This is a genomic window from Streptomyces sp. NPDC047081 (assembly GCF_040643775.1).
GTDB lineage: Bacteria > Actinomycetota > Actinomycetes > Streptomycetales > Streptomycetaceae > Streptomyces.
This window is the reverse complement of sequence record NZ_JBEYUY010000003.1, coordinates 169,978-394,610: the sequence shown is the minus strand read 5'-3', so window position 1 is coordinate 394,610 and position 224,633 is coordinate 169,978. Positions and strand designations below refer to the sequence as shown.

At 70.9% G+C, this 224,633-nt stretch carries 210 protein-coding genes, 1 tRNA gene and 8 pseudogenes (2 of these 219 only partly in view); 121 read left to right on the top strand and 98 right to left on the bottom strand.

Annotated elements, in window-relative coordinates:
• A protein-coding gene (locus ABZ848_RS07580; RefSeq protein WP_360826778.1) for a chitinase crosses the window boundary here: on the bottom strand, positions 1-921 show its 5' portion. 147 nt of this gene lie to the left of the window's left edge; the window shows 921 of its 1,068 coding nt (coding positions 1-921); it begins with the start codon at positions 919-921; the stop codon falls past the left edge of the window.
• Between the two features lie 279 nt (positions 922-1,200).
• On the opposite strand from ABZ848_RS07580, the gene ABZ848_RS07575 reads away from it, so the two are divergent.
• Positions 1,201-2,337, top strand: coding sequence for a substrate-binding domain-containing protein (locus ABZ848_RS07575; protein ID WP_360826775.1), 1,137 nt, complete (start codon positions 1,201-1,203; stop codon positions 2,335-2,337).
• 30 nt (positions 2,338-2,367) lie between these two features.
• On the opposite strand, the gene ABZ848_RS07570 is transcribed toward ABZ848_RS07575, so the two are convergent.
• On the bottom strand, positions 2,368-3,195 hold the full coding sequence (locus ABZ848_RS07570) for an SAM-dependent methyltransferase (protein WP_360826772.1): 828 nt from the start codon (positions 3,193-3,195) through the stop codon (positions 2,368-2,370).
• Positions 3,196-3,268: 73 nt separating this feature from the next.
• On the bottom strand, positions 3,269-4,588 hold the full coding sequence (locus ABZ848_RS07565) for a hypothetical protein (protein WP_360826770.1): 1,320 nt from the start codon (positions 4,586-4,588) through the stop codon (positions 3,269-3,271).
• A gap of 114 nt (positions 4,589-4,702) precedes the next feature.
• Between ABZ848_RS07565 and ABZ848_RS07560 the strand changes: the two genes are divergently transcribed.
• Positions 4,703-5,944, top strand: coding sequence for a molybdopterin-dependent oxidoreductase (locus tag ABZ848_RS07560; RefSeq protein WP_360826767.1), 1,242 nt, complete (start codon positions 4,703-4,705; stop codon positions 5,942-5,944).
• Between the two features lie 319 nt (positions 5,945-6,263).
• Here the strand turns inward: ABZ848_RS07560 and ABZ848_RS07555 are convergent, their stop codons facing one another.
• From ABZ848_RS07555 to ABZ848_RS07545, 3 genes are all read right to left on the bottom strand, one after another.
• On the bottom strand, positions 6,264-7,049 hold the full coding sequence (locus ABZ848_RS07555) for a class I SAM-dependent methyltransferase (RefSeq protein ID WP_360827210.1): 786 nt from the start codon (positions 7,047-7,049) through the stop codon (positions 6,264-6,266).
• A 383-nt stretch (positions 7,050-7,432) separates the two neighbouring features.
• Entirely contained in the window at positions 7,433-8,041 is a 609-nt protein-coding gene (locus ABZ848_RS07550; protein ID WP_360827207.1) for a DUF2064 domain-containing protein, read from the bottom strand.
• Positions 8,042-8,286: 245 nt separating this feature from the next.
• Positions 8,287-8,973 carry a glycosyltransferase family 2 protein gene (locus ABZ848_RS07545; RefSeq protein ID WP_360826764.1) on the bottom strand — a complete coding sequence of 229 codons (687 nt, stop codon included), beginning with the start codon at positions 8,971-8,973 and terminating at the stop codon, positions 8,287-8,289.
• A gap of 389 nt (positions 8,974-9,362) precedes the next feature.
• On the opposite strand from ABZ848_RS07545, the gene ABZ848_RS07540 reads away from it, so the two are divergent.
• From ABZ848_RS07540 to ABZ848_RS07520, 5 genes are all read left to right on the top strand, one after another.
• Entirely contained in the window at positions 9,363-10,085 is a 723-nt protein-coding gene (locus ABZ848_RS07540) for a response regulator transcription factor (protein WP_360826761.1), read from the top strand.
• Positions 10,086-10,087: 2 nt separating this feature from the next.
• A complete protein-coding gene (locus tag ABZ848_RS07535; protein WP_360826758.1) occupies positions 10,088-11,209 on the top strand; it encodes a HAMP domain-containing sensor histidine kinase in 1,122 nt (373 codons plus the stop codon).
• Between the two features lie 482 nt (positions 11,210-11,691).
• Positions 11,692-12,720, top strand: a complete 1,029-nt coding sequence (locus tag ABZ848_RS07530) for an aldehyde reductase (protein WP_360826755.1) — start codon at positions 11,692-11,694, stop codon at positions 12,718-12,720.
• Positions 12,721-12,733: 13 nt separating this feature from the next.
• On the top strand, positions 12,734-13,594 hold the full coding sequence (locus ABZ848_RS07525; RefSeq protein ID WP_360826752.1) for a helix-turn-helix transcriptional regulator: 861 nt from the start codon (positions 12,734-12,736) through the stop codon (positions 13,592-13,594).
• Positions 13,595-13,673: 79 nt separating this feature from the next.
• The gene (locus ABZ848_RS07520) at positions 13,674-14,669 is read left to right on the top strand and encodes an NAD-dependent epimerase/dehydratase family protein (protein WP_360826750.1); all 996 of its coding nucleotides are present in this window, start codon (positions 13,674-13,676) and stop codon (positions 14,667-14,669) included.
• 27 nt (positions 14,670-14,696) lie between these two features.
• Here ABZ848_RS07520 and ABZ848_RS07515 read toward each other — a convergent pair whose 3' ends face one another.
• Positions 14,697-15,239 carry a GNAT family protein gene (locus tag ABZ848_RS07515; protein ID WP_360826747.1) on the bottom strand — a complete coding sequence of 181 codons (543 nt, stop codon included), beginning with the start codon at positions 15,237-15,239 and terminating at the stop codon, positions 14,697-14,699.
• Between the two features lie 117 nt (positions 15,240-15,356).
• Entirely contained in the window at positions 15,357-15,854 is a 498-nt protein-coding gene (locus ABZ848_RS07510; RefSeq protein ID WP_360826744.1) for a MarR family winged helix-turn-helix transcriptional regulator, read from the bottom strand.
• 108 nt (positions 15,855-15,962) lie between these two features.
• On the opposite strand from ABZ848_RS07510, the gene ABZ848_RS07505 reads away from it, so the two are divergent.
• From ABZ848_RS07505 to ABZ848_RS07495, 3 genes are all read left to right on the top strand, one after another.
• A complete protein-coding gene (locus ABZ848_RS07505) occupies positions 15,963-17,372 on the top strand; it encodes an aminotransferase class I/II-fold pyridoxal phosphate-dependent enzyme (RefSeq protein ID WP_360826741.1) in 1,410 nt (469 codons plus the stop codon).
• 30 nt (positions 17,373-17,402) lie between these two features.
• Positions 17,403-18,353 (top strand): RNA polymerase sigma factor SigJ, encoded by a 951-nt coding sequence (gene sigJ / locus ABZ848_RS07500; RefSeq protein WP_360826738.1) that lies wholly within the window; start codon positions 17,403-17,405, stop codon positions 18,351-18,353.
• Positions 18,354-18,477: 124 nt separating this feature from the next.
• Positions 18,478-19,674 (top strand): FAD-dependent oxidoreductase, encoded by a 1,197-nt coding sequence (locus ABZ848_RS07495; protein WP_360826735.1) that lies wholly within the window; start codon positions 18,478-18,480, stop codon positions 19,672-19,674.
• 57 nt (positions 19,675-19,731) lie between these two features.
• Here ABZ848_RS07495 and ABZ848_RS07490 read toward each other — a convergent pair whose 3' ends face one another.
• From ABZ848_RS07490 to ABZ848_RS07480, 3 genes are all read right to left on the bottom strand, one after another.
• On the bottom strand, positions 19,732-21,084 hold the full coding sequence (locus ABZ848_RS07490) for a S53 family peptidase (protein WP_360826732.1): 1,353 nt from the start codon (positions 21,082-21,084) through the stop codon (positions 19,732-19,734).
• A gap of 137 nt (positions 21,085-21,221) precedes the next feature.
• Positions 21,222-22,403 (bottom strand): helix-turn-helix transcriptional regulator, encoded by a 1,182-nt coding sequence (locus ABZ848_RS07485; protein WP_360826729.1) that lies wholly within the window; start codon positions 22,401-22,403, stop codon positions 21,222-21,224.
• Between the two features lie 189 nt (positions 22,404-22,592).
• Positions 22,593-23,363, bottom strand: a complete 771-nt coding sequence (locus ABZ848_RS07480) for a polysaccharide deacetylase family protein (RefSeq protein ID WP_360826727.1) — start codon at positions 23,361-23,363, stop codon at positions 22,593-22,595.
• Positions 23,364-23,656: 293 nt separating this feature from the next.
• Between ABZ848_RS07480 and ABZ848_RS07475 the strand changes: the two genes are divergently transcribed.
• The 3 genes from ABZ848_RS07475 (at position 23,657) to ABZ848_RS07465 (ending at position 31,396) form a co-directional block, all read left to right on the top strand.
• Positions 23,657-24,514 (top strand): hypothetical protein, encoded by an 858-nt coding sequence (locus ABZ848_RS07475; RefSeq protein WP_360826724.1) that lies wholly within the window; start codon positions 23,657-23,659, stop codon positions 24,512-24,514.
• A gap of 77 nt (positions 24,515-24,591) precedes the next feature.
• On the top strand, positions 24,592-26,604 hold the full coding sequence (locus ABZ848_RS07470; RefSeq protein WP_360826721.1) for an SPFH domain-containing protein: 2,013 nt from the start codon (positions 24,592-24,594) through the stop codon (positions 26,602-26,604).
• 109 nt (positions 26,605-26,713) lie between these two features.
• A complete protein-coding gene (locus ABZ848_RS07465) occupies positions 26,714-31,396 on the top strand; it encodes a DNA repair ATPase (RefSeq protein ID WP_360826719.1) in 4,683 nt (1,560 codons plus the stop codon).
• Here the strand turns inward: ABZ848_RS07465 and ABZ848_RS07460 are convergent.
• Both ABZ848_RS07460 and ABZ848_RS07455 read right to left on the bottom strand, forming a co-directional pair.
• Positions 31,372-32,436, bottom strand: coding sequence for a helix-turn-helix domain-containing protein (locus ABZ848_RS07460; RefSeq protein WP_360827204.1), 1,065 nt, complete (start codon positions 32,434-32,436; stop codon positions 31,372-31,374). The genes ABZ848_RS07465 and ABZ848_RS07460 overlap by 25 nt on opposite strands.
• A gap of 100 nt (positions 32,437-32,536) precedes the next feature.
• On the bottom strand, positions 32,537-34,672 hold the full coding sequence (locus ABZ848_RS07455) for a serine/threonine-protein kinase (RefSeq protein ID WP_360826716.1): 2,136 nt from the start codon (positions 34,670-34,672) through the stop codon (positions 32,537-32,539).
• A 153-nt stretch (positions 34,673-34,825) separates the two neighbouring features.
• Here ABZ848_RS07455 and ABZ848_RS07450 point away from each other — a divergent pair, with 153 nt between their 5' ends.
• A complete protein-coding gene (locus ABZ848_RS07450) occupies positions 34,826-35,464 on the top strand; it encodes an RNA polymerase sigma factor (protein ID WP_360826713.1) in 639 nt (212 codons plus the stop codon).
• Positions 35,461-36,360, top strand: coding sequence for a CU044_5270 family protein (locus ABZ848_RS07445; RefSeq protein ID WP_360826710.1), 900 nt, complete (start codon positions 35,461-35,463; stop codon positions 36,358-36,360). Before ABZ848_RS07450 ends, ABZ848_RS07445 begins: the two co-directional genes overlap by 4 nt.
• 23 nt (positions 36,361-36,383) lie before the next feature.
• Here the strand turns inward: ABZ848_RS07445 and ABZ848_RS07440 are convergent, their stop codons facing one another.
• Positions 36,384-37,043: a response regulator transcription factor gene (locus tag ABZ848_RS07440; protein WP_360826707.1), complete on the bottom strand. Its 660-nt coding sequence runs from the start codon at positions 37,041-37,043 to the stop codon at positions 36,384-36,386.
• 1 nt (position 37,044) lies between these two features.
• Entirely contained in the window at positions 37,045-38,319 is a 1,275-nt protein-coding gene (locus tag ABZ848_RS07435) for a sensor domain-containing protein (protein WP_360826704.1), read from the bottom strand.
• A 171-nt stretch (positions 38,320-38,490) separates the two neighbouring features.
• Between ABZ848_RS07435 and ABZ848_RS07430 the strand changes: the two genes are divergently transcribed.
• From ABZ848_RS07430 to ABZ848_RS07400, 7 genes are all read left to right on the top strand, one after another.
• Positions 38,491-38,691, top strand: a complete 201-nt coding sequence (locus tag ABZ848_RS07430) for a hypothetical protein (RefSeq protein ID WP_360826701.1) — start codon at positions 38,491-38,493, stop codon at positions 38,689-38,691.
• Positions 38,688-39,407 (top strand): ABC transporter ATP-binding protein, encoded by a 720-nt coding sequence (locus tag ABZ848_RS07425; RefSeq protein WP_360826698.1) that lies wholly within the window; start codon positions 38,688-38,690, stop codon positions 39,405-39,407. The genes ABZ848_RS07430 and ABZ848_RS07425 overlap by 4 nt, the downstream gene beginning before the upstream one ends.
• Before the next feature lie 3 nt (positions 39,408-39,410).
• Positions 39,411-41,936 carry an FtsX-like permease family protein gene (locus ABZ848_RS07420; protein ID WP_360826695.1) on the top strand — a complete coding sequence of 842 codons (2,526 nt, stop codon included), beginning with the start codon at positions 39,411-39,413 and terminating at the stop codon, positions 41,934-41,936.
• Between the two features lie 188 nt (positions 41,937-42,124).
• Positions 42,125-42,856 (top strand): DUF4232 domain-containing protein, encoded by a 732-nt coding sequence (locus tag ABZ848_RS07415; protein ID WP_360826692.1) that lies wholly within the window; start codon positions 42,125-42,127, stop codon positions 42,854-42,856.
• A gap of 55 nt (positions 42,857-42,911) precedes the next feature.
• The gene (locus ABZ848_RS07410; RefSeq protein WP_360826689.1) at positions 42,912-43,814 is read left to right on the top strand and encodes an SGNH/GDSL hydrolase family protein; all 903 of its coding nucleotides are present in this window, start codon (positions 42,912-42,914) and stop codon (positions 43,812-43,814) included.
• Positions 43,815-44,013: 199 nt separating this feature from the next.
• Complete coding sequence (locus ABZ848_RS07405) at positions 44,014-44,760, top strand: hypothetical protein (protein WP_360826686.1); 747 nt, start codon at positions 44,014-44,016, stop codon at positions 44,758-44,760.
• Positions 44,761-44,902: 142 nt separating this feature from the next.
• Positions 44,903-45,598 carry a hypothetical protein gene (locus ABZ848_RS07400; protein WP_360826683.1) on the top strand — a complete coding sequence of 232 codons (696 nt, stop codon included), beginning with the start codon at positions 44,903-44,905 and terminating at the stop codon, positions 45,596-45,598.
• A gap of 37 nt (positions 45,599-45,635) precedes the next feature.
• Here ABZ848_RS07400 and ABZ848_RS07395 read toward each other — a convergent pair whose 3' ends face one another.
• Positions 45,636-45,953 (bottom strand): SCO5918 family protein, encoded by a 318-nt coding sequence (locus ABZ848_RS07395; protein ID WP_360826680.1) that lies wholly within the window; start codon positions 45,951-45,953, stop codon positions 45,636-45,638.
• A gap of 148 nt (positions 45,954-46,101) precedes the next feature.
• Positions 46,102-46,446, bottom strand: coding sequence for a hypothetical protein (locus tag ABZ848_RS07390; protein WP_360826677.1), 345 nt, complete (start codon positions 46,444-46,446; stop codon positions 46,102-46,104).
• 823 nt (positions 46,447-47,269) lie between these two features.
• On the opposite strand from ABZ848_RS07390, the gene ABZ848_RS07385 reads away from it, so the two are divergent.
• Positions 47,270-49,042 (top strand): cellulose binding domain-containing protein, encoded by a 1,773-nt coding sequence (locus ABZ848_RS07385; protein ID WP_360826674.1) that lies wholly within the window; start codon positions 47,270-47,272, stop codon positions 49,040-49,042.
• Between the two features lie 33 nt (positions 49,043-49,075).
• Here the strand turns inward: ABZ848_RS07385 and ABZ848_RS07380 are convergent, their stop codons facing one another.
• The 3 genes from ABZ848_RS07380 to eno form a co-directional block, all read right to left on the bottom strand.
• Positions 49,076-49,744 carry a hypothetical protein gene (locus ABZ848_RS07380; RefSeq protein WP_360826672.1) on the bottom strand — a complete coding sequence of 223 codons (669 nt, stop codon included), beginning with the start codon at positions 49,742-49,744 and terminating at the stop codon, positions 49,076-49,078.
• On the bottom strand, positions 49,741-50,082 hold the full coding sequence (locus ABZ848_RS07375; RefSeq protein ID WP_360826669.1) for a hypothetical protein: 342 nt from the start codon (positions 50,080-50,082) through the stop codon (positions 49,741-49,743). Before ABZ848_RS07375 ends, ABZ848_RS07380 begins: the two co-directional genes overlap by 4 nt.
• A 190-nt stretch (positions 50,083-50,272) precedes the next feature.
• Positions 50,273-51,556: a phosphopyruvate hydratase gene (gene eno / locus ABZ848_RS07370; protein WP_360826666.1), complete on the bottom strand. Its 1,284-nt coding sequence runs from the start codon at positions 51,554-51,556 to the stop codon at positions 50,273-50,275.
• A gap of 69 nt (positions 51,557-51,625) precedes the next feature.
• Between eno and ABZ848_RS07365 the strand changes: the two genes are divergently transcribed.
• Positions 51,626-52,492, top strand: a complete 867-nt coding sequence (locus ABZ848_RS07365) for a winged helix-turn-helix transcriptional regulator (protein ID WP_360826663.1) — start codon at positions 51,626-51,628, stop codon at positions 52,490-52,492.
• Between the two features lie 10 nt (positions 52,493-52,502).
• Here the strand turns inward: ABZ848_RS07365 and ABZ848_RS07360 are convergent, their stop codons facing one another.
• Entirely contained in the window at positions 52,503-53,162 is a 660-nt protein-coding gene (locus ABZ848_RS07360; RefSeq protein WP_360826660.1) for an MSMEG_1061 family FMN-dependent PPOX-type flavoprotein, read from the bottom strand.
• Positions 53,163-53,390: 228 nt separating this feature from the next.
• Here ABZ848_RS07360 and ABZ848_RS07355 point away from each other — a divergent pair, with 228 nt between their 5' ends.
• Complete coding sequence (locus tag ABZ848_RS07355; protein ID WP_360826657.1) at positions 53,391-54,182, top strand: hypothetical protein; 792 nt, start codon at positions 53,391-53,393, stop codon at positions 54,180-54,182.
• A gap of 30 nt (positions 54,183-54,212) precedes the next feature.
• Here the strand turns inward: ABZ848_RS07355 and ABZ848_RS07350 are convergent, their stop codons facing one another.
• From ABZ848_RS07350 to ABZ848_RS07335, 4 genes are all read right to left on the bottom strand, one after another.
• Positions 54,213-55,583, bottom strand: a complete 1,371-nt coding sequence (locus ABZ848_RS07350; RefSeq protein ID WP_360826655.1) for a HAMP domain-containing sensor histidine kinase — start codon at positions 55,581-55,583, stop codon at positions 54,213-54,215.
• On the bottom strand, positions 55,580-56,242 hold the full coding sequence (locus ABZ848_RS07345; protein WP_360826652.1) for a response regulator transcription factor: 663 nt from the start codon (positions 56,240-56,242) through the stop codon (positions 55,580-55,582). The genes ABZ848_RS07350 and ABZ848_RS07345 overlap by 4 nt, the downstream gene beginning before the upstream one ends.
• A 188-nt stretch (positions 56,243-56,430) precedes the next feature.
• The gene (locus tag ABZ848_RS07340; protein WP_360826649.1) at positions 56,431-57,162 is read right to left on the bottom strand and encodes a polysaccharide deacetylase family protein; all 732 of its coding nucleotides are present in this window, start codon (positions 57,160-57,162) and stop codon (positions 56,431-56,433) included.
• Positions 57,159-58,559, bottom strand: coding sequence for a glycosyltransferase (locus ABZ848_RS07335; protein ID WP_360826646.1), 1,401 nt, complete (start codon positions 58,557-58,559; stop codon positions 57,159-57,161). The genes ABZ848_RS07340 and ABZ848_RS07335 overlap by 4 nt, the downstream gene beginning before the upstream one ends.
• Positions 58,560-58,722: 163 nt before the next feature.
• Here ABZ848_RS07335 and ABZ848_RS07330 point away from each other — a divergent pair, with 163 nt between their 5' ends.
• Entirely contained in the window at positions 58,723-59,136 is a 414-nt protein-coding gene (locus ABZ848_RS07330) for a BlaI/MecI/CopY family transcriptional regulator (protein WP_360826643.1), read from the top strand.
• A 4-nt stretch (positions 59,137-59,140) separates the two neighbouring features.
• Positions 59,141-60,160: a M48 family metalloprotease gene (locus ABZ848_RS07325; RefSeq protein WP_360826640.1), complete on the top strand. Its 1,020-nt coding sequence runs from the start codon at positions 59,141-59,143 to the stop codon at positions 60,158-60,160.
• A gap of 5 nt (positions 60,161-60,165) precedes the next feature.
• Here ABZ848_RS07325 and ABZ848_RS07320 read toward each other — a convergent pair whose 3' ends face one another.
• The gene (locus ABZ848_RS07320; RefSeq protein WP_360827201.1) at positions 60,166-61,200 is read right to left on the bottom strand and encodes a sodium-dependent transporter; all 1,035 of its coding nucleotides are present in this window, start codon (positions 61,198-61,200) and stop codon (positions 60,166-60,168) included.
• Between the two features lie 91 nt (positions 61,201-61,291).
• Here ABZ848_RS07320 and ABZ848_RS07315 point away from each other — a divergent pair, with 91 nt between their 5' ends.
• On the top strand, positions 61,292-62,137 hold the full coding sequence (locus ABZ848_RS07315) for a hypothetical protein (protein WP_360826638.1): 846 nt from the start codon (positions 61,292-61,294) through the stop codon (positions 62,135-62,137).
• Positions 62,138-62,363: 226 nt separating this feature from the next.
• On the opposite strand, the gene ABZ848_RS07310 is transcribed toward ABZ848_RS07315, so the two are convergent.
• The 3 genes and pseudogenes from ABZ848_RS07310 to ABZ848_RS07300 form a co-directional block, all read right to left on the bottom strand.
• The gene (locus ABZ848_RS07310; protein ID WP_360827198.1) at positions 62,364-63,026 is read right to left on the bottom strand and encodes a GAF and ANTAR domain-containing protein; all 663 of its coding nucleotides are present in this window, start codon (positions 63,024-63,026) and stop codon (positions 62,364-62,366) included.
• 330 nt (positions 63,027-63,356) lie between these two features.
• Positions 63,357-63,725, bottom strand: a complete 369-nt coding sequence (locus ABZ848_RS07305) for a hypothetical protein (protein WP_360826635.1) — start codon at positions 63,723-63,725, stop codon at positions 63,357-63,359.
• Positions 63,619-64,002 (bottom strand): annotated as a pseudogene (locus tag ABZ848_RS07300) (hypothetical protein); the annotation flags it as partial. The pseudogene ABZ848_RS07300 and the gene ABZ848_RS07305, both read right to left, overlap by 107 nt.
• A gap of 141 nt (positions 64,003-64,143) precedes the next feature.
• Between ABZ848_RS07300 and ABZ848_RS07295 the strand changes: the two are divergent.
• Positions 64,144-64,707, top strand: a complete 564-nt coding sequence (locus ABZ848_RS07295; RefSeq protein ID WP_360826633.1) for a hypothetical protein — start codon at positions 64,144-64,146, stop codon at positions 64,705-64,707.
• On the opposite strand, the gene ABZ848_RS07290 is transcribed toward ABZ848_RS07295, so the two are convergent.
• From ABZ848_RS07290 to ABZ848_RS07270, 5 genes are read right to left on the bottom strand one after another with little or no spacing between them, the layout of a single operon-like run.
• Complete coding sequence (locus ABZ848_RS07290; RefSeq protein WP_360826630.1) at positions 64,661-65,479, bottom strand: class II glutamine amidotransferase; 819 nt, start codon at positions 65,477-65,479, stop codon at positions 64,661-64,663. The two genes, ABZ848_RS07295 and ABZ848_RS07290, sit on opposite strands and share 47 nt — an antisense overlap.
• A 21-nt stretch (positions 65,480-65,500) precedes the next feature.
• Entirely contained in the window at positions 65,501-66,307 is an 807-nt protein-coding gene (locus ABZ848_RS07285) for an ABC transporter permease subunit (RefSeq protein WP_360826627.1), read from the bottom strand.
• The gene (locus ABZ848_RS07280) at positions 66,304-66,951 is read right to left on the bottom strand and encodes an amino acid ABC transporter permease (protein WP_360826625.1); all 648 of its coding nucleotides are present in this window, start codon (positions 66,949-66,951) and stop codon (positions 66,304-66,306) included. Before ABZ848_RS07280 ends, ABZ848_RS07285 begins: the two co-directional genes overlap by 4 nt.
• Before the next feature lie 8 nt (positions 66,952-66,959).
• Positions 66,960-67,898 carry a glutamate ABC transporter substrate-binding protein gene (locus ABZ848_RS07275; protein ID WP_360826622.1) on the bottom strand — a complete coding sequence of 313 codons (939 nt, stop codon included), beginning with the start codon at positions 67,896-67,898 and terminating at the stop codon, positions 66,960-66,962.
• A gap of 57 nt (positions 67,899-67,955) precedes the next feature.
• A complete protein-coding gene (locus tag ABZ848_RS07270; protein ID WP_360826619.1) occupies positions 67,956-68,702 on the bottom strand; it encodes an amino acid ABC transporter ATP-binding protein in 747 nt (248 codons plus the stop codon).
• A gap of 82 nt (positions 68,703-68,784) precedes the next feature.
• On the opposite strand from ABZ848_RS07270, the gene ABZ848_RS07265 reads away from it, so the two are divergent.
• A complete protein-coding gene (locus ABZ848_RS07265; protein WP_360826617.1) occupies positions 68,785-69,795 on the top strand; it encodes a LysR family transcriptional regulator in 1,011 nt (336 codons plus the stop codon).
• Between the two features lie 414 nt (positions 69,796-70,209).
• Here the strand turns inward: ABZ848_RS07265 and ABZ848_RS07260 are convergent, their stop codons facing one another.
• Together ABZ848_RS07260 and ABZ848_RS07255 are read right to left on the bottom strand one after the other, a co-directional pair.
• Positions 70,210-70,623, bottom strand: coding sequence for a hypothetical protein (locus ABZ848_RS07260; protein ID WP_360826614.1), 414 nt, complete (start codon positions 70,621-70,623; stop codon positions 70,210-70,212).
• Between the two features lie 9 nt (positions 70,624-70,632).
• Positions 70,633-71,487, bottom strand: a complete 855-nt coding sequence (locus tag ABZ848_RS07255) for a helix-turn-helix transcriptional regulator (RefSeq protein WP_360826611.1) — start codon at positions 71,485-71,487, stop codon at positions 70,633-70,635.
• A 171-nt stretch (positions 71,488-71,658) separates the two neighbouring features.
• On the opposite strand from ABZ848_RS07255, the gene ABZ848_RS07250 reads away from it, so the two are divergent.
• Entirely contained in the window at positions 71,659-72,519 is an 861-nt protein-coding gene (locus tag ABZ848_RS07250) for an SDR family NAD(P)-dependent oxidoreductase (protein ID WP_360826608.1), read from the top strand.
• 283 nt (positions 72,520-72,802) lie between these two features.
• On the opposite strand, the gene ABZ848_RS07245 is transcribed toward ABZ848_RS07250, so the two are convergent.
• A complete protein-coding gene (locus ABZ848_RS07245) occupies positions 72,803-74,182 on the bottom strand; it encodes an ATP-binding protein (protein ID WP_360827195.1) in 1,380 nt (459 codons plus the stop codon).
• Between the two features lie 61 nt (positions 74,183-74,243).
• Positions 74,244-74,921 (bottom strand): response regulator transcription factor, encoded by a 678-nt coding sequence (locus tag ABZ848_RS07240; protein ID WP_360826606.1) that lies wholly within the window; start codon positions 74,919-74,921, stop codon positions 74,244-74,246.
• A gap of 136 nt (positions 74,922-75,057) precedes the next feature.
• Between ABZ848_RS07240 and ABZ848_RS07235 the strand changes: the two genes are divergently transcribed.
• Both ABZ848_RS07235 and ABZ848_RS07230 read left to right on the top strand, forming a co-directional pair.
• On the top strand, positions 75,058-75,732 hold the full coding sequence (locus tag ABZ848_RS07235; protein ID WP_360826603.1) for a PepSY domain-containing protein: 675 nt from the start codon (positions 75,058-75,060) through the stop codon (positions 75,730-75,732).
• 364 nt (positions 75,733-76,096) lie between these two features.
• Entirely contained in the window at positions 76,097-76,567 is a 471-nt protein-coding gene (locus tag ABZ848_RS07230) for a GtrA family protein (protein ID WP_360827192.1), read from the top strand.
• Between the two features lie 81 nt (positions 76,568-76,648).
• Here the strand turns inward: ABZ848_RS07230 and ABZ848_RS07225 are convergent, their stop codons facing one another.
• From ABZ848_RS07225 to ABZ848_RS07205, 5 genes and pseudogenes are all read right to left on the bottom strand, one after another.
• Entirely contained in the window at positions 76,649-76,753 is a 105-nt protein-coding gene (locus ABZ848_RS07225; RefSeq protein WP_360826600.1) for a helix-turn-helix domain-containing protein, read from the bottom strand.
• 267 nt (positions 76,754-77,020) lie between these two features.
• Positions 77,021-77,190, bottom strand: a pseudogene (locus ABZ848_RS07220) (RidA family protein); the annotation flags it as partial.
• Positions 77,191-77,234: 44 nt separating this feature from the next.
• A pseudogene (locus ABZ848_RS07215) lies at positions 77,235-77,347 on the bottom strand (DNA-binding protein); the annotation flags it as partial.
• 638 nt (positions 77,348-77,985) lie between these two features.
• Positions 77,986-78,657, bottom strand: coding sequence for a nucleotidyl transferase AbiEii/AbiGii toxin family protein (locus tag ABZ848_RS07210; RefSeq protein WP_360826597.1), 672 nt, complete (start codon positions 78,655-78,657; stop codon positions 77,986-77,988).
• Positions 78,654-79,001, bottom strand: coding sequence for a transcriptional regulator (locus ABZ848_RS07205; protein WP_360826594.1), 348 nt, complete (start codon positions 78,999-79,001; stop codon positions 78,654-78,656). Before ABZ848_RS07205 ends, ABZ848_RS07210 begins: the two co-directional genes overlap by 4 nt.
• 302 nt (positions 79,002-79,303) lie before the next feature.
• On the opposite strand from ABZ848_RS07205, the gene ABZ848_RS07200 reads away from it, so the two are divergent.
• Positions 79,304-81,670, top strand: coding sequence for an N-6 DNA methylase (locus ABZ848_RS07200; RefSeq protein WP_360826591.1), 2,367 nt, complete (start codon positions 79,304-79,306; stop codon positions 81,668-81,670).
• A gap of 372 nt (positions 81,671-82,042) precedes the next feature.
• Here the strand turns inward: ABZ848_RS07200 and ABZ848_RS07195 are convergent.
• A tRNA-Gly gene (locus ABZ848_RS07195) sits at positions 82,043-82,116 on the bottom strand.
• Positions 82,117-82,387: 271 nt separating this feature from the next.
• Between ABZ848_RS07195 and ABZ848_RS07190 the strand changes: the two genes are divergently transcribed.
• The 3 genes and pseudogenes from ABZ848_RS07190 to ABZ848_RS07180 all read left to right on the top strand — a co-directional run.
• A complete protein-coding gene (locus ABZ848_RS07190) occupies positions 82,388-82,546 on the top strand; it encodes a hypothetical protein (RefSeq protein WP_360827259.1) in 159 nt (52 codons plus the stop codon).
• Between the two features lie 106 nt (positions 82,547-82,652).
• The gene (gene dcd / locus ABZ848_RS07185; protein WP_360826588.1) at positions 82,653-83,228 is read left to right on the top strand and encodes a dCTP deaminase; all 576 of its coding nucleotides are present in this window, start codon (positions 82,653-82,655) and stop codon (positions 83,226-83,228) included.
• 5 nt (positions 83,229-83,233) lie between these two features.
• Positions 83,234-83,422, top strand: a pseudogene (locus ABZ848_RS07180) (phosphoribosyltransferase family protein); the annotation flags it as partial.
• Between the two features lie 441 nt (positions 83,423-83,863).
• Here ABZ848_RS07180 and ABZ848_RS07175 read toward each other — a convergent pair.
• Positions 83,864-84,250: a hypothetical protein gene (locus tag ABZ848_RS07175; RefSeq protein ID WP_360826585.1), complete on the bottom strand. Its 387-nt coding sequence runs from the start codon at positions 84,248-84,250 to the stop codon at positions 83,864-83,866.
• A 186-nt stretch (positions 84,251-84,436) separates the two neighbouring features.
• Here ABZ848_RS07175 and ABZ848_RS07170 point away from each other — a divergent pair, with 186 nt between their 5' ends.
• The 6 genes and pseudogenes from ABZ848_RS07170 to ABZ848_RS07145 form a co-directional block, all read left to right on the top strand.
• Positions 84,437-85,690, top strand: a complete 1,254-nt coding sequence (locus ABZ848_RS07170) for a helix-turn-helix transcriptional regulator (RefSeq protein ID WP_360826583.1) — start codon at positions 84,437-84,439, stop codon at positions 85,688-85,690.
• Positions 85,691-86,638: 948 nt separating this feature from the next.
• Positions 86,639-88,114 (top strand): replication initiator, encoded by a 1,476-nt coding sequence (locus ABZ848_RS07165; protein ID WP_360826580.1) that lies wholly within the window; start codon positions 86,639-86,641, stop codon positions 88,112-88,114.
• The gene (locus ABZ848_RS07160; protein WP_360826577.1) at positions 88,105-88,302 is read left to right on the top strand and encodes a helix-turn-helix domain-containing protein; all 198 of its coding nucleotides are present in this window, start codon (positions 88,105-88,107) and stop codon (positions 88,300-88,302) included. Before ABZ848_RS07165 ends, ABZ848_RS07160 begins: the two co-directional genes overlap by 10 nt.
• A 47-nt stretch (positions 88,303-88,349) precedes the next feature.
• Positions 88,350-89,567, top strand: a complete 1,218-nt coding sequence (locus ABZ848_RS07155; RefSeq protein WP_360826574.1) for a tyrosine-type recombinase/integrase — start codon at positions 88,350-88,352, stop codon at positions 89,565-89,567.
• A 91-nt stretch (positions 89,568-89,658) separates the two neighbouring features.
• Positions 89,659-89,988: pseudogene (locus ABZ848_RS07150) on the top strand (phosphoribosyltransferase family protein); the annotation flags it as partial.
• 39 nt (positions 89,989-90,027) lie between these two features.
• Positions 90,028-90,175 (top strand): annotated as a pseudogene (locus tag ABZ848_RS07145) (DUF899 family protein); the annotation flags it as partial.
• A gap of 126 nt (positions 90,176-90,301) precedes the next feature.
• Here ABZ848_RS07145 and ABZ848_RS07140 read toward each other — a convergent pair.
• The 5 genes from ABZ848_RS07140 to ABZ848_RS07120 all read right to left on the bottom strand — a co-directional run bounded on the left by ABZ848_RS07140 (position 90,302) and on the right by ABZ848_RS07120 (position 97,204).
• On the bottom strand, positions 90,302-91,297 hold the full coding sequence (locus ABZ848_RS07140) for a Yip1 family protein (protein ID WP_360826571.1): 996 nt from the start codon (positions 91,295-91,297) through the stop codon (positions 90,302-90,304).
• 52 nt (positions 91,298-91,349) lie between these two features.
• On the bottom strand, positions 91,350-92,831 hold the full coding sequence (locus ABZ848_RS07135; protein WP_360826568.1) for an FG-GAP and VCBS repeat-containing protein: 1,482 nt from the start codon (positions 92,829-92,831) through the stop codon (positions 91,350-91,352).
• 89 nt (positions 92,832-92,920) lie between these two features.
• Positions 92,921-94,354 (bottom strand): FG-GAP-like repeat-containing protein, encoded by a 1,434-nt coding sequence (locus tag ABZ848_RS07130; protein ID WP_360826565.1) that lies wholly within the window; start codon positions 94,352-94,354, stop codon positions 92,921-92,923.
• Between the two features lie 40 nt (positions 94,355-94,394).
• Positions 94,395-95,804 carry an FG-GAP and VCBS repeat-containing protein gene (locus ABZ848_RS07125; RefSeq protein ID WP_360826562.1) on the bottom strand — a complete coding sequence of 470 codons (1,410 nt, stop codon included), beginning with the start codon at positions 95,802-95,804 and terminating at the stop codon, positions 94,395-94,397.
• Positions 95,805-95,917: 113 nt separating this feature from the next.
• Complete coding sequence (locus ABZ848_RS07120) at positions 95,918-97,204, bottom strand: VCBS repeat-containing protein (protein ID WP_360827189.1); 1,287 nt, start codon at positions 97,202-97,204, stop codon at positions 95,918-95,920.
• Between the two features lie 117 nt (positions 97,205-97,321).
• On the opposite strand from ABZ848_RS07120, the gene ABZ848_RS07115 reads away from it, so the two are divergent.
• From ABZ848_RS07115 to ABZ848_RS07105, 3 genes and pseudogenes are all read left to right on the top strand, one after another.
• On the top strand, positions 97,322-97,747 hold the full coding sequence (locus ABZ848_RS07115) for a VOC family protein (protein ID WP_360826559.1): 426 nt from the start codon (positions 97,322-97,324) through the stop codon (positions 97,745-97,747).
• A 234-nt stretch (positions 97,748-97,981) separates the two neighbouring features.
• Complete coding sequence (locus ABZ848_RS07110; protein WP_360826556.1) at positions 97,982-98,308, top strand: antibiotic biosynthesis monooxygenase; 327 nt, start codon at positions 97,982-97,984, stop codon at positions 98,306-98,308.
• 230 nt (positions 98,309-98,538) lie between these two features.
• Positions 98,539-98,748: pseudogene (locus tag ABZ848_RS07105) on the top strand (transposase family protein); the annotation flags it as partial.
• A 92-nt stretch (positions 98,749-98,840) separates the two neighbouring features.
• Here the strand turns inward: ABZ848_RS07105 and ABZ848_RS07100 are convergent.
• Complete coding sequence (locus ABZ848_RS07100; RefSeq protein ID WP_360826553.1) at positions 98,841-99,803, bottom strand: zinc-dependent alcohol dehydrogenase family protein; 963 nt, start codon at positions 99,801-99,803, stop codon at positions 98,841-98,843.
• Between the two features lie 165 nt (positions 99,804-99,968).
• Between ABZ848_RS07100 and ABZ848_RS07095 the strand changes: the two genes are divergently transcribed.
• From ABZ848_RS07095 to ABZ848_RS07080, 4 genes and pseudogenes are all read left to right on the top strand, one after another.
• Positions 99,969-100,613, top strand: a complete 645-nt coding sequence (locus tag ABZ848_RS07095) for a helix-turn-helix domain-containing protein (RefSeq protein WP_360826550.1) — start codon at positions 99,969-99,971, stop codon at positions 100,611-100,613.
• 220 nt (positions 100,614-100,833) lie between these two features.
• Positions 100,834-101,181, top strand: coding sequence for a hypothetical protein (locus tag ABZ848_RS07090; protein WP_360827186.1), 348 nt, complete (start codon positions 100,834-100,836; stop codon positions 101,179-101,181).
• Positions 101,168-101,812 (top strand): annotated as a pseudogene (locus ABZ848_RS07085) (caspase family protein); the annotation flags it as partial. The gene ABZ848_RS07090 and the pseudogene ABZ848_RS07085, both read left to right, overlap by 14 nt.
• Positions 101,813-102,262: 450 nt before the next feature.
• Positions 102,263-102,754, top strand: a complete 492-nt coding sequence (locus ABZ848_RS07080) for a hypothetical protein (RefSeq protein WP_360827183.1) — start codon at positions 102,263-102,265, stop codon at positions 102,752-102,754.
• 259 nt (positions 102,755-103,013) lie between these two features.
• Here the strand turns inward: ABZ848_RS07080 and ABZ848_RS07075 are convergent, their stop codons facing one another.
• On the bottom strand, positions 103,014-103,793 hold the full coding sequence (locus ABZ848_RS07075) for a GntR family transcriptional regulator (protein WP_360826548.1): 780 nt from the start codon (positions 103,791-103,793) through the stop codon (positions 103,014-103,016).
• A complete protein-coding gene (locus ABZ848_RS07070; RefSeq protein ID WP_360826545.1) occupies positions 103,790-104,332 on the bottom strand; it encodes a UTRA domain-containing protein in 543 nt (180 codons plus the stop codon). Before ABZ848_RS07070 ends, ABZ848_RS07075 begins: the two co-directional genes overlap by 4 nt.
• Before the next feature lie 267 nt (positions 104,333-104,599).
• Between ABZ848_RS07070 and ABZ848_RS07065 the strand changes: the two genes are divergently transcribed.
• The 3 genes from ABZ848_RS07065 to ABZ848_RS07055 are packed head-to-tail and all read left to right on the top strand — an operon-like array spanning position 104,600 to position 105,359.
• The gene (locus ABZ848_RS07065) at positions 104,600-104,830 is read left to right on the top strand and encodes a hypothetical protein (protein ID WP_360826542.1); all 231 of its coding nucleotides are present in this window, start codon (positions 104,600-104,602) and stop codon (positions 104,828-104,830) included.
• Complete coding sequence (locus tag ABZ848_RS07060; protein ID WP_360826539.1) at positions 104,830-105,165, top strand: hypothetical protein; 336 nt, start codon at positions 104,830-104,832, stop codon at positions 105,163-105,165. Before ABZ848_RS07065 ends, ABZ848_RS07060 begins: the two co-directional genes overlap by 1 nt.
• Complete coding sequence (locus ABZ848_RS07055; RefSeq protein WP_360826536.1) at positions 105,162-105,359, top strand: hypothetical protein; 198 nt, start codon at positions 105,162-105,164, stop codon at positions 105,357-105,359. The genes ABZ848_RS07060 and ABZ848_RS07055 overlap by 4 nt, the downstream gene beginning before the upstream one ends.
• Before the next feature lie 36 nt (positions 105,360-105,395).
• On the opposite strand, the gene ABZ848_RS07050 is transcribed toward ABZ848_RS07055, so the two are convergent.
• On the bottom strand, positions 105,396-107,678 hold the full coding sequence (locus tag ABZ848_RS07050; protein ID WP_360826533.1) for a (Fe-S)-binding protein: 2,283 nt from the start codon (positions 107,676-107,678) through the stop codon (positions 105,396-105,398).
• Between the two features lie 192 nt (positions 107,679-107,870).
• Between ABZ848_RS07050 and ABZ848_RS07045 the strand changes: the two genes are divergently transcribed.
• The 5 genes from ABZ848_RS07045 (at position 107,871) to ABZ848_RS07025 (ending at position 113,163) form a co-directional block, all read left to right on the top strand.
• On the top strand, positions 107,871-108,890 hold the full coding sequence (locus tag ABZ848_RS07045) for an MraY family glycosyltransferase (protein WP_360826530.1): 1,020 nt from the start codon (positions 107,871-107,873) through the stop codon (positions 108,888-108,890).
• Positions 108,891-108,984: 94 nt separating this feature from the next.
• Positions 108,985-110,829 carry a molecular chaperone DnaK gene (dnaK, locus tag ABZ848_RS07040; protein WP_360826528.1) on the top strand — a complete coding sequence of 615 codons (1,845 nt, stop codon included), beginning with the start codon at positions 108,985-108,987 and terminating at the stop codon, positions 110,827-110,829.
• Positions 110,826-111,491: a nucleotide exchange factor GrpE gene (gene grpE, locus ABZ848_RS07035; RefSeq protein WP_360826525.1), complete on the top strand. Its 666-nt coding sequence runs from the start codon at positions 110,826-110,828 to the stop codon at positions 111,489-111,491. The genes dnaK and grpE overlap by 4 nt, the downstream gene beginning before the upstream one ends.
• Positions 111,492-111,527: 36 nt before the next feature.
• Positions 111,528-112,703, top strand: a complete 1,176-nt coding sequence (gene dnaJ, locus ABZ848_RS07030; RefSeq protein ID WP_360826522.1) for a molecular chaperone DnaJ — start codon at positions 111,528-111,530, stop codon at positions 112,701-112,703.
• A 7-nt stretch (positions 112,704-112,710) separates the two neighbouring features.
• Positions 112,711-113,163: a helix-turn-helix transcriptional regulator gene (locus ABZ848_RS07025; protein ID WP_360826520.1), complete on the top strand. Its 453-nt coding sequence runs from the start codon at positions 112,711-112,713 to the stop codon at positions 113,161-113,163.
• A 53-nt stretch (positions 113,164-113,216) separates the two neighbouring features.
• Here the strand turns inward: ABZ848_RS07025 and ABZ848_RS07020 are convergent, their stop codons facing one another.
• On the bottom strand, positions 113,217-114,932 hold the full coding sequence (locus ABZ848_RS07020) for a PA14 domain-containing protein (protein ID WP_360826517.1): 1,716 nt from the start codon (positions 114,930-114,932) through the stop codon (positions 113,217-113,219).
• Positions 114,933-115,240: 308 nt separating this feature from the next.
• On the opposite strand from ABZ848_RS07020, the gene ABZ848_RS07015 reads away from it, so the two are divergent.
• The gene (locus ABZ848_RS07015; protein ID WP_360826514.1) at positions 115,241-116,353 is read left to right on the top strand and encodes a substrate-binding domain-containing protein; all 1,113 of its coding nucleotides are present in this window, start codon (positions 115,241-115,243) and stop codon (positions 116,351-116,353) included.
• Between the two features lie 40 nt (positions 116,354-116,393).
• Here the strand turns inward: ABZ848_RS07015 and ABZ848_RS07010 are convergent, their stop codons facing one another.
• From ABZ848_RS07010 to ABZ848_RS07000, 3 genes are read right to left on the bottom strand one after another with little or no spacing between them, the layout of a single operon-like run.
• Positions 116,394-117,236 carry a transglutaminase family protein gene (locus ABZ848_RS07010; protein ID WP_360826512.1) on the bottom strand — a complete coding sequence of 281 codons (843 nt, stop codon included), beginning with the start codon at positions 117,234-117,236 and terminating at the stop codon, positions 116,394-116,396.
• Between the two features lie 2 nt (positions 117,237-117,238).
• Positions 117,239-118,171: an alpha-E domain-containing protein gene (locus tag ABZ848_RS07005; RefSeq protein ID WP_360826509.1), complete on the bottom strand. Its 933-nt coding sequence runs from the start codon at positions 118,169-118,171 to the stop codon at positions 117,239-117,241.
• Positions 118,168-119,712 (bottom strand): circularly permuted type 2 ATP-grasp protein, encoded by a 1,545-nt coding sequence (locus tag ABZ848_RS07000; protein WP_360826506.1) that lies wholly within the window; start codon positions 119,710-119,712, stop codon positions 118,168-118,170. Before ABZ848_RS07000 ends, ABZ848_RS07005 begins: the two co-directional genes overlap by 4 nt.
• A gap of 384 nt (positions 119,713-120,096) precedes the next feature.
• Between ABZ848_RS07000 and ABZ848_RS06995 the strand changes: the two genes are divergently transcribed.
• Positions 120,097-121,137: a LuxR C-terminal-related transcriptional regulator gene (locus ABZ848_RS06995; protein WP_360826504.1), complete on the top strand. Its 1,041-nt coding sequence runs from the start codon at positions 120,097-120,099 to the stop codon at positions 121,135-121,137.
• Here ABZ848_RS06995 and ABZ848_RS06990 read toward each other — a convergent pair.
• Both ABZ848_RS06990 and ABZ848_RS06985 read right to left on the bottom strand, forming a co-directional pair.
• Positions 121,100-122,086 (bottom strand): helix-turn-helix transcriptional regulator, encoded by a 987-nt coding sequence (locus tag ABZ848_RS06990; RefSeq protein WP_360826501.1) that lies wholly within the window; start codon positions 122,084-122,086, stop codon positions 121,100-121,102. The genes ABZ848_RS06995 and ABZ848_RS06990 overlap by 38 nt on opposite strands.
• A gap of 18 nt (positions 122,087-122,104) precedes the next feature.
• Positions 122,105-123,115 (bottom strand): helix-turn-helix transcriptional regulator, encoded by a 1,011-nt coding sequence (locus ABZ848_RS06985; RefSeq protein ID WP_360826498.1) that lies wholly within the window; start codon positions 123,113-123,115, stop codon positions 122,105-122,107.
• Between the two features lie 103 nt (positions 123,116-123,218).
• Between ABZ848_RS06985 and ABZ848_RS06980 the strand changes: the two genes are divergently transcribed.
• Both ABZ848_RS06980 and ABZ848_RS06975 read left to right on the top strand, forming a co-directional pair.
• Positions 123,219-123,416 (top strand): hypothetical protein, encoded by a 198-nt coding sequence (locus ABZ848_RS06980; protein WP_360826495.1) that lies wholly within the window; start codon positions 123,219-123,221, stop codon positions 123,414-123,416.
• A 4-nt stretch (positions 123,417-123,420) separates the two neighbouring features.
• Entirely contained in the window at positions 123,421-123,756 is a 336-nt protein-coding gene (locus ABZ848_RS06975) for a hypothetical protein (protein WP_360826492.1), read from the top strand.
• Positions 123,757-123,904: 148 nt separating this feature from the next.
• Here ABZ848_RS06975 and ABZ848_RS06970 read toward each other — a convergent pair whose 3' ends face one another.
• Entirely contained in the window at positions 123,905-124,318 is a 414-nt protein-coding gene (locus ABZ848_RS06970) for a TIGR03618 family F420-dependent PPOX class oxidoreductase (RefSeq protein ID WP_360826489.1), read from the bottom strand.
• A gap of 130 nt (positions 124,319-124,448) precedes the next feature.
• Here ABZ848_RS06970 and clpB point away from each other — a divergent pair, with 130 nt between their 5' ends.
• Together clpB and ABZ848_RS06960 are read left to right on the top strand one after the other, a co-directional pair.
• The gene (clpB, locus tag ABZ848_RS06965) at positions 124,449-127,046 is read left to right on the top strand and encodes an ATP-dependent chaperone ClpB (RefSeq protein WP_360826486.1); all 2,598 of its coding nucleotides are present in this window, start codon (positions 124,449-124,451) and stop codon (positions 127,044-127,046) included.
• 92 nt (positions 127,047-127,138) lie between these two features.
• A complete protein-coding gene (locus ABZ848_RS06960) occupies positions 127,139-127,669 on the top strand; it encodes a YbjN domain-containing protein (RefSeq protein WP_360826483.1) in 531 nt (176 codons plus the stop codon).
• A 13-nt stretch (positions 127,670-127,682) separates the two neighbouring features.
• Here the strand turns inward: ABZ848_RS06960 and ABZ848_RS06955 are convergent, their stop codons facing one another.
• Positions 127,683-128,786 (bottom strand): hypothetical protein, encoded by a 1,104-nt coding sequence (locus ABZ848_RS06955; protein ID WP_360827180.1) that lies wholly within the window; start codon positions 128,784-128,786, stop codon positions 127,683-127,685.
• Between the two features lie 371 nt (positions 128,787-129,157).
• Here ABZ848_RS06955 and ABZ848_RS06950 point away from each other — a divergent pair, with 371 nt between their 5' ends.
• From ABZ848_RS06950 to ABZ848_RS06935, 4 genes are all read left to right on the top strand, one after another.
• On the top strand, positions 129,158-129,583 hold the full coding sequence (locus ABZ848_RS06950) for a hypothetical protein (RefSeq protein ID WP_360826480.1): 426 nt from the start codon (positions 129,158-129,160) through the stop codon (positions 129,581-129,583).
• 60 nt (positions 129,584-129,643) lie between these two features.
• A complete protein-coding gene (cseB, locus tag ABZ848_RS06945) occupies positions 129,644-130,324 on the top strand; it encodes a two-component system response regulator CseB (RefSeq protein ID WP_360827177.1) in 681 nt (226 codons plus the stop codon).
• On the top strand, positions 130,321-131,547 hold the full coding sequence (locus ABZ848_RS06940; protein WP_360826478.1) for a HAMP domain-containing sensor histidine kinase: 1,227 nt from the start codon (positions 130,321-130,323) through the stop codon (positions 131,545-131,547). Before cseB ends, ABZ848_RS06940 begins: the two co-directional genes overlap by 4 nt.
• 114 nt (positions 131,548-131,661) lie before the next feature.
• Positions 131,662-132,603: a ribosome-inactivating family protein gene (locus ABZ848_RS06935; RefSeq protein WP_360826475.1), complete on the top strand. Its 942-nt coding sequence runs from the start codon at positions 131,662-131,664 to the stop codon at positions 132,601-132,603.
• A gap of 168 nt (positions 132,604-132,771) precedes the next feature.
• On the opposite strand, the gene ABZ848_RS06930 is transcribed toward ABZ848_RS06935, so the two are convergent.
• On the bottom strand, positions 132,772-133,962 hold the full coding sequence (locus ABZ848_RS06930) for a pyridoxal phosphate-dependent aminotransferase (RefSeq protein WP_360826472.1): 1,191 nt from the start codon (positions 133,960-133,962) through the stop codon (positions 132,772-132,774).
• A gap of 129 nt (positions 133,963-134,091) precedes the next feature.
• On the opposite strand from ABZ848_RS06930, the gene ABZ848_RS06925 reads away from it, so the two are divergent.
• The 3 genes from ABZ848_RS06925 (at position 134,092) to ABZ848_RS06915 (ending at position 137,069) form a co-directional block, all read left to right on the top strand.
• Positions 134,092-134,427: a hypothetical protein gene (locus ABZ848_RS06925; protein WP_360826469.1), complete on the top strand. Its 336-nt coding sequence runs from the start codon at positions 134,092-134,094 to the stop codon at positions 134,425-134,427.
• Positions 134,428-134,803: 376 nt separating this feature from the next.
• A complete protein-coding gene (locus tag ABZ848_RS06920) occupies positions 134,804-135,340 on the top strand; it encodes a DUF2617 family protein (protein ID WP_360826466.1) in 537 nt (178 codons plus the stop codon).
• A gap of 85 nt (positions 135,341-135,425) precedes the next feature.
• On the top strand, positions 135,426-137,069 hold the full coding sequence (locus ABZ848_RS06915) for a polyamine aminopropyltransferase (protein WP_360826463.1): 1,644 nt from the start codon (positions 135,426-135,428) through the stop codon (positions 137,067-137,069).
• 89 nt (positions 137,070-137,158) lie between these two features.
• On the opposite strand, the gene ABZ848_RS06910 is transcribed toward ABZ848_RS06915, so the two are convergent.
• Positions 137,159-137,722 (bottom strand): peptidoglycan-binding domain-containing protein, encoded by a 564-nt coding sequence (locus ABZ848_RS06910; RefSeq protein ID WP_360826460.1) that lies wholly within the window; start codon positions 137,720-137,722, stop codon positions 137,159-137,161.
• Positions 137,723-137,934: 212 nt separating this feature from the next.
• Between ABZ848_RS06910 and ABZ848_RS06905 the strand changes: the two genes are divergently transcribed.
• The 7 genes from ABZ848_RS06905 (at position 137,935) to ABZ848_RS06875 (ending at position 144,985) form a co-directional block, all read left to right on the top strand.
• Entirely contained in the window at positions 137,935-139,092 is a 1,158-nt protein-coding gene (locus tag ABZ848_RS06905) for a sensor histidine kinase (protein ID WP_360826457.1), read from the top strand.
• Entirely contained in the window at positions 139,089-139,793 is a 705-nt protein-coding gene (locus ABZ848_RS06900; RefSeq protein WP_360826454.1) for a response regulator transcription factor, read from the top strand. The genes ABZ848_RS06905 and ABZ848_RS06900 overlap by 4 nt, the downstream gene beginning before the upstream one ends.
• An 85-nt stretch (positions 139,794-139,878) precedes the next feature.
• Positions 139,879-140,802 (top strand): SRPBCC domain-containing protein, encoded by a 924-nt coding sequence (locus ABZ848_RS06895; RefSeq protein ID WP_360826451.1) that lies wholly within the window; start codon positions 139,879-139,881, stop codon positions 140,800-140,802.
• A gap of 127 nt (positions 140,803-140,929) precedes the next feature.
• Positions 140,930-141,718: an aldose 1-epimerase gene (locus ABZ848_RS06890; RefSeq protein WP_360826449.1), complete on the top strand. Its 789-nt coding sequence runs from the start codon at positions 140,930-140,932 to the stop codon at positions 141,716-141,718.
• A gap of 10 nt (positions 141,719-141,728) precedes the next feature.
• Positions 141,729-142,283: an orotate phosphoribosyltransferase gene (pyrE, locus tag ABZ848_RS06885; protein ID WP_360826446.1), complete on the top strand. Its 555-nt coding sequence runs from the start codon at positions 141,729-141,731 to the stop codon at positions 142,281-142,283.
• 150 nt (positions 142,284-142,433) lie between these two features.
• Positions 142,434-143,456 carry a class II fructose-bisphosphate aldolase gene (gene fbaA, locus ABZ848_RS06880; protein WP_360826443.1) on the top strand — a complete coding sequence of 341 codons (1,023 nt, stop codon included), beginning with the start codon at positions 142,434-142,436 and terminating at the stop codon, positions 143,454-143,456.
• A 62-nt stretch (positions 143,457-143,518) separates the two neighbouring features.
• Positions 143,519-144,985, top strand: coding sequence for an MFS transporter (locus ABZ848_RS06875; protein WP_360826440.1), 1,467 nt, complete (start codon positions 143,519-143,521; stop codon positions 144,983-144,985).
• A 313-nt stretch (positions 144,986-145,298) separates the two neighbouring features.
• On the opposite strand, the gene ABZ848_RS06870 is transcribed toward ABZ848_RS06875, so the two are convergent.
• Entirely contained in the window at positions 145,299-145,718 is a 420-nt protein-coding gene (locus tag ABZ848_RS06870) for a DUF3151 domain-containing protein (RefSeq protein WP_242777310.1), read from the bottom strand.
• A 184-nt stretch (positions 145,719-145,902) separates the two neighbouring features.
• Between ABZ848_RS06870 and ABZ848_RS06865 the strand changes: the two genes are divergently transcribed.
• A complete protein-coding gene (locus tag ABZ848_RS06865; protein ID WP_360826437.1) occupies positions 145,903-146,745 on the top strand; it encodes a tryptophan 2,3-dioxygenase family protein in 843 nt (280 codons plus the stop codon).
• Complete coding sequence (gene kynU / locus ABZ848_RS06860) at positions 146,738-147,943, top strand: kynureninase (protein ID WP_360826434.1); 1,206 nt, start codon at positions 146,738-146,740, stop codon at positions 147,941-147,943. The genes ABZ848_RS06865 and kynU overlap by 8 nt, the downstream gene beginning before the upstream one ends.
• Here the strand turns inward: kynU and ABZ848_RS06855 are convergent.
• A complete protein-coding gene (locus ABZ848_RS06855; protein ID WP_360826431.1) occupies positions 147,924-148,274 on the bottom strand; it encodes a hypothetical protein in 351 nt (116 codons plus the stop codon). The genes kynU and ABZ848_RS06855 overlap by 20 nt on opposite strands.
• A gap of 29 nt (positions 148,275-148,303) precedes the next feature.
• Positions 148,304-150,286: an FHA domain-containing protein gene (locus tag ABZ848_RS06850; RefSeq protein ID WP_360826428.1), complete on the bottom strand. Its 1,983-nt coding sequence runs from the start codon at positions 150,284-150,286 to the stop codon at positions 148,304-148,306.
• Positions 150,287-150,677: 391 nt separating this feature from the next.
• On the opposite strand from ABZ848_RS06850, the gene ABZ848_RS06845 reads away from it, so the two are divergent.
• The 7 genes from ABZ848_RS06845 to ABZ848_RS06815 all read left to right on the top strand — a co-directional run bounded on the left by ABZ848_RS06845 (position 150,678) and on the right by ABZ848_RS06815 (position 158,414).
• Entirely contained in the window at positions 150,678-151,637 is a 960-nt protein-coding gene (locus tag ABZ848_RS06845) for an alpha/beta hydrolase (RefSeq protein WP_360826425.1), read from the top strand.
• Between the two features lie 371 nt (positions 151,638-152,008).
• A complete protein-coding gene (locus ABZ848_RS06840; RefSeq protein WP_360827174.1) occupies positions 152,009-152,932 on the top strand; it encodes an alpha/beta hydrolase in 924 nt (307 codons plus the stop codon).
• 70 nt (positions 152,933-153,002) lie between these two features.
• A complete protein-coding gene (locus ABZ848_RS06835; RefSeq protein WP_360827171.1) occupies positions 153,003-154,202 on the top strand; it encodes an acyltransferase in 1,200 nt (399 codons plus the stop codon).
• Between the two features lie 34 nt (positions 154,203-154,236).
• Positions 154,237-155,619, top strand: coding sequence for a sensor histidine kinase (locus ABZ848_RS06830; RefSeq protein ID WP_360827168.1), 1,383 nt, complete (start codon positions 154,237-154,239; stop codon positions 155,617-155,619).
• Complete coding sequence (locus ABZ848_RS06825; protein ID WP_360826423.1) at positions 155,619-156,293, top strand: response regulator transcription factor; 675 nt, start codon at positions 155,619-155,621, stop codon at positions 156,291-156,293. The genes ABZ848_RS06830 and ABZ848_RS06825 overlap by 1 nt, the downstream gene beginning before the upstream one ends.
• 94 nt (positions 156,294-156,387) lie before the next feature.
• Entirely contained in the window at positions 156,388-157,752 is a 1,365-nt protein-coding gene (locus ABZ848_RS06820; RefSeq protein WP_360826420.1) for a histidine kinase, read from the top strand.
• Entirely contained in the window at positions 157,749-158,414 is a 666-nt protein-coding gene (locus ABZ848_RS06815) for a response regulator transcription factor (RefSeq protein WP_360826417.1), read from the top strand. Before ABZ848_RS06820 ends, ABZ848_RS06815 begins: the two co-directional genes overlap by 4 nt.
• A gap of 18 nt (positions 158,415-158,432) precedes the next feature.
• Here ABZ848_RS06815 and ABZ848_RS06810 read toward each other — a convergent pair whose 3' ends face one another.
• Positions 158,433-158,972 (bottom strand): YbhB/YbcL family Raf kinase inhibitor-like protein, encoded by a 540-nt coding sequence (locus tag ABZ848_RS06810; protein WP_360826414.1) that lies wholly within the window; start codon positions 158,970-158,972, stop codon positions 158,433-158,435.
• Between the two features lie 98 nt (positions 158,973-159,070).
• Here ABZ848_RS06810 and ABZ848_RS06805 point away from each other — a divergent pair, with 98 nt between their 5' ends.
• A complete protein-coding gene (locus tag ABZ848_RS06805) occupies positions 159,071-159,775 on the top strand; it encodes a GntR family transcriptional regulator (protein WP_360826411.1) in 705 nt (234 codons plus the stop codon).
• A 64-nt stretch (positions 159,776-159,839) separates the two neighbouring features.
• Here ABZ848_RS06805 and ABZ848_RS06800 read toward each other — a convergent pair whose 3' ends face one another.
• Entirely contained in the window at positions 159,840-160,676 is an 837-nt protein-coding gene (locus tag ABZ848_RS06800) for a helix-turn-helix domain-containing protein (protein ID WP_360826408.1), read from the bottom strand.
• 118 nt (positions 160,677-160,794) lie between these two features.
• On the opposite strand from ABZ848_RS06800, the gene ABZ848_RS06795 reads away from it, so the two are divergent.
• Positions 160,795-161,391 carry an NAD(P)H-dependent oxidoreductase gene (locus ABZ848_RS06795; protein WP_360827165.1) on the top strand — a complete coding sequence of 199 codons (597 nt, stop codon included), beginning with the start codon at positions 160,795-160,797 and terminating at the stop codon, positions 161,389-161,391.
• On the opposite strand, the gene ABZ848_RS06790 is transcribed toward ABZ848_RS06795, so the two are convergent.
• Positions 161,379-161,807, bottom strand: coding sequence for an ATP-binding protein (locus tag ABZ848_RS06790; protein WP_360826405.1), 429 nt, complete (start codon positions 161,805-161,807; stop codon positions 161,379-161,381). The two genes, ABZ848_RS06795 and ABZ848_RS06790, sit on opposite strands and share 13 nt — an antisense overlap.
• A gap of 198 nt (positions 161,808-162,005) precedes the next feature.
• Here ABZ848_RS06790 and ABZ848_RS06785 point away from each other — a divergent pair, with 198 nt between their 5' ends.
• The gene (locus ABZ848_RS06785) at positions 162,006-162,857 is read left to right on the top strand and encodes a helix-turn-helix transcriptional regulator (RefSeq protein ID WP_360826402.1); all 852 of its coding nucleotides are present in this window, start codon (positions 162,006-162,008) and stop codon (positions 162,855-162,857) included.
• The gene (locus ABZ848_RS06780) at positions 162,857-163,075 is read left to right on the top strand and encodes a DUF397 domain-containing protein (RefSeq protein ID WP_360826400.1); all 219 of its coding nucleotides are present in this window, start codon (positions 162,857-162,859) and stop codon (positions 163,073-163,075) included. The genes ABZ848_RS06785 and ABZ848_RS06780 overlap by 1 nt, the downstream gene beginning before the upstream one ends.
• Here the strand turns inward: ABZ848_RS06780 and ABZ848_RS06775 are convergent.
• Positions 163,031-163,318 carry a hypothetical protein gene (locus tag ABZ848_RS06775; protein ID WP_360826397.1) on the bottom strand — a complete coding sequence of 96 codons (288 nt, stop codon included), beginning with the start codon at positions 163,316-163,318 and terminating at the stop codon, positions 163,031-163,033. The genes ABZ848_RS06780 and ABZ848_RS06775 overlap by 45 nt on opposite strands.
• 103 nt (positions 163,319-163,421) lie before the next feature.
• On the opposite strand from ABZ848_RS06775, the gene ABZ848_RS06770 reads away from it, so the two are divergent.
• Both ABZ848_RS06770 and ABZ848_RS06765 read left to right on the top strand, forming a co-directional pair.
• Positions 163,422-164,120 (top strand): DinB family protein, encoded by a 699-nt coding sequence (locus ABZ848_RS06770; protein WP_360826394.1) that lies wholly within the window; start codon positions 163,422-163,424, stop codon positions 164,118-164,120.
• Positions 164,121-164,175: 55 nt separating this feature from the next.
• The gene (locus tag ABZ848_RS06765) at positions 164,176-165,381 is read left to right on the top strand and encodes a cytochrome P450 (RefSeq protein ID WP_360826391.1); all 1,206 of its coding nucleotides are present in this window, start codon (positions 164,176-164,178) and stop codon (positions 165,379-165,381) included.
• Between the two features lie 104 nt (positions 165,382-165,485).
• On the opposite strand, the gene ABZ848_RS06760 is transcribed toward ABZ848_RS06765, so the two are convergent.
• The 6 genes from ABZ848_RS06760 to ABZ848_RS06735 form a co-directional block, all read right to left on the bottom strand.
• The gene (locus ABZ848_RS06760; RefSeq protein ID WP_360826388.1) at positions 165,486-165,680 is read right to left on the bottom strand and encodes a hypothetical protein; all 195 of its coding nucleotides are present in this window, start codon (positions 165,678-165,680) and stop codon (positions 165,486-165,488) included.
• Positions 165,681-165,696: 16 nt separating this feature from the next.
• Positions 165,697-165,930, bottom strand: coding sequence for a hypothetical protein (locus ABZ848_RS06755; RefSeq protein ID WP_360826387.1), 234 nt, complete (start codon positions 165,928-165,930; stop codon positions 165,697-165,699).
• Between the two features lie 48 nt (positions 165,931-165,978).
• Complete coding sequence (locus ABZ848_RS06750) at positions 165,979-166,896, bottom strand: RNA polymerase sigma-70 factor (protein ID WP_360826384.1); 918 nt, start codon at positions 166,894-166,896, stop codon at positions 165,979-165,981.
• Between the two features lie 35 nt (positions 166,897-166,931).
• Entirely contained in the window at positions 166,932-167,315 is a 384-nt protein-coding gene (locus tag ABZ848_RS06745; RefSeq protein WP_360826381.1) for a DoxX family protein, read from the bottom strand.
• 98 nt (positions 167,316-167,413) lie between these two features.
• Positions 167,414-168,982 carry an ABC transporter permease gene (locus ABZ848_RS06740; RefSeq protein ID WP_360826378.1) on the bottom strand — a complete coding sequence of 523 codons (1,569 nt, stop codon included), beginning with the start codon at positions 168,980-168,982 and terminating at the stop codon, positions 167,414-167,416.
• A complete protein-coding gene (locus ABZ848_RS06735) occupies positions 168,982-169,875 on the bottom strand; it encodes an ABC transporter ATP-binding protein (RefSeq protein ID WP_360826375.1) in 894 nt (297 codons plus the stop codon). The genes ABZ848_RS06740 and ABZ848_RS06735 overlap by 1 nt, the downstream gene beginning before the upstream one ends.
• Positions 169,876-169,949: 74 nt before the next feature.
• Here ABZ848_RS06735 and ABZ848_RS06730 point away from each other — a divergent pair, with 74 nt between their 5' ends.
• The gene (locus ABZ848_RS06730) at positions 169,950-170,441 is read left to right on the top strand and encodes a MarR family transcriptional regulator (protein ID WP_360826372.1); all 492 of its coding nucleotides are present in this window, start codon (positions 169,950-169,952) and stop codon (positions 170,439-170,441) included.
• Here ABZ848_RS06730 and ABZ848_RS06725 read toward each other — a convergent pair whose 3' ends face one another.
• A complete protein-coding gene (locus ABZ848_RS06725; RefSeq protein WP_360826369.1) occupies positions 170,442-171,953 on the bottom strand; it encodes an APC family permease in 1,512 nt (503 codons plus the stop codon).
• 160 nt (positions 171,954-172,113) lie between these two features.
• Here ABZ848_RS06725 and ABZ848_RS06720 point away from each other — a divergent pair, with 160 nt between their 5' ends.
• Together ABZ848_RS06720 and eutC are read left to right on the top strand one after the other, a co-directional pair.
• Positions 172,114-173,496 (top strand): ethanolamine ammonia-lyase subunit EutB, encoded by a 1,383-nt coding sequence (locus ABZ848_RS06720; protein ID WP_360826366.1) that lies wholly within the window; start codon positions 172,114-172,116, stop codon positions 173,494-173,496.
• Positions 173,493-174,251 carry an ethanolamine ammonia-lyase subunit EutC gene (gene eutC, locus ABZ848_RS06715; RefSeq protein WP_360826363.1) on the top strand — a complete coding sequence of 253 codons (759 nt, stop codon included), beginning with the start codon at positions 173,493-173,495 and terminating at the stop codon, positions 174,249-174,251. The genes ABZ848_RS06720 and eutC overlap by 4 nt, the downstream gene beginning before the upstream one ends.
• Positions 174,252-174,274: 23 nt before the next feature.
• Here the strand turns inward: eutC and ABZ848_RS06710 are convergent, their stop codons facing one another.
• Positions 174,275-175,126, bottom strand: a complete 852-nt coding sequence (locus ABZ848_RS06710) for a diacylglycerol kinase family protein (RefSeq protein WP_360826361.1) — start codon at positions 175,124-175,126, stop codon at positions 174,275-174,277.
• A gap of 219 nt (positions 175,127-175,345) precedes the next feature.
• Between ABZ848_RS06710 and ABZ848_RS06705 the strand changes: the two genes are divergently transcribed.
• Together ABZ848_RS06705 and ABZ848_RS06700 are read left to right on the top strand one after the other, a co-directional pair.
• Positions 175,346-176,629, top strand: coding sequence for an adenylosuccinate synthase (locus ABZ848_RS06705; protein ID WP_360826359.1), 1,284 nt, complete (start codon positions 175,346-175,348; stop codon positions 176,627-176,629).
• A 149-nt stretch (positions 176,630-176,778) separates the two neighbouring features.
• Positions 176,779-178,599 carry a 5'-nucleotidase C-terminal domain-containing protein gene (locus ABZ848_RS06700; RefSeq protein WP_360826356.1) on the top strand — a complete coding sequence of 607 codons (1,821 nt, stop codon included), beginning with the start codon at positions 176,779-176,781 and terminating at the stop codon, positions 178,597-178,599.
• Here the strand turns inward: ABZ848_RS06700 and ABZ848_RS06695 are convergent.
• The 3 genes from ABZ848_RS06695 to ABZ848_RS06685 form a co-directional block, all read right to left on the bottom strand.
• Positions 178,596-179,939, bottom strand: a complete 1,344-nt coding sequence (locus ABZ848_RS06695; protein WP_360826353.1) for a HupE/UreJ family protein — start codon at positions 179,937-179,939, stop codon at positions 178,596-178,598. The two genes, ABZ848_RS06700 and ABZ848_RS06695, sit on opposite strands and share 4 nt — an antisense overlap.
• Complete coding sequence (locus ABZ848_RS06690; protein WP_360826351.1) at positions 179,936-181,234, bottom strand: DUF3500 domain-containing protein; 1,299 nt, start codon at positions 181,232-181,234, stop codon at positions 179,936-179,938. The genes ABZ848_RS06695 and ABZ848_RS06690 overlap by 4 nt, the downstream gene beginning before the upstream one ends.
• Positions 181,235-181,396: 162 nt before the next feature.
• Complete coding sequence (locus ABZ848_RS06685; RefSeq protein WP_360826348.1) at positions 181,397-182,251, bottom strand: NAD(P)H-binding protein; 855 nt, start codon at positions 182,249-182,251, stop codon at positions 181,397-181,399.
• Between the two features lie 155 nt (positions 182,252-182,406).
• Between ABZ848_RS06685 and ABZ848_RS06680 the strand changes: the two genes are divergently transcribed.
• Positions 182,407-182,697 carry a hypothetical protein gene (locus tag ABZ848_RS06680; protein ID WP_360826345.1) on the top strand — a complete coding sequence of 97 codons (291 nt, stop codon included), beginning with the start codon at positions 182,407-182,409 and terminating at the stop codon, positions 182,695-182,697.
• Between the two features lie 9 nt (positions 182,698-182,706).
• On the opposite strand, the gene ABZ848_RS06675 is transcribed toward ABZ848_RS06680, so the two are convergent.
• The 4 genes from ABZ848_RS06675 to ABZ848_RS06660 all read right to left on the bottom strand — a co-directional run bounded on the left by ABZ848_RS06675 (position 182,707) and on the right by ABZ848_RS06660 (position 188,177).
• Positions 182,707-183,357 (bottom strand): hypothetical protein, encoded by a 651-nt coding sequence (locus ABZ848_RS06675; protein ID WP_242777389.1) that lies wholly within the window; start codon positions 183,355-183,357, stop codon positions 182,707-182,709.
• A 93-nt stretch (positions 183,358-183,450) separates the two neighbouring features.
• The gene (locus ABZ848_RS06670; protein ID WP_360826342.1) at positions 183,451-185,985 is read right to left on the bottom strand and encodes a dolichyl-phosphate beta-glucosyltransferase; all 2,535 of its coding nucleotides are present in this window, start codon (positions 185,983-185,985) and stop codon (positions 183,451-183,453) included.
• Positions 185,982-186,683 (bottom strand): GntR family transcriptional regulator, encoded by a 702-nt coding sequence (locus ABZ848_RS06665; protein ID WP_360826339.1) that lies wholly within the window; start codon positions 186,681-186,683, stop codon positions 185,982-185,984. Before ABZ848_RS06665 ends, ABZ848_RS06670 begins: the two co-directional genes overlap by 4 nt.
• Positions 186,684-186,821: 138 nt before the next feature.
• Positions 186,822-188,177: an aspartate aminotransferase family protein gene (locus tag ABZ848_RS06660; RefSeq protein WP_360826336.1), complete on the bottom strand. Its 1,356-nt coding sequence runs from the start codon at positions 188,175-188,177 to the stop codon at positions 186,822-186,824.
• A 181-nt stretch (positions 188,178-188,358) separates the two neighbouring features.
• Here ABZ848_RS06660 and ABZ848_RS06655 point away from each other — a divergent pair, with 181 nt between their 5' ends.
• The 5 genes from ABZ848_RS06655 (at position 188,359) to ABZ848_RS06635 (ending at position 194,790) form a co-directional block, all read left to right on the top strand.
• On the top strand, positions 188,359-188,970 hold the full coding sequence (locus tag ABZ848_RS06655) for a DJ-1/PfpI family protein (protein ID WP_360826334.1): 612 nt from the start codon (positions 188,359-188,361) through the stop codon (positions 188,968-188,970).
• On the top strand, positions 188,967-189,455 hold the full coding sequence (locus tag ABZ848_RS06650; RefSeq protein WP_360826331.1) for a MarR family transcriptional regulator: 489 nt from the start codon (positions 188,967-188,969) through the stop codon (positions 189,453-189,455). Before ABZ848_RS06655 ends, ABZ848_RS06650 begins: the two co-directional genes overlap by 4 nt.
• An 86-nt stretch (positions 189,456-189,541) precedes the next feature.
• Positions 189,542-191,680 carry a serine/threonine-protein kinase gene (locus ABZ848_RS06645; RefSeq protein ID WP_360826328.1) on the top strand — a complete coding sequence of 713 codons (2,139 nt, stop codon included), beginning with the start codon at positions 189,542-189,544 and terminating at the stop codon, positions 191,678-191,680.
• 91 nt (positions 191,681-191,771) lie between these two features.
• Positions 191,772-193,316 (top strand): substrate-binding domain-containing protein, encoded by a 1,545-nt coding sequence (locus ABZ848_RS06640; RefSeq protein WP_360826325.1) that lies wholly within the window; start codon positions 191,772-191,774, stop codon positions 193,314-193,316.
• A 76-nt stretch (positions 193,317-193,392) separates the two neighbouring features.
• Positions 193,393-194,790, top strand: a complete 1,398-nt coding sequence (locus ABZ848_RS06635; RefSeq protein WP_360826322.1) for a M20/M25/M40 family metallo-hydrolase — start codon at positions 193,393-193,395, stop codon at positions 194,788-194,790.
• On the opposite strand, the gene ABZ848_RS06630 is transcribed toward ABZ848_RS06635, so the two are convergent.
• Complete coding sequence (locus tag ABZ848_RS06630; protein ID WP_360827162.1) at positions 194,738-195,871, bottom strand: histidine kinase; 1,134 nt, start codon at positions 195,869-195,871, stop codon at positions 194,738-194,740. The genes ABZ848_RS06635 and ABZ848_RS06630 overlap by 53 nt on opposite strands.
• 173 nt (positions 195,872-196,044) lie before the next feature.
• A complete protein-coding gene (locus ABZ848_RS06625) occupies positions 196,045-196,800 on the bottom strand; it encodes an SLATT domain-containing protein (protein WP_360826319.1) in 756 nt (251 codons plus the stop codon).
• Between the two features lie 246 nt (positions 196,801-197,046).
• Between ABZ848_RS06625 and ABZ848_RS06620 the strand changes: the two genes are divergently transcribed.
• The 7 genes from ABZ848_RS06620 (at position 197,047) to ABZ848_RS06590 (ending at position 201,879) form a co-directional block, all read left to right on the top strand.
• A complete protein-coding gene (locus tag ABZ848_RS06620; RefSeq protein WP_360827159.1) occupies positions 197,047-197,391 on the top strand; it encodes a YbaB/EbfC family nucleoid-associated protein in 345 nt (114 codons plus the stop codon).
• 55 nt (positions 197,392-197,446) lie between these two features.
• On the top strand, positions 197,447-198,046 hold the full coding sequence (gene recR / locus ABZ848_RS06615; protein WP_360826316.1) for a recombination mediator RecR: 600 nt from the start codon (positions 197,447-197,449) through the stop codon (positions 198,044-198,046).
• Positions 198,039-198,698 (top strand): DUF5063 domain-containing protein, encoded by a 660-nt coding sequence (locus ABZ848_RS06610; protein WP_360826313.1) that lies wholly within the window; start codon positions 198,039-198,041, stop codon positions 198,696-198,698. Before recR ends, ABZ848_RS06610 begins: the two co-directional genes overlap by 8 nt.
• A 119-nt stretch (positions 198,699-198,817) precedes the next feature.
• On the top strand, positions 198,818-199,639 hold the full coding sequence (locus ABZ848_RS06605; protein WP_360826310.1) for a helix-turn-helix transcriptional regulator: 822 nt from the start codon (positions 198,818-198,820) through the stop codon (positions 199,637-199,639).
• Positions 199,632-199,814: a DUF397 domain-containing protein gene (locus ABZ848_RS06600; RefSeq protein WP_360826307.1), complete on the top strand. Its 183-nt coding sequence runs from the start codon at positions 199,632-199,634 to the stop codon at positions 199,812-199,814. The genes ABZ848_RS06605 and ABZ848_RS06600 overlap by 8 nt, the downstream gene beginning before the upstream one ends.
• 293 nt (positions 199,815-200,107) lie before the next feature.
• The gene (locus tag ABZ848_RS06595; protein WP_360826304.1) at positions 200,108-201,184 is read left to right on the top strand and encodes a hypothetical protein; all 1,077 of its coding nucleotides are present in this window, start codon (positions 200,108-200,110) and stop codon (positions 201,182-201,184) included.
• A gap of 83 nt (positions 201,185-201,267) precedes the next feature.
• Positions 201,268-201,879, top strand: coding sequence for a Uma2 family endonuclease (locus ABZ848_RS06590; protein WP_360826301.1), 612 nt, complete (start codon positions 201,268-201,270; stop codon positions 201,877-201,879).
• 12 nt (positions 201,880-201,891) lie between these two features.
• Here ABZ848_RS06590 and ABZ848_RS06585 read toward each other — a convergent pair whose 3' ends face one another.
• Positions 201,892-202,626, bottom strand: a complete 735-nt coding sequence (locus tag ABZ848_RS06585; RefSeq protein WP_360826299.1) for a sulfite exporter TauE/SafE family protein — start codon at positions 202,624-202,626, stop codon at positions 201,892-201,894.
• A 47-nt stretch (positions 202,627-202,673) separates the two neighbouring features.
• Here ABZ848_RS06585 and ABZ848_RS06580 point away from each other — a divergent pair, with 47 nt between their 5' ends.
• Complete coding sequence (locus ABZ848_RS06580) at positions 202,674-204,746, top strand: NB-ARC domain-containing protein (protein WP_360826297.1); 2,073 nt, start codon at positions 202,674-202,676, stop codon at positions 204,744-204,746.
• Between the two features lie 135 nt (positions 204,747-204,881).
• Entirely contained in the window at positions 204,882-205,391 is a 510-nt protein-coding gene (locus tag ABZ848_RS06575; RefSeq protein WP_360826294.1) for an SgcJ/EcaC family oxidoreductase, read from the top strand.
• Here ABZ848_RS06575 and ABZ848_RS06570 read toward each other — a convergent pair.
• Both ABZ848_RS06570 and ABZ848_RS06565 read right to left on the bottom strand, forming a co-directional pair.
• Positions 205,357-206,709 (bottom strand): HAMP domain-containing sensor histidine kinase, encoded by a 1,353-nt coding sequence (locus tag ABZ848_RS06570; protein WP_360826291.1) that lies wholly within the window; start codon positions 206,707-206,709, stop codon positions 205,357-205,359. The genes ABZ848_RS06575 and ABZ848_RS06570 overlap by 35 nt on opposite strands.
• Positions 206,706-207,404, bottom strand: a complete 699-nt coding sequence (locus ABZ848_RS06565) for a response regulator transcription factor (RefSeq protein ID WP_360826288.1) — start codon at positions 207,402-207,404, stop codon at positions 206,706-206,708. The genes ABZ848_RS06570 and ABZ848_RS06565 overlap by 4 nt, the downstream gene beginning before the upstream one ends.
• 185 nt (positions 207,405-207,589) lie before the next feature.
• Here ABZ848_RS06565 and ABZ848_RS06560 point away from each other — a divergent pair, with 185 nt between their 5' ends.
• The 4 genes from ABZ848_RS06560 to ABZ848_RS06545 all read left to right on the top strand — a co-directional run bounded on the left by ABZ848_RS06560 (position 207,590) and on the right by ABZ848_RS06545 (position 212,189).
• Positions 207,590-208,867: an aspartate kinase gene (locus ABZ848_RS06560; protein ID WP_360826285.1), complete on the top strand. Its 1,278-nt coding sequence runs from the start codon at positions 207,590-207,592 to the stop codon at positions 208,865-208,867.
• On the top strand, positions 208,864-209,916 hold the full coding sequence (locus ABZ848_RS06555; RefSeq protein WP_360826280.1) for an aspartate-semialdehyde dehydrogenase: 1,053 nt from the start codon (positions 208,864-208,866) through the stop codon (positions 209,914-209,916). The genes ABZ848_RS06560 and ABZ848_RS06555 overlap by 4 nt, the downstream gene beginning before the upstream one ends.
• 516 nt (positions 209,917-210,432) lie before the next feature.
• On the top strand, positions 210,433-211,032 hold the full coding sequence (locus ABZ848_RS06550) for a SigE family RNA polymerase sigma factor (protein ID WP_360827156.1): 600 nt from the start codon (positions 210,433-210,435) through the stop codon (positions 211,030-211,032).
• A 113-nt stretch (positions 211,033-211,145) separates the two neighbouring features.
• Positions 211,146-212,189, top strand: coding sequence for a hypothetical protein (locus ABZ848_RS06545; RefSeq protein ID WP_360826278.1), 1,044 nt, complete (start codon positions 211,146-211,148; stop codon positions 212,187-212,189).
• A gap of 60 nt (positions 212,190-212,249) precedes the next feature.
• Here ABZ848_RS06545 and ABZ848_RS06540 read toward each other — a convergent pair whose 3' ends face one another.
• Positions 212,250-213,032, bottom strand: coding sequence for an SURF1 family protein (locus ABZ848_RS06540; RefSeq protein WP_360826275.1), 783 nt, complete (start codon positions 213,030-213,032; stop codon positions 212,250-212,252).
• A gap of 86 nt (positions 213,033-213,118) precedes the next feature.
• A complete protein-coding gene (locus ABZ848_RS06535; protein WP_360826272.1) occupies positions 213,119-213,493 on the bottom strand; it encodes a nuclear transport factor 2 family protein in 375 nt (124 codons plus the stop codon).
• A 143-nt stretch (positions 213,494-213,636) separates the two neighbouring features.
• Between ABZ848_RS06535 and ABZ848_RS06530 the strand changes: the two genes are divergently transcribed.
• Complete coding sequence (locus ABZ848_RS06530) at positions 213,637-215,463, top strand: prolyl oligopeptidase family serine peptidase (protein ID WP_360826269.1); 1,827 nt, start codon at positions 213,637-213,639, stop codon at positions 215,461-215,463.
• A 183-nt stretch (positions 215,464-215,646) separates the two neighbouring features.
• Here ABZ848_RS06530 and ABZ848_RS06525 read toward each other — a convergent pair whose 3' ends face one another.
• On the bottom strand, positions 215,647-217,581 hold the full coding sequence (locus tag ABZ848_RS06525) for an NAD(P)-binding protein (RefSeq protein WP_360827153.1): 1,935 nt from the start codon (positions 217,579-217,581) through the stop codon (positions 215,647-215,649).
• A gap of 265 nt (positions 217,582-217,846) precedes the next feature.
• Here ABZ848_RS06525 and ABZ848_RS06520 point away from each other — a divergent pair, with 265 nt between their 5' ends.
• Together ABZ848_RS06520 and ABZ848_RS06515 are read left to right on the top strand one after the other, a co-directional pair.
• Positions 217,847-218,956: a permease gene (locus tag ABZ848_RS06520; protein WP_360826266.1), complete on the top strand. Its 1,110-nt coding sequence runs from the start codon at positions 217,847-217,849 to the stop codon at positions 218,954-218,956.
• Positions 218,953-219,759 carry a TIGR03943 family protein gene (locus ABZ848_RS06515; RefSeq protein ID WP_360826263.1) on the top strand — a complete coding sequence of 269 codons (807 nt, stop codon included), beginning with the start codon at positions 218,953-218,955 and terminating at the stop codon, positions 219,757-219,759. The genes ABZ848_RS06520 and ABZ848_RS06515 overlap by 4 nt, the downstream gene beginning before the upstream one ends.
• Positions 219,760-219,789: 30 nt before the next feature.
• Here the strand turns inward: ABZ848_RS06515 and ABZ848_RS06510 are convergent, their stop codons facing one another.
• Together ABZ848_RS06510 and ABZ848_RS06505 are read right to left on the bottom strand one after the other, a co-directional pair.
• Entirely contained in the window at positions 219,790-220,563 is a 774-nt protein-coding gene (locus tag ABZ848_RS06510) for a peptidoglycan-binding domain-containing protein (RefSeq protein ID WP_360826260.1), read from the bottom strand.
• 70 nt (positions 220,564-220,633) lie between these two features.
• Complete coding sequence (locus ABZ848_RS06505; protein WP_360826257.1) at positions 220,634-221,581, bottom strand: helix-turn-helix domain-containing protein; 948 nt, start codon at positions 221,579-221,581, stop codon at positions 220,634-220,636.
• 291 nt (positions 221,582-221,872) lie between these two features.
• Here ABZ848_RS06505 and ABZ848_RS06500 point away from each other — a divergent pair, with 291 nt between their 5' ends.
• Positions 221,873-222,343: a hypothetical protein gene (locus ABZ848_RS06500; protein ID WP_360826254.1), complete on the top strand. Its 471-nt coding sequence runs from the start codon at positions 221,873-221,875 to the stop codon at positions 222,341-222,343.
• Positions 222,344-222,757: 414 nt separating this feature from the next.
• On the opposite strand, the gene ABZ848_RS06495 is transcribed toward ABZ848_RS06500, so the two are convergent.
• Complete coding sequence (locus tag ABZ848_RS06495; protein WP_360826251.1) at positions 222,758-223,651, bottom strand: phosphorothioated DNA-binding restriction endonuclease; 894 nt, start codon at positions 223,649-223,651, stop codon at positions 222,758-222,760.
• Positions 223,652-223,682: 31 nt separating this feature from the next.
• On the bottom strand, positions 223,683-224,633 hold the 3' portion of the coding sequence (locus tag ABZ848_RS06490) for a DUF4041 domain-containing protein (protein WP_360826248.1). The gene runs 474 nt beyond the window's last position; 951 of the gene's 1,425 nt are visible here — the last part of the coding sequence; its start codon lies beyond the right edge, outside the window; the stop codon is at positions 223,683-223,685.

The window sequence follows — 224,633 nt, the reverse complement described above, 5'->3', positions numbered from 1 at the left end:
CTCCGCCCAGCGCTCCACCTTCACCGCGTCCGCCGTCGTGAACGTCTCCTCGGGGCCGAAGTCGTCGATGCCGGGCATCTCGGTGACGCCGACCATGCGCCACAGCTGCGCCGGGCTCTTCTTCGGGTAGAGGGCGGCGAGTTGGGCGTACAGGCCGTCCGCCGCGGTCTTGGTGTCGGCGGCCATGTCGTGCGTGGCGCCGTCCCAGTAGTCGAAGGTCATGATGTTGACGACGTCCACGCGCGCGTGGTTGTCGACGGCGTTCTGCAGGAGGGCCACCCCGCTGGCGACCAGGCCGGTGGTGCTCGTGGGAAGCGTGTACGAGAACTGCACGTGCCGGCCGGTGCGTTCGGCCCAGCGCTGCACCTGCGCGATGGCCTTGTTGCGGCGGTCGATGGCGGCCGTGTTGCCGCTGGAGTCCGCCTCGATGTCGAGGTCGATACGGGAGATGCCGTACGTCGTCACCAGGCTCTCGTAGACCTTGGCGATGGCGTCGACGTCCGTGCAGCTGTCGGCGAGTTCGGTGCCGGTGGTGTCCGCGCCGTAGCCGCCGAAGGACGGGATGACGTCGCCGCCGCGGGCCTGGATCGCCGCGATGTCCGCGCCGAAGGCGGACTTGGCGATCGGGAGGGTGGTGTCGCCGTTCCAGTAGGCCGTGCAGGAACCGGGCTTGTCGGTCTGCAGGAAGGCCATGGTCAGGTACTTGTTGCCGGAGGCGGCGGCGAGTTGGGCCGGGCTCTCGCCGGTCCAGGCCTCGAAGTACGGGGCGGAGACATGGGCGGGGAGGGGACGGGTCTGGTGTACGGCCGTGTCCTCGGCGGCGAGGGCGCCGCCCCCGCCGAGGGCGACGAGCCCCGCGGACAGGCCGGTGACGGTGATACAGGACAGCAGTGCGCGAAGCAGCGGGCGAGGTCGTCTCATTGACGCTCCCAGGGAGGCGGAAGGGAGGGGGGTGGGGACGAGCAGCGCCCATCTTTGGACTAGACCATTCAACTGTCAAGGTTCTTTACAGTTCCCTGACCGATCGGGGGCGGGCCCCGGATGGGGAGATTCCGTGGGAAAGCAGGGGACGACAACCGAATGTCTTGACGTGGTCTCCACGACCCCGTTGGCTTCTCACCTCTTGGTGGCCCGCAGTAAGCAGGCCTTGGTGGCCGCGCAGTAAGCACGCCAGCACTTTCGCCCGGAAGGCACCCGCACGTGATCGCTCGAACCCCCCACAGATCCACCGCAGTTCGCATCTCCCTCCCCCTCGTCGCCAGCGCCTCGGCGCTGTTGCTCACCGCCTGCGGCGTGGTGGACGGCGTCACGGGGAGCAGTGGGGCCTCGGCACCGAACCGCCGCAACGACATCAAGGTGGGGCTGCTCCTGCCGGACAAGGACACGGCGCGCTTCGAGCGGTTCGACTACCCCCTGATCAAGGCCCGGGTCGCCTCCCTCACCAGCGACAAGGGCAAGGTCGTCTACGCCAACGCCGGGGCCAGCGCGGCCACCCAGAGCAAGCAGTTCGGGCAGCTGATCGACGACAAGGTGGACGTGATCCTCGTCGACGCGGTGGACGCCGAGGCCATCGCGGCGGACGTGAAGAAGGCCAAGGACGCCGGGATTCCGGTCATCGCCTACGACCGGCTCGCGCAGGGGCCGATCGACGCGTACATCTCGCACGACAACGAACTCGTCGGCGAGGTCCAGGGCCGCGCCATCGTGGACGCGCTCGGAGACAAGGCCGAGACCAGCAAGATCGTCATGATGAACGGCTCGCCCGCCGACCCGAACACCGCCCTCTTCAAGGAGGGCGCGCTCAGCGAGCTCAAGGGGCGGGTGGTCATCGCCAAGTCGTACGACACCCAGGAGTGGCTGCCGTCGGTCGCCAAGGCCAACATGCAGAAGGCGATCCAGTCGATCGGGCTGAACAACATCGCCGCCGTGTACTCCGCCAACGACGGTATGGCGGGAGCCGTCATCGACGCGCTTGAGCAGGCCGGCGCGACCAAGCTGCCGCCGGTGACCGGGCAGGACGCCAACCTCGACGCCGTACAGCGGATCGTGGCCGGCGAGCAGACCATGACGGTCTACAAGTCCTTCCTCCTGGAGGCGACCAACGCGGCGGACATGGCCGTGTACAAGGTGCAGGGCCGCGGCATCGCCTTCGACGCGCTGACCCAGGACACCGTCGACAGCCCCACCGAGAAGGACATCCCGGCGATGCTGGTGCCGGTGGTGGCGCTGACGAAGGAGAACATCGAGGACACCGTCGTCAAGGACGGCGTCTACACGGTGAAGGACATCTGCACGGCGAAGTACGCGGCCGACTGTGCCGCGATCGGACTGAAGTAGCCGTTCAGGAGTGCCGTTCAGGAGTCCCGTTCAGGAGTCCTTGCGCGCGACCCCGCCGTAGATGCCGATCGGCGGGGCGCCCGGTGCCGGCGGCTGCTCCGGGTGCCAGTCCGTCACCTTCACCAGTCCGGGTGGTACGAGGGTGAAGTCGCCGAAGAACCCGGTGACTTCGGCGTGGGTGCGGAGGTTCATCGTGGCCGTCGCCCGGTTGTAGACCTTGGCCGCGTCCTCGCGGCCGTCCTCGTGGACATCGCCCGTCGCATGGGACAGCACCAGGTACGAGCCGGGCGGGAGCGCCTCGCGCAGGGTGGCGACCACGCCGTACGGGTCGTCCGCGTCGGCGAGGAAGTGCACCACCGCCACCAGCAGCAGGGCCACCGGCTCGGCGAAGTCGATCACCTCGCGTATCTCGGGGTGCTCCAGTACCGCCCGCGGGTCGCGCAGGTCGGCCAGGACCACGGAGGTCGCCGTGTCCGCGTCGTCCAGCAGGGCCATGGAGTGGGTGCTGACGATCGGGTCGTTGTCGACGTACGCGACCCGGGTGGAGGGGGCGATGGCACGCGCGACCTGGTGGACGTTGGGCTCGGTCGGCAGGCCCGTGCCGATGTCGAGGATCTGCCGTACCCCGCCCTCCCCGACGACGTGCCGCACCGCGCGCTGCAGGAAGCGCCGGTTGGCGCGGACGCCGTCCCGCACCTCGGGGGCGACCGCGATGAACTGCTCGGCGGCCTCCCGGTCGACCTCGTAGTTGTCCTTGCCGCCGAGGAAGTAGTCGTACATCCGCGCCGGATGCGGCTTGCTCGTGTCGATCGCGAACGGCCGTACGTCGCTGCCGCCGCCCTGCCCAGGGGTCGTCATGGGCTCTTTCTAACACGCGTGGCTGAGAACGCTCATCGCGTCAACTCCCTTGCCGGGTACGCGAGTAGAGCTCTCACCAGCCCGTGTGCAGCAGGTGGTTGAGCAGCAGCGCGAGTACCGCCTGGGCCGCCAGCCACGCCCGCGGGCGGGTCAGGAAGGCACACGACGGCAGCAGCCACATCGCGAACGGCAGCCAGATCCGCTCCGTCTCCGCCTTGCTCATGCCGGACAGGTCGGCGGCCAGGAGGGCGAGCAGCGCGGCGGCGACGAGAACGGCGAGGCGGGTGCCGTCGTCCCGGCGGACGAGGGTCACGGCGGTGCGGCGCAGGCCCGCCGCGGTCGCGAGGCCCGTGATCAGCACCGTGCAGGCGAGGTTGGCCCACACCCAGTAGCCGTACGGGCGGATCCCGCCCGCGCCCTGGTCGTACCGCGTGACCAGCAGCCGGTACGCCTCCCACCAGTCGAAGCCGGCCACGGTGAACACCGTCGGCACGACGGCGAACCCCGCGACCAGCGGTACGAGGAGCAGTGGCCGCTCGCGGACGCGCCCCCGCCCCAGCAGCAGGACCGCCGCGCCGATGACGGCGAAGAGCGTGAGGCCGTACGAGAGATAGCAGGTGAGGCCGAAGAGCAGGCCCGAGCCCGCCGCCCACCAGAGCGAGCGTCCGGTGACGGCCAGCGCGAGCAGGGCCACCGCCCAGGCGGCGACCGCCGCGAAGTACGCGTCCGCCGAGGTGCCCAGCCACACCGCGGCCGGGGCGAGCACCAGGAACGGTGCCGCCCGCCGTGCGAGCCCCTCCCCGGCGAGGGCCCGCACGGCGACCAGCACCGCCACGCACGCCGTGGCGCCCACGACGACGCACCACATCCCGGCCCAGCCGCCGCCGCGCAGCCCGGCCCGGTCGAGCAGGACGAAGGTGAGGGTCGCCGCCGGGGGGTGGCCGGCGACATGGGCGGGCCAGTGGTCGGGGGAGCCCAGCAGGATGTGGTGGGTGAAGTCGCGCAGGGTGCCGGGGATGTCGTGGAAACGGTCGATGACCTGGAGGTATTCGTAGCGGGTGGCGAGCCGGTTCGCGATGCCGAGGTGCCAGCCGTCGACCAGCGCGAGGGAGACGATCCAGGCGGTCGCCGTCGCCCACGCCGTCGCCAGCAGCGCCCGCCAGGGCAGCCGCGCGGCCAGGACCGGGCCGTACGCCACCACGGCCGCCGCCGCCGGCAGCGCGGCGGGGGTGCCGGGGCCGACGTGCGGGCCCCAGGTGGCGAACAGGGGCGGCCATGCGACGAAGAGGGTGTGCTCGGTGTCCTGGATGTGGCGGCCGACCAGGGCGGCCGTGGTGACGAGGAGTACGGCGGCCAGGGCGGCGTACAGATCGCGGAGCAGGGCGCGGTTCACATGCGGCACGCTAGGCCGGACGGCGGGCCGCGGAGCCGCACCGGGGCCGGACGTCAGCGTTTCGTCATGGGTCGCGCACCCTCTCTTGGGGTGGTCCCGACCTACCGTCGGCCCATGGACGCCCCACACCTCCCCACCTCGCCGGGCTTCTGGCGCAGCCCCCTGCGCGGCCCCCGCTTCACCTCGGTCCTCGGCCTGGTCCTGCTCGCCGGCATCACCGTGCTGTTCGTGACCGGCCTGCTCTCGTACGCCGCCTACAACCCGGGCCTGTCGCCGGTGAACGACAAGACCCCGGACAAGGGCATCCTCGGCTTCTACCTCTTCGCCTGGCCGACCGACCCGCACTGGCTGTACCGGCTCACCCAGGGCGTCCACGTCACGCTGGGCATCACCCTGATCCCGGTCCTGCTGGCCAAGCTGTGGTCGGTGATCCCGCGCCTGTTCGCCCTGCCGCCGGCCCGCTCGCTCGCCCACGCGCTGGAGCGGATCTCCTTGCTGCTGCTGGTCGGGGGCGGTCTGTTCGAGTTCGTGACGGGCGTCCTCAACGTGCAGCTGGACTACGTCTTCCCGGGCTCCTTCTATCCGCTCCACTTCTACGGAGCGTGGGTGTTCTTCGCCGCGTTCCTGGCACACGCGGTGCTGAAGACACCGGCGGCGGTACGGAATGTGCGGCGCATGCGGGGCAGTGAACCGGCCGCCCCCGAGGGCGAGTTGGTGTCCCCGCGCCCGGCGCCCCCGACCGTCTCCCGCCGTGGCGCCCTGTGGTTCGTCGGCGGCGGATCGCTGCTCCTCTTCTCCACCACCGTCGGGCAGGACTTCGACGGGCTGCGCCGCACGGCCCTGCTCGCCCCGCACGGCGGCGCCGACCCCGGGAGCGGCCCGAACGGCTTCCAGATCAACAAGACCGCCGCGTACGCCGGTATCGACCCGGCCGAGACGGGCGCGGAGGCCTGGCGCCTGGTGGTGACGGGCCGCTCCGGCACGGTCCGCCTGAGCCGCGCGCAGCTCGCCCGACTCCCCCTGCACAGCTCGGCGTTGCCCATCGCGTGCGTGGAGGGCTGGTCGACGTCCGACCAGTGGTGGCGGGGCGTACGGCTGCGGGACCTGGCAGCGCTCGTCGGCCACGAGGAGGACCCGCCGGACCTGTTCGTGGAGTCCCTCCAACGGCACGGCGCCTTCCGCCGCGCGGCCCTGCGCGCCAACCAGGTCGCCGACCCGCGCTCCCTCCTCGCCCTCTACGTCAACGGCGAGGACCTGTCCCCCGACCACGGCCACCCGGCCCGCGTCATCGTCCCGGCCGCACCCGGCGTGCTGAACACCAAGTGGGTGGCCCGCCTGACCTTCGGAGACCTGTGATGCGACGACGCCCGCTGCTCCCCGTCGGCAGCCCGTTCCAACTCCTGCTCCTGACCTGCTCGTTCGCGCTCGCGGCATACGCGGGCGTACGACTACTCGCCGACGACTGGTTCGGCGTGGCCCTGTGGCTGGTGGGCGCGGCCCTGCTGCACGACCTCGTGTTCCTGCCGCTGTACGCGGTGGCGGACCGGGCGGTGGTACGAGGGCTGGAGGCGGCCGACCGCCGCGACTGGGCGATGTACGTGCGCGTACCGGCCGCCCTGTCCGGCCTGCTCCTGCTGGTGTGGTTCCCGCTGATCAGCGGGATGGTGGACCGGCGCTACCGGTCGGCGACGGCACTCTCGCCGGACGGCTTCCTGACGCGCTGGCTGCTGATGACGGCCGTACTGTTCGCGGCTTCGGCGCTGTTGCTGGCGCTGCGGGTGCTGCGGGTGCGCAGGGCGACGAAACGGCGGCCGCCGGCGGTCCACTGACCGGCCCGCGCCCAGCCGTGTGCGTGCCGCAGCAGGGCCGGGGTGCCGAGGCGGGCCCAGGGGAAGGGGGCGCCGACCGCCTCGAAGGCGTCGGTGAGGTGGACGTGGGCGCGCTCGTCGATGTCCACGGGGGCGGTCTCGGCGATCAACAGGCCGCCGGGGGTGAGGAGCTGACGTACCCGTGCGAGCAGCTCGCGCGGGTCGCCGCCGATGCCGATGTTCCCGTCCATGAGCAGCACGGTGCCCCACCGCCCCTCGCCGGGCAGCGCCTCGAACACGGACCGCCGCAGCGCCTGCCCGCCGAGGCGCACGGTGTGCTCGACGGCGGCGGCACTGACGTCGACGCCGAGCACGGTACGCCCCCGAGCGGCAAGCTCGACGACCAGCCGCCCCGGCCCACACCCGACGTCCAGCACGGCACCCTCGCACCGGTCCAGCACACCCCCATCGACCGGATCGGCCCGAGCACACCACCGCTCGACGTCCAAGGGGAGCAGCCAGCCGTCGGCACGCCGGAGAAAGAGAGGACCGGCCCCGGCGCGCAGGGCGGCGGCGTAGGGGTCGGCGGTGGCCCAGGCGGGGGTGGGGTGGGGAGTGGGGGTGGTTTGGGTGGGGGTGGCGCCGGGGGTGATGGTGGTCTGGGCGGGGGTGGCTCCGAGGATGGTGGCGATCTGGGCGGAGGAGGGGCCGGAGGCGGTGTTGGTCTGGGCGGGGGTGGGGCCGGTGGTGTCGGTCGTCCGGGAGGAGGGTGCCGCGAGGAGCGGGGCGTGCGCGGCCCTGCTGGGCGGTGCGGTGGCGGCCCCGTCGGTCGGGTGGGCGTGCTGCCGTGGCTGCGCTGTGGCGGTCCCGTCCGTGGCGCCGGAGGCGGCGGCGGTCCGGGAGGAGGGTGCCGCGACGAGGGGGGCGTGCGCGGCCTCGCCGGGCGGTGTGGCGGTGGCACCGTCGGTCGGGTGCGCGTGGTGGTGTGCCTGTGCTGCGGCTGTCCCGCCCACCGGCGTATCGATCGGCTGGACCCTCATCGACGCGCCGCCGCCCCGCACCGTGCCAGTCGGCGCGCGAACCGGCCGTGTGGGGCCAGGGTGGCCACCGCGTGGGCGTCTGCCGCGGTGTCCACGTCCCGGAGGCGGGGCAGGTCCTGTACCCGCAGGCCCGCGTCGACCAGCCGCCGCCGCTGTACGGCACCCGTCACCGGCGTCGACATCGGCACGCCCCGCAGCAGCGCGGGGTCGGGGTCGGCGAGGCCCAGCGCCCAGAAGCCGCCGTCCTCCGCCGGGCCGAAGTACGCGTCGCAGTCCGCGAAGTCGACGGTGAGCAGCTCGGGCGTGACCTGCGGGGTGTCCATGCCGATCAGCAGCGCGGGGCCTGTGCAGTGCGCGAAGGCGTCCGCGAGCCGTTCGTCGAGACCGCCCGGACACTGCCGTACGACCTCGAAACCGGGCGGCAGCCAGGGGCCGGGAGCGCCGTCGAGCACGAGGACCCGACGCGTGGCGGGCGTCGCCGCGACGGCCGCCAGGCTGTCGGCGAGGGCGGCTTCGGCGAGCGAGGCCGCCTCCGCGGGACTGAAGGGCGGGGTGAGCCGAGTCTTGACCCGGCCGGGGAGGGGTTCCTTGGCGATGACGAGCAGGGTGGGCGGTGCCGAGGCTCCCCACTGCGGCGCCCGCGATGTGCTGCCCGCTCGCTGGGGGGCGTTGGCCGTGCGGTCTCCCCGGGCGTGCGCGCTGGTCGTGCGGTCTTCCCGGGTGGGCGGGTTCGCCCCGTCGCCCTCCCGGCCGGGCGCGTTGGCCGTGTCGTCTCCCCGCGCGTGCGCGCTGGTCGTGCGGTCCTCCCCGGCAGGCAGGTTCGCCCCGCCGGGCTCTCCTCGACGCGCCGTCACCGTACGCCCCTCCCGTCAGCCAGCACCCGGCTCATGTCCCGTACCGCCTGCCACGTCCCGCGCCACGTGCCCGTCACCTTCGACGTGCCGGTGCGGGGGAGGTAGGGGACGTCCCGCTCGGTGATCCGCCAGCCCGCGTCCGCCGCGCGCACCACCATCTGCAGGGGGTAGCCACTGCGCCGGTCCGTGAGGCCCAGGGCGAGCAACGGCTCACGGCGGGCGGCACGCAGGGGGCCGAGGTCGTGCAGCCGCAGCCCCGTGCGGCGCCGCAGCAGCCGGGCGAGCGCGAGGTTCCCGGCCCGCGCATGCGCCGGCCAGGCGCTCCGGGTGCGCGGGCGCCTGCGGCCCAGCACCAAGTCGGCGTCCCCGGACCGGACTTCACGCACGAACGGCACCAGAAGCGCCGGGTCGAGCGAGGCGTCGCAGTCGCAGAAGCAGACGATCTCGGCGGTGGCCGCGAGCAGCCCGGCGTGGCAGGCCGCGCCGAAACCGCGCCGGGGTTCCTCGACGACGGTCGCGCCGAGCGAGCGGGCGAGCTGCGCCGAGCCGTCGGCCGAACCGTTGTCGACGACCAGGGCCCGCCAGCCGGCCGGGATCCGGGCCAGCACCCAGGGCAGGGCCGCGGCCTCGTTGAGACAGGGGAGGACGACATCCACGTCCGCGTCGGTGGTCACGACGTTCACCCTACGAACGTGAATCAGGCATAACGGACTTCTGCTCCTTACGAAACGCGGACGTCGGCGACCATACGGAGACCCTCACTTCCGCTCCCGGCGAATCGCGAACGTCGGGCTGTCGGCGGTCCTCGCGTCTGTTCCCTTCGAAACGCGGGCGTCGGGCCACCGAAGACCCTCGCGCCTGTCCCCTGCGCAACGCGACGCCGGGCCACCGGAGGCCCTCTCTTCCCTTCCCTTCCCTGCGAATCGCCGATGCCGCGCCACCCGAGATCGACCGCTGCCCCCGCCAAGCCACAGCCGCAGGCCCCACCTCCGTTTCTTACGAAACGCGGACGTCAAGTCGCCCCACCCCCTCGCGAGCCGCGTCCGGCCCGCCCCGGTGCGACGCTGGACGCATGCAGCAGTCGTACGAGTCCGAGCGGGCGGCGTCCGCCCGGGTCCTGGTCGTCGATGACGACCCCACCGTCGCGGAGGTCGTCGCCGGTTATCTGGACCGCGCCGGATACGCCGTCGACCGCGCCGCCGACGGCCCCGCCGCCCTGACCCGCGCCGCCGCGCACCGCCCCGACCTGGTGGTCCTCGACCTGATGCTGCCCGGCATGGACGGCCTGGAGGTCTGCCGCCGGATGCGCGAGAGCGGCCCCGTGCCGGTCATCATGCTCACCGCGCGCGGCGACGAGGACGACCGCATCCTCGGCCTGGAGGTCGGCGCCGACGACTACGTCACCAAGCCCTTCAGCCCGCGCGAGCTGGTCCTGCGGGTGGAGTCCGTGCTGCGCCGTTCCCGCCCGCCGGCCGCCAGGCCCGCCTCCTCGCCCCTCGTCGCGGCAGGCCTCAGCGTCGACCCCGCAGCCCGCCGCGCCACCAAGAACGGCACCGAACTCGCCCTCACCCTCCGCGAGTTCGACCTCCTCGCCTTCTTCCTGCGGCACCCGGGACGGGCGTACGGCCGCGAGGACCTGATGCGCGAGGTCTGGGGCTGGGACTTCGGCGACCTGTCCACCGTGACCGTGCACGTCCGCCGGCTGCGCGGCAAAGTCGAGGACGACCCGGCCCGCCCGCGCCTGATCCAGACGGTGTGGGGCGTCGGCTACCGCTTCGAACCGGGAGGGGAGTGAGGATGAGAGACACCCTGCTCATCGCCCTCTTCGCGTTCCTCGGCGCGGCGGCGGCCGGGCTGCTCGGCGCCGGCACGCTGTGGGTGCTGCGCCGCCGCTCGCTCACCACCTCGCTGACCGTGGTGGCCGCGGTCGCCGTGACCGCGATGCTCGCCGGCACCCTCGCGGTGGCGCAGGCGATGTTCCTGTCCGGCCACGACCTGAGCGTGGTGACGACCGTCGTGGCGATGGCGGCGGTGGTCTCCCTGGCCACCGCCCTGCTGCTGGGCCGCTGGGTGGTCGCCCGCAGCCGCGAACTCGCCCGCGCCGCACGGTCGTTCGGCGACGGCGGCGCCTTCACCGCACCCGACGGGCCGACCACCGCCGAACTCGACGCGCTCAGCCGCGAGTTGGCGGCGACCAGCGCCAAGCTCGCCGAATCCCGGGACCGGGAGCGCGCGTTGGAGACCTCCCGCCGTGAGCTGGTCGCCTGGATCTCGCACGACCTGCGCACCCCGCTGGCCGGCCTGCGGGCCATGTCGGAGGCCCTGGAGGACGGGGTGGCGACCGACCCCGACCGCTACCTCCGCCAGATCCGCACCGAGGTCGAACGCCTCAACTCCATGGTCGGCGACCTCTTCGAACTCTCCCGCATCCACGCCGGCACCCTCACGCTCACCCTCTCCCGCATGTCCCTCTACGACCTGATCGGCGACGCGATGGCCGGAGCGGACGCCCTCGCCCGCGAACACGGCGTACGGCTGGTCGGCGGCGAGGTGGAGCCGCTGCCGGTGGAGGTCGACGGCAAGGAGATGAGCCGCGTCCTCGGCAACCTCCTGGTCAACGCCATCCGCCGCACCCCCGCCGACGGCACGGTCGCGGTCGCCGCCGAACGCTCCGCGGACGGTGTCGTGGTGTCGGTGACGGACGGCTGCGGAGGCATCCCCGACGAGGACCTCCCGCGCGTCTTCGACACGGGCTGGCGCGGCACGGACGCGCGCACACCGCCGGCGGGGGCGGGCCTGGGGCTGGCGATCGTACGGGGAATCGTGGAGGCGCACCGGGGGCGCGCGAGCGTACGGAACATCCCCGGCGGCTGCCGCTTCGAGGTGACACTGCCCGCGGCGGGGACGCCGGGCGGCTAAGACCGTGCCCGTCCAGGACCGCGCCCGGCTATGACCGTGCGCGGTGCTAGGACCGTCGCACACGGACGCGCTGGCTGACGAACAGCGCCGCCCGGTCCAGTGCCTCGTCGGCCTCGTCGAGCAGGAGCACTTCGTTCGTGCCCACTTGGAGCAGCACCGGCGGCAGACCGGCCGGATCGGCATCCCGACGGGCTGACGCGCGCCCGCGCAAAACCGATTGCCCCTGAGCCGCACCTGAACCTCCACGAGCCCGGCAGCGCGCGGGCGTTGCTCGACGAGGCCGTGACCCGTGGGCTGTTCGCCTCAACAGGTCTTGCGGAAGTGGATGGTTGGCCGCTCTTCGACTCGGTGAGGCCCCGGTGAGGCCGGTGAGGCCACGGGCCCCGTCGGAGTCGCGCCAGGTGCCGCGCTGAGACTGTCCCTCCGAGTACTGGTACCGGCGGGATCTGGAACACCACGATCCGGCCGCCGACCATCGAGGCATGGCACACGTACTCGTCACCGGCGGAACCGGGTTCCTGGGTTCCCACACCATCGCGCGGCTCCTCGCCGCCGGGCACACCGTCACCACCACGGTGCGCTCCCTGGCCCGGCGGTCCGACGTCCAGCGGATGCTCGACGTGGCCGGAGCCCCGCACACGGACGCCGTCTCCTATGTGGAGGCGGATCTGACCGCCGACCGCGGCTGGGACCGGGCCGTGGCGGGGGCCGACTACCTCCTGCACATCGCCTCGCCGTTCCCCGGAGCCGGCCCGAAGCACGAGGACGAGGTGATCGTCCCGGCCCGTGACGGGACGATCAGGGTCCTGCGCGCGGCCCGGGACGCGGGCGTCCGCCGTACCGTCCTGACCTCCTCCTTCGCCGCGGTGGGCTACGGCCACGGCCCGACCGCCCGGACGTTCGACGAGGACGACTGGACGCGGACCGACGGGCCGGGCGTGTCCGCGTACGTCAAGTCCAAGGCGGTGGCCGAGCGGGCCGCCTGGGACTTCGCCGAGGGCGAGGGCGGCGGCATGGAGCTGACGGCGGTCAACCCCGTGGGCATCTTCGGGCCGGTCCTGGGACCGGACTACTCCGCGTCGATCCGTATCGTCCACGCGATGCTCACCGGCGGGATGCGGTCCGCGCCGCCGATCTGGACCAACACGGTGGACGTACGGGACGCGGCCGACCTGCATCTGCGGGCCATGACGGCACCGGAGGCGGCCGGGCAGCGGTACCTGGCGCTCGCGGGTGAGCCGATCTCCTTCCACGACATCGCCCTCGCCCTGCGTGAGCGGCTCGGCGAGGCCGCCGCCAAGGCCCCCACGGGCACCGCCCCGGCCTGGCTGGTGCGCCTCCTGGCCACGGTCAACCCGGCGCTGCGGGAGACGGTTCCGCAGCTGGGCGTGGTGCGCCGCGCCTTCAACGCGAAGGCCCGCAAGGAGCTTGACTGGTCCCCGCGTTCCAACGAGGACGCCGTCGTGGCCACCGCGGAGAGCCTGGTCCGCCTCGGCCTGCTGAGCGGCTAGCGTCGACGAGGGCATGGCGCAGGAGAAGAGGTCGTACGAGGACATGGCGCACGAGAACGCGGCGCACGAAACGGCCGACACCCTCGGCGGGTTCCTGCGGGCCCGGCGCGGGCAGCTCAGCCCGCGGCAGGCCGGGCTGCCCGCCGGTGAGCGGCGCCGGGTCCCCGGACTGCGGCGCGAGGAGGTCGCCCAGCTCGCCGGCATCAGCCCCGAGTACTACCTGCGCCTCGAACAGGGCCGCAACCTCAACCCCTCCGACCAGATCCTCGCCGCCCTGGCCGCCGCCCTCCAACTCGACGAGGACGCCGTCGCCTACCTGCACCGCCTCGCGCACCCCGCCCCGCCCGCCCGCAGACCGCGCAGCCGCTCCCGCACCAACCAGGGCGATCTCCAACCGCTGCTGGACAGCTGGCCGCAGACCCCCGCGTACGCCCAGGGCCCCAGCGGACGGGTCGTCGCCGCGAACCGGCTGGCCGTACTCCTGTGCCCGTTCTTCGCCGTCGGCCACAACCCGCTGCGGGCCGCCTTCCTCGAACCCGAGATGCGCAGCCTCTACCCGCAGTGGGACGACATGACCGCGAAGACCGTCTCCGGCCTGCGGGCCATGATCGACATCGACGACGCCGACCCGGAGCTGCTGGAGACGATCGGTGAACTCACCGTCGCCAGCGAGCGGTTCAGCACGCTGTGGGCCCGCCGCGAAGTGCGCCGCCGCGACACCGGCCTCACCCGGCTGAACCACCCGCTCGTCGGCGAACTGGACCTGCACTACGAGAAGATGCTCCGCCCGCAGGCCCGCCAGCTGATCGTCGTCTACTACGCCGACCAGGACTCCACCAGCGCCGAACGCCTGGCCCTCCTCAGCAGCCTCTGACGAGGGCCAGGCCTTACGGAGTCATGACGTACCCGGCGGGTCCCGCCGGCCGGCGCCGTCGCGGACCTAGCGTGGCGGTATGCGTGTGCTGGTCACCGGCGGTGCCGGGTTCATCGGGTCCCATGTCGTCGACGCGCTGCGGGCGCGCGGGCACGAGGCGGTGGTGTACGACGTCCGGGCGGATCCCGGCGCGGACGTGCGGGACGCCGACGCGGTCGCCCGGGCGCTCGTCGGCGTGGACGCCGTATGCCATCAGGCGGCGATGGTCGGGCTGGGCGACGGGGTCGCCGACGCGCCGGAGTACGTGTCGCGGAACGACCTCGGGACGGCCGTGCTGCTGGCGGGGATGGCCGCGGCGGGGGTGCGGCGGCTGGTCCTTGCCGGGTCGATGGTGGTGTACGGCGAGGGGTGGTACGAGTGTCCGCGGGACGGCGTGGTGCGGCCGGGGCCGCGGGAGGTCGCCGACCTGGACGCGGGGCGGTTCGAGCCCGGATGCCCTTTGTGCGGGCGGGAGTTGGCGCCGGGCCTGGTGGGCGAGGAGGCGGCCGTGGATCCGCGGAACGTGTACGCCACGACCAAGCTGACGCAGGAGCATCTGGCGGCGGCGTGGGCGCGGGCGACGGGCGGGGCGGCGGTGTCGCTGCGCTACCACAACGTGTACGGGCCGCGGATGCCGCGCGACACCCCCTACGCGGGGGTGGCCTCCTTCTTCCTCTCGGCCCTGGCCCGGGGCGAGGCCCCGCGGGTCTTCGAGGACGGCCGCCAGCGGCGGGACTTCGTACACGTACGAGACGTGGCGACGGCGAACGCGACCGCGCTGGAGGCCGGTTCGGCACCGGGCACGCTGACGGTCTACAACACCGGCAGCGGCGAGGTGCACACGGTCGGCGAGATGGCCCGGACACTGGCGTCGGCGTACGGCGGCCCCGACCCGGTGGTCACCGGGCAGTACCGCCTGGGCGACGTCCGCCACATCACGGCGGACTCGTCGCGGCTGCGGGCGGAGCTGGGGTGGAAGGCGGAGGTGGGGTTCGAGGAGGGGATGCGGGAGTTCGCGGCGACCGCCAGTCCTTGACCGCCGCCCTTGACCGCCCTCCCGCCGCTAGCCCTTCGCGGCCGGCTTCCAGTCCTCGGCCAGCAGGCCCAGGAGTACCTCGTCGAGGAACTCGCCCATCACCCAGGCCGAGGAGCGGAGGACGCCCTCGCGGAGGAAGCCGTTGCGTTCGGCGGAGCGGAGCATGGCGTGGTTGTCGGCCAGGGTTTCGATCTGGAGGCGGTGCAGGCTGCGTACGACGAAGCCGTAGTGGCACAGGGTCGCGACCACGTCCGTGCCGTAACCCTTGCCACGGGCGGCCGGCAGCAGGCCCAGGCCGATGTGGGCGCAGCGGTTGTGGGTGTCGATGCCCCAGAGTGTCGCCGTGCCGACCAGCGTGCCGCCCTCCAGCTCGACCACGGAGAAGGGGACGGACCCCTCCTTCGTGTCGTCCACCACGAGCCGCGGGTCCTTCGAGCCGGGCGTGATCGGCCGCCATGGCCCGCCCTCGGCGCGCGCGGCGTTGACCACGTCGTCATAGAGCTCGGCCCGCAGGACCGGGATGTCGTCCTCGTGCCGGGCCCGGAGCCCGATCTTCTCGCCCTTCAGCATGAAAGATTCCTATCCGACCGGGTCGGATCACGGCAAACGAATTGCAGACCGGCCCCGTTGCGGGTCAGCGGGCCTTGGTTGCCGTCCGCGCCGCCGTGCGGTTCATCGGGTCCGTGATCACCCACCCCCTCCCCGAAGCGCCCGGTCGATCTCTCCCAGGGCGGTCGTCAGGTGGGTGTAGGCCTTGGGTTCCAGGGGGCTGACGAAGTACTTCTCCACCACCTCCGCGTGGACCGCCGCCGCGCGCAGGAATGCCGTGCGGCCCTCCGGTGTCGGTTCCACCAGGGCCACCCGCCGGTCGTCCGGTGACGGGACGCGGCGGACCAGGCCCGCCTCCTCCATGCGGTCGACCAGGCGGGTCGTTCCGCTGCTGGTGAGGGTGAGGTCGTCGGCCAGGCGGCGTTGGGAGACCTCCTCGCCGGGGGCGCGGCACAGCCGTATCAAGACCTCCAGCATCGTGTGGCTGATTCCGCACTCGCGGCGCAGTGCGCTGTCGATCCGTTGTTCCAGGCGGGTCGCGGACTTGATCAGCAGGCCGAAGTCCCGGACCAGCCGGCTGTTGGCGGCGCGGGCGACGGACGCGTCGTCGGGGTGCTCGGGCGGGGTGGTGTTCATCGGCGCCGAGTTTACTGCCCGCTCACCTATTGCCACCTCAGCAACCCGCCCCAACAATTACTGACTAAGCAAATGCTGAGCAGTCAATGAAGTGAGGGAGAGTGAGTGATGGATCTGCAGCACTGGCTCGGTCGGGCCAACCGCGCCGTGCAGGACTGGGCCGACACCTTCGGGCCCTACCAGCCGCACCCGTCCCTGCACGTGGACGACCGTCGATTCGCCGCCGCCTTCGAGGAGTTCAGCGGGCGGCTCACGGACAACTACCCCTTCTTCCATCCCAGTTACGCGGGCCAGATGCTCAAGCCCCCGCATCCCGCCGCCGTGGTCGGCCACCTCACCGCCATGCTCATCAACCCCAACAACCACGCCCTCGACGGCGGCCCCGCCACCGCCGCGATGGAACGCGAGGCCGTCGCCCGCCTCGCCGCGATGTTCGGCTACGACACCCTCCCCCACAGCCCTTCGGGCGCGGGCGGTACCCCCAGTCGCTCCGACTACGCTCCGCTCGGCCACCTCACCACCAGCGGCACGATCGCCAACCTCGAAGCCCTCTTCGTCGCCCGCGAACTCCACCCCGGCCGGGGCATCGCCCACAGCGCCGACGCCCACTACACGCACGGGCGCATGTGCCATGTGCTGGGCGTGCCGAGCCATCCCGTCCGCACCGACGCGCGGGGCCGTATCGACCTCGACGCGCTGGAGGACGTACTGCGCACCGGCGACGTCGGCACCGTCGTCCTCACCACCGGCACTACCGGGCTCGGCGCCGTCGACCCCGTGCACGAGGTGCTGCCGATCGCCGAGCGGTACGGCGTCAGGATCCATGTCGACGCCGCTTACGGCGGCTTCTTCACGCTGCTCGCCGGAACGGAGGGGGTGGCGCCCGAGCCCTGGCGGGCCATCCCCCGCTGCGACTCCGTCGTCGTCGATCCGCACAAGCACGGGCTTCAGCCGTACGGCTGCGGTGCCGTCCTCTTCCGCGATCCCGAGGTCGGACGGTTCTACCTGCACGACTCGCCGTACACCTACTTCACCTCGGCCGAACTCCACCTCGGCGAGATCAGCCTGGAGTGCTCGCGTGCCGGTGCCTCGGCGGCGGCGCTGTGGCTCACCTTCCAGTTGCTGCCGCCCACCCGGGACGGGCTCGGTGCCGTGCTCGCGGCCGGGCGGCGGGCCGCTCTGCGCTGGGCGGAGCTGATCGACGCGTCCGAGGTCCTGGAGCTGTACCAGCGGCCCGAGTTGGACATCGTCACGTACTTCCCGGTCCTCGAACCGCCCGCGCTCACCGCGATCGACGCGGCATCGGCCCGCATCCTCGCCGACGGGATGGCCGCCCCCGACCCCGTCTTCCTCAGCACCTTCCGGGCGGGGCGGGAGGCTTTCGCGGCTCGTCATCCGAAGGTCGCGCAGGACGCGGACGGCGCCCGCGTCCTGCGCAGCGTCCTGATGAAGCCGGAGTCCGAGCACCACGTGGACCGTCTCCACGGCAGTGTCGAGGAGCTGGCCCGGGCCCTCTGAGCCCGCGCCGTGCCCGTTAGGATCGGCGGCATGGCCCTGACCATGAGCGACGTGGACCGGTTCGAGGCGTCCAGGCCCCGGCTGGAGGCCATCGCCTACCGTCTGCTCGGCTCGGCGAGCGAGGCCGAGGACGCCGTGCAGGAGACCTTCCTGCGCTGGCAGGCCGCCGACGTCGGGCGGATCGAGGTGCCCGAGGCCTGGCTGACCAAGGCCCTCACCAACCTCTGCCTCAACCAGCTCACCTCGGCCCGGGCCCGGCGCGAGACCTACGTCGGCCAGTGGCTTCCCGAGCCGCTGCTCGCCGGCGACCCGATGCTCGGCCCCGCCGACACCGCCGAGCAGCGCGAATCGGTGTCGTACGCCGTCATGGCGCTGCTGGAGCGGCTGACGCCCAACGAGCGGGCGGTGTACGTGCTGCGGGAGGCCTTCGCCTACTCGCACCGGGAGATCGCCGAGATCCTCGACATCACCGAGGCCGCCAGCCAGCAGGTCTTCCACCGGGCGGGCAAGCGCGTCGCGGAGGGCAAGGCCCGCACCGAGGTCGACGAGGCCACGGCGCGGCGGGTGATCGAGGAGTTCCTCGCCGCCGCGACCAGTGGCCGGACCGAGCCGCTGGTGCGGCTGCTCACCGAGGACGCCGTGGTGATCGGCGACGGCGGCGGGAAGGTCCCGGCCCGCGCCAGGGCGGTCGAGGGTTCCCTCGCGGTCGCGAAGTTCCTGCGGGGGCTGTTCAAGCCGGGCAAGGCCAAGCAGGACCTCACCGGCGGCTCGGTCGAGATGCACCTCGCGGACGCCAACGGCGGCCCCGCCCTGCTCGCCGTTGTCGACGGCCGGGTCTTCGGCGTGATGTGCCTGGAGATCACCGCAGAGGGCATCGCCTCGTTCCACAACCAGGTCAACCCCGACAAGCTCGAACGCGCGACGAGGCAGTGGGCGGCCGCGGGCGAGCACGGAGAACCCCTGGTCACGCTGTTCCAATGATGGTGTGACCTGGTTCACATCGCGTTCCTGTCAGGAAACGGCGGGCTGCCCGGTTCAAGGGGCGAACCGCAGAAAGAGCCCGCCGAAAGGGCCCGCTGAATCGCCCGATGACAGGAGCACGGACATGCAGCACCGCATCGTCGTCCTCGGCGCCGGATACGCCGGCGCCATCGCCGCAGGCCGTCTCGCCCGCCGGCTGCGCCGCGAGGACGTCGCCATCACCCTCGTCAACGCCGAGCCCGACTTCGTCGAACGCGTCCGCATGCACCAGCTCGCCACCGGCCAGCAGCTCAGGCCCCGCCCCTTCGCCGAGATGTTCGCGGGGACGGGCGTGGAGTTCAGGCTCGCGAGGGTCACCGCCGTGGACGCCGACCGCAGGAGCGTCACCGTCGTCGACGCGGACGGCACCGAGGACGTGGTGGAGTACGACACCCTCGTGTACGCCCTCGGCAGCGGCTGGCACGACCAGGGCGTCCCGGGCGCCGCCGAGCACGCGCACCAGATCGCGAGCCGTTCCGGAGCGCTCCGGCTGCGCGAGCGGCTGGCCGGGCTGGCGGCCGGGCAGAGCGTGGTCGTGGTCGGCGGCGGTCTCACCGGCCTGGAGGCCGCGACCGAGATCGCCGAGGCCCGCCCCGACCTCGACGTCGCCCTCGCCGCCCGCGGCGGACTCGGCGACTGGCTCTCGCCCAAGGGCCGCCGGCACCTGCGGAAGGTCTTCGGGAAGCTCGGGATCACCGTGCACGAGAACACCGCCGTCACCGCCGTGGAAGACGATCATGTCGTCACCGCCGACGGGGCCTCGATCCCCTCCGCGGCCACCGTGTGGACCACCGGATTCGCCGTCCACCCGATCGCCCGGGCCAGCAGCCTGGAGGTGACCGATAGCGGGCGGATCGTGGTCGACGCGACCATGCGGTCGGTCTCGCACCCGGACGTGTACGCCATCGGCGACGCGGCCCTGGCGACGGGCCCCGGCGACAAGCCGCTGCGGATGTCCTGCGCCTCGGGCACCCCGATGGCCTGGCAGGCCGCCGACTCCATCGCGGCCCGGCTGACCGGCGGGAAGCTTCCGAACGCGCCCCTGCGCTACTTCAACCAGTGCATCTCGCTGGGCCGCAGGGAAGGCCTGATCCAGTACGTCACCGCCGACGACCGCGCGGTCAACGCGGCCCTGACCGGCCGCTTCGCCGCCCGCTACAAGGAATTCATCTGCAAGAGCGCGGCCTGGGGCGTCGCCAACCCGATGCTCGGGATGCCGACCCGGCGCCGGGCCGTACGGCAGCAGGCGCCGGCGGAGGCGGCGGTCGGGACGGCGGCCTGACGCGCGAACGGGCGCCCTCGGCCTGAGGGCGCCCGCTCCGGATCAGGGATGTTGCCGTCAGCCCTGGGGCTTCTGCTTCGCGAGGGCGGGGACGAACTTCAGGGCGTCCAGGGTGCCGACGCCGGTGGCGAGGTCGTAACCCTTGACGGCCTTGTAGCCGGTCACGCCCTCGTAGCTGTTGTTCGTGCCGTCCTTGACGTCCACGATGCCGGTGCCCTTGGAGTGGTACGAGTACAGGTCGTACAGGGCCTTCTGGATGTTGCCCACGCGGTGGCCGCCCGCCTGGTCGGCGAGGGCGACGATGCCCGCGAAGAGCGGGGTGGCCTCGCTGGTGCCGCCGGTGACGTCCCAGCCGACGGCGGTCGGGTCGTAGCTGGAGTAGATCCAGGCGCCGCCGTTGACGGCCGCGGCCATCGAGATGTCGGGCGTGCCGCGGCGCGAACCGACCACGCTCTTCACGCCGTTCTGGAACGACGGGCGGGTGAAGACGTGGGACTGGCCGCCGCCTCCGGAGCCGTAGTCGTTGTAGACGCTGTCCGGCTTGACGCGGTTGCCCTTGTCGTCGAGGTGCAGCTGGGTGCCGCCGATGGAGGTGACCAGCGGGTCCGAGGACGGCCAGGAGTTGACGCGCTTGTCGTAGTACGTCTTCCCGTCCGCCTTCAGGTCGGTCGCGCCGCCGTCACCGGAGGCCGCCAGCACGGTCACATGCTTCTTGTCGGCGTCCTTGAAGGCGTACCGCAGGTTCTTGATGCTGGAGAAGTCGCCCTTGCCGAAGCCGGGGAAGGTGTTCTCCGTGGCGCCGAAGCTCTGGCTGATGACGTCGCCGACGTTGTGGTCGATCAGGTACTTCTCGGCGTCCATCATCTCCGGCAGACCGGTGGTGCCCTCGGTCTCCGACACCGCCGTCTCGACCACGACGATCTTCGCCGCCGGCGCCACCGCGTGCGCCATCTCGACGTCCAGGGTGGTCTCGCCGGCCCAGCCGGTCATGTCCTCGTTCTTGGGGTCGAAGGCGGGCACATGGCCCCACTTGACGACCTTCACCTTGGTGCTGGGCAGCCCGAACTGCTTGCTGTAGACGTCGAGGTCGTGCTGCACGGTCGGGGAGCCGTACGAGTCCACGATGACGATGGTGCGGCCCTTGCCCGTCACGCCCTTCTTGTACAGGGCGTTGAGGTCGTACGCGGTGCGGTACTGGAGCGGGTTGTAGCAGTTGATCTGCCACTTGGCCTGGCACTGCTCGCTGCTGAGCGGGCTGCTCACGCCATGGACCAGGGTGTGCCCGGCGACGGCCGGTACCGCCAGGGTGTGCGGTACGGCGGCGGGCGCGGCGTTCGCGAGTGCGGTCACCGCGAGGGCGGCGACGGCCGTGGCAGCCGCGACGCCCCGCCCGGTACGGGCTATGTGCATGGATCCCCCTGTGGTTCGGAGTGGTCCTGCGCATCCCATCGAACGGGTCATGTCCAGATCAAGGTCGTTGAATGGACGATGCCGAACCCTTTACTCCGGGATTGACCGCCCATCGACCGCGCGTCGGTGAGCCGGGCTCAGGTCTCCAACTTGAGCCACTCGCTGCCGCCCAGCGGGTAGTGGTAGTTGACACGCCCCTTGCTGGTGCAGGTGCGGAACGGCGTGCCGGCGTTGTCGACGTGGACCGTGCCGTGGCGGTCGCCGCTGGACCACTCCAGGCTGAGGTCCCAGCGGACGTCGCTCGCGTCGGTGTGGGCGACGACGTAGAAGACCTCGGGGTCGGACTCGCTGACCTTGTACGGGAAGTCGCGCTGACCGCCCTTCACGGTCACCGCGGGGCTGCCCTGGTCCAGGTCGACGTCGAACGACTTGGTCTCCACACCGCCGCCGCAGCCGGAGCCCATGTGGTAGTCGTTCCAGGCGAGCGGCGCGCCCTTGCTGACGATGCGTACGTGCAGTGCTTCGAGTACGACGGTGTCGGCGCCGGTGCCCTGGACGGTGAGCGCGACCTCCTGCTGGCCCGCGGAGACGGCCCCGTAGGCGGCGGCCCAGCGCGTGGCGTCGGGTTCGGTGGCGGGCGGACCGACCTGTGCGGGCTCGCTGTCGACCAGGAACTCCTGGCTGCAGGGGCTGTCGTAGACGTAGGGCCGGACGCCGACGGTGAGCGGTGCGGCGCCGCCCTTCCTGCTCGCGGACGAGCCGGCGGACTGCTGCACGGCACCGGCCGCCCCGGCCGTCGTCTCCGTCGAAATCCCGGCCTGCTGCTCCGACTTGCCGTCCCCACCGCTTCCGAACGGCGCGCCCAGCGCGAGCGCGGTGGCGCCCAGCACGGCGGCCACCGCCACGGAGGCGATGAGGACGGTACGGCGACGGGCTGGGCGGGGCGCGGGCGCGGTCGGGAGGTCGACGACCACCGGGATGTCGTCGGCGGCCGGGGCCTCGGTCTCCTCAACGGCCGGTGCGGGCACGGCGGTTGGTTCGTCGGCCTCCGCCCTGCGTCCGCGTGCCGCGTCCGCCAGGATCCAGCGGCGGTGCAGCTCCACCAACTCGTGCGGGGTCGCCCGGCAGACCCGGGCGAGGCGTTCGACGGGCGCGTACTCGACCGGCACGGCGGTGCCGTTGCAGTAGCGGTGCAGCGTCGACGTACTCATGTGCAGGCGTTTGGCGAGCGCGCCGTAGCTCAGCCCCGAGCGGTCCTTGAGGTCGCGCAACAGCTGCGCGAACGCCTCCGACTCCTCAGCCCCTGTTGCCCCAGACACCCGGTCCCCTCAACCTCTGCGTCCCACCCCACAAGCTCCGGTCATCCAACCACAAGGAGCTGATTGCAACGGCAATGCTTCGTCGTATCGCTGCCGGTGCGTATCCGGCGACCGGGGCCGCCTTGTACCTCGGCGCATCGGCCCTCGCCGGGGTGGGACGGCGTGGTGCTGAGGGTGTACGTGTTCGCCTCAGCGCACCGGGAAGCCGAACGAGTAACCCTGCTGCTTGAGCCACGGGAGGACCTCGCGCAGGGCCTCGACGGTCTGGGAGCGGTCGCCGCCCGCGTCGTGGAAGAGGATCGTCGGGCCGTTCGACACCTCCTGCTCGACCGTGGTGACGATGGCGTCCGTGCCGGGGCGTTCGAAGTCCTTTGTGTCCACGTTCCAGCCCAGCGGGCGCATACCGCGGGAGGCGGCCAGCTTGCGGCTGTAGGGGGTGAACGCGCCGCCGGGCGCCCGGTAGTACATGGGCCGTACGCCTCCGGACGCCTCGGTGATCATGCGCTCGGCGTCGAGTATCTCCTTGGACTGGTACGCCTCGGACTTCTTGTCCATGGTGGTGTCGTGCGAGACCGAGTGGTCGCACAGCCGGTGCCCGGCCGCGACCACCTGCTTCACCAGGTCCGGGTGGGCCTCGGCCTGTGTGCCGACCATGCAGAAGGTCGCCTTCACCCCGTACTGGCGCAGCACGTCGAGGACTTGGGGCGTCCAGGTCGGGTCGGGGCCGTCGTCGATGGTGATGTTGACGCCACGCGCGCCCTTGTCCGAGGCGTGCACGATGGTCACGTCGACCGGCTTGACGGCGGCCGGCGAGGCCGAAGCGGCGGACTTCGGCGAGGAGTTGCCCACGGCACCGGCCTGCGCGGACCACACCGAGGCGCCGGTGGCCAGCATGGTCACCCCGAGCGCCGCCCCGAGCACCTTGCCGTACCAGCCCCGCCCGCCGCCGTGCCGCGCCATGTCCGCCCCGCCTTCCCCTGGTTCACCACTGTTCCGTCGCTCACCGCGCGACCAACTGGCAGGACGAGGAAAGCGGGCCGGGGGATCCGTCCGTTACCGATCACGGACAATTCCGGGGGAGTTCGCGGACAACTCGGGGGCGTGAGGCGCGCGGTGTGAGCTGATCCGGGACATGAAAGGGCCGTCGAGACTTCCGGGATCATGCACTGCGCGGCCGTCGGCTCGGTGTCACCCTTGCGGCTGCGGCACACGGAGTGTGGCCGTTCGGGGGATCCGGGGGGCGGGCGAGCAGGGTGAAGGACTTTCTGGGGGCGGTCACGGCGTATCCGACCGTGGTCTTCACCTTCGCGCTCGTCGTGGTGGCCGCCTACTGGTTGCTGGTGCTCCTCGGGGGCGCCCACTTCCACGGGGCGCGCGGGGGACACCACGGCCCCGGGGGCGGGGGACACCATGGTTCCGGAGGCGGTGGGGTCCACCACGGCGCTGGAGCCGGCGGGGGAGGCAATGGTCATGTGGCCGGCGGGGGAGGCCACAGCCATGCGGCCGGCGGCGGGCACCACGGCCATGGGACGGGCGCGGGGCATCAGGGCCAGGGCCTGGGTCGCGGGGCTGGGGCGGCACAGCACGGCTCCGGCTCGGGGCGTGGCGGTCCGGTGCGCGGGCTCGGCGGGGGCCGGCACGGGCACCTCGCGGTGCGGCGGGTGCTGGGGCTGGGCGGGGTGCCCGTCACCGTGGCGGTGTCGCTCGTCGTCGCCTTCGCCTGGTTCGGCGCGCTGGTCGGCCGGGTCGTGCTCGGCAGTGGGGACCACGGGGCCCTGCTGCCGCTCGCCCTGGCCGGCGGCTGGGCCGGAGCCCGCCTGCTGGCCTGGCCGCTGCGGCGGCTGACGCCCGCCCCCGCACCACCGCCCTCACGCCGCGACTTCGTCGGCCTCGGCTGCGTGATCCGCACCGGGCGGGTCGGCCCCGACTTCGGCCAGGCCGAGGTGCACGCCGTCGACGGCTCCGCCGCGACGATCCAGGTACGCCAGAGCCACGACGACGTGGCCGGACCGGGCGGCGAACTGCGCGCCGGGGCGTCCGCACTCATCTACGACTACGACGCCGACGGCGAGTTCTTCTGGGTCATGCCCGCCCCGCCGGCGACGGGGTGATCCCACCGCGCCCGTAGTCCCGTACGTCCCGCTCACCACCTCACTCATCCACGGCAAGGTCTTCCAAGGGAACCGCCATGTCTGTCGTCACCATCGGAATCGGTGTGCTCGTCGCCGTCCTGCTGCTCATCGGCCTTGGCACGCTGCTGCTCTTCGGCCGGCTGTTCCGCAAGGTGGTCCAGGGCGAGGCCCTGATCGTCTCCCGGCCCAAGAGCGTCGACGTCACCTTCACCGGCGCCCTGGTCCTGCCCATGCTGCACCGCGCGGAGGTCATGGACATCTCGGTGAAGACCATCGAGATCGTCCGGACCGGCCGGGAGGGCATGATCTGCAAGGACAACATCCGCGCCGACATCCAGATCACCTTCTTCGTCCGGGTCAACAAGACCGTGGAGGACGTCGTCAAGGTGGCCCAGGCCATCGGCACCGAGCGGGCCAGCCACCAGGAGACCCTGCAGAACCTGTTCAGCGCGAAGTTCGCCGAGGCGCTGCGGACGGTCGGCAAGCAGCTCGACTTCGCCGATCTCTACACCAAGCGCGAGGAGTTCAGGGACCGGATCGTCGCGGCCATCGGCACCGACCTGAACGGCTATCACCTGGAGGACGCGGCGATCGACCACCTGGAGCAGACCCCGCTGGCGCAGCTCGACGCGTCCAACATCCTCGACGCCCAGGGCATCCGGAAGATCACCGAGCTGACCGCCCTGGAGCACATCCGCACCAACGACTTCCAGCGCAACGAGGAGATGGAGATCACCCGCCAGGACGTGGACGCGCGTGAGGCCGTACTGGAGCTGGAACGGCGGCGCGCGGAGGCGGAGATCCGGCAGCGCAAGGGCATCGAGACCCTGCGCGCCCAGGAGGAGGCGGCCACCGCGCAGGTCCAGGAGGAGGAGCGGCTCAAGGCGCACAGCGCGCTGCTGCGGACCGAGGAACTCCTCGGCGTGCAGCGGGAGAACCAGCAGCGGGAGATCGCGGTCGCCGAGAAGAACCGCGAGCGCGTCCTCGCGGTCGAGGGCGAACGCATCGAGAAGGACCGCCTCCTGGAGGTGGTCAACCGGGAGCGGGAGGTCGAACTCGCCCGCGCCGAGAAGGAGAAGCAGGTCGAGGTCGAGCGCCGGGGCGTGGCCGACGTCGTCCGCGAGCGGGTCGCCGTCGAGCGTACGGTCGCGGAGCAGGAGGAGGAGATCAAGCGGGTCCGGGTCGTCCAGGAGGCCGAGCGCACCCGGCAGACGGTCATCATCGCCGCCGAGGCGGAGGCGCAGGAGCAGCTGGTCAAGGACATCAAGGCGGCCGAGGCCGCCGAACAGGCCGCGCACCTGCGGGCGAAGGAACAGCTGGTGCTGGCCGAGGCCGGGCAGAAGAGCGCGGAGCTGGAGGCCGCCGCCAAGGTCCGCCGGGCGGAGGGCGAGCGCGCCATGGCCGGCGCGGCCGGCCTGGCCCAGGCCGAGGTGGCGGAACGCCAGGCCCTCGCCGAGGCGGCCGGCGTACGGGCCCGCCTTGAGGGCGAGGCGGCCGGCCTGAAGGAGAAGGCGGACGCCATCGAGAAGGTCGGCCTGGCGGAGGCCGCGGTGGCCGAGAGCAAGGCGAACGCGGAGGCGGCCGGCATCCGCGAACGCCTCCTCGGCGAGGCGACCGGCCTCAAGGAGAAGGCGGCGGCGATGGCGGCGCTGGACGAAGTGTCCAGGGCCCACGAGGAGTTCCGCCTCCGCCTGGCCGCCGACAAGGAGGTCAGGATGGCCGCGCTGGAGGTCCAGCGAACGGTCGCCGAGGCCCAGGCATCGGTACTGGCCGCGGGCCTGGAGAGCGCCGACATCGACATCGTCGGCGGAGACAGCGTCTTCCTGGAACGCCTGGTGGGCGCGGTGTCCTTCGGCAAGTCGATCGACGGCGCGGTACAGGGCTCGGACACGGTACAAGCGCTGGCAGCGGAGTGGCTGAGCGGCGAGAAGAGCTTCAGCGAGGACGCCACGGAGGTGCTCCGCGGCTTGGCGGCGGGGGGCCCGTGGAACCTGGCCCTGCTGATGAGGCTCCTGGCCGGCCAGACAAACGGCGACCCGATAGAGCTGGCCAACGGCACTGCGAAGTAAGGGCGAGCCTTAGCGCCCCTTTAGGGGCGCGGGGCTGTGTTGAATTTGCGGCTACCGCCGCGCGGGCGCGACCAGCCCCAACGGCGCCGCAGACAACCAAGGAGCAAACGTGGGCGTCGAGAACGGCACCTATCAAATCCTGCGAGCACGAGTCACAGACCGCGCAGCGGAACTCGGCCGACGAGCAGTAGAGCTCAACACCCGCCGACAGCGGACATTCGGCTCACGCCCACTGAAGCTCACCGGCTCGACAAAGCCCCGCACCCCCGCAGAAGGCATCGCCCGCGGAATAGTCGCGGTAACCCCCGACGTCCTCCTCCTGGGGACGTCGGCCCCCACCCCCCTCTCCCTGCACACCCTCGACGGCTCCCCCCTCGCCCCGAACGCATTCCCCGGCCTCCTCGACGACGACCGTTTCCACCGCGACCTGGCCGAACTCCTCCGCTACTTTCGAGAAGCCCGCCTGACCGATCTCCTCCGCACCCCCTCCAACAGACTCCTCGCGGTCTTCCGAACCGGCGAGAACGAAGGCGATCTACGCGTCCTGAGCTGGCAGTTGGCCCCGGACCGAGCCGAGTACCTCGGCAACCACGGCGAACGAGACCTCCCCCAGCCGTCCCCCACCGAGCTGCACTGGACGACCACCGGCCGCGAGCACCACACCGACGGCCGGATCCTGATCGACGCCGCCGAGGGCAAGGTCTCCGTCGCCACCACCGGCGGCACCCTCACCGTCCACGCCGAACCCGGCAACCGCCCCCTCTTCCAGGAACCGGTGGACGAGCCACTCCAGAGCCTCGCCGACGCCACGGTCGCGTACGCGTCCACCGGCCCCCTCCTGCTCCTCCGCATCCGCCCCTACAACGAGCCCACCGACCGCCTCCTGGTCGTCAACACCCGTACCGGATCGGCCCGCCGTCACGACTCCCTCGCCCGCGGTGCCCGCCTCCTCCCCGCCGAGCAGGGCCTGATCTTCCCCGGCGGCTACGAGCTCGCGGACGGCACCCACCGGGCCTTCCGCATCGACGGCGACGGCGGAACCGACACCGACGGCCTGCACTTCGACGCCGTGCTCCCCGCGCCCAACGGCGAGGACCTCCTCCACGTCCTGCGCCGCCCCGGCCGCGCCCAGGTCCTGCTGCTGCCCTGGAACACCGTCCGCCGTGAGGCCGGCGGCGCGCTGCACGCCGCCGCGCACACGCTGCTCCCCGACGGCACCCTCGTACTGCTGAAGCCCGACCGGGAGCCGGTGCGTACGCATGAACTCCAGTTGTGGCAGACGCCGTTCCAGTCCGCCGAGTACGCCGCCGCGCAGCCTGTCGGGGACGGACCGCTGGAGCGGATCGGGAACGCCGACCTGGTGCGCGGGATCGCCGAGTGTCTCGACGTCGTGCGTACGACGGCTGCCGCCGCGCCCGAGAACCAGGCCGCCGCCGCTCCGGAACTCGTCCTCGACGCCTGTGCCAAGGCGGCGGACCGCCACTACTGGCTCGCCGACACCGGTCTGCTGGAGCCGCTGGCCGAACTGCGGGAGGCCGCCGAGCAGTTGGCGGCCGAGCAGGGCAGGATCCGGCAGCTCGCCGCCCGCGCGGCCGAGGAGTCGGACCGGGCGCGCGAGGAGGCCGCCGGGCTCATACGCCGTTCGCGTGGTGAGCCGCCCGCCGACGCGGACGCCCACGCCGCGCTGCTCGCCGAGCTCCGCCGGGCCCAGGGCCGTACCCGCACCCTGCGCGAACTGCCCCAGGTCGACCCGGCCGCGCTGGACCGCGTCGAGGCGGACCTCGCCGACGAGCTCACGGCGGCCACCGAGCGCGCCTTCGCGTTCTTCGCCGGGCCCGACGCCTTCGCCGCTCCCCTCGCCGCCGCGCTGCGTGCCGCCGAGGACGCCGCCTCGGTCGCCACCGCCGCCGAGGCCGAGCGGCTCGCCGACGGCCTCACCGAGCAGGCGGACGCCCTGGCCACCGTGACCGACCTGGTCACCGGCACGGTCACGGCCGATCCGGGTGCGACGACGGCCGTGCTGCTGGCCATCGGTGAGGTCCTCGCGGCGGTCAACCGTGCCCGCGCGGTGCTCGCGGGCCGCCGCCGGGTCCTGCTGGACGCCGAGCACCGCGCCGCGCACGCCGCCGAGTCGGCGCTGCTCGCCCAGGCCACGACCGCCGCCCTGGCCGCCGCCGACTCCCCGGCCGCCTGCGACGACCAACTCGCCCGGCTGCTGCTGCGGTTGGACACGCTGGAGGCCCGGTTCGCCGAGGCCGAGGACCTCGCCGCCGACCTGGCACTGCGCCGCGAGGAGATCCAGCAGGCGTTCGCCGCCCGCCGCCAGACCCTGCTGGACGAGGCCGCCGCCCGCGCCGAGCGGATCGCCGCCTCCGCGGTACGGGCGCTGGAGGCGCTGCGCCGCAGGCTCGCCGGGCTCGGTTCGGCAGCCGACATCCACGCGGCGCAGGCCGCCGACCCGATGGCGTTGCGGGTGCGCGCCGCCGCCGGGGAGCTGCGCGGCCTCGACGACCCGGTGCGCGCGCAGGAGCTGGAGGACGGGCTGCTCGACGCCGTCCGCACCGCCCTGCGCGACTTGCGCGACCGCGCCGATCTGACCGAGGACGACGGGGCGGCCGTACGGCTGGGGCGGCACCGTTTCGCCGTCCGGCGCGAGCCCGTGGAGCTCACCCTGCAGCCGGACGGCGACGGGCTCGCCTTCGCCGTCACCGGCACCGGATACCGCAGGTCCGCTCATCTCCCCGAGCTGCTGACGGGACGCGAGTTCTGGACGCAGCCCCTGGTCAGCGAGTCACCCGCGCTCTACCGCGCCGAGTACCTGGCCGCGGCGCTGCTGCCCACGGCCACCGACGCGGAGCCGCTGCACGACCAGGTCCGCCGCGCCGCCGAGAGCGCCTACGACGAGGGCTACGAGCGCGGCGTCCACGACCACGACGCCACCGTCATCCTCGGCGCTCTGCTCCGGCTGCGGGCGTCGGCCGGGCTGCTGGAATACCCGGCCGAAGTACGCGCCACCGCCCAGCTGTTCTGGGCCCACGGCACGACCGACGCCCAGCGGGCCGGCTGGCACCGCCGAGCCCGCTCCCTGGCCCTGGCCCGCACCCGCTTCGGCCCCGCGGGTGTTGCGGCCGCCTGGTCGGAGCTGGCGGCCGAACTCACGGACGCGGTGGGAGAGTTCAGCGCCGGCCCGGCACCCGAGCCCCGCACCGGCGAGTACCTCGTCGCCGAACTCGCCGATCCGCGTGAGGGATTCGCCACCGGCACCGCCGTACGCACCCTCCTCGACGGCTTCCGCCACACCGACGCGGCCCCGGACCTCGCCGCCGACCTGGACGCCCTCGGCGCCGACCTGCCCGCGCGCCGACAGCTCGCCGCCGCCTGGCTGGGGTCGTACGCCGCGGCCCATGCGGAGAGCGAGGGCGTGCCCGAGGCAGTGGCCCAGCTGTGCGCTCCCAGCCTGCCGCGGTACGAGATCGCCGGAGCCGTCGCGGAGACCGTCGACGGGCTGCTCGGTGTCCACCCCCGCGTCCACGACGGCCGGTTGGTCGTCCGTGTCGACGAACTTTCGCACCGAGCAAGGGCGTTCCGGGAGGAGCGGGCTCCCGCCTTCCGTGCCTTCCAGCGGCGGCGCGCCGACGTCCTCGCCGCCGAGCGGGCCCGGCTGCGCCTCGACGACCACCGGCCCCGGCCGCTCGCCGGCTTCGTCCGCAACCAGCTCATCGACCAGGTCTATCTGCCCCTCGTCGGCGACAACCTGGCCAAACAGCTCGGCACCCTCGACCCCACCGGCCCCGCCGACCGCAGCGGCCTGCTGCTGCTCCTGTCGCCGCCCGGCTACGGCAAGACGACCCTCCTGGAGTACGTCGCCGACCGGCTCGGCCTGCTGATGGTCCGCGTCGACGGCCCCGCGCTCGGCACCGGCACCACATCCCTCGACCCCGACCGCGCCCCCGACGCGGCGGCCCGCCGCGAGGTCGAGAAGATCGTGTTCGCGTTGGAAGCGGGCAGCAATGTTCTCCTCTACCTGGACGACATCCAGCACGTCTCCGCCGAACTCCTCCAGAAGTTCATCCCGTTGTGCGACGCCCAGCGACGCGTCGAGGCCGTCAGCGACGGTGTCGCCCGCAGCTTCGACCTGCGCGGGCGCCGTTTCGCCGTCTGCCTCGCGGGAAACCCGTACACCGCGAACGGGCAGCGCTTCCAGATCCCCGACATGCTCGCCAACCGCGCCGACGTCTGGAACCTGGGCGAGGTGCTCGGCGGCCACGAGGAGCTGTTCGCGCTCTCCTTCCTGGAGAACGCCCTCGCCGCCAACCCCGTCCTGGCCCCGCTCGCCGGCACCGCCCCGGCCGACCTGCGCCTGCTGGTCTCCCTCGCCGACGGCGACCCGGGCGCCCAGGCCGACCAACTCGCCCACCCCGTGCGGGACTTGGGCCGGGTGCTGGCCGCCCTCACCCGACTGCGCGAGGTCCAGCGGACCGTCCTTGCCGTCAACCGCGCCTACATCGCCTCCGCCGCCCAGGAGGACACCGACCGCCTCGAACCGCCGTTCCTGCTCCAGGGCTCGTACCGGACCATGGCGCAGCTCGCCGCCCGGATCGACCCCGTGCAGAGCGACGCCGAGGTCGAGGCCCTGCTCGACGAGCACTACCTCGCCGAGGCACGCACGCTCGGCAGCGCGGCCGAGGCCAACCTGCTGAAGCTCGCCCGGATCCGCGGGCGCGCCACATCCGAACAGAACGCCCGCTGGAAGGAGTTGTGCGCCGGTTACCCGTCCACCGGCCGGTCCTGATCCGGCCACCCCAGCAGCCGCGCGCCGAACACCGCCGTCTCCAGGGTGTAGCGCTGGAGCGCGTCGTCCGGGTCCAGGCCCGTCAGCCGTACGACGTGCGCGAGGCGGTACGCCAACGCGCGCACGCTCAGCCCGAGTTGCCGGGCCGCCTCCGCCGCGACGTAACGCGAGTCGGCGTAGGCGGTCAGCGTCTCCAGCAGCGGACGGGCCCCGCCACGCGCCGTCCGCAGCGGGCCGAGGACCGCCCGTACCAGCTCCGCCAGAGCCTCCCGGTCCCGCAGCAGCACCGGGAGGACCAGCAGGTCGGCCGCATGCAACAACGGTCCGGGCAGGCCGAGTTGGGCCGCCTGCTCCAAGGCCGTCCGGGCTTCCTCGTAGGAGTGCACGACCCCGCCGGGGCCGCTGTGCGGGCGGCCCACGACGACCCGGCGGCCCTGGGTCAGCTCGGCGAACGCCTTGACCGCCGCGTGCTCGCCCGCGCCGGACGGCACGATGCACACCAGCCGCCCGTGCTTCACCGCGAGGAGGATCTCCTGCTCGCCGAACCGGCCGAGCAGCCGCCGCTCCAGCGCCCGTACCAGCGGATCCTCCAGGTCGTAGCCGTCGCCCTCGGCGATCGCGACGACATGCGCGCAGGCCAGGTTGATCCCGAAGCGCTCGGCGTGCTCGGCGAGCCGGCCCAGGTCGCTGCGGCTGCTGAGCAGGTCCGCGACGAACTCCCGCCGCCCGGCCTCCTCCTGGCGCAGCCGCTCCCGGTACGCCCGCCCGTGCCCGGCGGCGAGCGCGGACACCGCCGCCCGCAGCGCGGTCATCGACGCGGCGTCGACCGGTTGCCCCGCCCAGACGCGTCCGGTCACGGCGAGGCGCTCGTCGACGAGTTCGGCCAGCGGCCGTCCCTCCTCGGCGGCCCGGTCGCCGTACTCGCGCAGCGCCTCCAGCTCCTGGCGCCGCAGCCGCCGTCCGCTCCGCGCCACGTCCTCCAGCAGCCGCGCCCAGGCGTCGTCGTCGGACGCACCGTCCGTGCCCGGGACCGCTCCCACAGCAGTCAACTCGCGCTTCCTCCCCCGCACCCCACTACAGCGACGCGTCAGCGTACGCCGCGCAGCTGAGCGCCGGAACGGGGCCCCGGTACGCGGGCGGTCACTGCCCCTTCGGCCCGTCCGGGCTCCGGGAGAAGGCCGTGTCGCCGGCCATGGCCACGATCGCGTCCTTGACGAGCAGCACGCTCGGCGGGATGTCCTGCGCCTTGTCCCCGGGATCGGCCAGCGCGGGGGTGCGCCACACCTCCGCTCCGGTGCGGCTGTCCAGCGCCAGGAGACGGCCGAAGCGGTTGGCGAAGTAGACGCGCTTGTACGTCGTCGAGACCACCGGTGCGGACAGGTTCTCGATCTCCGTCGTCCGCTGCCACAACTCCCGGCCGCTGTCCGCCGAGACCGCGGTGACGGTTCCGTCGGACCGGACGAAGTAGACGACGCCGTTCACGAGGGTGGCCGCGCCGGTCAGCGGGCGGGCCAGCGCGATGCGTTTGACTTCGTTGGCCTCCAGGTCGACCAGCAGCAGGGCGTTGTACGGGCGTTCGTAGCTGCCGTCGTACACGTCCTTCGCGGTCTGGGGGGCGAGGAACAGGGGGTTCCCGTCGACGGCGCCGAGCGCCAGCGCCTTCTTGGGCAGGACCGCGACCTCGGTCATGGCGCCGGGGCCGACCTTCATGAGGTCGATCGGGGCCTCGCCGAGCTCGGTGCCCGTCGAGCACTGGGCGTAGGGGCGGCCGCCCAGTGCCGACGGGATGCAGAGTTCGTCCTGTGAGGACATCTGCCACAGTTCCTTGCCGGCAGGGTCGTACGCGACGAAGGACGAGGAGTCGGGGGAGAGGGTCAGCAGGCCGCCGTCGTACATGACCGCGTCCACGGTCGCGCTGATGTCGCGCTGCCAGCGCCGCTGTCCGGTGGCCGCGTCGAGGGCGACCACGCGTCTGCTCGTCTGGTCCGGTTCCTCGTAGACGTAGACCAGCCCGTCGCGCACGCCGATCGGCCGCGCCTCCTGGGGGCGGGTGCCGGCCCGCCACTCGACATGGCCCGAGGCCGCGTCGACCCGGGCGACCGTGGTGCCCGTGCCGCCGCAGAACAGGGCGGTTCCCGACGCGACGCATCCGGTGGTGTTGTAGTCGAGCGGGATGCCCTTCACGTCGTACCGCAGGGCCGTGCGCCACGGCTGCCAGCCGGCGGGCAGCGACGCGGTGCGTGCGGTGGCCGTGGGCTTGCTCTCGCTCTTGCCGGAGGTGGCGGGGGACGGGTTCGACTTGACGGCCGCCACCCCGACGCCGACGACCGTGACGGCGAGCACCGCGCCGATGCCGGTCAGGAGCAGCCTGGACCTGCGCCGCTTGCCTTCGGTCACCGAGGTGGTGGGCGCGGGGCGCGGCCGGGGTCTCGGGGACGTGCCTGTCTTCGCGGGGGCGACGGCGTCGGACTCCGGCAGCCGCTGGAGCAGGCGGTGCAGGGCCGCGGGGTCCGGGCGGGCGGCCGGGTCCTTGTCCAGGCAGCGCCTGATGACGTCCACGAGCTCTTCGGGTACGCCGTCGAGGTCCGGGGGCTCGTACATCACCTGATAGCCGGTCATGTACGGGGTGTCCGCGTCGAAGGGGCCCGTCCCGACGGCCGCGAACACCAGCAGCGAGCCCAACGCGAACACGTCCGAGGCCGGGGTGACGTCACGCGGCGAGGCCAGCTGCTCCGGCGACATGAAGGGCGGGGTGCCGATCATGTTCCCGGTCATGGTGAGCTGCTGGTGGTCGGAGGCGCGCGATATGCCGAAGTCGATGACGCGCGGCCCGTCCTCGGTCATCAGGACGTTGCCCGGCTTGAGGTCCCGGTGCACCAGGCCCGCCCGGTGGATGTCGCGCAGCGCCTCGGCGAGCCCCAGCCCCAGCGCGCGCAGCTGCCGCAGGCTCAACGGGCCGTCCTTAGCGACGACTTCGGCGAGGCTGAGCCCCGGCACGTAGAGGGTCGCCATCCACGGGCGTTCGGCGTCCGGGTCGGCGTCGAGGACCGGCGCGGTGAAGGCGCCGCTCACCTTGCGCGCGGCCGCGATCTCCTGCCGGAAGCGGGTGCGGAACTCCTCCTCCTGGGCATACGGGCCGTGCACGAGCTTGACCGCGACCTGCCGTCCCGAGGCGGAGACGCCCAGGTAGACGACTCCCATGCCGCCCGACCCGAGCCGGCCGAGCAGGGTGTACCCGCCTATGGACTCCGGGTCTCCGGTGCTCAGGGGCGTCATCGCGGATCGTCCTTCCCAGCGCCTGCCTGCCTAACGGGGATCAGGGTAGGTCGTCGACCTGGGGCCGCCGGGCGCGCCCCCGCGGTGCACACGAGACCCGCCAATGTGATCGGCGTCATAGAGACGAGGGGTGGTGGGCGGACAGGGTCAGTCGTGGAACTTTCCCTGCGTGAACGGATACGGGCCGGTGACCCGGAAGCCTTCGCCGAGCTGTTCGATGCGCACGCCCGGGCCGTGTACGGCCACGCCGCCCGGCTGACCGGGGACGGGGGAGCCGCGGAGGACGTGGTGTCCCTGACCTTCCTGGAGGCCTGGCGGCTGCGGGAGAAGCTGCGGCCCGAGGCCCCGGCGGCGCACTCCGGGACGGCCGAGGGCGAGAGCCTGCGGCCCTGGCTCTACGGCATCGCCACCAATGTCCTGCGCAACACCCGCCGGACCGCCCGCCGGCACAGCGCCGCACTCGCCCGGCTCCCCGAACGCCCCGCCGACCGCGACACCGTGCCCGACTTCGCGGACGCGCTCGTCGGCCGCCTGGAGGACGCCGAACGGCTCGCCGCCGCCCGCACCGCGCTCGGCCGGCTCCCCGGCGCCGAGCGGGAGGTGTTCGCCCTGTGCGTGTGGTCCGGCCTGAGTTACGAGGCCGCGGGCGAGGCGCTCGGCGTACCGGCCAGCACCGTGCGGTCCCGGCTCGCCCGGGCGAGACAGCGGCTGCGGCGCCTCGCGGAGGCGGAGTTGGCGGCCCGGGGTGGCCGCCGCGAGACGGTCCGGTCGACACAGGAGAGGAACCGATGAATCCCGAAGAGCGCGAAGAGCTTGCCCTGTTGCTGCCGAGCCCTGGCCAACCGGTCCTGACCGACGACCGTCATGACCTGCTGAAGGGGCATCTGATGCGCGAACTCACGGCCCCGCGCCGCCGGTTCACCGTGACCCCGCGCCGCCGGTTCGCCCTGCTCGCCGTACCCCTCGCCACCGCCGTCGTCGCGGCCGCGGTCGTCGTCGGCATCGGCCGCACCGGGACCCCCGCCACCGACCCGCAGGCGGTCGACCTCCTCAACCGCATCGCCGCGGTCGCCGCCACCAAGAAGGCCGTGGCCGTCCGCGACGACCAGTACCTCTACGTCCGCACCCAGGGCTTCATGAAGTTCTCCGACAAGGACGTGCGGACCCTGCGCGAGTCCAGCTGGACCGCCGTCGACGGCAAGCGCCCGGGACTGCGCCGGATCACCGTGCTGAACGGCCCGCCGTTCCGCCCGCGCGACCCGTTCTCCTCGTACTCCAAGGGCACGCACGACATGCGGCTGAACCCCGACCCGAACGTCACCACGTTCCGTGAGCTGGAGGCGCTGCCCACCGACCCGGACGCGCTGCTGCGGAAGATCTACGACGACACGAAGGACGACAGGGGCCAGGCGCTGGAGCGGATCGGCGACCTGCTCGCTGAGGCCGGTCTGCTGCCCGAACTGGACGCCGCGCTCTACCGGGCCGCGGCGAGGATCCCGGGCGTCTCGGTCGTCGCCAACGCCAAGGACTACGCGGGCCGTTCGGGCATCGGCCTGACCTTTGAGGGGCGGGATGGCCGCGAGGTGTGGGTCTTCGGCAAGAAGTCCCTCGCCTATCTGGGTTCCGGGAAGGAGGCCCTGCTCGACGTCGGCGTCGCGGACAAGGTGGGCGAAACACCGGACGACTGAACTGCCCGTACACACAAGGGTGTTCACGTCAGCCGGCGCAGGTCCTCCAGGTAGCGCAGGACCGCGGCCACCCGGCGGTCCACCTGGTCCGTCGGGGACAGGTCGAGCTTGGCGAAGATGCTGCGGATGTGCTTGTGGACGGCGCCCTCGGTGACGACGAGCCGTTCGGCGATCGCGGTGTTGCCGAGCCCCTCGGCCATCAGGGCGAGTACGTCCCGTTCGCGCGGGCTGAGCCGGTCGAGACGGGTGTCCTGGCGGGAGCGGGTGAACAACTGCGCCACGACCTCGGGGTCGATGGCGGTGCCGCCGGACGCCACCCGGTGCAGGGCGTCCAGGAACTCCTCCACCCGGCCGACCCGTTCCTTGAGCAGATAGCCGAGGCCGCCCACACCCCCGCCGAGCAGCTCGGTGGCGAAGCTCTGCTCGACGTACGCGGACAGGACGAGGACGGCCAGGTCGGGGCGTCGGCGCCGGGCCTCGACCGCGGCGACGATGCCCTCGTCGGTGTGGGTCGGCGGCATCCGTACGTCGAGGATGGCGACGTCCGGCCCGTGCGCGTCGATGGCGGCCAGCGCCTCCTCGGGGGTGCCCGCCGTGGCCACCACGTCGAGGGACTCGGCGCGCAGCAGCAGGGCGAGCCCCTCGCGCAGCAAGGGGTCGTCCTCGGCGATCACGATGCGCATGTCACGCTCCACAGGGCAGGTCCACCTTCAGGGTCGTGGGGCCGCCGGGCGGGCTGGCCAGGTCGAGGGTGCCGTCGAGCGCGGCGATCCGGCGCCGGATGCCGGTGAGTCCCGAGCCGCCGTCCGCGTCCGCTCCGCCGCGTCCGTCGTCCTCGACTTGGAGGAGGAGACGGCCGCCGCGGCTGCGGGCCGTGATGGTGGCCTGCCGTGCGCCGCTGTGCTTGGCGATGTTGGTGAGGGCCTCGGCGACGACGAAGTAGGCGGTCGCCTCGACGGACGCGGCGCAGCGTTCGGGTACGTCGACGTCGATCCGGCACGGCACCGCGGAGTTGGCGGCGAGACCGGAGAGCGCCCCGGCGAGTCCGCGGTCGGCGAGCACCGGCGGCAGGATGCTCCGGGCGACCGTGCGCAGCTCCGCGAGGGCCTGTTCGGCGGCGGACTGGGCGCGCTCCAGGAGCTCGTCGGCGCCGGCGGGATCGCGCGCGACCATGCGGCGGGCGGCGCCGAGCAGGACGGTGACGGAGACGATCCGGTTCTGCGTGCCGTCGTGCAACGAGCGCTCGATGCGCCGCAGTTCGGTGGCGTGGGCGTCGAGGGCGGCGGCGCGGGTCGCGGTGAGTTCGGCGATACGGAGGGACAGATCCGTCTCCGGTCCGGCCGCGAGGAGTTCGCGTCCCGGCCTCGCCTGCAGCCGGGCCATGCCGGGGCCGAGCCCGAGGACGATGAGGATCCAGCCGAGGCCGAGCAGGGCCACGGCGAGCGCGTCCGGCCAGGAGTGCGCGGTGCCGACCCCCACCGAGGTGGCGGTCGTGTTCGTGGGCGCGAACTTCCAGTACAGCGGGAAGGCGGTGTCGCGCACGGCCGAGATCGGCAGCAGGACGCCGAGGAGCCCGAGCAGGAATCCCAGGGTCGCGTGCCGGACCAGCCAGCGCAGTTCCCGCCGGGTGGTGGGGTCGACGAGGGCGGCCCGCAGCCGGGTCGGCGGGGGCTCGGGGGCGATGACCTCGGCCCCCCAGCGGCCGAGCCGGTGGCGTTCCCGGTCGGCCAGGGCGTGCAGCGCGCGCAGGAACGCCGGCGCCATGAGCAGTCCCACGCCGACCGCGCTGGCCACGGCGGTGACGGCGAGCCAGAGCAGCAGGAGCAGGGCGAGGAAGGCGGTGCCGAGCCCGGAGGCGAGCTCGGCCATCGCGGTGCCGGCGGCACGCAGGGTTCGTACGGCGGTGTCCTTCAGGCCGGCGCGGCGGTCGTCGGCCCCGGCCTTCTCCTGAACGGCCATGCCTGCCCTCCCTTCGTCGCGAAGGACCTTATGCCGCACGGCGGTTGGCCGTCAGCTCCGGGGCCCGGAAGTACAGCCTGCTGTACCTGGAACCGGGCGGGCTGCGGGATCGGCCGCGGGGGGTGCTGATCCATAGCGTCGGTGACGACAGCCGACCTCGGGAGGAACCCCATGCAGAACACCGAATCGCCCGCCCTCACCCGCGGGGAAGTGGCCCGCGCCCTGCTCTGGATCCTGGTGGTGCTCAGCGCCGTCGCCAACATGGCCGCCTCCTACGGCCAGGCGGACACCTGGGTGCATCTGGCGTGCGGCGCGGTCACCGTGCTCTGCGGCGGCACCCTCGTCGTGCGCAACCTGCGGGGCCGTCGATGAACCCCGCCATCGCCCTGGACCGGGTCGCCAAGGAGTACCCGGGCGGCGTGCGCGCCCTCGACGAGGTGTCGCTGACCGTGGAGCGCGGCACGTTCCTCGCGGTGATGGGCCCGTCCGGCTCCGGCAAGAGCACGCTGATGCACTGCGCCGCCGGGCTGGACTCCCCGACCTCGGGCAGCGTCCGTATCGACGGCCACGAGATCGCCGGCCTGAACGAGACCCGCCGCACCGAACTGCGCCGGGAACGCGTCGGGTTCGTGTTCCAGGCGTACAACCTGATCCCCTCGCTCAGCATCGAGGACAACATCACCCTGCCCCTGCGCCTTGCGGGCCGCACCCCGGACCACGACTGGCTGCGCACGCTGGTGGCACGCGTCGGCCTCGCCGACCGGCTCACCCACCGCCCGGCCGAGCTCTCCGGCGGACAGCAGCAACGGGCCGCCGTCGTACGGGCGTTGGCGGCCAGGCCGGCCGTCGTGTTCGCCGACGAGCCGACCGGCGCGCTCGACCTGCGCAGCGCCCACGAGGTCCTGGACCTGCTGCGGGACCTCGTGAACGACCTCGGGCAGACCGTCGTGATGGTCACCCACGACCCGGCCGCCGCGGCCCGCGCGCACCAGGTCCTGGTGATGGCCGACGGCCGGGTGGTCGAGGCGCTCAAGGCGCCCACCGCGCCCGAACTGGCCGACCGTCTCGTCGCGTTGGGAGAGGTGTGAGCCGTGCTGCGTATCGCGACCCAGATGGTCCGGCACCGGATCGCCGCGCTGATCGCCGTGGCCTGCGCGGTCCTCGGCGGAGCGGCCCTGATCACCGGCACCGGCGTACTCGCCGAGTCCGGCCTGCGCTCCCACCTGCCCGCCGGCCGCCTCGCGGGGGCGGACGTCGTGGTCGCCGCCGACCAGGAGTACCACCCGCCCGGCGACCTGCCGATCGCGCTCCCGGAACGCCGCACGGTCCCGGCCCGGCTGGCCGCCGAACTGTCCGACCTGCCCGGCGTCACCGCCGCGGTGGGCGACCTCTCCTTCCCCGCCGCGCTGGTCGACGCCCACGGACACGTCGTACCGTCCGCCGATCCCCGGACGGCCGGACACGGCTGGTCCTCGACGAAGCTGCTGGCCACCCCGCACATCGAGGGCCGCGCACCCACCGGCCCCACCGAGATCGCCGTGGACCGCGCCACCGCCACGGCGGCCGGCATCAAGGCCGGCGACCGGGTGCGCGTGGTCGCCGACGCCCGCCCCGCCACCGCCTACCGCGTCACCGCCGTCGTCGAAGCGCCGGACGCGGGCGTCTACTTCACCGATACGACGGCGGTACGGCTGTCCGGTCGCGAGGGCCGCGTCGACCTGGTCGGCCTGCGGGCCGCGCCGGGGGCCGAGGGACGGGTCGCCGCCGAAGTCCGTACGAAGGTGCAGGGGTCGGGTCTTCGGACGGTCACCGGGGCGGGCCGCGGGGACCTCGTGTCGCCCGGAGCGGGCGCGTCCCGGTCGCTGCTGATGCTGCTGGCCGGTTCCCTCGCCGGGGTCATCCTGCTGATCACCGGGTTCGTGACGGCGAGCGCGCTGGCCGTGTCGATCGCCGGGCAGCGCCGCGACCTGGCGCTGATGCGGGCCGTCGGGGCAACACCGAAGCAGATCAGGCGACTTGCCGCCGCGCAGTCGACCGTCGTCGCGGCCGTCGCCGTCGTACCCGGAGTGGGCCTCGGGTACCTGCTCGCCGGGCAGTTCCGGCGGCTGCTCGTGGACCGGGGCGTCGTACCGTCCGAACTGCCCCTGACCATGAGCCCGTTGCCCGCCCTCGCGACGGTCCTCCTCATGGCCCTGGCCGTGCAGGTCTCGGCCCGCGGCTCGGCCTGGCGGACCTCGCGGATGCCGGCCACCGAGGCGGTCGCCGAGTCCCGCAGCGAGCCGCGCGACCCCTCGCGGACCCGGACCCGTATCGGCCTGCTGGTCATCCTCGCCGCCACCGCCCTGTCGGTCCTGCCGCTCCTCTCCCGCACGGTCCTCGGCGCGACGGGCACCTCCCTCGCGGGCATCGTCGGGGCGATCGGCCTCGCGCTGTCCGGCCCCGCCCTGGTCCGGGCCGTCGGGAACGCGGCGGCCAGGCGCACCCGGTCCGGCGCGTCCGCCCCGACCTGGCTGGCGATGGCCAACGTCCGCGCCTACGCGCTGCGCAACGCCGGGATCGTCAGCACGCTGGCCATGGCCCTCGTGTTCGTCCTGACGTACACCCTCACCCAGACCACCGTGCTGGCCGCCACCGCCGACGACACCCGCACCGGCACCCTCGCCGGGCAGCGGCTGAGCGCACCGGGGTTGGGCGGACTGCCCGCCGGCACGCTCGCCGACGTCCGCCGGACGACCGGGGTACGGGCCGCGGCTCCGGTCGGCTCGACCACCGTGGTGTGGCCGTACCAGCAGTTCGGCGACACGGAGACCGACTCCGGCTCCGCGATGATCCTCACCCCGGACGCGGCCGACGTCCTCGACCTCGACGTACGGGACGGGAGCCTGGCCGGGCTCACCGGTGCCACCGTCGCGGTCAGCAGCGACGTCGCCCGCTCGCGGTCGGCCGAGGTGGGCCGGCGGGTGAACCTCGTCCTCGGCGACGGCGCGAAGGTGGAGGCCACGGTGGTCGCCGTCTACGGCCGCGGGCTCGGCTTCGGCACGGTGGTGCTCTCCCACGACCTCGCGGCCGGGCACACCACGACGGAGCTCGACCAGAGCATCCTGATCCGCACGGACGGCACGGCCGCCGCCCGGCAGGCCCTGACCGCCCTCGCCGCGGACCGCCCCGGTCTGGTGCTGGAGGACACGAACCCCACGTCCGCGGGCGGGCTCAAGGACGCCCCGCCGGAGGTGTGGATCAACCTGGCCACCATCGTCGTCCTGCTCGTCTATCTGCTGCTCAGCATCGCCAACAAGCTGGTCGCCGCCACCGCGCAGCGCCGGGTCGAACTCGCGGCCCTCAGGCTCAACGGCACGACACCCCGGCAGGTCCGCGCGATGATGCGCCGCGAGGCAGCGGTCACCGCCGCCACCGCGCTCGCCATGTCCGTACTGCTCTCCGCCCTGCCCCTCGCCCTCCTGGGCCAGGGCTTCCTCGGCCGCCCCTGGCCCGCGGGCCCCGCCTGGCTGCTGCCCGCCCTCGCGCTCACGGTCACCGTCACGGCCTTCGCCACCGTCGAGATCCCCACCCGGCAGGCGCTGCGCACCCCGCCCGCGGACGCCGTCCGGGCGCAGTGACGGCCGTTCCGCAAGCCCCCGCGTCCCATTCGGCCGTTCCAGGGTTCCGGTGTTTTCGCTGGTCAGAGGGTGTTCCAGCGTTCCAGTGTCCCCAACACCCCGCCGGGCGTGGCGGCTGGGACGGATCACCTCACAAGCTTCGGTCATCCACTCAGCACCGCCACCCGACACCGAAGGGGGACACCGACATGTCCAAGTTCCGCACCTCCCGCGCCCGTCTCGTCGCCGCCGCCGCGACCACCGTCCTCGCGGCCCTCTCCCTGACCGCGTGCAACGACGGAACGGGCACCAACGACGAGGGCGCGGCGGCGACCGTCTCCGCGAACCCGTCCGCCGCCGCGGCCACCCCGAGCGCCGGCACCACGGCCACCCCGAAGTCCACGGGCGGGTCCACCACCGGTTCCGCCGCGGGTACGAAGACCGGCGCGCAGACCCCCACGAAGGCACCCGCCACGAAGGCCCCGGCCACCAAGGCGCCCGCCTCCTCCGGCAAGACCGTCACCTGCGAGGGCTCCACCACCAAGACGGTCGCCGCCCCGCTGACCCGCCCGGTCAACCACCTGCTGCTCACGGTCACCAACACCGGCGACAAGACCTGCTTCCTCTACGGCTACCCGAGCGCCCAGTTCACCGACGCCCAGTCCGAGCCGCCGGTCATCGACGAGTCGCAGCCGCAGGCGGTCGTCACGCTGGAGCCGGGCCAGTCCGGATACGCCACCGTCAGCCTGTCCGCGGCCGACGGCAGCGGCGGTGACGGCCGCACCGTGAAGGGCCTGACGGTCTACTTCTACGGCCGCTCCATGAGCGGGACCGTCGGCGCCGCCGCCCACCCGGCGCTGCCCGCGAAGGGCGTCTACATCGACGACTCGGTCAAGGTCACCTACTGGCAGCAGTCGATGGACGACGCCATCAACTGGTGACCCCCGGCAGATGACCAACAGCATCAACGATCAAGATCAGGATCAGGAGAGACCTGTGGCAGCGGACAAGACCCGACGCAACGCCCTGATGGCCTGTGCGGCCCTGGTGGTCGGTGCCCTCACCCTCACGGCCTGCGGCGGCAGCGCCTCGGCGGACGGCACCGGTCGGGGGGCGAAGGCCGAACTGGCCCTGACGGCCGCCTCGACCACGGCGGCCGGTCCCGACTACGTCGCGCTGGGCAGCTCGTTCGCCGCCGGCCCGAGCATCCCGCCGGTGCAGTCCAGCGGTGGGGCGGCGGCCTGCATGAGGTCGGGCGACAACTACGCGAGCATCGTGGCCCGTGACCTCGGGGCGAACCTGACGGACGTCACCTGCAGCGGCGCCACGACCGCCAACATCCTCACCACCAAGCAGGGTTCGCAGCAGCCGCAGATCAACGCCGTGACCGGCGCGACCGACCTGGTGACGATCACCATCGGCGGCAACGACGTCGACTACCTCGGCAGCATGGTCACGTACTCCTGCCAGAACAGCGGCGGCACGAACTGCGGAAGCGTGGACCAGGGCGCGATCAACACCGCCCTCGGCACGGTGGGCCAGAAGATCGAGAACGTCGTGAACGCCGTCAAGGCCAGGGCCCCGCAGGCCCGCATCCTCCTGGTGAGCTACTCCACGCTCCTGCCCGACACCGGCGGCTGCACCGGCGTACCGCTCACCGCCGACCAGCGGATCTTCGAGCGCACCGTCGCCACCCGCCTCGCCCAGGCCTACATCGACACGGCGAACCGCACCGGCGCGACCCTGGTCCGCTTCGCCACCGCCAGCCACGGCCACGACGCCTGCTCGGCCGACCCGTGGGTGGAGAAGTACCAGCCCGCCACGGGACGCACCTCGTACCACCCGAACGAGGCGGGCATGAGGGCCGCGGCCTCGCTGGTGAAGTCGGCGCTGGACTGAAGCACGCGGGCCTGAGGGCACGAGCCGACGGGCGCGGACGACGGGGGGCGACCCCGGCGGCCGCGCCCGGTCGCGTCGTACGGGCTCGGTACTGTGACGGATCACAGCCGGCGGGGAGGTGGCCCATGGAGCGTGCGCGGTTGTCCCCGGCGGCCGCGGCCCTCGCAGGGCGTAGGTGTGCAGGAGCAGGTGGAGCGGCATGCCCTCCTCAGCGCGCCGGGCGGCGCGTTCGCGGAAGTACTCCAGCGCGTCGGAAGCCGTCGGGTCTTTCGCCGTGCCGGAGGACCGGATCGTCGGCGCGGTGACCGAGAGCTACCTCGACGAACAGTCCGCCCTCGCGGCGGAACGCCAGGAACAACGCCGGTCCCGGGCACGGGCGTTGCTGGAGGGGCGGACGCCGATGGAGGTGCCCGGGCTGGTGATGTACGTCGGCTTCGGGAACGGTCCGGCGACGACCGTGGCGACCCGGCGCCGGCTGCGCCGCGTCCAGGGGGTACTGGACCGGGCCTTCGCCACCGACGCACTTGCGCTGCTCGATGCGCACGGGGGCCATGTCCTCGCCCCCGGGCACGTCCAACTGCCGGATCAGCTAAGGGAGTTGCTGTGCGAGGCGACGGGCGACCCGGACCCGCGCCTGGCGGCAGTCGTGATTACGGCCGCCACCACCACGCGTGACCTCCCCGCCGCCGCCCGCCTCGCCGAGGAAGTCGTACGGATCGCCGCCACCTGCGGCCGGGAACCCGCCGTACACCGGCTCGACGATGTCCTGCTGGAGTACCACCTGGCGCGCCCCAGCGCGGCCGGCCCCCGGATCGCCGCCCTGCTCGCGCCGCTTGACGGGCGGCCCGAGCTGGAACGGACCCTGCGGACCCATCTCGCCCAGCGGCAGGACCGGCGGGGCGCCGGCCCGGGCGCGCCCGGTGACGGATCACAGGGGCCGGGCTGACGCGTCACAGCCATGTGTAGCGCTGGGCGTAGGCTCGAAGGCACCGAGGGTTCCTCGTGTGCCGGCCCGGGCGCCTGCGCCGTTCTCCATGAACGACGACGCCGGACCGGACCCCGTCCGGTCGCGGAGCAAGGTTCGTCCCATGACCGCGCACACGCCGGGCCGCCCGGCCTTCCGTCCCGGGCCTCCGGCCGCACGCCGGCCCCTTCCGCAGGACCCGAGCCCGCAGCCGTGCAGGCCGGGGGCGTCGCCGGAGAGGGGAGAGCTGGTCCGCCCGTTGACCCGGCGCCAGATCGACGACCGGATGGAGGAGCTCGGCGAGCTGTACACGCACACCTCGTCGAGCGAGCCGGGGCTCCTGGGCGCGTCGGACGCGGACCGGTGCACCGCCTTCCGGCAGCGGCTCGCGGGTCATGTACGGCGGCCGGGGTTCGAGCTGCTCGTGGCGGAGGCCGTCGGCTCCTCGGGCGCCAGGGCCCTCACGGCCTGCGCGTACGGCTTTCCCCTGCGCGGCGCGGGCCCCTGGTGGCAGGGGCTCCACGAGTGGCTCCCGGAGAACCTGTTCCGTGCCGCCGCCCTCGGCCGGCTCTTCGCGATCGCCGACATCATGGTCGAGCGCCGGGTGCGTACGCAGGACCAGAGCCGGGAGTGGAACCTCGCCGGGCGCCTGCAGCGGCGGCTGCTCGGCGACCACACGGACGCCCTCGGCGTCACCCTGGTGGACCGCGGGGACGCGGACGCGTACCAGGCGCTGCTGGCGTGGGGCTGGCGCTGCGTTCCGGCCGGGACCCGCGGGACGGCACTGCTCGCGTCCCGCCGCCTGCTGGTGCTTCGCTGAAGGCGGCGGGCGGGCGGGTCGGCGGACCCCTCGGGCGTCACGCGTCCTGTGGGTCGGTGCTCCCGAACAGTTCCGTGGCGGCCTGGAGGGGGCTGCGGGGACCCGGGGTGGAGGGTGCCGCGGTGGCGCTGTGGCAGGTGAAGCCCAGGCGGGCCATGGCCCGGGTGACCTCGCCGCCGGTGAAGTCGCGGCGGTCCTGCCGGGTGATGACAGCACCGACCTGCATCACGGGATAGCGGCGCCGGCCGATGGTCACGGAGTCACCGGTGACGGGCTCGGGCGTGACTCCGGCCATCGAGGCGAGCACTCCGTCCTTGGTCAGTTCGAACGGGTATCGGGCGATGACACAGCGCATGATGCCTCACAGGGAGAAGTGGCAGGAGAAGGTGAAAGGGAGCGGAGGGAAGAAAGGGAGCGGAGGGAAGAGGAGAGGCGGAGGGAAGAGGAGAGGGAGGACTGGCGACACGTTACGCGGCGCACCGCCCCGTCCCGCACCGCATCGCCTAGGCCCGCAGCAGCCGCCCGGCGAGCTCCCGGTACTCCCGCAGCGCGAACCGGAGTTCGGCGGACTGTGTCTCGGGGTCGAGGCCGGCCCAGCCCTCGCGGAGGGCCTTCCGGCGCTCGGCAAGGGCCTTCACGAGCTGGTCGGCGGCTTCGTCGAACGCCCCCTCGGCCTCCTCAAGGGCCTCGCGCGGACTGTCCGCGAAGGTGTTGACGGCATGGCCGAGGCGGCGCACGATCTCGTCCCGTCCGTCGGATGGGAGCAGCGGCTCCGGGCCCGTGGCATGGCGCCCGACGGTGCCCGAGGGCCGGTCCGCGGGCTGCTGGGCGCGTGTCTGGTCGTACATCGTCGTGTGTACCGCTTCCCTTGGGGGGTGGGTGCACCGCCCGAAGACGCCTTTCGCCTTCTCGACGGCCTGTCTGAGACTTCCGGAAACCCGATCGGTCCTGCCCTTGCCGACCCTGCGCCGTCCCGCCAGTCAACGTGCGGCGGCGAGACCTGTCAACGCGACGGCCACTGGACCGCGCCCTGGCACGGGCATCGACGGCATGGTGTGAGCGGCAGCGGAACTCGCCGCCGGGAAGTGAGTTGAGCCTGTGGTGGCGGCGGGCGTCGGAATGGATCCGCGAGGTCGGACGCGACGCCTACGTGGAGCGCCTGGCCGCTCTGCTGTCCGCCGCGTCGCCCCGGGACTGCGCGGTGGCGGGGCTGGGGTGCACACGGCGCCTCGACCGCGTCTGCCGTGAGCCGCTGCTCTGCCGTCAGGACCCTGCCGAGCCGCCGGGCGCCGAGGGTCCGGTGCGTGAGGGTCCGGTGCCGGGGGCCTGCGGCGGATTCCACGGCTTCTGGACCGACTTCGCGTTCCATGCGTGGTTCGGCGGCCCCGGCGACCGCCATCGCGCGGTGATCCGGCACGACATGGCCGCGCAGGCCGCTTCCTGGTGGTGGCGACCGACGGCCCCGACACCCCCGACCGAATCCTGCCCGCCGAGCCGCCCGCGAGGTCCGCATGACAGGCGAACTCCGCCCGCACGGCAACCCATCTCCCCGCCGCGGCGACATGGACGCGAGGCGCCCGTCGGGCGTACGGACATCAGAGGAGCCAGTACATGCGAGCAAGGTCGGGGACCTCATCCACACGCGGTCCGCGCAAGCGGATCCTTCGGCCGGTGCCGATCACGACGGCCGTGGTGACGATCGCGGCCGGCGGTGCCCTGGTCCCGGTGCTGGCCCACGGCAGCGAGGCCACGTGCCGGGTGACGTACACCGTCGGCAGGAAGTGGGACGGCGGCTTCCAGGGAAGCCTCGCCGTCACCAACAAGGGGAAGACCGCGAGGAATTGGGCCCTGACCTTCGCCTTTCCCTCGGGGCAGAAGGTCGTACGGGGATCGAGCGCCGACTGGTCGCAGAAGGGCGCGAAGGTCACGGTCCGCGGCGCCGGCGCCACCCGCACGCTCGCCAAGGGCAGGACGGCCCGTACCGCGTTCACGGCCTCCGGCACCGCCGCCCGGCCGTCCGCCTTCAAGCTCAACGGCGCCACCTGCGACAGCGTCAAGACGCCCGCCCCCACCACCTCCTCGCCCTCGGCCACCTCCAGGCCTCCGGCGAGTACGTCCCCCACCGCCTCGCCGACGCCCTCCGCGGGCACCACCAGCGCGACGCCCACCACGCCCGCCTCCGACAAGACGACCCTCGCCGCACGGCTCAGCGTCTCCGAGGTCACGCTCGCCTCGCCCCTGTCGTACCTCCAGTCCGGCTACAACCAGATGGCGGAGTGGACCCGGGTCGACACCGAGGCCGCCCCGGACGGGACGGTGAAGGTCGCGTGGCCCGCCGCCGACGGCATCCACGTCACCCCGCTGACCGCGTCCCTGACCCGCGCCGGCGAGGACACCGTGGTCAAGGGCGCCAAGGAGGTCGGCGGGCTCGTCGCGCACGACGACGGCTTCGCGCTGCTGACCCGGGTGCCCGACACCAACAAGTGGGACGAGACCGCGGCGGCCCTGGTCCGCTACAAGAACGGCTCGCTCGCCTTCGAGAAGAAGCTCACCGGCACCGCGAGCAACGACACCTCGCCGGTCCTGGACAGCCAGTTGAAGTGGAACGGCAGCAAGTACGGCGCCTACTTCGTGGTGCACGGCGCGGGCGGCTGGGCCGACGGCCACTTCGGCGACAAGCTGGCCTACGTCGACGGCTCCGGCGCCACGCAGGACGGCGGCTGGGACTGGGGCTGCAGCCACAACGAGGGCATCGCCCTGCACGCCGAGTCCTCCGGCGCGTTCACCTCCCTGTGCTTCGACGACTGGCGCTCCGGCCTGATGGTCAGCACCGGCATCGCCGCCCCCGACGACGCCCCGGTGGTCCAGCGCGAGGAGTGCTGGGCCGGCTACTGCGGCGGCACCTACCCCGGCAACGCCGGTGGCCTGGTCAAGTCCGCCGACGGCCGGTACGCCACCGCCTGGGCCTCCCGCGGCTCCACCGCCGCCGTCAAGAACCCCGACGACAGCAGCGGCCGCGGCTGGAAGGTGACCCCGAGGACGGACACCCACCAGGTCGCCGTCGCCTTCCTCAAGGACGGCTCGACCCCCGACGGCGCCCCGGTCCGGCTCACCGACGACCCGAAGACCGACCACGTCAACGTCCGCATCGCCCCCTACGGCAAGAACCTCCTGGTCTCCTGGGAGGACGTCACCGGCGCCGTCTGCAAGTCCGGCACCTGCACCGGCAAGTTCGGCGGCACGCACCTGCGCGTCATCGACTACGCCGGCAGGACCGTCGTACCCGACGAGGTCGTGGACGCCCGCATCGCCGGTGACATCGCCGTCCTCCCCGACGGAAGCCTCACCTGGGCCTTCGCGGCGGCCACCCCGGACTACAGCACGCCCATGACAGGCACGTCACCCACAGTCGGCAAACTCTCCATCGCCCACCTCACCGACTGACAGAGGGGGCCGGCGCACCCGGCACCGGCCCCATCAGGCGTCGGTCTTCGGCGAGGACACCAGGAGCGCGTGCCGGATCCTGTGGGCGAAGTCGTGCACGCGGTGCTGCTCGGTGGCGCCGGTGGGCGGGGTGTCGATGACGGTGTCGACCAGCCGCAGGGCCTGCTTGATGACCGCGCCCCGGTGGGCGTAGCCGTCGAGGAGGGCGTCGATGTTCGGCCGGCCGGCCACGGCGCGCACGGCAGTGCCTTCCCGGCTGAGCGTCAGCGAGCGTATGCGCCGGTACGTCTCCTCGGTGGTGCCGCCGTCCCGCCGCACGCGCGGGTCGCTGAACGGCACGCTCGTCACGTGCTCGAACAGCTCGACGTCACGCGGTGCGATGTGCCAGGAGAGCCCGTGCCCCGCGACATCGAGGTGCAGTAGCTTCCAGCCGGGTTCGTCGACGTCGGGCGCCGCGGTGAGAAGGGCGTCGCGGTGATGAAGGGCAGCGAGCCAGCCGAGCAGATGAGCGCGCTCCCGGTGCAGACCGGCCTGCCCGGCCTCGACGTCCGCGAGCCGGGCACGGAGTTCGGCGACGAGGAACGCGGCCTCGTCCTGCGCGGCCGTACCGGTCGAGGCGGCGCGGCCGGGCGGGCTCAGGCTGTAGACGACGGCGTACCCCGACAGGCACAGCATGCTGACGACGAGGAGGAAGAGACTCACGGCCTTGCTCCGTCGACGTCCGCGGCGGCGTCCTTCCGGCAGGGATGGGCGCGCACGCTGCCGTCCCGCTTCGGCTGGAAGGCCCGGCCGCAGTCCGGGCAGGGGAGCGGCCGGCCGCCGGGTTCGATCAGGGCCGCGATATCGGTGTCGAGGTCGAGCCAGACCAGCAGGGTGACGAGCGCGTCGGCCTCCAGCGACTGCCCGTTGGTGATCCGGGTGAACGTGGCCGGAGCGAGCCGCGTCTGCCGTGCGACCCCGCGCCAGGTCAGGCCGAGTTCCCGGCGCCGGGTGTCGAGGCGGCGGTGGAGCTGGGGGACGTCCAGCCGGTGGGTGCTCACGAGACGCGCCTCCCGGCCCGGACGCCGCCGGCGGCGACGAGGAAGTCGGTGTGCATGGACGTATGCCTCCTGGGGGTTTCGGCCCGGTCGGGGGGTTCGTCCAGTGAGAGTCCGGCGCGGCGCGAGCTATTACGCGAAACCGGAAAGATTTTTTCCGGCGCCGGCGTCGGCGGGGAGCGACCGCACGGCGTCAGCGGCGCAGCCCCAGCGCCTCGGCGCCCGCGTATCGCGCCTGGGTGCCCAACTCCTCCTCGATGCGGACGAGTTGGTTGTACTTGGCGGTGCGGTCGGCCCGTGACAGCGACCCCGTCTTGATCTGCCCGCACCCCGTCGCGACGGCGAGATCCGCGATCGTGGTGTCCTCGGTCTCGCCGGAGCGGTGGGACATCACGACCGTGTACCCGGCGCGGTGCGCGGTGCCCACCGTGGCCAGCGTCTCCGTCAGCGTCCCGATCTGATTCACCTTCACCAGGATCGAGTTGGCGATCCCGTCCCGGATCCCGGCCCGCAGCAGTGTCTCGTTGGTGCAGAACACGTCGTCGCCGGTGAGCTGGCAGCGGTCGCCCAGCCGCGCGGTCAGCTCGCGCCAGCCCGCGTGGTCGTCCTCGGCCATCGGGTCCTCGATGGAGGCGACGGGGTAACGGTCGACGAGCCCGGCGAGGTAGTCGGCGTGCTCGGCGGGGGTACGCCGGACCCCCTCGCCCGTGTAGTCGTACACCCCGTCGCGGAAGAACTCCGACGTCGCCGGGTCCATGACGAGCGTGATGTCGGTGCCGGGCTTGTACCCGGTCTGCTCGACGGCCCGTACGACGAACTCCAGCGCCTCGTCGGCCGTACGCAGGTCGGGTGCGAAGCCGCCCTCGTCGCCGACGTTCACGCTGTGGCCGGCGGCGAGCAGGTTCCGGCGCAGGGTGTGGAAGACCTCGGAGCCCATCCGGACCGCCTCGGCGAAGGTCGCCGCGCCGACCGGCGCGATCATGAACTCCTGGAAGTCCAGCGGATTGTCGGCGTGCGCACCGCCGTTGACGATGTTCATCATCGGCACCGGCAGGACCCGCGCGTCGACCCCGCCGACATAGCGGTACAGGGGCAGCCGGTGGGCCGCCGCGGCGGCCTTCGCGGTGGCCAGGGAGACGCCGAGCAGGGCGTTCGCGCCGAGGCGGGACTTGGTGTCCGTGCCGTCCAGCTCGATCATCGTGCGGTCGACGGTCGCCTGCTCCTCGGCGTCGAGCCCGGTCACGGCGTCCGCGATGCTCTCGTTCACGGCGTCCACGGCCCGCCGGACTCCCTTGCCGTGGAAGCGAGTCGGGTCGCCGTCCCGCAGCTCCACCGCCTCGCGCGCCCCGGTCGAGGCCCCGGACGGCACGGCCGCGCGCCCGAGCGACCCGTCCTTCAGTACGACGTCCACCTCGACGGTCGGATTCCCCCGGCTGTCGATGATCTCCCGTGCGACGACCCGGCTGATGGCGGTCACGGTGCAGCTCCCAACGTAAGTTCCATGAAGAAACAAAGTGAGTCCTGAAAGAGAACCTACTATGGGCGCATGAGGAGGCACAACGCCGATGAGACATGCGGCATCGCCCAGGCCGCGGTCGTCCTGGGCGACTGGTGGAACGTACTGGTGCTGCGCGAGGTCGCCCGCGGACACGTCCGCTTCGACGCGCTGGCCGCCGAGATCGGCCTGTCCCGCAACGTCCTGACCGAACGGCTCGGCCGGCTCGTCGCCCACGGGGTGCTGCGCCGCAGCCTGTACCAGCGGCGGCCGGTGCGTTACGAGTACCTGCTCACCGACGCCGGAACGGCGCTGCTGCCCCTGCTCGTGGCCATGCAGGACTGGGGGGATCGCTGGATGCTGGGCGACGGCACCCTCACCGCGACCGCCGAGGCGGACGGCGCCGAACACACGCGCGTGCACGCCCTGGTCGGCACCCGCCTGCCCGACGGCCTCGAACTGCCGGGCGCGCAGGGGAGGTACATGCCGGTCGTCGCACCGGACGCCCCCGCGACCGTGCTGTTCACCTACCCCGGCACGGGCGTCGAATGGGGCCCGATCCCCGGAGCGGCGGGCTGCACGCTGGAGCACCGACTCTTCTCGGAGGCCTGGCCCGAATTCCGCAGGGCGGGCGTGGAGTTGCGAGGCATCAGCACCCAACTCCCGTACGACCAGGAGGATTTCGCGCGAGCCGAGAACATCCCGTACTCACTCCTCTCCGACGCCGGCCATCAACTGGCCGCCGCTCTACGGCTGCCGACCTTCCGGGGCGCCGGACGGCTGCGGCACAAGCGCCTGATCCTGGTCGCCTACGCCGATCGGACCGTACGGCACGCGCTGTTCCCGGTCGACGACATCCCGCACGCGGTGGCGGAGAGCCTGCGACTGGGCACGGAGTGCGCGAGGCCCAAGGGGTAAGCCGCGCGTGTTACTCGTACCGGTACTTCAACGAGTCCGCCTCCGTCTGCTCGATGTCGGCGATCGTCAGCTCCGGCATCCGCAGCTGGGCCAGTGTCACCTCGGCCGAGGTCGGCTGGGCGTCCGCAGGCAGCCACTGCTCCGGCTTCCAGGCCCCGCTGCGCAGCAGCGACTTGGGGCAGTGCGGGTAGACCTCCTCGATCCCCACGACCAGTGCACTGGCCGGCGGCTTGCCCACGGCGGTCAGCTGGGACAGCAGCTCGGGGCGGGTGGAGACGCAGGCCCGGCCGTTCACGCGGAGCGTCGTGGTGCGGCCCGGGATGACGAACAGCAGCCCGGCGCGTCCGGTGGCGAGGACATTCCGCAGGGTGTCCAGCCGCTTGTTGCCGGTCGCGTCCGGTATCGCCACGGTCCGTGAGTCGAGGACGGCGACGAACCCGGCGGGGCCGCCGCGCGGGGACACGTCACAGTTGCCCTCGGCGTCCACGCTGGCGACCAGCACCAGCGAGGAGCAGCCGATCAACTTCCGGGTCTGCTCGGTGAGTTCGGTCATCTGCTTGCGTACGGCCGCGTCGTTGGGGAGCGCGTAGACCTGGCGCAGCGCCTGCTCGTCGGGCACGGCGTCGAGACGGAGCGAGTCGAAGGCACTACCGGCAAGGGTTGACGTCATGGCATCGACCCTATGGGACCCCCTTGCCCCAACCATTCGTTACGTGCCGGCTCAGGCCCCGTCATCGGCTGATAGCACTTGCTGTACGCCCTCGACCAGCCCTTCGGTCACCGCGTTCAGGTTGTGTTCAGGCTCGGCGGTGCCTCGGCCAACTCGGGTTCCAGAAGGGCCAAAACAATGGCAAAGGGGTCTGGGGCGACCGCCGGTGAGCGTGTCATCGTGCCCGGCATGACGACAGATCACCTCACGCACGACCAACCCACGCGGCACGCCCGACACGCGGCGAGCAAGGTGCCGGAGGTGACCGTCTACTTCTGGATCATCAAGGTGCTGACGACCGGGATGGGCGAGACGGCCTCCGACTTCCTGGCCCATCTGCTCGGCCCGATCCCCGCCGTCGGCCTCGGCGGCATCGCCCTGGTCGGCGCCCTGGCCGTGCAGTTCGCGGTCCGGCGGTACGTCGCCTGGATCTACTGGACGGCGATCGTCATGGTCAGCGTGTTCGGCACGATGGCCGCCGATGTCCTGCACGTCGGCCTCGGCGTTCCTTACACGCTCTCGACCCCCTTCTTCATGGCCGCCCTGGCCGCCGTCTTCGTCGTCTGGTACCGCAGCGAGGGCACCCTGTCGATCCACAGCATCCACACCCGGCGCCGCGAGACGTTCTACTGGGCGGCCGTGCTGGCCACGTTCGCGCTGGGCACCGCGGCCGGCGACCTCACCGCCACGATCGGCCTCGGCTACCTCGGCTCCGCCGTCGTCTACGCCGCCGCGATCGCCGTCCCGGCCGTCGCGCACCGCTGGGGCAGCCTGAACGCCGTGACCGCGTTCTGGGCGGCGTACGTCATCACCCGCCCGCTCGGCGCCTCCGTCGCCGACTGGATGGCCGTCGGACACAGCCGGGGCGGGCTCGACCTGGGCCTGGGGCCGGTCACGCTGTCCTGGACGGTGGCCATCCTCGGCTTCGTCGGCTATCTGGCCGCCTCCCGCAAGGACGTCCGGCACGACGTCATGGCCTGATACGCCGGTCGGGCTCGGCGCCGCACACCGTCAGCCGGCGGGCAGGCTGACCACGAACCGTGCCCCGCCCGTGTGCCCCGGGTCGTACGTGACCTCGCCGCCGGCGGAGCGGGCCAGGCGCCTGGCCAGGGCCAGCCCCAGCCCCGCTCCGCCGTGTCCGTCGCCGGGATCCGCACGCCGGCCCGGCTCGAAGAGCTGCCCGGTGAACGACGCCGGTACGCCGGGGCCGTCGTCGACGACCTCGACCCGTACGCCGTCGGGCGCACGCTCGGCACGGACCGTGACGCGCGTGCGGGCGTAGCGACAGGCGTTGGCGATCAGCGGACTGACGATGCGCTCCAGGAGGGCCGGTGGCACTCCGGCCACCAGGGGCGGGCCGTCGGCGGTGAGTGTCAAGTGGCCCTTCGCGCCGGGGGTTTCGGTGAGGTGGCGCAGTGTGGGGAGGACCTCGGCGGTGCCGGGAGCGGTGAGGGTGCCGTCGCGGGCGTCGTCGAGCAGGGTGTCGCAGATGGTGCGCATGGACTCGGCGGCGTCCGCGATGACCTGGTGGCTGGCGCGGGTCTGGTCGGCGGTGCGGGGACGGGTCTGCCACCAGTCGAGTTCGGCGATGATCCGGCTGAGCGGGGTGCGCAGCTCGTGCGAGAGTTCCCCGGTGAGCCGCCGTTCGTGGCGCAGAACGGTGCGGATGCGGTCCAGCAGGGCGTCCAACGACGTACCCAGGCGGGCCAGTTCGACCGGGTGCCGCATGCTGCCGAAGCGTTCTTCGGAGCCGACGGCGCTCCACTGCGTCGCCTGGTCGGTCATCGTGCGCACGGGCCGCAGCGCGCGGCCGACCGCCAGCCGGGTCAGGCCGTAGGTGCAGGCGAGCATGACGGCGTCCAGGGCGAGGGAGCCCAGGAGCAGGGTGCCGGCCGAACTCCGGTAGGGGGACAGGTCCAGCGCCGTGACCACGGTGGCCTCGCTCCTGCCTCCGGGCAGCGGGTGGGAGCACAGCAGGTAGGGGCCGTGCGCGCGGGTGGTGAGGCACCGGTGTCCGCCGTCGGCGGCGAGAGCGTCGGCGACGCGGGTCAGGGGCCCGGCGGCCGGCGGCGCTTCCAGCAGATGCCGGCCCGCGTAGATCCACACATTGGCGTCGAGGAGTTCGTCGTGGGACGTCTCCAGGACCCGTACGGTCGTGCCGCTGGTGTCGACGGTCGTCGCGACGGCGGCGGCGCGCGTGCGCAGCTCGTCGTCGGCCTGGTGCTGGAGGCGGCGCTGGACCACGGCGTTGAAGGCGACCGTGAGGACCAGCATGAGGAGCGTGGCCGTGATGAGGGCCACGAGGGAGAGCCGGCCGCGCAGCGTGCGGGGCCCCAGGCGCCGTAGGAGGGCGGGCCAGGGTGTGCGGCGGGCGTCGGTCATGAGAGGCGGTGGCCGATCCCGCGGCTCGTGCCGATCGTGCGGTCGCTGCCCGCCTCGCGCAGCTTGCGGCGCAGGCGGGTCAGGTACTGGTCGAGGGTGTTGTCGTGGACCTGGGCCCCCTCCGGCCAGCCCGCCCGGACCAGCTCGCGGCGGGGCACGATCCCTCCGGCGGCGGCCATGAGAGTGGCCAGGAGACGGAACTCGGTCGGCGTCAGATCGACCGGGGTGCCGCGCACGCTGACCGTGTGCCGTACGGCGTCCAGGACCAGGTCGCCCGCCGTGGCGACGGGTGGCGGAGCGGCTCGGTTGAGGGCGGCCCGCAGGCGGGCGGCGAGTTCGGCGAGGTGGAACGGCTTGGGCAGGTAGTCGTCGCCTCCGGCGGAGAACCCCGCCAGCCGGTCGGTGAGCCGGTGATGGGCGGTCAGGAAGATGACAGGGGAGAGGAACCCGTTCGCGCGCATCGCCTGGCACACGTCCCGTCCGTCGGCGTCGGGCAGCCCGATGTCGAGCACGGCGGCGGAGATGCCGGTGGTGGCGAGCCGCAGGGCGGTCGCGCCGTCCGGCGCGGGGACGGTGTCGAAGTCCTCGTCGCGCAGTCCGCGCACCAGCACGTCACGCAGGGCGTGATCGTCCTCGACGACCAGGATGGTCCGGCGCATGGTCCTCCCTCTGTCCGCGTGCCGCGGCCGTCGGCTCCTTCTCCCCGTGGACCGCGTCCGTCCGCGTCGTGCTCGTCCGCGAACCTCTTTCGGTGAGCTGCGACGACAGGTGACTACAATCCTGTAGACGGTCTACTCAAATGTAGACGACGGCGGAGTGGAGAACGTTCCACGACTCGACTGAAGCCTCAGGCCGGCCGGGGCCAGCCGTGGTCGCGCAACCGGCCGACCTCGTAGCCCCGTTGGTCGCACGTGTCGAGGATGCGGGGGAGCGCGCCCAGCGCCGAGCGCCAGGCGCCGGGGGCCGACGTGCAGTCGGAGTCGTGGAGCAGGATCGTGCCGCCGCCGTCCAGGCCGGACGTGACGGTGCGGTGGACGGACTCCGGAGTGGCGCGGGCGGTCCAGTCCTCGCCCCAGCTGGTCCACAGCACCGGAGTGAGCGAGAGGCGGCGGGCCGCGAGGTGGGCGGCGGTCGACATGACGCCGTACGGGGGCCGGAAGAGGGCGGGCTGCCGCCCGGTGAGGTCGGCGACCGTGTCGCGGGCCCGCGCGAGGTCGTCGTACGTGGCGCGCGGGCCGCGCAGCAGCAGCGGCCGGTGCAGCCAGCCGTGGATGCCGATCTCGTGGCCCGCCGCGGCGATCTCGCGGACCAGTCCGGGCGAGCGGTGCGCCTCGCGGCCCAACAGGAAGAAGGTCGCCCGGACCTGGCGCCGGGCGAGCAGCCGCAGGAAGTGCGGGGTGGACAGCGGGTCGGGGCCGTCGTCGAAGGTGAGGGCGATGTGGTCCGGGCGGCCCCGGCCCGCAAGGCGGGGCATGGCGCGGTTGCGCAGCGGACCGAAGGTCGAGACCACCGGCGCGGCATGGGCGGCGGCGGCCACCAGGACGGGCGCGGCGGTGCACAGCAGCCGGGCGGCGCTCACGAGTGGTGTCCTTCCGGACGGGAGTCGTGGCCGGGATGCGGCTCGTCGAGGTCCAGATGGCGGCCGATGGCGTGCAGCACACCGGGGCCGTCGTACGCGGTGGCGGCCCCCGTGCCCACGGCGCACGCCCACACGGCGCACGCCACGGCGGTCGTGGTGACGAGCCGGCGAGCCGAGGGGCGGCGCCGCGGCCTGGGCCTCGGGGGCCGCACGGGCGGCAGGCCCAGGACGCGTACGAGGTCTATCTCGGCGGCCGGTCCGTCGTCGGGGTCGGCGGCGAACAGGGCGAGCCCGGCCTCGCGTTGGCGCCGGCCGAGCGGGCCGTCGATCAGTTCGCTCAGTACGGTCTTGAGCCGGTCCGGGTCGCGGATCCAGACGGCGGCGCCGGCCTCCTCCAGGGCGGCGGCGTTGGTCAGCCCGTGGCCCGGTATGCACCGGTAGCTCGCGACGGGCAGCCCGGTGGCGAACGCCTCCAGGGAGCTGAGCCCGCCCGCGTTCTGGACCAGGACGTCGGCGGCGTGCATCAGGCCGGGCATGTCGTCGACCCAGCCGAGCGCGTGCTCGATGCCGTCCGCCCGCAGCTGCGCGGCCAGCGCCTCGTTGCGGCCGCAGACGACCACGGGGACGGCCACGCCGCAGTCGCGCAGCTCCAGGGCCACCTGCCGGACCGGTCCCACGCCCCAGGAGCCGGAGACCAGCAGCGCCAGCGGAGCGTCCCGCGGCAGCCCGAAGCGGGCCCGGGCCGCGGCGCGCTCCCGGGCACCGCCGGGGCGGAACCGCGGATCCGCCACCGGGCCGCACACCCGGACGTCCCGGGCCCCGGCTGCCCGCGCCTGGGCGGCGGGCACCGCGTGCGCGGCGAGGTGGACGTCGACGCCGTCGGCCACCCACAGCGGGTGCACGGAGAAGTCGGTGAGATACGTCAGGACGGGCACGCCCAGCCGCCCGCCGAGCCGCAGGCCGCCCAGGACCCGGCTGGCGCCCGGGTACGTGGAGACGACCGCGCCGGTGCCGGGGCGCAGCGCGTTCAGCAGGCGTTCCTCGGCCGCGCGCAGCAGCGCCCGCGCCAACGGCCCGCCGCCACCGGCGCGTTCGGTGCTGCGGTAGACCCGCTGGTAGGCCCAGGGCGCCTGGACCAGCATCCGGTGGTAGCCGTCCCGGACGAGCGGGCCGAGCCGGGCGGGCAGCAGGTCCAGCAGGTCGAGCCGGTCGACGGTGAGTCCGCGGGCCGTGAGCCGGCGGTCCAGCTCGGCGGCGGCGCCGTCGTGGCCGGCGCCGATGCTCGCCGAGACGATCGCGACACGCTCGGCCCGTGCCGTGGCGGGCGGCAGGGGCTCGGGGCGCAGGGCCGCGGTCGCCAGGGCGCGCAGATGCGCCGAACTTCCGAGGTAGGGCATGGGGTCGTTCCTCCGCGGGTGGAGTGGGCGGGCGAACTCTACAACATGTAGTAGTTCAACTCGTACAACATGTAGTAGTTCCGCTGGTGGCGCTCCCGTCCCGCGCTCTACAGGCCGTAGTAGCTCTCGGTAGGCTGGGGGCCGATCGGGAAGGCGGTGGACGGTGCGCGACCGGAAGAGCGACGCGGGCGGCGCGGCGAGCGGCAGAAGGGCACGCGGGGAGCTGGAGAGCGGTGTGCTCGGCGCCCTGTGGTCCGCGGACGAGCCGCTGACCGCGGGACAGGTCCTGGAGCGGCTGCCCGGGGACCTCGCCTACACGACGGTGCTGACGATCCTGTCGCGCCTGCACGACAAGGGCATGGTCGTACGGCATCCCGCGGGCCGCGGATACGCGTTCGCGCCGGTCCGGGACGAGGCGTCCGAGACCGCCGTACGGATGCACAGTCTGCTGGAGCGCGGCTCGGACCGGGAGGCCGTGCTCGCCCGGTTCGTGTCCGAACTGTCGCAGGAGGACGAGCAGTTGCTGCAGCGTCTGCTGGGCGACCAGGACGCCGGGCGCGGGGACGACGGGCAGTGAGCCGGTGAGGATCAGCGTCTACGTCCCGCTCCTGGTCACCGTGGTCCTCGCGGTGCTCGCGCCCCGGGCCGCCCGGCGGCCGGCACCGCGCCCCGCGGCCTGGTTCCTGGCGTGCGCGGCGCTGGTGACGGCGACCGGCTGGCTGGGCTCGCTGGCCCTGCTGGCGTTCACCGGGCTCGCGCAGATCCCCGAGGTCGCGGAGGAGGGCCACTGGTCGGTGACCGCGCTTCGCACCCAGGACCCGGTATCGCTGGCCGTCGCGGCGGTCAGTGCCCTGACCCTGGTGGCGGGACTCGTGGCGCTGGGCGTGGCGGCCGTACGGCAGGTCCGCCACCTGCTGTGGGCACGGCGGGAATGCGACCGGCTGCCCGAGGAGACCGAACTGGCGGTACTCGACGACGACGGCCCGCACGCCTTCGCGCTGCCCGGCGCGCCCGGCCGGATCGTGGTGTCCCGGGGCATGCTGCGCTGCCTCGGTGACGCGGAGCGCGAGGCCCTGCTGGCGCACGAGCGCGCCCATCTGCGCGGCCGCCACCACCTCTTCCAGGCCGTGTGGCGGCTGGCGGCGGCCGTCAACCCGCTGCTGCGGCCGCTGGCCGAGGCGGGCGGTTACGTCCTGGAGCGCTGGGCCGACGAGGAGGCCGCGGCCCGCGTCGGCAGTCGTACGGTCGTCGCCCGCGCCGTCGGCCGGGCCGCTCTCGCCTCGGCGGGCGCCTCCCGCCCGGCCGCCCTGGCGGCTACCGGCGGGGCGGTGCCCCAGCGGGTGCAGGCCCTGCTGGCCCCGCCGCCCCCGCGCCGCACCCTGCCCTTCGTGGCGGGCGCCCTCCTGCTCACGCTGTGCTGCGCCAGCCTGGCCAACGCCGTCTCGGACAGCGAGAACCTGGTCGACAGCGCCGAGCGCGCCCAGTGCGCCGCGGACGCCGGGACGACCGGCGCGGCGCCGCCGATGGGCCATGCCCCGCACGGCCCGGATCCTTGCTGCGAGCACCGTGGAGCCGACGGCCACGGAGGCCATCGCCGATAGCGTTGCTAGGACACCGCGGGGGACGCGGGCCGCGGTCCGGCGACGACCCGGCTGGCGGCCGTCTTCTGCAACAGCCCGTAGGCGAGCACCGGCAGCAGCAGGTGGGGCTTGTCGGGCAGCGAGGTCGTGATCAGCACCGCGCTCGCACTGCTGTTGTTCATGCCGCAGGCCAGGGTCAGCGACGACGCCACCGGCGCCTCCAGCCGCAGGACGCGGGAGGCCAGCCGGCCCAGTACGAACGACAGCAGGCACACCACGGCGGCCACGGCGAGCGCGGCGGCGAACAGCAGGGGCCGCGGCCTGGCGAGGAAGGAACCGAGAGCACCGCTCGCGTTGACGTAGGTCAGCACCAGCGAGCCGGCCATGGCCGAGGGCACCACGGCCCCCAGGAGGCGGCCGTGCCACGACGGCGGCAGCCCGAGCGCGCACAGGAGGCCCGCGGCGCAGGGCAGGACGACGGTGGCCAGGGTGAATCCGCTGTGGGCGGAGCCGCGCGTTCCGGCGAGCGCGTCCGCGTAGCCGCCGCTGAGCAGCGGCGCCAGAGCCGTCAGCAGAAACGGTGTGGTGAGGGGACTGAGGAGGGTGGAGGCGAGGACGAGTCCGACCATGGTCGGCTGGTCCCCCTCACCCTTGGCGGTCCACACGGTGGCACCGGCGGCCACGGGCATGGCCACGATCAGGATCGTCGCGGTGAGCAGCCCACTGCCACCGTCGGAGTCGGGGGTACGGCGCAGCAGGAAGGCGACGAAGGGTACGACGAGCAGCGGAATCGCCAGATGCAGGGCGAGCCCGGCCAGCATGGCCTTCGGATACCGCAGTACGCGGCCGAGGGCGCGGACGCGTACCTGGAGCCCGGCGGAGAAGAGCACCAGGGACAGCAGGAGCGAGGTGGTGCGTACGGTCAGGTGGACCGGACCCACCGGCATAGCGTGCGGGTGACGCAGCCACAGGCCGGTCCCTGGCAGGAACAGGGCGGCGGTGTAGGCGACGAGGACGGCGCGGCCGAGCCCGTGGCGCCGGTGGGAGAGGCGGATGCACATGAGGGCATCCTTCTCGGACGGCACGGGTGCGGGGGTGATCAGCACGCGCGGTCAGGATGCGTTCAGGTAACCGCTGGCACGTTCGTACGTCATGACCCACGAACTCTCGAAAACGCCGGAAGCCGAGCAGGACCGCGACAACCCCACCCGGCACGCACACCGCCTCCGCCTCCGCCTCAACAAGGTCCCCGAGGTCACCGTCTACTTCTGGATCATCAAGGTCCTGTGCACGACGGTCGGCGAGACCGCGGCCGACCTGCTCGACGAGAAGGCCGGCCTGGGCCTGACCGGCGTCTCGGTGCTGATGAGCGCGCTGCTCGCCGTGGCGCTGGTCGTCCAGTTCCGCACCGCCGCCTACCGCGCGGGCGTGTACTGGCTCGCCGTCGCCCTGATCAGCGTCGTCGGCACGCTCATCAGCGACAACCTGACCGACAACATGGGCGTGCCGCTGGAGACGACCACCACGGTGTTCGGGATCGTCCTCGCCGTCGTGTTCGTCGTCTGGTACCGGCGCGAGCGGACCCTGTCCATCCACAGCATCGACACCACGAGCCGTGAGGCCTACTACTGGCTCGCCGTCCTGTTCACCTTCGCCCTCGGCACCGCGGCCGGCGACCTGGTCTCCGAGCGCATGGACCTCGGCTACTGGCTGTCCGCGCTCCTGTTCGCCCTGGCCATCGCGGCCGTCGGCATCGCCCACTTCACACTCGGCCTGGACGCGGTGTGGAGCTTCTGGATCGCGTACATCCTCACCCGCCCGCTCGGCGCTTCCATCGGCGACTACCTCTCCCAGCCGACGGCAGACGGCGGCCTCGGCTTCGGCACGGTGATCACGAGCGGGCTGTTCCTGACGGTGATCCTCGGCCTGGTGGTGTATCTGACGGTGACGCGGAAGGACGTCGCGGAGGGCGGGAGCGGGGTGGGGGAGGAGGGCTGAGCGGGGCGGGAGGAGCGGCCGGGAAACCGTGGGGCGAGACCGCGTCGAGTCGGGGATGTGCCGGCAACCGGGGTCCGCGGTCACCCTGTCCCTCGTCGGACGTGTCGGGGCGTTCAGGGAGGGGACTTGGTGCGCAGGCTGGGTTCGGCGGCGTTCCCCTGGGGGCCGGCTCGGCTCAGGCCCCTCCGGTTCAGTCCGGAGCCGGGGGAGCCGGTCAACGTCCAGGTCAGGCCAGGTCGCCCTGTTCGCAGATGCGGCGGGCGACCTCGCGGAGTTTGATGTTGTTCTCCTGGGAGTAGCGGCGCAGCACGTCGAAGGCTTCTTCCTCGTTGACGTGGTGGCTGCCCATGAGGATGCCCATGGCCTCGCCGATGGTGTGGCGGGTGGCGACGGCCCGTTCCATCTGGGCGTGGGTGCGGGCGCTGGAGAAGGCGACGGCGGCGTGGGAGGCGAGCAGCCAGCCGGCGGTCTCGCTGTCGCGGGTGAAGGCGCCGGGCTTGCGGGAGTAGAGGTTCAGCGCGCCGAGGTCCTCGTCGTCGGTGAAGAGCAGGAAGCCCATCATGCTGCCGACCCCCAGTGCGTGGGCGCGGGGGGCGTAGGCGGGCCAGCGCTGGTGTTCGGTGGCGAGGTCGGCGATACGGAAGACGCGTTCGCCCTGCGAGGTGCGGGCGGCGTCGAAGCAGGGTCCTTCGCCCAGCTGCTGCTGCAGGTCGTCGCTGTAGGTGACGAAGGGGTCGGTGGGGGCGAGGGTTTCCACCTGCGTGCCGCGGAGGATGAGGATGCCGGCCGCGTCGCAGCCCTCGACCAGCTCGGTGGCCGACGCGGTGATCCGCTCCAGCGTCGAGGTCACCGAGTCCTGGGCGAGCAGGTCCCGTGCCATCGCCGCCATCTGCTCCGCGAACCGCGCCCAGTGCACAGCGCCCTCCGTCACCCATCGGACCTGCGACAAGCCTCCCACCCAGTTTTTCACGCACCCTTCCGCGCGCAAAGGGAGGCCGCTGGGCAAGTCAGGCCGTAGAGCTGCTCGCTCTCACGGGCACGCCGTGGGCACGGCTCCGAAGCGCGGCGGACCGCCCGCGCTGAGTGAGAAGCTCCTGGATCTGCCATGCGCGGTCGTAGGTGCTGGCCGTCGAGGTGTGCGACACGGTCATGGCGGCTGACGCGTACGTGCTGTCGTACCAGCTCCCGGCGGCCTGATCACATGAGCGGCGGCGCGGCGCTAGGCGGTTGAGTCGTCCTCGTCCTCGTCGTCGGGGCCCGGCGCGAACCAGTGGCCGATGCTGGTCCAGGTGAAGCCCTCCCGCCAGGCGGGCTTGTCGGCTGCCCAGTCGAGGAGTGCGTGCAGGACCTTCTCCTGCGACTCCGTCTGCGTCTGGTAGTGCTCCGTGGGAACGCCGTCGCGGTACTCCAGCTGGTACGTGTCCTCGTCGCGGAACCAGACCTGGACGTACCAGTTGCCTTCCCGGCTCTCGTCCTGCCGCTCAAGGATCAGGTGATCGCCCTGATCCAGGTCGGCGAGCATCGTTCCCATCGCCGGCTCCGAAGGGTCCTGCACCGCTTGGCCCCGGCCGTTGGTAGCAATCAGCATGGGCAGAGCATGGCGGAAGGGTCTGACACTCGGGTACGTGCCAGGCGCCGAGCGCGTCGTCCTCCGCGACCCAGCCGCGCATCGGACGGCCCGTCATGCCGAACACACGCGCCCCCGGCCGGGCGAGCGCGGCCTCGAATGCCTCGGTGAAGGCCGGGTGCATGAACGCCAGGCTCGCGTCGGCCTGGAAGGCGGCCAGCAGTGAGGGGGCGGGACGGCTGCGGGTCCACAGGGCGCCGACGAGGATGATGACCATGCGCGCGGCGCGGAGCGCCCGTTCGTCGTCGAGTTAGGGAAGCAGGCCGCGGAGCTGCTCCCCGAGCCGGCGGCTGAGTTCGTTGCGGCTCACCGCCGTGACCGGCATCTCGCACCGCCATCGGCCCTCAGTATCAGTGGCTCGTTCGGCGCGGTCCCGCCGATGGACGACGTCGGCGTGGTCGCATGGGCGGCGGAACTGGACTGCCAGGATGTCGCCACGCTCCTGCGCACCAGTGCCCCGCTCGGCGACCCGGTGAAGATGCGCTACCCGGCCAGCACCCGGTGGCGCTACGACCGGATGAGTCGCTTCCCGGCCGGCTTCCTGGTCACCGGCGACGCGCTGTGCTCGTTCAATCCGGTCTACGGCCAGGGCATGACCGTGGCCGCACTGGAGGCGACCATCCTCGGCCGCCTGCTGAAAGACGGCTCCGACGACATGGCGGCCCGGTTCTTCACCGAGTCGGCGGCTGTCGTCGACGTGCTGTGGACCACGGTCACGGCCAATGATCTGCGCTTCCCGGACGCCGTCGGCGACCGATCCGCACTCGACCCGGAACCGGTCGCCCACCTGGACCGCCTGCGCGCCGCCGCGGTCGCGGATCCGGTGCTGAGCACGGCGTTCCTCCGGGTCACCCACCTGATGGACTCACCGGGCAACGTTCACCCGCGCCGGGGGCTCACTGGTGCTCCGGAGTGTCTGCTCGGCAGTGCGTCCCCGGGGTGAGCATCGCTCGTGGCCCGCTCCGGCCCACCTGGTGGACGGAGACCCGCAGGCCGGCCCGGCGGACCTCCAGCACCTGGCGGTACGGCAGCACGCTCCACTCCCCGTCCGGCTGCGGGACCCCGCTGGAGGCGACGACCACGCGGTCGCCGTCCGCCCGGTATCGCAGCCGGAAGAAGTCGGGCCCACGGCGCCGGCTGACCTCGGACTCCGGATCCTCGTCGGCGTAGGCGTACAGGGCCTGTTCGGTGAGGAGCAGGCAGTTGAGGCTGGCGAAGGCGGTGCGTGCGCGGATGTCGTCGGCGGCCTGGGCCAGCGCGTCGACCGCATCGCCGTCCCGCAGGAGGGTCAGCACACGCAGGAAGTACCGCTCGGAGTCCGTGCTCCCGGCCCGGTCGGCGAGCAGGTCGGGGTCGATGAGGTCGTCGAGGGCGTCGTACGGCGTGAAGAAGCCGTTGTGCGCGAAGGCCAGGGTCCCGGCGGTGAAGGGGTGGGTGTTGCCGGGGACCACGGGCAACCCGGGGCTGGCGAGGCGCAGATGGAGCACGGCGGCGTCGGTGCGGGTGCCGATGAGGGCCTTGTCCCACAGCCCGCTCCGGGCGGCCGGCTCGGTGTCCTTGACGATGCGGGGGCCCGCGCCTTGTCCCGTCCAGGCGGCGATGCCCCAGCCGTCGCGGTGTTCATGGCCCAACTCGGTGAAGGGATCGGCGAGTTCACCGAGCGCCTCGGTCAGGGGCCGGGGGGTGCGGGTGACGACGCCGAGCAGGCGGCACATGCTTGGTCTTCCTTACGGGGTTCAGGAACGGCGGGCTTCCAGCCAGGACGCCGTGCGCGAGAGGGCCGCGTTGACGGCGATGAAGGCCGCGGCGGCGACCAGGTAGGTGGAGAGCACCGCGTGGTAGTACTCGCCCAGGACCTTGGCCTGGTGGAGGAGTTCGAGGTAGCTGACCACGTAGCCGAGTGTCGAGTCCTTCAGCAGCCGGACCAACTGGCTCACGAGAGCCGGTGCCAGGGCCCGCAGCACCTGCGGGACGACCACGTGGCGCATGGCCTGGCCGTGGGTCATGCCGAGGCTGTACGCGGCCTCGGTCTGGCCTCGGGGCAGGTTGAGGATCCCGGCCCGGAAGATCTCGGCGACGACGGCCGCGTTGCCGAGCACGATCGGGATCACCAGCTGCCAGAACACCGGGAAGGTCAGGCCGACGCCCGGAAGGCCGAAGAGGAAGACGTACAGGAGCAGCAACAGGGGTACGGAACGGAAGAGTTCGACGTACGTCCGGGCCAGTGCGCGTACGAGCTTCGAGCCGGACAGGCGCCCGAGGGCGAGGAGTCCGCCCAGCGGGAAGGCGAGTGCGGCGGCGACCGCCGTGGCCAGCAGGGTGTGGCCGAGGCTGCCCAGCAGGAAGCGGAGGACCGGCCACTGGGCGAACATCCACCACTGGTCGTGGTCGAGTTGGCCGTGGGACGCGAACTGCCGTACGGCCAGCGCCAGTAGGGCTGTCAGCACGAGCACCGAGACAGCCGTGGCGACGCGGATGCGGCGGCGGGCGCGCGGGCCCGGTGGGTCGAAGAGGAGGTGGATGTCGTCGTCGCGCGAGGTCATCGGGTCACCGCCAGTCTGCGTTCGATGCGCCCGGCGACCAGGCCGGAGGTGAGCGTGATGGCGACGTAGACGACCGTGGTGAGCGCGAAGGTGGTGAGCGGATCGTCGTAACGGAGTGTCACGAACTCGGCCTGGCCGGTGAGTTCGGCCACGCCGACGGCCGCCGCGAGAGACGTGCTGAGCGCGCAGCCGATGAAGATGGAGCCGAGCGGCTGCACCATGGGCCGGATCGCCTGCGGCAGGATCACACACCGCAGACAGGCGCCGAAGCCCAGCCCGAGCGCACGGGCCGCCTCGACCTGTCCGCGGGGCACGGCCCGCACGCCGGAGCGGACGACCTCGCACACGAACGCGGCCCAGTACAGGGCCATCGCGGTGGCGGCGGTGGCGAACAGCGGGTACAGCAGGCCGAGATCGGGCAGTCCGAACACGAACAGGACGAGCAGCACGAGCAGGGGGACGTTGCGGAACAGCGCCACGTACGCGGCCCCGAAGGCCCGCAGCGGTGCCACCGGGCTGATCCTGAGGACGGCCACCGCGATGCCGATGAGGACCGCGCCCGCGAAGACGAGCGCGGTCAGGGCGAGGGTGAGCAGCAACCCGTGGCCCAACTGGCCTGCTACGTCGGGGAGATGGGCACCCATGTCGTACGTCAGCTGCCCTCGACGGAGCCGATCACCGGCGGCTTCGGGGCGTCACCGGTCACCGCGGTGCCCAGCGTCGCTTTCCACAGTTTCGCCCACAGCCCGCTCGCCTCGATCTTCTTCAGCCAGGCGTCGACGAACTTCTTCATCTCCGGGTCCTGCTTCGGTACACCGATGCCGTACGGGTCCGTCGTGAACGGCTTGCCGACCACCTGCACGGAGGAGTCCCGGTACTGGACGCCCACCAGCAGCGCCTGGTCGTTGACGTAGGCGTCCGCGCGGCCCTGCTTGACGGCCGTCACACACTGGCTGTTGCCGTCGAAGAGCAGGACCTTCGCCTTGGGGGCGAACTCCTTGATGTTGACGGCGCCCGTGGAACCGCTCTGCGCGCAGACGTTCTTCCCGTTCAGGTCCGACACCGAGGTGATCGAGGTGTCGCCCTTCTTGGTGAGGATCGCGTTGCCGGAGGAGTAGTACGGCCCCGCGAAGTCGACCTTCTTCGCCCGTTCCGGGGTGATGGAGTAGGTGGCGAAGACGGTGTCGACGGTGCCGTTGCGCAGGAGTTGCTCCCGGGTGGCGACGCTGACCTGCACGAGCTTGGTCTTCGTGCTGCCCGTGATGTACTTCGCGAGCATCGCCGCGAGACCGGCGTCGAAGCCGGTGAGCTTGCCGGTGACCGGGTCCTTCAGGGAGAACAGGGCGGCGGTGTCGGTGCCGCCGACGATCAGCGTGCCGCGCTTCTTGATGGTGGCCATGAGGGAGCCGGAGGGTATGTCGCTCGCGGCGGCGACCGGGGCCGCGTCCAGCACCTGCTGGTAGGAGTCGCCGGCCGCCGGCGACGAGCCGTCGGCCGAGGGCAGCGCCGCCGAACCGCCGCCGCACGCGGTGAGGGTGAGGGCGAGTACGGCGGGGACGCAGGCGGCGGTGAGCGGACGGCGCGTTCTCATATGCGGGGGCCTTTCCACGGAGCTCTTCGGGAATTGCGGGAGAGGATCTCGGGTAATTCAGTGGGACAGAACTTTGGACAGGAATTCGGCCGCCCGTGCGGAACGCGGGGCGTCGAAGAATTCGTCGGGCGTGCCCGTCTCCTCGACGCGCCCGCCGTCGAGGAACACGACCCGGTCGGCCACGCGCCGCGCGAACCCCATCTCGTGGGTGACGACGAGCATGGTCATCCCGTCGTCGGCGAGCGAGGCCATCACGTCGAGGACCTCCCCGACCATCTCGGGGTCGAGCGCGGAGGTCGGCTCGTCGAAGAGCAGCACCTCGGGGTCCATCGCCAACGCCCGCGCGATGGCGACGCGTTGCTGCTGGCCGCCGGACAACTGCCCCGGATACGCGGCCGCCTTGTCGGCGAGCCCGACCCTGGCCAGCAGCTCACGGGCCCGGTCGGCGGCCTGGTCACGGCCGAGTCCGCGCACCCGCACCGGCGCCAGGCAGAGGTTGTCGATCACCCGGAGATGCGAGAACAGGTTGAACGACTGGAAGACCATGCCCACCCGGGCGCGCAGCCGGGCCAGCTCGCGGCCCTCCTCGGGCAACGGCTCCCCGCCGAGGGTGATCCGCCCGGAGTCGATCGTCTCCAGCCGGTTCACACAGCGGCACAGGGTCGACTTGCCGGACCCGGACGCCCCGATCAGGACGACGGTCTCGCCGCCGCGCACTTCGAGGTCGATGTCCCTGAGGACATGCTGCTGCCCGAAGTGCTTGTTCACTTTTTCCAGTCGTACGAGAACGCTGTCGGAAGGCACGGCACAAGGATGGTCGGACCGTCTCCCGGCGGTCCAATTCGAATGTCACCCGGAATTAATAAAGGCTCTTTATGCTTGCCGGATGTACGACCCCCGACAGTTGCAGGTCCTCACCGAGGTCGCGCGCACCGGCACCTACACGGCGGCCGCGGAGTCGCTCGGCTACACCCAGCCCGCGATCAGCTACCAGATGCGGATGCTGGAACGCGCTGTCGGCACCCCGCTGGTCACCCGCCGCGGCCGTGGCATCCAGCTGACCCCGGCCGGCCACGCCCTGGCCCGGCACGCGGACACCGTCCTAGCGGCCCTGCGCACGGCCGAGGAGGAGGTGTCCGCGCTGACCGCGCCGGGCGGCGGCCGGATCCGCCTCGCGGCGATGCAGAGCAGCTGCGTGACCCTGGTCCCCTGCGCCCTCGGCGCGCTTCGCCGCAGCCATCCGGAGCTGGAGGTCACGGTCACCCAGGCGGAGTGCCATGTCTCGAACCGGCTGTTGCTGAACGGGGAGGTGGAGCTGGCGGTGCTGTGCGACGTGGACGCGCCGCCCCTCGGCGAGGCGCCGGAAGCCACCGGCGCCGACTCCGATTCCTTGCCGGAACTCCGCCCCGAGCCCGAGTCGATGGGCCTCGACCCCCGGCTGCGTCGTATCCCCCTTCTCACGGACCGCCGGTGCGTCCTGCTCCCCGCCGACCACCCGGCCGCGGCCCAGGCCACCGTCTCGCTCGCCGAACTCGCCGAGGAGCGCTGGGTGTTGGAGTCGGGCCGGACCCGCTTCCTCGCGGCCTGCCGGGACGCCGGTTTCACCCCGCGGGTCGCCGCCACGGCCGACGACCAGCTCACCCTGCATCACCTGGTGGCCCACCGCATCGGCCTCGCGGTCCTCAACGAACTGGCCCTCTCCGCGCACACCGACCCCCGGGTGGTGGCCCGCCCTCTGGCCGGCTGGCCCGTCCGCCACGTCTTCGCCCTCCTGTGGCCGGACACCCTGACCGTCCCCGCCGCCTCCGCACTCCTCGAAGCCCTCGGCGAGACGGCCCTGCGTCAGGGCACATCGCGATCCCTCGATCCGCTGCCGGGGCCCGGCGACGAGCCGTGAGCCGCCACCGTGGCCGAGCGGAAGACCCGCCCGCAGCCGAGGACGACGGGCCGGCAGGCAAGTGAGATGCGCCGGTGCGCCGGCTTGAGAGTCGGGGCCGAGAGGGGCCCTTGACGATGCGTCCGGCCCGCGCTGAGGGCCTGTGGAGGGCACGGAGCCCGACAATCGGTCTGGGGGTTCATCTTGGACCGGGCGAGGAGAATCGAACTCGCGCCTCGCGAGGACTGGTTCGCACCGCTGTTGACCGTGGTTGTCCGCTCTTACGGGCACGCCGTGGGCACGGCTCCGAAGCGCGGCGGGCCGAGTGCCGGAGTGCACGGGCTCCGCTCTCGGCTCGGCCGGCTCGCATGTCCACTTCAGGGAACGCTGTGCGAGTGCAGAGCCGTCCGGTGAAGCGTCCCGCCTGCGCCTGGCTCACTTGCCGGCTTCAGGGCCGTACCACTGCAGTGCCTGGCCGGTGACGGCGGCGATGCACTCGAAGTCGCGGTCGCGGTGCAGCGGGGTGAGCCCCTGCAACTCCGCCGTGGCGGCCACCACCAAATCCCGCCAGGCGCGGTCGTAGGCACGGTCGTCGACCGGCGCGCAGGGCTCGGCATCCTTGTCCTCGAAGAAGTCGAAGTCGAAGGCACCCTCCTCCGCTGTCGCCCGTAGGCGGGTGAGAGCCAGAGCGCGCCGCCGGTTCTCCAGCACTTCACGCAGCGCGGTGTTGACGGATCGATCACGGTTCGACTCCGACGCCTGCGCGGAGTCGGCGAGGCGGGTGGTCATGCTGCTCAGCTGTTCCGTGAGGCGGTCGTACTCCGCCATCTCGGTCAGAGGTCGGGGCACGCGGGGACGTCAGGAACCAGCGAACGCATCGGAGCCGAGTACTTTCAGCAGAGCCAGCTTGTCGTAGCTCTCGGTGCCCGGCGTGGCCGTGAAGATGAGCAGTGACTGCCCCTGATCGGGGTCGAGCAGAGTCTGACAGTAAAGGTCGATCCGCCCGACCTCGGGATGGACGAAGCGTTTGGCGCTGCTCCACCGCAGCCCTACCTCCTGGCGGCTCCACAGCTCGGCGAATTCCTGGTTGTGCCGCAGGTCGGCCACGAGTGAGGCGGCCGGCGACCCCGGGCCCTGCGCAGCGGCACCGGCGCGCAGGATGGCGACGTAGACGCGGCTGTGCAGGTGGTGGTCGTCGGGCAGGTAGCGATCGCGGGCGGTGGGATCGGTGAACCACCGGTAGAGGGCACTGCGCGCCGGACCGGTGTGACGCGTCTCGTCGCCGAGCAGGGCCACGGCGGGTGGCGTCTGCCGCAGCGTCTCCCCGACCGGACCCACGATCTGGGCCGGGGTGTCCTGGAGCCGGTCCATGACGCGTAGCAGCCCCGGACTGATGTGCGCGTCGCGCAGTTGCCGTGGTTGCAGGCGGTGCCCGCACAGCAGGAACAGGTGGTCACGTTCGTCCGGGGTCAGCCGCAGCCCTCGGGCGATGGCTGCGGCCATCTGCTGGGACGGCTGGGATCCGCTGCCGCGTTCCAGACGGGCCAGATAGTCGGGCGACATGTCGCACAGGCCGGCGACCTCCTCGCGGCGCAGCCCGCTCGTGCGCCGGCGGGCGCCGCGGCTCAACCCGACATCCTCGGGCCGCATCGCCTCCCGGCGGCCGCGCAGGAAGGCGGCCAGGCCGTCGCGGTCCAGCGTTGTGTCCGCCATCGGGCTCCCACCTCACATGTCGTCCGCCTCGACCTCATCGTCCGGCAGAGGGGCGGTGGTTAGCCACACCCTGCCGTTCAGCGGCTGAGCAGGTCCTTCATCCGTCGGCACAGGGCGTCTCTACTGGATGACGTCAGGGATCGAGCACGCAACGCCTGGAGGAATCTTCTCGTGGCCACATGGACTGCTGACCAGTTGCCGAGCATGACCGGCAAGACGGTGGTGATCACCGGCGCAAGCGGGGGGATCGGACTGGTGACCGCCCGCGAACTCGCCCGGGTCGGCGCCCACATGGTGCTGGCCGTGCGCAACGTCGACAAAGCGCGCCGGGCAGTGGCTGACATGCGCGGTGATTTCGATTTCCGGCACCTCGATGTCGCCGACCTGGAATCGGTGCGAGCGTTCGCGCGGTCCTGGACCGGCGCCATCGATGTCCTGATCAACAATGCCGGGGTGATGGACATCCCGGCGGCGCGTACCGCGCAGGGCCTGGACGTGCAGACCGCGACGAACTACTTCGGGCCGTTCGTGCTCACCGACCTGCTCCTGCCCCGGCTGACCGACCGCGTGGTGACGGTGTCCAGCCAACTGCACCGGTTCGCCAAGCTGAAGCTCGACGACCTCGACTGGCGCGCCCGCAAGTACAACTCGTTGGCCGCCTACGAGTCGTCCAAGCTCGCCGTCGTCCTGTTCTCGCTGGAATTGCAGCGCCGCCTGACCGCCGCGGGCAGCCCCGTCCGCTCGGTCATCGCGCACCCTGGCGTCGCGCGGCAGACCGGACTGCTCACGCACTCGAAGCTCAACATCCTCACCCGGCTCCCGTTCCTGGTTCACGACGTGGAGCAGGGCGCGCTGCCGCTGCTGTACGCGGCCACGCAGGACGTCCCGGGCAACGCGTATGTCGGCCCGGACGGTTTGTTCAGCTTCACGGGCCACCCGTTGATCCGCAAGCCCAGCCGGGTCGGTCAGGACCCCGACGTCGCCAAGCGACTGTGGCAGGCAACCGCCGCTCTCACGGGAGCCGCCGCCTGAGCCAGGCGCCGACGTCCCATCAAGACCCCAAGACCCCAAGACCCCAAGACCCCAAGACCCTGAGCACGGGCCTGACGGCTGGTTCGAGAGGGCCAAGCGACTTGCCCGCCCCGTTGTGGCCCTGTGCGATCACTCCGACACCCGGAGAACCGATCAGTCCGGGCCGCATCCACGCCACCTGCGCAGGCCCGGAACGACGCCGTCGACTGCACAGAGCCTGCCGTGGATCCCTGTGTCTCCCACCTGCTTCGGACCCGTACCACCGGAACGCCGGGCGTCCGCTTCAGGGCCCGGACGGCGACAGCGGGAGACGGGCGACGATGCCGGCGCCGTGTGAGCGGGGTTCGACGCGGAGAGTGCCGTGGTGCTGACGGGCGATGTCGCGGGCGATGGCCAGCCCGAGGCCGGCTCCGCCGTGGTCCCGGCTGCGGGCGTCGTCCAGGCGGGTGAAGCGCTCGAAGATCCGCTCACGGTCGGCCTCGGGAACGCCGGGTCCGTCGTCGGACACCTCCAGTACGGCCACCCCGGCGTCCGGGTCGGCGTGCAGCACCAGTTCGACGCGGCGATCGGCATGCCGTTGGGCGTTGTCGAGGAGGTTGGTGAGGAGTCTGACCAGCCAGCCTCGGTTGCCCTCCACGATGAGGCCGGGTTGCAGCCTGGTGTCGACGGGGAGCCGGTCGCCGTGCCGCGCGGCAACGGTCGTACGGCAGAGTTCGGCCAGGTCCAGCGGGACGCGGCTGACCGGCTCGGCCGTGTCCAGGCGGGCGAGGAGCAGCAGGTCGGAGGCGAGGTCCTGGAGCCGGACGGTGTCCTCCAGGGCGTCACTGACCAGGTCGGGCCACAGGGCCGGATCCGGATGGGCCAGGGCGACCTCCAGCTGGGTGCGCAGGACGGTGATGGGGCTGCGCAGTTCGTGCGAGGCGTCGGCGATGAACCTGCGCTGGCGGACGTCGGCGTCCTCCAGGCGGTCGAGGGTGGCGTTCATGGTGCGGGCGAGGCGGGCGACCTCGTCCTGGGCGGCCGGTACCGGGACGCGGCGGTGCAGCGCGTGCCCGGTGATCTCGGCGACCTCGGCGCGGATGGCCTCCACCGGACGCAGGGCCCGGCCGGTCACCCACCAGGTGACCAGGGCGACCGTGGCCAGCAGCAGTGGTGTGCCGATGCCCAGCGCGGCCTTGGTGATCTCGTCGGCCGCGTCCGCGTCCCGCAGTGAGGTGCCCGCGTACACGGTGACCGTGCCACTGGGGGTACGGGCGGTGACGGCGACGATCCGCTGGCGGTGTCCTTCGCCGAACGGTTCGCCGGACCAGGTGGCGCGCAGCCTGCCCTTGCGGGGGCGCAGGTGGGCGACGGCCGGGCGGCCGACGAGGTTCTGGCTGGCGGCCACCACGCGCCCACTGCTGTCGACGACCTGGATGAAGTCGGCGCCGTGGGAGAGGGGCAGCAGGTCGGGCAGCTTGCCCTCGGCGGCCAGCTGACCGACGGTGTCCGCCTGCGCGGTGGCCGCGTCGTTGGCGTTGCGCTGGAGGTCGGTGTGCACCAGGGCGAACAGTGCGAAGGAGGCTGCGGTCAGTGCGAGGGCGACGACCGCGGTCGCCCCGAGTGTCGCCCGGGCCCGCACCGATCCCGGCCACGGGTGTCGTACGACCTTCGCGAGCCGCACGGCGGCGAGGCGCAGGCGCCGGATCGCTGCCGGTACCTCGCCCGCGCCGGGGACGAGTCGGCTAGCCACCGTCGGCCGCCAGCCGGTAGCCGGCGCCGCGGATGGTCTCCAGGGCGCAGCGCCCGAAGGCGGTGTCGATCTTGCGGCGCACGGCACTGATGTGGACCTCGACGACATTGGGGTCCGCCTCGAAGGCCGAGTCCCAGACGTGTTCGAGGATCTCCCGCTTGGACACCACCTCGCCGGCCCGCCGGGCCAGGTACTCCAGGATGGCGAACTCCCGTGCGGTGAGCCGGACTTCGCTGCCGCCGCGGACGCAGGTGTGGCGGCCCGGATCGATCACCAGGTCACCGAGCCGGAACTCCGCGGGAACCCTGTGGCCGGTGCGACGGTGCAGCGCGCGGAGCCGGGCGACCAGGACGACGTAGGAGAACGGCTTGGACAGGAAGTCGTCGGCACCGGTGTCCAGCGCCTCGGCCTCGTCGTACTCCCCGTCCTTGGCGGTGAGCATCAGGATCGGTGTGTCGCTCCCGGCCGAGCGCAGCCTGGCACAGACCCGGTAGCCGTTGAGGCCGGGCAGCATGATGTCGAGCACGATCACGTCGTAGCTGTGCTCCAGGGCGAGCCACAGTCCCTGGTTCCCGTCGTGGGCGACATCGACGGTGAACCCCTCGGCCCTGAGACCTCGCTGCAGGGCGACGGCCAGCCGCTTCTCGTCCTCGACCACCAGTACGCGCACGGCATACAGCCTCGCACGCCGGGCTGAAGGTGGCTGAAGACGTCTTCAGCCACCTTCAGCCCGGCTTCAGCAACGGCGTTCCAAGCTGCTGGCAGCCGCCGGCATCGGGCCGGTCGAGGCGATCAGGAGCCCGAGCATGTCCCAACCCGAACCCCCGCAGCCGCAGCCGCAGCCCGGGTCGACACCCGAGTCGACGCCGGACGCACCGGTCGCGCTGCCGAAGCCGGCCAGGCCGACCAGGACCTTCCGGGCGCGTCTCCCCCGGATGAGCCGGCGACGTGGGACGGTCCTCGGCGTCGTGGTTCTCCTGGCGGCCGCGGGCGCGGCCGGCGCCGTTGCCGTCGTCCACCAGGACCACGGGGGAAAGGGCGGCCACGGCCAGTTCGCGGCAGGGCCCGGGCAGGCGGGCCGTGGCGACGGCCGGCAGGGTGCATCCGGGCAGGCAGGAGGGGGTCGAGGCGGCCGGCACGACGGATCCGGGCTCGGTGGCAACAGCCCGCAGGGCACCGAGAACGGTCAGAACAGCCAGGGCACCCAGAACGATCAGAGTGGTCAGAGCACTTCGGGGACCCTCGCACCCGCGCCGCTGCCCGCGGTTTCGGCCGCGTCGGCGATCGAGGCGGCCGGCAAGGCGGTTCCCGGCAGCAAGACGGAGGCGCTGCGCGTGGTCGCGGAGCAGGGCGGCGGAAGCGCGTGGGAGGTCGAGGTGCTGGGCACCGACGGCGTCCGGCACCTGGTCACCGTCGACGGTGCCACCGGCACGGTGACCGGCAACACCGTCGCGCCGGCCACCTCGGACACGGCGAGCTGACGGTCCGTGTCCCCGGGCCGAGGGTGCGGCGCGGCCCACTCTCGGCCCGGCCCGGGGCGCACCGCCTCGGCGCCGCGACCGCGCAACGGCATGAGCCCCCCATCCCGCACGGGGGTTCGCAGCTGCCCCGTCCGGAAGGAAACACATGAAGCCGCCGCTCGCGGCGAAACCGCAGACGGTGCGCGAAACGGCGAAACCGCAGACGGTGCGCGAAACGGCGAAGCCGCAGACGGTGCGCGAAACACGGTGCGGCACACGGGTCACGCCACGTACGGGGCGGACGGCGACCGACCGGACCACCCGGACCGACGCACGGCGACCCCCGCTCGTTCCCGGTCCGACCACTGCCTTCGCCCGTTTCGTCCTGTGCGGCGGCGGTGTCGGGGTCGCCTCCAGTGCCGCTGTGTCGGTGTGCGCCGCCCTGATGTCCTGGATGGTGGCGAACGCGCTGATAACCGCCGCCTCCACCGTGCTCTGCACGGAGCTCCACGCACGTTTCACCTTCGGGGCCGGACGGCGCGCCGGATGGCGCCGGCACTGGCAGTCCGCGGGGTCGGCCGCTGCCGCCTACGCGGTGACCTGCGCCGCGACGGCCGTTCTGCACATGGTGCGGCCGTCGCCGGGGATCCTTTCCGAGCAGGTCGTCTACCTCGCCGCCGCCGGGATCGCCGGAACCGGACGTTTCCTGGTGCTGCGGCTGTTCGTCTTCGCCGATTCCGCCCATGACAGGACCCGGATCGCGGCGCCGGATCAAGGAAGTCGTACGGCCAGGCCCCACCAGGGACAAGCGCCGCGGCCTCCGGTGTCGCAGCCCAGCCCCAGGGCGCTGACCTAGGGCTTCAATGTCAACAAGGTCGTCAAAGGCACCCTGCGCCACCTCGGCGGCCGACCTGGGGGACGCCGTGATCATGACTTCTCAGGTCCGCAGCGTCGTCGACGGCAGTTGGCCGTAGCGGCGCCGGTAGTCGCGGGCGAAGCGGCCCAGGCTGCCGAAACCCCACTGGTAGGCGATCTGGGCCACGTTCGTTCCGCCGGGCCAGGGCGACGGCCGACAGCCGGCTTCGCGCCGCCACCTGCGTCACCGGCCCGCCCAGCCCGAACCGGACGGTACCGCCGGATGCGACCCCGGCCTCCTGACCGGCTTCATCCACGAGTCGGCGGGGCAGCCTGATCGTCTGCAGCCGGCACCCGGCCTCCCAGCTCAGGGTGAACGGGCGGTACGAATCGATCGTGATCCTTGTCCCACCCGCCGCTGTATGCGGCGGGCTGCCAAGACGGTGGCGGCCCTTCAGCCGTCCAGGATTTCCGGACGGACGAGCCGCTCGTCCGGAACCACCGCGACACCGAGGAGATCTCGATCAGGGCCTCCGGCTGCCAGAGGGCGGTTGTGCCGATGCCGGCCATCGCCGTGTAGACCGGGCCCGCGAGCTCGCGCCAGGCCTTCCCGATCTCCTGGCCGAGCCGGGTGAGCATTTCTCCGGCTCGAACAGCCCGATCAGGAACGGCCGCGACACGTTGAGCATGTCCGCTGCCTGCTGTGTGGTGAGCTCGGCGTCGGACGGGACGACGGAGACAGCGCGGCCGGCCCCAGGTGGGCCAGTATGCTGGCGAGCAGTCCCCCGGCCTCTCTGGGCACAGCGAGGAGCTCGCGACGCGATGGTGATTCGGGAGGCCGGTCGAGCCCGCGGCACTCCGAACATCCGGCCGCTTCGTGATGTGAACGGCAAGCTGATGGCTTTGGCCAGCGTCTCACCAGAGCCCCGCGCGCCAAGGGGCGTGCCAGGCTGCGCAGTTGAGGAGAGGGAATGGACAGCGGCCAATGCAGCGAGGGCCCTATCTCAAGGTTTCCCCGGGGCGTGGGGATCGACAAAAGACTGGACAAAAAGTAAACCCCAGGCCGATGACCTGGGGTTTCACATGGAGCGGGTGACGAGAATCGAACTCGCGCTCTCAGCTTGGGAAGCGACGGCGCTTGGACGGCCTCATACCCTTTGACCTGTGGTGATTCGATGTCCCGCTTCAGGCGCGGCGGTCTGATGTACCCGCTGCTGACCGTTGTTGTCCGCTCTAAAGGGCACGCTATGGGCACGGAATCGGCCAGCAGGTTGTTACCGCCTCTTCCGGTGTCGGCAGCAGCCACCACGCACGCACTGGATGCCAGGTTGGCCGCCGTGTGTGCGGTCGAGGTGCGACCGGGCTGTGAGCGGTCGGCTCTGAAACGTGTCTTCATGGCCGACGGCGCCCTTGCGGTCTTCAGTCCTCGTGTGGAGTTTCCAGCTCCTGGAGTCGTTCGCCGATGTCGTCGGCCCACGATTGCGCCCACCGACGCAGCTCGGTGATTGCGCGTTCGTCCAGCCCGTAGGCGGCGAACTCGGCGTCGTCGATCCAATCGGCCCCGCCCAGACGGGCTTGAAGCTCGCGTAGATCGAAAGAGTCGCGGGCGTGGCGACGGCCAAGTTGTTCCAGATCGATGTGGCTCCAGCGGTCCGCTGCGGCCTGCACGTCGACCAGATCTCTGGCGAGTCCCCGGTCGGCCAGTGCGCGAACCTTCGTGCCGACGACATCTTCGAGGGACAGCACCAGTCCGTGCTCGGTGCGCACAGGGGGCCGCCAAAGTGTCTCCTTGAGGACGTCGACCTCGCACTCCTCAAGGCTGGCGGGATCGGTGACGATGAGCCGTACTGACAGTGGATCTGTCTCCAGAGCCCTCACGCGCCATCCGCGCTCTTCCAGTCCGCTGCGCACGGAGATGGCGATGTCCTCCATGCGTTCCGGGTTCTCGGTCGCGACATCGAGATCCTGGCTGAGCCGGTTGACCAGCCCATGTGCTTGAACCGCGTAGCCACCGGTGAGCGCCAGAGGGTAGACACCACCCACGTCAAGGACGTCCGCAAGCAGTCGACGGTGCAGATCCGTGAGGTTCACGCAGCAGCCTGGGCTCCGTGAGCCAGCTCGTCGAAGGAGCTCTCCCACACTTCCCGGATATCACGGCTGACCAGTGTGCGCAATGTGGGCCACAGGCTGACCAGAAGGTCACGATTGAGGAACCGGATGAGATCGTCGCGCAGACCCTCGGCCAGGACTATCCGGTAGTAGCTCATCCGCAGCCGCGGCTGGTCGAGATCGAACGTGGTGAGCCCCGACCACGCCAGGTGGAGAGGCAGGGTCACCGTGCCGTGCTGGGGGCCGACGAGCTCGGAGAGTGCGCCAGGCGCACGGCGAGCAAACTTGGCGCGGCGAAGATCAGAGAGACCGGGCTGTGTTGCCATACGTTGATTATCCAGGAAGAGCCTGCGGTGGGCTCAGTGATCCGCAGACTGGCGCAGGTCCATCTCAGGTACCCCGTTAACAAGGAATGTCCCTCACCTCCTTTCGATCGGGTGGAAGAGATGAGCTATGGAAAAGAAAACAGCTGTTGAGAGCTTCGATGGCCCCTGGAGGTCGGCCTCGCATCCCGTGTATCTCGCCCACCCGTCAATGTGCGCACCGATGGTGCGCACATTGACCCTCTCGCTGTTGCCTCTCTACCGTTCCCTCATCGAGAGCAACCAGGGCGGTGTACGGGGGTTTCATGGACGGTACGGGTCTCAGCGAAGATCGCCTGTTGTCGAGGGCCGAACTCGCACAGCTGGCTGGGGTGATGCGGCCGGCGGTCACCAACTGGCAGCGTCGGTACGAGGATTATCCGGAGCCGGTCAGGACGGGGGAGACGGAACTATTCAGTCTGCGGGCGGTTCTCGGGTGGCTTGACTCCCGTCAGATCCCGTCGCGCGCGCGTGCGTCTGACGAGCCGCCCGGGATCACCTATGCCGACCGTATGCGTCGGAACCTCACGGCATCGGACGACGCCCGCCAGAGAGCGACCACGCTGAGCGGTGAGGTAGCTGACAGCGGTCTGTCGAGCGACGAAGAACAGCGTGCACGGCAACTTGCGCAACTGCTGGGACCGATGGCGGACGCCGTGCGCGGTGGCGGATCGATGACGGACTACCTTGCCTTGCTCCTCTCTCTGGTCTTTCTTCAGGTGAGCGGAGACCCGCCCTCGGTGTCGCTCCCGCGCACGGCGCGGGCTCGATCCAGGGCGGCCACAGCGGCTTTGTTGCAGGAGATCGGGGAGGCGGCCGACGAGGCACTTCGCCTGCGTGGTGTGCTGCCGGGCATGCGGGCAGCCATCGTCAGGTTGGAGCCTCGGGAGTACGCGGATGTCGTCGAGGTGATTCACCTGACCGACGGCTTGGGGATCGATGAGTTCCGGCAACTGGTGGATCAATTCGGCTCCCGAGCCGGGCTTCCCAGCGGAGAGTTCTTCACCCCCCGTGCTGTCGTGCGGCTGATGCGAGACGCCGTCATAGACGACGAGGACTCCGCGCAACGCGTCTACGACCCGTATGTGCGCGCAGGTGAGATGCTTGACGGGGTCGCTGAACGCCTCGGTGGCGTCGTGCCTCTGACCCTGCGCGGTGAGAGCCCGCAGCGCGGCACACTTCAGCTCGCCGGAATGAACCTTGCGCTGCACGGAGTGCCGGTCGAACTGGAGGCCGTAACCACGGCCCCGTGGAACGAGCGTGTCTGGCCGAAGGGCCGCCAGGCCGACCTGATCCTGACCAATCCGCCGTTCAACGCTCGTGGGGTTGGGTGGAGGCCGCGTGAGGGCATCGACTGGCCGTACGGACCGCCTCCCCCCGGCAACCCTGCCTTCGCCTGGCTCCAGCATGTCCTGGTGTCCCTCAAGGACGAGGGCCATGCAGGCGTCGTGATGCCGGTCAGCGCGGGCGCCTCCACAGACATCCGGGAGCGGGAGATTCGAGGCAGGCTGGTGGAGGACGGGGCTGTCGAATGCATCGTCGCGCTGCCGCCCCAGCTCTTCTCGGGGGCTCAGGTGTCCGTCTGCTTGTGGTTCTTGAGGCGTTCCACAGCGGTTTGCGAGGAGATCCTGTTCGTGGACGCCCGGGAGTTGGGCGACAAGGCGAGTCGCGGACCGCGGGTCCTGTCCGACGAACACGTCGGGGCGATGACGGAAACCGTTCAGGCGTGGCGGCGAGGAACCGGATTCCGCCTCGGGCGGCAGAGCGCTGGCCATCTTGCGGTCGCCGCTCCGCTGGAGGCCGTGCGGGCTGCGGGTTACTCGCTCAGCCCCGCCGACTATGTGGACAGATGGATGTCTGCGGCCTCACCGGCTGATGCGGCGACTGAGGCAGCAGCCACGAAGCGGACGCTTGATACGGCCAGGCGTCGAACGAAAGCCGTTGACGGTGCGGTCGATGCGCTCTCGTACAGCCCTTTGCCGTCAGCCGTCGTGCTCTCGTATGACGGGCTACCTCATGACTGGCGTCGGGTTCCGCTGGGCGATCTGGTCGAGATCATGGCCGGCCCGTCCTACTCACGGCTGCCGGCCGAGGTTCGCTCCGTGGCAGGCGATCTGCGTGTCGTGATGCCGAAGCATCTGCGTGAGGGACGTATCGACGATCGCGACATGGAGAAAGTGGGTGAGGATGTCGCCCGCGCACTGGCAAGGTTCCGTCTCCGCCCCGGAGACATCCTGTGCGTGCGTTCCGGCGCCCAGATGCCCCCTGCCTTGGTCGAGAAGGCGCAGGACGGCTGGCTGTTCAGCACCAACCTGCTGCGGCTGCGTGCCCTGGAATCGGACGGGGAGCTCCTTGTCCTCCCCGGCTACCTGCTCGCCTACTTGTCTCTGCCGCAGACGGTGCATTGGCTCAAGGAGTACGCCCGCGGCACCGCCGTCCCTTCCCTCAGCGCCGCCACACTGGCACTTCTGCCCGTACCGTTGCCGCCCCTTGCTCACCAGCGGCGAATCAGCAACACGCTGGATGCGGTAGGCGCACAGATCACCGCGCATCGCGAACTCATTCAGGCCGCGATGCACCATCGCAGCACACTCGCCGCCCATCTGCTGACTGGTGTCCTGGTCCCGGAATGATGCGCTCCTCCCGTTTCAGCCCCTTCGTGAAGGAAGATTTCTGTGAATGCTCCATCGTGCGAGCCGCGATCCAGAACGAGGTATCTGTGGCTGCTCGTGGCAGCGCTGTTCTCTCTCGTAGTGGCCCTCGTTGCTGGGATCCTCAAGGCCAGCACCGGAGCCGGATTCGCCGAGGCAGTCCTTTACGGCGGCACTGCTTTTGCCACGACGATGGGCCTCTGCTTGCTTGTCCTGTCCGCGGCCGGCCAACTCTGAACGAGCCGACCTGCCTGTGCGTGGCCGTCAGCCGTTGGAAAGAAGCACGAAGGGTGCGAGCCCACTGAGCGATCCGGACCACAAGGAAGGCCCAGGTCGACGACCTGGGCCTTGTCATGGAGCGGGTGACGAGAATCGAACTCGCGCTCTCAGCTTGGGAAGCTGATGTTCTACCATTAAACTACACCCGCGTAGACGCCGGTCGGGACCGGTGTCGGAACGCTCGTTACCTTACCTCATACCGGGCCCCCGGCGCTGAAGCCGTGGGGCCCGGATGCGTTTGTGGGGGCCGATGGGGCTGCGGGGGGCGGGAGTTGGGGCGTACGGTGGAGGGGTGGGAGAGGGTCCGGGTGAGGTCGGAGTGCCGCCTGGAGAGTCGTTCCTTTGATCCCGTAATGTGGCATTTGTCGTCCGCTGGAGAGCAGTCGGACGGGGCTCTTGGGGAAGGGACTCATGGACTTGATGGAGCGCACCGTCGTCCGTTGTGCCGATGGGCACGTGTTCAGCACCGCTTCGTTCCCGATGCAGCAGGCCGAGCGGCTCGGCCCCGGTCGGCTGGTGCGGTGTCCACGTTGTGCCCGGCTGCGCAGCGTCGTGCCGGTCAGCCTTGAGAAGCAGTAGCGGCGGCGCACGGCAACAGCAGCGGTCGTAAAAAACGGTCATACACGTCAAGGCGCGCGGAACAGGCGATTGTCCTGGCTCCGTGCGCCTTGCGTATCCTCGGGGCGTGCTTCTCTCAGACAAGGACATCCGGGCCGAGATCGACGCCGGGCGAGTGCGGATCGATCCCTTCGACGAAACCATGGTGCAGCCGTCGAGCGTCGACGTCCGGCTGGACCGGTACTTCCGGGTGTTCGAGAACCACCGGTACCCGCACATCGACCCCAGCGTCGAGCAGGTCGACCTCACGCGGCTCGTGGAGCCGGAGGGCGACGAGCCCTTCATCCTGCACCCCGGTGAGTTCGTGCTCGCGTCGACGTACGAGGTCATCACGCTCCCCGACGATCTGGCCTCGCGGCTCGAAGGGAAGTCCTCCCTCGGGCGGCTCGGGCTCGTCACGCACTCCACCGCCGGGTTCATCGACCCCGGCTTCAGCGGTCACGTGACCCTCGAACTCTCCAACCTCGCCACCCTCCCCATCAAGCTGTGGCCCGGCATGAAGATCGGGCAGCTGTGCATGTTCCGGCTCTCCTCGCCCGCCGAGTTCCCGTACGGCAGCGAGCGCTACGGCTCCCGGTACCAGGGGCAGCGCGGGCCCACCGCCTCCCGGTCCTTCCTCAACTTCCACCGGACGCAGGTGTGACGAGCGTGAGCGGCGTTCGCGAGAACCTCACCTACGAGGCGTTCGGCACGGCCGTGCGCGAGCTCGCGCAGACCATCGCCGACGACGGCTTCGAGCCGGACATCGTGCTCAGCATCGCCCGCGGCGGCGTCTTCGTGGCCGGCGGCCTTGCCTACGCCCTCGACTGCAAGAACATCCACCTGGTGAATGTCGAGTACATGGGCCTGGCTGCTTAGCGCATAGTCGGTGACCTTGGCAAACATCCAGGTGAATGCCTATGTGTGGCTATCTGATCTTGTGGTTGGTTGGCGTTGATCGTGACTGATCATGGTCCCTGTGCTGAGTAGGTGCTGACCTGATCGCAGGACATGGAAGCGGCCTCCGCCGGTGACGGAGGCCGCTTCCATGCGTGTTGCTCTGCTCAAGGGGCTACCACTGGATGGGGGCAAGAGTGGTGCCGCCGCTGCACACCGGGCAACGCACGCGCCGGGTGTAGCGGCACGCGGTGCAGCCCTCGAAGCCGCAGCAGGCTGGGCACCAGATGGTGCGGAACCCGGTGCAACAGCCACAGTAGGCCGCTACTGACTCCCCGGTCGCCGGGGGCGGTGGCTCGGTGACGGTGGCGTCGCGGTGCATGCGTACGGCTGTGGAGACAGTCACCCGGATGCCTCGGCTGGGACCTGCGGGCCGTCCTGGTCGTCGTCGCCTTCGTTCGCGTCGCCTTGATCGTCGATGACGTCGGGGTCGTCCCACGAAGGATCAAGCAGACGGGCGCCCCGGCTCTCCGCTACGCGGTGTACGTCGGTGAGAGCTTCGGTCAGTTGGACGGCCAGCAGATGGAGTTCCCCCGGGGTCCACTTGCGTGAGTCGAGGATCGTTCTGGCTTCCTTGACCAGGTCGGCGGCCAGGCCGAGTTGTACCGCTTCCATGTTGTCCGCGAGCCGTGAGAGGTAACCGCCTGAGCTGTCCCCGGAGAGGTAGCAGGGCTTGCCCTCCGGGCCTACCCACGGCAGTAACCGCGTTTCCTCGATGCGCTCGATCACGCCGGTACCTCTGCCCTGTGAGTCCGGCTCCCGATAGTTTTGGTCACGTCGTCAACCTCCATGGGGTTGATGGCCACGCCCCCGGGCCGGTCGCTCGGTCGCGGGGGTACTCGTCACGAAGACCCTGACGGCGGACGCCGGTTGAACCCATCCCACGGCCCTATAGAGCCGCCCTATATTTGAGGTATGGGAGAAACTCCCGGGAACCTGTGGTCCCATCCGCAGCTAGTAGCGGCGGTCACCAGCGAAGACTGGGGCGCCGCATTCCGCACGTACCGGAAACTCACCGGTCTGAGTCAGACGAAGCTCGGGGAACGCGTCGGCCTCGTCCAGCCCGACGTGTCCGACATCGAACGCGGCCAACGGCGCGTGACCTCCGTGGAGGTACGGCAACGCATCGTGGCGGGACTCGGCGTTCCGTCCGATCTCCAGTCCGCCAGCGTGTCACTGGGGACGGACGTGGCTCCGGTCTCCGGCCTGTCCCTCCCTGGCCTCGCGCCTGACGAAGACCTGTTGGCTCGTGTCACGGGTGTGGTCGATGCTTCACACCGTGTGGACGCCCCAACCCTGGACTGGCTTGATCGGCTTCTCGCCGAGCATCGTCGGGCCGAAGACCAGATCGGCTCACGGCCGCTCGTCGACGTGATGCGGCAGCAGCTCCGGACGGTCGTCGATCTGTACGCGGACGCACGGGGCGACCTCGCTGACCGTGTGGTCCGTCTCGCAGCGGAACATGCGCAGTTCCTCGCGTGGATGGCCCAGGACCAGGACGAGACTGCCACCGCACTGGCCTGGTACGACCGCTCCCACGAATGGGCGTTGGAAGCGGGAGATGCCAACATGGCCGCTACAACCCTCAACATGAAGGCACACATGGCGTGGTCCAAGGGCCGAGCCATCCGCTGTGTACGTCTTGCTGAGGCATCCCGTTGGTCGGCTCCGGGCACGTCCCTCGGCGTACAGGGAATGGCCACGCAGATGGCTGCCAGGGGACACGCGCTGAACGGAGAGGCCGACGAAGCCCGACGCCTGCTCGACGATGCACAGGGGCTCATGAGGCTGGCGTCCGAGCGCCCGGAGGACGAGCCGGTGTGGATGTACTTCTACGACGAGACGTGGTTCACCCTGCAACGCGGAATGGCGGCTCTGCACCTGCGTGACTGGCAAGCCGCCGTGGATGATCTCACGGTGGGGCTCGATGCCCTGCCGGACGAATACCGGCGTGACAAGACCTGGTTCCGCGCCTGTCTCGCGCACGCCCTCGCCGGGGCAGGTGAATCGGCTCAAGCCGCGTCTGTGGCGGTGGCGAGTGTCCCTGATGCCGCTGCGGTCGGGCGGCCCCACTCCTGGAACGAGCTGCACACCACGGCTGCCGTGCTCCTGCGTCGGGGCGCCAAGGAGGGGCCCCAACTGGTCGCCGCTCTAAGGGAGTTCGACTGACTCGGCGCGGTGCCGTGCCTCGTCAGATCTTGGTCCTTAGCTGGAGGAATGGCGCGCCATTGGCACGCCGCCGGCCGTAGAGGCTTTGGGCGGGAGCTGCCATGGGGCGAGTGAACAGGGGGCCTTACGCTCGCCAGCGGATCGGGCAGTCTCTTGGAGCCTGCCCGTGTTCAGCCCGATCGGCCCCCTGTTCTTCGAGGCTCGCCCCATGGTGGCTGCCTAAAGCCTCGTAGGCCGTCGGCCCCAGCCCAAGACGCTCGAACCTCGGCCCTTTGACCCCGGAAGGCTCGGCCGGTCCCTGAATGCCATGACGCCGGGATATCGGCGGCGGGATGCAGTCCTGTCCGGATCGGTGGCCGATGGCTCTGGAGGGAGCGAGCCACGGGCTTCAGTCCCGGGGAGGGCACGGCAGGGCGGGAATGTGTGGGGAGCTGGCTCATGATCGGGGGCGGGTTGTGGTCGCGGGCGCTTGGCGCCCGGACGGGACCGGCCGAAGGCCGCACGCCCGGCCGGAGCGCCAGAAGGCGCCCGGCGCGCCGCAGGCGCGCCCTGGAAGAAGTGAAGACAGTCTCTGCCACACCTGCCCCGCTGCTGCCCGCTGCCTCTCCCGCGCGGCTGTGGCACAGGGCGCAAACGTCCGAACAGATGCCGCTGGGGTACCGGGTTCGGCTGTCGGATTGCCCTCCCAAGATCGCTCAACTTCCCCGGCCTGCACGGTAATTCGGTGGCTTCGCCGTGATCGTTCTGAGATCATTGAGGCGGAGCGACGAGCCCACTTCAGCGAATTCACAGACATAGACGCAGACATATCTCAGGCATAGACGCAGACACTTACTTCAGTCATATCTCAGACACAGCCAAGACGAGATTCGAAAAGGACTCAGCCATGACTCGTAGCCGTACTGCCGCCCGCGCTCCTCCACCCGTTTTCCTGTATGGAGGTCTGCCATGTCTAACACCTCGTCAGAGGTGCATCTTTCGCCTGTATTCAAGAACCCTTCCCGCTCGGCCACGCTGGAACAGGAGAGGCGGCTTCGGCTGCTCTCGGATGCCGACTGGGACATTATCCGGCTCGCCAACGATCCGAAGTTTTCCCGCTGGCTGGAACAGATCAAGGCCATCGGCGGGTGTGCCAATCCGGTCTATCTGTCCGGCTCCACCATCACTCGCGACGCGGTCACGGGGGAGGTGATCTCCTCCTACTCGACCGCGACGGAGCCGGGTGAGCGGCTGGCGGTGCGCTGCCGCAACCGGCGGGCCTCGGTCTGTGAGCCCTGCTCCCGCCTGCATGCCGGGGATACCTTCCAACTGGTGCGTGCGGGCCTGTCCGGCGGCAAGAGTGTGCCCGAGGTGGTGCGCGAGCGTCCCCGGCTGTTCGTCACCCTTACCGCTCCCTCCTTCGGGCCCGTGCATCGCGCACTGGACGGGGAGCGCTGCCGTCCCCGCCGGGACGCTCCGCGCTGTGAGCACGGGCGTCCGCTCGGCTGCGGCCTGGTCCATGCCGACGATGACCACATGGTGGGGCTGCCGCTGTGCGCGGACTGCTACGACTACGTAGGCCATGTGCTGTGGCACGCGCACGCCGGGCTGTTGTGGGACCGGTTCGCGACCGCCGTACGTCGTCACCTCGCCTCCGTAGCAGGGATTCCGCGTTTGCGGCTCGGTGAGCACCTGGTGGTGTCCTTCGCCAAGGTTGCCGAGTTCCAGAAGCGGGCTGCCGTGCACTTCCATGCCGTCGTGCGCCTGGACGGACCGGACGGCCCCACCTCGCCCCCGCCCGCCTGGGCCACTGCGGGCCTGCTGTCGGACGCTGTCACGCACGCCGCCACGACTGGCTACGTCACGCCGCCCGACTCGGACGCCTACGGCACCGAACGGCTCGCCTGGGGCGCCCAGTTCGACGCCCGACCCATCCACTCCTTCAACAGCTCTGACGGCCTGTCAGATGGAGCGGTTGCGGGCTACGTGGCCAAGTACGTCAGCAAGGGTGCCGCCGAAACAGGCGCGGGACTGGACTACCGCGTCACCAGCCTGGACGACATTCGCGCGGCAGCCGTCAACGGCCACATACGGGCCCTGATGGGGACCTGCTGGCGCCTGGGCGGCCTGGCGGAGCTGGAATACCTCCGGCTGCATACCTGGGCGCACAGCCTCGGCTATCGGGGTCACATCCTCACCAAATCCCGCCGCTACTCCACCACGTACGGCGCGCTGCGGGAGGAGCGCGCCGACCACCGGCGGGGCGACACCAGGCCCGTGGACGACTCGGACACGGTCACGGAGTCGAACTTGCGCTACGTCGGTTCCGGCTACACCTCCGGTGCCGCCGACTTCGCCGCCGGAATTGCCGAGAGCCACGCGCAGAGTCTCCAACTGGCCAGGGAGGCGCGGGAGGACGCGAAGCAGTGGGGTGAGTGGCTGTGAGAGGCGGATCGAACCAGCTTCTGACGCCCAGTCAGGCAGCGGAGTTCCTGGCCGTGTCCCTGAACACGCTGTACAGCAACTGGCGCACCTGGGGCCTGACCGCGTACCGCGTCGGCAAGCATCTCCGGTTCAGAGAACGGGACTTGGAGACCTGGCTAAGGGGTCACGTTGAGAACAATCGCATGTAGAATCTTCGTGCTGAGTTACCGAGAAGGATCAAGGAGGGTGGACGGACATGGGCTCGATCATCAAACGGTGTGACTGTGTGATCACGGCGTGGGACAGGTGCCCGCACCCATGGGTGACTCGCTGGCGTGAGCCTGGCGGGCGCTCAGGGCGGCAGCGTGAGAAGACGTTCGAGTCGGGCGCGGCCGGTAAGAAGCTCGCGGAAAAGTGGGAACGGAAGGTTGAACGCGACAAGGACACGGGTTCGTACATCGACCCCTCGCAGTCCAAGCGGACCTTCGCTGACGTCTGGGAGGAGTGGCTGAATGCCGGTTCGGATGACGCGCAGTTAGCGTTGTCGTCTCGCGCGCAGTACGTGAGTATCTACAAGAACCATTACGCCGAGTTCTTCGGGCCGCGCCCGATTGGCTCGATCACCGCAAGCGATATCGCGAAGTGGGAAACGCTCCAGAAGGAGAAGGGGTACAAGCCGTACGGGATTCACACACGAAAGGTTGTCCTCGCCTCGCTCTTCAAGTACGCGTGGGTTGCGGAGATCATTCCTAGGAATCCGTGCAAGAAGGCGGAAGCGCGCAAACGCAAGACCTCGGCCTATCGGCCGATCGATCCGTCAGAGGTTCCGACGACTTCTGAGATCGAAGCCATCTTCGATGCGATCAGGCCGTATTACCGGTCGGCCGTGTGGAGCATGGCGGGGTGCGGATTGCGTGTGGGTGAGGCGCTCGCGATGTGTGAACAGAAGTGGGAGCAGAAGGCGGGGTTCGCCACGATCAATGCCCAGCTCTCCACCTTCGGCGCCAACGACGGTGCCGGGCGGGGAACGGCGATCCGGGAAGAGGTCAAGTGGTCTCGGACTGGTCGCCGGGTTCCGGTGCCCGAGATCACTGATGAGGCCTGGCGTACCCACATCGCGACGTATGGCACCTGGGGTGACGAAGGGTGGTTCTACGAGTCCGAGACGTTCGCCGAACGCTTCCCCTCGCGTACGACGTTCGCGGACAGGTGGAACAAGGCGATCGAGGTTGCTGGGCTGGAACACCGGAAGCTGACCCCGAAGTCGCTGCGGCACTACTTCGCCTCGGTGGCCATCGCTGCTGGCGTCCCGCTTCCGGAGCTGGCTGTGTGGATGGGGCACGCTAGTAGCAAGACCACGGAACAGGTGTACATCCATCTGCTTCCGGGTGCTGAGGAGCGGATCAAGGGTGCGGTCGCGCTGGCTGTCGCTCGCGATCTCTCCGAGTCGCTGAGCCGTATCCGTACTGCGTAAGCGGTGCTGACTCGGATGGACGTGCTGAGCTGGTGCTGAGTTGAGGCGCAATTGCCGGGCATATCACCTGGTGATTGCGCCTCTCAGCTTTAATGTCGAGTTCTACACGGGGGTGGGCACGACTCTCGAAATGCCCGTCATGCTCGCGCCCGTCCCCAATGTCATCGATTTCTCCGACAAGAAGATCCTCATCACCGACGACGTCGCGGACACGGGCAAGACCCTCAAGCTGGTACGGGACTTCTGCCTGGACACGGTCGCCGAGGTCCGCTCCGCCGTCATCTACGAGAAGTCGCAGTCGCTGGTGAAGTGCGAGTACGTGTGGAAGCGCACCGATGACTGGATCAACTTCCCGTGGAGCGTGCTGCCGCCCGTGAGCAGGTCGGGGGAAGCGGCCAAGGTCAACAAGGAAGCGCTCTGAGCCGTAACCGTCGACTGTCGACCATCGCGTCGGGAGACTGACGAGCTGCTCGTGCGCGAGAAGGCGCACACCCGGGAGGGTGACGCCATCGCCGCTGCCCGGCGGCGGTTTGCCGATGGTCGAGTTCGACGGGAGTGTCGAGGTCGTCGGCGCCGACGGGGTCGTGTCGTTCCTGGAGTTGCTGCGACCCCCGTGCAGACCCTCGGCCGGCACGGGCATCACCACTGACGACGAGCCCCAGAGCCCCAGAGACCCAGAGCCCCAGAGTTCCAGAGCCCTGAAGCCCTGCAGCCGCCCTGAAGCCCTGCAGCCTCTAGAACGTGCCCAGCTTCACGATCGACAGCAGAGCGATCAGCTGGATCGCCGACGCGCCCAGCGCCTTCGGCCACGGCAGGTCGTGGGACTTGGACACCATCAGGGTCAGCAGCGCGCCCGCCGCCACCCACGTCGCCCAGCCCAGCAGCTGGACGAAGGTCGCGTCGCCGCCGAAGAACATGGCGAAGACCAGGCGGGGGGCGTCCGTCAGGGACATGATCAGCATGGAGAGGCCGACCGTGGGCTGCCAGGCCCCGTCACCGCCCAGCTGCCGGGCCAGCGTGTGGGTGACCACGCCGAGGACGAAGGACGACAGCACCATCGCGACCGCCGTCGTCAGGACGATCGGGACCGCGTTCGACAGTGTGGCGTTTATCGCGTCCGAGCGGGCGCCGTCGAAGCCGAAGACGGCGAGCAGGCCGTAGAGGAAGGTGACGATGAGGGCGGGGCCCCACATCGTGTAGTCCCGCATCCGGAGGAAGGTCTGGGTGGGGGACAGCACGATGCCCCGGAGCAGGTCCTTCCAGTGCAGGCGCGGGCCGATCGGGCCGGCCGGCGCCTGCGCCGAGCCCGCGCGGTACGTACCGCCCTGGTTGTACGGGTCCTCGCCGACCGAGAACGCCTGCGTGTGACCGGGGTTGTTCGCCGCGTACGGGTCGGGGCCGCCCTGCGGGGCGTAGCCGCCGCCGTCGCCGAAGTACTCCGGTTCCCCGTAGGCGCCGCCGTTCCCGCCCTGCGGCCACTGGCCGCCGCCGTTCGGACCGCCGCCGTACTGCTGCGGCCCGGGCTGCGGCGCCGGCGGGTAGCCGTACGACGGGCCCTGCGGCGTCTGCTGTCCGTACGGGGGGTGTTGCGGTCGCGTTTGCGGAGCGCCGTTGTTCCGGCCGCCGCGTCCGATCCTGAATCCAGCCACGCCTTCGAACGTACCTGGTCCCGGAGAGTGACGTGCCGGGCCCGGCGTTTCGGACCCGGCTTTGCTGCCGACCTGTGACATCCCCTAGGGGGCCGGCAAAGGGACCCCTAGGGCGCCGGCCCCCTGAGGAATGTCAGTCGGCGAACAGGGCGCCGAACTGCGGGCTGCCCGTGGTGGAGACGCCGGAGGTGCTCGGCGAGACCGTGCGGGAGCCGGTCGTGACGATCTTCGTGCCGCTGGAGGGCAGGTACGTCACCGCGCCGTTGCCCGCGTTCTCGTACGAGCCCACCAGCAGGTCGGCCTTGCCGTCGCCGTTGACGTCGTCGAGCTTCACGTCCGCGCCGAACAGGTCGCTCTTCTCGTCGTCGCCGGGCACGCCCGCCGTGGACTGGGCGAGGCCCTGCGTGCCGGTGGAGGTGTTCAGGCCGGAGGCCGAGCCGTACAGGACGGTGACCATGCCCGTGTTGGTGACCGAGCCGATGTCCTCGTTCGGGGCGCCGACGACCAGGTCGGCGTACCCGTCGCCGTTGACGTCACCGAGGTCGAGGTCCCAGCCGAAGCCGTCGCCGGTCTCCGAGGTGCCGGGCACGTTCCCGGTGTTCTGCGTGACGGCGCTGGTGGCGCCGGGCCCGGACGCGGTGCCGTAGGTGATGTTCACCCGGCCGCCCTTCGAGGAGTCCGGGATGGTCGTGCCGTCGCCGGTCTTCGCGTCCCAGGAGGCGCCGCTGACGATGTCGCCGTAACCGTCGCCGTTGATGTCGCCGACACCGGTGACCAGGCCGGTCTTGAGCACCGACGCGGACGCCACGCTCAGGCCGCTCGCGGTGCCGGGGATGTAGTAGTTCGTGTTCCAGCCGTACGAGGTGTTCGTCTCGTACCCGTCGACGATCAGGTCGGTCCTCCCGTCGCCGTTCACGTCACCGGCGGTCAGGTGCATCGGGCCGTACGGGAAGTCGTTGCTGCCGGACTGGATCGGCGGCTTGACGGTGGTACGGCCGCCGGGGGTGCCGGAGGTGCTGAAGCCGCCCTTGTAGACGTAGACCGTGCTGGTGGAGTTGCCGACGGCCAGGTCCGCCTTGCCGTCCCCGTCGAAGTCGCCGGCGGCCAGGTTCTTGCCCCAGAAGTCGTGGGCGGAGGGGGCCGGGTCGGGGACGTCGACGCTCTTGCCGGTGAGGCCGCTCGCCGAGCCCCAGAGGATGGCGAGGGCGCCGCCGTTGGTGTCGGTGCCGACCTTCTCGTACGGGGAGGCGACCGCGAGGTCGTCGTAACCGTCGCCGTTGAAGTCGGCGTACGCGAGCTCGTAGCCGAACTTGTCGCCGGCCTCGGCGGTGCCGGGGACGCCGGTGGTGTTCTGGCTGATGGTGGAGCGCTTGGCCGAGGAGACGCCGGTGGCGGTGCCGTAGAGGGCGACGACCTGGCCGGCGTCCTTGTGGCCGCTGACGTACGCGGTGGCGGCCGAGAAGGCCACGTCACCGATCCCGTCGCCGTTGAAGTCGGCCTGCGGGACGTGCATGGAGTCCGCGGCCGTGGCCGTCGCGGCCGAGAAGGTGAGGAGACCGCCCGTCAGCGCGGCGGCGGTGGCCGTCGCGAGGGCGAGACGCAGGGGCTTATGCATGCGAAGTAGACCTTTGCCGATGCGCAGGGGTTGTACGTGAGTTCGAGGAATTCTCGGTGCGGGTGTGGCGGGTGGGGCAGCTGAGCCGCTCAGCCCGCCAGGTCGGCGCCGAAGGCCCCTGCCTGTGCCGTCGAGAGACCGAGCGCGGTCGGGCCGAAGCTCTTGGACGCCGTCGTGGAGTAGAGCGTGGAGGCCGCTCCCGGCAGGAACCAGGCCGCGCCCGCCGGGTCGTTCTCCTGCGCGCCGATCGCGGTGAGGTCGGCGCGGCCGTCGTGGTTCACGTCGGAGGCCAGCAGCGTGGAGCCGAAGCTGTCGCCGGCCTCGCTCGCGCCGGGGACGCCGGTGCTGTCCTGCGTCAGGAACACCGCGCCGGTCGTGGTGAGGCCCGACGCCGAGCCCCTCAGGAGGGTGATCGCGCCGACGGAGGAGAGGTAGTGGTCGTCGTCGCCGAAGGACTCACCGGGCGCGCCGACCGCGAGGTCCGCGTAGCCGTTCTTGTCGAAGTCGCCGATCGCCAGCGCCGCGCCGAAGTCGTCCCCGGCCTCCGAGGAGTCCGGCACGCCCGCCGTGTTCTGGGTGTACGACACCCGGCGGCTCGCGCTCGGGCCCGAACCGGTGCCGTAGATCACGTCGATCCGGCCGGCGGTGGAGGGGTTGCCGAGGACGATGTCGCCGTAACCGTCCTTGTCCAGGTCGCCGATGGCCGCCGTCGCCGCGGTGCGCAGGGTGCCCGCCTTGCTCAGGCCGCTCGCGGTGCCCTTGTAGTAGACGGCGGTGGCGAGGTCGTCGCCGTTCGGCTTCTGGCCGGTGACCACGAGGTCGGCCTTGGTGTCGCCGCTGACCCGGCCCGCGGTCAGGACGGGGCGGTCGATGCCGGGGGAGTACGTCGAAACGGCGCCCGTGGAGCCGGACTTGGTGAACGGGCCGCGGATCAGCCGGACCCGGTACGAGGACGGGTTCGCCGAGTCGCTCTGCGCGGAGATGGCGAGGTCGGGCCTGCCGTCGCCGGTGAAGTCGGCGGCCGCGATGCTCAGGCCGAAGTAACTCCCGTACAGCGTCTGGGGGTTCTTCACCGTCGTACCACCGGAAAGTCCCGAGGCGGAGCCCCATACGACGACCACCGTGCCCGCGTCCTCCGCGGAGCCCGTCTTCTCGTGCTGGGCGCCGACGATCAGGTCGCTGTAGCCGTCGCGGTTGAGGTCGGCGGCGGCGACCTGGTCGCCGAACTCGTCGTACGCCTCGGCCGAGCCCGGGATGCCCGCGGTGTTCTGGCTGATCACCTTGCGCTCGGCGGTGTCGAGGCCGCTCTTCGTGCCGTAGACGACCGCGACCTGACCGGCCCACTTCTTCCCGCTCACGGTGGCGGCCGGGGCGGCGATCGCCACGTCCCGGTAGCCGTCGCCGTTGAAGTCGCCGGACAGGCCGGAAGGCGCGGCGGAGGCGGTGGTGGCCAGGGTCAGGGGAGTGAGGCCCGCGATCGTCAGGGCGGCGAGGGCCGTGGTGGTGCGCAGGGGGTGCTTCACGTTCCTGGACTCCAAGGGGAGGTCTGCGTACGGGAGTTGGTCAGTCGGCGAGCACGGCGCCGAAGAAAGCGCGCGTGCCCAGGCCCAGTTGTTTGACGGTGAGCGTGCTCGAACCGGTGCCGGTGGGGCCGGAGGAGGTGCCGGGGAAGAAGTGCAGGCGGCCGATCTCCGGTGCGGCGGCGACGAGTTCGGCGCGGCCGTCGCGGTTGTGGTCGCGCAGCAGCACCGAGGCGCCGAACCAGCTGTCGCTCTCGTCCGCCGGCCGCTCGACGCCGGAGGTGGTGTAGTCGTACTGGCGGGAGTTCGTGCCGGTCAGGCCGGAGGCGCCGCCGCGCAGGACGGTGACGGCGCCCGCCCGCCAGGACTCGCTGCCGAGGGTCTCCAGCGGCACGCCCACAGCGAGGTCCGGGTAGCCGTCGCCGTTGGTGTCGCCGGCCGAGACGTCGTAACCGAAGTAGTCGCCGGACTCACGGACGCCGGGCACGCCGGCCGTGTCCTGGCTGAGCGACTTGACGGACGTGCTGAAACCGGTCGACGTGCCCTTGAGGACGTGGACCGCGCCGCCCTTGCCGGAGCGGGAGACGCCGACGGCCAGGTCGCCGTAGCCGTTCTTGTCGAAGTCGGCGATCACGGCGCTGGAACCGACGAGGTCGGAGGAGGCGGGCAGGCCGTACTTCTTCGGCGGCCTCACCGGGCCGCTGCCGCTGCCGCGGTAGAACCAGACGCGGTTGGTGCGGGTGGCCGCGTCGTGGCCGACGACCGCGAAGTCGGCGGTGGAGTCCTTGGTGACCTTGCCGGAGACGACCAGCTCGGGGGCGATGTCCTCGCCGTCGACCGGGTCGAGGTTGGTGGCGGTGCCGCGCGAGCCGGACTTGGTGAACGGACCGCGCATGTACCAGACGTAGTCGTCCCCGACCGCTACGACATCGAGCTTGCCGTCCGCGTTGAAGTCGCCGACCGCGATGTCCTTGGCGAACACGTCGTCGCCGCCCATGGTGTACGAACTGCCCGTGGTCAGACCGGACTTGGAGCCCCACAGGACGCTGAACATGCCGTGCCGGGAACCGGAGTCCTCACCCGGCGAGGTGACGACGGCATCCGCGTAACCGTCCTTGTTCAGGTCGGCCGTGGTGACCTTCGCGCCGAAGTGGTCGCCCGCCTCCGCCGAGCCCTCCACTCCCGGGCTGTTCTGCGTGTAGACCTTGCGTGTGGCGTGGTCCAGCCCCGACGCCGTGCCCCACACCACCACGACCGCACCCGCCTCCGCCCTGCCGCCCACCGCGGCGGTGCGGTCGCCGAGGACGAGGTCGCGGTAGCCGTCGCCGTTGAAGTCGTCCGCGTACTTGGCTGCCGCCGCGGAGGCCGGGGCGGCCAGGGCGAGCGGGGTCAGGGAGGCGGCGGCCAGAGCGGCGGCCAGCAGGCCGGCGCCCGTGCCGGTACGGATGGTCACGTGGGCTCCAAGGGTCGGGCGGGCCCCGGGAACACGGAGGCCGCGATGAGGAGACCCATGGCAAGACGCCTGGGTTGTACGGGAGTTCGGTCAATCTCCGAGGCTGCTGTGCCTCAACTGTCCGCCAGGAACGCCGAGCTGGAGAAGGTCACCGCCGGCTCGTCCGACACCAGGCCCTTCTTCGCGCCCGGGTACACGGCCACGGTGTCCTTCGTCTCGCCCACATACGTCCGCACCGCCAGGTCCGCCCGCCCGTCCCCGTCGAAGTCGCCCACCGACAGCACCCTCGTCGTGCCCCGGGCCTGCGGGTCGAGGATCACCACGGCCGACGTGGACAGTCCGGTCGTACGGCCTTGGAACAGCCGCAGCCGCGAGCCGCTGGAGACGAGTTCGCTCAGGCCGTCGCCGTCGAAGTCGGCCGCGTCGAGCATGGAACCGGCGGAGGCGAGGGTGGCGCGGGTGGGGGCCGGGAGGTCGTAGCGCAGGGACGTTTCGCCCATGCCGCCGACCGCCGCGTCCAGCGCGCCGCCCCTGCCGAAGCGGCCGAGGGCGACGTCGATGCCGGACGGGAGCGTGGTGCCGGTGCGGGTGGGGCCGTCCGGGCCGCCGAGGACGACGGACGCCTTGCTCGTGCCCTCCGCGGCCCGGACCACCAGGTCGTCGTATCCGTCGCGGTTGACATCGGCGGCCGGGCCGGTGGGCAGCTCGCCGGGCGAGGGGACGGGGTCGGAGGCCGCGCGAGGAGCGCCTTTACGGCTGAACGGGCCCCGCAGGTAGGTGAGTCGGCCTGCGGACGCGTGCAGGACGAGGTCGTTCGCGCCGTCGCCGTCGAAGTCCCCGCAGACGGGCTGGTCGGGCCAGTCGTCGCCGAAGCGGGCGCGGGCCGGGACGGTGAGGTGGACGGCGCGGGTGAGGCCGGTGGCGGAGCCGAAGAGGATCTGGAGGGGGACGGGCGGCTGTCCCTGGCCGTCGTAGGGCGGGTCGGTGGAGACCACGAGGTCGGTGAAGCCGTCCTTGTCGAGGTCGCAGCTCGCCTCCGCGTCGAAGACGGCGGGGAGTTGGCCCTTCGTGCGGGCCGCGTACCTGGCGGGGCTCAGCAACTGCCGTGCCCCGGGGGCGAGTCCGTGTGCGCTGCCGTAGACGACGCCGATGCCCGCGTCGTCGGTGTGGGCCTGCGCCTTCACCAGGTCGTCGAGGACGAGGTCGCGGTGGCCGTCGCCGTTGAAGTCGTCGGCGGCCTTGCTGCCTTTGCCGAGGGGGACGGGGAGTTTGGCGGGGGCGTCCGCGATCCGCACGGGGGTGTGCCCGGGGGCGGCGTCGGGGTGGGCGCCGGGGCCGCAGGCGGCGAGGAGCAGGGTGCCGCACAGGGCAGCCGTCGTAACCGTCCCGCTTCTTCGCAAGCGCACCGTTCACCTCGTCAGCACCTTCGACAACGACCGGCCCATGATGCCCGCGCCGACGGGCCGGCGGCACCCTTCGTTCGGGCCGTTGTCAGTGGGGCGAGGCACAGTGGAGGTATGGATCCGGACGGACGGAAGTTCCTGGGCCGGGGACGCGTGGCGACCCGGCTGCCCGCGCAGGACCTGGAGCGGGCGCGGCGGTTCTACTCGGAGGTGCTCGGGCTGGAGCCGGTGGACGAGCGGCCGGGCGGGCTGCTGTACCGGTGCGGGGGAGTGGACTTCGCGCTCTACCGGTCGACCGGGGCCTCGCCCGGCACGTTCACGCAGATGGGGTGGGAGGTGGAGGACCTGGAGTCGGTCGTGGCGGACCTGCGGCGGCGCGGGGTGACCTTCGAGGAGGTGGACGTGCCGGGCTTCCGTACGGAGGGCGGGATCGCCGAGATAGAGGGGAACTACCCGAGCAAGGGGTACAGCGGCGAGCGCGCGGCCTGGTTCCACGACAGCGAGGGGAACCTGCTGGGGATCGGCGAGCCGGTGTCCTGAGCGGGGCGCCGGGCACCGCGGTGCGGGAGGGCAGCGGCCGGCGGGCGCGTTCGAGGGCTTCGGGACGGGGGTGTGATCGCCGGCTCGTCGTGGCCGATGCGCGCGGCTCATGATGGCCGACGTGATCGTGCTTGTCACGACGGTTCGACTTCGGGGTTCCAGCCGCTCTCCCCGACACCCCTACTGCACGACCCCGGGCCGCTGCCGCGCGGGCGACTGGGTCAGGATGGGTTCATGAGCGTCGTAAAGATCAACGTGCTGACCGTGCCCGCCGAGCAGCGGGAGGTTCTCGAGAAGCGGTTCGCCTCGCGGGCCGGTGCCGTGGAGGGGGCCGACGGGTTCGAGTGGTTCGAGCTGCTGCGGCCGGTCGAGGGGACCGACCAGTACCTCGTCTACACCCGGTGGCGTGACGAGGAGTCCTTCCATGCGTGGATGGAGGGGCCGATGAAGTCCGCCCACCAGGGCGGCGTCGAGGGCGGGGAGCGGCCGAAGCCTGCGGCCAGCGGGTCGACCCTGTGGTCCTTCGAGGTGGTGCAGCATGCGGGGCCGAAGGGCGCGTAGCACTCAAGGCAGGTAGATCTGCGCCCAGCTCCATCTGACGTCCCTAGGCATGTGCGAAGCACACCTTTTCTGGCATATGGGGTACATTCCGTCCGCGCCTGGGGACACTGAGCCGTTTCCAACCTGGGTGATCGGCAGACGACTTGGCGTGGGAACGGTGTTGGGGAAGAGATGAAGCGCCTGGTAGATGGGTTGTCGGCTCAGATCACCCTGTTCGCCTGGAGCTTCACGTGCTTGTCCATCCATCGGGGACCGATCTGTCCAGCGCGACCCTGCGTTACCTGACCGGCCTACTCGCCGCTCGGCGTCGGGAGCGCGGGACACGGTGGCGCAGGCTGACCTGCGGCCGACAGGCCCTGCTTGTTCTGGCCCACCTGCGGTGCGGTCATACCTACACCCGGCTCGCGGCCGGGTTTGGCGTCGCCACCGTCTATCGATGGCGACGATCACCATCGTCGCCGCCGGGCGTCAGCCACGATCTGAGCGGGTCCCATTTCGTTGACGGGGGCGGCGAACGTCGTCCCGGCCCGGCTCAGGGCGCCAGCACAACCCTGCCGAACACCTTGCCCGCGTCCATCTCATGGTGGGCCAGCACCGCCCGATCCAGTGGCAACACTGCATGCACGACCGTGCGCAGGTCTCCGCGCGCGGCATCGGCGAAGTGGGACGACCGCACGGCCTGCCGGTCGGGGCCGGGCACGGTGTCAGAGCTGAAAGTGGCGAACGACAGCGACCTGCGGAAGGCGTCCATCAGCCGCATGCCGAAGTCCGCCGGCGGCTGCCCACCGACCACGCCGACAGCCACGTACCGCCCGTTGGAGTTCAGCTTGTCCAGGAAGAGGGGAAGCTGGGGACCCCCCACGACATCGATCACCACGTCGAAGCCCGCCGGTGCGTCTGAGCCGCCCTCACCGGAGCGGTCAAGGACATGAGTCGCGCCCAGGTCCCGCAGGCGGGCGCCACGCTCCACCGACGAGGTGGTGACCGCCACCGCGCTCGCGCCGTCCCTGGCTGCGAGCTGGACCGCCGTGATCCCGATGCTGCCCGCAGCACCGCGCACGAGCACCGTCTCGCCGGACGTGAAACGGGCCCGGTCCAGGGCGAAGTGGGCGACCACGCCGGAGCCGCCGAGGGTCACAGCGTCAGCGCCGGTCAGGCCGTCGGGCAGCGCAAGGACATCCTCGACCAATGCGACGGCCTGCTCGGCGTACCCACCGGACAGGCCGGTGAACGCCCACACCCGCCGCCCGATCCACGAGGCGTCCACGCCCGCTCCCACCGCGGTGACCTTTCCCGCGACCTCGCTGCCGAGGAGATGGCCCTCCCGGAAGCCGTAGGCGGCAAGCGTTCCCCGGCGGATCACGGCGTCCACGCCGCCCACCCCGATCGCCTCCGTGGCGATCTGCACCTGCCCCGGGGCAGGAACAGGCAAAGGCACATCGACGATCTCCAAGCCATCGGGGTCTCCGAACGTCCTGATCACGACGGCTTTCATCTCGGCTCCTCGGGTCGGGGGAAGGACGGATCGCAGCTGCTGCGGCCGCGGGCGTCGAGCCGGCCCCACGGCCGGGGCACCACCGGCGAAGCGTTGGGGCGAGGCGGCAGCACCGCCATCGGACCGTAACGGACGCCCCCGTCCGTTTGGCTAAAGTGAGAAACGATGACCAGTCGTTTGCCTCAGACCGTGCGCTCCGACGCGCGCGACAACCGGGCCCGCATCCTGGACGCCGCCCGCGCGGTGTTCGGCGAAGAGGGCCTGAGTGCGCCCATGCGCGAGATCGCCCGGCACGCAGGCGTCGGCCCCGCCACGCTGTACCGGCACTTCCCGGCCAAACAGGCACTGATCGCGGAGACCTTCGCCGAGCAGCGGCGAGCCTGCCACGCCGCCGTCCGCGAGGCCCTTTCGGACCCGGACCCGTGGCACGGATTCCGGAGCCTGATCGAGCGGATCTGTGAACTCCACGCGCACAGCCGGGGATTCGCCGACGCCTTCATGACGGCCTTCCCCGAGGCCATGGACTTCGCCGCCGACCGAGAGCAGACTCTGCGCGCGGTCGGAGAACTGGCCCGCCGCGCCCAGGCGAGCGGCCGGCTGCGCCCCGGCTTCGTCGTCGACGACCTGATCCTCATGCTCATGGCCCACCGGGGCCTCCAAGGCACGCCGCGTGCCGCCCGGGCCACGGCCTCACGCCGCTTCGCCGCCTACGTGATCGAGGCGTTCCGCGCCGCACCAGAGACGGCAGCGCCTGCGCCGCTGCCGCCAGCACCACGCCTGCAGCTCACAGACTCGCCCAGCACGCCGTAAATCCCGTCACCTGCAGGTCCGTCAACCGCGCAGCAAGACAGCCTTGCCGGGTCCCTGCCGCAGCCAGGTTGGAAAGGGCTCACTGCCCGGAGCTCAGTCCGGCGGCGCGGACCCGTCGGGAGACCTCAATCGGGACACCGGCCCTGATCCAAGCCCAAATGCCTTAGTCTGTAGGCCACTTGGCGTGAGATCGGGGACCGGCGTGAAGCTTCGGATCAGTATGGAAGGCGCATACGCAGAGAGCGAACTGCGGTCTTTTCGTACATGGCTCTCGGAGACACCTGAGATCCGCCGGCACGCCCAGCTTTCGTGGGTTGCACCGGTACCCAAGCCAGGTGAGATGGGTAGCGGAACCGTCGAGGCCCTACAACTGGTTACCGACAACCTCTGGCAGGTGGCCGCATTCGCGCTGGCCTATGCCACTTGGCGAAAAACCCGACGCCGAACCCCAACGGTGACCATCGAGCACGACGGGACCACGTTGGTTATCGAGGGGCACGATGAAGCATCGGTGGTTCGCATCACCCGAGCTCTGACACCCTCGCAGGAACGCCGTGATTCTGCCTGACCCCAACACGTCTCGAGCCGTCCTGATTGGCGTCAGCAGCTACACGAAAATGCCCAGCCTCCCAGCGGTCAGGAATAATGCAGAGGCGCTGAAGTATGCTCTCACCGGAGCGGCGTCATGGAATCTCCCCTTTGAAAATTGCACGGTAATCCATGACCCTACGACCCCTGAAGAGCTAGTCGACCCCATCCTTGAAGCCGCCGACGAGGCAACCGATACGCTCCTCTTTTACTACGCAGGGCACGGTATAAAAGGCCCAAACAGAGGAGAGTTGCGCCTCACGAGAACCACTTCCCGACCTGGAGCGCCACACACGGCGACGCATTATGACGACATTCGAGATATCCTCCTCGACTCCAGGGCTTCTCGCCGCATCGTCATTTTGGATTGCTGTTACGCGGCGAGTGCACTTGGGGCGATGGCGGATCCAGGAGAAGAAATTGCCGAAGATGCCCTAACCGCGGGAACATACCTCATTGCCGCGGCTGGTGAGACTGAGGCGGCGATGTCCAACGGGCCAGATGGGTTTACCGCTTTCACAGGGGAGCTGATAAATCTACTTAGGCGGGGAGTGTCCAGTCGAGAATCGATGCTTTTGGACCTGGATACAATATTTCTTGAGTTGGATCGATCTCTTCGGGCGAAGTCGCGACCTCGCCCGCGTAAACGAGTCAGGGACTCTGTGGGAAATCTTGCTCTGGCCTGGAATCGCAGTTGGTTGGAGCGGCAGCACGGACTGGAAAAAGTACACCAAAGAATCGCTTTGGGTCCACAGAACAACTTCCCTGATGTAAGCGATCTTGAGTTGACAACGGGCCTAACTCCAGTGCAGGCCCCATTCACTGAAGACCCGGCGGCGGCCGGCGAAGGCGAGGGTGGCCAGCCCACACCTCAGTCACGGCAAATTTCTCCTACGTCTCGACCAGGTGGGTGGCCCCCTGTAGCAAAGATACCGAATAGCGAAGACAAGGACGCGCAGCCCACGCCGCCATCACGTGCGCCACATTCCGGCGCCTGGCCTACAGCGCCCACCACCCCAAACAAGACGAGAGTCGTTGGGGCTTGGCCTGCGATACCTGAAGTGCGTTCCCAGAACTCGGAGGAAGATGGCACTGTGGGCGTACGGGAAGTGTGGCCAGAAATCCTCGAATCTGTAAAGAATCGCAGACGGTTCGCCTGGCTGCTTCTGAGTCAGAACGTACAGTCAGTCGGGTACAGCAAGAAAAAGATACGCCTCAATTTTCAGAATGCTGGGAGTCGTGACACCTATCTGAGCGCCGACATCGAGACGGTCCTGAAGGAGACTCTTGTCGAAGACTTCGGCATCTCGTGCGAGATTGAGGTGACTGCCGAAATGCCAACCGGTGACACAAGACTAGAAATTAAAGGGAGGCCGACCAGGGCGCAAATAGAAGAAATGACAGTGGGCGGCGAAGTCATCCATGAACAGTTCGGGAAGGGTGCGATCATCTCGATGGCGGGTGCTTGGCCGTCAACTGAAGCAATCATTGATTTTGACAGTGTCGGCAAGAAGCGACTCATGCTGCGATATGCGCCAATCGCTGGGGTCTGACCCGGCGCTGCTGGCTGGCTATAGCGTGGAGTTGAGACCCGAGTGATGAGACGTCGAACTCCGGGTCTACCCCGACTCGCCCCACGGCTTCACGAGGAACTGGCCGCGGTCGTCGAAGGATCCCTCCGCCAGTCGGAGGGGTGAGCGAGATCAGCCCGTCCGGGCTGGTCCCGTGGTCGGCGTCGCCGGCCGGGCGCTTAACGCACACGATGGCGTTCCGCGGCCTTCCGGCCACGGGGCGTTCACCGCTGCCGGAGGGTCACTCTGCCGCGAACTCGTACTGCAACTCGTAGAGGTGTCCGGCCTTCACCATGACCGTCGCTTCGACGGGGCGTTCACTGTCGTCGTAGACGACACGCAGCGTGCACAGGGCAGGGAGGCTACCGGGGAGGCGGAGGGCCTGGAACTGTGCCTGGGTGGGAACGCGGGCAGAGACCCGGTCCACGCTGCGGCGGGGTGGGTGGCCGAGCTCCGCCAGGAGAGCGGGGGTGCCGCCCTTGATTCTGCGGCGGTCCATTAGGGGTGTGTCCCGGGCGATGTCCAACGGGTAGTAGGAATACACCAGTTCGGCAGGTTCGTCGTCGATCAGGAGGAGTTGGCTGCGGAGCAGGGCCATCTCGTGTTCCCGGAGACCGAGGGCAGCGCGCACGTCCGCGGGCGGGCGGGCCTCGTGTACGTCCAGTAGCGTGACGTGAGCTTGCGTGCCGTGCTTGGCTGCCTCGGCGAGCCAGGGGTAGGTCTCGCCGGCGGCGGGCGAGTTCAAGGATCCTGCGGGGCGTATTGTGCGCTGCCGGTGTGCGCGGACCATCACCGCCGCGCCTGCCCGTCCGACCACCAGGCCTTCGTCCTTGAGGAGTTGGAGCGCCTTCTGGATAGTGGCGTTCGACGCCTCGAAGCGGGTCTTGAGCTGGGCGGTGGAGGGCAGATTGGCGCCCGGCGGGAGTTCGCCGCTCATGATGTCGTCGCGCAGATCGGCGGCGATCCGTTCGTGCAGGGAGCGGCGGTCGTGGGCGTCCGGTTCGGCCTTGGGCACGGTCATCCGATCCTGATCTCGTAGCGCAGCTGCTGCCGCAGAGCGGGCATCACCATACGGTCGACTTGGATCGGGCGGTCGTCGCGATTCAGTGTGAGCCGTGTGAGACGCAGCACCGGCTCGTCCGGCGCCGTCTGCAGAGCGTCGCGCTCCGCCTCGTCGGGCATGCCGGCCCGCACGTCCTCGCGGACGAGGGCACCGGCATGGCCCAGTCGGGCGAGCAGGGTGACGGCTCCACCGGGGATCTTGGCCGTTCCGGCGAGTGCTGTGCCTCGGGCGATGGCGGCGGGGTAGTAGGTGTCGGTCAGTTCGTTCGGCTCGCCGTCGAGAAGGATCAGGCGCTGCCGTACGACGACGGGCTCGCCCTCCGGAATCCCGAACAGTCGCGCCACCTCGGCAGGAGCGGGCACCTCTCCGGCATGGACGATGCGCTGGGTCCCACGTCGGCCTTGAGCTGCCGCGTCGGCACTCCAGGCGTCGCCCTGCCCTTGCTCGCGGGGAGACAGATACGGCATCGAGGTGCTGACCCAGCTGCTCGCGCTCACGATGTCCTCCTTGGAGCCATCACGATTCCCAACCTTGCCGCTTTACACGGTAAGCGACTTGGGTCCGGTCATCAGGCGGACAATCTTTCCGCTTTTCGCGAATAGTTGTAAGGTGTTTGGGTGTTGGGCAGCCCTGAACCAAGGGGGCGCCCGTCGTGCTTCGTTCCTGCGAACCCGATCGGAACCGATGACATGACCGACCTCATCCGCCGTCTCGCTGCCCGGATGGGCCTTCAGCTCAATTGCCGCAGGGCACATCAACGCCCGATGCATGCACCACGCCACGCGCCCACCGACCCAGCCCCGGCTCGGACCCTGCTGCCCGCCCACCGAAGCCCGTATGGGCTGGACACATTCCTGGACGGCACCGCCACTGTGGCCGTACGTCCCTACCTCGTCGTCCACGAACAGCGTCAGCGACGGCGTGAACTGGCCATGGCCACCCTCGGTTTGGACATGCCGGGGCCCTACTGGATCCACAGGGTGGAGGTCGCTTGATGGGAAGCGAATCCGATGCGCCGGAGCCGCAGACCGCCAAGGCGTTGCGCAGCGCACGTCTTCTGCCCTGGACGACCCCGGAGAGCAAGCCGTGCTACCTGATTACCGACGACCGCGGTGGCCCCGTATCCCGCCTGGCCGACGCCACCGAAGCCGTCCAGCTCGGCATGGGCGCCCAACTCCTCTCCCACGCTCGCCACTTACTTCCGAGCGCCCCTGAGGGTGAGCTGCGCTTCCTCGCTGAGCGTCTGACTGAGGCTCTCCACGACGCCCTCCGTATCGCCGAAAGCAGGGGGCAGAAGAAGCCCGACCAGGCTCGGAAGCCCTTTCCGTGAGCGACGCCATCGCCACCGGTCCGCCACCGTCGCCGGAGTGCGCGCTGGCCGCCCTGCCCGGATATCAGGATCTGCACGCTCAATGCCGTCAGGTCGGCGACGTACCACTGCCCTTCGCCATCGGCATCCTGCTGCAGCGTCGCTGTGGTTGTCGTTGCCATGCCGGGAACACCGACGCCCCCGCGTCCACGTAGGACACGGGGGCGTCGGTACAGCGGTCAGGGCCTGCTCTACTTCACCGGCTCCGGCTCCGGTGCGCTCTCCGTCTCCTCGTCGCCCGCCGGGTCGACCGGCGTCTTGACGGACTCCAGGAGCAGCTGGGCGACGTCCACGACCTGGATGGATTCCTTCGCCTTGCCGTCGTTCTTCTTGCCGTTGACCGAGTCCGTGAGCATGACCAGGCAGAACGGGCAGGCGGTGGACACGATGTCCGGGTTCACCGACAGCGCCTCATCGACGCGCTCGTTGTTGATGCGCTTGCCGATGCGCTCCTCCATCCACATGCGCGCACCGCCCGCGCCGCAGCAGAAGCCGCGCTCCTTGTGGCGGTGCATCTCCTCGTTCCGGAGGCCGGGGACGTTGGCGATGATCTCGCGCGGGGGCGTGTAGATCTTGTTGTGGCGGCCCAGGTAGCAGGGGTCGTGGTACGTGATGATGCCCTCGACCGGGGTGACCGGGACCAGCTTGCCCTCGTCCACCAGGTGCTGGAGCAGCTGGGTGTGGTGGATGACCTCGTAGTCGCCGCCGAGCTGCGGGTACTCGTTGCCGATCGTGTTCAGGCAGTGCGGGCAGGTCGCGACGATCTTCTTCGCCGACTTCGGCTTGGCGGACTCCGGGACCACCTTGCCGTCGTCGTCCAGCTCCTCGCCGAACGCCATGTTCAGTGCCATGACGTTCTCCATGCCGAGCTCCTGGAAGAGGGGCTCGTTGCCCAGCCTCCGCGCCGAGTCACCCGTGCACTTCTCGTCCCCGCCCATGATCGCGAACTTGACGCCCGCGATGTGGAGCAGCTCGGCGAAGGCCTTGGTCGTCTTCTTGGCGCGGTCCTCCAGGGAGCCGGCGCAGCCGACCCAGTAGAGGTACTCGACCTCGGTGAGGTCCTCGATGTCCTGGCCGACGACCGGGACCTCGAACTCGACCTCCTTGAGCCACTCCAGGCGCTGCTTCTTGGCCAGGCCCCAGGGGTTGCCCTTCTTCTCCAGGTTCTTGAGCATCGTGCCCGCCTCGGACGGGAACGCGGACTCGATCATCACCTGGTAGCGGCGCATGTCGACGATGTGGTCGATGTGCTCGATGTCCACCGGGCACTGCTCGACGCAGGCGCCGCAGGTGGTGCAGGACCACAGGACGTCCGGGTCGATGACGCCGTTCTCCTCGACGGTGCCGATCAGCGGCCGCTCGGCCTCCGCGAGAGCCGCGGCGGGCACCCCGGCCAGCTGCTCCTCGGACGCCTTCTCCTCACCCTCCATGGACTTGCCGCCACCCGCGAGCAGATACGGCGCCTTGGCGTGCGCGTGATCCCGCAGCGACATGATCAGCAGCTTGGGGGAGAGCGGCTTGCCGGTGTTCCAGGCCGGGCACTGCGACTGGCAGCGACCGCACTCGGTGCAGGTCGAGAAGTCGAGGAGGCCCTTCCAGGAGAACTGCTCCACCTGGGAGACGCCGAAGACGTCGTCGTCACCGGGATCGGTGAAGTCGATCGGCTTGCCGCCGGAGGTCATCGGCTGCAGCGCGCCCAGAGCCGTACCGCCGTCGGACTCGCGCTTGAACCAGATGTTCGGGAACGCGAGGAAGCGGTGCCAGGCCACACCCATGTTGGTGTTCAGCGAGACGACGATCATCCAGATGAACGAGACGCTGATCTTGATCATCGCGACCAGGTAGATCAGGTTCTGCAGCGCGGAGACGCTCAGCCCCTTGAAGGCGAGGACCAGGGGGTACGAGGCGAAGTACGAGGCGTCGTAACCGTCCACGTGGTGGATGGCGCCCTCCAGGCCGCGCAGCACGTAGATCGCGAGGCCGATGGTGAGGATGACGTACTCGACGAAATAGGCCTGACCCGACTTGGAGCCCGCGAAGCGGGACTTGCGGCCGGGGCGGGAGGGCAGGCTCAGCAGCCGGATCGCGATCAGCACGATGATGCCGATCGTGGTCATCACGCCGATGAACTCGGTGTACATCTCCAGCGGCAGCCACTCGCCGACGACCGGCAGCGTCCAGTCCGCCTGGAAGAGCTGGCCGAAGGCCTGGGCCAGGGTCGGCGGCAGGGTGAGGAAGCCGACGGCCACGAACCAGTGCGCGAAGCCGACGATGCCCCAGCGGTTCATCCGGGTGTGCCCGAGGAACTCCTTCACCAGCGTCACACTGCGCTGGTAGGGGTTGTCGGTGCGGGTGCCGGCGGGTACCGGCTGGCCCAGTTTGAAGTACCGGACGAACTGACCGATGGCGCGTGCGAGCAGCGCGACGCCGACCACGGTCAGAACCAGCGACACGATGATCGCGGCGAGTTGCATTGGGGGCTCCTCGGGCCTGCGAGGTTATTACTAAGCGGTAACTTATGCAGTCCGTCTGAGACTACCCTTATCTTCCATCGCACTGTAGCCAGGCGTGCAGTGATCTGGATCGCTGAGGGTTGCCTTAAGATCCGCGAAGATCCGAACGTGTTATTCGTACCAAATTGGTACATTCGCAACTAATTTAGATCCGTGCTCTACGGGATCGTCGCCGCCACCTCCGCCCTGCTCCTCGCCGCCGTACTCAGTGCCCTCGGTCGGGTGCCCGCTCTGCGTCTCGGGGTCGTCGACCGGCGGCGGCAGCGGCCACTGCCGGTGTTCGGGGGTGTCGCGATCGTGCTCGCCACCTGTCTCGTCACCCTCGTCGGGGACCGGGCCGGGGTCGCGCGGCTCGGTGACGGAGTCGGGCGGTTGCTCGTCGCGGGGGCCGGTGTCGCCTTGCTGGGGCTGGTTGCCGATGTGCGGCGGGTCAAGGTGCGGGTGCTTGTCGTCGGTACGGCGGTCGCGGCCGCGTGTGTCGTGCCGTACGAGGAGACGGGCGTCGTCGGTGGGGCGCTCGCCGTCGCGTGGGTCGTGTTCGTCGCCCTTGCCTTTCGCGCGCTCGATCACGCCGACGCGCTCGCCGGGACCGTCGGGGTCGTCACCGCCTTCGGGGTCGGTGCCTGTGCCGCCGCCGAGGTGATGGACGGGCTTGCCGTGCTGCTCAGCGTGCTGGCCGCCGCGCTCACCGGGTTTCTCATGCACAACTGGCATCCCGCGCGAGTGGGGCTCGGGGCCTGCGGGTCGCTCTTCACGGGGTTCGTGCTCGCCTCGGCCGCCGTGTTCACGCGGGCCGGGTACGGGATCGCCTCCAGTGCGGGCGTGCTGTTCTCGCTCACCGCCGTCGCCAGTGCCGACGTAATCCTCGTGGTGTTTGCTCGGCGGCTCGGCGGGCGAGCCCTCTTGCGCCGTGGGCCCGATCATCTCGCGCACCGGCTGCGGCGGTCGGGGCTCACGCCCGCCGGGGTGACCGTGCTGCTCGGGCTCGGGGCGTTTTCGGGGGTGCTCGTCGGGGTCCTCGTACATGTGGGGTGGATCGCGGAATCGGCGGTGCTGTGGGTCGGGGGCGGGGTTCTCGGGGTGGTGGGGGTGCTCCTCCGGATCCCTGGTTCTTCCCCTAGGGGACCTGGAACACCGCAGGTCACGGGCCAGTTGCGTGTAAGGAACGGATAAGAGTTGAGTCGCTGCGGCTCAGGTCTGTTGACCCATTCGCAGACGTCATGCACACTTGAGTCCGTTCCACTCAAGTCAGCTGGAGGAATCAACCATGGCACGTGCGGTCGGCATCGACCTGGGCACGACTAACTCCGTCGTCAGCGTTCTTGAAGGCGGCGAGCCCACCGTCATCACCAACGCCGAGGGTGCCCGGACCACGCCGTCCGTCGTCGCCTTCGCGAAGAACGGCGAAGTGCTCGTCGGCGAGGTGGCCAAGCGCCAGGCGGTCACGAACGTGGACCGGACCATCCGTTCCGTGAAGCGCCACATGGGCACCGACTGGAAGATGGAGCTCGACGGGAAGCCCTTCAACCCGCAGCAGATCTCCGCCTTCATCCTCCAGAAGCTCAAGCGGGACGCCGAGTCCTACCTGGGCGAGAAGGTGACCGACGCGGTCATCACCGTCCCGGCGTACTTCAACGACTCCGAGCGCCAGGCGACGAAGGAGGCCGGCGAGATCGCGGGCCTGAACGTCCTGCGCATCGTGAACGAGCCCACCGCGGCCGCGCTCGCGTACGGCCTCGACAAGGACGACCAGACGATCCTCGTCTTCGACCTCGGTGGCGGCACCTTCGACGTGTCCCTCCTGGAGATCGGCGACGGCGTCGTCGAGGTGAAGGCCACCAACGGCGACAACCACCTCGGTGGTGACGACTGGGACCAGCGCGTCGTCGACTACCTGGTGCAGCAGTTCAAGTCCGGCCACGGCGTGGACCTCGCCAAGGACAAGATGGCGCTGCAGCGTCTGCGCGAGGCCGCCGAGAAGGCGAAGATCGAGCTGTCCTCCTCGACGGAGACCTCGATCAACCTGCCCTACATCACCGCCTCCGCCGAGGGCCCGCTGCACCTGGACGAGAAGCTCACCCGGGCTCAGTTCCAGCAGCTGACCGCGGACCTCCTGGAGCGCTGCAAGACCCCGTTCTTCAACGTCATGAAGGACGCCGGCGTCAACATCAACGAGATCGACCACGTCGTCCTCGTCGGTGGCTCCACCCGTATGCCCGCCGTCGCCGAGCTCGTCAAGGAGCTGACCGGCGGCAAGGACGCCAACAAGGGCGTGAACCCGGACGAGGTCGTCGCCATCGGCGCGTCCCTCCAGGCCGGTGTCCTCAAGGGTGAGGTCAAGGACGTCCTGCTCCTCGACGTGACCCCGCTGTCCCTCGGTATCGAGACCAAGGGCGGCATCATGACCAAGCTCATCGAGCGCAACACCACGATCCCGACCAAGCGGTCCGAGATCTTCACCACGGCCGAGGACAACCAGCCGTCCGTGCAGATCCAGGTCTACCAGGGCGAGCGCGAGATCGCGGCGTACAACAAGAAGCTCGGGATGTTCGAGCTGACCGGTCTGCCCCCGGCGCCCCGCGGCGTCCCGCAGATCGAGGTGTCCTTCGACATCGACGCCAACGGCATCATGCACGTGACCGCCAAGGACCTGGGCACGGGCAAGGAGCAGAAGATGACCGTCACCGGCGGCTCCTCGCTGCCGAAGGACGAGGTCGACCGGATGCGCCAGGAGGCCGAGCAGTACGCGGACGAGGACCACCGCCGCCGCGAGGCCGCCGAGACCCGCAACCAGGGCGAGCAGCTCGTCTACCAGACGGAGAAGTTCCTCAAGGACAACGAGGACAAGGTCCCCGGCGAGATCAAGACCGAGGTCGAGGCCTCGATCGAGGAGCTGAAGACCGCGCTCAAGGGCGAGGACACCGCCGAGATCCGCACCGCCACCGAGAAGGTCGCGGCCGTCTCGCAGAAGCTCGGCCAGGCCATGTACGCCGACGCCCAGGCCGCACAGGCCGCGGGCGGCGCGTCCGCCGGCGACGAGGCCCCGAGGGCCGACGACGACGTGGTCGACGCCGAGATCGTGGACGACGAGCGCAAGGACGGTGCCGCGTGACGGAGGAGACCCCGGGCTTCGAGGAGAAGCCCGACGTCCCCTCAGGCGCGACCCCCGACGACGCCGAGCCGAAGGCCGCCTCCCCCTCCAGCGGAGAGGGGGCGGCCCCGGCCGGGGACGCATCAGCACAGATCGCCGGCCTGACGGCCCAGCTGGACCAGGTGCGCAAGGCGCTCGAAGAGCGCACCGCGGACCTCCAGCGGCTCCAGGCCGAGTTCCAGAACTACCGCCGCCGGGTGGAGCGGGACCGGATCACGGTCCGGGAGATCGCCATCGCGAACCTCCTGACCGAGCTCCTGCCCGTGCTCGACGACATCGGCCGCGCCCGGGACCACGGCGAACTCGTCGGCGGATTCAAGTCCGTCGGGGAGTCGCTGGAGACCGTCGCGGCGAAGATGGGTCTGCAGCAGTTCGGCAAGGAGGGCGAGCCCTTCGACCCGACGATCCACGAGGCCCTGATGCACAGCTACGCGCCGGACGTCACCGAGACGACCTGCGTGGCGATCCTGCAGCCCGGGTATCGCATCGGCGAGCGCACCATCCGCCCCGCGCGGGTGGCCGTCGCCGAGCCCCAGCCCGGGGCGCAGACGGTCAAGGCCGAAGGGGCCGAGGAGGCTCCGGCGGCCGGGGACGACAAGGACAACGGCCCTGAGGAGGGCTGAAGTCACCAGGACTGATCGGGAGGAGGGGCGTCGGGGATGAGCACCAAGGACTTCATCGAGAAGGACTACTACAAGGTCCTCGGCGTCCCCAAGGACGCCACCGAGGCCGAGATCAAGAAGGCGTACCGGAAGCTCGCCCGCGAGTTCCACCCGGACGCCAACAAGGGCAACGCCAAGGCCGAGGAGCGCTTCAAGGAGATCTCCGAGGCCAACGACGTGCTCGGCGACCCCAAGAAGCGCAAGGAGTACGACGAGGCGCGGGCCCTGTTCGGCAACGGCGGGTTCCGCCCGGGGCCGGGCGCGGGCGGCGGCAACTTCAACTTCGACCTGGGCGACCTCTTCGGAGGCGGCGCCCAGGGCGGGGGCTCCGGAGGCTTCGGCGGCGGACTCGGTGACGTCTTCGGGGGCCTGTTCAACCGCGGCAGCTCCGGTACGACCCGGGTGCAGCCCCGGCGCGGCCAGGACATCGACACCGAGGTCAGCCTCAGCTTCACCGAGGCGATCGAGGGGGCGACGGTCCCGCTGCGCATGTCCTCGCAGGCGCCCTGCAAGGCCTGCTCCGGCACCGGCGACGCGAACGGCAACCCGCGGGTCTGCCCGACGTGCGTCGGCACCGGCCAGGTGGCGCGGGGCTCGGGCGGCGGCTTCTCGCTCACGGACCCCTGCCCGGACTGCAAGGGCCGCGGTCTGATCGCGGAGAACCCCTGCGAGGTCTGCAAGGGCTCGGGACGCGCCAAGTCCTCCCGCACCATGCAGGTCCGCATCCCGGCCGGCGTCTCGGACGGGCAGCGCATCCGGCTGCGCGGCAAGGGCGCGCCGGGCGAGCGGGGCGGTCCGGCGGGCGACCTGTACGTCACCGTGCATGTCGACGCCCACCCGGTGTTCGGCCGCAAGGGCGACAACCTCACCGTCACCGTCCCCGTGACGTTCGCGGAGGCGGCCCTCGGCGGCGAGGTCAGGGTCCCCACCCTGGGCGGCCCGCCCGTCACCCTGAAGCTGCCGCCGGGCACGCCCAACGGCCGCACCATGCGCGCCCGGGGCAAGGGCGCGGTCCGCAAGGACGGCACCCGCGGGGACCTGCTGGTCACCGTCGAGGTGAGTGTCCCGAAGGACGTGACGGGGAAGGCTCGTGACGCGCTTGAGGCGTATCGCGAGGCGACCGCGGGCGAGGACCCGCGGGCGGAGCTGTTCCAGGCCGCGAAGGGAGCATGAACAAGCCATGGATGGGACCGGCCGTCGACGCAACCCGTACGAACTGACCGAGGAGACCCCGGTCTACGTCATCTCGGTGGCGGCCCAGCTCTCCGGCCTGCACCCGCAGACCCTCCGTCAGTACGACCGCCTCGGCCTGGTCTCCCCGGACCGCACGGCCGGGCGGGGCCGCCGCTACTCGGCCCGCGACATCGAACTGCTGCGCACCGTGCAGCAGTTGTCGCAGAACGAGGGCATCAACCTGGCCGGCATCAAGCGGATCATCGAGCTGGAGAACCAGGTCGCCGCGCTCCAGCAGCGCGTCGCCGAGCTCCAGGCGGCGGTCGACGGCGCGGCGGCGGCCATGCAGCAGCGCGAGGCGGCGGTGCACGCGTCGTACCGCCGCGACCTGGTCCCGTACCAGGAGGTCCAGCAGACCAGCGCGCTGGTGGTGTGGCGGCCGAAGAAGGCCAAGGACTAGGCGCAAACGCGAGAGGGGCCCGGAGGACGAACCTCCGGGCCCCTCTCGTGCGTTCAGGGCGCCAGGACCGCGTAGTCGCCGCCGGCCGCCGACTCGCTGCCGTCCGCGTACAGGGCGGTCACCCAGTAGAAGTGGGTGGTGCCGGTGGCGGCCGTGGTGTCCGTGTACGAGGTGGCCGTGGCGGTGTCCGCCAGCTTCTCGTACGTCTTGGTCGCCGGGTTCCAGCGGTAGACGCGGTAACCGGTGGCGTCGGCCACGGTGTTCCAGGACAGCGCCACGTCCGTGCCCGCGGGGCTCGCCGTCAGGTGGACCGGCGAGCTCTCCGGAGTGGCCACGCTCGGCGTCATGTCCAGTTCCGTGACGCTCACGGCCGGGACCCCGTCGTCGCTCCACTGGATGGCGGAGTTGCCCTCGTCGTCGACGGCGTCCATGAAGAAGCAGACCTCGTCGCCGTCGGGGAGCGTGGTGTAGTCGTACGAGGTCTCGGTGGGGGAGACGTAGTCCGACGCGCTGCCGTAGCAGACCTGTTGGCCGTCCTCGCCGTCGAGGAGCTCGCCCCAGTAGACCGTGTAGTACTTCAGGTCCGTGGCCGCGCTCTTGTCCCATGTCAGGTGGAAGCCGTACTCGGTCGGGGTCACGTCGAGGCCGGTGACGAGCTGCGGCGGATCGTTGTCCCAGATCTTGCCGCGCTGACTCGCGGACCGCGCCGACTCGTTGCCCGCCGCGTCGATGGCGGACACCCGGTAGTAGTAGACGACGCTCTCGGCGGCCGAGGTGTCCAGATACGTCAGCCCGCTCGTGCTGCCGATCGCGGAGTACGTGCCGTTCTCGCTCGCCGCCCGGAAGACGCGGTACGACACCGCGTCCGCGACCGCGTCCCAGCCGACCTCGAGCCCGCCCGTACCGCCGGTCGAAGTCACCTCGCCGGTCGCCTCGTTGATGACGGGCGCGGCCGGCGCGACCCGGTCGGGGGTGGTCACCGGCTGGTCCGCCGTACCGGCCGACTCGTTGCCCGCCCTGTCGTACGCGCGCACCTCGTAGTAGTACGTCTGCCCGGTCACCGGGAGCGTCGGGTCGCTGTACGTCGTCGAGGTGGTCGTGGCGATCGGCGTACTCCCGAAGGACGCGCCCTTCAGCCGACGGTAGACGCGATAGCCCTGGAGGTCCATCTCCTTGTTCTTCGACCAGGCGAGCTTCGCCTTGCCGGTCGAGGAGTCGTACGAGGCGGAAAAGCCCGTCGGGGCAAGGGGCTTGACCTTGTCGACGTCGGCGGAGGTGCGCGGGTTGTAGGTGACGGAGACGGCGGCGGAGCCGGTCCAGTTGACGTAGTCGACGCGGACCGTGTGCTTGCCGGCGGGGATCGTTACGTCGACGTTCTTCCGGACCGTCGACGAGACGTTCTTCCAGAGGTCGATCTTCCGGGTGCCGTCGACGTAGACGCGGATGCCGTCCAGGCCGGAGGCGGAGAGCGTGAAGGGGCCGCCGGAGCCGAAGTCGCGGGTGACGGTCCAGCGGACGCCGAAGTTGTCCTTCGGCAGGCCCGAAGCAGGCGCGCCCGTCTTCCAGTTCTGGTCGATCGCGCTGTCGCAGTCCGTCTTCTTCGGGGTGCCGGAGAAGGCGGTGTTCGCGAAGAACTGGCGCTTGAAGACGGGGGAGGCGCAGGAGGTCGCCGCCGAGGCGGGCGCGGCCGTCGCGGAGAGCAGGCCGGCGGCGGTGGCGAGCACGACGGCGGACGTGGCCGTGACCGTCGTACGTCTGGCTGGCTTCATTCGATCCTCTGGTCGGTTCTTGTACGGCTGTTGGAAGCCGTCGTGATCACGACTCGCGAGGAATCGGGTTGGTTGTACGGATCTTTGCCTGCCGATTGCCACCCGTTGTATGGAGGGTCCGTAAAGGGCGTTTGGAGGGGGTTGTGCCAAGCCTTCACATGACAAGCGGAGAGTGGCGTTGCGCACTCGTTAAGTAGTTCCGCTTGACGCCCGGGGCCGCCTCCGCGTTGGCTTTTCAGTCATCCGGGTCGCAATGCTGCGCCCGTGTCCCGAAGGCACCAGAAGTGAGCAGCCCAGTGAGCAGTCCCATGCGTCGTCGTACCGCCATCGCCGTGGCCGCGTCCGCCACGATGTCCCTCGCGCTCGCCGGCTGCGGCGTGCTCAACGTGTCGGGGAACAGCAGCTCGGCGAGCCCGACGAAGGGCGACGACGTCACCATCGGGCTGCTGCTGCCGGAGAAGGCCAACACGCGTTACGAGGACTTCGACTACCCGATCATCAAGGAACAGGTCGCGAGCCTCACCAAGAAGCAGGGCAAGGTCGACTACGCCAACGCCGACCAGGACGCCGACAAGCAGGCGCAGCAGATGCAGCAGATGATCGACGACAAGGTCGACATCATCCTGCTGGACGCGGTCGACTCGCATGCCATCGCGACCGAGGTGAAGAAGGCCAAGGACGCGGGCATCCCGGTCATCGCCTACGACCGGCTGGCCGAGGGCCCGATCGACGCGTACGTCTCCTTCGACAACGAGCTGGTCGGCGAGGTGCAGGGCCGCTCCCTCCTTGAGGCGCTCGGCTCGGACGTCGACACCTCCGACAAGATCGTCATGATGAACGGCTCGCCGACCGACCCGAACGCCAAGCAGTTCAAGGCGGGCGCGATGTCGGAGCTGAACGGCAAGGTGACGATCTCGGAATCCTTCGACACCAAGGACTGGAAGCCGGAGAACGCCCAGGCCAACATGACGGCGGCGATCAACAAGCTCGGCAAGGACAACATCGCCGCGGTCTACTCCGCCAACGACGGCATGGCCGGCGGCATCGTCAAGGCCCTGGAGGACGCGGGCGTCACCACCCTCCCGCCGATCACCGGCCAGGACGCGGAACTCGCCGCCGTGCAGCGGATCGTCGCGGGCGAGCAGTACATGAGCGTCTACAAGTCGTACCCGCAGGAGGCGGAGGCGGCCGCGCAGATGGCGGTGGCCAAGGTCCAGGGCCACGACATCCAGTTCGACGCCCTGACCCAGGACTCGGTGGACAGCCCGACGAACAAGGACATCCCGGCCCAGCTGGTCACGGTGACGGCCCTGACGAAGAAGAACATCAAGTCGACCGTCATCGCGGACGGCATCTACAAGCTCTCGGACATCTGCACGAGCGAGTACAAGACGAAGTGCGACGCGATCGGGCTCAAGTAGCCGAAGCCGCCCCGGCCCGACCGGCCGCCGTACGCCCGCGTCAGGCCACCCGCGTGAACACCACCGACACCTCCGGCGGTCCGCCCGCCACGCCTCGGTAGATGCCCTTGTGCGGGGTCACGTCGTCGTAGTCGCGGCCCCGGGCCACCACCACGTGGGACTCGTCGGCGCGGGTGCGGTTGGTGGGGTCGTAGCCGCACCAGTCGCCCGCCCAGTACTCGATCCATGCGTGGCTCTGGCCGGCCACCGGGCGGTGCAGGTCGGCCTCGCGCTCGGGGTGCAGATAGCCGGAGACATAGCGGGTGGGCAGGCCGACGGCGCGCAGCAGGGCGATCGTCAGGTGGGTGATGTCCTGGCAGACGCCCGCGCCCTGCTCCCAGGCCTCCGCCGGCGAGGTGTTCACACTGGTCGCGCCCGGCAGGTACGACACCCGGTCGGCGACCAGCGCGGACACCGCGAGCGCCGTGTCGTGCGGGTCGAGGCCGGCCGCGGCCTTCCGCGCCTTCTTGACCAGCTTCGCGGGGACGGTCGTACGGCCCGTGGGGCTCGCGAACTCCAGCAGGCGGGTGTTCGCGACGCGTTCGGCGACCTCGGCCCATTCCGGGGCCTGCGGGAGCGGGCCGGGCGGGGCGGTCTCGACCAGGCTGGACGCCGTGATGGTCAGATGGCCGTGCGGATCCATCAGGTCGAAGCCGGTGACCTGGGTGCCCCAGTAGTCCCAGTACGACCAGGTGGGCGTGGTGGGGTTGACGGTGACGCGGGCGTCCAGCGTCGTCTGCCCGGGGAGCGTCAGCGGGGTCATACGGACCTCGTTGTGCGAGGAGGCCGCGGGCTGGGCGTAGGCGACCTTGGTGATGTGCTTGATACGGAGGCGGCTGGTCATGCTCACGCTCCTTCCTGGGCCCACTCGACGGGCCCCTGGTACGGGAAGAACCGCTCCGCCACCGCGTCGGCGGACGCCATGCAGGCCTGCTGCAGGTCCCGCAGCAGGACGGGGAGTTGGTCTTCCAAGGCGTGCGTGTCCAGGTATTCGAGGCGGGTGCGCAGGCGGCCGATCGGCCGGCGGGCCGGGTCCTGGCGGGGGCGGCCGAGCGCGGTGAGGCACTCCTCGGCCGTGGTCAGCGCGTGCAGCGCGGAGCGCGGGAAGTCCCGGTCCAGGAGCAGGAACTCGGCCACCCTCGGGGTGTCGCCGAAGCCGCCGTACACGCGCGCGTACGCCTCGTCGGCGCCCGACGCGCTCAGCAGCGTCGTCCAGTCCGGCGCGTGCGCCGCGTCCAGCACCCGTACCGACAGCAGTCGTACGGTCATGTCGACCCGTTCCAGGCTCCGGCCGAGCACCACGAACCGCCAGCTGTCGTCCCGGCTCATCGTCGAGTCGGCCAGCCCGAAGAACAGCGCGGCCCGGCTCCGCACCAGCTCCAGGTAGGCGTACGGGCCCGTCCGGCGCGCCGCGAGCCGCTGGTCGGCGAGCGCGTGCCACGTCGAGTTGAGGCACTCCCACATCTCCGAGGAGACCGCCTCACGCGCACTCCTCGCGTTCAGCCGGGCCGCGCCCAGCGCGCCCTCGATCGAGCCCGTCGAACGGGCGTCGAAGGCCAGCTGGTCCAGCACCTGCTGCATGTCGCAGGGGCCGTCGCCCGCGTCCATGCCGAGGATCGCGTACAGCGACCGGCAGGCCGCGTCCTCGTCGCGCCAGGGGTCCTCCAGCATGCGGTGCAGATAGGCGTCGAGGATGCGCCCGGTGGCGTCGGCGCGCTCGACGTAACGCCCGGTCCAGGTCAGGGCCTCGGCTATCCGGGAGAGGATCACGTCGTTCACTGCTGCTGCGCCCCTTCCTGTACGACGGAACGGGTGCCGTCGGGTCCGAGCCGGCGCGGGGCGACGGCGGGCAGCGCGGTCTCCGGCTCGGGCGCGGGCTGCTCGGCCGGGCCCTCGGCGAGCACCCAGGTGTCCTTGGAGCCGCCACCCTGGCTGGAGTTGACGATCAGGTTGCCCTCCTGCAACGCCACGCGCGTCAGGCCGCCGGGGAGCACCCAGATGTCGTCGCCGTCGTTCACGGCGAAGGGTCTGAGGTCGATGTGGCGCGGTGCCATGCGCTCGCCGGCGAGGGTGGGGGAGGTGGACAGGGCGACCGGACGCTGGGCGATGAAGCCGCGCGGATCGGCGATCACTGCTTTGCGAGTGCGTTCGAGGGTCTTCGCGTCGGCCTTCGGGCCGATGACGATCCCCTGCCCGCCGGCGCCGTCGACCGGCTTGACGACGAGCTTGTCGATCTGGTCGAGGACTGCCTCCAACTGCCCCGGTTCATCGGGCCGGTAGGACTCGACGTTCGGCAGAATCGGTTCCTCGGAGAGGTAGTAGCGGATCAGGTCCGGGACATACGTGTAGAGCAGCTTGTCGTCGGCGATCCCGTTGCCCACGGCGTTCGCGAGTGTGACGTTGCCCGCCATGGCGGCGCCCATGATGCCGGGGCAGCCGATCACCGAGTCGGGGCGGAAGTGGAGCGGGTCGAGGAAGTCGTCGTCCAGGCGCCGGTATACGACATGGACGGGCACCTCGCCGCGCGTCGTACGCATCCAGACCCGGTTGTTCCGGCACACCAGGTCGTGCCCCTCGACCAGCTGCACGCCCATCAGCCGGGCGAGCAGGGCGTGTTCGAAGTAGGCGGCGTTGTTGGGCCCCGGGGTCAGTACGACGACCCGGGGATCGACGGTCCCGTCGGGCGCGGCGGCCCGCAGCGCGGCGAGCAGCCGCTGGGCGTACCCGTCGACCGGCAGGACGTGCTGTTCGGCGAAGAGCGAGGGGAAGATCCGGGTCATCGCGCGCCGGTTCTCGATGACGTACGAGACCCCGCTGGGCACCCGCACATTGTCCTCCAGCACCCGGAAGTCCCCGGCCTCGTCCCGTACCAGGTCGATGCCGGCGACGTGGATGCGTACCCCGCCCGGTGGCTCCACGCCGTGCGCGGCGCGGTGGAAATGGGGGGAGTTGAGCAGCAGCCGCCAGGGCACGACACCGTCCTCGAAGGCCCGGCAGTGCCCGTAGGCGTCGGCGAGATAGGCCTCAAGGGCCCGCACCCGCTGACTGACCCCCCGTTGTATGAGATCCCACTCCAGGGCGTCGAGGATCCTGGGCACGAGGTCCAGCGGCCAGGGCCGCTCCTCGCCCGCGAAGGCGTAGGTCACGCCCCGGTCGGTGAACGCCCGGGCCATCTGGTCGGCCCGGAACCTGAGTTCACTCGGCTCGATCGGCTGAAGTGCCGCCAGCACCGGCTCATAGGCGGTCCTGACCTCACCCGGCCGCTCGAACATCTCGTCCCACGCGTCGGCCAACGCGTATGCGTCAAATATGTCCGCCATGAGGGGACGTTAGAGGCGACGCGTAACGCGGTGATCACCACGGCATTTCCGGGACCTTGCGCGGAGCACGGGCTTCCGGGGCCCCGGCCGGGCAGGGGGGTGCCCGACCGGGGCGCTGCCGGGGAGCGGCACCCGGGGGGAAGCGGCCTCCACGATGCCTTCACAACCCTGCCCGCACCACCGTCAGCTTGTTGCAAGTCGACGGGTGGAGGCCTGGAAAAAGTCGGGCGAAACGGTGTTTTACGACGGTCTTGATGGAGGGAGCCGTGTTGCGGAGCCGGTTGTGTCCGCGCATAGTTGCGCTGCGGAAGCGCGAGCGAGAACCGCTGCGGACCGTGGGAGCACGCCTGCACAAGAGGCCGGAAACCGGGGGTGGGATGGGCGATGGCCGGGCACGGGACCCAGGAGCATCCACACGGTGCCGACCGACTGTGCGCGGCCGGGGACCGCGTGTACTCCCGGGCCGTACGCCGTGGCCGGGTCTCCCGCGTCGACGCCGACCAGGTGCCCTGTCTGCTTGAACTGGCCCTGCTGCACCCCGACCCCGACGACATGGACTGGCTGGTCCCGACCTCCCCGCAGGAGGTCATGACCCGGCTGCTGCGCGGGGTCTACGACGAGGTCAGCTCCAGCCAGCGACGGGTGGGCTCGGCGGTCGCGGCCTTCGAGTGGTACGCCGGCCTCGGCCCGTCGGCCCAGCAGGCGGGCGGCGCGGAGGGCACCGCGATCCGTGTCCTGGACGGGCTTTCGCGCATCCAGGCGGCGATGGACGAGGCGACGGACGCGTGCACGACGGAGGTCCTCACGGTCCAGCCGGGCGGCATCCGCCCCGAGCACGAACTGACCGAGGGCCTGCACCGGGCACTGGCCCTGCGCGGCCGGGGCGTCCGCATGCGCGACCTGTACACCCACGTGGCCCGCCACGGCCAGGGCCTGCTCAACTACCTTGAACTGATGGGCGGTTCGGTCGAGGCCCGCACGCTCGACGAGGTCATCGACCGCCTGATCCTCTTCGACCGCACGGTGGCCTTCATCCCGGCGAACGCGGACCGCACCCTGGCCCTCGAACTGCGCCACCCGGCCCTGGTGGAATACCTGGTCACGGTCTTCGAACGCCTCTGGCGCCTGGCGATCCCCCTCACGGCCCCGCTCCCCGACACGGGCATCGAGGGCATCTCCCACCGGGAACAGTCCATCGCGGCGCTGCTGGCAGAGGGCCACCAGGACGCGGTGATCGCGGAGCGCCTGGGCATAAGCGTCCGTACGTGCCGCGCCCACATCGCCCGGCTCTCCGAGACCCTGGGCGCGGCCAGCCGCACCCAACTCGGCGTCCGCATAGCCCAGGTGGGCCTGGACGCCCCCCGTCAGCCGGCCGACGCCACGTCGCTCACTCTTCCCGGTCAAGAATCCCCGACCGCGCGATGAGATAGCCGAGCTGGGCCCGGCTGTCACTGCCCAGCGTCGCCGCGAGCTTGGCGATGTGGACGCGGGCGGTACGGATGTTCATGCCGAGGCGGTCGGCGATGACGGCGTCGGTGTGGCCCTCTACGAGGAGGGCGGCGATGGCGTGTTGGCGGGGGGTGATGCCGTTGAGGGTGGGGCGCTGGACGGCTTGGGGGTGCATGGGGGTGGCGAGGCGCCAGAGGCGGTCGAAGGCGGTGGCGAGGTAGCCGACGACTGCGGGGTGGCGGATCTCGAGGGCGAGGGCGCCGTCTTCCCCGGCGGGGATGAAGGCCACGGTGCGGTCGACCAGGACGAGCCGGTCGGTGACCTCGTCGAGGGTGCGGGCTTCGGCGTCCCCCCTCAGTTCGTCGTAGCGCGCGTGGATGAGGGGGAGATGCCGCTGGGTGTGCTGGTAGATGGTGCGGATGCGGGCCCCGCGGTTGAGCAGGGCCTGGTCGCGTTCCATGGCCTCGGCCTGCGCCGCCACGCCGCGCTCGTCGCTGTAGTGCAGGTTGGGCTGGACACAGAGAAGTTCCCGCGCTTCGGCCATGACCTCGGTGATCGCGTGGTTGATCCGTCTCGTACCGCTCAGGAGCCTCAGTCCCGGGCTGAGCTCCGTCCCCGTCCGACGGCCGTCGATGCGCATCAGCGGCTCGAACGTTTCAGCGAGCAGGGCCTCACGACGCCGTTCCTCGGCGATGCGGTCTCCAGTGGTCCTCAGCAGCCGGTGCAGGGCGACTGCCGGCGCGAGCGGCTCCAGCCGGTCGAGGTCCACGAGGGTGGGATGCAACAGGCCGAAGTCCACCAGGCACGGAGCCGTTTCGGCTTCGGCGCTGCTCACATGGCCTTGGCGCAGCGCGCGTTCATAAAGCTGCGCACCCGCCGCGCAGAGGTCCTCCGCTCCGTGCTCCGGGTGGCTTGGCGAGGTCACCCACCCTCCCTTCCTGGCTCACTGCTGCTGGTTCAGGATCCCCGACTGCGCTATGAGAAAGCCGAGTTGGGCTCGGCTGCCGCTGCCGAGGGCAGTGGCCAGCTTGGCGATGTGGGCCCGGCAGGTACGGACGTTCATCCCCAGGCGACGGGCGATGGCCTCGTCGACGTGACCCTCGACCAGGAGCTTGGCAATGGAGTGCTGGATCTCGGTGATGCCGTCCGGCGCGGTCTCGTAGGGAGCGCCGGCATTCAGTGGCACGGCGCGGTTCCACATGAACTCGAAGACCTTGATCAGGTACCGGACGAGCCCGGGGTGACGTAGCTCCAGAGCCACCTGCTGGTCGTCCCGGGTCGGAATGAAGGCGACGGTCTCGTCGCAGATGATCAGCCGCTCCACCAGCTCGTCGATGGTGCGGTACTCCACCTTGCCGTCGACGAAGTGCTCCACGTAGGAGAGCTTCTCGGGGTTGTACCGGGCCGTGTGCTGGTACAGGGTCCTGATCCGCACACCGCGGTCGATGAGCGGCCGGTCGCGTTCCAGCCCCTGCAGGAAGGTGCGCTCGGAGAAGCGGTTGGTCGGCTGGACCGTGAGCATCTCGGTCTGGCACTGGGCCGTCGCCAGGTCGAGCGCCGCGTTGATCCGGTCGCTGCCTTCCAGTACGGAGATCGAGTGCGTCGTGGCCGTCGTCTGCGTGCTGAGCGCCATGAACGGCTCGAAAGCTTCGGACAGTTCGATTGACCAGCGCCTGCGCTCCGCTATCTCGTGCTCAATGGGATTGAGCCGTTGGGCGAGCGCCACTGCCGGAGGAACAGGACGCAGCCAGTCCGGATCGTCCGGATCGGGATGCAGAAGAGCCAGTTCGATCAGGCAGGGAGCCGGCTCCGCGTCCACGCGCGAGAGACGCCCCGTGCGCAGGGCGTTGGCGTAAAGTCGGCCACCTTCCTCGCACAGTTCGGTCACCGCATGGGGATGCGCCGCTTTAGTCCGATTCGCTACCAAATCTCCACCCCCCAGGGTCCTGAACATGCAGGAACATGATGCACCGATTGTGTGGCCATGACGTGCCTGAATGAGCCATCGTCTTATCCGACGGGGGAAAAGGGGACCTTCAAGTGAGGACGAAGCCGACATGAGCAAGAGATCGCTTCGCTCGATACTTGTCGCCGCCTTCTCCACCGTTGTTGTGGCCGTCGGAGTACTGGGCGGTCTCTCCGGTGCGAAGGGCGACATCCGGGCGGACAGCAGGTGGCCGGCGGTGGCTGAATCCACCACGCTTGCGAATGACACTGCCTCAACGGTCGGCACAGACGACAGCGCCGGGAGCTGACGACGTGACCATTCCACCCGACGACCGGTCCTTCCGCAGAGAGATGGCGACCGCCTACCGTTCCGGCTGGCACTTCATCGACCTGGTCACCGCGATCCCCCACGCCGGTGACTCGTTGATGGTGACCGTCTTCGGTGAGCCCGTCGTCGTGACGCGGGACCAGGACGAGGACGTACGGGCGTACCGGTGTCTGCGGCGGCCTCGGGGGGCGCCGCAGCCCGTGCGGTGTGCCATTCGGTACGGAATGATCTTTGTGAACCTGGACCAGCGAGACCACCGGCTGGTGGAACCGGAAGCCCCCAACGTACGGACCATCTCAGCCACCCCCCGCAGTGCCTGACGCGAATCCCCCGTCGTAACAGTTCGCTCAGGTACTTCCCCCCGCAGCGGCGTCACCGTGACCTGAACACGGTGACGCCGCTGCAGTTTTGGGGGACATTTCAGGGTATCCACCCAATCGTCGGCCACCCCGCAGTGGCCGAAAACCGTCACCCACGCCCCATGGCCCTCGTCAGCTCGATCTCGATCACGACGCGTGACGGGTTGGGCGAAGGGGTGCGCCCGTAGCGCTCGGCATAGCGCCGCTCGGCCTCCGCGACCTGGTCAGGACCGGTCCGTACGACCGCCCGCCCCTCCAGCGTCGCCCACCGCCGCCCGTCCACCTGGCACACGGCCACCCGCGCCCCCTCCGGCCCGGCCGCCAGCACATTGGCCACCTTCGTACTGGACTTGCTCGCGATCACCCGAGCCAGCCGGGCCTCCGGATCGTATGTGACCCCGACGGGCACCACGTGCGGGCCGCCGTCCGGGCGCGGGGTCGTCAGCGTGCACAGATGCCGCTCCCGCCAGAAGCTGAGGTACGCGGGGTCGGGAGCGCCGGGGTCCTGGGGGTACGCAGCCATGGGCAGGACGGTATCCCTTCGAACCCGGTATCCGTTCGCACCTTGAGTGGAATAGACTCAACTTTGTGTACGTTGCTCAAGTCACACCGTGACAGTGGACGAGGACTGACGCCAGGAGGAGAACGGAAACGTGGACGCCGAGCTGACCAACCGGAGCCGGGACGCGATCAGGGCGGCCGAGCAGCGGGCCGTGACCGGAGGGCACCCGGACCTCACCCCCGCCCACCTGCTGCTGGCCCTGCTCCAGGGTCAGGACAACGAGAACATCGTCGACCTGCTCGCCGCCGTGGACGCCGATCAGGCGGCCGTGCGCGCCGGGGCCGAGAAGGTGCTCGGGTCGCTGCCCAGCGTGGCCGGCTCCACCGTCGCGCCCCCGCAGCCGAGCCGTGAGCTGCTCGCGGTGATCGCGGACGCCGGTGAGCGCGCGAAGGACCTCGGCGACGACTACCTCTCCACCGAGCACCTGCTGATCGGCATCGCCGCGAAGGGCGGCGCGGCCGGTGACGTACTGTCCGGGCAGGGTGCGAGTGCGAAGAAGCTGCAGGAGGCCTTCCAGAAGGCGAGGGGAGGACGCCGGGTGACCACAGCCGACCCGGAGGGCCAGTACAAGGCCCTGGAGAAGTTCGGCACCGACTTCACGGCCGCCGCGCGGGACGGGAAGCTCGACCCCGTCATCGGGCGCGACCAGGAGATCCGGCGGGTCGTGCAGGTGCTGTCCCGGCGGACCAAGAACAACCCCGTCCTCATCGGTGAGCCGGGCGTCGGCAAGACCGCCGTCGTCGAGGGGCTCGCCCAGCGGATCGTCAAGGGTGACGTGCCCGAGTCCCTCAAGGACAAGCGGCTCGTCGCGCTCGACCTGGGCGCGATGGTCGCGGGCGCGAAGTACCGGGGCGAGTTCGAGGAGCGGTTGAAGACCGTCCTCGCCGAGATCAAGGACTCCGACGGCCAGATCATCACCTTCATCGACGAGCTGCACACGGTGGTGGGGGCCGGCGCCGGTGGGGATTCCGCCATGGACGCCGGGAACATGCTGAAGCCCATGCTCGCGCGTGGCGAGTTGCGCATGGTCGGCGCGACCACCCTTGACGAGTACCGCGAGCGGATCGAGAAGGACCCGGCGCTGGAGCGCCGCTTCCAGCAGGTGCTGGTCGCCGAGCCGACGGTCGAGGACACGATCGCGATCCTGCGCGGGCTCAAGGGGCGTTACGAGGCCCACCACAAGGTCCAGATCGCCGACAGCGCGCTGGTGGCGGCCGCGACCCTCTCCGACCGCTACATCACCTCCCGCTTCCTGCCCGACAAGGCCATCGACCTCGTCGACGAGGCGGCCTCCCGGCTCCGTATGGAGATCGACTCCTCGCCCGTCGAGATCGACGAACTCCAGCGCTCCGTCGACCGGTTGAAGATGGAGGAGCTGGCGCTGGAGAAGGAGACCGACCCGGCCTCCCGCGAGCGCCTGGAGAAGCTGCGCCGCGACCTCGCCGACCGCGAGGAGGAGCTGCGGGGCCTGACCGCCCGCTGGGAGAAGGAGAAGCAGTCCCTCAACCGGGTCGGTGAACTCAAGGAGAAGCTCGACGAGTTGCGCGGCACGGCCGAACGGGCCCAGCGCGACGGCGACTTCGACACCGCCAGCAAGCTGCTGTACGGCGAGATCCCCACGCTGGAACGGGACTTGGAAGCCGCCTCCGAGGCCGAGGAGGAGGTGTCCAGGGACACCATGGTCAAGGACGAGGTCGGCTCCGACGACATCGCGGACGTCGTCGCCGCCTGGACCGGCATCCCGGCCGGCCGCCTCCTGGAGGGCGAGACCCAGAAACTCCTGCGCATGGAGGAGGAGTTGGGCAAGCGGCTGATCGGCCAGTCGGAGGCCGTGCAGGCGGTCTCGGACGCGGTCCGCCGCACCCGCGCGGGCATCGCCGACCCCGACCGCCCCACCGGCTCCTTCCTCTTCCTCGGCCCGACCGGCGTCGGCAAGACCGAACTCGCCAAGGCCCTCGCCGACTTCCTCTTCGACGACGAGCGGGCGATGGTCCGCATCGACATGTCGGAGTACGGAGAGAAGCACAGCGTGGCCCGCCTGGTCGGCGCGCCTCCCGGCTACGTCGGCTACGAGGAGGGCGGCCAGCTGACGGAGGCGGTGCGCAGGCGCCCGTACAGCGTGGTACTTCTCGACGAGGTCGAGAAGGCGCACCCCGAGGTCTTCGACGTCCTGCTCCAGGTGCTGGACGACGGGCGGCTGACGGACGGTCAGGGACGTACGGTCGACTTCCGCAACACGATCCTCGTGCTGACGTCGAACCTCGGCAGTCAGTTCCTGGTCGACCCGCTCACCGGCGAGGAGGAGAAGAAGGAGCAGGTTCTGGAGGTCGTCCGGACGTCCTTCAAGCCGGAGTTCCTCAACCGCCTCGACGACCTGGTCGTGTTCTCCGCCCTGACGAAGGACGAGCTGAGCCGTATCGCGCGCCTCCAGATCGACCGGCTCGCGAAGCGTCTCGCCGAACGCCGCCTCACCCTGGAGGTCACCGACGAGGCCCTGGCCTGGCTCGCCGACGAGGGCAACGACCCCGCCTACGGCGCCCGCCCCCTGCGCCGCCTGGTCCAGACCGCCATCGGCGACCGCCTCGCGAAGGAGATCCTGGCCGGCGAGATCAAGGACGGCGACACGGTCCGGGTGGACACCTTCGGCGAGGGCCTGATCGTGGGGCCGGCGACGGGAAAGACCCTGTAAGGGGTAAGAGCCTGTAACGGACGGTGCCGGGCTTGCCTCCCCCCTCCCCGGATGGGGGAGGATGGCGGCATCCGTACGAAGGGAAAATCACGGTGAGCATCGACCCGTCCTCGATTCCGAACTTCGGGGGCCAGCCCGAGCCGCAGCCCGGCGGACCGGCGGGCCCCGTCGTCCCGGATCAGGACCTCGTGAAGCAGCTCCTGGACCAGATGGAGCTCAAGTACGTCGTCGACGACGAGGGTGACCTCGCGGCGCCGTGGGAGCAGTTCCGTACGTACTTCATGTTCCGCGGCGAGGACGACCAGCAGGTCTTCTCGGTGCGGACGTTCTACGACCGGCCCCACAAGATCGACGAGAAGCCGCAGCTCCTCGAGTCGATCGACGACTGGAACCGTCGGACCCTGTGGCCCAAGGTCTACAGCCACACCCACGACGACGGCACCGTCCGCCTGATCGGCGAGGCGCAGATGCTGATCGGCACCGGCGTCAGCCTGGAGCACTTCGTCTCCTCGACCGTCAGCTGGGTGCGGGCCGCCATCGAGTTCGACAAGTGGCTCGTCGAGCAGCTCGGTCTCGAGCAGGAGGTCAACGAGGCGGACAAGCCCGAGGACGACGAGGAGTAGGCCCCACGGCCACTCAGAGAGGCGTATGGGCGACTACGACCAGATACGCCCCGTAGGCGAACGAGAGCCCGGCGAGGGCCGCGACCACCACGGTCGCGTGCCCCGGCCGGGCTCTTGCCGTTCGCACCAGCGCGCGGGCGAGCGGCAGCAGCAGCGGGAAGGCGGGCAGCAGGAAGCGCGGCTTGGACTCGAAGAACCCGGAGCCGCCGAGCGCGACGAGCAGGAGTACGCCGCTGTAGACGACGAGCGGCAGCGGGGCGCGGTCGGCGAGGAGCAGGGCGTACAGGACCACGGCCGCCGCGACGATCACCATGGTCATGGGGAAGACGAAGCGGTCGCCGTGCAGGAGCAGGTGGCGGATGAAGTGCAGGGAGCCCCGGCCGAAGTCGAAGCGTGAGCCCCACAGGCGCTGCACCTCGAAATAGCCGCCGAGCAGGTCGCCCCTGCGGTGGCCCACCCACAGGACGTATCCGGCCCAGCCGGCCGGGGCGAGCGCGGCGCCCGTCCACAGCCTGTGGGTAACTTTCCCGCGCTGTCTCCAGGCCTCGTACGCCGCCGCCGCGAGGACCGCCGCGGCGACCGCGAAGCCGTTGGGCCGGGCCGCGCCCGCCAGTGCGGCCAGGGTGCCCGCCCACACCCAGCGCCCGGTGAGCACCGCGTACAGCGACCAGGCGGCGAAGGCGGTGAGGACCGGTTCCGTGTACGCCATCGACAGCACGACCGAGTGCGGGAGCAGGCCCCAGAGCAGGACCAGGGCGGTGCCGACGGCCCGGCCGTGCAGCCGGGCGCCGACCGCGTAGATCCCGCAGGCTGCCACCGCGGCCGCCGTCCACGACACGATCAGCCCCGAGGCGCCGGCGCTCAGCGGGCCCAGCACGGTCGCGGCGCGGACCAGGGCCGGGTAGAGCGGGAAGAACGCCAGGTCGGTGTAGACGACCGTGGGGTTGTGGTGCACGGTGCGGCCGTAGCCGTGGGCGGCGATGCCCAGGTACCACAGGGAGTCCCAGGACCGTCCGAGCAGCGCGAGCGGATGGCGGCCGGCCGTCCAGGAGACCGCGGCGAGCGCGGCGACACCGAGCAGCCGGGCCGCGAGGAACAGCCCGAGGGCGCTGCCCATCGCCGCCGCGACGGGCAGCCGGGCACGGTCCCGCGCGTCGGGGCCCGGCCCGGTGACGGAGGGGCGGAGGAGGGTACTGGCTTGGGTCACACCGGCACATTGCAGGTTGAAGCGGGCAAGTGCGAGCATTACGCGCCCGGGCGGGTACGGATTCACGGCGCCCGGCGTGGCGGCGTGACGGGCCGGACCCGCGGGGCTATGCCGACGCCCTCGGGCCTCGGCCTTGGGGCCTCGGGCCGGCTGTAGCGGAGATCACGAGCGGTATTAACCGAATGTTCATCCGACAACATGATCCTTCGGGGTGAATTGGCCCAAGCGTGACGGGAGGGGCTTCGTTGGTTCCGCGCCGGTCCGCGCCGCGAGCGTCGCTCATGGTGGGACTGCTGCTCTTCCTGGCCGGATGCGGTACGCCCGACTCCGGCCCCTGGGCCGAGGGGCCGGCCCCGACCGGGATTCCGTGGACCGGGTCGGTGTACTCCATGGACTGGAGGTCCGAGCCCCGGCAGCGGCCCGAGATGATGGACCTGACCGAGAACACCGTCCTGGACGACATGAAGTGGCACGACTGGGGCAGACCGCGCGCCACCGCGACCGGCTGGGTGGTCGACCTCGCCTGTCTCTCGGGATGCCCGCACGAGACGATGCCCGGTTACGCCGTCACCGTCGTCCTCAGCGGGCTGGTCAGGCGCGAGTACGCCGCCTACTACAGCGTCGCCGCCGTGTCCCCGCGGCACCGGCCGGCGCCGTACTGGGCGGAGGACGTGAGCCGGGTCCCGCTGCACGTCCCGAAAGCCTGACGACATGGCCCGCGCATGCCTGACGACACGGCCCGTGCCCGGCTCCCGGAGGTGACACCCATGCACGACATCCTGCTCGTCGAGGACGACGAGATGATCCGCGAGGCCACCCGGTTGACGCTGGAGGCGCACGGCTACCGCGTCCGCGCTGCGGCCGACGGCGTCAGCGGCCTCGACCTGTTCCGCGCCGCCCGGCCCGACGCGGCCGTCCTGGACATCATGCTGCCGGGCCTCAACGGGGTCAGCCTGGCCCGCCGTATTCGCGAGGAGTCGGGCGTGCCGGTGCTGCTGATCTCGGCCCGCAACGATCCCGTGGACGTGGTGATGGGCCTGGAGGCCGGCGCCGACGACTATGTGACCAAGCCCTTCGACGGCCCGGTGCTGGTGGCCCGCATCCGCTCGCTGCTGCGCCGCGCGGCCCCCGCCGAGCAGCTCCCCGAGACGGCACCCCTGCGCTTCGGCGACCTCTCCTACGACCCCGTGTCGCTGACCGTGCACCGGGGCGCGCGGCCGCTCACCCTCACCACGACCGAACTCAAGCTGCTCCAGCAGTTCGCCGCCTCGCCCGGCACCGTCCTCACCCGCGACCTGCTCCTGGAGCGGGTCTGGGACTACGCCTGGTCCGGGGACACCCGGGTCGTGGACGTCCATGTGCGGCGCCTGCGCGCCAAGATCGGCAAGGAACGGATCGAGACGGTACGCGGGTTCGGGTACAAGCTGGTGGGCCGGGCGGCCGGGTGAACGTCGGGATGAAGGTCGCCCTCGCCGTGGCCGCGGCGGCGGTGACGGTGGCGGCCGTGATCGGCGTCCTGGTGCACCGCATCACGGCGGCCGACCAACTCGCCACCGCCCGTTCGGACTTGGACCGGCAGCTGCTGAGCGCGGCCTACGACTACACGGCCGGCCGCACGTCCCCGGCCACCGTCGACCCGCCACACCTGCCCGCCCCGGTGGCGGACGCCGTACGCGGCGGCGTCCGCGTGACCTATCTGCGCGGCGGCGCGCACCCGGTGCTGTGGGCGGCCACCCGGGTGTCGGACCGGAACGTGCTCGCGCTGTCGCGGTCGTACGCCCCCGAGGCGCGGTCCCTCGCCAGGCTGGACCGGGCCCTGGTCACGGCAGGCGCGGCGGCGACCCTCGCGGTCTCCCTGGCCGGCCTCCTCCTCGGGGTGCGGGTGGGCCGCCGGGCCACGGCAGCCGCCCGTACGGCGGAGAGCATCGCGCACGGCGATCTCGACGCGCGGGTCCGCCCGGACGGCCGGGACGAGATCGCCCGTCTCGGCACCTCCGTGAACGCCATGGCCGACGCGCTCGGCGCCCGGCTGGAGGCCGAGCGGCGGGTGACCGCCGACATCGCGCACGAACTGCGCACCCCGGTCGCGGGCATGTCGGCCGCGGTCGGCCTGCTGCCGCCCGGCCCGGCGTCCGACCTGGTGACACGCTCCGTCGGCAAGTTGCGCGGGCTGGTCGAGGACGTGCTGGAAGTGGCCCGGATGGACGCGCAGGTCGCCGTGGTGGAACCGGAGCAGCGGCAGGTCGGCGCGATGGCCCGGCGGGCGGTGGCCGAACTGGAGAAGGCGGAGGTCCGGGTGGTCCGGGACACCGTCGTCACCACCGACCCGCGCCGCGTCGAACGCGTCCTCGCCAACCTCGCCTCCAACGGGCTGCGGCACGGTGCCCCGCCGGTGGTCCTGGAGGTGGACGGCCCGGTCGTCCGCGTCCGCGACCAGGGCCCGGGCTTCCCTCCCGACCTGTTCGCGGTCCTGCGTACCTCCGGCCCACAGCGTTTCCGTACGACGGCGCCGGGTACGGGAACCGGCCTGGGCCTGACCATCGCGGTGGGCCAAGCGCGGCTCCTGGGGGCCGAGTTGACGTTCCGCAACCATCCGGAGGGCGGGGCGGAGGCGGTGCTGCGGCTGCCACCGGGACGACCGGGTTCCGCAACAGGACCTACGGACCGTTGACGCATTCGCTTCCTACTTTTCCTCACGCGGTCCGGCACTCCGGCCGGACTGCGTGCACCGCGCTGTCACCGTGCCCGCCGCACTGTGACAGTGCCCAAGGAAGGGTGGATTCCCATGCGTGTCCTGTCCCGCCGTCTCCTCCTGACCGCCGCGGTCCCGACGCTGGTCGCAGGCGCCGTCCTCGTCTCCGGGGTGGCGCCCGCCCACACCGCCGGCCCGTCCGCCGCGGCGGTCCACCTCGGCGGCCACGACATCGAACTGTCCGCCAGTTCGAGCTACCCGCAGATCCACTGGGACGTGGACGGCGGCGGCTCCAGTTACAAGTCCATGCTCCAGAACCTGGCGGCCCTCCAGCTCAGCTACACCCACGGCCGGAAGATCAACGTGCCGGTGGGCAGCAGCAGCCGCACCGTGATCGTCACGGACAACACGGCCGTCAACAGCTTCGCCGACATCGTGGCGACCTCCGGGGGCCAGACGGTCCACCTCCTGGTGCGGCTGAGCGACCTCTACGTCACCGGCTGGTACTACGAGAGCAACGGCGAGCACTACTGGCCGCTCGCGTCCCAGAACGCTCCCCGGCGCACCGACGCCGACATCCACGTCAACTGGGAGGGCGCGGAGAACTACAACCGGCTCGCGACCCTCGGCAACATCGCCCTGGCGGACGTCCAGATCGGCCACCACGGCCTCTACCAGGCGATCCACGACCTGCGGAACCCCGAAGGCGCCGGCACCCAGGCCGTGGCCCGGGCCCTGCTGCGCATGATCTTCGCCGTGTCCGAGGGCTCGCGCTTCAACTGGATCTCCGGCGGCGTCTACAACGCCCTCAACAACGGCCAGGACTTCCGGATGACCCAGACGGGCGTGGAGCTGGTCCGCAACTGGGCGGGCATCAGCCACGTCCTCGTCGACCACGTGGCCCACGGCAACGCGTCCACGTCGAGCGTGTCCACCCAGAGCTTCGGCCACATCTCGACCGCCGCGGCAGCGGCAAAGCTCCTGCTCACGGCCCTCAACGACGGCCAGGACCCCAACCCCCGCGACGAACTCTGACCGCCCGGGACAACAGCGCACGCGGCACGGCCGGAAGGCCTGCCGCGTGCGAGGCCGCGACCTGCGCAGGCACCGAGGAACGCCGGCTCGCGCGGGAACGATGCAGGGGACACGGCACGGACGCCGAGGCGAGTGTCGTGCCGGACGCGGGCCCGATCGAGGCGGACGTCACGTGGCCAGCGACTTGAGCCGGGAGGCCGCCTCCTCCAGCACGGCCGTCTGCTTGCAGAACGCGAACCGTACGAACGGTGCCCCTGCCTCCCGGTGGTCGTAGAAGACCGCGTTCGGGATGGCGACGACGCCGGCGCGCTCCGGCAGGGCGCGGCAGAAGGCGAAGCCGTCGGTCTCGCCGAGGGGGCGGATGTCGGTGGTGATGAAGTAGGTGCCGGCGGGCTTGAAGACCTCGAAGCCGACTTCCGTGAGGCCCGCCGCCAGCAGGTCCCGCTTGGCCAGCATGTCCGCGCGGAAGGCGGCGAAGTAGCTCTCGGGGAGGGCGAGGGCCTCGGCGACCGCGTACTGGAAGGGCCCGGAGGCGACGTACGTCAGGAACTGCTTCGCCGAGCGGACGGCGGCGGTCAGCGCCGGCGTGGCGGTGACCCAGCCGACCTTCCAGCCGGTGAAGGAGAAGGTCTTGCCGGCCGAGCCGATCGTGACCGTGCGTTCGCGCATGCCCGGGAACGTGGCGAGGGGCAGGTGCTCGGCGTCGTCGAAGACCAGGTGCTCGTAGACCTCGTCGGTGACGACCAGCAGATCCCGCTCCACGGCCAGCTCGGCGATCGCGGTCAGCTCCTCGCGGGTGAGGACCGTGCCGGTGGGGTTGTGCGGGGTGTTGATGAGGAGGAGCCGGGTGCGGTCGGTGACGGCGGCGCGCAGCTCGTCCAGGTCCAGCCGGAAGCTTCCCTCGTGCGGGCGCAGGGTGACCGGCACGCGCTTGCCGCCCGCCATCGCGATGCAGGCCGCGTACGAGTCGTAGTACGGCTCGAAGGCGATCACCTCGTCGCCGGGTTCGAGGAGGGCGAGCAGGGACGCGGCGATGGCCTCGGTCGCGCCGGCCGTGACCAGGACCTCGGTGTCGGGGTCGTACGACAGCCCGTACCGGCGCTCCTGGTGCGCGGCGATCGCGGTGCGCAGCTCGGGGACGCCGGGGCCCGGCGGGTACTGGTTGCCGCGCCCGTCGCGCAGCGCCCGCACGGCGGCCTCCCGGACCTCCTCGGGCCCGTCCGTGTCGGGAAAGCCCTGGCCCAGGTTGATGGACCCGGTCTGCAGGGCGAGAGCCGACATCTCGGCGAAGATCGTCGTCCCGAACTCGGCGAGCCGACGATTGAGGAAGGGGCGCGTACTGGAGGTCATGCCGGCCATCCTGCGCCGAAGCTCTGGAGTTCCTCAACTCTGCTTTGGCTGCTGAGACGGCCGGGCATCCCCCGTTCACGCAAGACGCGAGGTGCCCACGGGGGGTCGCCTCGGGGGACTCGGAAGGAGGGTGACGCCATGGGACTGGTTCTCGGCATCATCCTGCTGGTCGCGTTTTTGGGGCTGCTGATGGCGGCCATCGTGGGGGCCGGGCGCCGGCAGCGGACGCAGGGGTACCGGCGCTCGTACAGCCGCAGTGGCGACAGCGGCAGCAGCAACAGCTGGTGGGCCGGTGACGGCGGGGGTTCGTCGTCCGGCGGGCACCACGGCGGGCACCACGGCGGGCACCACTCCGGCCACTCCTGCGGGGGCGGTCACTCGTGCGGGGGCGGCTCGTCCTGCGGGGGCGGCTCGTCCTGCGGAGGCGGGTCGTCCTGCGGTGGCGGCGGCGGATGCGGTGGAGGAGGCAGCTGACACGGGGTGGAAGCCTCCGGCGATGGGGGAGCCGTAACCCCGTCCGTCACTTCCGTGGAGCTCCCGCCGGGTCCACGCCCCGGCGGGAGCTCGTACGCTCCGGCGTACGCCATGGCCGCCCTGGCGCACACCCTGGTTGAACAGTTGAGCAGTGAAGCCCCCTGAGGGATGGAAACCCCACGAACTTGGGTAAAAACGCTGTGGCACTGCCACCGTTCATGATTCCCTCTAAATCACCGACGCGGCCCCTCGGGCGTCCTGCGGACGACACCTTCCTGACCTCCCGACTGGGCCGACCGGGCCGTTCCCCCGGTGTCGACCGGGGTGTTCCGGACCCCACACCTCCCTTTTCTTTGCGTGCCAGCGGAGCCGACCCATGCTCACGACCCTGAACACCTCGTACACCGACACGCGCGCGGCCGACCTCGCCTGGGCCCTGGGACGCGAGCCGCTTCCCGCACTGGCCACCCTCGACCTCGAACTGGACGGGGCCCAGCTCCAGTTGAGACTCCTCGGCGCCTCCCACCAGGTACTCCTGGAGGAGGAGCGGGGGAGTTGCTCGGAGACGGTCGCGTGCATCCCGGGCAGCAGCACCCCGCTGCCGCTCGGCGTGGCCAAGCGCATCGGCGACTGGGAGTACGAGTTCGCGGCCCGCGTCGAGGCCCTCTCACCCGGCTCCTTCGCGGGCCGGGCGCAGGAGTTGCTGGCCCTGGTCTCCGACCATCCGAACGGCCTGGCGGGCGTCTTCCCCGGCAGCCCGCACGCCTTCACCGCGCTGCTCGCCCAGCGCCACGAGGGCCAGGTGCACTGGCGCACCTGGCACGCCTATCCACAGGACGGGCAACTGGTGGCGACCCGGACGAGGGTGGGCGTGCGGGTGCCGGCGACGCAGCTCAGTCCCTCGGGAGTCTGATTCAAACCCGCCGCGGCCTGTTGACCCTCAGTTCCACACGTGTGGGTGACCAAGGGTTACGTCGCAGTGACGTAACGTCGCAGTCGTGATCGAGCCGCACGCCCCCGCCCCGCCCGGACCCCCACCCTCCTGGGCCGGTCCCGCGCGGCTTCCGGTGCGGCCGGCCACCGGGCGGTTCCTCGTCCTCGCGTGCGTCTTCGTCTGTGCGGCCTGCGGACTGGTGTACGAACTCGAACTCGTCGCCCTCGCCTCGTACTTGATCGGCGACTCGGTCACCCAGGCCTCGGTCGTGCTGTCGGTCATGGTGTTCGCGATGGGCATCGGCTCGCTCGCCGCCAAGCGGCTGCGCGGGCTCGCCGCGGCCGGCTTCGGCGCGATCGAGGCGATACTCGCCCTGGTCGGCGGCTGCAGCGCCATGGCCCTGTACGCCGTCTTCGCCTGGACCGGCGACTGGGGCGGCCTGTGGGCCAGCGGGCCGCGCTGGCTGCTGGTCGCCTTCTCGCTCACCATCGGCCTGCTGATCGGCGCCGAGGTGCCGCTGCTGATGGAGCTGATCCAGCGCATCCGGCGCCAGGACGCGGGCGGCGCGGTCGCCGACCTGTTCGCCGCGGACTACGTCGGCGCGCTCGTCGGTGGCCTCGCCTTCCCGTTCCTCCTGCTGCCCCTGCTGGGCCAGTTGACCGGCGCCCTGATCACCGGCACGGTCAACGCGATCGCCGGCGGCACCCTCGTCCTCGGCCTGTTCCGCCGCGACCTCACCCGCCGCGCCCGCTGGCTGCTGCTGATCGCCAACCTCACCGTCCTCGGCATCCTCGCCTCCGCGGCCGTACTGGTCGACGACTTCGAACGGGCCGCCCGGCACGCGGTCTACGGCCGGGACGTACGGGTGGCGCTGCAGACCGGCACCCAGGAGGTCGTCCTCACCGGCGGCACCGACGGCCGCCCCCTCGACCTCTTCCTCGACGGCCGGCTGAAGGTCAGCGGGCGCGACGAACTCCGGTACCACGAAGCCCTCGTCCACCCCGCGATGAACGGTCCGCACGCGCGCGTGCTGATCCTCGGCGGCGGTGACGGCCTCGCCGCCCGCGAGGTGCTGCGGCATCCGGGCGTACGGCGGGTGCGGGTGGTCGAACTCGACGCCGGCGTAGTCCGGCTGGCCCGCAGCGACCCGGCGCTGTCCCGCCTCAATGGCCATGTCTACGACGACCCGCGCGTGCGCGTGGCGACCGCGGACGCCTTCCGCTGGCTGCGCACGGCGCCCACATCCTCGTACGACGTGGTGATCTCGGACCTGCCCGACCCGGGCATCACGGCGAGCACCAAGCTCTACTCCGAGGAGTTCTACGGGCTTGCCCGCCGGGTGCTGGCGCCGGGTGGGCGGCTGGTGGTGCACGCGGGGCCGTTCGCGGACCGGCGGCGCGTGTTCTGGACGGTCGACGCGACGCTGCGGGCCGCCGGGCTGTACCCCGTGCCCTACCGGGTGGGCGGCCGCGACGCCGGTTTCGCGGCGGGCCCGGACCGTACGACGGAGGCGTCGCGGGCGCCGCGCGACTGGGGGTTCGTGCTGGCCGCGGCGGCCGGCGAACCGACGCTGGGCCTGGACCCGCGGGCACCCCACCCGCGCACCCTGACCGCCGCGACCCTCGCGGCGGATGCCCGGGCGGCGGCCCGCACCCGCCTCACGGGCCTGCCGCCGTCGACACTCGTCCATCCCAGGTACGCGAACTGACCAGTACGCGGACTGACACGGCGGCGGCCCGCCCCCTCCCCCGGACGGGACGGACCGCCGTACCTCCCCCGCTGCCCCCTCGCCGTGGCTCAGACGACGTTCAGCGTGCTGTACGAGGCGAGCTTCCAGCCGTGGCTGCTGTTGACCTTCAGGTAGTACTTGCCGCCGGTGCGCTTGAAGACGACCTGGTGCTTCCAGCCGTTGTAGGTGACGGTGGTGCTGGAGCTGTTCCAGAGCGCGGCCTCCCCCGCCACGTCGAGGGTCTTGGGACCGGCCTTGCCGTCGACCGTCAGATGGCTGCCCAGTTCGCTGTTGAGCTTCTTCTGCCAGGACTTGACCGCGGCGGTGGTGTTCGGCCCGTACTTGCCGTCGATGTCGGCGTAGTCGAAGTTCGTGCCGTCCTTCTCCTTGGCGCCGTCCGCCCACAGCAGCACCTGCACCAGCGCGGTCGCGTTGCTCTTCGCGTGGCTGGTGGAGGACAGGGTGCCCTCGTCCTTGAAGTCGTCCGACGCGTTGCCCGTCCCCGCGATGTAGCCCTGCGAGACGCCGGCCGCGGCCGGCTCGGCGAGCGTGACGGCCCCTGCGCCGAGCGCGGCGACGACGAGTGCGACGGCGATGGTCCTACGGCGCCGGGCCCCGGAGTTGCGTGACATGTGGTGTCCCCTCTCAACCGCGGGCCGGGGTCCCCCCGTTGGGCCCCGTGTTCCCCGCGGTTCGAAAAGCTACGGGTGACGCGGCCACCGGCGAATCCGGCACCGGTTTGATCCCGGCGTCAACTCCCGCGGTAACCGGCCGGTTCCTGCAACTTCCGCGGTACCGCGGGAGGTTGACGCCCCTGCTCGCACACGCGGGTTACGCTGCGGCGATGCGGATCCACCCCCTCGTCGTCGACGGCCTCATCACCGCGGCGCAGACGACCGTGGCCGTCCTGCTCGGCAGGGAGGCCATGGCTCAGGGATGGACCGCACTCGACGCGCCCGCCTGGATCCTCGTCGTGCTCGCCAACGTCCCGACTTTCTTCCGTAGCCGCGCCCCGGTCACCGTCTGCCTGTTCGTGCACGCCGTCGCCGTCGTGTACGTCAGCCGCGGCGACTGGCCGGTGGTCAACTCCTTCGGCCCGATGCTCGCGTTCTACACCGTCGCCTCCCTGCGCCCGACCCGCACCACCGCCGCCTGCGCCGTTCTGATGACCGCCGTGTGGATCTACGCCGGTCTGGTCACCGACGGCAGCTCCATGGCCTCGGTCCTCGCGCAGTCGGTCGCCTACCCGGTGGTCCTGTGGTGGTTCGGCCACACCGCCCGCCGCACCGCCGACCTCACCCGCCAACTCCGCGCCGAGCAGGCCGAACGCGCCCGCCGTGAGGTCGCCGAGGAGCGCGTCCGCATCGCCCGCGAGCTGCACGACGTCGTGGCCCACCACATGGCCGTCATCAATGTCCAGGCGGGCCTCGCCCGTTTCGTCTTCAGCTCCGACGCCCGCACCGCCCGCGAGGCCCTCGACACCATCGCGGGCAGCAGCGGTGAGGCTCTCGCCGAACTCCGGCGGATGCTCGGCCTGTTGCGCGCCGACGGCGTCCAGGGCGCGGCCGACGGCGCCCCCGCCCCCGGCCTCGACCAGCTCGCCGACATGGTCGAACGCGTCCGCGCGGGCGGCGTACCCGTCGACCTCCGCGTCACCGGCGAGGCCCGCCCGCTGCCGCCCGGTGTCCAGCTCTGCCTCTACCGCGTCGTCCAGGAGGCTCTCACCAACGTCCTCAAACACGCCCCCGGCGCGCACGCGACCGTCCAACTGGCCTACCGGGCGGGCGAGATGACGCTCTCCGTACAGGACGACGGGAAGGGGGTGAATCCGGCCAGAAAGCAGGAGCGCGGCGGGCACGGCTTGATCGGGATGCGCGAGCGGGCCAAGCTCTACGGCGGGACGATCGTCGTCGGCCCGCGCAGCGAGGGGGGTTTCGGCGTGCATCTGACCCTGCCGACGTCCGTACCGGCCGCACGCCGGGGAGACGCCGTAGCGGAATGACCGACACCGGCACCGGCAACGACCAACGGGCGATCAGGGTCCTCGTCGTCGACGACCAGTTCCTCGTACGCAGCGGACTGGTGGCCCTGCTGCGCGCCGCACCCGGCATGGAGGTGGCGGGCGAGGCGGCGGACGGCGAGGAGGCCGTACGGCTGGCCGCGAAGACCCGCCCGGACGTCATCCTCATGGACATCCGCATGCCCGGCGCGTCCGGCATCGAGGCCACGGAACGCATCCTCGCCGCGGCCACCGACCCCCCGCCCCGCATCCTCGTCCTGACCACCTTCGACCTCGACGAGTACGTGTACGGCGCCCTGCGCGCCGGTGCCTCCGGCTTCCTCCTCAAGGACGCGGGCCCCGAACGCCTCCTCGCGGCGGTGACGGCGGTGCACGGCGGTGACGCGCTGTTCGCGCCTGTGGTGACGCGGCGGCTGGTGGAGGCGTTCACGCGGGTCGCGGACGGCGAGTCCGCGGACCGGGAACCCCCGCCCGGCCTGGACGCCCTCACCACCCGCGAGGTGGAGGTCCTGAAACTCGTCGCCCGGGGGCTGACCAACGGGGAGGCGGCGGACCGGCTGTTCATCAGCGAGGCGACGGTGAAGACGCATCTGAACCGGACGATGACGAAGCTGGGGCTGGCGAGCCGGGCGCAGGTGGTGGTCGTGGCGTACGAGACGGGGCTGGTGGTGCCGGGCGGCTGACGCCCGCGCCGCGGGCCGCACGACGCGCGCCCACTTTCGGTCAACCGGGGTGCAGGAACCGGCCGCCTGGGTAGGCTCGGCCCACATGGAGCATGACGCGTTCGTTCCGGTTCCGTCCCAGCGGCTGAGGGAGGCCCTCGCCGACCCCGCGCAGGTCGCTCGCGCGGTCCCCGGGCTTCAGCAGGACGCCGGCGCGGAACCCGTCGCCGGGCGCCTGAAACTGCGCGTCGGCAGTCACTCCGTCACGTACCGGGGGAGCGTACGGCTGACCGCGCGCGAGGACGGTTCGTACGCGGCGGAGGGTGACGCCACGGAGACGCGCGGGACGGGTTCGGTCAAGCTCGCGCTGACCCTGCGCGTGGCGGACGCCGAGGGCGGCTCGACGCTGACCTTCGAGGGCAGCGCGACGGCGGACGGCCGCCTTGTGGAACTTCCGGCCGAGTCGGTGGCGTCCGCTGTGACACGGCTGTTGGACCGGTTCGCGGAGAAGCTGGGGGCGGGGGCCGGGGCGGCGGAGGCCGAGCAGGCCGAGGAAGTGTCCGAGCCCGAGCCTGTGGCGGCGCAGGAGTTCGAGGCCAAGGCGACCAGCGACTTCGAGACGACGCCGGATGCGGACGACGAGCCGCCGGTGCCGGCCGGCCCCGCCGCCGACGCGTCGGACGACGACCACGTCTCGGTCTTCGACACGGAGGTGCCGCCGCCGTCGCTCGATCCCACGGACGAGGACGAGGACGAGGCCGAGGAGGAGGCGCCGGCCGCCGCGGTGTCCGGGCCGGGCGACTACACCGAGCCCGCGGAGCCCCCGGCCGAGGCGGCGCATGCACGCCGGACGATGATCGGACGCAGCGCGGAGGAGGTCGACCACGCGCCGCCCCGGGGCCGTTACGCCCCGGTCCCCGCACCGCAGACGGTCGCCCAGGGCTCGACACTGCGCTGGGTCGCACCGGCCGCGGCCCTCGTACTGGCGTCGGCGATCGTGGCGGGCCGGGTACTGCGCCGCCGCCGCTAGCCTCCGGCGCGTGGGGGTGCGGCCTGTCTGGGGGCTGCCGCCCCCAGACCCCCGCTTCGGCCTGAACGGCCTCGTCCTCAAACGCCGGACGGGCTGGGTCTGTGTCACCCCCCAGTAAGGTCGTCCCGTGAGTAACGAAGACATCACGCTGACCGCGGGTGACGCGGAGGTGACCGTGCTGCCGGGGAACGGTGGGCGGGTCGGTGGGCTGCGCGTCGCGGGGGCCGAACTGCTGCGGCAGGGCGAGCGGTTCGGGTGTTTCCCGATGGTTCCCTGGTGCGGCCGCATCCGCGACGGAAGGTTCCGGGACGGCGGCGCCGTCCACCAGATGCCCCTCAACTCCCCGCCGCACGCCATCCACGGCACCGTCCGCGACGGCGCCTGGCGCACCGCCCGCGTCCGCGCCGACGAGGCGGTGATCACGTACGACCTGGTCGAGCCCTGGCCCTACCCCGGCCGTGTCACCCAGCAGTTCGCCCTCACCCCGGACTCGTTGACGCTGACGATGTCCGTGGAGACGTACGACTCCTCCTTCCCCGCCCAGATCGGCTGGCACCCGTGGTTCAACCGGAACCTGGGAGGCGAGGACGTCCGCGTCGACTTCACGCCGGGATGGCAGGAGGAGCGCGGGGACGACCATCTGCCCACCGGGCGCCGGATCGATCCGCGGCCCGGGCCCTGGGACGACTGCTTCGGGATGCCGGGTGGGGTGGATGTGACCCTGACCTGGCCGGGGCAGCTGGAGCTGAAGGTCGCCAGCCGTGAGGAATGGGTCGTGGTGTACGACGAGCAGGAGGCCGCCGTCTGCGTGGAGCCGCAGACCGGGCCCCCGGACGGTCTGAACAGCCTGCCCCGGCTGGTCACGCCGCTGGAGCCGCTCGAAGCGACGACGACCTGGACCTGGCGCCGCCTTTAAGCTGACTCGCATGAGTGACGTAGACGTACGCGGCGAGCTGCTGCAGCAGATCAAGGACAAGGCCGTGGTGCACGGCAAGGTGACCCTGTCGTCGGGTCTGGAGGCGGACTACTACGTCGACCTGCGCCGGATCACGTTGGACGGGGAGGCCGCGCCCCTGGTCGGGCAGGTGCTCCTCGACCTGACCGCCGACCTCGAATTCGACGCGGTGGGCGGGCTGACCATGGGCGCCGACCCGGTCGCCGCCGCGATCCTGCACGCGGCCGCCGCGCGCGGAAAGCGCGTCGACGCCTTCGTCGTGCGCAAGGAGGCCAAGGCGCACGGGCTGCAGCGGCGGGTGGAGGGCCCGGACATCGCCGGCCGGCGGGTGCTGGTCGTCGAGGACACGTCGACGACCGGCGGCTCTCCGCTGACCGCCGTCGAGGCGGTGCGTGAGGCCGGTGCCGAGGTGGTCGCCGTCGCGACAATCGTGGACCGCGCGACCGGCGCCGCGGAGAAGATCCAGGAGGGCGCGGGAGTGCCGTACCTCTTCGCCTACTCGAAGGACGACCTGGGGCTCGACTAGGAGTCCACCAGTCATCCACAACGTGGACAGGGCGGGCAAAGCATCCGGCCACGTCTGGAAAGATGGGCCCGACGATGACGTCATCCCCAAGGTCTAGGTCAGGGCCGTAGTACGCAGCACGCCAACCCGCACATACCAAGGAGCGGACAGATGCCCATCGCAACTCCCGAGGTCTACAACGAGATGCTGGACCGGGCGAAGGCAGGCAAGTTCGCCTACCCGGCGATCAACGTGACCTCGACCCAGACCCTGCACGCGGCCCTGCGCGGTTTCGCTGAGGCGGAGAGCGACGGCATCATCCAGATCTCCACGGGTGGCGCCGAGTTCCTGGGCGGCCAGTACAGCAAGGAGATGGTGACCGGCTCGGTGGCGCTCGCCGAGTTCGCGCACATCGTCGCCGAGAAGTACCCGGTCACGGTCGCCCTGCACACCGACCACTGCCCGAAGGACAAGCTCGACGGGTACGTACGTCCGCTGCTCGCGGTCTCCGAGGAGCGCGTGAAGGCCGGCGGCAACCCGCTCTTCCAGTCGCACATGTGGGACGGCTCGGCGGAGACGCTCGCCGACAACCTCTCCATCGCCCAGGAGCTCCTGGAGCGCGCCCGCGCCGCGAAGATCATCCTTGAGGTCGAGATCACCCCGACCGGCGGCGAGGAGGACGGCGTCTCGCACGAGATCAACGACTCGCTGTACACGACGGTCGACGACGCGATCCGTACGGCGGAGGCGCTGGGCCTGGGCGAGAAGGGCCGCTACCTGCTGGCCGCCTCCTTCGGTAACGTGCACGGCGTGTACAAGCCGGGCAACGTGGTGCTCCGTCCCGAGCTGCTGAAGGAGCTGAACGAGGGCGTGGGCGCCAAGTTCGGCAAGCAGTCCCCGTTCGACTTCGTCTTCCACGGCGGCTCCGGCTCCACGGAGGAGGAGATCCGCACCGCGCTGGAGAACGGCGTGGTGAAGATGAACATCGACACGGACACCCAGTACGCCTTCACGCGCCCGGTCGCGGACCACATGTTCCGCAACTACGACGGCGTCCTGAAGGTCGACGGCGAGGTCGGCTCCAAGAAGACCTACGACCCGCGCACCTGGGGCAAGCTGGCCGAGGCGAGCATGGCCGCGCGCGTGGTCGAGGCCACGCAGAACCTGCGCTCGGCGGGTACGCGGATCAAGTAGCGGTTCCTCGCGGTGAGCCCGGTGCCTGTCGACGGCGCCGGGCTCGCTGTATACCTGGGGTCATGCCCGACGTCCGGATCGCCTCACCGCAGGGCAAGTGGATCCTGCTCACCACCGTCCTCGGCTCCAGCATGGCGATGCTGGACTCGACCGTCGTCAACGTCGCCCTCCCGCGTATCGGCCGTGATCTGGACGCCCAGCTCGCCGCACTCCAGTGGACCGTCAACGCGTACATGCTGACGCTGGCCGGGCTGATCCTGCTCGGCGGTTCGCTCGGGGACCACTACGGGCGGCGCAAGGTCTTCGTGATCGGGGTGGTGTGGTTCGCCTCGGCGTCGCTGCTGTGCGGGTTGGCCCCCAACGCGGGCGTGCTCATCGCCGCGCGTGCGCTGCAGGGGGTCGGCGGCGCGCTCCTCACCCCTGGTTCCCTGGCCCTGATCCAGGCGTCCTTCCATCCCGACGACCGCGGACGGGCGGTCGGCCTGTGGTCCGGCTTCGGCGGCATCGGCGCGGCGGTGGGCCCGTTCCTGGGCGGCTGGCTGGTGGACGGTCCAGGCTGGCGCTGGGTGTTCCTCCTCAACGTCCCCCTGGCCCTCCTCTGCGCACCCATCGCCGTCCGCCATGTCCCGGAATCGGCGGACGGCCGCAGCCACGGCCGCTTCGACGTGCCGGGCGCGGTCCTCGGCGCGCTCACGCTGGCGTTCCTGACGTACGCCCTGATCGAGGCCCGCGAGGGCTCCCTGGTCGTCGTGGTCAGCGCGGTCGCCGGCGTGGCGGCGGGCATCGCCTTCGTGTACGTCGAGAAGCACAGCCCCGACCCGATGATGCCGCTGGACATCTTCGCGTCGCGCCAGTTCACGGCGGTGAACCTGGTGACCCTGTGCGTGTACGCGGCCTTCGGCGGGTTCTTCTTCCTGGCCGCGCTGGAGCTCCAGGTCGCGGTCGGCTGGTCGGCGCTGGCCGCGGGTACGGCGCTATTGCCGACGACCGCGATGATGCTCCTGTTCTCGGCCCGCTCGGGCGCCCTCGCGGACCGGATCGGCCCGCGCATCCCGCTGACGGTGGGGCCGCTGCTGTGCGCGGCCGGGATGCTGCTGATGCTGCGGGTGGGACCGGGCGCGTCCTATCCGGCCGACGTACTGCCCGCGCTCCTGGTCCTGGGCACCGGCATGGTCACCCTGGTCGCACCGCTGACCTCCACGGTGCTGGGCTCGGTGGACACGGCCCGGGCCGGCCTGGCGAGCGGCATCAATAACGCGGCGGCGCGGGCGGCGGGCCTGATCGCGGTGGCCGCGCTGCCCCTCCTGGCCGGCATGGGCCCGGAGGCCTACCGCTCGGCCGACGCCTTCGACGACGCCTTCCACAAGGCGATGCTCATCTGTGCCGGGGTCCTGGTGGTGGGCTCGGCGACGGCCTTCGCGACGGTACGCTCGCTGCCGCCGGACTGCCGCCGCCCGGAGTGCCGCACCCACGGCTCGATCACGGCGCCGCCGCTGGAGGGGGAACGGGCTGGGAAGAGGATCGGCTGAGGCGGGGGTCCTCCCACCCCACAGACCTCACACCCCGCCAAGGCTTCGCCCGCCCCGGGGCCCTGCACCCGCCCCGGGACCCTGCACCCGCCCCGGGGCCCTGCACCCGCCCCGGGGCCCTGCACCCGCCCCCCCCTGCGACCAGGCGTCCCTTCCGGCCGCCTTGTCGGCCGGACGGTCTGCGCCGGACGCCTTCCCCGCCGGAGGACCCACGGCGCCCGGACGGTCCGTGCCGGACGCCCTCGCCCCCCCCCCCGGACAGCCCGCGCCGGACGCCCTCGCCCCCGGCTATGCCCTACGCGCGCGCCCCGCGCTACCGCTTCAGCTCCGCGTAAGCCTCCTCGCTGCTGTCCTTCAGGAACTGCCAGCAACGCTCCGTCTCGTCCTTCTCGTCGATCGCGCCCGCCGCCCGCGCGAGGGCCGCCAGGCAGCGCAGGAAGCCGCGGTTGGCGCGGTGGCTCCAGGGGATCGGGCCGTGGCCCTTCCAGCCCGCCCGGCGCAGCGCGTCCAGCCCGCGGTGGTAACCGGTGCGGGCGTAGGCGTACGACTCCACCACGCGGCCCGCCTCGAACGCGTCGTCGGCCAGCATGGCCCAGGCCAGCGAGAACGTGGGGTACTTGGCCGCGACCTCGGCCGGGCTCCGGGACTCCTCGCCGAGCAGGCGGTACGCCTCCTCGTTCTCCGGCAGATGGGTCGGGTCCGGGCCGCCGAGCAGGTTCGTGTGAGTGGTCATGAATGCAGTCTGCCACCGCCCACCGACACCCTTCACCGCCCACCGGTACCCCGGCCGCCCCCCATGTGACGGGGTCGTGCTTGCCGTGGGCCGCCGGATTGCGGAGGATGCCGGTGGGGACCGGGGCCCCCGTGTCGGTAACGGCAGGGGCGGACCGCTACCCGGAGTACAGCAGGAGACAGCGATGTCGTCCCATGAGGCTCAGGAATCGCAGGAGCCCGAGACCCCGCATCTCGATTTCGCCGGCACCACGCCGTACGAGGACTACGTCAAGGCGGACGTGCTCACCCACCTCCAGCACACCCTCTCCGACGATCCCGGAGAGATGGTCTTCCTGGTCACCACCCAGGTCATGGAGCTGTGGTTCACCGTCATCGTGCACGAGTGGGAGACCGCCGCACGGGCGCTCCGCGAGGACCGCGTACCGGTCGCGATCGACGCCCTCAAGCGTTCCGTACGGGAACTGGAGGCGCTGAACGCCTCCTGGCGGCCGCTCGGCCAGCTCACCCCGGCCCAGTTCAACTCGTACCGCTCCGCCCTCGGCGAGGGCTCCGGCTTCCAGTCGGCGATGTACCGCCGCATGGAGTTCCTGCTCGGCGAGAAGTCCGCGTCGATGCTGGTCCCGCACCGCGGCGCCCCCCGAGTCCACGCCGAACTGGAGAAGGCCCTCGCCGAGCCGAGCCTGTACGACGAGGTGCTGCGCCTGATGGCCCGCCGCGGCTGCGCGATCCCGGACTCGGTCCTGCACCGCGACATCACCCGCCGCCACGAGCCGGACGAGGCCGTCGAGCAGGCCTGGACCGTGATCTACGCGGGCGACGAGAACGCCGAACTCGCCCGCCTGGGCGAGGCGTTGACCGACGTGGCCGAACTGGTGTGGCGCTGGCGCAACGACCACCTGGTCGCCACTCGCCGAGCCATGGGCGCCAAGCCCGGCACGGGCGGCTCGGCCGGCGTCGCCTGGCTGGAGAAGCGCGCGCAGAAGAACGTCTTCCCCGAGCTGTGGACGGCGAGGTCCCATGTCTGACCGTTCCGAACTCGCCGTACGCGCCGAGAAGTTGGACGCGTCCGACGAACTGGCCGCGAAGCGAGCCGAGTTCGTTCTCGACTCGACCGTCTACCTGGACGGCAACTCCCTCGGTGCCCTCCCCGCCGCCGTCCCGGACCGGGTCGCCGACGTCGTACGACGCCAGTGGGGCTCCCTCCGTATCCGCTCCTGGGACGAGAGCGGCTGGTGGACGGCGCCCGAGCGGATCGGCGACCGGATCGCCCCGCTCGTCGGCGCGGCGGCCGGCCGGATCGTCGTCGGCGACTCGACAAGTGTCAACGTCTTCAAGGCACTTGTGGGAGCGGTACGGCTCGCGGGGGAGGGCAGGGACGAGATCGTCGTGGACGCGACGACCTTCCCCACCGACGGCTACATCGCCGAGTCGGCGGCCCGGTTGACGGGATGCACCCTCCGCCCGGTTCTCCCGTCGGAGGTCCCGGGCGTCCTGAGCGAGCGCACGGCGGCCGTGCTGCTGAACCACGTCGACTACCGCACCGGCCGCCTGCACGACCTGCCCTCGCTCACGGCCGCGATCCACGCGTCCGGCGCGCTCGCCGTCTGGGACCTGTGCCACAGCGCGGGCGCGCTGCCGGTCGGCCTGGACGAGCACGGGGTCGACCTCGCGGTCGGCTGCACCTACAAGTACCTGAACGGCGGCCCGGGTTCACCGGCGTACCTCTACGTCCGCCACGAGCACCAGGCCCGCTTCGACTCCCCGCTGCCCGGCTGGAACTCCCACGCGGAGCCCTTCGGGATGCGGGCCGACTACGAACCGGCGGCGGGCGCGCTGCGCGGCCGGGTCGGCACGCCGGACATCCTGTCGATGCTGGCCCTGGAGGCGGCGCTGGAGGTCTGGGACGACGTACCGATCGAGGCCGTACGAGCCAAGTCCCTGGCGCTGACGGACTTCTTCCTGGAGTGCGTGGCGGAGTACGTCCCGCCGGGCCGGGTGGAGTCCCTGACCCCGGCCCGGCACGAGGAGCGGGGCAGCCAGGTCGCGCTGCGGTGCGACGACGCCGGGGCCGTGATGAAGCGGCTGATCGAGCAGGGCGTGGTCGGCGACTTCCGCCACCCCGACGTCCTGCGCTTCGGCTTCACCCCGCTGTACGTCGGATTCGCGGACGTGGAGCGGGCGGCGCGGGTGCTGGCGGAGACGCTCAGGTCAGCACGCGGCTGACCAGCCGGCCCACGGCCTGGACGGCGGCGGCCACGGCACTCACGCCGGTGGCCCCCGCCGTCAGCGAGGTCAACAGCCCGCTCACCACGGTCCGGTTCGGCCGGTCGCGGCGCAGCTGGGTGGCCAACTCGGCGGTGTCGTCCTGCAGTTGGCCGGGATCGGGGAGGGCGGCGGCGTATCGCGCGAGGAGCTGCTGCAACTCGTCGAGACGCCGCTGGAGTTCGACGGCGTCGGCGGACGCGGCGGCGCCCGAGGTCCAGGACACCTGGTTGTTGCTGCCGCCGACCACCTGGCCGCTGTTGTTGTTCGCCACGATGCGGTTGTCGCTCATGAGCTTCTCCTCCGTTGTCCCGGACCGGCTCAGCCCTGCGCCGGCGCACGGCCGCCGCCGCCCTGGCCCGGACCCGGGTTCACCCGGTTCCGCTGGCCTCCGACGACCTGGCCGCGGTTGTTGTCGGCCCAGATGCGGTTGTCGTTGTAGTTGTTGCTGATGTTCTGCTGGAACCGCAGGAAGTTCTCGGAGTCGATCCCCTTGGACTCCAGGAAGTCGCCGATCGTGTTCATCAGGTGCTGCTCGGTCGTGCGCATGATCCGGCTCGCGTCCTGGTCGACGAAGTGGTGCCCGAACTCCTCGCCGCACGCCAGCTCCCGGATGCTGTGCTCGGCGCCGTAGTCGAAGACGTACTTGCCCCGGATCGTGCGCCGTTGCCGCGCCCGGTACGAGGACGCGGCCAGGGACGCCGAGACCCGGCGCAGCACGCCCCGCGGCGCCCACAGCAGCGCGGACGGCACCCGGAACAGCGCCGACCCCAGAGCCCGCAACGCCGCGCCGACGGCCGTGCGGCGCGGCAAGTAGTCCACGCCGTAGTACCCGTTGCGCATCGGCACCAGCGCGTGTGCCGACCACTCCAGGTACAGCGTGCCCTCGACCTGCACGGCCCGCATGTACATCGTGAGCACCAACTGGCCGCTCCACGCGGGCACTTCGATGCTCACGTACGACCGTCTGGTGGCACTCAGCCCGTCCGGCATGCCGCGCATGAGGGGGACGGAGATCCGGGTGACCGGCGGGCTCAGGGGGTCCGGGAGCAGGTTGCGGTCGCGGGCCACGTTCTGGCCGTCGACGAACAGCCGTTCCTCGACGCGCAGATCGGCCAGGCCCATCCGCCGGGCGGCGGTGACGAGGACCTCGTAGAGCTCACCGTTGGTGAAACGCTGCGGAGTGCGGCGGCTGCGGCCGTCCGAGCGAGGCATGCCGCGGCGGATGTCGATGGGGGTGTCCCACTGTTCGAGGAGGTAGCCGCTGCCCGCGAACGGCGAGTAGTGGGAGCAGACGATCACATTCCCCGCCGGCCGCTCCGCCACCGCCGCCAGCCGCGCCCGCGCCCGCCCGCTCAACGCCTCCGGCGCCTGCCCCGGCTCGAACCGCCCGTGCTTCAACTTCCGCCGCAGCACCCGGTGTTCGGTCACCCAGAAGTCCAGCGCGAGAACCAGCCAGGCCACCCCCACCAACAGCCCGCCGAGCACGGCGTACTGCTGCCACCACCCGTCGAAGTCCCCTGCCCCGAGCGCGTCCTTGTGCCCGAGTGCCCCCAGCGCGACCGTCGCGAGCAGCGTCAACAGCACGCCCAGCAACGTCAGATCACGCGCCAGCCGCCGCCGACGAGCGGACAACGCCCAGCGCGTCACGACACCCAGATCCGCGCCGAAGACCGGCGCCAGCGCCCGATAGGGCTCGTCGACGACCTGTCGTACGACCAGATCCGCGAAGTGCGGGTCGAGTTGGGTCGCGGCGGCGAGATAGCGCGTCGTCGCCGACCGGGCGTCGTCCGAGACCGGTGGCGGCGGCGCGTGCCGCGGTGGCGGATCCGGCAGCGGCGGGTCGTCCGGATCGGCCGGATCCGTATGGCCCGAGCGCCGGTTGCGGAAGGAGTGCAGATGGGTCACGTCCGTGACGGTGTCGGCGCCCGCGGGGTCCTGCGGGGACCTGCGGGCGCCCTGCGCCTGCGGCTGATGGAACGTCAACTCCAGTGACCCGAACCGCAGTCGGTCCCCGTCCCGCAGCCGCACCGGTACCCCCGGCTCCAGCCGCCGCCCGTTGCGCAGCACCCCGTTGCTGGAGTGGAGGTCGTTCAGCCACACCCCGTCAGTGCCCAGCCGGAGCTCGGCGTGGCGCTTGCTGACGTCGGGCGAGCTCAGCCGGATGTCCCCGAACCGCCCCACGATGTGCGCGGCCCGCGTCAACGGCCAGCGCGTCCCCGCGAGATGCGCCGGCTGCTCGACGACGAGACAGGGCGAGCCACCCCTGCTCCCGGCCCCCGCCGGCGCCGTACTCCCTGCCATGGGGCATCGACCCCTTCCCCCGTGTCCCCCGTGTCCCCCGTGTCCCCCGTCCCTCCGTGTTCCGTGTCGCCGAAGCCCGGATTCCGGGGGATTGCGTCCATGCTCCTCACGCGCCCGCGTACACCGCAATTCGTCAAATTTGAGGGTGGTGGAAGGGTGCATTCCGCGCTATACGGCGACGGGGCCGGGCCGTCCCGTACGGGTGCGGCCCGGACACGGCCCGTAGACGCCCCGGAACATACGGTGCCCGGCGCCGCCCGCAGAACCGTTTGCCCCTCACCGAGCGTGACATCCCCGTGTCCGCGCACGTCACGGGCCTGGTACCGTCCCCGCCAACGGCCGATTACCCACCTGGTCCGCCAACATAGTTACGTCGCTGAGAGGTTGGAGCATGCCGGACGACGACGCCGCAGCAGCCCGGGCCGCCGCCGAGGAGGAGTCGGCGTTCTCGCACCCGGCGGTCGACCCCGACGCGACCGCCGCGTACGGCGACCACCCCGACCAGCTGATCGACTTCTACGCCCCGCGCGCCGAGGACCCCTCCGGCGCGCAGGTCCCGCTGGTCGTGGTCCTGCACGGCGGCGCGTGGCGGGCCCCGTACGACCGCCGCCACATCTCCCCGTTCGCGGACTTCCTGGCGCGGAGGGGGTTCGCGGTGGCGAGCGTGGAGTACCGGCGGGGGCCGGGGGACGAGGGGGTGGCGATTCCGGCGCAGGGTGCCGGCGCGGCGAACGGTGTCGGTGGTGACGTTGACACAAGCACCGGCACCGGCACCGGCACCGGTGCGGTCGCGGGACGCTGGCCGGACACCTTCGACGACGTCGCGGCGGCGATCGACGCGCTGCCCGCGCTCGTACGGGAAGCCCTGCCGCAGGCGGATCCGCGCCGCATGGTGATCACGGGGCACTCGGCCGGCGGCCACCTGGCCCTGTGGGCGGCGGCCCGACATGTACTGCCCGCGGACGCGCCATGGCGCACCGACCGCCCGGCCCCCTTGCGCGGCGTCGTCGCCCTCGCCCCGATCGCCGACTTCGAGGTGTCCGGCAAGCTGAACGTCTGCGGGGACGCGGCGCGGCAACTCCTCGGCGGAGAAGGGCACTTCGCGGAACGCCGCCCGTACGCCGACCCGGCGCTCCTGCTCCCCACGGGCATCGCGACGACGCTGGTCCAGGGTCGCGGAGACCTGGTCGTCCCCCAGGCGGTCGCCGAGTCGTACGCGGACGCGGCGGCGAAGGCGGGCGAGGTGGTGGGCCTGACGCTGCTGGAGGAGGTCGGCCACTTCCCCCTGATCGACCCGGCGGCGGACGCGTGCGCGGTGGTGGCGGAGGAGATCGCCCAACTGGCTTGGTGAGCCCTTTCATACCCGTAGTACCTGAGAGCTACATCCCAGAAGAGCTCCCAGGCGGGACGCGGACGACACCCCCAGCTCCGTAACTTCCCACCCAGACAGGCCCGATGCCCGGGCCAACGGGAGGGGAGACGACGGTGGGGCTGACGACGGGGGACTTGGAAACATACGGCTCCGAGCAGCCGTGCAGCGAACGCAGCTGCGGGCAGTCGTGCCGCTTGGGCGGCTCCCGACCCAAAGAAAGCGGCACCCCGCCAGCGCGGGCGAGCGACACCCCGGTACGCCAGCCCCAACGCCCCGCCTCCACCCAGCCGACAGCGACCGCCCCCACCCCCCGCCGCCCCCACCACTGGCGTCGAACAGCCCTCGCCGCCCTGATAACCGCCGCCGTAGTCCTCCCCCTCTCCGCAGCAACCCGCCCCACCATCCCCGCCCCACGCCCCGCAACCCTCCCCACCCCCCTCACCGCCTCCACCCTCGACACGGCCTACAAGGCCAACCAAGCAAACGCCGCCCAAGCCGCCACCATGGCCGCCACCCACGGCGACCACAAACGCGCCGCCGCAGACCACACCCTCGCCTCCCCCTCCCACCACCTCCTCCACTTCGACGCCCGAGGCGAAGGCCAGATCACGGAGGTCTTCGGCGACCTCGCACACGCCACCCGCGTCGCCGTCCTCGTCCCCGGCTCGGACACCTCCATCGACACGTACCCCCGCTTCCGCGCCACAGCGCTCTCCCTCCAGACGCGCCTGACCCGAACCGCCCCCAGGACCACCCACACAGCAGTAATCACCTGGCTCGGCTACAAGACCCCCGCCACGATCAGCCCCACCGTCCTCACCTCGGACCGAGCAGCCCAAGCCGCGCCCCACCTACGGGAGTTCATCGCCGCCCTGCACACCATCACCACCCCCCACGCCCGCATATCCCTCCTCTGCCACTCCTACGGCACAGTCGTCTGCGCCCAAGCCGCCCCCCACCTCGACGTCTCCGACATCGCCCTGGTCGGCAGCCCCGGCACCGGCGTGGACAAGGCCACCGACCTGCGCACCCGCGCCCGCGTGTGGGCGGCCCGCGGAGCCGACGACTGGATCGCCGAAGTCCCGCACGTCCGCACGAACTTCTTCGGCACAACCGTCGGTTTCGGCACCGACCCCGTGTCCCCGGCCTACGGCGCCCGCGTCTTCGCGGCAGGCCCCGGCGGCCACAGCGACTACTTCAAACCGGGCTCGGTCTCCCTGACCAACCTCGCCCGGATCGTGCTCGGCGAGACGAAGGAGGTCGGCCGTGCCTGAGCCGAGCAGCACGCACCGCACACGGGCCGGAGCAAGGCACGGAGGAGGACGCCACGGGACACGGCACGGCATACGCCACGGCATACGCCACGGCATCCGGCACGCCGCCGCCCGCATCGACGCCGCCACCCCCGCCGACCGCGACCGGGCCGTCGACGCCCTGCGCGCCTTCGCCATCCTCGGAGTGGTCCTGGGCCACTGGCTGGTCACGGCCCTCGTCGCGGACGGCGGCACCCTGCACACCACGAGCCCGCTCCAGCACATGCCCTGGCTGGCCCCGATCTCCTGGGCGTTCCAGCCCCTGGCCGTGTTCTTCCTGGTCGGCGGCCATGTGGCGACCCGCAGTTACGCCACGGCCCGCGCCAAGGGCACCCCGTACCGCACCTGGCTGACCACCCGGCTGTCCCGCCTCTTCAAACCGGTCGCCGCGGTCCTGACCCTGTGGACGATCGCGACGACCGCGCTGCTCCTGACGGGCACGGAGTTCGAAACGGTCCGCACGCTCGCCAAACTCGCCCTCTCCCCGCTCTGGTTCCTCGTGGTCTTCGCGGCCCTGACCGCGGCCACCCCGCTCCTCACCCGGCTCAACCCCCTGTGGCCGCTGGCCGTCGTCCTCCATGTGGACCTTCTCCGCTTCGGCCTCGGCGCCCCGCAGAGCCTCGGCTGGCTGAACCTCGCGGCCGGCTGGCTGGTGCCGTACACCCTGGGCGCGGCCTGGACCCGCGGTGAGCTGGAGCGCCGGCGTTCGGGCTGGATCCTGCTCACAGGGGGTACGGCGGCGACGGCCGGGCTGGTGGCCTGGGCGGGCTACCCGGCCTCGATGGTCGGCGTCCCGGGCGCCTCGGTCTCCAACCTCAACCCGCCCACCCTGGCCGCCGTCACCTTCGGCCTGGCCCAGTGCGGCCTCGCCCTGCTGCTGCGCGAGCGGCTGCGCCGTACGATGCGACGCCCGCTCGCCTGGGCGGCCGTGGCCTGCGTGAACCTGTCCGCGATGACGATCTTCCTCTGGCACCAGACGGCCATGATGGCGACCACGGCCACCGGCCTCCTCGCGGGGCATCTGCCCGGCCTGCACACCCGTCCCGACGGCCTCGTCTGGGTGGCGTACCGACTGGCCTGGCTGCCGGTGTTCGCCCTGGCGCTCACCGTCTGCTGGGCCGCCTTTCGGTCCTACGAGCACGGCCGCCCCGGCCGGCCGGGCCGCTCGCGCGTCGTCCGGGCGCACCGCCCGCCGGATCGGGCGACACCGGTGAGGGCGCGCCGTGTCTAGGGTGTTGCGTGTGACGCAGACGGGGATCCAGCGCATGGCCGCGAGCCGGACCGTGCGCGGGTTGCGGGTGGTGCGCGACGACCTGTGCACCCTCCGCGCGGATCCGCTGCCCCCGTCCAAGTGGTTGCGCTGGCTGCCGCACGGCGTGCTGTGCCTGACGGCGTTCGGCATCGTGCTGGGCGGCACGGCGCAGCTCCAGGACAACGGCCATCTGGGCATCAACGGCTTCCTGATCGCGCTCGCGCAGGGCGGCGCCGTGGTGCTCGCGATGTGGCGGCCGATCCCGGCGTGGTGGCTGTCGACGGGGGCCGCGGTCGTGGGTGCCGTCGCTGTGAACGGCAAGCTGGGCAGCGCCGAGGGGTCCGGGTTCACCTGGCCCTGGACGGTGGCCGGGATCGTCGCGCAGCTGGCTGTGCTGCTGCTGGTCGCGCTGCGGGTCCGCACCCGGGTGGCCGTCGAGGTGCTGGTGCTCACCGCACTGGTCACCTACCTCCTGGAGGGCGTGTGGGGCGCGACGCACTTCCAGCCCACCGGCGTGATCACCATCGCCCTGTCCACGATCGCCGTGGTGCTCGGCATAGCCGTCCGCGGCCGTCGCGAGGCACGCGCGGAGCTGGGCCGGCAGACATCGCTCACCGCCGAGGAGCGGGCCCGGCGCACCCTGCTGGAGGAGCGCAGCCGTATCGCGCGCGAACTGCACGACGTGGTCGCCCACCACATGTCCGTCATCTCCATCCAGGCCCAGGTCGCCCCGCACCTGGTGGAGAACCCGTCCCCGGAGCTCCGGGAGAACCTGGACGGCATCCGGGCGAACGCCCTGGAGGCGCTCACCGAACTGCGCAGAGTGCTCGGTGTGCTGCGCTCGGAGGGCCCCGACGCGGACGCGCCGGCGGACGCCGCGTTCGACCCGCACAGCCCGCAGCCCACCCTGGACCGGCTGGACATGCTCGTCGAGAACACCCGGGCGGCGGGGCTGACGGTCACCGTCCAGACCGTCGGCGACGCGCGCCCGCTGCCGCCCGGCCTGGAGCTGTCGGCGTACCGGATCGTGCAGGAGGCGCTGAGCAACGTCCTGCGGCACGCGCCGGGCGCGAGCGCCGAGGTCAGGGTCGAGTACCACCTCTACGGTCTGCGGGTGTCGGTCACCAACACCCGCCCCGACCGTCCCGCCCCCCGGTCGCCCGGCGCGGGACACGGCCTGCTCGGCATGCGGGAGCGCGCCTCGATGCTAGGCGGCGAGCTGGACTCCGGCCCGACCGAGGAGGGCGGCTACCGGGTCACGGCCTTCCTCCCGGTCCAGCCGCTCCCCGAGGGCCTGGAGTACTCCGGTGACTACGGGATCCGGTACATCTTCCCCGCGGACGCCACCGACTCCACCGACTCCACCGACCCTTCCGACCCCGAGGACGCCCCCTGATGACGAGCAGTCCCATCCGCGTACTCATCGCCGACGACCAGCAGATGGTCCGGCAGGGCTTCACCGTGCTGCTCAACACGCAGCCCGGAATCGAGGTGATCGGGCAGGCGGTGGACGGCCAGGAGGCGGTGGCCAAGGTCGCCGAACTCTCCCCGGACGTCGTCCTGATGGACATCCGCATGCCCGAGCTGAACGGCATCGAGGCCACCCGCCGCATCACCGGCGAACGCCCCGACATCAGAGTGCTGGTGCTCACCACCTTCGACCTCGACGAGTACGTGTACGAGGCGCTGCGGGCCGGTGCGTCCGGGTTCCTGCTGAAGGACGCGTCCGCGGAGAAGCTCGCCGAGGCGGTACGGGTGGTGGCGGCCGGCGACGCGCTGCTCGCGCCCGGCATCACCCGGCGGCTGATCGCCCAGTTCTCCCGGCTGGACGACAGACCCCGCGCGCCGCTGAAGGACCGTGTCGGCGACCTGACCGAGCGCGAGACGGAGGTCCTGGCGCTGATCGCCCAGGGCCTGTCGAACGCGGAGATCGCGGAGCGCCTGGTCGTCGCCGAGCAGACCGTGAAGACCCACGTGGGCCGCATCCTCGTAAAACTGGGCCTCCGGGACCGCACCCAGGCGGCGGTGTTCGCGTACGAGTCGGGGCTCGTGCGGCCCTCGGGATACTGACGTGTCCCGGTACCCGTAGTACCTGAGAGGGAGGCGGGAGGACCATCCTCACTGGTGACGACCGCTACCCCGGCCTCCGCCTACGGTTTTCAATGTGAACGAGACGACCCAGACGCAGTCGACGCCCTCCGATCCGCCGGGGGGCACGTTCGATCCGTACCAGCCGCGCAGCCCGGAGTTCCGGGCGGCCGCGGACGCCCTGCGTGGGCTGCGGCAGGACCTGTTCCACGACGTGTTCGCCTACCGTCCGCTGCCCCGCATGGGTGTCGACGGCCCGGTCACCCGCCGCCTGCCCGGCCGGCTGCAAGGGTACGCGGCCTGGACGCCGCACGCTCTGATCACCGCGGCCGCGCTGCTCGCGATGCTCATCGCCGCCAACAACAGCGTCCACGGCGCCGGACTGAACTTCTTCCTCGGCCTGCTCGCCCTCACCCCGATCCTGCTGACGCTGGTCCGGCCGGTGGCCGCGTTCTGGCTGTCGATGGTCGCGACCCCGATGGCCGCCTTCCTGACGAGCGAATGGTTCGGCGAGTGGCCGTGGCGGCCCGGTGCCTTCGCCTGCCAGCTGGCGGTGCTCACGATCGTGGCGATACGGACCAGGCCGCGCACGGCGGCGTGGATGTGGGTGCTGACGGGGGTGTACGGCCTCGCGGCGGAGAGCGTTGGCGGCCAAGTCTCCGGCTCGAACACCATGGAGCTGCTGTTCCTCTCCGCGATCGCCCTCCTCGCCGTGACCGTCTGGCACATCCGCCGCGAGGCCCGCCAGGAGGTGACCGCCCAGCAGACGGTGACCCAGCACGAGCGTTCCCGGCGCACGCTGCTGGAGGAGCGCACGACGATCGCCCGCGAGCTGCACGACGTGGTCGCCCACCACATGTCGGTCGTCGCGATCCAGGCCGAGGCCGCCCCCTACCGGGTGGAGAACCCGCCACCGGAGCTGGAGAAGGCGTTCGCGACGATTCGGGAGAACGCGGTGGCGGCGCTCACCGAGCTGCGCCGGGTCCTGGGCGTGGTCCGCGCCGAGGACTACGAGGCCCCGGACGCCCCGCAGCCCACCCTCGCCGACCTGGACGGCCTGCTCGCCAATGTGCGGGAGGCGGGCCTGAGCGTCGACAAGGCGATCACCGGGGCGATACGTGAACTCCCGCAGGGCGTGGAGCTGTCGGCGTACCGGATAGTCCAGGAGGCGCTGAGCAACACCTTGCGCCACGCCCCCGGCGCCGGCGCCCGCGTGGAGGTCTCCTACGTCCTCGGCGGCCTGGGCCTGCGCATAGTCAACGGTCCGACACCCAACCCCTCCCTGGTGAAGCCCTCGCCGGGAGCCGGCCACGGCATCACCGGGATGCGGGAGCGCGTCACCATGCTGAACGGCGAGATGACGGCGGGCCGCACGGACGAAGGAGGCTACGAGGTGGCGGTGTTCCTGCCGGTCGCCGCCGCGAGCGAGGGAGAAGCATGACGATCCGCGTCCTGATCGCGGACGACCAGATGATGGTGCGCGAGGGCTTCTCGGTCCTGCTGAACGCGATGCCGGACATCGAGGTCGTGGGCGAGGCGGTGAACGGCCGAGAGGCGGTGGCCCGAGTCCGCGAACTCTCCCCGGACGTGGTCCTGATGGACATCCGCATGCCGGAGCTGAACGGCATCGAGGCGACCCGGGAGATCGTAGCGACCGACACGACAGCCAAAGTCCTGGTCCTGACGACCTTCGACCTGGACGAATACGTCTACCAGGCCCTGCGCGCCGGAGCCTCCGGCTTCCTCCTGAAGGACGCCTCGGCGCACCAACTGGCGGACGGCGTAAGGGTGGTGGCATCGGGCGAGGCCCTCCTGGCTCCCTCGGTCACGAAACGCCTGATCACGGAGTTCTCGAAACTCTCCGACACCCCCCGCCCCATGCAGTCGGCGCACGCGGCCTACGGCGACCTGACCGACCGCGAGACGGAGGTCCTGGTCCTGATCGCCCAGGGCCTGTCGAACGCGGAGATAGCGGAACGCCTGGTGGTGGCGGAGTCGACGATCAAGACCCACGTCAGCCGCATCCTGGTCAAACTGGGCCTGCGCGACCGCACGCAGGCGGCGGTGTTCGCGTACGAGGCCCGGCTGGTGACCCCGGGCTGAGCCTGGACCTGCTGGTGGTCAGGCGGGGGTTTCGGCGGTGGCGGTCAGGACCGCGCGGCCGAGTATGTGGCCGGCCATGGTGAAGCCGAGGACGGCGGGGGTGGCGTCGGCCGCGACGCCGATGGAGGCGACGTCGAGGGCGTGCACCACGATGAAGTAGCGGTGCGGGCCGTGCCCGGCCGGCGGGGCGGCGCCGATGAAGCGGGCCGCGCGGGCGTCGCCCGGCAGCTGGAAGGCGCTCTCGGGCAGGCCTGAGCCGGTGTCGTCGCCGGCGCCCTCGGGCAGTTCGGTGACGGTGGCGGGGATGTCGGCGACCGCCCAGTGCCAGAAGCCGGAGCCGGTGGGGGCGTCGGGGTCGTAGACGGTGACGGCGTAGCTCTTGGTGCCGTCCGGGGCTCCGCTCCAGGACAGTTGCGGGGAGATGTCCTTTCCGCCGGGGACGCCGAAGATGCCGGAGAACTGCTCGGGCGAGAGGGCGGCACCGTCCGTGACGGTGGTGCTGGTGACGGCGAAGGAGGCCGCCTCGGGCAGGCGGGCGAAGGGGTCGTTGCCGTTCATCGTTGCGTTCCTTTCGGGTGGTGGTGCGGGGTCGTGGCGATGTAATCGATGATAGCAGTAATAATCGATTATCCGTGTCAACGTCTACGCTGAGGCGCATGACCCAGACGGCCAACACCTCGACCTCGGCGGGGAAGCAGATGCTCTCCGAGCAGGTCTACGCACACCTGCGGGACGCGATCATGCGCGGGGACTACGGCCCCGGTGACGCCCTCAAACCGCAGGACCTCGCCAAGGGGCAGGGCGTGAGCCTGGCCGTTGTGCGCGAGGCGCTCGTGCGGGTGGTCGGCGAGGGTCTCGCCGACCGGCTGCCCAACCGGGGCTTCGCCGTACCGGCCTTCTCCGACCGCCGCTGGCAGGAGATCGCGGAGGCCCGCCGGACCATCGAACCGGTCGTGCTGCGCATGTCCGTCGGGCGCGGCGACGTCGACTGGGAGGCTCGCGTCCGAGCCGCCCATCACCGTCTGGCCCGCACTCCGGCGTACGTTCCGGAGGAGGGCGAGTACTACAGCGGTGCGTGGTCCGAAGCCCACCGGCTGTTCCACCGCACCCTGCTGGAAGGCTGCGGCAATCCCGTCCTGCTGGAGACCTTCGACCGGATGTGGACCGCGAGCGAGCTGGCCCGCCGCTGGTCGGCGCACCGCGTCTCCGACCGGGACGGGGCCCGCGAGCACCGCCTGCTGGAGGAGACGGCGCTGGCCCGCGACGCCGACGCCGCGGCCGCGGTACTGGCCCGGCACCTCACCCTGACCGCGGCCGGACTGACCGACGGCACTTCCCAAGAACCGGTGGAGGAAGCCTGACGCGCTCGTCACCCCGGCCGAAGGCGGCCGCGGAACTCCCTCGGTGGCGCCGGCCGGGCGGGTGTCAGGAGATGGCGCGGAGCGGGTTGCGGGCCTGGTGGCGGAGTTCGGCGACGGACTCGGTCGTGTGTTCGTCGGCTGGGAGGAAGACGACCAGTTGCTGGGCGTCGGCGGGGAGTTCGAGCGTCTCGCGGTGCAGGCGGAGTTCGTGGCCGGAGGGGTGGTTGAGCCGGAGGAGTCCGCGCCGTGGGACCGTGTGCTGGTTCAGGCGGCGGGTGAAGTCGGGGCCGGCGGCGGGCGCGAGTTCCGCAGTGAACCACTCGGAGTTCTCGACGGACGGTGCGTGCCACAGGTCGAATGCCAGCTCGTCCGCGATGTCGCCCCAGTCGGCGAAGAACGTACGGGCGCCGGGGTGGGTGAAGACATAGCGGGTGAGGTTGGGCGGGTCGGTGTCGAGGAGTCCGCTGCCGCCGGTCACCGCCTCGAAGGTGCCGGTGTGGGCGAGGAGGTCGCCCAGCCGGTTGGTCACCATGGCGATGCCCGGTTCGAGGAGGCGCAGTGTCTCCAGTACGGACGGCCGCACTTGCCGGGACGCCGGGGCGGGCCGGGTGTGCGCGGTGCACACGCCGCCGGTGATCTTGGCGAGGTAGCGCAGGTGGTCGCGTTCCGAGGGGGCGAGGGCGAGGGCGTCGGCGAGCGCGTTCACCACGGCGATCGAGGGGTTGCGGTCACGGCCCTGTTCGATGCGGGTCAGGTATTCCACGCTGATGCCGGCCCGCGCCGCGAGGTCGGAGCGCCGCAGGCCCGGTGACCGGCGGCGGCCGCGGTCCGGCAGTCCCAGCGACTCCGGCTGGATGCTGTCGCGCCGGGCCCGGACGAAATCCCCCAACGGCGTTCCCATGAAACGAGGGTAGGCCTCCGCACACCGGGCGCGCAGAGCGCAGCGTGGCCCTGCGGGGGCCAGCCTGAGCCCGGTCTGGCTGCCACCCGGGCCGCGGCCCGACGCTAGGGCCATGGATATGGACAACGAGAAGCCCAGGCTGCTGGTCGTCGTGGGCAGTGTGCGGGAGGGACGGTTCGGTCCCGTGGTCGCCTCCTGGGTGGCCGAACAGGCCGACGCCCACGGTGGATTCGACGTGGAGGTGGTCGATCTGGCCGAGTTCGACATTCCCCTCGCGCTGCCCGCCGCCTCACCGAAGTACGCCGGCGACGACTATCCCCGTCCGGCCGGGATGGCGGCGCTGACGTCGGCGCTGGCGAACGCCGACGCGTTCGTGTTGGTCACGCCGGAGTACAACCACAGCTACCCGGCGTCCCTGAAGGCGGCCATCGACTGGCACTTCACCCAGTGGACGGCCAAGCCCGTCGCCTTCGTCAGTTACGGCGGCGCGGCGGGCGGACGGCACGCGGTGCTGCACCTGGAGAACGTACTGACCGAACTGCACGCGGTGACGGTTCGCGACGGCCTCGCCTTCCCCAACTACTTCACGGCGTGGCAGGACGGGCACCCCCTCGACGCGGAGGCTCCCGCCTACGCCAAGACACTGCTCGACCAGCTGTCCTGGTGGGCAAACGCCCTCCGCTCGGCACGCGAGGCCGTTCCCTACCCGGCCTGAGCCGCGCGCTGACTCACGTCGCACCACACGTACTTGCCCCGGTTGCCGAACCTGGACAGCGGCTGCCAGCCCCAGAGGTCGGAACAGGACCGGACGAGCGCGAGACCCCGGCCGTCCTCGGCGGTGAGGTCCGTCAAGTCGCGGGGTGGGTCGGGTGGTTCGGGGTCCGCGTCCCATGCGCCGACACGGAGTACGCCGGCCGACCAGCGGACGCGGAGGGCGGCGGGGCCCGTGGTGTGGCGTACGGCGTTGGAGACCAGCTCGGTGGCGAGGAGTTCGGCGGTGTCGACGAGGGTGATGAGGCCGTGCAGGGTCAGGATGAGGCGGAGGGTGCGGCGACAGACGGTGACGGCGCGGGGGTCGTTGGGGATGGAGAGGGTGTACTCCCAGGAGGCCGGCGGTTCGGTTTCGGGCATGCGTGAACTCCGTTCAGGTGGTGGGGAGTTGTGCGGTGGCGGTGCCGCGGCCGTCATGGCAGGGCGGAGCGGTGCACTTCCGCAGCGTGTGCGTTGCGTCACCGACGGTACGGCAGAAATTTCTTACGGTGCAACCTGTTGCCGTAATCTGGCACCCGAACGTGGCAGGCCTACAAGGGTGTTGGGACGGGAGAACGTATGCCGCCGAGGAGCAATCCCACCGCTCGGCAGGTGCGCCTGGGAGCCGAGTTGCGCAAACTGCGGGAGGCGGCAGGCTTGAAGGCGCGCGAGGTGGCGGCCTTCCTGGACTCGACTTCGGGGCAGATGAGCCAGATGGAGGCGGGCATCGCCGGCGTCAGCGCAGCACGGGTCCGTCGACTCGCGGCTCACTACGGCTGCGCGGACGAGGAGTTCGTCGACGCCCTGGCGGCCATGGCGGCCGAGCGCTCACATGGCTGGTGGGACGACTATCGAGGAGTCCTGCCCCAGGTGAACCTCGACGTGGCCGAGACGGAACATCACGCGGTGTCCCTGCGCGAGGTGGTGATCACGTATGTCCCTGGGCTTCTCCAGATCCCGGACTACGCCCGCGCCGTCTTCGCATTCATGCGCCCGGAGTTGCCGGAGAGCGAACTGGCGCCGCGCGTGGAGCATCGGATGAGGCGACGCACCATCTTCGAGGGCGACACCCCTACCCCCTACGAGACGGTCATCCATGAGATGGCGCTCCGTGTTCACGTGGCCGATCGCAGGACGTCCCGTTCTCAACTCCGCTTCATCCTGGACAAGATCGAGGAGGGCCGCGCGGACGTGCGGGTCATCCCGGTCGACCAGGAAGGTTTCGCGGGTGCCGGAGCCTCGCTGATGTACCTCGAAGGTCCGGGGCCCAAATTGGACACCGGCCTGCGCGACTCGCCGACCGGCGTCGAGTTCTGCGATGCGGAGCCGCAGTTGAAGCACCTGCGGAGACTGTTCCATAAGGTGGAGGACGCGTCGCTGGACCCTGTGGCGTCGCGGGACTTCATCCACCGACTGGCGAAGGAACTGTGATGAACTGGCGGAAGTCGACGTACTCCGGCGGCGGCGAGGGCGACACCTGCGTCGAGATCGCCCCCCTTCCCGCCCACATAGCCATCCGCGACTCCAAGTTCCCGACCCGCGCCACCCTCACCTTCCCCGCCCCCGCCTTCACCGCCCTCGTCGATCACCTCAAGGACCCGCTCTCAGCGAGCCTCGCCGGATCTGATCGCGTCCGCGGCCAGGCGTAGGTCCCTGAAGTCCTCCACCGCCAGGCGCGTGTAGCGGATCAGCTGGGTCAAGTCGCCCTCCGCGCACGTCAGGATGTCGTCGATCACCTGGTCGTCCGGGGTGATCTCGGCGTAGCAGTCGTGCCATGCGAACTCGAGGAGTTCCAGTAGGTCCAGCGCCGCCGCGGCGGTCTGTTCCCCGCCGAACGCCGCCTCCACGCTCGCCCTGCGTTCCGCTCGGCGAGCCGCCCTTCCCACTGCCATACCTCGTCCCCATTTCCCCTTGCCCGGAAATCGTTCGCACCCTCGTGCTCCCAGACGCTAACTTCCCTCAGCGCGTGCCAAGTCGTCGTGAGGGGAGCTCGGTATGGGGACGACCGGTCGGCTGGAGTTGCTGCTCGGGCAGTTCGATCACGCTCGGGAGATGGCTGAGGTGCGGCTCACGGGGCTCGGCGACGAGGAGTTCCTGTGGGAGCCCGTGCCCGGGTGCTGGTCGCTGCGGCGCCGGGCGGATGCCGTGACGCCGAGGGCGTTCGGGCCGGGGGAGTGGGTCATGGACCTCGGCGCCGCGGACATTCCGGCGAGCGAGTACGGCGAAGTGGCCCGGCAGGCAGCCAGTGGCATGAGCGTCGAGAAGATCGCCGAGGACTGGAGCGTGAGTGTCGGCCGGGTCGAGGAGGTGCTCGCGCACACCGGGGAGCCGGAGCCCGACGCGCCCCCGGTCACCACCATCGCGTGGCGGCTCGGGCACCTGCACTTCCAGTTCGCCGGCGGCTGGGAGTGGGCCTTCGGCGAGCGGCGCCGGGACCCGAAACTGATGGTCGACTTCACCCCCTCCGCGTCCCTCGCCGTCGAACGCTTCTGGGCGGACGTCGACCGCTGGCGCGAGAGCGTCGCCGACGTCACCGACGAGCAGCTCGACACCGTCGGTTTCTCCCAGTACCCGTACGGCTCCGACCCCGACGACCCCTTCGCCGACGTGCTCGCCGGCACCAACCTCGAGTTCATCCACCACATGGCCGAGATCGCCGTCCTGCGCGACCTGTGGCGTACCCGCGTCCGATGAGACGCGCGCAAGACACCCCTGGTCAGACGCCCGCTTCCCGGGCTAGCGTCCGTCCATGGCAGCCTTCGACCCCTGGGACCCGGCGTTCCTCGCCGACCCCTACCCCGCTTACGACGAACTCCGCGCCAAGGGCCGGGTGCACTACTTCGAGCCCACGAACCAGTGGCTCGTCCCCCGGCACGCGGACGTCTCGGCGCTGCTGCGGGAGCGGCGGCTCGGGCGGACGTATCAACACCGCTTCTCGCACGAGGACTTCGGGCGTACGGCACCCCCGGCCGAGCACGAGCCGTTCCACACGCTCAACGACCACGGGATGCTCGACCTCGAACCGCCGGACCACACCAGGATCCGGCGGCTGGTCTCGAAGGCGTTCACTCCGCGGACGGTCGAGCAGCTCAAGCCGTACGTCCAGAACCTCGCCCGGGAGCTCGCCGGCCGGCTGGTGGACGCCGGTGGCGGTGACCTGCTGACCGATGTCGCCGAGCCGCTGCCGGTCGCCGTGATCGCCGAGATGCTGGGCATTCCGGAGTCCGACAGGGCCCCGCTGCGGCCCTGGTCCGCCGACATCTGCGGGATGTACGAGCTCAATCCGCCGGAGGACGTGGCGGCGAGGGCCGTACGGGCCTCCGTCGAGTTCTCCGACTACCTGCGCGAACTCATCGCCGAGCGGCGCAAGAACCCCGGCGACGACCTCATCTCCGGGCTCATCGCCGCGCACGACGAGGGCGACCGGCTCACCGAGCAGGAGATGATCTCCACCTGCGTCCTGCTCCTCAACGCCGGCCACGAGGCGACCGTCAACGCCACGGTCAACGGCTGGTACGCCCTGTTCCGGAACCCGGAGCAGCTCGCCGCCCTGCGCGCGGACCACGCGCTCGTCCCCCGTGCCGTCGAGGAGCTCATGCGGTACGACACCCCGCTCCAGCTCTTCGAGCGCTGGGTGCTGGACGACATCGAGATCGACGGGACGACGATCCCGCGCGGCGCCGAGATCGCCATGCTCTTCGGCTCCGCCAACCACGACCCGGCCGCGTTCTCCACCCCCGAGCGCCTCGACCTCACCCGCCCGGACAACCCGCACATCTCCTTCAGCGCCGGCATCCACTACTGCATCGGCGCCCCCCTGGCCCGCATCGAACTGACCGCCTCCATGACAGCCCTCCTGGAAACGGCCCCCACCCTCGCCTTGACGGAGGAACCGAAGCGAAAGCCGAACTTCGTGATCCGGGGGCTGGAAGGGTTGCGGGTGCAGGTCCCATAGTGAGTGCCGTGGTGCGTTACGCGCACTATCAGTTGATGGCCGCCGTCGAGGCCGGGGGCGCCGCAGACGAACGACGACAGATCGCCGCACATCCAGCGAAGCGCTCAGGCGTCGCCGCCGGACTCGTTCCGGTGCCTGTCCCCGTCCTTCGACCACTTGCGTACGACCTCGCCCGCGGCCAGCGTCACGGCGGCCGCGCCGCGGACCGCGCGGGGACTGTCGCCGCGGGACGCCCACACCACGCACACGCACCCGCCGATGACGAGCACCAGGACGCCCAGCAGTATCAGGATGATCACGTTCCCCACCTCTGCTTCAGTTCTTTCGGTTCCGCACCCGGGTCAGCAGCATGAACACGAGGAGCGGTACGAACGCTCCCCCGAGGATCACGAACGGGAGCTCGGTCAGCAGGACCGTGTAGTCCATGCCCTCGCCCTCGAAGCCGCCGCCGAGGTGGCGTTGGGTGCGGGGCGTGGACAGCCACCACAGCGGGGCCGCCACGGCGCCCACGGCTGACAGCCCGCAGCCCCCGCACGTGACTCCGTCCACCTCGCGTCGCTCCATGCCCGCAAGGACGCGATCTTCCACGTCCCCGGTTCAGCCCGACCGCCCCATCTCCCGGTGCAACGCCCACGCGTCCGCCACCGGCCCCAGATGCCCCAGCTTGTCGGGGTTGATCACCGCGCGGACCGTCTGGACGCGGCCGTCGGCGATGTCGAGGGTCATCGTGCTGACCACCCTGCCGTCCCGGTCGCGGAAGATCGCGCCGGGCTGGCCGTTGAGCTCGTGCGGCTGCCAGGTGATGCCGATCCGGGCCATGCGGGGGAACGCGACGGACACCAGCCCGGCCACGCGGTCGGCGCCCACCAGGACCCTCGCCAGCTGCGGCGACTTCCCGCCCCCGTCGCCGGCCATCGTCACGTCCGCCGCGAGCAGCTCCTTCAGGTCGGCCACGTCCCCCTCGCGCAGCGCGTCGAAGAAGCGCGCCGCCAGCTTCTCCCGCTCCTCGCGGTCCGCCTCGAAACGGGGCCGCCCCTCCGCCATGTGCTTCCGCGCCCGTACGGCCAGCTGCCGGCACGCCGGCTCCGAGCGCCCCACGGCCGCCGCGACCTCGGGGAAGCCGAAGTCGAACACCTCCCGCAGCACGAACACCGCCCGCTCCAGCGGACTGAGCCGCTCCAGCAGCAACAGTGCCGCCAGCGAGACCGAGTCGGCCAGCTCGGCCGCCCGCGCCGGGTCCTCGTACGGGTCGTCCAGCAGCGGCTCGGGGAACCACTGGCCGACGTACCGCTCCCGCCGTACCCGCGCCGAGCGCAGTACGTCGATCGAGAGGCGGGTCACGGTCGTCGACAGGTAGGCCTTCGCCGAACGGGGTTCGGTCGGCACGGCCTCGTACCGCAGCCAGGTCTCCTGTACGACGTCCTCCGCCTCGGAGACGCTGCCGAGGATGCGGTAGGCGATCGAGAACAGCAGTGGTCGCAGTTCCTGGAACTCCTCGGTCCTGCCGCCGCCCATGCCGAATCCCCCTGGTCCACACGACACGTGCGCTGTCAGCCGGTGAAGGACTCCGGTCCGAAGCGGCCCCACGCGATGAACACCGCGAGTGCCAGATAGACCACGTTCACCGCGACGAGCGCGAACTCTCCCCTGCGTCCGTGGGTGATCATCGCACCGACCATCAGTACGATCCAGCACACCGCCGTCACCGGCACCAGCACCGGCGCGACGTCCAGCGCGGCGGTCAGCACCAGGCCCGCCGCGGCGAGGAGTTCGAGCACGCCCAGCGTCCTGACGAAGCGGGCGCCGACGTCCGCGGTCCAGCCGCCGCCGTGCAGCGCGGCCAGCTTCTCCACCGGCACGAACGTCTTGGTGACGCCGCCGGTCAGGGCCACCACGGCCAGCAGTCCGGCGGCGATCCACAGCGCGAGGTTCATCGTCCACTCCTTGATCGGGGCTTGTCTGCAACCCCGAGACGAGAGGGCCACCTCGCCTGTGACATCCACAGGCCACCTCGCCTGTGACAGCCACCGGGTCAGGTGGTCAGGTCCCTGCGCCGCAGCGCCGCCAGACCCGCCCCGGCCAGTGCGGCCGCCAGCGCGAGCAGGACCAGCACCGGCCCCCACTCCATCCCGCCGCCCGGCAGCTTCGGGAGGTGGCCGAAGGGGGAGAGGTCCAGGACGATCTGCGGGGCGTCCAGCGCCGGTCCCACCCAGCCGATCAGCAGGACCGCCACCGCGACTCCCCAGGCCGCCGGGGCGAGGCGGGGCGCGAGGCCGTACAGCAGGGCCGTCAGACCGCCGATCACCCAGATCGCCGGGAGCTGGACCAGACAGGCGCCGAGGATCGGGCCGACCTCCTTGCCGTAGCCGACCGCGAAGCCCAGACCGGCGAGGAGCATGATCAGGGCGGAGCCGGCGAAGGCGATGGTCAGGTGGCCGGCGGCCCAGCGCAGTCGGCCGACCGGGGCGGCGAGCAGGGGTTCCGCCCGCGCCGAGGTCTCCTCGCCGTGCAGCCGCAGTACCGACGCGACGACGTACAGGGCGGCGATCAGGCCGAGCATGCCGGTCATCGACGCGAGGAACGCGTCCGTCAACCCGCTCTGGCCGCCCATCCGTTCGAAGATCTCGCGCGCGTTCTCGTTGTCCCCGACGATGTCGGCCACGCCGTCGGTGAGGCCGCCGTAGACGACCCCGGCGAGGAAGAAGCCGACCGACCAGCCCAGCACTGCGCCGCGTTGGAGCCGCCAGGCCAGCGCGCCCGCGGTGCCGAGGCGGCCGGCGGCCGGTCCCGGCCGGGTCGGCAGGAAGCTCATGCCCACGTCCCGGCGGCCCGCCAACTCGTAGGCGACCAGGGCCTGTACGGCCACCGCCGCCGCGAACAGCAGCAGTACCCACCAGCGTTCGTCCGCGAACGGCCGCAGGTTCTCCAGCCAGCCGAGCGGCGAGAGCCAGGTCAGCACCGAAGAACCGTCGTCCGAAGCCGAGTCGCCCGCCGCGCGCAGCACGAAGGCCGCGCCGAGCACGGCCGCCGTCAGCCCGCGCGCCAGCCGAGCGCTCTCCGTCAGCTGGGCGACGATCGCCGCCATGGTCGCGAAGAGCATGCCGACCCCGGCGAGCCCGAGCCCGAAGGCGAGCGCACCGGCCGCGCCCTGTCCGGCCAGCCCGGCCACAACCAGCAGTGCCAGTACGGCGTTTGCCACCCCCGCGGCCAGCAAGGCGGCCGTCAGCGAGGCCCTGCGGCCCACCGCGCCGGACGCGATGAGCTCCTGCCGGCCGCTCTCCTCCTCGTCACGCGTGTGCCGTACGACGACCAGCAGGCTCGTCACGGCCGCGAGCGCCCCGGCGTAGACGCCGACGCGCCAGGCGGTGAGGGCGCCGAGGGAGTCGTCGAAGACCGGGCCGATCAGCGCGCGGAAGGAGGCGTTCGTGGCCACCTGGTGCAGCAGGTCGGCGCGCTCGGACTCGGTGCCGTACAGGCCCTTGAGGGTGTTCGGCATGGACAGGACCATCAGGGCGTTGACCGCCACCCACGCCGGGATCATCACCCGGTCGCGGCGCAGCGAGAAGCGCAGGAGCACGCCCGTGCCGGTGAGGGAGGTCATCACGCCGCCCCGTCTTCCTGGTAGTGGCGCAGGAACAGCTCCTCCAGCGTGGGCGGGGTCGAGGTCAGCGACCGCACGCCGGACTCGCTCAACTGCCGTAGCACCGCGTCGAGTTTGTCCGTGTCGACCTGCAACCGCACCCGCTTTCCCTGTACGTCGAGGTCGTGCACGCCGGGCAGGTGGGACAGCCCGTTGGGGGCGCCGGCGAGTTCGGCGGTCACGCTGGTCCGCGTCAGATGGCGCAGGTCGGCGAGCGAACCACTCTCCACGGTGCGGCCCTTGCGGATGATGCTCACGCGGTCGCAGAGCTCCTCGACCTCGCTGAGGATGTGGGAGGAGAGCAGGACCGTGCGGCCCCTGTCCCGTTCCTCCTCCACGCAGCGCTGGAAGACCTCCTCCATCAGCGGGTCCAGGCCGGAGGTCGGCTCGTCGAGGATCAGCAGGTCCACGTCCGAGGCGAAGGCGGCGACCAGGGCGACCTTCTGCCGGTTGCCCTTCGAGTACGTCCGGCCCTTCTTCGTCGGGTCCAGCTCGAAGCGGTCGATCAGTTCGGCGCGGCGGCCCGCGTCGAGCCCGCCGCGCAGCCGGCCGTACAGGTCGATGACCTCGCCGCCGGAGAGGTTGCGCCACAGGGTCACGTCCCCGGGGACGTACGCGATCCGGCGGTGCACCTCCACCGCGTCCTGCCACGGGTCGCGGCCCAGCACCTGCGCGGCGCCGGAGTCGGCGCGCAGCAGGCCGAGCAGGACGCGGATGGTGGTGGACTTCCCGGCGCCGTTCGGGCCGAGAAAGCCGTGCACCTCGCCGGCCTCGACGTCCAGGTCGAGGCCGTCCAGGGCGTGCGTGCGGCCGAAGGACTTGTGGAGCCCGGCGACCGTGATTGCCTTCGTCATGCTTCAGAACGTACGCTTCTTTCAGAAATTTGTGAAGTTAAGGAAGCGTATGAACCCCGGTTAGGGTGGTGACCATGACGGATGAGGTGGGGAGGGACCCGGAGGCGGTCTCGAAGTTCGTGGAGAGCTTCGCGGCCCAGCTCGTCGAGGCCGGGATGCAGCGCATGCCCGCCCGCGTCTTCGCCGCCCTCCTCTCCTCCGACGAGGGCACGATGACCTCCGCCGAACTGGGCGAGCAGCTGCGGATCAGCCCCGCGGCCGTCTCCGGGGCGGTGCGCTATCTGACCATGACGCACATGGTCTCGCGCGAGCGGGAGCCGGGTTCGCGCCGGGAGCGCTACCGGGTGCACGGCGACCAGTGGTACGAGGCCCTCACCAACCGCGAGGCCCTCATCAAGAGGTGGGAAGGGGCCCTGCGGGAGGGCGTCAGCAGCCTCGGCGCCGACACCCCCGCGGGACGCCGCATGGCCGAGACGCTCGCTTTCTTCGAGTTCGTCGAGAGCGAGATCGCGGCCATGATGGAGCGGTGGCGGACGCACCGCCAACAGCTGTTCGGCGAAGGCTAGTTACCGCTCCTTGGTCTCCTCCAGGACCGTCCGGCCGAGCAGTTCGTACCGCTCGGGGGAGCGGCGCTTCAGGTACTGCGCGTAGCCGACGCCCGTCGCCCCGACCAGGGCCACCAGCCAGGGGGTTGCCTTCAGGAGCGGTGAGTCGGACTCGGAGCCCGCCGCCACGCTCATGTTGGAGACCAGGAGCAGTACCACCGCGAGCATCGCGATGCCGCCGGCGAGCGGGGCGACGAAGGTCTTGAACCAGTGCCGGCTCTCGGGGTGGTTGGTGCGGAAGTAGGCCAGCACCGCGAAGGAGCAGATCGCCTGCACGATCAGGATGGCCATCGTGCCGAGGATGGCGAGCAGGACGTACAGGGCGTTGGCCGGGTCCTTGCTGGTGGCCCAGAACGCGAGGATCAGTACGGCGCTGATCACCGTCTGCACCAGGCCCGCGATGTGCGGGGAGCCGTGCCGGGCGTGGGTGCGGCCGATGGTGTTCTTGAGCCTGGGCAGGACGCCCTCGCGGCCCAGGGCGTACATGTAGCGGCTGGCGCAGTTGTGGAAGGCCATGCCGCAGGCGAGCGAGCCGGTGATCATCAGCCACTGCATGAGGTCGACCGCCCAGTGGCCGACGTAGCGCTCGGTGGGGTTGAAGAAGAGGGCGAGCGGGTTCGCGGACGAGGCGACCTTGACGGCCTCCGTCTCGCCGTTGCCGATGATGGCCATCCAGGAGACGAAGACGTAGAAGACGCCGACGCCGAGGACGGAGATCATCGTCGCCTTGGGGATGATCTTCTTCGGGTCGCGGGACTCCTCGCCGTACATCGCGGTCGACTCGAAGCCGACCCAGGACCAGAAGGCGAAGAAGAGGCCGAGTCCGGCGGACGTGCCCTTGAAGGCGTTGACCGGGTTGACCGGGGCGAAGGTGAAGCCGTGCGGGCCGCCGCCGTGCAGGGCGACCGAGATCGCCATCGCGGCGAGGACCGTGACCTCGGTGCCGAGCAGCACCACGAGCAGCTTCTCGGCGACGCTGACGCCGAACCAGGTGCCGGTCGCGTTGACGGCGAGCATCACGATCGCGCAGGCCCACCACGGGACGTCAAGTCCCGTCTGGTCCTTGAGGGTTCCGGTGGCGAAGACCGAGAAGATGCCGATCAGCGCCGGCTCGAAGACGACGTACGCGAAGGTCGCAAGGAGGCCCGAGGCGAGGCCGACGGTGCGGCCGAGGCCGTAGGAGATGAAGCCGTAGAAGGCGCCGGTGGAGGTGATGTGCTTCGCCATCGACGTGAAGCCGACGGAAAAGATTGCCAGTACGACCATTGCGACGAGGTAACTCGCCGGGGCGCCGATGCCGTTGCCGGACGACACCATGAAGGGCACGTTGCCGGTCATGGCGGTGATCGGCGCGGCGGTGGCGACGGCCATGAAGACCACGCCGAGCAGGCCCACCGCGTTGGGCTTCAGCCGGTGGACCACGTCCGATCCCGCTGTCTTCGCCGCCGGGGCGACTCCTTCGTCCACTGCCATCGGGGTGGCCCCTCTCTTGCTGTCCGCTGCTTGCACTGGACCGGAACTCTCTAGCCCGTTTGAGTCGAGCAAGGGCCTCGGGACGTTAAATGTTTGTCAACCAGACCTTTAGAACTCCGTCGCAATCTGTCGGCAACACGCCGCTCGTACGGTCGCCGCCATGAGCTACCTGTCCACCCTCGGCGGCGAACGCTTCCGCTTCGACTCGCTCGCCCGCCTCCTCGCCGCCGCGAGCCCGGAGCGCTCCGGCGACCGGCTCGCCGGCCTCGCCGCCGCGAGCGCCCAGGAGCGGGTGGCGGCCCGCTGGGCCCTCGCGGAGGTGCCGCTCGCGGCCTTCCTGACCGAGCCGGTGATCCCGTACGAGACCGACGACGTGACCCGGCTGATCCTCGACACGCACGACGCGGACGCGTTCGCGCCGGTGGCCGGGATGACGGTGGGGGAGTTCCGGGAGTGGCTGCTGGCGGCCGGGAGCGAGGCGCTGGCGGCGGTGGCCCCCGGCCTCACCCCGGAGATGGTCGCCGCCGTCTCCAAGCTGATGGGGAACGCCGATCTCGTCGCCGTCGCGCGGAAGGTGCGGGTGGTGACGGCCTTCCGCTCGACGATCGGGCTGCCGGGCCGGCTGGCCACCCGGCTCCAGCCCAACCACCCCACCGACGACCCGGCGGGCGTGGCCGCGGCCCTTCTCGACGGCCTGCTGCTCGGCTCCGGCGACGCGGTGATCGGCATCAACCCGGCCACGGACAGCCCGAAGGCCGTACGGGACCTGCTCGACCTCCTCGACGGCGTGATCAGCGGCTACTCCATCCCCACCCAGTCCTGCGTGCTGTGCCACGTCACGACGAGCGTGGACCTGATGGAGCGGGGCGCGCCGGTCGACCTCGTCTTCCAGTCCATCGCCGGAACCCAGGCCGCGAACGCCTCCTTCGGCGTGACGCTGGGGCTGCTCGACGAGGCGTACGAGGCCGCGCGGGCGCTGGGCCGGGGCACGGTCGGCGACAACGTCATGTACTTCGAGACCGGCCAGGGCAGCGCGCTCTCGGCGGACGCGCACCACGGGGTGGACCAGCAGACGGTGGAGGCGCGGGCATACGCGGTGGCCCGGCGCTACGACCCCCTCCTGGTGAACACCGTCGTCGGCTTCATCGGCCCGGAGTACCTGTACGACGGCCGGCAGATCCTCCGGGCCGCGCTGGAGGACCACTTCTGCGGCAAGCTCCTCGGCCTCCCGATGGGCCTGGACATCTGCTACACGAACCACGCGGACGCCGATGACGACGACGTGGCGACGATGCTCACGATGCTCGCCGTCGCGGGCGCGTCCTTCGTGATCTGCACGCCGGGCGGCGACGACATCATGCTGAACTACCAATCGGCCTCGTACCACGACGCGTTGTACCTGCGTGAGGTCCTGGGGCTGCGCCCGGCGCCGGAGTTCGAGGCGTGGCTGGAGTCGGTGGGGCTGCTGGACGAGCGGGGAGCGATCAAGGACGCGTCCGGGGCGCATCCCCTGACGGCGATCGGAAGGGAACTGGCGGCATGAGCGAAGTCACCCTGCCCGGCGGTGAGTTGTGGCCGGTGCTGCGCGCCCGCACCCAGGCCCGGATCGGCCTCGGCCGCGCGGGCTCCGCGCTCCCCACCCGCCACCGCCTGGCCCTCCAGGCCGCGCACGCGGCGGCGCGGGACGCGGTGCACTCGCCGTTCGAGCCGGACACGGTGGCGGCGGGGCTGGCGGGTCTGGCCACGGTACGGGTCCGCAGTGCGGCGGGCGATCGCCTGACCTACCTCCAGCGACCGGACCTGGGCCGCCGCCTCCACCCCACGGACCGCGCCCATCTCCCCGTCGGCGACTGGGACGTGGTGTTCGTCGTCGCCGACGGGCTGTCCAGCCGGGCGGTGCACGAGCATGCGGCGGCGATGGTGCGGGAGACGACGGCCCGCCTTCCCGGCTGGCGCATCGCCCCCGTCGTCCTGGCCGAACAGGCCCGCGTGGCCCTCGGCGACGACATCGCGCAGGCGATGGGCGCGGCGATGGTGGTGGTCCTGGTCGGCGAACGCCCCGGCATGTCGGCGGCGGACTCCCTGGGCGCGTACCTCACGTACCGACCGACCCCGGGTGTGACGACGGACGCCGACCGCAACTGCCTGTCCAACATCCGACCCCCGCTGGGACTGACGTACGAGACGGCGGCCGGGAAGCTGGCGGGGCTGATGGGGAGGGGCCGGGAGCTGGGGGTCACCGGGGTGGAGCTGAAGGACGAAAGCGATCACGGAGATGAGCTCGACCGACTGCGCTGAGTGGCGGCCGGTCCGGCCGGGAGCTAGGAAGCCCCCGGCACCGTAAGCCCCCAAGCCCCCTCCCAGACCGTCCACGTCCGTCTCCGTACCGGACCCCACACCCCCGCGTCCGCCCGGTAGCGGAAATCCGCTCCCGAGACGCTCACCGTGCGGCCCAGGGCCCGTACCGGTGAGGCCTCCGCGCCCACCGACAGGGGGCGGATCTCGATCTCCGCCATGCCCGCCGCGGCCGGTGTCACCGACACCGCCTCCACCGGCTGGTCCAGGTCCACCAGGGTCACGCCGTCCACTTCGACGCGGAGGCGGGCGGGGCGAGGTGCGGGGGCCGGGGCCTCGCGGGGCGGGACCAGGGTTCGTACCAGGGACTGGGCCGTGCGGAGCCAGGGGCGGGTGGGTTCGGCGGGGGCCGGGGGAGGGGAGCCGGGGGGCAGTGAGGGGATGCGCAGGGCGCCCAGGACGACCCCGTCGCTCTCGTCCACGAGCAGGTCCAGGCGGCGTACCGAGCCGTCCAGGACCGCCCGCGCCGCCGCCACCGCCCCCGTCGGCACGCCCAGGGAGCGGGCCACCGACAGGGCGCCCCCGACCGGCACCACCGACAGCGCACATCCGGCCAGCTCCCGCTGCCGGTGCAGAAGGGACACCGCGCGGGCCAGCGCGCAGTCGTCGCCGATGACCACCGGCCGCCGCGAGCCGCGCCGGGACAGGGCCCGGGCGAACTCCTCCGCATCCTCGGGCAGGCACACCTTCGCCTGCGCACCCGCGCTGAGCACGTCTTTTGCGATACGTACCGCCTCGCCGTCCGTCCGGCGGGCCACCGGATCGATGACCACAAGCAACTGGTCGGAGTGCGCCTCGGAAGTCGCGGAAGTCGCCACCTCGGTCCTGCCTCGCTTCCTCGGGTAGCATCTTTGTGCAAGAGCCCCTTGCGCTATTGCGCCAGGGGCTTCGTCTATTCCGGGGCATCCGGGTCCGACGGGTTCACGGCCGACGACGGCCGTCGGTGGCCGAAGCAGGTCGCCGGTGTACGAGGCACAGGGCCGTGCCGCGTACGCCCCTGACCTTGGACATGCCCCGCCCGGAAGGGGTGTACGCGCGTGCCCGCACTTGTGCTGCTCGGTGCTCAGTGGGGTGACGAAGGCAAGGGAAAGGCGACGGACCTGCTAGGCGGGTCGGTCGACTATGTAGTGCGCTATCAGGGCGGCAACAACGCCGGCCACACGGTCGTCGTCGGCGACCAGAAGTACGCGCTGCACCTGCTCCCTTCCGGAATCCTCTCCCCGGGGTGCACCCCGGTCATCGGCAACGGTGTCGTCGTCGACCCGTCGGTCCTGTTCTCCGAGCTGAACGGGCTGAACGAGCGTGGCGTCGACACGTCCAAGCTCCTGATCAGCGGTAACGCTCACATCATCACGCCGTACAACGTGACGGTGGACAAGGTGACGGAACGCTTCCTCGGGAAGCGGAAGATCGGGACGACGGGCCGCGGGATCGGTCCGACGTACGCCGACAAGATCAACCGGGTCGGCATCCGGATCCAGGACCTCTACGACGAGTCGATCCTGACCCAGAAGGTCGAGGCGGCGCTGGACGGCAAGAACCAGCTCCTCACCAAGGTCTTCAACCGCCGCGCCATCGAGGTGGAGAAGGTCGTCGAGGAACTGCTCGGCTACGCCGACCGCCTCAAGCCGTACGTCGCCGACACGGTCCTCGTCCTCAACCAGGCGCTGGAGCAGGACAAGGTCGTCCTCTTCGAGGGCGGCCAGGGCACGCTGCTGGACATCGACCACGGCACGTACCCCTTCGTCACCTCGTCGAACCCGACCGCGGGCGGCGCCTGCACCGGTTCCGGCGTGGGCCCGACGAAGATCAGCCGGGTCATCGGCATCCTCAAGGCGTACACGACCCGCGTCGGCTCGGGCCCCTTCCCGACCGAGCTGTTCGACGAGGACGGCGAGGCGCTGCGCCGCATCGGCGGCGAGCGGGGCGTGACCACCGGCCGGGACCGCCGCTGCGGCTGGTTCGACGCGGTGATCGCCCGGTACGCCACCCGCGTGAACGGCCTGACCGACTTCTTCCTCACCAAGCTCGACGTCCTGACGGGCTGGGAGGAGATCCCGGTCTGCGTCGCGTACGAGATCGACGGCCGCAGGGTGGAGGAGCTGCCGTACTCGCAGACCGACTTCCACCACGCGAAGCCCGTCTACGAGTACCTGCCGGGCTGGAGCGAGGACATCACGCAGGCGAAGACCTTCGCCGACCTCCCGAAGAACGCCCAGAACTACGTCAAGGCCCTGGAGGAGATGTCCGGCGCCCCGATCTCCGCGATCGGCGTCGGCCCGGGCCGGGACGAGACGATCGAGGTCAACTCTTTCCTCTAAGTCCCTTATATCCCGCAGCTGTTGGGCCGGTCATGGACATCCTTGACCGGCCCATGGCTTGTTCCTGGTTCCGCATGTAATAGAGGGACGCAACTATCTACGCGGGTAGCCCCGTAACTCTCCTCCCTCTTCCGTTCCAGGAGCCTCGCATGCCCGTCAGTCCCATGAACCGTCGGCAGTTCGTGAAGAAGTCGGCCGTCACCGGTGCCGCCGTCGCCGCCGCGGGAGCGGTCGGCACCGGAACCGCCCAGGCCGCCGACCTCGGCAAGCCCGAAAAGACCCCCAAGACCTGGTCGTTCTCCATCCTGGGCACCACCGACCTGCACAGCCACGTCTTCAACTGGGACTACTACAGCAACAAGGCGTACTCGGACAGCAAGGGCAACACCTACGGCATCGCCCGCATCGCCACCCTCGTCAAGCAGCTGCGCGAGCAGAAGGGCGAGGAGCGGGTGCTGCTCGTCGACGCGGGCGACATCATCCAGGGCACCTCGCTGGCGTACTACTACGCGAACGTCGACCCGATCACCGGCAAGGACGGCAAGCGCGGCCCCAAGCACCCCATGGCGATCGCCATGAACGAGATGCGGTACGACGCCGCCGCGCTCGGCAACCACGAGTTCAACTACGGCATCGAGGTGCTGCGCAAGTTCGAGGAGCAGTGCCGCTTCCCGCTGCTCGGCGCGAACGCGCTGGACGCGAAGACCCTGCGGCCCGCCTTCCAGCCGTACACCGTCAAGCGCATCCGGGTCCCCGGGGCGCCGGACATCAAGGTCGGCATCCTCGGGCTCACCAACCCGGGCATCGCGCTGTGGGACAAGGACAACGTCTCCGGCAAGATGACCTTCACCGGGCTGGTGGAGCAGGCGAAGAAGTACGTCCCCCGGCTGCGCGCGCTGGGCTGTGACGTCGTCTTCCTCACCGACCACTCCGGCCTGGACGGCTCGACCTCGTGGGGCGACGAACTCCCGTACGTGGAGAACGCGTCGAACCTGGTCGCCGAGCAGGTGCCGGGCATCGACGCGATCCTCGTCGGCCACACCCACGTCGACGTCCCCACCTACACGGTGAAGAACGAGGAGACCGGCGAGGACGTCCTCCTCTCCGAGCCGTACTGCTACGGCTACCGCCTCTCCGTCTTCGACTTCGAGCTCGAACTGCACCACGGCTGCTGGAAGGTGACGAGCAAGACCGCGACCACGCTCAACAGCAACACGGTCGCCGAGGACGCGCGCATCACCGAACTCCTCACCGCGGACCACGAGTTGGTGGTCAAGTACGTCAACACGGCGATCGGCACGTGTACCGAGGACATGTCGACGGCGGAGGCCTGCTGGAAGGACGTACCCGCCATCGACTTCATCCACGAGGTGCAGATGGAGGCGGTGAAGTCCGGCCTGTCCACGGCGGACGCGGCGCTCCCGCTGATCTCCGTCGCCGCCTGCTTCAGCCGCACCGCCGACATCCCGAAGGGCGACGTCACCATCCGCGACGTCGCCGGGCTCTACATCTACGAGAACACGCTGTACGGCAAGAAGCTCACGGGCGCCCAGCTCAAGGACTACCTGGAGTACGCGGCGAAGTACTACCACCAGGTGCCGGCGGGGACGGCCGTGGACACCGCCACGCTGACCAACGCCAACAGCTTCTGGGACTACATGTACGACACGGCGGCGGGCGTCTCGTACGAGATCGACATCGCGGCGGCGGAGGGTTCGCGCATCAAGAACCTCACCTACAACGGCGCCGCCGTCGCCGACGACCAGGTCTTCGTCGTCGCCGTCAACAACTACCGTGCCAACGGCGGCAGCGGCTACCCGCACATCGCCGCCGCCGACACGGCGTACAGCTCCACCAACCAGGTCCGCGACCTGATGATCGCCTACGCGACGGCCAAGGGCACGATCGACCCGACGACCTTCGCGGCGACCAACTGGAAGCTGACGCAGGACGGCACGCCGGTGTTCTAGCCGGTGGGCACGAGGCGGCGGCGGCCGGCCAGGGTCCAGGCCGTCGCCGCCAGTGCGGTCAGCGTCAGCGCGGCCAGCATCAGGGTCGTGTGTGAGCCCGCGCTGTCGGCCGCCGTGGCGACGGGGTTGGGCAGGCCCAGCCGGGCGGCCAGCCAGCCGGTCGCCGCCGTCGCCGTGAGCAGGGCGCCGGTCAGGCGGAGCCAGGGCTGCACACTCAGGCGGGCCAGGACCAGCAGCGTGGGCAGGGCGAGGCAGACCAGCAGGAGCTGGACCAGTTCGATGCCCAGGTTGAAGCCGAGGAGGCTGGTCACCAACTGGCCCGTGGACAGGTGCATTTCGGCCAGTACGAATGAGAACGCCATCCCGTGACCCAGGCCGAAGACCCCGGCCACGATCGCCTCCCGGCCCGGGAAGAGCGGGCGGATCGCGTGCACGGCACCCACGAGGATGCTCGCCGCGATGAACGCCTCCACCGGCCACGCGGGGATGTCCAGCCGGCCCAGCGCGGTGGCGGCCAGGGCGATGGAGTGGCCGGCCGTGAAGGCGAGGGTGATACGGCCGATGCGGGCCAGGGCGGAGCGGGGGCCGACCAGGCCGTTCCAGCGGCCCGCGGTGGCCGCCAGGGGCGCCGGCAGCAGCAGGATCAGCAGGAAGAGGAGGTGGTCGGTGCCGGTGAGGATGTGGTTGCCGCCCAGCTTCACCATGGCGACGAAGCCGTGCCAGGCGCTGCCGGCGCCGAGGTCCACCTTCAGGGCGGGGACGGTCATGTGCCGGGTGTCGAGGGCGATCGTGCCGACCTGCGTGGTGCCCTTGCCGTCGACGCGGCCGGCCGCCCAGTCCTGACGTACCGTCACCAAAGCGACGTGCGTGACGACTTGGTGCACGATCACGTCGTAGTCGAAGGTGAAGCGGCGTACGTCGGCCCCGGCCGGCGGGGTGAGCACCGCCTTCGCGACCAGCTCGCGGTACGGGCCGGTGGAGGTCTGCTGGGTGCGGCTCAGGCTCAGCGCGCCGATCTCGACCTGCCAGGCCTTGCCGCCGGTGGTGGTCGGGTGGATGTGCTTCAGCAGATAGGCGCGAACGGCCCTGGCTTTCGCGGGGAGCTGGGCCGTGGTGGTGTCGGTGAGGTCGATGCCGCTGGCGCGCGCGAACTCGTCGACCGGCAGTTCCAGGCGCGCGGCGACCGAGGTGCGGTACACGTCCAGCTGCACCACCGAGTGCGGCATCGGATGCGCGGCGGCCGGCGACGCCCCGAGCAGGAGCGCCGCCGGTACCACGATCGCGATCCCGGCCACCAGGCGTAGCAGCGCTGTGGTCAGCCAGTTTCGCGGTCCGGTCATGAGAAGGAGAACTCGTTGCCGTAGTCGCGGGTGTGGTCCCGGTACACGGTGTGGTAGTGGACCTGGTCCTGGAAGACCACGCCGTTCTGGCAGACGAACTCGATCCAGACGCTGGGGCCGTCGATCCGGACGTAGTCGCCCTGGGTGGTCAGGTCCGTGCTGCCGGAGTACGAGACGTAGGTCTCGTCGAGCTCCTTGGCGTACGTCTTCATGAGCTGCGCCGCGGTGGCGTCGTCCACGTCGGCGACCCACGGGTGGATGGCCGCCAGGACCAGCTTCTTCTGCTTCGGGGAGAGCTCGCTGACCTTGATGCCCTCCTTGGTCTCCGGGAAGTCGCCGTCCTTGCCCGGGCCGAGCAGCACGTCGCCGAAGGACTCGGACAGCTTGGCCTCGGCCAGCTGCTCGGTGCTCAGGCTGCCGGTCAGCTTCAGCAGGCCGTCGCGGAACTTCGCCAGCGGGGAGTACGTCGTACCGTCGTCCGCGGTCCAGCTGGTCGGCTCGACGCCGGTGAAGAACGGGCTCGCGCCCTCGACCTTGCCGTCCTTGTAGGTGATGTTCACGGCGAGGTGGTGGCCGCCGAAGTGCAGCTGCCAGGTGCCGGTCTTCGACGGGGTGCCGAGGAAGGCCAGGTAGTAGTAGCCGCTGCCGTACGAGAAGCCGCCCCCGCCGCCGGTGCCGCCCGAGGGCGGGGCGCCCGTCGGGGCGTCGGTCGGGGTGGCGGTGTCGGTGGAGGTGGCGGTTGCGGTCGCGCTCGGGTCCGCCGAGGCGGAGTCGGAAGCCGAGGCGGATGCGGAGGGCGCGTCCGTCGGAGCGGCCGACGCGGAGCTGGTGCTCTCCGCCGAGGCGAGGACGTCGTCGGCCTTGAGGGTCTGCAGGACGTGCTCGTAGCCGGTGTCCTTGCCGGAGCCCAGGGCGATCTTCAACACGTGCTCGGCGGCGGCCAGTTGGTCGTCGGTGAGCGAGCCGAACTCGATGCCGGGGCGGCAGGTCCCGGCGCACGGGAGGTTCGACCAGGCGGTCGCGTTGGCCTGGGAGAAGTCGACCAGCGTCGAGGACTGCTGGTCGGAGTCGAGGGTGTTCAGGAACGCGTTGGCGGCGCTGACCACGGCCGCGACGCCCTTGGCGTTCTTGTCGACCGGACGCTGGGCGCCGGCCGCCTTGTGCGTCCCGCCCGTGCTCGTAGAAGCATTTGCTACGGCGAATCCACCACCGACGAGCACCAGGGCCGTGGCGGCTCCGGCTATGGTCCGCCGGGTCCGCCTGGATCGGACCTGGCGGGTTCTCTCTTTACTCACGAATCGCTCCCTATGGGCGAATTCCGGGCGCACTGAAGGCACTTGAGCCCTGTCTGCGCGATTGATGAGGACATTACCAACGTTTTTGTTGACAGCTCAATGCGCGGCGAGGACTTATGTTTGGCGAATTCGCTTATGGAATTGACAGGTGATTGCTATGGCTCATTTAAGGAAGGCGTGCGCGTGCATTCGGGCCCACTGCGCGAACGTCCGCGGCGGCCGTCCGAGCAGCTTCTCCGCCGTCGGGAGCACCTCGGCGCCCCGGTCGCTCCCGAGCGTGCGCTGCATGATCGCGTCGACGACCTCGGCCGGGAACCCGTACCGCTCCATGCCCGCCCGGGCGGCCCCCGGGGGGAGCGGGACGGCCCGCAGGTCGCGGTGGAGCACGCCGGCGAGGACGGCGAGTTCCTCGACCGGGGTGAGGGACTGGGGGCCGCTGAGTTCGTGGGTCGCGCCCGCGTGGTCGTCGGTGGTCAGGGCCAGGGCCGCGATCTCCGCCAGGTCGGCCGGGTCGATGCTCGCCGCGGGGCGGTCCGCGAAGGGGATCCGCACCTCGTCGCCCGCGCTCAACTGCCCTGCCCACTGAAGGGCGTTGGACATGAAGCGGCCGGGGCGCAGCAGCGTCCAGGACCAGTCGCGGTTCGTCACGGCCGCCTCCGCCGCCGCGTGCCAGCGGGCGATCACGTCGGCGCCGGTGCCGCCGTCGAGGACCGAGAGCTTGGCGACCCGCCGTACCCCCGCCCGCGCCGCCGCGTCCGCGAGGGCGATGTCGTGCGTCGGGCCGGGAGCCGTGCCCACCCCCTGGGCCGACATCAGGAAGGCACCCTCGGCCCCGGCGAAGGCCGCGTCCAGGCTCGCCGGGTCGTCCGCGTCGCCGTACACCGCCTCGGCGCCCTCGGGCAGCCGCGCCTCGGACGGGCGCCGCGTCATGGCCCGTACCGGATGCCCGGCCGCCACCAGTCGCCGGACCAGTTCGCCGCCCACGTGTCCCGTCGCGCCGGTCACCAGGATCGTCATCGCCGTCTCCCTTCGAGTGGGTTCCAGCGTGCGCCCGGGGGTCTCACGGGTCGTCGTGCGAGGGGAGACTTCCGCCGTCCTCCGGGGGGAGTACGGGATATGTCAGGCATACGATGTAGATGCCGCGTATCGGTCTACGGAGGAAGGTGAGTGCCATGCGCGTGCTGCTGAAGGCTTCGCTGAACACGGAGAAGGCCAACGAGGTCATACGGTCCGGCAAGATGCCCCAGCTGATGCAGGAGGCCCTGGAGAACATCAAGCCCGAGGCCGCCTACTTCACCCTCGACCACGGTGTCCGCACCGCCTACCTGGTCTTCGACCTCAAGGACAGCTCCCAGATGCCCCCGATCGGCGAGCCCTTCTTCATGGACCTGGACGCCGAGATCGACATGACGCCGGTCATGAACCCCGAGGACCTGCAGAAGGGCCTCTCGCAGCTGCGGTGACACCCGCGCTCAGCTGAAGACGATCATCGACCCCTGCGCCAGACTCCGCGTCGCGGCAGCGTGCAGACCCAGCCAGACATGGCGCTCCCGGGCGAAGGGGCTGGGGTCGTACGGCGCCGGAACGGCCGGTTCCTCCAACTCGGTGGGCGACACGGGCGGCTGCGGCGCGGCCGGCGGGTTGGCCGGGTCGATGCCGATCGAGGGCGCCACGTACTCGAGCTCACGGAGCAGAGCCTGCGCGGAGCCCAGCGGCCCGCCGCCCGCCAGGAGTTCCTCGTTGGAGAGGGGCTGCGGGAAGTCCACCGGGACGTACGCGCCCGCGTGGTCGTAGTGCCAGACCAGGTGGGACTGCTGGGCCGTCGTCTCGAACATCTCCAGCAACTGCTCGTAGTCGCCACCCAGTTCGCCGATCGGCGTCACCGGCAGCCCGCACACCTGGAGGAGGTAGACCCGGCGCAGGAAGTGCAGCGCGTCGTAGTCGAAGCCGGCCACCGGGGCGACCTCGCCGGACAGGCCCGGCATGTACTGGTAGACCGGCACCGGCGGCAGACCGGCGGCGGTGAGCACGTTGTTGTACTGCGCGAGTTCCTCGGCGAACGGATTGTCGGGGGTGTGGCACAACACGTCGACGAGCGGTACCAGCCACAGGTCACAGGCCAAAGAGGGCTCCTCGTACGGGGACGTACACAGCAAGTCGGTCAGGGAATGTGAAGGGTAGTCGGTACGGCCCGGGCTCGACCCCGATCGGTCCGGTCAGCTGCCCTTGTGCAGGTCCCATACCCACACGCCGTCCACCCACTTCCCGTCACGGCCCACCAGTTCGGTCACGGCCTTGCGCAGCGCGTCGTCGTGCGACTGCGGCGCCACGACCAGCGCGCCCGCCTTCCAGAAGGCGAAGTCCCGCTTCGCCTGCGCCCGCCAGTTCTTGCCGATCGTGGGGACCAGACCGGTGTAGCGGACGTCACGCAGCATGTTGGACGTGTAGCGGGGCGAGGCGCCGTAGATGCCGATGCGGTCGGGCCCGTACGGACCGTTGAAGTAGCCGCCGGGCAGCTTGAAGCCGAGGCCGGCCTGCTGCTGCCAGTGCAGGGCCTCCGCGTTGCCGGGATCGGGCAGCGGGACGGTGACGAGCGATTCGCCTTCGCGGACGTACGACTTCCAGGTCCCGTCGGTGAAGAAGGCGGGTGTCGCGGGCCGCTCGACCGTCCTGAGCGGGGCCGGGATCAGCGGGATCAGCGCGAGACATAGGCCGAGCAGACCGACGTACTGCGTGCCCAGCCGTGTCTTCATCGCCATCAGCCGTTGCAGCGCGAGGGCGAGCAGCATGCCCAGCGCGGGCGCGCAGACCATCGCGACCCGGCCCTCGATGACCGACTCGAAGAGCGGCAGCTTGGCGAGCAGCGCCCAGGGCCCCGGGTAGACGTCATCGGTCATCGGGACACGGATCTTCGGCCCGAGCGACAGCACCGCCGCGCCCACCGCGGTGAACGCCAGCGCCTTGACCAGGCGGTCCTCCCACAGCCGTACGACGATCGCGAAGGCGACGAGGACCAGCGGCCAGCCGTAGAAGGCGTTCTGCTCGGTGGGGTTGAGGGACAGCGAGTCGGCCCGGATCTCGTTCCCGGCGATCAGGGAGCGCTCGGCGAAGGAGAGCAGCGCGAGGGGGCTGTTGCCCGCGTTGTCGCCGTGCAGCACGCTCTTGTAGCTCTGCGGCCCGGCGAACTGCCAGGCCAGCGCGCCGGCGACGAGGGGCAGACAGACGGCGGCGGCGATCGCGAGGCCCGCGAGGAGGGGCCGCCAGGCCGCCTTCGCCGCATCTCGTCGTACGACACCGTAGGCGCTCGCGAACAGCACCATCCCGAGCATCGCGAGCAGCAGCGGCTCCTCGCCGAGGAAGACCTGGTACGCGGCCATCAGGCCCAGCACGATCCCGTTGCGGACGACGCGCTCGCCCTCGCACAGGCGCAGGGCGCGGTCGATGATCAGCGGGATCATGAACAGGACCACGAAGTTGGGGTGCGCGTTGGCGTGGCTGACCATCGGCGGCGCGAAGGTGGCCAGGGCGGCGCCGACGAAGGCCGCGATGCGCTGGGCGACGACGCGCTTCACGATCAGCCAGTACCAGGCGAGGCCGGTGACGGCCATGCCGAGCGTCATGGCGATGCTGAGCGAGACCGCCGGGCCGGCGAGCAGCGTGAGCGGGGCGAAGGGGACGGACAGGCCGAGCATGACCGTGTTGGCCATGAGGTTCACGCCGTCGGGGAAGCCCTGGAGGTCGGAGAAGAGGGGGTTGTGGAGGTGGACCAGGTTGTGGGCGGTGACGTCGAAGAACCACTCCCACTGGTTCTGGTCCTGGAGGGAGTCGGGGAGGTAGCGGTGGGCCGGGTCGAAGAGGCGGCCCGAGTACAGGGCCATCGCCATCAGCAGGAAGAGGAGCGTGGCGAAGAGGTCGGCGGGGCGCAGGGAGCGGACGCGGAGCCGGGTGAGTTCGGCGAGGACGCGGACGTAGTCGAGGTTGCGGACCTTGGAGCCGGGCTGGTGGGACCAGTGGACGGGGACCTCGGCGATGCGCAGGCCTGCGCGGTGGAAGTGGCGCAGGACCTCTACGTCTATGCCCCAGCCGTTGAGGCGGGAGGCGGCGAAGGCCTCGCGGGCGTGGTCGCCGTCGAAGAGTTTGAAGCCGCACTGGGTGTCGTGGATGCCGGGGACTGCGATGCGGCGGATGAGTAAGTTGCCTGCGCGGCTTAGGAGTTCGCGTATTCGGTGTTGGCGGTTGCCGATGGTTGCGCCGGGGATTGTGCGGGAGGCGATTGCCGAGATGGGTTGTTCGTCGGGTGCGGGTTCGTGGGGGCTGGGCGCGCAGTTCCCCGCGCCCCTTAGGGGCGCTGCCGTACCCTCGCTCAGTGCCTTGTCGAGGGTGTCCAGTTCCTCTATCGGAGTCGCCAGGTCGGCGTCGGTTATGAGTATGCGGTGGCCCCGGGTGGCGGCTACGCCCAGGCGTAGGGCGTGGCCCTTGCCGCGGTTGCGGTTGGCCGATATGAGGCGGATGCGGGGGTCCTCGCGGGCGGTGACCAGGGCGCCTGTGCCGTCGGTGGAGCCGTCGTCGGTGACGATGATCTCCCACTCGCCGAAGCGGTCGTCGCTTTCTTCGAGGTACGTGGTGATGGCGTCCAGGGTCGGGCCGAGGCGGTGTTCCTCGTTGTAGGCGGGGATCACGACCGACAGGTCGAGTGGTCCGGCGCTGTCGGGCGCCGCGCCTGGCAGGGGCGCGTCGTCGAGGGTGCTCATTCGTCCGCCAGGCGCTCGATGAGGGCCAGCGAGTGGGCGTTGTAACCGGCGATGATCGACCGTGCCGTCGTGGTGTCGCGGCGCGACAGGGCGTCGACCAGTTCGGTGTGGGCGGACCACAGGGCGCCGCGCAGATCGGTGAGCCGGCGCAGGTGCTGCACCGCGCAGACCCAGGACTGCACGCGCAGCCGGTGCAGGAAGTCGGCCAGGTAGGGGTTGCCGAAGAGGGCGCCGAGCTCGTGCCAGAAGCGCAGGTCGTAGCCGATCAGCACGGTGAGGTCGCCGGCCAGCGAGGCACGCTGCGCCTCCTCGCCGCGCCGCCGCACTCCGGCGAGGGCGGCGACCGCACGGGGCTCGTCGTGCGGCGGGAAGCGGCCGTCGTCGTCCTCCAGGGCCTGGAACATCCCGTCGGTGACCAGGCTGCGGGCCTCGACGATGCCGCGGTAGTCGGCGACGGAGTACTCGTGGACGTGGAAGCCCCGGTGCTGGTCGGCGTCCAGCAGGCCCTGCGCGGACAGGTCGACCAGCGCCTCGCGCACCGGAGTGGCGGAGACGCCGTACTGCTCGGCGATCTCCTTGACCGTGAACTCCTGCCCCGGCTGCAGCCGTCCCGCCAGCACCTCGTCGCGAAGCGCGTCGGCGATCTGCTGCCGCAGGGTGCTGCGGGTGACGGAGCCGTTGCCACTGCTGCCGGGCATCGTCGGGGGCTCTCCTCGAAGCGGTCGGGTGGCGTGCACGTCCTTACCTACGAGCACGCCACCTTACGCGTTCGGGTTCCGCGCGTTTATCCACGTAGCTGTGGGGGGCCGGTGCGGCACCTGAGCGGCGGCAACCGGTTACTCCACGTACTCGTCGGCGACGGAGAGAGCCGAGTCCAGGGCGGCGAGGCCCTCCTTCAGCTCGGCCTCGGTCGCGTTGCACGGCGGTACGACATGGGTGCGGTTCATGTTGATGAAGGGCCAGATGCCGTGCTTCCTGGCGGCGGCGCCGAAGGCGGCCATGGGCGCGTTCGCCTCACCGGCGGCGTTGTACGGGACGAGGGGCTCGCGGGTCTCGCGGTTCTTCACGAGGTCCAGCGCCCAGAACATGCCGACGCCACGGACGTCACCGACGCTGGGGTGCCGTTCGGCGAGCTCGCGCAGCGCGGGCCCGACGACGCTCGTACCGAGGCTCTTGGCGTTCTCGACGACGCCTTCCTCCGCCATGACGTTGATGGTCGCGACGGCGGCGGCGCAGGCGAGGGGGTGCCCGGAGTAGGTGAGGCCGCCGGGGTAGGGCCGCTTGCCGAAGGTCTCGGCGATGGCGCCGGAGATGGCGACGCCGCCGAGCGGGACGTAGCCGCTGTTGACGCCCTTTGCGAAGGTGATGAGGTCCGGGGTGACGCCGAAGAGATCGGCGGCGAACCACTCGCCGGTACGCCCGAAGCCGGCCATGACCTCGTCGAGGATGAAGACGATCCCGTACTTGTCGCAGATCTCACGGACGCCGGCGAGGTAGCCGGGCGGCGGCACCATGATGCCGGCGGTGCCGGGGATGGTCTCGAGGATGATCGCGGCGACGGTGCCGGGTCCCTCGAAGGCGATGGTCGTCTCCAGGTGCTCCAGCGCGCGGGCGCACTCCTGCTCCTCGGTCTCGGCGTAGAACCGGGAGCGGTAGAGGAAGGGCGCCCAGAAGTGCACGACACCGGCGGCGGCGGAGTCGGAGGCCCAGCGGCGGGGGTCGCCGGTGATGTTGATGGCCTGCTGGGTACCGCCGTGGTAGGACCGGTAGGCGGACAGCACCTTGGCCCGCCCGGTGTGCAGCCGGGCCATGCGCACCGCGTGCTCCACGGCATCGGCGCCACCGTTGGTGAAGAAGATCTTGTCCAGATCACCGGGCGTCCGCTCGGCGATCAGCCGGGCGGCCTCCGAGCGGGACTCGACGGCGAAGGCGGGGGCGAAGGTGGAGAGGGTTGCGGCCTGCTCCTGTATCGCGGCGACGACCTTCGGGTGCTGGTAACCGATGTTGGTGTAGACGAGCCCGCTGGTGAAGTCGAGGTACCGCTTCCCGTCGTAGTCCCAGAAGTACGACCCCTCCGCACCGGCGACGGCGAGCGGGTCGATGAGCTCCTGCGCGGACCAGGAGTGGAACACATGAGCACGGTCCGCGGCCTTGACGGCGGCGCCGACCTCGGGGTTTGGCTGAGGGGTCATGCGGGTGAGCGTAAATGTCCGCGATACGGAAGCGATATCGGCGTCATGTCTGCGGTCGGGGGGTTTCCGCGACAGGTTGTCGCGTGGGTAGTCGCGTGGGAGTGGGCGCTCATCGCTCATTGACAGCAAGCTGTCGAAATGACAGGCTGCTGTCAATAGGGTCTCGACCCGAGGAGGAGTCATGAGCAGCCGCAAGCCAGTGCACCTCGCCGTCTACGACACCCTCGCCGACTGGGAGACCGGGTATGCGACCGCGTATCTCGCGCGGGCCGGGTATGAGGTCCGGGCCGTGGGGGCGGGGCTCGGGGAGGTTCGGTCCATCGGTGGGCTGCGGGTTCGGCCCGAGCTGGTGCTCGGTGAGGTCTCGCCCGAGGGCAGCTCGCTGCTGATCCTCCCGGGCGCCGACCTCTGGGACAGCGGCGACGACCTCGCGCCCTTCGCGCGCAAGGCGCGGGAGTTTCTCGATGCCGGGACGCCTGTCGCCGCCATCTGTGGGGCCACCGCCGGGCTCGCGCGGGAAGGGCTGCTCGATGAGCGGAGGCACACCAGCGCCGTTTCCTTCTATCTCGCCGCGACCGGGTACAAGGGCGGCGAGCTGTACGTCGACGCCGATGCCGTGACGGACAAGGGGCTGGTCACCGCCGGGCCCACCGAGCCCGTTGCCTTCGCCCGGGAGGTGTTCCGGTTGCTCGGGGTGTACGAGGGGGACGTGCTCGATGCCTGGTACCGGGTGTTCCATGACTCCGACGCGGAGGCGTACGCCGTGCTGCAGCAGAGCGGCTCGTCGCAGTGAGCCGGCAGCGGCAGGAGCTGCTCAGCCGCAGCGCGCTCGGGGTTTTCCGGCTCAACGGTCAATTCCTCGCCGTCGCCGAGGAGTTGGCCAAGCCCGCCGGGCTCACCGCGGCGTGGTGGCAGGTGCTCGGCGCGGTTCTCGGGGAGCCGTTGTCCGTGTCCGGGATCGCGCGGGTCATGGGGATCACCCGGCAGAGCGTGCAGCGGATCGCCGACCTGCTCGTCGCGCGCGGGCTCGCCGAGTACCGGGACAACCCCGCCCACCGCCGCGCCAAGCTCCTCGCGCCGACGGACGAGGGCCGGGCCGCCGTGCGGCGCATCCACCCCGGCCACGCCTCCTTCGCCGACCGCCTCGCCGAAGCCTTCGGGGAGGACGAGCTCGCCGTCGCCGTACAGCACCTCGAACGGCTGTCGAAGGTGCTGGATCAGGTCGGACCGCCCGACGCCGAACCCCTCCCCGAACCCCGCCCTGTTACGGAACCGTAGACACCGGTCTCCTCTCCTCCCCCTGCGCCCGCACTATCGTTGGGCTGTTGCACAGGGGCGTATCGGGGGATTTCGGGGGGCCTGCCATGGAGAAGCTCGGGGCCGGCGATCCGCAGCGGATCGGCGCGTACCGGCTGCTGGCGCGGCTCGGGGCCGGCGGCATGGGGTACGTGTATCTCGCCCGGTCGGAGCGCGGCCGTACCGTCGCCGTGAAGCTGGTCCGGCAGGAGCTGGCCGCGCAGGAGGAGTTCCGGGCCCGGTTCCGGCACGAGGTGCAGGCCGCGCGGCAGGTCGGCGGGCACTGGACGGCCCCCGTCCTCGACGCCGACACCGAGGCCGACGTGCCGTGGGTCGCCACCGGGTACGTCGCCGGGCCGACCCTGCAGCAGGTCGTCGGGCACGACCACGGGGCGCTGCCCGAGCGATCCGTGCGCATCCTCGCGGCCGGGCTCGCGCACGCGCTCAAGGACATTCACGCGGCCGGGATCATCCACCGGGATCTGAAGCCGTCCAATGTGCTGGTGACGATCGACGGGCCGCGGGTCATCGACTTCGGGATCGCGCGGGCGCTGGAGACCGTGACGGACGGCGGGCTCACGCGGACCGGAGCACTCGTCGGGTCGCCGGGGTTCATGGCGCCCGAGCAGGTGCGCGGGGACCGGATCACGCCCGCGTGCGACGTCTTCTGCCTGGCCTCGGTACTTGCGTACGCCGCCACCGGCGCGCTTCCGTTCGGTACCGCCAACAGCGGTGTGCACGCGCTGATGTTCCGGATCGCCCAGGAGGAACCCGACCTGGAGGGGGTACCGGAGGGCATCGCCGACCTCGTACGGGACTGCCTGAAGAAGGACCCGGCGGCCCGGCCGACGCTGGACCAGGTACTGGAACGGACCGGCGCCGAGGACACGGTCCTGGGCGGCCGCTCCCGCGACCCGTGGCTGCCGAGCGCACTGGTCGCCCAACTCGGTCGGCATGCGGTGCAGTTGCTGGACACGGAGAACCCGGAGCGGACCGGCGAGGTGCCCCTGGGGAAGCCGACGGAGGACGAGGCTTCGCCCGAGCACGGGGTCGCGGCGAGTTCACCCGCGGGTCCGCCTCCGCCGGGACAGCCGGGCAGCGGAGCACCGCTGAACCATTTGCCGACGATGGCTGCGGGGGCCGCGGGGGCTGGCGGAATTGCGGGGGCACACGGAGCTGGGGGAGCTGGAGCTGGCGGAGTTGAGGGTGCCCCCGGAGTTGCGGGAACCCCCGGAGGCCCCGGCGCCGTAGCTCCGCAGACGTCGACGCACCCGCCCTCGCACGATCAGACACCCCCCTCCGGCCACCCCCAGGCCTCCCCGCCCACCCACGCGCAGACCCCTCCCCCCACCCACCCCGCCTACGGCTACCCGCAGCAGCACCCCCAACAGCAGCAACCCGCCTACGGCTACCCCCAACAGCCGGGCGCTCCCCAGCAACCCGGGGCGTACGGAAGTCCCCAGCCACCCGGCGCCTACGGAAACCCGCCACAGCCCGGCGCCGCCTACGGCTACCCGCAACAGCCCGGCCAGTACGGTGCCCTCGGCTCCACCCCGCCCTACGGCCCCACCTACCCCGGCCCCACCCCACCCTTCGGCCGGCCCCCGCTCACCCCGCAGGAACCCCCGTCCAGAAGCGGCCGTTCCACCGCCGTCCTCGTCCTCATCGCCCTGGTCGTCGCCCTCGGCGCCGGCGGCTCGGTGTACGCGCTCATGAACGGCGGCAGCGACGGCGACTCCGACGCCAAGAACGGCGGCAGCCCCACCCCGACGGCCGGCGCACCCCAGAGCACCGGACCGGCGAGCCAACAGCCGTCCCCGACCAGCGCCTCCCCCTCCGCCTCCACCCCCACCGACGGCGCCGTCCCCACCGGCTACCTCGGCACCTGGACCGCCACCATCACCAACAAGGACGGCGAGAACACCCGTCAACTCACCATCCAGCAGGGCAAGGTGGGCGACACCGTGCTGTCGATGGTCGCCGACGGGCCCACCAGCAGCGGCAGTTACCACTGTGTCTTCCAGGCCGACCTGACCCAGGACCCGGGTGCCGACGGCCCGTTGGAGATCGGCCCGTCCACCGTCACCTCCGGCGACGCGGGGTACTGCAAACCGGGCGACCCCACCGAGATCAGCCTGCTGCCCGACGGCAGCCTCCAGCGGGTGAACACCAGCAACGGCGAGAAGCTGGAGTACACCCGACAGTAACCCCAAGTACCCCCGCCCATAAGGCTGCTGGCCTCGCACAGCCGTACGGTGACCCCCTCGTTCCGCTCCGGGGAGTTGCGGGGGCACCCACATGGAGTTTCTGAGCCCTGAGAACATCGTCGCCGTCGGCACGGCGGTGCTCGGCATCGTCGCGTCCGGAATCATGGTCTGGTACGAGCGCCGGGTGCCGCGCCGCAAACGGATCGGCTACCGCGTCCAGATGGACAACCCGATAGGCGACGACGTCCGGATGGGCAGAGCCAACGTACGACTCGGCCTGTTCGACGAGGCCCCGGAGATGTCCGACGCCACCCTGGTCCTGCTCCGCATCGAGAACGACGGCTCCCAGGGCATCGACCGCGACGACTACACCAGCCCCGAAGTCCACGGCCTGACCGTGCTGTTCACCGACCGCACCATCCGCGGCGTCTCGGTCACCCAGCCCTCCGACACCGACCACCTGATGGACCACTTCACCCCGTCCCGGGGCTTCGGCTACGACGGCAACACCCTGCGCATCCCGCGCGTCCCGCTCAACCACGGCGACCACTTCAAGCTGCTGGTCCTGCTGTCCGGCGGCGATGTCGGCAGTCCGATACGGCTGATCGGCGGCATCCGCGAGGGCGAGGTGCACCCCAACCGCAGCGCGACACCGGACGAGAAGCCGCCGCTGTTCAGCCGTGCCGCCCGGCTCATCACGATCATGCTGACGGTCAGCGTCCTGACCCTCGCCGGCATCATCGTGGCCGGTGACAACCCGGCCTGGATCGGCTGCGAGAGCGGCACGCTGGAGATCACCGGCTCGACGGCGTTCAAGCCGGTCGTGAAGGAGCTGGCGGAGGGGTACGAGCGCAAGTGCCGCGGCGCGGACATCAACGTGGACCCGCGCGGCAGCGCGGCCGGGGTCAACGAACTCTCCGCGCTGGGCACCGAGTCGAAGCGCAGCACCCGCAACATGATCGCCTTCTCCGACGGCCCCGCGATCGGCGGCGCCGGAAAGCTGGTCGGCCGGCGCATCGCCCTCTCCGTCTTCACCCTGGTCGTCAACGACGGCATCCAGCTGCCCGCGAAGGGGCTCACGCTCGACCAGGTGCGCCGCGTCTACCGGGGCGAGGTGACCCGCTGGAAGCAGATCGACCCCGCCCTGCCGGACATCCCCGTGGTCCTGGTCAGCCGCAACGCCGACTCCGGGACCCGGCAGACCTTCCAGCGCGAGGTCCTCGGCACCTGGGAGCGCGTACCGAGCACCTCGCTGGACTGCGTCCACAAGGACGACGCGTCCGCGCCCGTCACGCGCTGCGAACTCGACTCCACCGAGGGCGTGTTGGACACGGTGGCCGAACTGCCCGGCGCCATCGGCTACAGCGAGTTCACCCTCGCCCACGACAAGAAGGGCGTACGCCCGGTCTCCCTCGACGGCGACGCACCCTCCGTCGAGGACCTCGAGTACGGCAGGAGCGAGTACCCGTACCGGGCCGTCGAGTACGCCTACACCTACGGCGCCCCGCAGGACAGCTCCCTCGCCGCGTCCTTCCTCTCCTACGTCGACGAGACCACCAGCGAGAACGTCATCCGCAACCACGGCCACCTGCCGTGCTCGGCGATGGCGGCCTCGGGGCTGTGCGCGGGGGACTGACGGGTCCTCTTGTTCCTCCGTGGCGTGTGCATGACGATGTGAGGGAGCCTGGGCATCGGCAGCCACGGGAGGACTCATGCGTCCCACCAGGAGAACGGTCCTGACGGCAGCGGCGGGCGCGGCCGCACTGGCGACGGGAGGTACGGAGGCGGCAGCGGCCGCCCCGCAGGGCAGCAGCCACCCACCGGCCACCGCTCAGCACCCGTCCCGCGAACTCCGCGCCCTGCTACGGGAGTTGGACCCCGCCCGCATCGAGTCGACGGTCCGCAAACTGGTCTCCTTCGGCACCCGCCACACCCTCTCCGCCCAGGACGACCCGGCCCGCGGCATCGGCGCCGCCCGCGACTGGCTTCTCACCGAACTCCGCTCCTACGCCGCCGACTCCGGCGGCCGTATGACGGTCGAACTCCAGTCGTACGTCCAGGAACCGGCCTCCCGCATCCCCACCGCCACGAGGATCACCAACGTCGTGGCGACCCTGCGCGGTTCGGTCACACCCGAGCGCGTGTACGTCGTCTCCGGGCACTACGACTCCCGGGTCACCGACGTCATGGACGCCACGTCCGACGCACCGGGCGCGGACGACGACGCGTCCGGGGTGGCCGTCGTACTGGAGCTGGCCCGGGTGATGGCGAAGCGCCGGCCGGCCGCGACGATCGTGTTCGCGGCGGTGGCGGGGGAGGAGCAGGGGCTGTACGGATCGACGTACCTGGCCCAGCAGTTGAAGGCGGCCGGCACGGACGTCCAGGGCATGTTCACGAACGACATCGTCGGCAGCCCGACAGCGGACGACGGTACGGAGGACCCGTACACCATCCGTCTGTTCGCGGAGGGCGTGCCCTCGTCCGAGACCGCGGCGCAGGCGGCGATCCGCAAGTCGGTGGGCGGTGAGAACGACTCCGCGACTCGCCAACTGGCCCGCTTTGTAAGGGATGTTGCCGACAACGACGCGACCGGCATGAGCGTCCGCGTGATCTACCGCCGTGACCGCTACCTCCGCGGCGGCGACCACATCCCCTTCCTCGAACGCGCCTACCCGGCCGCCCGCTTCACCGAACCGGCCGAGGACTTCGCCCACCAGCACCAGAACGTCCGCGTCGAGGACGGCAAGCAGTACGGCGACCTGCCGGAGTTCTGCGACTTCGGCTTCGTGACGCGTGTCGCGAAGGTCAACGGGGCCGCGCTGTGGACGCTCGCGCAAGCACCCGGCACCCCCAAGGGCGCGAAGATCCTGACCGCCGCGCTCACCAACTCCACGACCCTGGTGTGGACTCGGGGAAGCGAACCCGACCTCGCGGGCTACGAGATCGTGTGGCGCGAGACGACGGCACCGGAGTGGACGCACGTGATCCCGGCCGGCGACGTGACGACGTACGAGGTGGACCTTTCCAAGGACAACGTCTTCTTCGGCGTACGGGCGGTCAACCGGGCGGGCCTGCGGAGCCCGGTGGCGTTCCCGGACCCGCAGTCGTAGTTCCGGTCGGCAGCACCGCGATCACCTCGAAGCGACCGCCGGGCACCCGCGCCCAGGTCAACTCCCCTTCGGCGGCCCGGAACCGGTCCGCGAGCCCGTTCAGGCCGGTGCCGTCGGAGGGGCCGAGGGGACTGTCGGCACCGTCGTTGGTGATCCGCAGCCGGAGACGCCCGTCGCTGACGCGATGGTCGACCTCGACGGCGCCGGCGTGGCTGTGCCGCAGGACGTTGGTGGTGGCCTCGCGCACGACCAGGCCCAGCAGGGTGCGCGCCGACTCGCTCAACTCGACTTCTCTCAGGCCCGGTTCGAGGTGCGTACGGACGTCGATGCCGGCCGCGGCCAGGACCCGGGCGGAGTTCGCCAACTCCTCGTCCAGACTCGTACGGCGGATTCCCCGCACGACAGCCCGGGTGTCCCGCAGCGCGTCCGAGCACAGCTGCCGTATCTCCTGCATCTCCGCGGCGGCACCCGCCGGGTCGGTCTCGGTCCGCCGGGACGCCAACTCGGCTTTCATGGCGATGACTTGAAGATGGTGCCCCTGGATGTCGTGCAGATCGGAGGCGAACCGCAACCGCTCGTCCTTGACGGCGATCTCCGCCTCCAGCAGCCGTGCCCGATCCAGCCGCCCCGCGATCCGCCAGGCCCACAGGGGCCCGAGCACGGTCCACACGGTGAACGCGACGAGCCCGGCGGGGAAGAACACGGCGTACGCGGTCTCGCCGTCCCCGGTCCCGAGGCTGACGGCCCCACCGGGCACGAGCGCGAGGAACACAGCGCCGACGATGAGCGTGTTGCGGGGTCGGGGCGAGAGGCAGGTGGCGCCGATGGCGACGGTCACGGCAGGCCCGACGGCCCACAGCCCGTAGTTGTGCCGGACCAGCGGAAAGACGGCGAGGACGAGGGAGGAGACGACGGCGAGCGAGAGCCAGACGGCCGAGGGCCGCCTTTGCCGCTCAGCGAGCCCCCCACCCAACAGCACGACACTCGCGACGGCCTGCAAACAGACGGCGGGCACGACGGGCACCCGAGCCCACAGCGGCACATCACCGTCGAGGACCCAGCCGCCGTAAACCACCACCATCACGCAGACGACGGTGCCCGGCACAGCCCACCAGGTGTACCGCCGAAAACTCCCCAGCCCTCTTTCCCCCACGCCGGCATTGTCGCGCCCCCTTAGGGGCGCGGGACAGTATCAATTTGCGGCTCCGCCGCGGGGCGCGACCAGCCACAACGCACCCGCACCCGCCCGACGACCTACCGCGGCTCCGGCGGCCGCTGCCGAGGCATGTTCGGCCGCGCATTGTTCGTGCCCGGCGGCAACGGAAACCTCCCCTGCCCGCCCCCACCCTCCTGCTGCCGCCCATTCCCGGCCGCCCCCGACTGAATCCCCATCGGCGCGGACCCGGTCCGGAACTCGACCATCCAGTCCGCAGTCTCCGTACGCACCAACTCGGTCACGTCCTCGGAGAACCGCCGCAACACCCCGAGACACCGCTCGGCAGCCTCCCCGGCCGTCCCTTCCGTCGGTCCCAAAACCTCCCGCACGCTCTCGGACGCCCAGTCGAACTGCAGCACCTGCAACCGCCGCTGCACCGCCTGCGCCGTGGCCACATCCCTTATCCACCCGGACGTGACCCCGAAGAACCGGTCCACGGCCACGCACGCGACCGCGAGCAGCAGCGCCAGATACCCCCACGCGGCGACCCCGCCGACCGCCCCGGTCAGATCGAGCAGCGGCAGCGCGGCGCCGACCGCCGCCCCCGCCGCCGCGCCGCCGCGCAGCGCCCGCGCGCCCCGCCGCTTCCACACCCGGTCCGCGAGATACCAGGCCGCCGTCTCCAGCGCCCCGCTCTCCACCCAGCGGTACAGCTCGTGCAGCCGCTGGGCCGGCTCGCCCCAGTCCCCGAGCGGAAACGTACGCCCGAGCAGATCGCCCGGCCGCGGCCCGGCCGCACCGTCGCCCCGCCCGTCCTGAGGCGGACCCTCGGGCTGCATCTCCGGCTGACCCACCCGGCACTCCCTACTGATCACGGCCGCTCACGTTGCGTGACATCGCATGCCGACGCGGACCCCTTCCTACCGCCCAATGGGTGGCGCGGGGGTGCCTTTCGCCTCTTTTCCGCCCGCAAGAGGGGCTTGATCAGGTATGGGAGTCACGGCTATCTCACTCGAAAGAGTGGCGGGGCGATGGCTGCGCGGAGCACGTAGGCTCGTGCACAACGGATGAGCACGAGACGACGAAACCAGGAGCTGATCGTGATTCCCGGTGGTGGCCAGCCCAATATGCAGCAGCTGCTCCAGCAGGCCCAGAAGATGCAGCAGGACTTGCAGAAGGCGCAGGAGGAACTGGCACGGACCGAGGTCGACGGGCAGGCCGGCGGCGGCCTGGTGAAGGCGACCGTGACCGGTTCCGGAGAGCTGCGGGCCCTGAAGATCGACCCGAAGGCGGTCGACCCCGACGACACCGAGACCCTCGCCGACCTGATCGTCGCGGCGGTCCAGGCGGCCAACGAGAACGCCCAGAACCTCCAGCAGCAGAAGCTCGGCCCGCTGGCCCAGGGCCTGGGCGGCGGCAGCGGCATCCCCGGCCTGCCTTTCTAAGAGGCCCCGGGGCCAACTACCGTACGTACTGCAAGCCTCCAGAAAGGGCAGTCCGTTGTACGAAGGCGTGGTGCAGGACCTCATCGACGAACTGGGGCGGCTGCCCGGCGTCGGTCCCAAGAGCGCCCAGCGCATCGCCTTCCACATCCTGCAGGCGGAACCGACGGACGTACGGCGGCTCGCGCAGGCCCTGATGGAGGTCAAGGCGAAGGTCCGCTTCTGCGCGACGTGCGGGAACGTCGCGCAGGAGGAGCTGTGCAACATCTGCCGCGACGCGCGCCGCGACCCCACCGTCATCTGCGTGGTGGAGGAGCCCAAGGACGTGGTCGCCATCGAACGGACCCGAGAGTTCCGCGGCCGCTACCACGTGCTCGGCGGAGCGATCAGCCCCATCGAGGGGGTCGGTCCCGACGACCTGCGTATACGAGAACTTCTCGCGCGGTTGGCCGACGGTACGGTCACGGAGCTGATCCTGGCCACGGACCCGAATCTGGAGGGCGAGGCGACCGCCACCTACCTCGCCCGCATGATCAAGCCCATGGGCCTCAAGGTCACCCGCCTGGCCAGCGGCCTCCCGGTGGGTGGCGACCTGGAATACGCGGACGAGGTGACCCTCGGTCGCGCCTTCGAGGGGAGACGACTCCTAGATGTCTGACGCCACGCTGCACGCCACGACCCAGGACCCGGACGACTTCGCGGTCCAGATCGCGGACCAGGTAGAGAGCTTCCTGGTGGCCGTCGGGGAGGTCGCCAAGGGCGACGAGCCCGACTCGGCGGTGCCCTTCCTCCTCCTGGAGGTCTCCCAGCTCCTGCTGGCCGGCGGCCGCCTGGGCGCGCACGAGGACATCGTCCCCGACGAGCGCTACGAGCCCGACACGGGCCCGGACGCGGACGTCGACGAACTCCGCGAGAACCTGGCCCGCCTCCTGGACCCGGTGGACGTCTACTCGGAGGTCTTCGACCCGTACGAGCCCCGCAAGGCCCCGGTCCCGGCCCGCCTCTCCGACGACCTCTCCGACATCATCACCGACCTCCGCCACGGCATGGCCCACTACCGCGCGGGCCGCACCACGGAGGCCCTGTGGTGGTGGCAGTTCTCCTACTTCTCCAACTGGGGCCCCACCGCCTCCGCGGCCCTCCGAGCCCTCCAGTCGGTCCTCATCCACGTCCGCCTCAACCAGCCCCTGGAAGAACTGGACGGCCTGGACACGGACCAGCCCGGCATGGGCGACGAGACACTGGAGTTCGAGGCGGGGCGGGTCATGCAGGAGGAGATCGCGGGGCCGCTGGGGTTGCAGCAGGGGTAGTGGCTCGGGGCAGGCGAGGTCACTCCGTCGGTCATGGTCACGCGACAAGCCCCGCGAGGCTACTCTCGGTAGTGACCCGGGTGACGTGCACCCGGGTCCACCGGTCGGAGGTGCGTGTCGTGGCGGCCCAGTCCAACAGCTCCAACTCCCAGCCGCCCATTGCCTGGCGCTACGCCGGCGACCAGCTGAAGCGCTGGCGCATGAAGGCGGACGTGACTCGCGAGCAACTCGCCTCCGCCGCCAACTACTCCCCGGACACCATCATGTCGATGGAGCGCGGGGTGCGCAGGCCGACTTCCCGCGTGCTGGACATCGCGGACGAACTCTGCGACGCGAAGGGCATGTTGAGCGGCGCGAAGGAATTCGTGAACCGCGAGCGATTCCCGGCGCGGGCACAGGACTTCATGGAGCGGGAGAGGGAGGCGACCAGCATTTGGTGGTACGAAGTCGCCCTCATCCCTGGCCTGTTGCAGACGAAGGGGTACGCGCGGGCGCTCATCGACAACCGAATCCCACCGCTGGATGAGGAGACGGTCGAGGAGCGGATCGCTGCTCGCATGGAACGGCAAGCCATCCTCACCCAGCAGAAACCGACGGTGGGTCTGAGCTTCGTCCTCTACGAGGCCGCATTGCGCGTCCCGCAGGTGGATGCGGAGCAACTGCGCCGACTGCTTGAGGCGTCCCGGATGCGGAACGTGGTCGTACAGGTGCTGCCCTTCGAACGGGCCATTCCCGCTGCCCTTGAGGGGCCCATGGTGCTCCTGGAGACTCGCGACCTTGAGCGATTCGCCTTCGCGGAAGGGGCGTTGGCCAGCGAGATGTCCGCTGATCCGGGGGTTGTCAGCCGGGTGACCGAGCGGCTTAGCATGCTTCGGACGCAGGCTCTCAGCCCGGACGAGTCGGCCCGATTCATCGAGCGGATGGTGGACAGTCGTGAGTGACCAGCTGACGTGGTTCAAGTCGAGCTACAGCGACAGCGAGGGCGGCGCCTGCATCGAAGTCGCGTTCGCCTCCGCCATCCATGTTCGTGACTCCAAGCTCCCCGCCAGCCCCGAAATCCACCTCACCCCCTCCGCCTGGTCGGCCTTCGTTTCCGCAGTTCAGCCCGGGGCTTGAGCCTCGGGCTTCGAGCTCTTCCAAACCGGGTTTTCTGGGTTCTGGGTTGGTTGAAATCCAACCCAACCAACCATGTCTGAACGTGAGTTGAGGGCGCGTAACCCGAAAGGGTGACGTTGAGTGATCGGCTTGCTTCGGAGCGCGAGATCGCTCTAGGTTCGCGGCAAACAAGCAAATAGTTCGGCCCCGGTCGGTGCGCCAACACCGGCTCCGGGGCCTGACCCAACGATCGAGGACCTTCGACCGTGGCTTACACCCAGCCTATCCCTGCCCTGCCGTCCCCGTCCCACCCCATGGCCAAAACGGGTTACGGCAAACGCCTCGCCGGTGACGAAGACCCGCACGCCGACCCGGACTTCGCACACCTGAGCAACCTCCGTGACCGCGAGATCGCCGTCTTCATCGATCACCTCGACGACGGCCACGCGATGGGCCACAAGGTGCTCGCCGCCGAGCACCCCCGTTACGGCCAGCAGGCGTTCCGCAGCTCGCTGACCCGTATCACCGAGGCCGGCCACCTGCGCTGGATCAAGGAGCACATCACCGTCGAGGACAACTCGATGCGCTGGGTGACGCGGACGTACTGGTCGCGTACGCCCAGGTCGCCGGAGTGGTGGGCGGAGTTCGCGCGGGAACGGCATGGCCGGGACGTGACGCAGGCCTATCAGCCGGGTCTGGCCCGGACCGAGGAACCGGCGCCGGAGCCGACACCGGAAGCTGTGCCGGGTGACGAACCCGCCGGAGAGCCGGTCGACGAGGGGCCCAGCGCCGCCTACCTCGCCCTGGTTCAGGCGCGTATCGCGGATCGTCGTATGCCGCTCTCCGTCTCGGACTGCCGCTCCCTCGAACCCCTGGCCGCCGAGTGGCTGGCGCGCGGCGCGACACCGGAGGACATCGTCCGAGCCCTGACCGACGGACTGCCGTCCGACATCACCAACCCGGGCGGATTCGCCCGCAAACGATTGGAGAACAGGATGCCCCCGACGAAGGAAGAGACGGCCGCCGTTGCCCCGACCCGCCCGCTGCGCGGTCGCGTCACCCGCGTGATCATGGCCTGTGCCACCTGTGACCAGGACGAACGCACGGTCAAGATCGACCGGGGTGTCTGCGAGGACTGCCGCAAGGAGCTCGCGGAGGAACCGGTGGATGAGCCGGTGGATGAGCTGGACCTCATGAAGGAAATCGCCGAGGTCGCCTACCTGGGTGTGACGTCCGCCCGGTTCCTCAAGCAGAAGCTGGAGCGCGGGACGGGCGGTCCCGTGCCCGACACGTTCCGTCCCGTGCCCATCGAGGACCTCGTTTTCTACCACTTCCGCGACAACCGCGACCGCATCGCGAACGGGCTGCCGCCGAGGCGGTGGAACTGGTGACGGCCGTTCGACATGACGAGTGCCTGGCAGCAGACGTCCGAGCTCAGTGCTGGGACACCCGTCAGCAGAACGGAACATCGGCCATGACGAGCTGGGTGCTGCGGCGGCTCTCCAGCGAATGCCAGGAACGGAGCCGTCGCCCTCAGATGCCGGTCGACGATTTCGAGGAACTCGCTCGCCAGGCCCCGGAGACCGTGTGGCTGGAGTTCATCGGTGGACGACTTGCAGTGAAGCGCGGGCCCGACGGCGGTCGGAGCGAGACGCTCGCCTGGTTGCAGAGGCTGTGGGCGGGGCGGGAACAGGGTCCATGGCTTTACGGGTACCGGGGTCTGCGGACGGAAATCGGCGGCACGGGCCGAGTTCGTGCCGACGGCGTGCTCGCACCCGCGCGCCATTTCGTCGGACTCGGCGAATGGAGCGACCCGGCAGGGGTGTTGATGGTGGTGGAGGTGACCTCGGGCGATCCGGACACGGACTGGCACACACGAGTGGAGAAGCCTGATGGGTACGCAGCCGCAAGCATCCCCGTCCACCTCCTCATCGACCGCGACAACTGCTCGGTCGTCGTGTTCGACCAGCCCGAGGACGGTCGCTACCGGCACGAGGAGAAGCTGCCTTTCGGCGCGACCGTGAAGCTCCCCGAGCCCGTGAACATCACCCTCGACACCGAGCTCCTCAAGGATTTCGCGGGCTGAACCGTACCCCGGTCACAGCCCCCACAGCCCCTTCCCCATGGCCGTCACCCCACCCGTCAGCGCCAGCAGCAGCACAAGCAGACGCGCCCGCCGCTCGGGTATCCGCTCGGCGAGCCCTCTCCCGACCACCGCCCCCACCCCCATCGCACCGATGACCACGCCCCACTGGCCCCCGCCCAGCCGAGGCACCCCGTTCGCCGTGACGGAGAAGGCGTTCACGACCACCCCGTAGAACTGCGCGTTCGGCACGAACTCCCGTACCGTCCAACCCGCGTTGAGCGCGTACAGGGAAACCGGCGGCCCGCCCACCCCCGCCGCGGAGTTCATGAACCCACCCGCCGCCCCCGCAGCGACCGCCCCCTTGGTCCCCCGCAGAGCCGACACCCGAGCACCCCGCATGACGAGCACCACGGCGACGGTCACGAGCCCGCCCATGACCAACAGGAGTACGGGCTCCGGCAGTTGACGCGTCAACCACGCCCCCACCGGCACCGTGCAGGCCGCCGCCACGCACAACGGCACCATGGCGGCGAGCCGCACCCGCCGCCAACCGCCCACCAGCCCGACGACACTGATCGCCCCCGCCGCACAGTTGGCGAGCACGACACCCTCGGCCGGTCCCAGCAGCAACACCAACGCGGGTACGGCGACCAGAGCGAAGCCCATGCCGGTGAGCCACTGGACGGAGGAGCCGAGCAGCACGATCGCCGTCAGCAGTACGTCGCCCGTCCAGCCGTGAGTCGCCATGGATCAGCATCCTGCGCCTCTGGGGCCCCGGGCGCCATCATGGTCGTATGACGGGGGACTCGAAGACGGAGGCGTCCGCTGAGCGGGCGATCGCCTCGGCGCGGGGGATACGACAGGCGCTCACGGGCGACGGCTCCGTCGCGATGTACGCCGAGAACTCGACGGTGCTGCCGCCGGAGGCGTTCGCGCTGCCCGAGTCGGCTCCGGCGGGGCTGGTCAACCTGCCCGACAAGACGGCCGTGTTCGTCGGTCGTGGCCGTGAACTCGCCCTTCTCGACGCGGCGTTCGGTTCGGAGCGGGGCGTGGTCGTTCAGGCCGTGCACGGTCTCGGCGGCATCGGGAAGTCCACGCTGGCCGCGCACTGGGCGGCGGGGCGGGTGGGGTCGTACAACCCGGTGTGGTGGATCACCGCGGAGACGTCGGCCGATCTCGACGCGGGGCTCGCGGAGTTGGCGGTGGCGCTGGCGCCGGCCTTGAGGGACGTACTGTCCCGGGAGGCCCTGCGGGAGCGGGCGGTTCAGTGGCTGGCGGGGCATGACGGGTGGCTGCTGGTGCTGGACAACGTGTCCGATCCGGCCGATGTGAAGCAGTTGTTGGGGCGGGCCACCGGCGGGCGGTTTCTGATCACCACGCGGCGGGCGAGTGGGTGGCACAAGGTCGCGGAGTCGTTGTCGCTGGATGTGCTGGAACCGGCGGAGGCCATCGAGCTGTTCGAGCGGATCGACGGGCCGGGGGAGGAAAACGAGGCGCTCTGCCGGGAGTTGGGGTTCCTGCCGCTGGCGGTGGAACAGGCGGCGGCGTACTGCGCGGAGGCGGGGATCACGGCGGAGCGGTACCGGGAGCTGCTCGCCGCGTATCCGCGGGAGGTCTTCGCGCAGTCCGCGGAGGGGACGGACCAGGCCCGGACGGTCGCCAGGGTGTGGCGGGTGTCGATGGACCGGCTGGCGGACACGCCGCTGGCGGAGCGGATTCTGGGGGTCGTCGCGTGGTGGGCGCCGGAGGGGATTCCGCGGGGATATCTGGCGGAGATGGGCGGTCCTGTCGAGGTCACGGAGGCGATTCGACGCCTGGCCGCGCACAGTCTGATCAGGCTGCACGACGACGACACGATCTCGGTGCATCGACTGGTGCAGGCGGTGGCACGGGCGGAGGCGCCGGGTGCGTGCCGGGAGTCCGTCGAGCGGCTGCTGCACGGCAACTGGACGCTTCGTGGCATCGGCGCGGAGAAGGAGTGGCTGACGCACCTCGAGGCTCTGGCCGGGCGCGTCGACCCGGAGGGCGACGCCGAGGAGGAAGCCTGGCTGTTCCACATGGGAGGCCTCAAGGCCTCTCCGGTCGACGCCCACGGCTCGACGAAGCTGCACGAACGGGCCGTGGCCGCGGCGGAACGTTCTTATGGGCCCCGGCACGAGGTCACCCTCAAAATGCAGTCGTTTCTGGCTCGCGCCTACGGAATCGCAGGTGACTCACAGCACGCGTTCACGCTGCTGGAAGGGAATCTGGCCGACCACATAAGCGAGTTGGGAGACCGGCACCAACAGACCTTCGAGACCCGGACGGTCCTGGCTGAGGCAATGATGGACGCGGGGAGAGCCACGGACGCATTGTCGTTGGCGAAGGAGAACGCGGAGAGTGCCGAACTGGTCCTGGGCAGGGACCACGTCACGGTTCTGAAGGCATGGTCGGTCTGGAGCAGCGCGCTGCGGTACGCGGTCCGGGCGGACACCGACGGCGGCGCGGCAACCATGGCCGCCGATGCGCTCGAGACGTTGCTGTCCAGGATCGAGGCGGTCGAGGGCAGGGACGGCAAGCTCTACGCCATGGTCCACTGGGATCTGATCTGGGTCAGGGAAGCGGCAGGCGACGTCGCCGAGGTCACCGTCCTGGTCGAGGAGAGCATCGCGCGCTCGGCGCGCGTCTACGGTGAGACCAGCAGGGTCACCCTGAGCGTCCGTAAGACGTTCGTCCTGTTTCTCTGGAGCGCGGCCAACGACCGGGCCCGGGCACGTGAACTCGCTGTCTCCCTCGTCGCCGACTGCCGACAAGTGCTCGGCGACGACCCCTACGTCCGGCAACTCGAACAGGACCTCGCCGCTCTCCTGACCCCGCCCGAGGAGTGATCAAGCGAACACTCCCCGTGAGTTGGCTCCGCTCTGTACCCCCCCTGTACGTCCCCTGCACGCCCCCTAACCAGTGAAAAGCGAGTCTGGAGTCAGTTCAGCGACACAGAGACCCGCCACCGCACTGGAGTTGCGATGACCCGTCGATCCATCAGCATCAGCAAGCGTGCAGCCGTCGTCACCGTCACCGCCGCGCTCACCCTCGGTACCGTCGGTACCGTCGCCGCCACCGCAGGCCCCAAGGACGGCAACGGCAAGCCCAGCAAGGCGCAGATCGCCGGGCTGTTCGAGCAGTGGAACAGAACCCTGCAGACCGGCGACCCGGAGAAGGTCGCGGACCTGTACGCCAAGGACGCGGTGCTGCTGCCCACCGTCTCCAACAAGGTCCGCACGGACCACGCCGGCATCGTCGACTACTTCGAGCACTTCCTGCAGAACAAGCCGGTCGGCAAGAAGATCCAGACGATAGTGAACGTGCTCGACAAGAACTCGGCCATCGACACCGGCGTCTACGAGTTCACCCTCACCGACCCGAACACCGGCGCGAAGAGCACCGTCGAGGCCCGCTACACGTACGAGTACGAGAAGCGGGACGGCAAGTGGCTCATCGTCAACCACCACTCCTCGAAGATGCCCGAAGGGTGATCAGCACGGCGAGGCCCCCACTCGGCGCGTCCCGCAGCGCCACCGTCCCGCCGTCGTCCGTCACCAACTGCTTGACGACGGCGAGGCCCAGGCCCGACCCGGACCGCCCCGTCAGGCCCTGACCCCGCCAGAAGCGGTCGAACGCCCGCGGCTTCTCCGCGTCGGACATCCCCGGCCCCTCGTCGAGGACCGACAGCACCACCTCGTCGCCCTTCGACTCCACCCGCACGGTGATCGTGCCGCCGTCGGGCGACACCTCCAGGGCGTTCGAGAGCACGTTGTCCAGCACCTGGTCCAGATGACCGGGACTGGCCAGCACAGTCGGCCGGCCGTCGGCACTCCCCCTGAGCGCGATGGTGACTCCGCGCTCGTCGGCGGCCGGTCTCCACACCGAGAGCCGTTCCTCCACGATGTCGGTCAACGGCAACGGCTCCGCCGCCGTCACCTTCGCCTCCGCCCGCGCCAGCACCAGCAGGCCGTTGACCAGGCGGCTCATCCGGACGACCTCGGCGGTCGCCTGCTCCACGTCCTCGCGTACGAACTCGTCGTCCACCCCGTCCGCGATGTTGTCCAGCGACAGTCTCAACGCCGTGAGCGGGGTACGGAGTTGATGGGAGGCGTCGGCCACGAAGATGCGCTGCGAGGCGATGAGGGTGTCGAGGCGCTCGCCCGCCTGGTTCAGGGTGCGGGCGAGGGTCTGGGTCTCCGGCGGGCCCTCCACCGGCGAGCGCGCCGTCAGGTCGCCATCGCTGAACTTGCTGGCCATGTCGTTGAGTTGGCGCAGCGGGCGGGTGATGCGGCGGGCGGCGACCGCGCCGATCGCCGCCGCCGCGGCCAGTACCAGCGCGGCCAGGGCCGCCCGGAAGCCCCAGATCTGCCAGAGACGGTCGGTCATGCCGGAGGTCGAGTAGACGATCCGTACCGCCGCGTCGCCGTCCGCCGGGACGGTGACCTCCAGCTGCTTGCCCCAGATGAAGTCCGAACCCCAGTCGGTGGTGGGCTCGTTGTGCTCCACGGCCCGTGTCAGCGCCGCGTCCCGGGCCGGCTTCGGCAGGTCCGGGGCGCAGCGTCCGCCGGCCGTCACCTGGACGGTGCCGGGGGTCTCCTGGCCGTACGCCAGGGCCACCTCCCGCAGCGCGTCGCACGAGATCGTGTCGCCGTTGCCCAGCAGCAGCGCCATGGTCTTGGCCTCGCGCAGGACGGACTGCTTGGTGTCGTCGCGCAGCTGCTTGGTGAGGGTGAAGGCGACCGGCACGGTGAAGAGGAAGATGGCGACCGCGACGAGGAGGATGTAGCTGCGGATGAGTTGCCGGTTCATGAGGCCCCGGGCGCCGGGGGATCCGGGACGATCTCCAGACGGAAGCCGACCCCGCGTACCGCCTCGATCGTGAGCGTCCCCGCGAACTTCCGCCGCAGCGCCGCCACATGCACGTCCAGCGTCTTGGTCGGCCCGAACCAGTTCGCGTCCCAGACCGCTTCCATGATCTGCTCCCGGGACATCAACGCGCCCGGCTCCTCGGTGAGGAAGGCCAGCAGGTCGTACTCCTTGGGCGCGAGCGCGACCTCCTCGCCGTCCACGTGCACCCGGGCCGCCTTGCGGTCGATCGTCAGCCGGGACCCGTAACGGTCGGGGCCTCCCGGGCCCTCCTCCGGTGTACGAGGCTGCGCGCGCCGCATGACCGCTCGTATCCGCGCGATGACCTCCCGCACCCCGAACGGCTTGGAGACGTAGTCGTCCGCGCCCAGCTCCAGGCCCACCACCCGGTCCGTCTCGTCGCTGCGCGCGCTGATCACGATGATCGGCACGTCACTGCGCTGACGCAGCGCCTTGCAGACGTCGAGACCGTCGGTGTCGGGCAGCCCGAGGTCGAGGAGTACGACGTCGTACGGGCCCTCGTGGCGCAGCGCCGCGCCGCCCGTGGTGACCCACTCCACCTCGAAGCCGTAGCGGATCAGGCCACGGCGCAGGGACTCGGCGACCGGTTCGTCGTCTTCCACCAGCAGTACGCGCACAGCGGAACCCTAATGCTTGAACTTTAAAGACGAGCCGAGTGACCTGCACCACTAACGGGCATCCCGGGCCCCGGACCGGGCAGAGACCACCCCGAGCGTCCGAATCTCACCATGCGATACCTCCAAGGTCGTTTTCGGACGCTCGTTAAACTGAGCCGACACACCAAACCGAGCGAGGAGCGCACGTGGGCCTTGTCGTGCAGAAGTACGGAGGCTCCTCCGTAGCCGATGCCGAGGGCATCAAGCGCGTCGCCAAGCGAATCGTGGAAGCGAAGAAGAACGGCAACCAGGTGGTTGTCGTCGTTTCCGCGATGGGCGACACGACGGACGAGCTGATCGATCTCGCCGAGCAGGTATCCCCGATGCCTGCCGGGCGTGAGTTCGACATGCTGCTGACCGCCGGAGAGCGTATCTCCATGGCACTGCTGGCCATGGCGATCAAAAACCTGGGACACGAGGCCCAGTCGTTCACCGGCAGCCAGGCAGGCGTCATCACCGACTCGGTCCACAACAAAGCCCGGATCATCGACGTCACCCCGGGCCGTATCCGGGAGTCCCTGGACAAGGGCAACATCGCCATCGTCGCCGGCTTCCAGGGTGTCAGCCAGGACAAGAAGGACATCACCACGCTCGGTCGTGGTGGTTCCGACACCACCGCCGTCGCGCTGGCCGCCGCCCTCGACGCCGAGGTCTGCGAGATCTACACCGACGTCGACGGCGTGTTCACCGCCGACCCGCGCGTGGTGAAGAAGGCGAAGAAGATCGACTGGATCTCCTTCGAGGACATGCTGGAACTCGCCGCCTCCGGTTCCAAGGTGCTGCTCCACCGCTGTGTGGAGTACGCCCGCCGTTACAACATCCCGATCCACGTCCGGTCCAGCTTCAGCGGACTCCAGGGCACATGGGTCAGCAGCGAACCGATCGAGCAAGGGGACAAGAAGGTGGAGCAGGCCATCATCTCCGGTGTCGCGCACGACACCTCCGAGGCCAAGGTCACGGTCGTCGGCGTGCCGGACAAGCCGGGCGAGGCCGCCTCGATCTTCCGCGCCATCGCCGACGCCGAGATCAACATCGACATGGTCGTGCAGAACGTCTCGGCCGCGTCGACCGGCCTGACCGACATCTCCTTCACCCTCCCCAAGACCGAGGGCCGCAAGGCCATCGACGCCCTGGAGAAGGCGAAGACGGTCATCGGCTTCGACTCGCTGCGTTACGACGACCAGATCGGCAAGATCTCCCTGGTCGGTGCCGGCATGAAGACCAACCCGGGTGTCACGGCCTCCTTCTTCGAGGCCCTGTCCGACGCGGGCGTGAACATCGAGCTGATCTCGACCTCCGAGATCCGCATCTCGGTCGTCACCCGCGCCGACGACGTCCCGGAGGCCGTCCAGGCCGTCCACTCCGCCTTCGGCCTCGACTCCGACACCGCCGAGGCGGTCGTGTACGGCGGCACCGGACGATGACCGTACGACCGACGCTCGCGGTCGTGGGGGCGACCGGAGCCGTCGGCACGGTCATGCTCCAGATCCTGTCCCAGCACGCGGACATCTGGGGCGAGATCCGTCTGATCGCCTCGCCGCGCTCGGCCGGCCGCAAGCTGGCCGTGCGCGGCGCGGAGGTCGAGGTGGTGGCGCTCACCGAGGCCGCCTTCGACGGGGTGGACGTCGCCATGTTCGACGTACCCGACGAGGTGTCCGAGCGGTGGGCGCCGATCGCCGCCGCCAAGGGCGTTGTGGTGGTGGACAATTCGGGCGCCTTCCGGATGGACCCCGAGGTGCCGCTCGTGGTGCCCGAGGTCAACCCGTACAAGGCGCGCGTACGGCCCCGAGGGATCATCGCCAACCCCAACTGCACCACCCTCTCCATGATCGTCGCCCTGGGCGCGCTGCACGCCGAGTTCGGGCTGCGCGAGCTGGTGGTCTCCTCGTACCAGGCCGTGAGCGGGGCCGGTCGCGCCGGCGTCGAGACGCTGCGGCAGCAGCTGGCCCTGGTCGCCGGTACGGAGCTGGGGACCAGCCCCGGTGACGTGCGGCGGGCCGTCGGCGACAACACCGGGCCGTTCCCGGAGCCGGTCGCGCTGAACGTCGTACCGTGGGCCGGGTCGTTGCGCGAGGACGGCTGGTCGTCGGAGGAGATGAAGGTGCGGGACGAGTCCCGCAAGATCCTCGGGCTGCCGGACCTGCCCGTCGCCGTGACCTGTGTACGGGTCCCGGTCGTCACCACGCACTCCCTCACCGTGCACGCCCGCTTCCAGGGCGAGGTCACCGTGGACGGGGCCCGTGAGATTCTCGCCACCGCTCCCGGGGTCGTCCTCTTCGACGATCCGGCCGCCGGCGAGTTCCCGACACCCGCCGACGTGGTGGGCACCGACCCGACCTGGGTGGGCCGGGTGCGGCGGGCGCTCGACGACCCGACCGCCCTCGAACTCTTTGTTTGCGGGGACAACCTCCGCAAGGGCGCGGCCCTCAACACCGCGCAGATCGCGGAGCTGGTGGCCGCCGAGTTCGGGTGACACCAGGTGACCATGGTCGCGCTCCCATGACGTGCCGTGTTGCCCGCAACACATGTACAGGCAAGGGGTTACCGACGGAAAACCCCTGGCTGTGGGCCCATCGGTTTGTAGGATCACTGGGCGACATGTGTCCGGGCTAATGGTCCGGACCACTTGCCCCGGGCCGCCCGGGCGTCCGAAGATTTCCCTCCCCGTCCTTCGCAACCGCGCGAAGGGCGGGGAGCGTCTTTGCGAACGCCCTTCGGGGGAGCGGGGATGCTTGGTGAGGCGTGGGGACGCCTCGGTCATTCAGGACATAGGGGAAGAGCGGGTAGGCATGAGGGCGCTTGACGCACGGTTGGTTGTGCTGCCTGACACCAGACGGCCGGCTGCGGCACATGACGCAAAAGTGACGCCCGGCACGTACAACCCTCACGGGGTGGAGCGTGTCCAACTGGCGTGGCAGAGGTTCTCGACTTCCAAGCAGCGACCCGCGGTACGGCTCTACGGCCGCCCCGCCCGTCGCTCCGACCCCGCATGCCCGGTGCGCCCGGCGGCGGCATGCCGGTGATCGCGCCCATGCCCGCGGCGCGGCCCACCCGCATACCGAACCAGCGCGACGGCGCCGACGACATCGCGGCGGCCGGCACGACCGTCGACCACCTCACCGAGACGTATCGCGCCCACTACCGTTCGCTGCTCGGCCTCGCCGCCCTCCTGCTCGACGACACCGCTTCCTGCGAGGACGTCGTCCAGGAGGCCTTCATCCGCGTGCACTCCGCGCGCAAACGGGTCCGTGACCCCGAGAAGACGCTCGCCTACCTGCGTCAGACGGTCGTGAACCTCTCCCGCTCCGCGCTGCGCCGCCGCATCCTGGGCCTCAAGCTCCTGTCCAAGCCGATGCCGGACATGGCGAGCGCCGAGGAGGGCGCGTACGACCAGCTGGAGCGCGACTCCCTGATCAAGGCGATGAAGGGGCTGCAGCGCCGCCAGCGCGAGGTCCTGGTGCTGCGCTACTTCGCGGACATGACCGAGGCCCAGGTCGCCGAGACGCTCGGCATATCCCTCGGCTCGGTCAAGGCGTACGGCTCCCGCGGCATCGCGGCGCTCCGCATCGCGATGGAGGCGCCGGCATGAACAAGGACGGCGAGGGACGTGACTCCCATGACCGCCATGAGCCCTACGCATGGCACGAGCCGACAAGACAGCCCGAGCACAAGCACACGCAATCGCACGCTGGGAACGGAACTGTGAACCACGGCCAGGACGACCGGAACCCCGACGGGTTCGACTCGGACGAGCTGGCGCTGCGCAGGATGCTGCAGCAGGCGGTGCAGACGGTCGAGCCGCGCGAAGGCGCCCTGGACCACCTGCGCAAGGCAGTGCCCGCCCGCCGGGCCCGCAAGCGCCAGGCCGCCGTCGGCATGGCGGCCGCGGCCCTCTTCATCGGCACCGCCGTCCCCGCCCTCGTCCACGTGTCCAACTCCACCGGCTCCGACGTCAACCCCTCCGCCGTCGGCCAGGCATCCCAGGCCCAGGGCGGGTCGAGCCAGGGAAAAAACGCGGACGGCAGTGAGAGCACTGCCGGCGGCGGCTCCGGCTCCGCGCCCGGCAAGGACAAGGGCGACACCAAGGGCGACGGCAAGGGCAAGAACACCGGCGCGGCCGCGGGCGGCAGCGCGGGCACCGACCCGTCGGCCACCAGCGCCTCGGCCCCGGTCTGCACGGCCGACCAGCTCGGCTCGCCCACCTCGACCGTGGGCAGCGCCGACGCCGCGAACAACGTCTACGGCACCTTCCGCGTCGTCAACATCTCCACCACCTCCTGTACGGTCGGCGGGCCCGGCTCGGTGAGCACACAGGCCTCGGGTGCCGCGGACGCCTCGAAGATCATCCTGGCCCGGCATGTGTCGGGGGACGGCGCGTCCGGCCTGCCCGACCCGTCCACCGAGGTCACCTCGCTCCTGCTGGCCCCGGGTGCGGCCTACGAGGTCAAGTTCGCCTGGGTCCCTTCGGAGAGCTGCCCCAGCACCAGCACGAGCACGGGCGGCACGACCGACGGCGGCTCCACGGCCTCGCCGACGCCCACCGAGGACACCAGCAGCTCCTCCGGCTCCACCTCCAGCGGCACGGACAGCGGCGTGACCACGCAGCTGGTCACGGAGGACGGCACCCAGGACGGCAGCGTGACCGTGTCCCACACCACGGAGGCGGGTTCACCGACGGTGTCGGCGACGGTGTCCGGCGCGTGCGCGGGGACCGTGATCTACACCGGGGTGCTGGCAGGGGCGTGACGCAGCCGAGGAAGGCGAGATGGCCGAGGCAGCCGGACCACCGGGGTTCGCAGACCGGCGTCAGACGGTGACCTTCTCCTCTTCCTCCGCCAGGAGCCCCATCTCCGCGTCCCGCGCGAACTCGGCCTCCCGGCGCAGCAGTCGGAACCACATGAAGACCACGAAGCCGGCGAAGACGAACCACTCCCCGGTGTAGCCCAGGTTCTGGAACGCCTTCAGGTCCAGCCCGGACCCCGCCGGGGCCGTAGCCGGCACGGCCTTCATCCCGGCGTCGGCCTTGTCCAGCGTGACCCACGCGTCGTACACGTCGTACGGCACGAGGTTCACCAGCGACGCCGAGCTGATCGCCGCGGTCTGCCCGGCCGGCAGCCCGCCCTGCGCGCTCACTCCGTTGTCCCCGGGTGTCTCGGACGCCTGCAGCGCACCGGTGACGGTGACCTCGCCGGTGGGCGCGGCGGGCGCCTTCGCGGCGTCGGCGGAACCCGGCAGCCAACCGCGCACGACGGGCAGCGCCTTGCCGCCGTCGGTGCGCAGTAGCGTCAGCACGTAGTACCCGTTCCTGCCGTCGAGTTGACGGTCGGGGACGAGGAGCTGCTTGCCGTACCGCCCGGTCGCGGTGATCTGCCGGCCCGAGGTGGACTTGTCCACGGGCAGCATCTCCCGCAGCGGGCGGGCCGCTTCGTGCCGGTCCGCCGAGATCTGCTCGGTCGCGTCACGGTGGTCCTGCACACGGTCCTCGAAGCGGCTCAGCTGCCATGACCCCATGAAGACGCAGAAGGGGATGGCGAGCAGCACGAAGACGTTGATCCCCCACCAGCGGGGCGTCAGCAGAAACCGGTACACGCCTTCAAAGGTACGGGGCGCTCCGCGGGGGCGGGCCGCGGGGTCGGGCCGTCGGCACGGCTCGGCTCGTCGGCTCAGTACGTGGCTCAGTACCGCTCGGTGAGGTGGTCCCGGCCGGCCGGCGGCTCGTAGGGCTCGGGCCAGAAATCAGTGACCGTGGATATCCGGCCGCTCTCGTCCCCTGTGAAGAACGATATGCCGTACATCTCCTCCAGCCCCACGTTGAAGTGCACCCAGCTCACCACCTGTCCCGGCTCGGCGACGATCCGCTCGACCCGCAGATGCCAGTCGCCCGGATATTCCCGGTTGAACTGGACGTACCGCTCCCGTCCGCTGATCCGCTCGCGGGTCTGCGGCAGGTTGTAGACGACGTCCGCGGCGAGGGTGTCCGCGAACGCGTCCCAGTCCCGGGCCTCGGCGGCGGCCCAGAAGCTCTCGACTGTCTTGCGCAGATCGGTCATGTCGAAAAGTCTGCACCCCGCCACTGACAATCGCCCTGACGCCCGGCTGCTCGCGGGTGCGGTTGGTAAGCGGCCGGTAGAAGTTATCCACAGGCTGAGGACCTCGCCAGCGGATTGTCTGTGAAGGCAGGCAATATGGGGCCATGACTGAGAGCAAGGGGTCCGCTTCGCCCAAGCGGAACGAGGAGATGCCGGACTGGGAGAGGCGCTTCCGGGCGCCGAGGGTGTCGCTGCCCGACTGGGCGGAGGACGCACCGGACCACTCCCTGTTCGTGTCGAACGCGACGGGGACGTACGAGCTGTACGCCTGGGACCGGGCGACGGGCGAACAGCGCCAGGTGACGGACCGGCCGAACGGCACGACGGACGGCGTGCTCTCCCCGGACGGCGCGTGGATCTGGTGGTTCGACGACAAGGACGGCGACGAGTTCGGCGTCTGGCGCAGACAGCCCTTCGAGGGCGGCCCGGACGAACCCGCCGCCCCCGGCCTGGAGGCCTCCTACCCGGCGGGCCTGGCCCTGGGCCGTGACGGTCGCACGGCGATCGTCGGCCGCTCGACGGACGAGGAGGGTACGACGATCCACCTCGCGCGCGGCGGCTCCGAGCCCGTGGAGATCTACCGCCACCGCGAGTCGGCGGGCGTCGGCGACCTCTCCCACGACGGCACGCTGATCGCCATCGAGCACACCGAGCACGGCGACGCGATGCACTCGGCGCTGCGCGTCCTGCGCCCCGACGGCACGGCGGTCGCCGAGCTCGACGACACCAAGGGCGGCACGGAGGAACTGGGCCTGGAGGTCCTGGGCTTCGCGCCGGTCGACGGCGACACCCGTCTGCTGATCGGCCACCAGCGCCGGGGGCGTTGGGAGCCGCTGGTGTGGGACGTGGCGACGGGGGAGGAGACCGACCTGGCCCTCGACCTGCCCGGCGACGTCGGCGCCGAGTGGTACCCGGACGGCACGGGCCTGCTCATCGCGCACAGCTTCGAGGCCCGAAGCGAGCTCTTCCGGTACGACCTCGCGAGCGGTGCCCTGGAGAAGATCCCGACCCCGCCCGGCTCGGTCTCCGGCGCGACGGCCCGCCCCGACGGCAGCGTGGAGTACCTGTGGTCCTCGGCCGCCGAGCCCTCGGCGGTCCGCTCGACGACGGGCAAGGTGGTCCTGGACCCGCCCGGCATGAAGTCCCCGGGCTCGGTCCCGGTGGAGGACGTGTGGGTGGAGGGCCCCGGCGGCCGCATCCACGCGCTGGTCCAGAAGCCGGCGGGTGCGACGGGCCCACTCCCCACGGTCTTCGACATCCACGGCGGCCCCACCTGGCACGACTCCGACGCCTTCGCGGCGGGCCCGGCGGCCTGGGTGGACCACGGCTACGCGGTGGTCCGCGTCAACTACCGAGGCTCCACCGGTTACGGCCGCGCATGGACGGACGCCCTGAAGCACCGGGTGGGCCTGATCGAACTGGAGGACATCGCAGCGGTCCGCGACTGGGCCGTGGCGTCCGGCCTGGCGGACCCCGACCGCCTCATCCTCACCGGCGGTTCGTGGGGCGGCTACCTCACCCTCCTCGGCCTCGGCCTCCAGCCGGACGCGTGGACCCTGGGCATCGCGGCGGTCCCGGTCGCCGACTACGTCACGGCGTACCACGACGAGATGGAAGCGCTGAAGGCCATGGACCGCACGCTCCTGGGCGGCACCCCGGAGGAGGTCCCCGACCGCTTCGAGGCCTCGTCCCCCCTGACCTACGTGGACAAGGTCAAGGCCCCGGTCTACATCTCGGCCGGTGTCAACGACCCCCGCTGCCCGATCCGCCAGATCGAGAACTACGTGAAACGCCTGGAGACGAGAGGGGCGACGCACGAGGTATACCGCTACGACGCGGGCCACGGCTCCTTGGTGGTCGACGAACGCATCAAGCAGGTCCGCTTGGAACTGGAGTTCGCGGAGAGGCACTTGGGCACCCAGACCGCCTAGCCTGCAACGCAGCGCCGTCTGCGGGCAGTCGCGCCGTGTCGCTCCACGCTCCACGCACGCAGCCTGCGGGCAGTCGTGCCGCTGGGGCGGCACAGGTGGGCGCTGGGGGTCCCCTCTGCGGAGGCACCCCGCCGGCGCGGGCGAGCAACACCCGCCTACCCCCGCCCCAGCGCCGCGCACCGGTCAGGCCCCCGCCCGCTCCCGCCGACGCCGCCCCAGCAACTCCGCCAACCCCCGCCGCGTAGCCGCCAGCACCACCCGATCCTCCGCCCGCAACACATACGTATCCGGCAGATCCCACACCAGCCCCGACCCCCGCCCGTCCTCGTACGCCTCCTCCACCGCAGGCTCCTGGCCACCCCCACTACCCCCGGACCCCCCGGCCCCCCGAACCCCCGTATCCAACGCCAACACCCGCCACGCCCCCGCCCGAAACGCCTCCGCCACGGTCTTCCCCTCCAGCTGCGGATGCCCACCCACATCCACCGCGGCGAACAGCAGCACCCGCCGCTCGACCGGAATCGCCCCCAGAATCTGCCGCCCCATCATCGCCCCGGCAAACGCCGGCGCAGCCAGATGAGACACGCTCCGACTCCGCGTGGACGCCCGAGGATGAGCGGCCCGAAGCGTCCGGTACACGGCGGTCGCGAAATCGTCGTCGTACAACCGCAGCACCACCCGCAGATCCGGCCGAACCGACCGCGCGTACAACGCGGCCTCGAGATTCGTCGTATCCGCACTGGTCACGGCCAGCAGCGCATGCGCCCGATGAATCTTGGCGGCCTCCAGCACACCTTCCTGAGTGACGTCCCCCAACACCACAGGCACCCGCAACCGCCGAGCCGTGGCCAACCCCCGGGCCTCTGGATCGGACTCGACGCACACCACCGGAATGTGCAGTTCGCGCAGCCGGACCAGCACCCGCGTACCGATCTTGCCCAGCCCGAGGAGGACCACATGCCCACCGAGCCCCCGAGGAGGCTTCCGCAGGGCCGAGGCCGACCGGAAGGTCCCCAGCGCTTCGAGCACGGCGGCCAGCAGCACCGGCAGCAGCAGCAACCCCACCAGCCCGGACAGGAGTTGGAGTACCTGCCGCCCCACAGGCGCCCCGATCGCGGGATCGTCGATGGCGAAGAGATCGAGCAGCGTCAGATAGAAGGCGCTCAGCGGATGCATCCCGGTGACCACCCACAGGGCCACGGCGAGCCCGATCACACACCCCACCATGCCGGCGAGCGACCACCGCAGCCGCCGCGAGAAGAGCGAGGCGAACGGCACGGCCCCGCGAGCGGGCGGCAGCGCGGGCCCGGAGTACGACACCTGCTCCAGTACGACGGTCCCACGCCCCGTCGCACCCCGTACCGCCGCCGCGTCCGGCAGCAGCAGGGGCCCGTCGTCCTCACCGAGCCCGGAACCGTCCGCGCCAACCGCACCAGCAGCACCAGCCGCACCAACCGGATCCCCGCTGGTCGGCGACAGCACCGCGAGCGTGGCGAGCCCGGGCTCGGCCACCTGCCCGGGCCGCGGCGCCCGCTCCACGGCCCGCAACAGCAGCCCGTCGGTCTGTACGACCTTGCTGGTGCCGGCCACGGCGGTCGCGACCAGCGCGGGCGCGGCCGTATCGGCGTCGGACAGCACAGTCGTAGAGGCGTCGAAGTTGGATCCGTCGCCGGCGCCCGCGGCCAACGCGGCTGCCTGGTCGAGGAGTTCCTCGATGTGCTGACCGAGCCGCCGGTTGTAGAGGCGCAGCACGAGCCGCAGGCGGGGGTTGAGGCGGCGGGCGGTGAGGGCGGCGCGGATGTTGGTCTCGTCGTCGTCGTACACGAGCGCGAGCGCGGCGGCATGCGCGACGCCCGCGGTCCCGAGCGCCTCCTCGGTGGGCTCGGCGGCTTCCACGAGGCGTTCGCTCCCGACGGGTTCGCCGTTGCCGTTGCCGCGGTTCACGGCGGCGCTCACCCGGTCGATCAGCGCGGCCGTCGTCGCCCGGGCGCGCCCGACCACCGGCGGCCGCACAGTCCGCTCGGACGGGGGTACGACGAGGGTGACCTGCTCCCCGTACACCCCCCGAAGTTCGGCGGCGAGCCGGTGCGCCAGCCCGTCGTCGCCGCACACGACCATGTGCGCGGACGGGTCCCCGTCCGGCTGTCCCTGATTCGGCACGCTCCCCACGAGGGAGAAGAGTGCCGCACCGGGACAGGTGGTTCCAGCAACGAACGGCCAGGGTCACTGAACGTTCACGCCCTCCCCGCCGTACCGAAGGGGAGGGAGACCAACCCCCTGCCGCATCACCGGAGGTACCGCGCCCGTGGCCATCACCCGACCAGCCCCCACGGGGGAGGACAGCCATGAGCCGACGACCTGCGCCCCGGAAGGGGAGGGGAGGGTGACCGGGAAGGCGGCGGAACGGGCCGCGGACAGTCCGGTCAAGCAGGTGGCGGGGCGTGCGCCCGACACGGCATCCGAGCCGGAGCAGGCGTCGGAGCCGGTGCGTGCGGCGGAGGTCGGCGGGTCGGCGAAGGCCGACGGATCGGCGGAAGCCGGTCGCCGCGAATCGCGGTCCCCCCTCGTCCTCACCATGCTCCTGCTCCTCCTGGTCCTGCTCCAGGGCCCCATCCGCGGAGCCCTGTCCGCGCCGGTGATGCAGAGCTGGATGACGGTGTTCGTCGCCGTACTCGTTCAGGCACTGCCGTTCCTCGTGCTCGGCGTGCTGCTCTCCGCGGCGATCGCGGTGTTCGTGCCGCCGTCCTTCTTCGCCCGGGCCCTGCCCAGCCGCCCCGCCCTAGCCGTCCCGGTCGCGGGCATGGCGGGCGCGATTCTCCCGGGCTGCGAGTGCGCGTCGGTCCCGGTGGCCGGCGCCCTGGTCCGCCGAGGCGTCACCCCGGCCGCGGCCCTCGCCTTCCTCCTCTCCGCGCCGGCGATCAACCCCATCGTCCTGACCGCGACCGCCGTGGCCTTCCCCCGCAACCCCGAGATGGTCCTGGCCCGCTTCGTGGCCAGCCTCCTCGTGGCCTGCGCGATGGGCTGGCTGTGGCACCGCCTGGGCCGTACGGACTGGCTGCGCCCGCCGGAGCGCCCGCACCACGAGGGCGACACCAAGGGCGCGGCCTTCTGGGGCTCGGTCCGGCACGACGTGATGCACGCGGGCGGCTTCCTGGTGGTCGGCGCGATGGCGGCGGCGACCCTCAAGGCCGTGGCCCCGGCGAGCTGGCTGCGCACGGCCGCGGACAACCCGCTGGTCGCGATCCTCGCGCTCGCGATCCTGGCCGTACTGCTGTCCATCTGCTCGGAGGCGGACGCGTTCGTGGCGGCGTCGCTGACCCAGTTCTCACTCACGGCCAAACTGGCGTTCCTGGTGGTGGGCCCGATGATCGACCTGAAGCTCTTCGCGATGCAGGCGGGCACCTTCGGCCGCGGCTTCGCCCTCCGCTTCGCCCCCGCGACGTTCGTGGCGGCGATCCTGGGCGCGGTCCTGACCGCGGCGGTGCTGCTGTGAACCGCCAGGCACAGGCTGCGGTCCTGTTCCTCACCGGCGCGGCCCTGCTCCACGCCGGCTTCACCGACCTGTACCTGCGCTATGTCAAGGCGGGCCTGCAGCCGCTGCTGCTCCTGTCGGGCGCGGTACTGATAGCGACGTCACTGGCGACGGCGTGGTACGAGTGGCGCGGCCGAAAGCCGAAGGGCACAGCGAGCAAGGAGGAGGACCACGAGCACGACCATGGCCACGACCAGGACCATGGTCACGACCAGGACCATGGCCACGACCAGGACCAGGACCAGGACCATGTCCACCGCGAGCCCCGTATCTCGTGGCTCCTGGTCCTCCCCCTCCTCGCCCTCATCCTGGTCGCCCCGCCGGCCCTCGGCTCGTACAGCGCGATGCGCACCGGCACGGCCCTCCAACAGCCGTACGGCTACAACGCGTTGCCGGCCGAGGACCCGCTCCCCCTCACGGTGGTCGACTACGCGACCCGCGCGGTCTACGACCACGGCCGCCACCTAACCGGCCGCCGGATCAAGGTCACCGGCTTCGTGGCCCTGGACCGCACGGGCGCCCCCTACCTGGTCCGCATGGCCCTCAACTGCTGCGCCGCGGACGCCCAGCCGGTGAAGATCGCCCTGACCGGAAAGATCCCCCCGGTCCTCCAGCCGGACAAGTGGCTTGAGGTGACCGGCACTTACACCGCCAAGGAGACCAGGGACCCGGTCAACAACGGCCCCGTCCCGTACCTCCAGGTGACGTCGGCGACTCCGGTCCCCGTACCGAAGGACCCGTACGACGAAAGCTGGAACAACTGACCGCGGCGCCCCCTGGTCCTCCCCTGGTTCTCAGAAACGGCTGGCGTTGAGCGCCCTCTGAAGCCCCATGGTGGTGTTCTTCCCCCAGTCGCCGTCCTGCGTGACACCGACGTGCGCCTGGAGGGCCTTGACCGTCACCGGACCGATGTCGCCGTCGACGGGCACGTGGAGGTGGGCCTGGAGCGCCTTCTTGGTCTTGATCCCGAACTGACCGTCCACGCTCACACCCAGCACCCACTGGAGTGCCTTGGTGGTGTTGACGCCGAACCCGCCGTCCACGGCGAGCGGGCAGTACGGATTGCCCTTCGACGGGGGCGTGCTGCCACCGCCCGGCAACCGGAGGTAGGTGAGGGGCTCGCCGCGGTGCGAGTTCGCCTCGTCCTGGAGGGTGGTGCGGATCGGGTCGGCCTCCTGGCCATGGGACACGCACAGCGCGGAGAGCCCCTTGGCCGCGCTCTCGACGAGGACGACGACGTGCGTACCGGTGCCGGCGCCGAAGACGACGAAGTCGCCGGGCTGGGTCTCGGCGGCGGTGATGTGCTCGCAGTGGTCGAGCATGGTGCCGGTGTAACCCTGCCCGTTGAACCCGGACCCGTTCGGGTCGCCGGCCCCGCTCCACTTCGCCATGATCGTGGCGAAGCCCGAGCAGTCGGTGGAGAAGGGAAGCTGGTGCACGGCTATCCCGATGGGCATCGGCCGGGCCTGCGAGTAGTGGATGTCGGCGTTGTGCTGGACCCCCCAGAGACAGTTGCTCACCATCGCCTGCCGGACCTGTGCCGTGGTTGCCTGAGCGGTAGTACTCATCCTGCACTCCTGTTCGTGAACCTGTTGGACACGGTGTCAGTGCGCAGGGGGTGACGTCGTTGGCACAGAGTCACCCGTCCGTTGACCCTGCGTCCACTGCCGCACGGCCCGCCCCGAGGGCCTGGCGGCGGTAGTCGCCCGGAGGCATGCCGTGCGCGTTGCGGAAGGCACGGCTGAAGTCGGCGGCGTGCTGGAAGCCCCAGCGCGCGCCCAGGGCGTGGACCGGGTGATGGCACAGCCGAGGATCGGCGAGATCGGCCCGGGCACGCTCCAGCCGCAGGTGCCGTATCCAGGCCGCGACGGTGAGCTCCCGATGCTGGAAGAGCCGATGCAGGTAACCCAGCGAAATGTGGTGATGGGCGGCGATGGCCGCAGGCGTCAACTCGGGATCCGACAGATTGAGTTGTACGAAGGTCTCGATCCTGGCGATCAGTGCCTGCCGTCGGGTCTCCGGGCGCAGCCGGTCCTCGGCGTCGATGTGCGAGGCGAGGGTCGCGGCGAAGAGGTCGAGGGCGACCTCACCGAGCCGCTCGGCCTCACGCACGCAGACCTCTCCGCGCCGGACGACACCGGCGACGCCGACGAGGTAGCGGGCGAAGACGGAGCCCATTCCGCAAGTACCGGACATCCCTCGGCCGAGCAGCGGATACAGCCGCTCGGTCCGTAACGGCAGGGCGCTCTTGGGCAGTTGCAGCATCACCATCTCCCCGCGGCCGGCGGCCCCGGGCAGGGCGTGGGTCTCCAGGGGCTGGGAGGTGTCGTGGAGCAGTAACTGTCCCGGATGCAGCCGGGACCTGTTGTCCCGCTGAGCGACGCACAGATCATTCGCAACGACAAGGCTGAGCCCGAACCGCTCGGGATCCGACCGGCGCACCAGCGCCGACGACCGCACGGACAACAACTCCGGATAGTCGATGGCCGTCACCAGCACCCGGCCCAACTCCGCCACGGTCACAACGGACCGAAAATCCCCGGCGTGTGGACTGCTGACCATCGACGGCACGATGTCCTGAGCCATCTGCTCACACCACCAAGGAAACCGATCAGCGGCGGGCAAATCCTCACTGCGCATGGTCACAATCACGAGCTGTCCTCCCCCGAAAACACTCCAAAATCAGGACAGCACACCAAATTCAACGCACTCCCATGGAACCCCCAAACACCCCCTTCCCACTCGCAACCATCGAGTCAACTCACCTGCCTCTTACGTACCGGGCGTGGGTGGAGGGGCGTGAACTGCGGCCGGCGGCAAGGGAGATGAGCCGTAACTCCGTAGCCTCGTGCGACGTCCGACCTGATGATTGCCCCTATGGATGCTGTTGTTCAGTGGGTGCGCACGTCGTGGACGAAGAAGTCGCGCGGGGGCCCGGAAGCTGCTCGCAGAAATGCCACTCCAACGGCCTTCTTGCTGCCGCCGGGCCTGAGCTCTGCCCTCCACGAGATCGAAATGCGGGAGTTCGACTCCTTCGAGCCTCGTATGAAGGTGCAGGACCTGTCGGCACCCGGGACGATCCTCCGTGAGGTCGATGGGCTGCTGCGCGTGGATCCACCGGAGGTGAGCATGTTTGCCAAGCCACGACGCAACCGGCGCCCGCCTGCGGTTCGCCTGGCTCCCGGCCAGTGGCTGCAATGGCGTATCAACTACCGATTCGTCGGCAGCTGCGGCGGTGCCTGGTCCTATCGGTTGGACACCTTCAACATCCTTTACGGCTCTGCGCTGCCCGATGTGTTCTTGGGCGTGCCGACACGTCGTGTGGACGAGCGGCGGTCTCTGCGCTGAACTCCGCGACGCCGAACCCTTCTGGTCCGTGCGGGATGCGTGGTTGCCGTTGCTGTGCTCGCTGGCCTGGGAACGATCTCGGGACTATGTTTTGCAGGCTCCAACTCCGTCCCCTTGGATCGCTGGCTAGGGCAGGGGGTTGGCGCCTGCGATGAGCTGCGACCTGGAGTCCGAGGTGGCCGTCCTGAGACGCTGCATTTCCCGCTCCGAGGAGCGTTACGAAGGCGGTGAGGCCAGTATCGAGTTCCGCCACTCGATGCCTTAGACGACGGCCTGCGTCAGGTCGATCGCCTGTCCTGAAGCCGGTTGAAGCGGGCATCGGGACGGACCGGTCCCCGCAGGCAGCGGGGTCTGCTGCACGATCAGGGATGCTTGGTGCTCCCAGCCCCAGGAAATCCCGCATTGAACACCGGGTCAGGCGGTGGTGGGGCGTGGGCTGCCGTGGAAGACCTGGCTGGTGTGCCAGGAGCGGTGGGCTGCCGCGATTGGCCGGGCGCCGGGTTGAGGGCCGATGAGCGGACGGCCGGAGAGCGCGGTGACAAGCTCGCGGGCAGCCGAGCTGCGGCCGATGAATTGCTGAGAGACCAGGATGCGGTGGCCGTCGCCTATGCCGAGGACGCCCTTGTCGAAGAGTTTGTGGTGCAGCGAGCACAGGCACAGCCCGTTGTCGACGTCGTCCGGTCCGTTGAACGCCCACCAGCGCACGTGCGCGGCCTCCAGCCCGACGGGCGTCGTGGCGATCATCCCGTCGTAGCCGCAGAAGGCGCACTGGTACTCGTACGCGGTCAGCACCATCTCCCGCATCCGCCGGTCTCGTTGCCGACGCCCGGGTGCTGCCAGGGCGGCGGTCTCCGCCAGTTCCAGTTCCAGGCCCACCGCGTCGCATAGGTCTTGGTGCAGTGACGCCGGGAAGTGCAGATCCAGCAGCACCCGTGCCATGCGGCCCAGCAGCGACGGTTCCCGCCGCAGCGCCACCTGGAGGTCAGGGGCCAGCCGCCCAGCAGCTCGGCTGGCCCGGAGCTCCCGCACTCCGGTGCCCGGGCTGCCGGCGCCGTGCTCGGTCCGCACTTCCCACACTCCGTCGCTGACGAGGTGATGGAAGGGGTAGGCGGGCGTGGTCGCGCGCGGCGGACCGTACTCCACCAGCAGTTGCTTCAGATCTGCCTCAACCGCGCTGTACGGCAACTCGTCAGCGGAATCTGCCTGAAAACGGCCCAGCGCGTACAGCAGCAGCAATGGCTTGTGGGGGGCCCGCACTCCGTCCCGGCTCCACTGCCTCAGCTTCGCGGCACGCTCCAGCCAATCCATGACGGTGATCGTAGTGACGCTTTGTCGCACATCATGCCGTCGGGGCCACAACTCCTCCTGCGCGCGCGGCAGGCGCACCTGCCTCGCCCACGCGTCGCCCGGCCCGCCATTCCAGTGCCTGGGGCTCCTCGGTGAACTCGATCAGGTGCTGTCCGGCGAACCGTTGCAGCGCGTCCCGCACCTCCGCCGGGGTGGCATAGAAGAACTCCTTGCGGCTGTTGACCTGGTTGACCCGTCGCGAGGCGAACTGGCGGTGGAGTTCCGTCTCCAGGCCGACCGCGTCCTTGCTGAAGATCAGCGCGTGGACGTCGAAGCGGAAGGGAACGGCCGCACCGCTCAACTCGTAGACCCGCTCCAGTGGTTCGAGGCGGCGCGTCATGCCGATCTTCACCATGCGGTCGCCGAAGGCGCCGATGTTCGAGATGACGTACACATAGCCGGCGCGGATGTTGGCGGCGCGGGATTCGACATCCTGCAGGGCGTTCTCGATCTCGGCCAGTTTGGCCTGCATCTCCGCGATGCCGGCCTCGTCACCGCGCTCGCGCAGGCGGTCAAGTGCCGCCTGATAGTGGCCGAGTTCCTTGTTCAGCTTCTCGCGCTGCCGGTCGAGTTCCCGCTGGACCGCGGCCTCCTCACGCTCTCGGGCGCGAGCCTCGCGCTGTGCCTCCTTCTCCTCTTCCTTCTTCTGCAGAAAGTCGGCGGTGAGTTCCAATTCCCGTACCCGCGCGTTGTGGTATTCGTCGGTGATCCGGATGTGCATGGTGGCACCCAGCCGGGCGATCGTCTCGCGGCTCTTATAGAGCCGGTCGACGAGGGAACTCAGCCGGTGCGGCCGCATGGACCGCACGGCGTAGTCGGCCTCTGCGTTGTAGGCGCGCAGCATGAGTTTGGAGAAGTCGCGGACCATCTTCTGGCCCTCGCGTTTGGAGCCGTTGACCGTCCAGTCCGTGGCCGCCTGGACGGCGCGGCCCCCACGGGCGAG

What these genes read in the sequence shown, in the direction of transcription:
- ABZ848_RS07315 (WP_360826638.1), top strand. Translation starts at nt 61,292, where the DNA reads ATGACCCACGAACTCTCGAAAACGCCGGAAGCCGAGCAGGACCGCGAC.
- ABZ848_RS06920 (WP_360826466.1), top strand. Translation starts at nt 134,804, where the DNA reads ATGCTCACGACCCTGAACACCTCGTACACCGACACGCGCGCGGCCGAC.
- ABZ848_RS07520 (WP_360826750.1), top strand. Translation starts at nt 13,674, where the DNA reads ATGCGTGTGCTGGTCACCGGCGGTGCCGGGTTCATCGGGTCCCATGTC.
- ABZ848_RS06955 (WP_360827180.1), bottom strand. Translation starts at nt 128,786, where the DNA reads ATGGGCAGCGCCCTCGGGCTGTTCCTCGCGGCCCGGCTGCTCGGTGTC.
- ABZ848_RS06985 (WP_360826498.1), bottom strand. Translation starts at nt 123,115, where the DNA reads ATGTTCAGGACCCTGGGGGGTGGAGATTTGGTAGCGAATCGGACTAAA.
- ABZ848_RS07290 (WP_360826630.1), bottom strand. Translation starts at nt 65,479, where the DNA reads ATGTGCCGCCTGCTCGGCGTCGTCACCCGCACCCCCCGGCCCCTGACC.
- ABZ848_RS06895 (WP_360826451.1), top strand. Translation starts at nt 139,879, where the DNA reads ATGGAGCATGACGCGTTCGTTCCGGTTCCGTCCCAGCGGCTGAGGGAG.
- ABZ848_RS06970 (WP_360826489.1), bottom strand. Translation starts at nt 124,318, where the DNA reads ATGGCTGCGTACCCCCAGGACCCCGGCGCTCCCGACCCCGCGTACCTC.
- ABZ848_RS06800 (WP_360826408.1), bottom strand. Translation starts at nt 160,676, where the DNA reads ATGGGAACGCCGTTGGGGGATTTCGTCCGGGCCCGGCGCGACAGCATC.
- ABZ848_RS06685 (WP_360826348.1), bottom strand. Translation starts at nt 182,251, where the DNA reads ATGACGATCCTGGTGACCGGCGCGACGGGACACGTGGGCGGCGAACTG.
- ABZ848_RS07440 (WP_360826707.1), bottom strand. Translation starts at nt 37,043, where the DNA reads ATGCGCATCGTGATCGCCGAGGACGACCCCTTGCTGCGCGAGGGGCTC.
- ABZ848_RS07110 (WP_360826556.1), top strand. Translation starts at nt 97,982, where the DNA reads ATGAGCGTCGTAAAGATCAACGTGCTGACCGTGCCCGCCGAGCAGCGG.
- ABZ848_RS07320 (WP_360827201.1), bottom strand. Translation starts at nt 61,200, where the DNA reads ATGTGCATCCGCCTCTCCCACCGGCGCCACGGGCTCGGCCGCGCCGTC.
- ABZ848_RS07445 (WP_360826710.1), top strand. Translation starts at nt 35,461, where the DNA reads ATGAATCCCGAAGAGCGCGAAGAGCTTGCCCTGTTGCTGCCGAGCCCT.
- ABZ848_RS07025 (WP_360826520.1), top strand. Translation starts at nt 112,711, where the DNA reads ATGGATGGGACCGGCCGTCGACGCAACCCGTACGAACTGACCGAGGAG.
- ABZ848_RS06790 (WP_360826405.1), bottom strand. Translation starts at nt 161,807, where the DNA reads ATGCCCGAAACCGAACCGCCGGCCTCCTGGGAGTACACCCTCTCCATC.
- ABZ848_RS07060 (WP_360826539.1), top strand. Translation starts at nt 104,830, where the DNA reads ATGGGAAGCGAATCCGATGCGCCGGAGCCGCAGACCGCCAAGGCGTTG.
- ABZ848_RS06740 (WP_360826378.1), bottom strand. Translation starts at nt 168,982, where the DNA reads ATGACCTCCCTCACCGGCACGGGCGTGCTCCTGCGCTTCTCGCTGCGC.
- ABZ848_RS07435 (WP_360826704.1), bottom strand. Translation starts at nt 38,319, where the DNA reads ATGGCCGTTCAGGAGAAGGCCGGGGCCGACGACCGCCGCGCCGGCCTG.
- ABZ848_RS07455 (WP_360826716.1), bottom strand. Translation starts at nt 34,672, where the DNA reads ATGACGCCCCTGAGCACCGGAGACCCGGAGTCCATAGGCGGGTACACC.
- ABZ848_RS06700 (WP_360826356.1), top strand. Translation starts at nt 176,779, where the DNA reads ATGCCCGTCAGTCCCATGAACCGTCGGCAGTTCGTGAAGAAGTCGGCC.
- ABZ848_RS06570 (WP_360826291.1), bottom strand. Translation starts at nt 206,709, where the DNA reads ATGAACCGGCAACTCATCCGCAGCTACATCCTCCTCGTCGCGGTCGCC.
- ABZ848_RS06655 (WP_360826334.1), top strand. Translation starts at nt 188,359, where the DNA reads ATGAGCAGCCGCAAGCCAGTGCACCTCGCCGTCTACGACACCCTCGCC.
- ABZ848_RS07170 (WP_360826583.1), top strand. Translation starts at nt 84,437, where the DNA reads ATGGGAGAAACTCCCGGGAACCTGTGGTCCCATCCGCAGCTAGTAGCG.
- ABZ848_RS06535 (WP_360826272.1), bottom strand. Translation starts at nt 213,493, where the DNA reads ATGACCGATCTGCGCAAGACAGTCGAGAGCTTCTGGGCCGCCGCCGAG.
- ABZ848_RS06630 (WP_360827162.1), bottom strand. Translation starts at nt 195,871, where the DNA reads ATGGTGGTGGTTTACGGCGGCTGGGTCCTCGACGGTGATGTGCCGCTG.
- ABZ848_RS06750 (WP_360826384.1), bottom strand. Translation starts at nt 166,896, where the DNA reads ATGGGCGGCGGCAGGACCGAGGAGTTCCAGGAACTGCGACCACTGCTG.
- ABZ848_RS06730 (WP_360826372.1), top strand. Translation starts at nt 169,950, where the DNA reads ATGACGGATGAGGTGGGGAGGGACCCGGAGGCGGTCTCGAAGTTCGTG.
- ABZ848_RS07190 (WP_360827259.1), top strand. Translation starts at nt 82,388, where the DNA reads ATGGAGCGCACCGTCGTCCGTTGTGCCGATGGGCACGTGTTCAGCACC.
- ABZ848_RS07495 (WP_360826735.1), top strand. Translation starts at nt 18,478, where the DNA reads ATGCAGCACCGCATCGTCGTCCTCGGCGCCGGATACGCCGGCGCCATC.
- ABZ848_RS06610 (WP_360826313.1), top strand. Translation starts at nt 198,039, where the DNA reads ATGTCTGACGCCACGCTGCACGCCACGACCCAGGACCCGGACGACTTC.
- ABZ848_RS06660 (WP_360826336.1), bottom strand. Translation starts at nt 188,177, where the DNA reads ATGACCCCTCAGCCAAACCCCGAGGTCGGCGCCGCCGTCAAGGCCGCG.
- ABZ848_RS06695 (WP_360826353.1), bottom strand. Translation starts at nt 179,939, where the DNA reads ATGACCGGACCGCGAAACTGGCTGACCACAGCGCTGCTACGCCTGGTG.
- ABZ848_RS06585 (WP_360826299.1), bottom strand. Translation starts at nt 202,626, where the DNA reads ATGGCGACTCACGGCTGGACGGGCGACGTACTGCTGACGGCGATCGTG.
- ABZ848_RS06580 (WP_360826297.1), top strand. Translation starts at nt 202,674, where the DNA reads ATGACGGGGGACTCGAAGACGGAGGCGTCCGCTGAGCGGGCGATCGCC.
- ABZ848_RS07415 (WP_360826692.1), top strand. Translation starts at nt 42,125, where the DNA reads ATGTCCAAGTTCCGCACCTCCCGCGCCCGTCTCGTCGCCGCCGCCGCG.
- ABZ848_RS06595 (WP_360826304.1), top strand. Translation starts at nt 200,108, where the DNA reads ATGGCCAAAACGGGTTACGGCAAACGCCTCGCCGGTGACGAAGACCCG.
- ABZ848_RS06865 (WP_360826437.1), top strand. Translation starts at nt 145,903, where the DNA reads ATGTCGTCCCATGAGGCTCAGGAATCGCAGGAGCCCGAGACCCCGCAT.
- ABZ848_RS07405 (WP_360826686.1), top strand. Translation starts at nt 44,014, where the DNA reads ATGCCCTCCTCAGCGCGCCGGGCGGCGCGTTCGCGGAAGTACTCCAGC.
- ABZ848_RS07115 (WP_360826559.1), top strand. Translation starts at nt 97,322, where the DNA reads ATGGATCCGGACGGACGGAAGTTCCTGGGCCGGGGACGCGTGGCGACC.
- ABZ848_RS07510 (WP_360826744.1), bottom strand. Translation starts at nt 15,854, where the DNA reads ATGAACACCACCCCGCCCGAGCACCCCGACGACGCGTCCGTCGCCCGC.
- ABZ848_RS06900 (WP_360826454.1), top strand. Translation starts at nt 139,089, where the DNA reads ATGACCGACACCGGCACCGGCAACGACCAACGGGCGATCAGGGTCCTC.
- ABZ848_RS06810 (WP_360826414.1), bottom strand. Translation starts at nt 158,972, where the DNA reads ATGAACGGCAACGACCCCTTCGCCCGCCTGCCCGAGGCGGCCTCCTTC.
- ABZ848_RS07095 (WP_360826550.1), top strand. Translation starts at nt 99,969, where the DNA reads ATGACCAGTCGTTTGCCTCAGACCGTGCGCTCCGACGCGCGCGACAAC.
- ABZ848_RS07490 (WP_360826732.1), bottom strand. Translation starts at nt 21,084, where the DNA reads ATGCACATAGCCCGTACCGGGCGGGGCGTCGCGGCTGCCACGGCCGTC.
- ABZ848_RS06665 (WP_360826339.1), bottom strand. Translation starts at nt 186,683, where the DNA reads ATGCCCGGCAGCAGTGGCAACGGCTCCGTCACCCGCAGCACCCTGCGG.
- ABZ848_RS07065 (WP_360826542.1), top strand. Translation starts at nt 104,600, where the DNA reads ATGCATGCACCACGCCACGCGCCCACCGACCCAGCCCCGGCTCGGACC.
- ABZ848_RS07425 (WP_360826698.1), top strand. Translation starts at nt 38,688, where the DNA reads ATGAACCCCGCCATCGCCCTGGACCGGGTCGCCAAGGAGTACCCGGGC.
- ABZ848_RS06635 (WP_360826322.1), top strand. Translation starts at nt 193,393, where the DNA reads ATGCGTCCCACCAGGAGAACGGTCCTGACGGCAGCGGCGGGCGCGGCC.
- ABZ848_RS07205 (WP_360826594.1), bottom strand. Translation starts at nt 79,001, where the DNA reads ATGGCAACACAGCCCGGTCTCTCTGATCTTCGCCGCGCCAAGTTTGCT.
- cseB (WP_360827177.1), top strand. Translation starts at nt 129,644, where the DNA reads ATGCACGACATCCTGCTCGTCGAGGACGACGAGATGATCCGCGAGGCC.
- ABZ848_RS06725 (WP_360826369.1), bottom strand. Translation starts at nt 171,953, where the DNA reads ATGGCAGTGGACGAAGGAGTCGCCCCGGCGGCGAAGACAGCGGGATCG.
- ABZ848_RS06795 (WP_360827165.1), top strand. Translation starts at nt 160,795, where the DNA reads ATGGACAACGAGAAGCCCAGGCTGCTGGTCGTCGTGGGCAGTGTGCGG.
- ABZ848_RS06815 (WP_360826417.1), top strand. Translation starts at nt 157,749, where the DNA reads ATGACGATCCGCGTCCTGATCGCGGACGACCAGATGATGGTGCGCGAG.
- ABZ848_RS07020 (WP_360826517.1), bottom strand. Translation starts at nt 114,932, where the DNA reads ATGAAGCCAGCCAGACGTACGACGGTCACGGCCACGTCCGCCGTCGTG.
- ABZ848_RS07165 (WP_360826580.1), top strand. Translation starts at nt 86,639, where the DNA reads ATGTCTAACACCTCGTCAGAGGTGCATCTTTCGCCTGTATTCAAGAAC.
- ABZ848_RS06530 (WP_360826269.1), top strand. Translation starts at nt 213,637, where the DNA reads ATGACTGAGAGCAAGGGGTCCGCTTCGCCCAAGCGGAACGAGGAGATG.
- ABZ848_RS07470 (WP_360826721.1), top strand. Translation starts at nt 24,592, where the DNA reads ATGTCTGTCGTCACCATCGGAATCGGTGTGCTCGTCGCCGTCCTGCTG.
- ABZ848_RS07360 (WP_360826660.1), bottom strand. Translation starts at nt 53,162, where the DNA reads ATGACGTCAACCCTTGCCGGTAGTGCCTTCGACTCGCTCCGTCTCGAC.
- kynU (WP_360826434.1), top strand. Translation starts at nt 146,738, where the DNA reads ATGTCTGACCGTTCCGAACTCGCCGTACGCGCCGAGAAGTTGGACGCG.
- ABZ848_RS06870 (WP_242777310.1), bottom strand. Translation starts at nt 145,718, where the DNA reads ATGACCACTCACACGAACCTGCTCGGCGGCCCGGACCCGACCCATCTG.
- ABZ848_RS06525 (WP_360827153.1), bottom strand. Translation starts at nt 217,581, where the DNA reads ATGGTCGTGTGCGGCGACGACGGGCTGGCGCACCGGCTCGCCGCCGAA.
- ABZ848_RS06855 (WP_360826431.1), bottom strand. Translation starts at nt 148,274, where the DNA reads ATGAGCGACAACCGCATCGTGGCGAACAACAACAGCGGCCAGGTGGTC.
- ABZ848_RS07075 (WP_360826548.1), bottom strand. Translation starts at nt 103,793, where the DNA reads ATGACCGTGCCCAAGGCCGAACCGGACGCCCACGACCGCCGCTCCCTG.
- ABZ848_RS06720 (WP_360826366.1), top strand. Translation starts at nt 172,114, where the DNA reads ATGAGCTACCTGTCCACCCTCGGCGGCGAACGCTTCCGCTTCGACTCG.
- ABZ848_RS06925 (WP_360826469.1), top strand. Translation starts at nt 134,092, where the DNA reads ATGGGACTGGTTCTCGGCATCATCCTGCTGGTCGCGTTTTTGGGGCTG.
- ABZ848_RS06495 (WP_360826251.1), bottom strand. Translation starts at nt 223,651, where the DNA reads ATGGATTGGCTGGAGCGTGCCGCGAAGCTGAGGCAGTGGAGCCGGGAC.
- ABZ848_RS06980 (WP_360826495.1), top strand. Translation starts at nt 123,219, where the DNA reads ATGAGCAAGAGATCGCTTCGCTCGATACTTGTCGCCGCCTTCTCCACC.
- ABZ848_RS06775 (WP_360826397.1), bottom strand. Translation starts at nt 163,318, where the DNA reads ATGGCAGTGGGAAGGGCGGCTCGCCGAGCGGAACGCAGGGCGAGCGTG.
- ABZ848_RS06935 (WP_360826475.1), top strand. Translation starts at nt 131,662, where the DNA reads ATGCGTGTCCTGTCCCGCCGTCTCCTCCTGACCGCCGCGGTCCCGACG.
- ABZ848_RS06575 (WP_360826294.1), top strand. Translation starts at nt 204,882, where the DNA reads ATGACCCGTCGATCCATCAGCATCAGCAAGCGTGCAGCCGTCGTCACC.
- pyrE (WP_360826446.1), top strand. Translation starts at nt 141,729, where the DNA reads ATGAGTGACGTAGACGTACGCGGCGAGCTGCTGCAGCAGATCAAGGAC.
- ABZ848_RS07010 (WP_360826512.1), bottom strand. Translation starts at nt 117,236, where the DNA reads ATGACCAGCCGCCTCCGTATCAAGCACATCACCAAGGTCGCCTACGCC.
- ABZ848_RS07390 (WP_360826677.1), bottom strand. Translation starts at nt 46,446, where the DNA reads ATGTACGACCAGACACGCGCCCAGCAGCCCGCGGACCGGCCCTCGGGC.
- ABZ848_RS06785 (WP_360826402.1), top strand. Translation starts at nt 162,006, where the DNA reads ATGCCGCCGAGGAGCAATCCCACCGCTCGGCAGGTGCGCCTGGGAGCC.
- eutC (WP_360826363.1), top strand. Translation starts at nt 173,493, where the DNA reads ATGAGCGAAGTCACCCTGCCCGGCGGTGAGTTGTGGCCGGTGCTGCGC.
- ABZ848_RS07265 (WP_360826617.1), top strand. Translation starts at nt 68,785, where the DNA reads ATGTACGACCCCCGACAGTTGCAGGTCCTCACCGAGGTCGCGCGCACC.
- dnaK (WP_360826528.1), top strand. Translation starts at nt 108,985, where the DNA reads ATGGCACGTGCGGTCGGCATCGACCTGGGCACGACTAACTCCGTCGTC.
- ABZ848_RS06680 (WP_360826345.1), top strand. Translation starts at nt 182,407, where the DNA reads ATGCGCGTGCTGCTGAAGGCTTCGCTGAACACGGAGAAGGCCAACGAG.
- ABZ848_RS06950 (WP_360826480.1), top strand. Translation starts at nt 129,158, where the DNA reads ATGGTGGGACTGCTGCTCTTCCTGGCCGGATGCGGTACGCCCGACTCC.
- ABZ848_RS07050 (WP_360826533.1), bottom strand. Translation starts at nt 107,678, where the DNA reads ATGCAACTCGCCGCGATCATCGTGTCGCTGGTTCTGACCGTGGTCGGC.
- ABZ848_RS06735 (WP_360826375.1), bottom strand. Translation starts at nt 169,875, where the DNA reads ATGACGAAGGCAATCACGGTCGCCGGGCTCCACAAGTCCTTCGGCCGC.
- ABZ848_RS06640 (WP_360826325.1), top strand. Translation starts at nt 191,772, where the DNA reads ATGGAGTTTCTGAGCCCTGAGAACATCGTCGCCGTCGGCACGGCGGTG.
- ABZ848_RS06930 (WP_360826472.1), bottom strand. Translation starts at nt 133,962, where the DNA reads ATGGCCGGCATGACCTCCAGTACGCGCCCCTTCCTCAATCGTCGGCTC.
- ABZ848_RS06645 (WP_360826328.1), top strand. Translation starts at nt 189,542, where the DNA reads ATGGAGAAGCTCGGGGCCGGCGATCCGCAGCGGATCGGCGCGTACCGG.
- ABZ848_RS07135 (WP_360826568.1), bottom strand. Translation starts at nt 92,831, where the DNA reads ATGCATAAGCCCCTGCGTCTCGCCCTCGCGACGGCCACCGCCGCCGCG.
- ABZ848_RS06910 (WP_360826460.1), bottom strand. Translation starts at nt 137,722, where the DNA reads ATGTCACGCAACTCCGGGGCCCGGCGCCGTAGGACCATCGCCGTCGCA.
- ABZ848_RS07365 (WP_360826663.1), top strand. Translation starts at nt 51,626, where the DNA reads ATGAGGAGGCACAACGCCGATGAGACATGCGGCATCGCCCAGGCCGCG.
- ABZ848_RS07400 (WP_360826683.1), top strand. Translation starts at nt 44,903, where the DNA reads ATGACCGCGCACACGCCGGGCCGCCCGGCCTTCCGTCCCGGGCCTCCG.
- ABZ848_RS06670 (WP_360826342.1), bottom strand. Translation starts at nt 185,985, where the DNA reads ATGAGCACCCTCGACGACGCGCCCCTGCCAGGCGCGGCGCCCGACAGC.
- ABZ848_RS07255 (WP_360826611.1), bottom strand. Translation starts at nt 71,487, where the DNA reads ATGGCGGACACAACGCTGGACCGCGACGGCCTGGCCGCCTTCCTGCGC.
- sigJ (WP_360826738.1), top strand. Translation starts at nt 17,403, where the DNA reads ATGGCCCTGACCATGAGCGACGTGGACCGGTTCGAGGCGTCCAGGCCC.
- ABZ848_RS06805 (WP_360826411.1), top strand. Translation starts at nt 159,071, where the DNA reads ATGACCCAGACGGCCAACACCTCGACCTCGGCGGGGAAGCAGATGCTC.
- ABZ848_RS07505 (WP_360826741.1), top strand. Translation starts at nt 15,963, where the DNA reads ATGGATCTGCAGCACTGGCTCGGTCGGGCCAACCGCGCCGTGCAGGAC.
- ABZ848_RS06500 (WP_360826254.1), top strand. Translation starts at nt 221,873, where the DNA reads ATGGATGCTGTTGTTCAGTGGGTGCGCACGTCGTGGACGAAGAAGTCG.
- ABZ848_RS07100 (WP_360826553.1), bottom strand. Translation starts at nt 99,803, where the DNA reads ATGAAAGCCGTCGTGATCAGGACGTTCGGAGACCCCGATGGCTTGGAG.
- dnaJ (WP_360826522.1), top strand. Translation starts at nt 111,528, where the DNA reads ATGAGCACCAAGGACTTCATCGAGAAGGACTACTACAAGGTCCTCGGC.
- ABZ848_RS06745 (WP_360826381.1), bottom strand. Translation starts at nt 167,315, where the DNA reads ATGAACCTCGCGCTGTGGATCGCCGCCGGACTGCTGGCCGTGGTGGCC.
- ABZ848_RS07515 (WP_360826747.1), bottom strand. Translation starts at nt 15,239, where the DNA reads ATGCTGAAGGGCGAGAAGATCGGGCTCCGGGCCCGGCACGAGGACGAC.
- ABZ848_RS07305 (WP_360826635.1), bottom strand. Translation starts at nt 63,725, where the DNA reads ATGCTGATTGCTACCAACGGCCGGGGCCAAGCGGTGCAGGACCCTTCG.
- ABZ848_RS07535 (WP_360826758.1), top strand. Translation starts at nt 10,088, where the DNA reads ATGAGAGACACCCTGCTCATCGCCCTCTTCGCGTTCCTCGGCGCGGCG.
- ABZ848_RS06550 (WP_360827156.1), top strand. Translation starts at nt 210,433, where the DNA reads ATGCCCGGTGCGCCCGGCGGCGGCATGCCGGTGATCGCGCCCATGCCC.
- ABZ848_RS07140 (WP_360826571.1), bottom strand. Translation starts at nt 91,297, where the DNA reads ATGTCACAGGTCGGCAGCAAAGCCGGGTCCGAAACGCCGGGCCCGGCA.
- ABZ848_RS07530 (WP_360826755.1), top strand. Translation starts at nt 11,692, where the DNA reads ATGGCACACGTACTCGTCACCGGCGGAACCGGGTTCCTGGGTTCCCAC.
- ABZ848_RS07540 (WP_360826761.1), top strand. Translation starts at nt 9,363, where the DNA reads ATGCAGCAGTCGTACGAGTCCGAGCGGGCGGCGTCCGCCCGGGTCCTG.
- ABZ848_RS07090 (WP_360827186.1), top strand. Translation starts at nt 100,834, where the DNA reads ATGGAAGGCGCATACGCAGAGAGCGAACTGCGGTCTTTTCGTACATGG.
- ABZ848_RS06510 (WP_360826260.1), bottom strand. Translation starts at nt 220,563, where the DNA reads ATGAGTACTACCGCTCAGGCAACCACGGCACAGGTCCGGCAGGCGATG.
- ABZ848_RS07155 (WP_360826574.1), top strand. Translation starts at nt 88,350, where the DNA reads ATGGGCTCGATCATCAAACGGTGTGACTGTGTGATCACGGCGTGGGAC.
- ABZ848_RS07015 (WP_360826514.1), top strand. Translation starts at nt 115,241, where the DNA reads ATGCGTCGTCGTACCGCCATCGCCGTGGCCGCGTCCGCCACGATGTCC.
- ABZ848_RS07310 (WP_360827198.1), bottom strand. Translation starts at nt 63,026, where the DNA reads ATGGCGGCGATGGCACGGGACCTGCTCGCCCAGGACTCGGTGACCTCG.
- ABZ848_RS07000 (WP_360826506.1), bottom strand. Translation starts at nt 119,712, where the DNA reads ATGGCGGACATATTTGACGCATACGCGTTGGCCGACGCGTGGGACGAG.
- ABZ848_RS06845 (WP_360826425.1), top strand. Translation starts at nt 150,678, where the DNA reads ATGCCGGACGACGACGCCGCAGCAGCCCGGGCCGCCGCCGAGGAGGAG.
- ABZ848_RS07235 (WP_360826603.1), top strand. Translation starts at nt 75,058, where the DNA reads ATGTCCCAACCCGAACCCCCGCAGCCGCAGCCGCAGCCCGGGTCGACA.
- ABZ848_RS06555 (WP_360826280.1), top strand. Translation starts at nt 208,864, where the DNA reads ATGACCGTACGACCGACGCTCGCGGTCGTGGGGGCGACCGGAGCCGTC.
- ABZ848_RS07200 (WP_360826591.1), top strand. Translation starts at nt 79,304, where the DNA reads ATGGACGGTACGGGTCTCAGCGAAGATCGCCTGTTGTCGAGGGCCGAA.
- ABZ848_RS06505 (WP_360826257.1), bottom strand. Translation starts at nt 221,581, where the DNA reads ATGGCTCAGGACATCGTGCCGTCGATGGTCAGCAGTCCACACGCCGGG.
- ABZ848_RS07430 (WP_360826701.1), top strand. Translation starts at nt 38,491, where the DNA reads ATGCAGAACACCGAATCGCCCGCCCTCACCCGCGGGGAAGTGGCCCGC.
- ABZ848_RS06995 (WP_360826504.1), top strand. Translation starts at nt 120,097, where the DNA reads ATGGCCGGGCACGGGACCCAGGAGCATCCACACGGTGCCGACCGACTG.
- fbaA (WP_360826443.1), top strand. Translation starts at nt 142,434, where the DNA reads ATGCCCATCGCAACTCCCGAGGTCTACAACGAGATGCTGGACCGGGCG.
- ABZ848_RS06830 (WP_360827168.1), top strand. Translation starts at nt 154,237, where the DNA reads ATGGCCGCGAGCCGGACCGTGCGCGGGTTGCGGGTGGTGCGCGACGAC.
- ABZ848_RS07350 (WP_360826655.1), bottom strand. Translation starts at nt 55,583, where the DNA reads ATGACCGACGCCCGCCGCACACCCTGGCCCGCCCTCCTACGGCGCCTG.
- ABZ848_RS07395 (WP_360826680.1), bottom strand. Translation starts at nt 45,953, where the DNA reads ATGCGCTGTGTCATCGCCCGATACCCGTTCGAACTGACCAAGGACGGA.
- ABZ848_RS06770 (WP_360826394.1), top strand. Translation starts at nt 163,422, where the DNA reads ATGGGGACGACCGGTCGGCTGGAGTTGCTGCTCGGGCAGTTCGATCAC.
- ABZ848_RS07355 (WP_360826657.1), top strand. Translation starts at nt 53,391, where the DNA reads ATGACGACAGATCACCTCACGCACGACCAACCCACGCGGCACGCCCGA.
- ABZ848_RS06875 (WP_360826440.1), top strand. Translation starts at nt 143,519, where the DNA reads ATGCCCGACGTCCGGATCGCCTCACCGCAGGGCAAGTGGATCCTGCTC.
- ABZ848_RS07335 (WP_360826646.1), bottom strand. Translation starts at nt 58,559, where the DNA reads ATGCCCTACCTCGGAAGTTCGGCGCATCTGCGCGCCCTGGCGACCGCG.
- ABZ848_RS07525 (WP_360826752.1), top strand. Translation starts at nt 12,734, where the DNA reads ATGGCGCAGGAGAAGAGGTCGTACGAGGACATGGCGCACGAGAACGCG.
- ABZ848_RS07285 (WP_360826627.1), bottom strand. Translation starts at nt 66,307, where the DNA reads ATGACCTCGCGCGACGACGACATCCACCTCCTCTTCGACCCACCGGGC.
- ABZ848_RS06850 (WP_360826428.1), bottom strand. Translation starts at nt 150,286, where the DNA reads ATGGCAGGGAGTACGGCGCCGGCGGGGGCCGGGAGCAGGGGTGGCTCG.
- ABZ848_RS07345 (WP_360826652.1), bottom strand. Translation starts at nt 56,242, where the DNA reads ATGCGCCGGACCATCCTGGTCGTCGAGGACGATCACGCCCTGCGTGAC.
- ABZ848_RS07275 (WP_360826622.1), bottom strand. Translation starts at nt 67,898, where the DNA reads ATGAGAACGCGCCGTCCGCTCACCGCCGCCTGCGTCCCCGCCGTACTC.
- ABZ848_RS07560 (WP_360826767.1), top strand. Translation starts at nt 4,703, where the DNA reads ATGGACGCCCCACACCTCCCCACCTCGCCGGGCTTCTGGCGCAGCCCC.
- ABZ848_RS06780 (WP_360826400.1), top strand. Translation starts at nt 162,857, where the DNA reads ATGAACTGGCGGAAGTCGACGTACTCCGGCGGCGGCGAGGGCGACACC.
- ABZ848_RS07570 (WP_360826772.1), bottom strand. Translation starts at nt 3,195, where the DNA reads ATGACGACCCCTGGGCAGGGCGGCGGCAGCGACGTACGGCCGTTCGCG.
- ABZ848_RS07295 (WP_360826633.1), top strand. Translation starts at nt 64,144, where the DNA reads ATGGACGACGTCGGCGTGGTCGCATGGGCGGCGGAACTGGACTGCCAG.
- ABZ848_RS06765 (WP_360826391.1), top strand. Translation starts at nt 164,176, where the DNA reads ATGGCAGCCTTCGACCCCTGGGACCCGGCGTTCCTCGCCGACCCCTAC.
- ABZ848_RS06905 (WP_360826457.1), top strand. Translation starts at nt 137,935, where the DNA reads ATGCGGATCCACCCCCTCGTCGTCGACGGCCTCATCACCGCGGCGCAG.
- ABZ848_RS06825 (WP_360826423.1), top strand. Translation starts at nt 155,619, where the DNA reads ATGACGAGCAGTCCCATCCGCGTACTCATCGCCGACGACCAGCAGATG.
- ABZ848_RS07480 (WP_360826727.1), bottom strand. Translation starts at nt 23,363, where the DNA reads ATGGCGCGGCACGGCGGCGGGCGGGGCTGGTACGGCAAGGTGCTCGGG.
- ABZ848_RS07280 (WP_360826625.1), bottom strand. Translation starts at nt 66,951, where the DNA reads ATGGGTGCCCATCTCCCCGACGTAGCAGGCCAGTTGGGCCACGGGTTG.
- ABZ848_RS06590 (WP_360826301.1), top strand. Translation starts at nt 201,268, where the DNA reads ATGACGAGCTGGGTGCTGCGGCGGCTCTCCAGCGAATGCCAGGAACGG.